This is a genomic window from Sphingomonas sp. (genome assembly GCF_041661885.1).
In the GTDB taxonomy this organism is placed as follows: Bacteria; Pseudomonadota; Alphaproteobacteria; order Sphingomonadales; family Sphingomonadaceae; genus Sphingomonas.
This window is the reverse complement of record NZ_JBAZTL010000006.1, coordinates 54,982-279,747: the sequence shown is the minus strand read 5'-3', so window position 1 is coordinate 279,747 and position 224,766 is coordinate 54,982. Positions and strand designations below refer to the sequence as shown.

The following is a 224,766-nucleotide window of genomic DNA, read 5'->3' as shown; positions in this document are numbered from 1 at the left end:
CTCGTCAATAATTGTAAGCGCGCTCGCCATGCTCGGCGACGTCGAGCCCGTTATGCTCGACCTCTTCGGTCGGACGCACGCCGATCGTGAACTTGAGCGCGAGGAACAGTACCAAGGAAACGACGCCGGACCACACCAGGGTGATACCCACCGCCGTCGCCTGCTTCACCAACTGCGCCGTAATGCTGTAATCTGCGGCAGACACGGCAACCGCCGGGAACTTGGTATAGTCGAAATAGCCCTGCCCGCCGAGCGACGGTGCCGCGACGACCGCCGTGGCGAGTGCTCCGACGATCCCGCCGATGCAATGCACGCCGAACACGTCGAGTGAATCGTCATACTTCAGCCACGCCTTCACATAGGTGACGAAGATGAAGCAGATCGGCGATACGGCGAGGCCGAGAACGACCGACGTCATCGGTGCTGCAAAGCCCGAAGCTGGCGTGATCGCGACCAGCCCCGCGACCGCGCCCGTTACCGCACCCAGCAGCGACGGCTTCTTGTGGACGATCTGGTCGATCAGGGCCCACGATACCGCGGCTGCGGCGGTCGCGACGAAGGTGTTGATGAAGGCAACCGCCGTCACGCCGTTGGCCTCCAGGTTGGAACCGGCGTTGAAACCGAACCAGCCGACCCACAGCAGGCTGGCGCCGATCATCGTCATGGTCAGCGAGTGCGGCGGCATCGGCTCCTTGCCATATCCCAGGCGCTTGCCGATCACGAGGCAGCCGACCAGACCGGCGATGCCTGCGTTGATGTGGACCACGGTGCCGCCAGCGAAATCGAGCGCGCCAAGGTTGAAAAGATAGCCACCATCGGTCGGTGCGTCAGGCAGGAAATCCGGGCCAGCCCAATACCACACCATGTGCGCAATCGGGAAATAGACCAGCGTCAGCCAAGCGACGACGAAGATCATCAGCGGGGTAAACTTCACCCGTTCGGCGAATGCCCCAACGATCAGCGCGGGCGTAATGCACGCAAAGGTCATCTGGAAGCAGACATAGGCGAATTCGGGAATGTAGACATTGTTCGAGAAGGTTGCGGCCAATGTCGTGCCGTCCACGCCCTTGAGGAACGCCTTGGACAAACCGCCGACCAAGTGGTTGTCACCGCCCGAGGTGAAAGCGAGCGAATAGCCCCACGACACCCACACCAGCGACGCGATACAGACGATCATCAACACCTGCATCAGCACCGACAGCATATTCTTGGTGCGCACCAGGCCACCATAAAACAGCGCAAGGCCGGGAACCGACATCATCAGCACCAGCGCCGAGGAAACCAGCATCCAGCTTGTATCGCCCTTGTTGACCATCGTCGCCATCTGCGCCGCATTCGGCGCCTTGATCGGGCCTGCCGCAGCCTGCGCCCAGGCCGGGAGCGCGGCGAAGACGGCAGCCCCCGCGAGCGCCGCCAACCCTAATTTGGTCGATGCTTTCATCTTTACCCCCTTAACAGCCCCGCTCACAGCGCGGTCTCATCGGTTTCGCCGGTGCGGATACGGACCGCCTGACCGACATCGAGCACAAAAATCTTGCCATCGCCGATCGCGCCGGTGTTGGCCGAAGCCTGGATCGCCTCGACCACCTTGTCGGCAAGATCGGCACCGCAAACGATCTCGATCTTGATCTTGGGCACCATGTTGGTGCTGTATTCCGCACCGCGGTAGATTTCGGTTTGGCCCTTCTGGCGCCCGAATCCCTTGACCTCGGTAACGGTCATCCCCGCAACACCGATTTCGGTGAGCGCTTCGCGCACCTCATCAAGCTTGAAGGGTTTGATGATGGCTATAACGAGCTTCATGCGACAACCGCCCCTGGTTATTGACCCTGGGAGCTAATCAGCAATGATCGTGCCAGAGTCGAAAAGGCGCGTTTCCGCGTACAAAAGCGTCACGAAAGATTACCGGCGGGTAAATTTTTGTGCAGTTGCGAAGGTTTGCCTAAGAATCGGGCAGTGCCGCGATGATGCCCCGTGCAACCTCGAGATCGTCGGCATCGACCATCACCCGCACGGGGATGAAGAACTGGCTGCCATCGGCAATGCTGGCGTTACCGTCGAGCGCAAGCGCGGGAATGCCCTCGGATTCGAGGCGCCCGATCACGATATGCGCTTCGTTGCGGGCGAAGCGGCCGAGCTCCGCCAGACTCATTGACCGTTCACGCGGCAGGCACATCAAAGGCGGGCAACACCGCCTGCACCCGGACCGGCAGGCCATCGATGCTCGCCGTGCGATCCGCGATCCTGGCGAGGCGCGCCGCTGGATCTTGCTGGGCGTGATATTTGACCAGCGTATCGCGCGGGCGATCCAGCGTCATGTACGGCACGCCCCACCCGCAACTCGTCTGCACACTGTCCACCGCGATGTCGAAAATCTGCCGCGCACCGGGCAAGCGCGGGAAATGCGCGGCGAGCGCATCGAAGCCCGGCTCCCCGGCAAGCACGAAACGCCCGGTCCCGTACAGCCGCAAAATCAACGCCGGATTATCGAACGCGCAAAACATGATGGTGATGCGACCATCGGCGGCGAGATGCGCCTGCGTCTCGTTCCCCGATCCGCCAAGGTCGAGATAGGCGACGCGATTGGGCCCGAGCACCCGAAAACTGTCCATGCCCTTGGGGCTGAGGTTGACACGCGCACCCTCCGCCGCCGTCGCCACGAAAAACATCGGTTGCCGCGCGATGAAGGCGCGGTGCTTGTCGTCAAGGGCCGAGAACATCTCCATGCAAGGGGTATAGCATGTTCAAACGATGTGGGGAATCGGGGCGCACGCGGTCGAGGTGCGATCGCAGCCTTGCATCAGGTGGGTAAGGGAGAGCAAGCCAACTCCCTATCGCCGCCATTACATCGCGGTGCCGCCCACCGTCAGTCCCGCCACCAGTAGCGTCGGCTGGCCGACGCCTGCCGGCACGCTCTGCCCGCCCTTGCCGCACATGCCCACGCCCTCGTCGAGCGCGAAATCGTTGCCGATCCCTTCGACGCGGGTGAGGCAGGACGGACCATCGCCGATCAGCGTCGCGCCCTTGATCGGTGCGCTGAGTTTACCGTTCTCGACCAGATACGCCTCGGTGCAACTGAATACGAACTTGCCCGAGACGATATCGACCTGTCCGCCACCAAAGGATTTGGCGAAGATGCCGGTCTTCATGCGGCTGAGCAGCTCGGCAGGATCATCACTGCCGCCGCGCATAAAAGTGTTGGTCATGCGCGGCATTGGCGCGTGGGCAAAGCTTTCGCGGCGACCATTGCCGGTCGGGGCCACCCCCATCAGCCGCGCATTGAGCCGGTCCTGAATATAGCCCTTGAGGATGCCGTCCTCGATCAGCACATTTTCCTGCGTTGGCGTGCCTTCATCATCGATCGATAGCGATCCGCGCCGGTCGGAGATCGAGCCGTCATCGACCACTGTAACGCCCGGTGCCGCAACGCGCTCGCCGATGCGGCCCGAAAAGGCGCTGGTGCCCTTGCGGTTGAAATCCCCCTCGAGCCCGTGGCCGATCGCCTCGTGCAGCAAGATGCCGGGCCAGCCTGGCCCGAGCAGCACGGTCATCTCGCCCGCCGGGGCCTCCACTGCATCGAGATTGACCAGCGCTTGCGACAGGGCTTGATCGATCGCCCGGTTCCACGTCGCGGGTTCCATCAGCTCGGTATAGAGATAGCGACCGCCCATGCCGAAATTGCCGGTTTCGCGCCGCCCATTCTGCTCGACCACGATCGACACATTGAGCCGCACCAACGGGCGCACGTCGGTGGCAACAAAGCCGTCGGCGCGGACAATTTCGACGACGCTCCAATTGCCCATCAGCGACACCGACACTTGCGCCACGCGCGGATCACGCGCGCGCGCGGCGGCGTCGATCGTCTGGCACAGATTCACCTTGTCGGCGAAGGGGATCAAGTCGAGCGGATCGGCGGCGGTATAAAGGTGGCGGTTGGTGCTGCGCGGCGGTGCCGCCTTGGGTGCCATCGACGGATCGATCAGCATCATCGTCTCGCTCGCGCGGCGGATCGCGGCGGCGCTCAGCTCATTGGCATGGGCAAAGGCGGTCATTTCGCCCGATACCGCGCGCAGGCCAAAGCCCGAATGCGTGTCGTAGCTCGCCGTCTTCAACCGCCCGTCATCGAAACCGAATGCCTCGGACTTGCGATATTGCAGATACAATTCGCCATCATCGGCCTTGCCGAGCGCAGCGGCGGTGAGCGCCTGCGCTTCGGATGGATCAAGCTGGCCATCATGATAGAGGAACGCGCGGGGGTCTGTCGGGCTGGTCATGCCGACAATATAGGCGGCTTAAAGGCCCGCGCCATCCCCGTGATCGTGCAGCGTCGCCGGATCGACCCCATCGGCTGGCCCACCGATCAGCACGAAGCGGCGATCACAATAGCCGCAATCGACATAGCCGCTCTCGTCAATTTCAAGGAACACGCGCGGGTGCCCAAGGCTGGCCCCGCCGGGAATGTCGGTCGCGCCATCGCAGATATTGCGGGTGTGGGTGACGCGGAGGATTTCGGGCGGAGCGATCATGGCGACGCGCATAGCAGCGGTGTCGCGCGCGAACAATCCTCACCGGCACGGGGAGGGGGACTGTGAGCATTCAGCGAACGGTGGAGGGGGCTCGCCACGAGCGACCGGTTCACTTGGGGAGAGCCCCCTCCGTCAGCCTGCGGCTGCCACCTCCCCGTGCCGGGGAGGATTGAGCTTGGCGCGCCGCACGCGTAGGGCTGCAGCCATGACCGAGGCCGCCATCTCCATCACAAATTTGTGCAAGACCTATAAAGGCGGCAAGCGCGCGCTCGACGGGGTGTCGTTCGATGTCCCGCGCGGGCAAATCTTCGGGCTGCTCGGCCCCAATGGCGCGGGCAAGTCAACGCTCATCAACATCCTGGCGGGGCTCGTTAACAAGACCAGCGGCAGCGCTTCGATCTGGGGCTTCGACATCGATCAGCACCCGCGCAACGCCAAGGTTTCGATCGGCATCGTCAACCAGGAAATCCTGTTCGACCCGTTCTTCTCGCCGTTCGAAACGCTGGAGATTCAGGCCGGGCTGTACGGCGTGCCCAAGGCCAAGCGGCGCTCGATGGAATTGCTGCGCGCGGTGCATCTCGAGGACAAGGCCAATGCCTATGCGCGCACGCTGTCGGGCGGGATGAAGCGGCGGCTGATGGTCGCCAAGGCGATGGTCCATTCACCGCCCGTGCTGGTGCTCGACGAGCCCACCGCCGGCGTCGACATCGAATTGCGCCAGCAGCTTTGGGCCTATGTCCGCTCGCTCAACGATGCGGGGATCACGGTGGTGCTGACGACGCATTATCTCGAGGAAGCCGAGCAATTGTGCGACCGCATCGCGATCATCAACCACGGCAAGGTCATCGCCAACGAACCGACGCGCGCATTGCTGGCCAAGGCGACCGAGAAATTGGTCGAGGTAACCGTCGACCGCGATGTCGCCGCGCTGCCAACGGCGGTGTGTTTCCAGAAGATCGCGCTCAAGGGCACGCGCACGCTCGCCATCACCTATGCCAAGGACCAGGTGAATGCGGGCCAAGTGCTCGCGGCGGTGCAAGCCGATGGTTACGGCATCGTCGATGTCTCGACGCGCGAAGCCGATCTGGAGGACGTGTTCCTTAATTTGACGAGGGCTTCGAATGCGTGATCGTCTCCCCTCCCTGGAAGGGAGGGGGCGGGGGTGGGTCGGCCCGAGTGGTGACCCGATCCCCGCCTTATGCCAACCCACCCCCAGCCCCTCCCTTTTAGGGAGGGGGGCACGATGACCAACACCTCCGACGTGCTCATCATCGGCTCGGGTGCCGCAGGTCTCACCGCCGCGCTCAACCTCGCCGACCGCTTCAAGGTCACCGTGCTCGCCAAGGGGCGGCTCGATGAGGGCTCCACCGCCTGGGCACAGGGCGGCATCGCCGCCGTGCTCGAGGAAGGCGACACCTTCGAGAGCCATATCGAAGACACGATGATCGCGGGCGCGGGGCTGAACAACCGCGCGACCGTGGAGATGGTGGTCGAACGCGCGCCCGCTGCGATCGCGCGGTTGCGCGAACTCGGCGTACCCTTTGCCACCGAAAGCGAAGAAAATGGCGGCGCGCTGCATCTGACGCGCGAAGGCGGCCATTCGCACCGCCGCATCGTCCATGTCGCCGACGCGACCGGCTGGGCAGTGCAGGAGGCGCTGCAACGCGCCGCGACCGACCATCCCAACATTACGCTCGTCCCCGACATGGTCGCGATTGACCTTGCCACCAGTCGACATGAGGAACGCTATTCGGGCGCGGGCCATGTGTGGGGCGTCTATGCCGTCAATCGCGCGACCGGGCGCGTCGAATTGTACACCGCGCGCGCGACGATCTTGGCGACGGGCGGCGCGGGGCGGACCTATCTGTTTTCCACCGCGCCGCGCGGCGCGACCGGTGACGGCATTGCGATGGCGTGGCGTGCGGGGTGCCGCGTCTCCAACATGGAGATGATGCAGTTCCATCCAACCTGCCTCTACAATCTCGACGTCAAAAATTTCCTGATTACCGAGGCGGTGCGCGGCGAGGGCGGGCAATTGCTCATCCCCGATACCGGCTATCGCTTCATGCCCGATTTCGATCCGCGGCTGGAACTCGCCCCGCGCGACATCGTCGCGCGCGCGATCGACCATGAGATCAAGCGGTTGGGGCTCGATTACGTCCATCTCGACATCAGCCATATGGGGCCGGACTTCATCCACGAGCATTTCCCCAACATCCAGGAAAAGCTGCTCGGGCTCGGCATCGACATGACCACCGACCCGATTCCGGTGGTGCCCGCGCAGCATTATACCTGCGGCGGGGTGGTGATCGATCTCGACGGTCGCACCGATTTGCCCGGCCTTTATGCCGCGGGCGAATGCAGCGAAAGCGGGCTGCACGGTGCCAATCGCCTTGCCTCGAACAGCCTGCTCGAATGTTTCGTGTTCGGCGAGGCGTGCGCGCAGCATATCAGCGAGCATTGGGACGATTTACCCCCACCGCCCGCGATTCGCCCGTGGGACGAAAGCCGCGTCGAGGATTCGGACGAGGAAGTCGTCATCAAGCAGAACTGGACCGAAATCCGCCGCTTCATGTGGAATTATGTCGGGATCGTGCGCACGACCAAGCGGCTGGAACGCGCGCAGCACCGCATCCGGATGCTGACCGAAGAGGTCAACGATTATTACGGGCATTTCCGCGTCACGCCCGACCTGATCGAACTGCGCAACCTGCTGCAAACCGCCGAGCTGATCGTGCGTTCGGCGCTGCACCGCAAGGAATCGCGCGGGCTGCATTATACGCTCGATTATCCCGACATGTTGCCGCAAGCGCTCGACACGATTTTGGTGCCCTGAAATCAACGGCCTGACGGGTTCCCGCAAAAGGCTCGTCTCATCTTGCGACACAGGCGATTCATCGCACGGTTGCCACCAAAGGATTCCTCAACCCTATTGTTACCCTATCATGGGATGTGGGGCTCGGGAGAGAGGGTCTTTCCTCGGGACATTGGGGCAATTCACGGTGACGCGCATTCTTCCGTATCGATTCCCAAAACCTGCCGCAGCGATGATGCTGGCGGCTGCTTTGTGCGCGTGCGGTCACGATGCCAACGTGCACGTCGCGCTGCTGGCGGCTCCGCCGCCGCTCGTTCCGCTGCCAAGCCCTGCGGTCCCGGCACCCGCCGCTCCGCGCCTGGCCACCCCACCCTTGGCGCTTGTTGCCAATGTCGCGGCGCTGGTGCGCAGCTTCGACGGGCGGGTTGGCGTGGCGGTGCGCAGTATCGAGGAGGGTTGGGCGGTCGATACAGGCGGCGAACAGCGCCTGCCGCAGCAAAGCGTCAGCAAATTGTGGGTCGCGATGACCGTGCTCGACTTCCGCGATGCCGGGCGGCTGAAACTTGAGGATCCCGTTACGCTGACCCGCGAGGATCTCACCGTCTTCCATCAGCCGATCGCCGCGCTCATCAAGGGTGAACAGGGCTATCAGACCACCGTCGGCGAATTGTTGCAGCGCGCGCTGACGATGAGCGACAACACCGCCAATGATCGTCTGCTGCGCTATGTCGGCGGGCCCAATGCGGTGCGCGATTTCCTGCGGCGCAAGCGGCTGGGCGACATTCGCTTCGGTCCGGGGGAGCGGCTGTTGCAAAGCCAGACCGCCGGGCTGGTGTGGCAACCCGATTTCGCCTTCGGCAACGCCTTCGCGATCGCCCGCGCCCGCTTGCCGCGCACCGACCGCGTCGCCGCTTACGAACGCTATGTCGCCGATCCCCCCGATGGCGCCGCCCCGCGCGCAATTGCCGAAGCACTGGCGCTCCTGAAGCGTGGCGACCTGTTGTCGCGCAGTTCGACCGAGTATCTTCTGGCCACGATGGAATCATCACGTACCGGCAAGCAGCGGTTGCGCGGCGCGGTGCCGCTCGGGTGGACCTTCGGCCACAAGACCGGAACGGGCCAGGATCTCGCCGGGCGCACCGCCGGCTATAACGATGTCGGCGTGCTGATTGCCCCCGATGGCCGCAGCTATGCGATCGCGGTGATGATCGGCGACACGCCCAAGCCGATTCCCGCCCGCCAGGCGCTGATGCAGGCGGTGGTGGCAAGCGTGGTGGAAAATCACGGATAGCCGATGCGAAAGCGGGGCTTTGTCCTCGTCGAAGCTTGGGCTATCCACCCGCAATGCCGCATCTCTATCTTGTCGATGGCTCGGGGTACATCTTCCGCGCCTATCACCGCCTCCCGCCGCTCACCAACATTCATGGCGCGCCGGTCGGTGCCGTTTATGGTTATACCACGATGCTGTGGAAACTCGCCGACGAGTTGCACAAGGCAGATGGCCCGACGCACATGGCGGTCATCCTCGACAAATCGAGCAAAACCTTCCGCAACGATTTGTACGATCAGTATAAAGCCCACCGCCCGCCCGCGCCCGAGGATCTGGTCCCGCAATTCCCGATGATTCGCGATGCCACGCGCGCCTTTTCGCTGCCGTGTATCGAGACCGAGGGGCTCGAGGCGGACGACATCATCGCCTGCTACGCCAAGGCCGCGCTGGCGCAGGGCTGGGCAGTGACGATCGTCTCCGCCGACAAGGATTTGATGCAGTTGATCGAGCCTGGTCTCGATCTCTACGACACGATGAACAACCGGCGCCTCGGCGCGGAGCATGTCCGCGAAAAGTTCGGCGTCGAACCCGCGCAATTGGGCGACGTGCTCGCACTGATGGGTGACAGCGTCGATAATGTCCCCGGCGTCACCGGCATCGGCCCCAAGACCGCCTCCAAGCTGATCGCCGAACATGGCGATCTGGAAGGCGTGCTTGCCGCTGCACCGACGATGAAGCCGGGCAAGTTGCGTGACAGTCTGATCGCGCAGGCTGACAATGCGCGGCTGTCCAAGGTGCTGGTTACGCTCAAATGCGACGAGCCGCTGCCGCAGCCGCTCGACGAGCTCGCATTGCAGGGTATTCCCGATGCCCCCTTGCGCGCCTTTCTGGAGCATCACGGCTTCAAGTCGTTGATCGCCAAATTGTCGGCGGTGGCGGATGCGCCGGTCGCCGCACCCAAGACGGTGGCGACCGAACAGGACCCGCCGTGCGACTATGATGCGTATGAAACCGTGGTCGATGAAGCCGCGCTCGATCGCTGGATCAGCACCGCGCGGCATCAGGGCTGGGTGGCGATCGACACCGAAACCACCGGAATCGACGCGACCCGCGCCGAACTCGTCGGAATCAGCATGGCACTGCATCCCAATCGCGCGTGCTACGTACCTTTGGCACATGGCGGAAGCGGACTCTTTGCGGAAAAACCGGTGCAGTTGAGCACAGGAGTGGCGCTGGCCAAGCTCAAGCCGTTGTTCGAGGATCCGGGCGTGCTCAAGATCGGGCACAATCTGAAATACGACATGATCGTGCTGGGTCGGGTGGGCGTGACCGTTGCGCCCTATGACGACACGATCCTGATGAGCTTCGATCTCGACGCCGGGCTGCACGGCCACGGCATGGACGAACTCGCCGCGACGCATCTGTCGCATAGCTGCATCGCCTTCAAGGATGTGGTCGGCGTCGGCAAGTCGCAGCGCACCTTCAACGAAATCGATCTCGACGCAGCGACGCGCTACGCCGCCGAAGACGCCGATGTCACGCTCAGGCTATGGCGACGCTTCAAGCCGCGCTTGCCCGCCGAAGGGGCAACGCGCGTGTACGAAATGGTCGATCGGCCGCTCGTCCCCGTCATCGCGCAAATGGAGCGCCACGGCATCAAGGTCGATCGCGAACGCCTTGCGCAATTGTCGGGCGAGTTTTCCGGACAAATCGGCGCGCTCGAAGTCGAGATTCATGCGCTGGCCGGTGGCCCGTTCACGATCGGCAGCCCCAAGCAATTGGGCGACGTGCTGTTCGAACGCATGGGCATCAAAGGTGGTCGCAAGGGCAAATCGGGCGTCTATTCGACCGACGTGAACGAGCTCGAACGCATCGCCACCGACCGCAATTCGCCGGGCAAGGACATCGCCACCAAGGTGCTAGAATGGCGGCAATTGTCGAAGCTGAAATCGACCTATACCGATGCTTTGCAAGCACAGATCAACCCGGCGACGGGGCGCGTGCATACCTCGTACAGCCTGACCGGCGCGCAAACCGGGCGCTTGTCCTCGACCGACCCCAATTTGCAGAACATCCCGATCCGTACCGAAATCGGCCGCCAGATTCGCGATGCGTTCGTGGCGGAACCGGGCAATGTGCTGCTCGCCGCCGATTATTCGCAAATCGAGCTGCGGCTTGCCGCGCACATGGCCGATGTGCCCGCGCTGCGCGAGGCGTTTGCGAGCGGAGCCGACATCCACAGCATGACCGCGCAGGAACTGTTCGGCGAGGTCAATCGCGACACGCGCGGGCGCGCCAAGACGATCAACTTCGCGATCCTCTACGGCATCAGCCGCTGGGGCCTGGCCGGGCGGCTCGACGTGACGGCGGACGAAGCGCAGGCGATGATCGATCGCTATTTCGATCGTTTCCCCGGCATCCGCAACTATATCGCGCAGACCACCGAAAGCGTGCGCGAAACCGGCTATACCACCACCCTGTTCGGGCGGAAAACGCATTTCCCCCGCATCGCCTCCAAGGTGCCGCATGAGCGCCAGGGGGCGGAGCGCGCCGCGATCAATGCACCAATCCAGGGCACTTGTGCGGACATCATCAAGCGCGCGATGGTGCGGATGGGCCCTGCCTTGCTCGAAGCAGGCCTGACCGATGTGCGAATGCTGCTGCAAGTGCATGACGAACTCGTGTTCGAGCTGCCCGAAGGTGACGTCGCCGCGGCCAAGCCGGTGATCGAACGCGTGATGGCGACCGCCGCCGAGCCGGCGGTGACGCTCAGCGTGCCGCTCGGGATCGAAATCGGCACCGGGCTCAGTTGGGGAGCCGCGCATTGAGCGCTCTCGCAGGTGCCACCGGCGGGCGAAGCACGGAAGAGATCGACGCCCTCGCCAAGGGTGGCCGCACCAACATCATCGGCTTCATGATGCGCCTGATCGCGCGGCTGCCGTTCCTGTTCATCGCGGGGCGGCTCTACGGCCCCGACACGCTCGGCACGTTCGCGCGTGCGGTGCTCTTCGTCGAAGTTGCAGCACTCCTTGCCACCTTCGGATTGAAACGCGGGTTGGCGCTGGCCATCGCCGAAGCCGACGAACGACCGCACGTGCAGATCGTGTGGGATTGCCTGGTGGTCGCTGCCATCGCATCGGGCCTGGCCAGCGTCGCGCTGATGCTGGTGCCCGACTTGATGTATCACGGCAGCAACCCGACGCTGCTCGAACGCTTGCTGCCGTGCATCATCGTGGCCAGCGCCTGGTCCGACCTTATGCTGGCAGCCCTCGCCTATCGCCGCAATGTGCAGGCGACGGTCACTGCGCGCGCGGTGATCGAACCGTGGACGATCTCGATCGCGGCGGGCGTGCTCTATCCGGTCGCACGGCATGACGGGCTGGTGATCGCGTATATGCTGTCGATGATCGCCGCGCTGGCGGCGTCTGCCGTTCCGTTCGTGCGCAGTTATGGCCGCCCGTATGGCTGGCGGCTGCACCCGGCGCGCACCGTCGCGCTGATCCGCCGCAATGCCCCGCTCGCCGGGGCCGATGCGCTGGAATGGGGCACGCGCAATGTCGATCGCTCGATCCTGTTCCTGATGTTCGAACCGCGCATCGTCGGCATTTACTGGATGGCGCAGCAGGTCGCCTCGATTCCGGGCAAGCTGAAAACCAGTTTCGACCCGATCCTGGGCCCGGTTATCACCTCAAGCCTCGCGCGCGGCGATACCTCGGGCGTAGCGAGCCAAGTGCGACAAGTCGGTTTCTGGATCCTCGCGGCGCAGACCGGGCTTGCCTTGATGGGGTCGATCCCCGGCGAAGCGGTGTTGGGGACGGTCGGCTCGCAGTCGCAGTTCGTCGCGGGCACTGCCGCCCTTGCTTTCCTGCTGTTTGCCGAGGCCGCCGCATCGACCGGCGCGGTGTGCGAATCCGCGCTCGTCTACATCGCGCGCGTGCAGAACATGGCGATTTCGATCGGGATGCTGCTGTTCCAGATCGCGCTCAGCTATGCGCTGATCTTCGCGATGCAAGCGCTGGGCTGGCCGGTCGCCTATCAGGCGGCGGGGCCGGCGGCAGCCTTGTTCATGTCGGTGACACTGACCTCGGTGATCAAGTCCAATTACCTCGCCCGACTGTTGAAGGCGCGCGTCGCCGGGTGGCGCTTGCCGATGCTGTGGGCGATCCTGGCGGCGGGCACCGTCGGCGCGGCCTTCACCGCACTCCCGCCGCGCTTCGAATGGGTCGAACTTGCGATCGGCGAACCCGCGATCGCCTTGGTCTATATCTTCGTGCTGTACCGCTGGGCGTTTAAACCCGAGGACCGCGCGCTGTTCCGCAAGATGCCGGGGGGCGACGCACTCCCGGTGTGACGCCCCGGTCCCTCAATGCCGGAAGTGCCGCACGCCGGTGAACACCATCGCCAGGCCAGCCGCGTCCGCCGCCGCGATCACTTCATCGTCACGGATCGATCCGCCGGGCTGAATCACCGCGGTCGCGCCCGCCTCGACCGCCGCCAGCAAGCCATCAGCAAACGGGAAGAACGCATCCGACGCGACCGCCGAACCGATCGTGCGCGGGGTTGCCCAGCCGGCTTTGTCGGCAGCGTCCTTCGCCTTCCAAGCGGCGATGCGCGCGGATTCGAGCCGGTTCATCTGCCCCGCACCAATGCCCGCCGTGCTTCCGCCCTTGGCATAGACGATCGCGTTTGATTTGACGTGCTTGGCGACGGTCCAGGCGAAGCGGCAATCGGCAAGCTCTTCCGCAGTCGGCTGGCGCTTGGTGACGACCTGCACATCAGGGTTGCTTGCGCCATCGCGCGTCTGCACCAGCCAGCCGCCGGTGATCGCCTTGGCCAGCAGCCCACCGCGCGCCGGATCGGGCAATGCTCCGGTCAACAGCAAGCGCAGATTCTTCTTCGCGGCAAAGATTGCCAGCGCCTCTTCATCGGCATCGGGCGCGACCACCACCTCGGTGAAAATCCCGGAAATCGCGCGCGCGGTGGCCCCATCAAGCGCGCGGTTGAGCGCGATGATCCCGCCAAAGGCCGACACCGTGTCGCAGGCAAAGGCTGCTGCATAGGCTTCCTCCAGCGTCGCACCGCTCGCGACGCCACATGGATTGGCGTGCTTGACGATGACGCAGGTCGGTGCCGCATCGCGAAACTCGCTGACCAGATCGAGCGCGGCATCGGCGTCGTTCAAATTGTTGTAGCTCAGTTCCTTGCCCTGCACCTGACGCGCCTGGCCGATGCCGCGCGCGTGCGGGCCACTGGCGGTGTAGAACGCCGCCGACTGATGTGGGTTCTCACCATAGCGCAGGGCTTGGCCGCGCTTGAGCGTCATGGGCAACGTCTCGGGGAAGCGTTCGCCCTGATCGGCAAAGGCGAACCACTGCGCGATCATCCCGTCATAGGCCGCCGTCGCCGCATAGGCCTTGGCGGCGAAACGGCGGCGATCGGCGAGCGTGGTACTGCCTTGCGCGACGACCGCATAATCCGCCGGATCGGTGACGATCGCGACAAAGGCATGGTTCTTGGCGGCGGAACGCACCATCGACGGGCCGCCAATGTCGATATTCTCGATAATCTCGTCGCGCTCAGCGCCCTTCGCGACGGTCGCCTCGAACGGATAGAGATTGACGACGACGAGATCGATCGCGCCAATACCATGCTCCTCCATCGACGCGACGTGCGCGGCATCATCGCGTACCGCGAGCAGCCCGCCATGCACCACCGGGTGCAACGTCTTGACGCGACCGTCCATCATTTCGGGGAAACCGGTCAGGTCCGCAATGTCGCGCACGCTCAACCCCGCCTCGCGCAGCGCCTTGGCGGTGCCGCCGGTCGAGACGAGTTCGACACCGGCTTCGGCGAGCGAACGGGCGAGATCGACGATGCCGGTCTTGTCAGATACCGACAACAGCGCGCGGCGGATGGGAATGGTGGTCATGCTTGCTCCAGGGGATGGTTTTGCCTGTCCCTGCCCGCTCGCCCCCGAAGATTCAACCGGCGTGGCCTATCCCGCGCGCTTGAACGCCCAGCTCACGCTTGCCCCACCTGCGGGCGATTCACCGGTGATGACGAGTTGCATGGTCGCGTGCGGGCGACCATCGGCATCGATCCACACGCTTTCCTCAACCGCAAGCGTACCGCCGCGACAGCGGAACTGCCACAATCCGCCGCCCGGCAAGCGCAACAAGGCGGCAAGCCCGTCGGCGGTTGGCGATACTTGTACGCCCACACCAAGATGGAAGCGGATCGCAAAGCCGGTCGCGACCAATTTGCGCCGCTTGGTCGCCGGGAGCAGCATGTCTTCACCACGCAGCTCCCGCCCGTCGCTGGCCATGACGAGTTGGCGCCGATGGAGAAACCCGAACCGGCGGGCATAGCCATCGTGGCTACCCTCGATCCGGCTCGACCCTTCACTCTCCTGCCGGACGAGTTCGACCTCGGCGACACCGCGCCCGAGTGTGCCATCGCTATGGATCGCGGTCGAATTGCTGTCGCCCACGATCAGCGTCGAGTGCGCCGCGGTGGTGCGCAGACCTTCGACCAGCATTTCAGGCAACTGCACGATACCGCTGCGCGCGCCGCCGCAATTGACCACGATGCGACTGGCGCCATCCGAAAATTCGAAAGCGAGCGTCGATGCGCACCCCCCTTCGACCAACCGCGCGATTGGCGGGGGCGCGGCATCGAAAATCACCACGGCCGCCCCCGCAGCCAGCCGTTGATAGCCCCATTCGCGCGCCTGCCGCAGAGGGCGCGTCCGCACCCCGGTGGCCGTGATAATATGCTCGAGCAGCGCCGCCCCGACCGGCGCCCCACCCTGCCAGCTACTCACGTCGCGGTCCCCATGACAGACGCCGAGCAAAGCGGGCACCAGCGCCGCGATTGCGGTGTTGACGCTCTCGGGTGCTTCCAGCCGCCTCGCAGCATAAACCTCGCGCAAAGCGGTCAACAGCATAAGGATGTCGATTTGCGCTGCGGGCGCGCGCGCGACATTGCCGCCATCCTCGAAGATCGAAACCGCGAGCGCCTTGGCCAGCGCGGCCTCGGTCGCCGCGCGGCGCGGATCGCCACCCGGAATCAACAACCCCGCCGCAACCACGCCGCACAAAGCGGCAACGCGCGGTGCGCCGGGGGCAACCTTGTCGGCACCGCGATCGATATGGCGTGCGCCGCGTGCCAGCGTGTTGAGCACGCGGCTGCGGTAAACGAGATCGGTCGAGGACAGGATCAGCGGCGCGTGGGCGGTCCAGAACAGGATGCGGCGCCCCCATAAGTCGGCACGCCAGGCCGGCTCGCTTATCGTATCGGCATGGGCATCGAGCCAGCGCCGCATCAATGCCTCGGCAACCGGGATCGCCTGCGCCCGCGTCGCCACGGTCGACAGGTCGCGCAGCCAGGAGAAGCCGTGCAGATATTCTGCAAAAGCCCTGGAAAAATCGGGCTTGGCGAGATCGAGCCCCGTTATCGCCCGTCCTTCGCCGCGAAAGGTCAGCGTGCCGCCAAGCAAGGCGTTGCCGCGCTTGGCATCGCCCATGAAGGGGTCGTCCGGAACCGCGATCAGCTTGAGCGGATGCCGCCCCTTGAGCCGCATCCCGTGGATCGGCGTGCGCCAGGTCAGCCGATGAAACCGCTCCATCACGCGTTCGGCCAGCGACAAGCCCTTGTCTCCCCCTTGCCGGATCAGCCGCTTGCCCTCGTCGATGCTGTCACCCTGCACATTGGAACCGGGCTCGATCGGGCCTTTCAGGGGAGACAGGTCGATCATCTAGCCGCGCAGGCCCGCGATATTGGCGGCGTAAGCGGCGGGGCCGCCGCGGAAGGTCGCTGTGCCCGCGACCAGTGCATCAGCCCCGGCAGCAATCGCTCGCGGCGCAGTGACGAGATCGATGCCGCCATCGACCTCCAGATCGACAGCATAGTCGCCCTTGTCGATCATCTTGCGCACCGCCTCAATCTTGCGCAGCGAACTTTCGATGAACGCCTGCCCGCCAAAACCGGGATTGACGCTCATGATGAGGACAAGATCGACCTCTTCGAGCAGATAATCGAGCACCTTGGCCGGCGTCTGCGGGGTCAGCACCACGCCGGGGCGCTTGCCCAGGCTGCGAATGTGCTGAAGACTGCGATGCGTGTGCGGCCCCGCCTCGACATGGATGCTGATCGTATCCGCGCCAGCCTCGGCAAAGGCATCGAGATACGGATCGACCGGCGCGATCATCAAATGCACGTCGAGCGGCTTGGTGGTGTGCGGGCGGATCGCCTTCACCACCGCTGGCCCGATCGAGATGTTGGGCACGAAATGCCCGTCCATCACATCGACATGGATCCAGTCCGCACCAGCGGCATCGATCGCACGGACTTCCTCGCCCAATTTGGCGAAGTCGGCGGATAGGATCGACGGCGCGATGCGGACGGGGCGGTAGGTCATAAGGCGTCAGCCTGTAGCACGGCCACATCGCCGGGCAAGCGACCGATTACCCAAGGCGGCGCAAACGCGCGATGAAAAATCCATCGTTACCGCCCGGATCGACCATGCCGGGAAGCGTGCGCACCCATCCACCGGGATTGGACGCGACGCCCACCGGAAGTTCGTCCTGCGCAACAGCCTCGATTGCATAATCGCTGCGCGCCGCCAGGAGGCGCTTCAACTGCGCCTCCCCCTCCGCCGGTTCGAGCGAACAGGTCGCGAAAACGAGCATCCCGCCCGGCTTCACCCAATCGGCGGCACGGGCGAGCAATTTTGCCTGTAATGCGGCGAGTTCGCTGATTTGCGAGGGGCGGATGCGATGCAACACATCGGGGTGACGGCGGAAGATTCCCGTCGCGCTGCACGGCGCGTCGAGCAGCACGGCATCGGCGGGGGCGGACGGCGACCATAACAGCACATCAGCGGCGATCACCTCAGCCGTCAGATGCGTGCGCTCCAGATTTTCGCGAAGTCGCGCCAGACGACTTTCCGAGGAATCGATCGACGTAACGCTCCAGCCCGCGCTCGCGAGCTGCATCGTCTTGCCGCCGGGAGCAGCGCACAGGTCGAGCGCGACACCGGGGCCCCGCCCGAGCAAGCGCGCGGGCAGCGAGGCGGCAATGTCCTGCACCCACCAGCTTCCCTCCTCGAAACCCGGCAGTTCGGGCACATGCGCCGACGGCAGGCGCACATGGCCGGGCAGCAGCGAAACGCCCCCCAGCGCCTCCGCCATCGCGGCGGTAGTGGCGGGATCGGCCAGCGTCAGGTCGAGCGGCGGTGGGGCTGCCATCGCGCGCTCGGCGGCCTCGATCCCGTCATCGCCCCAGGCGGCGTGCCAGCGGATCGCCACCGGATCGGGCAGGGTCGGCTGTTCGGGAAGCTGGTCGCCCGCGCGCATCAACGTGCCGAACACGCCGTGGACGAGCTTGCGCGGACCGCCATCGACCAGCGGCAGCACGGTCGAAATCGCGGCGTGCGGCGGCGTGCCCAGCGACAGCGCCTGGACGAGCGCGATGCGCAGCGCAAAGCGCGCCTTGGCATCATCGGGCAGCCGCGTCTTGGTCGCCGAATCGATCAGCGCGTCGAGATCGGGCAAGCGGCGCAGCACTTCCGCCGCAATCGCATGGGCAAGCGCCCGGTCATCGGCACGCTCGATCCCCGCCGTCGCGCGCCCGATCGCCGCCTCCAGCGGCAAACCCTGGCGCAACACGGCATCGAGCAGACGCAGTGCCGCGCGCCGCGCGGGAACACCCGGCGGATCGACCGGTTCGGGCTTGGGCATGTAGCGGCGGGGCGGCGGAAGGGTCAAAAGCGGGGTCTCACAATCTTGCAGGCTTTGGGTTGAATTGGGCGGAAAGACCGCCGATGTCACGCGGCGTACGGCATCGTGCCGCCGCAAGGAAACCTCATGGCCCGTCGCCCGCCGCATGTGAAGCCACCCGCCTATCTCAGCGCGAACCCACCGCTGCCGCAGCCCGAACCGAAACCGGCGGCGATGGCCGGGCAAAGTGCGAAGGGCGACCCCGATGGCCTTGATCCCACCCGCTATGGCGATTGGGAGTCGAAGGGCATCGCGATCGATTTCTAGGGACGGCTATTCCGGGCGGAGCGGTCGCGCGAGCAGCGCGCCGACCACCGCATCAACATCGCGCCCGTCAAGCAGCGCGCACACCGCCTCCACCACCGGCATATCGACGCCCGCTGCCGCTGCCGCATCGCGCAACACCGGTGCGGTGAACGCGCCCTCGGCAACGGTCAGGCGATCGGCAAGCAGATCCGCCGCGCGCTTGCCCTGGCCCAGCCCGACCCCAAGCGAAAAGTTGCGCGAACTCGTCGAGGAACAGGTCAACACCAGATCACCCAGCCCCGACAGGCCGCTCAGCGTCTCCGCCCGGGCACCGCGCGCCAGGCCGAAGCGCGTCATCTCGGCAAAGCCACGCGCGATCAGCGCCGCGCGCGCATTCTGCCCAAGCCCCGCACCCTCCACCACGCCGCAGGCAATGGCGAGCACATTCTTGACCGCGCCACCAATCTCGGCACCGATCACATCGCTCGAGGCATAGGGGCGAAAGCTCGGGCTGGCGAGCCGGTCGGCCAACGCCGCACCAAGCGCGGCATCGGCGCAAGCCAACGTTACCGCAGTCGGCTGCCCCGCTGCCACTTCATGCGCGAAGGTTGGGCCCGACAACACCGCAATCGGCGCGTCGGGATAAAGCTGCTGCGCCACTTCGCCGACGAGCAATTGCGTCCCCGCTTCGATGCCCTTGGCGCACAACACCAGCGGAGTCGTGCCGACCGGCGTTTCGGCCAGCACCGCGCGAACATGCTGCGCGGGTGCCACCACCAGCAACGCATCGCACGCCGCGAGATCCCCAAGCGCACCGGTCGCCTGGATCGAAGGCGGCAGCGCGATTCCGGCAAGAAAGCGGCTATTCTCGTGTGTCTGGTTGATCGAAGCGACCACCTCGGGCTCACGCGCCCACAGCAAGACGGGATCACCGCCGCGCGCGGCAACCTGCGCCAGCGCGGTGCCCCACGCCCCGCCGCCAATCACGCCGATCTTCATGATGCGTGACCTCCACCAGCAGTATCAAGACAAAGCGCGTCTTTGGGGATGAAGCGAATCACCTGCAGCCCGCCTTCACGCCATTCAAACAAAGTTGCACCAGTAAGGCGCAGATCCTCGTTCCGCGTGCCCACTGCTACCAACAACCGGCTGTCAGCACGATAAACGAGGCGCACATCATCGATACCCGCGACATCGGGCAGATCGTATAGATGTTCGACGCTGGCAATGGCGGCGGCGAAGGTAACCTTACCGGTCTTCAGATCAATAAAGAGAGGGCAAGTCATACCAGCGCCACATCCGTGGGTCACCACTTTGTAATGGCCTGCAAAATTCGGAGGAGCGCTTCCCTCCCTAGACAAAACTGTGCGGTAAAGGTGCCCCATGCCACGTCGAACGTTTGGCTTACGCCAGGGTCCCCGCGCCACAACATCGACCGGATGCCGACCAAATTCAGCAGGCGAAATGACATTCGCAATCGGGATGCATGACTTGCCAGATACGACTTCACGGCTGAGGGCGGGCACCGCACCGCCCCCCAACAATAAAAGACCCAGGCTCAGCAGCGCCTTCATGCCTTAACGCCCGCACCGCGTACTGCCTCGGCCCCTGGATCGAGCGGCCAGCGTGGTCGTGCGGCGATATCGAGCGGGTCGGTCAACCCTGCGGCAAAGCGCTCCGCCCCGGCCCAGCCGATCATCGCGGCATTGTCGGTACACAGCCACAAAGGTGGCGCGACAAAGCGCAGGCCGTGCGTATCCGCCAGCCCGCTCAGTGCCGTGCGCACCGCCGTATTCGCCGCTACCCCGCCTGCCACCACCAGCGCGGTGGCACCGCCAGCGCGGTCGAGCGCGCGCACGGTGCGATCGAGCAGACAATCAACCACCGCCGCCTGGAAGGAGGCGGCCAGATCCTCGACGCGCCACGTCTTGGCGTCATGCGCGCGCACCACCGCGCTCTTCAGCCCGGCGAAGGAGAAATGCGGCTCGGCCGATCCTTTCAGCGGGCGCGGCAACGGCACGATCGGTTGCCCCAAGGCCGCCGCCGCCTCGACGGCGGGACCACCGGGGAAGCCCAGCCCCAGCACCTTGGCGGTCTTGTCGAACGCCTCGCCCGCGGCATCGTCGATCGTGGTGGCGAGGCGGCGATAGCGCGCGACACCTTCGACCAGCAGCAACTGGCAATGTCCGCCCGACACCAGCAGCAGCAGATAGGGAAAAGCGAGATCGGGATCGGACAGACGCGGCGACAGCGCATGGCCTTCGAGATGGTTGACCGCAACCAGCGGCTTACCCGCCGCATGGGCCAGCGCCTTGCCGGTGACCAGCCCAACCATCACCCCACCGATCAGGCCCGGCCCGGCGGTTGCCGCAATCGCATCGACATCGGCCAGCGTTACGCCCGCATCGGCCAACGCCGCCTCGACCAAGGGCGCCAGCACTTCGACATGCGCGCGCGCGGCGATTTCGGGTACGACGCCGCCAAAGGGACGATGCGCCGCCTCCTGCCCCGCCAGACGGTGCGCAAGGATTTGCCGGTCGGAAGTGACCAGTGCCGCGGCGGTTTCGTCGCAACTCGATTCAAGGCCAAGGATCAGTGCCATGCCCCGCCCCCTAGCGTGTTGCACGGCGCTTGTCGAAATCGGACGGTTTCGCCAAGAGGGCGTTGCAACGAAAGAGGACGCGCGTGACCAGCCCCCACCTCAAACTCGGTACGCGCGGATCGCCGCTCGCGCTCGTCCAGGCCAATATGGTGCGCGACACGCTGGCCAAGGCGCACGGCTGGACCAAGGACGCGATCGAAATCGTGCCGATCAAGACCACGGGCGACCGCGTCCAGGATGTTGCGCTCGCTGAAATCGGCGGCAAGGCTTTGTGGACCAAGGAGCTCGACCGCGCCTTGCTATCGGGCGAAATCGACTGCGCGGTGCATTCGATGAAGGATGTCGAAACGATCCGCCCTGCCGACATCGCGATCGCGGCGATGCTGCCGCGCGCCGACGTGCGAGACCGGCTGATCGGGGCCGACAGCATTGCCGCGCTGCGCCCCGGCGCGATCGTCGGCACCAGTTCCCCGCGCCGCGTCGCGCAATTGCGACGGATGCGCCCCGACCTGACGACCGTGCTGTTTCGCGGCAATGTCGATACGCGTCTGGCCAAGGTCGCGGCGGGCGCGGTCGACGCTTCCATGCTCGCAGCGGCGGGGCTCGACCGGCTTGGTCGCCCCGATGTCGGCGTCGGAATCGCGATTGACGTCATGCTACCCGCCCCCGCGCAGGGCGCGGTCGGGATCGAGGCGCGGGCAAACGATTCGCGGATGCTCGGCTGGCTCGCCGTAATCGATGATGCGGCAACGCATTGTTGCGTGCTGGTCGAGCGCGCGCTGCTCGCCGCGCTACAGGCCGATTGCCACTCGCCGGTCGCGGCGCTGGCGACGCGTGAGGGCGACACCATTCGCCTGCGCGCCGAACTGTTCGCCGAAGATGGCAGCGCGCACGTCGCGGGCGAGGCAAGCGGGGCGGTTGGCGATGCCGCGCTCGCCGCGCGGCTGGCGGCCGATCTGTTGGCGCGGGCACCGGCGTCGGTACGGCGGCTGTTCGCGGCGTGACCACGCTCGCGGTGTTGCGGCCCGAGCCGGGCAATGCCGCCACCATCGCCCGCGCACATACGGCGGGGTTCACGACCCTGTCGCTCCCGTTGTTCGCGGTACGCGCGCTCGCCTGGGAGGTGCCCGATACCGAGCGGTTCGATTCGCTGATCCTGACCAGCGCGAACGCGTTGCGCTTCGGTGGCCTCGGACTCGGGGCGCTGCGGAGGCTTCCGGTGTTGGCGGTCGGCCCGCATACGGCGGCAGCAGCGCGCGCGGCGGGTTTTGACGTCATGGCGATTGGAGACGGCACCGCAGCCGAGATCGCCGCCATCGCCACCGCGCATGGGTTCACCAACGCCTTGCACCTCACCGGTCGCGATCGCACGCTGGAACGGGATGGAGCGATTGCCACGGTGGTGCCTGTCTATGAAAGCGCCACCATCCCCGTCGACGATGCCGCGCTGCACGCGCTCTACGGCACGACCGCGCTGCTGCATTCGGCGCGCGCGGCGCAGCGGCTGGCCGCGCTGATCGCGGGCGCGGGCATGGATCGCGCGGCCCTGGGCATCGCTGCCTTCAGTTCCGCGATTGCGACTGCCGCCGGGAGCGGATGGCGCGAGGTTGCGATCGCGCGAACGCCCGACGATGCCGCGCTGTTCGCAGCGGTGCAGGCGCGCGGCAGTACGACGAGCCGTTGACCGCCCGCGTCATGGCCCCGATAAGGCGGCTATGGACGACACCCTGCCTCCCGTCCCGGACATCGCGCCTGCCCGTTTCGACGCGCCGCGGACCGTGCCGCCGTTCGTACCCCCTCCACGGGTGGCGACGTCGGACGGGCTCGGCTGGCGGCGGGGAATCGCGCTCGGGCTGATCGCGTTCCTGATCGGGTCCAGCGCGACCGCCTTCGTGATCTTGCGCCTGGTCAAGGGCAGCGAGACCAAGCCAGTCGCCACTGTCACGCTGCCGGTTGGCACCAATGGGCAAGCCCCGGTCGTAATCGTGCCGAGCAAGACCAATGCCCCGGTCTCGACGATCGACTTCGCCGCTTTGTCCAGCCGCGAGGCGGAACTGGCCGACAAGATTGGTGACCTGGAAGCGCGGGCGGGAACGATCGACCGCGATGCACGCCATGCGTCGGGCTATGCGACGCGGGGCGAAGGGTTGATGGTCGCCTTCGCCGCCCGCCGCGCGCTCGATCGCGGGCTCAATCTTGGGTTCCTCGAAGATCAGTTGCGCGAACGCTTCGGTATGGTGCAACCCGCCGCCGTCGCCACAATTGTTCAGGCGGCGCGCGAACCGGTAACCTTGGAGGATTTGCGCGTTGGCCTTGACGGGGTTGCGCCCGAATTGATGACCGGCGTGGCCAGCACCGGATGGTGGCAGAGCTTAAAACGCGAACTCGCCAATCTGGTGGTCCTGCGCAAGGCGGGAACGCCATCACCCTTGCCTGTTGATCGTGTTGCGCGTGCGCGTCGCTTGCTCGATGCCGGACAAGTCGAGGCTGCCCTTGCCGAAGTCTCGCGCACGCCCGGTGCGCCCCAGGCCGAGCGGTGGACCAATGCGGCACGGCGCTACATTGCCGCGCGGCGTGCGCTCGACGCGATCGAGAGTGCGGCGATCCTTGCTCCTGACGTTACGCCGCCCTCCGCTCCGGTCGCCGCCGCCAGTGTCGCGACGCCCGCTGCGCAAACTACGCCGTCCGCCACGAACGTCGTTCCGCAGGCAGCACCCCAGGCGCGCTAGAAATTGTTCGGTAAAAGCCTCTAGCCGCCGATCCGATCGATCAGCGCCATCGCCCCGGCAGGCGCACGCACCTTTGCGCCATTGATGAAAAACACGAATGTATCGCGCGGCACCACCGGTGCGGGTTCAGCAAAGCGCGCGAGGTGATCGGGCGCTTCGCCCCGCGCCCAACTACGCGCCGCCTTGGCCCAGCGATCCAAAGCGGCTGGCGCATAGCCGGTCGGTTCGTCCTCAACCGCGGCTTCGAGCCGGGCATAGACAAAGTCGCCGCTGACATCGGCGATCGCGGGATAAGCCGCCGAATCGGCATAAACGATCGCCACACCCGCCGTACGTGCCAGCGCAACGAATTCGGGCACCTGGAAACTGGCGTGACGCACCTGCACCGCGTGGCGCAGCGCCACCCCGTCCTGATGCGTTGGAAGCAATTTGAGGAAAGCGCCGAAATCGTCAGGATCGAACTGCTTGGTCGCCATGAATTGCCACAGGATCGGCCCCAGGCGATCGCCCAGTTCGACAATCCCCTGGCCAGTGAACCGCGCGATCGATTCGCCCGCCTCCGCCAGCACTTTGCGGTTGGTGGCATAGCGCGATGCCTTCAGTGTAAAGACAAAGCCATCCGGCACCGCCTTGGCCCAGGCGGCAAAGGTCGCGGGTTTTTGCGAGGAATAATAGGTGCCGTTAACCTCGATCGCGGTCAGCTTGCCTGCTGCATATTCGAGCTCACGCTTAATCGGCCATTTGTCGGGGAAGAAAACCCCACGCCACGGCTCGTAAGTCCAGCCGCCAATGCCGATTCGAATGTTGCCCGTGGCCATGCAGCGCACGCTAAACCAGAAGCGCACGCATTGTCATCGCCATCACGCCGATTCGTCCAAATTTCAGGGGTACGACATCGCAGACACGGGCGAAGAGTACGGTACTTTATATAGGTTGTGGCATACGCTGCAACGCAACATTAAAAATTTCCTGCGTCCATTACGACGGACGACATGTTTTTATCTCGTGATATTTGACAAACGTCAAATATTTTCAAAAACTTGTCGTAACTGCAAATTTATACGCCGCCATCACATTTCTTTTTGTACAGGAGTGGTTACGTTCCGTTTTTTTTGGTGTACGTATACCCCTCCTCTTCTTAGAGGTTAAATGGAGGGAATTGGCATGTCCGATTTTTATCTTGGCCAGATCATCTGGGCGAGTTTTCCACAGGTGCCGCAGGGGCTGACGCCATGTGACGGTCGGCTGTTACAGATACAAACAAACCAGGCGTTATTCGCCCTGCTCTACAATCGCTATGGCGGCGACGGCAAAACGACCTTCGCTCTCCCCGATTTGCGTGGCCGCTCGCCGCTTGCACAAGGACGCAATACGGTCAGCGGCAATATCTATGTCGAGGCAAAATCCGGAGGTGAGGAAACCGTTACGCTAACACAAGCGCAAGTACCCTCACATACCCATACCGTTGCTGCCTCGACCAATCCCGGTACCGTTGGCTATCGCAACAATGCGCTGTCCTCGGTCGGACCAGCCACTGCAGGGGGAAGCGTCTACAACGCCTTCGCGGCTCCGGGCAGCGCAGTCGTGCCGCTGGCTGCTGGCAATGTCGGGAGCTTCGGCGGGAGCGGACCCCATAGCAATATGCAGCCCTATCTCGCCCTCAACGCCTTTATCGTGACGCAAGGGTTCTTCCCAGCGCGTAACTGACCGCGTCGATCTTCGGAGGAAGCATCATGAGCAACAGTTTTACCGGACAAATCATCCTAACCGGCTTTTCCAAGGCGATGGTCAACTGGGCGTTGTGCCAGGGTCAAGCGCTGAGAATCGCGGACTATCAGGCGTTATTTTCGGTAATTGGAACGATCTATGGCGGCGATGGTGTAACCACCTTCAACCTGCCCAACCTCTCGGGGAGCCTGCCAATCGGTGCGGGCACCGGCACCGCCCCCGGGGCAACCGCGCACCCGCTTGGCTCGCGAGGCGGTTCCGAGAGCATCACGCTGACCGCCGCGCAGGTTCCAGCCCATACGCATAGCCTGAATGCGACGTCAGCAACCTCGACAACGCCAACACTGGCGGCGGGCGTAGTCTATGGCTCGGATCCGACCAATGCGCATAAGCATTACGAAAATCCGGTGCCAAGCCCGATCAACGCGATCGCGCTTTATAGCGGGAGCGTGTCGTCGGCAGGTGGAGGCAATAGCCACCCCAACATTATGCCGACGATTGGACTTGCTTACCAGATTTGCCTGAACGGCCTTTATCCGGTCAATCAATAGGAGGATTCGCGATGTCTAACAGTTTCATCGGCGAAATCGATTGGTTTGCATTCGACTATATTCCGCGTGGATATTTTGCGTGCGATGGTCGTACCTACAATATTCAATCGTATCCGGCGCTGTTTACCCTGCTCGGCAAAACCTATGGCGGTGACGGCAAGACGACGTTCGCCGTACCAAATCTTGCCGCAAGGGTTGTCGCCGGCCTTGGCACTGCGCCTTCCGGCACCGGTACGACCGTGTGGCAAGCCGGCACAACCGCCGGATCAGAGACGGTCAGCGTTTCCCTCAATCAATATCCGCCGCACTCCCACTCGCTCAATGTGGTGGCGGGGACGCTCACCACCGGGGTGGCTGGCGGCGTGTTTGGCGGTTTTTCACCGGCGTTGCAGCCGGCAGTCCCTCCGGCAGAGGTCAACATTACCAACACCGCTTTTCTGGGCGCGTATACCGGTGGTGGGGGAGCGCATGACAATATGCAGCCCTATCTGGTCCTGCTTCCTGCAATCTGTTGGGACGGACTCTATCCCGACTTTCCATGACGTAACCCGTCGTAAAATTGACAGTTTCCGATTGCTCGGCGACGGCGCAGCCTTCCTGGTGGAGGCTGCGCTTCGCATTCCGGGTCCGGCTGGACACCTCCCGCCACAGCCAACCCGTCTGCGGGAAACGCTCGCGCCGTGCTGGCGGCGACGCTAATTTCCGGGCCCCATACGGTTGACGAAATGGAGCGCGCTGATCCCGCGCGATAGCTTGAGCGTATAGGCACGCTCGAACGCCGCGCCGCCGTCGTCCGAGTCCGGCGGGGTTTCCGCCAAACGCGCAAGCGCAGCCAAATCGAACAATCTCCGCGCCGGGGAGTCTTCGGGAACTCGATCGACTTCGTCGCGAAACCCGGCAAGCGAGCGCCGCATGGACGAATCGCGACCATAGCCCTGACGACCGATACGTGCGTTGGCGAGCACGGCTGCGGGCACATCGTTCCCGAACGCACGCCGGAACACCGCGCGGGCATGACCGCCGCGCAAGAATTCCTCGTCGGGAATCGACAGGCAAAATTCGACGACGCGCCGATCGAGCGTCGGATCGCGCACTTCGATCCCGCGCCGCAACCATACCGCCTTTTCGTACAGCGGCAGCAAGGTTTCCCGCATCAGCCACACCCGACGATCGGAACTGTGTCCGCTCCCGCCATGCAGGATTTCGAGGCGAGACGAATCCGGATCGCGCTCCGCCAGAAATTCGGGCAATCGCGCGCCAGCAACCGCCGACCAATCCGGCGGCGTGACCTTCCAGTCGGGCTGCGGTGCTTTGCCCGCCAGCCGCCGCAGCCGTTCCCACCGCGCGCCCCCCACCCATTTGCGCAGGACCGTGCGGATCAGATGTTCCCGGTTCAACGCAGGATGCCCGCCGCGCAGCCGTATCAGCCATCCGATCAGCCGAAGCCAATCCCCGCGCTCGGCAAGCTGCAACAGGAACGGCACCCCATGATAGGAAACGGTCCAGTTGCCCCCGGTCGCCATCAGCAGAATTTCAGCACCGTCCGCCACCGCCTGGCGCTCGATTTCGGCATACCACAAGGAAATCGACGGCATCAGGCACGGGGCACCGACATAATCGAAAAAGAAATCGAACGTCGGTATGAGCGATTCGCCCGGCGGCGTGATGCAGCGATGCCGGATATTGCCGTGCCGTCGCGCCACCGCCGCCGCCAGATCAGACTCGTCGTCGAGCCAACGCGCATTGGTCGAGGGCGCATCGTCAGACGCGGGCACGGCAGTATAAGCGTGCAGCGTGCGGTTGTCGCGCTGCAGGCGATTTGCCGCGAGTGCAGTCACCACACCGCTGTCAAAGCCCCCGCTCAGCGTCGTCGCCACCTGCTTGGGCGTGTCGACTGCAGCCTCCACCGCCGCAAGCAATCGCTCGCGTAGCCCTTCAGCATGGTCCTCGGGCCGTCGCCGTTCGGTTTTGATGTCAGCGGCGTTCCAGAAGTGGTATCTATGGATGCAATCGGGGGCGTCGAAACGAACGATCTCGCCCTTGCGCACACCTTCGACGCCGTCGAAGAAGCTGGGATTGTCCTGCGGATCGACGAGCAAAAGCAGCTCGAGCACGCGCTGTTCGTTGACGTGCCGTCCGACCTCCGGGAGCGCCGCCAGCGCATTCGGCAAGCTGGCAAATGCCACCCCATTGGGGCTGCGATGAAAAAATAACGGCCGCAACCCTTGCGGATCGCGCGCGAGCACGAGCTGCTTGCGCCCGCCACGCCAGATCGCCAGTGCATAAGGTCCGATGATCGCGTCGAACACGCGTTCCTCGCGCTTGCTCCACCCGAGCGCGATCAGTTCTACGTCGGAAAGATCCGTGGCTGCTTCACGCGTGATACCGCATCGCGCAAGAAACTCGGTCCGGTTGGCGATGCGAACGTCACCGACGACGCTGAGCCCCGGTTCGAAGCGCGCATCGACCTTGGAGGAAGCAAAGGAGGAACGGCGAGGATGGGTCGTGCCACAAAACGCCACTTCATCAACGGAAACGAGCATCTCGCCCTCGCCCGACATGCCGAGCGAACGCGCGATGATAATACACCGTGATTCAAGATCGCCGCGACCCGACCACGCCGTTACACCGGCAATGGCTCGGGACATCAACGCTTAGCTGGACGTCGACGTACCGTCGTTCGCCGTAATACCGGTGCCACCAGCAGTAACTGCGGCGATGTCGGTTTCGACGATCTGCGGTACAGTCCAGACCGACTTGGCCGAGGCGGTATCTTCAACGATCCCGTCGATGAAATTACGGTCCATAACGTTTCCCCAGATCAGAAGGCGCGTCGCGCTAACACGGTATTTCGCTTACCGGTTTATCTTGCGCATTGCAACAAAATTGCGCGTTAAACCGCAGTCAACCGTGCCACCACGACGTGCACGGCAAGGACTCTCGGCGGCTTTACGCCGGGCGACCGGTGCCATAGTGCGACGCGAAACCTCGTTTGGGCGGTACAGTCGATGCGCTATTGGTACAGGGCCTACGGCCTGACGCTGCAATCGGACATTGCGTGTCCCGAATTGCCCGAAATCGAAGAAACGGCCTCTGCCGATATTGTGATCCGGCTGGACGGGGCGATCGCCCCGACCGTCGGGACCCGCGAAATCCATATTGCCGATATCGCGGATGTGGCGCTGTTCCGCATGGAAAAGGGGCGCGAAATTTTCATCTGTCCGGCGCAGGATGCGCGCGCGGAAGATGTTCGGCAATATCTTTACGGTATCGCGCTGACCGCGATCCTCTATCAACGCGACGAATCGCCGATTCATGCGGGGGCCGTCGCCTATGGCGGCCAGGCCCACCTGTTCTGTGGCGAATCGGGCGCTGGAAAATCAACCCTGATGACGCAATTGCGTCGCCGCAGCCTGCATGTGCTGTGCGACGATGTCGGTGTACTCCGGCAAGGCGCGGACTCCATCGTGCGCTTTTACCACGGCGTGCCCCGCGTGAAGCTGTGGCGCGACGCCCTGACGCATTTCGGGATCGGCACGGCGGCGCTGCAACGCGATTTGACGCGACACGACAAATTCCATCTGCCGCTCGACGTGACGGCGTTCGACGCACTACCGCTGGGATCGGTCTTCCATCTCCATCCCCGGCAAGATTTCGATGCGCCTGCCATCGTCGCGCTGCCGTCGAAGCAAACGCTCGCGATGCTGCTGGAAAATACCTATCGACCGCGCTTGCTCCATCGGCTGGGAAATCCGGGCAACCATATGCTGCGTCTGGTCGCGGCAGCAGGGCAGGCCGCCGGGTTTGAATTTCATCGGCCGTGGAACCTCGATCGCCTCGATGCCTGCGCCGACACGCTCGTCGCGCACTTGGCCACCACTTTCCCAACCGGAGCAGCAGCATGATTTCCGCCAGCGATACCATCGTCCGCGACGAAACCACCCTGGTCAGCGCACTGGACGATGAACTTATCATGATTGACATCGCCAACGGCAAATATCTGACAATCGACCGGATCGGCGCGGCGATCTGGGAGGCGATCGCGCAGCCCGTGTCGGTCGAGGCACTGGTTGCGGGATTGGCGGATCGCTACGACGCGCCGCGCGAACAGATCGGCGAGGACGTGCTGCCCTTTCTCGACAATCTGGCGGCGCGGGGCTTCGTCCGGATCGTGGCCGCGTGATCCTGGACGACAATGAAGTTGCCCTGGCCGAAGCGCGGTTCGATCGACCGCCCGAGCCGCTGCGACGCTTCGGGATCATTGCTGCCAGCGCGCGAACCGGATCGCACCTGCTTTGCCGGTTGCTGCGCCAACTCGGTCGCGGCGTCGCGCTCGAATATTTTTACCCAAGCTATCGCCAGGTGTTCGAAGAACGCTGGCGGACGTCCTCCCCCGGCGACTATCTCTCGGCGATCATGCGCAATCGCACAGCGGGCGGGCTTTGCGTCGTCAAGTGCCTGCCCCTGCAATATGGCGCGCTACGTGGGGCGATCGAACAGGTCGCGGCTTTGCCCGATCCGTTCATTATCCATTTGTGGCGACGCGACAGCTTGGCGCAGGCGATTTCACTGCGGCTGGCGGTGCAGAGCGGCTTCTGGAATTTTACTCCGGGACCGACAACGCAGCCCAAGGACGCCATCGACATCATGGACCTCGACGCCCTGCGTGCCACGCGCCGGCAATTGGTGGTCGACGAGCTGTTGTGGCGTGGCTGGCTGCGTGAAAGCGGATGGCCGGTGATCCATGTTTGCTACGAAGATCTGATCGCCGATCGCGGGGCCAGCCTCCAGCGGCTGCTCGGCTGGCTCGAACCAGGGGCTGCGCCGGGCCCGCTCCCGACATTGCCCGAACCGCCGACGCCTGCCGCGCTCCATGCCCGGCAATCGTTGAACACGGTGCAGCGCGCCGAGCTGGCCGCCGCCTATCGCGCCCAGTTCGGCCATTCGGACCCGCTGCCCGATCCGTGATGCGGCAGCACGGAAAAACCGCTGGGGCGGGCCCCTGCGCGATACGCCTCCCACATCAGTTCAAACGCTGTTTCGAGCTGACGGGTATGGCGTGGAGCATCGAACAGAGGCAGCGTTTCGCGCGCCTCGATCAGATAACGGCGGAGCGCGGTCAGGCGCGGGCGATCGTGCGCGAGCGCCAGGATGATCGCTTCATAGCGGTCGAGGTCGGTCGCCACCAACTCGCACAGTCCCGCCGCGCGCAGCAGGCTTGCGCTGACGCGCGCGGCAAAGGCGTCTCCCAGCAACGCCACCATCGGCACGCCCGACCAGAGCATATCGCTGCCGCTGGTGTGCGCGCCATAGGGTGCCGTATCGAGCGCGAGATCGGCAAGCGGCAGGCGCGCCTGATGCGCCTCGGACGGCAACCAGGGCGCGATGACGATGCGATCAGGGGCGACGCCGTGGCGCACAGCCACCTCCCGAAAGCGCGGGCCGGGATCGGTGCGCGGATTGTCGAGCAGCCACAGCACGGCCTCGGGCACCGCGCGCAACACCGCCATCCAGCGCGCGAACACCGGCTCGGATATCTTGACTGTCGTACAGAAGCAGGCGAGCACCAATGCCGCCTCTGGCAAGCCGTGCGCGGCACGGTCCACCGCAAGGTCGCCGGGCGGCGGCGCGGACCGCAGGTTCGGCTGATAGCAATCGGGCAGCAGTACCGGTGCCTCGCTAATCTGTCCGATCATCGCCGGGCCAAGCACGATCGGATCGCCGATAATGTAATCGACACTCGCCATGCCCATCGTCCCCGGAAAGCCGAGATAATTGACCGCGATTGGGGCCGGGCGCGCGGGCAGGATTTCGCACCGCCCGCCGTGGGTGTATCCCGACAGGTGGACGAGAATGTCGATCTCGTCCTGCCGGATCGCATCGACGATCGCGGTTGCGGGCGCGTCGTGCAGATCGCGATAGTGATCGAACGCCCGCAAAAAGCGCTGGTGCAGCGCGGAGCCATCATCGGCCAGCGTCCCGTAGCCGAAAATATCGAACCGGGTCCGGTCATGGCATTCGATCAGCCCGATCGCGAGTTGACCGAGCGCATGTTCGCGGAAATCGCCCGAAACATAGCCGATCCGTAGCCGCCGCTTGGTGGCCGAGCGGACCGGCACGCGAGCGAGCGGCGCCATTGTGCGACAGCGCTCCGCCGCGCTCGCTGCCGCACTCGCCAATATCGCGGGACCATCCAGCAGAAAATGCAAGTCGAGCGGAGCGGCGATCCTGCCTCCGCCGCCCATCATCGCCGCAAAGTCCGGCGGCGCGTGTCGCCAGTCGGCCTGCTCGCGGTGCCGCATCGCCAGCCGCGCTGCGAGACCAACGTGATCGGGATAGCGGGTGATGCCGTCGTGCAACAGCCGCAGGCATTGCGCGACGGGCGCGCCGCGCCGCCACAGCGCCCGTTCCAGATCGATCACCATCTGAGGGCCATTTCCGGCCACATCCACGCGAGGGTGCAGTGTCATCGACTCTTGCTCATCGTCCTGCGCGATGGACCGCGCACCGCCGATTGTCCGGTCCTTCACGGGCTCGACTTTTGCCCGCATATCCTGGGCTAAACCGTCATCCCCTGCAGCAGCTTGGGCACATCACCGCTCTCGCCGCGGGCCTCGGCGATAAACCGACGCTTTAGCGGGGGCATGTGCTGCACTGCCGACAAGCCGAAGCGCCGCACCGCATTGGCGGTCTTGCCAGGCACGCCAAACAACCGCGTAAGCCCATCGGTCGCCGCTGCGACCATAAAGGTGTCGAGGCTACGCCAGCGATCATAGCCTGCCAGCAATTGTGGATCGCCGAGATCAAGCCCGCTGCGTTTGCCCTCGACCAGCACTTCGACCAGCGTCGCCACGTCGCGGAAACCGACATTGACGCCTTGGCCCGCAATCGGATGGATGCCGTGCGCGGCGTCGCCCACCAAGGCAAGCCGGTTCGATACGACCTTCGCGGCGTGGTGAAAGCCAAGCGGATAGCTCATCCGGCTGCCAAGCGGCCCCAATTTGCCGAGAAACCCGCCGATGCGCTTGTCAGCCTCGGCCAACCAGCCACGGTCGGACAGCTTCATCATCCCCGGTGCCTGATCGCGCGTGACCGACCAGACGATGCACGAGCGGTGGCCCTGTTCATCATCGTTGAGCGGCAAAATCGCAAACGGGCCATCGGGATAGAAGATCTCGAAGGCGATGTTCTCATGGGAGTGTTCATGGTGCAGCGACGTGACGATCGCGGCATTGTCATAGCTCCAGCGTGCGACGCGCAAACCCGCCGCCTCGCGCGTCGGCGAAGCACGGCCTTCTGCCGCGATCAGCAACGGCGCGGTGATGACCGCGCCCGAATCGAGCGTGACGGTGACGCCGTGCTCACCGCGATCGACCGCAACCGCGCGCGTCTTCATCCGTACGTCGACCAGCGCCGCCGCCGACGCCACTTCAAACAACGCGGCACGCAGCCGCCGATTCTCGACCATATGGCCAAGCGCATCCTCGCCCGCATCCGGCTCGAAATCGAGGGCGCCGGGCTCCAGCCCATCGCTGACGCGAATCCCCGCAATCGGGCAGGCAAATCCGGCGAGCCGCTCGGCCACGCCGATCGCGCCGAGCATCCGCCACGGCGCTCCGGCGATCGCCGAAGCGCGCCCGTCAAAGCCGGCGGCGAGAATCACCTCGGGATCGGCAATGTCGATGACGATGGCGCTGAGCCCGTGCCGATCGAGCGCCACGGCGAGCGCACTGCCGACGAGCCCGCCGCCGAGAATGATGACGTCTGCTTGGTTCATAGCTTGCTGTAGCGCTTCGACCCCGGCGTGCCAACGGCTTCGCCCCACCGCTCCAGCCTTGACGCAAGCCCGCGCGCGCGCGATGATTCCGGGGGACAGACAGCGAACATTTGGGATTTGGAAAGCATGGCGAGCCGCGCGCAGCCACCGTTGTGGCGTGAAACCGTCCGGGCCGGCGCGGTGCGCAGCGGCGCGTTGATCGCGGCGATCACCTTGGTGACGTTGGTCATTCTGACCATCGTCACGCTGGCGAGTTATCATGCCAGCGATCCCTCGCTCAATACGGCGTCAGCCGGCCCGGCGCGCAACTGGTTGGGGCGGGGCGGGGCGGTGATCGCCGACGGGGCGTTCTGGCTGTTGGGGCCGGGCATCGCGCTCGCGCTGCCCACGCTGCTGCTGATTGCGCTGCGGTTGTGGCGCGACGTGCCGGTCGGGCGCTGGCGGCGGATGTTGCTGGCCGCGGCGGGGGGCATCGGATTGCTTGGTACTGCGTTCGCGCTGGTATCGGGCGCGGCGGTAACCTGGTTGCCCGCCGGGTGGGGCGGGGTGGTCGGCCTCGCACTGTCGGACCTGCTCCGTGCAGCGATTGCGCTGATCGGAAATAGCGAGGCCGTGCTGTGGACGACGCGCGGCGTCGCTGCGGTCATCAGCCTTTGCGGGCTGGCGCTATGGGCCTATAGCTTCACCATCGACATGGCCGAGCGACCGGTCCGCGCGCCACGCACGCCCAAGCGGCTGACCGACCGGCGCAACACCGCGGAGATCGAACCCGAGCGGTTCGTGCCCGAAGCCCCGCGCAAGCTATCGATGCCGCGCGCGGTGGCGACGCCCGATGTACGACCGGGCCCGGTGATTTCCGAACGGCAGATGACCCCGGTCACCACCGCAAAGCCGCGCGAAAAGCAGACCTCGATGGATTTCGGCGACAAATCGCATTTGCCGTCGGTCGATCTGCTCAAGCCAACTCCGCCCTCGGTTGGCGGACCAATCGACAAGGTCGCGCTCGACCGCAATGCGCGATTGCTGGAGACGGTGCTGAGCGACTTCCACGTCAAGGGATCGATCATCAACGTGCGGCCGGGGCCCGTGGTAACGATGTATGAGCTCGAACCGGCAGCGGGAATCAAGGCCAGCCGTGTGATCCAGCTTGCCGACGATATCGCGCGCAACATGTCGGCGGTGTCGGCGCGCGTGGCGACCATCCCCGGGCGCACCGTAATTGGTATCGAACTCCCCAATGCCCGGCGCGAGACCGTGGGCCTTCGCGAACTCATCGATTCGCTCGACGATCAGCCGGGCGCGCTGTCGCTGGTGCTGGGCAAGAATATCGCAGGCGATCCCGTCATCGCCGATCTCGCGCCGATGCCGCATTTGCTGGTCGCGGGGACCACCGGCTCGGGCAAGTCGGTTGGGCTCAACTGCATGATCCTGTCGCTGCTGTACCGGCTCAAGCCCGAAGAGTGCCGGATGATTATGATCGATCCCAAGATGCTCGAACTGAGCATGTATGAGGACATCCCGCACCTTTATGCGCCAGTGGTGACCGATCCGGCGAAGGCGGTGCGCGCGCTCAAATGGACGGTCGAGCAAATGGAGGACCGCTACCGGCAAATGTCCTCGCTCGGCGTGCGCAGCCTCGCCAGTTTTAACGACAAGGTGCGCGCGGCCAAGGCCAAAGGGCAACCGCTCGGGCGCAAGGTGCAGACCGGCTATGAACCCGTCACCGGCGCGCCAATCTATGAGGAAGAAACGCTCGATTATCAGGTGCTGCCGCAAATCGTGGTGATCGTCGACGAGCTCGCCGACCTGATGATGACGGCGGGCAAGGAAGTCGAATTCCTGATCCAGCGGCTCGCGCAAAAGGCGCGCGCGGCCGGCATCCATCTTATCATGGCGACGCAGCGCCCGTCGGTCGACGTCATCACCGGCGTTATCAAGGCCAATTTGCCGACGCGAATCAGCTTCCACGTCACCTCCAAAATCGATTCGCGCACGATCCTGGGCGAACAGGGGGCCGAACAACTGCTGGGGAAGGGCGACATGCTGTACATGCCCGGCGGCAAGGGCATCGTCCGCGTGCACGGGCCGTTCGTCTCCGATGACGAGGTCCGCGCGGTCGCCGATCACTGGCGCGCGCAAGGACGGCCCGATTACAACACCGCAGTGACCGAGGAACCCGAGGATGGCTTCGCACTCGACGGCGCGCCGATTGGCGAGGATTCGGCCGAGGACCAGCAATATCGCGCGGCAATCCAATTGGTCGTGGAAAGCCAGAAGGCCTCGACCTCGTGGCTGCAACGCCAGTTGCGCGTTGGTTATAACAGCGCCGCGCGGCTGATCGAGCGGATGGAGAAGGACAATATCGTCGGCCGTCCCGATCATGTCGGTCGCCGCGAGGTGCTGCGCGACCGCGACGGCAATCCGGTCTAAAGAAACGGTTCAGAGCGGGTTCAAGCCGGTGGCGCTTTATCGGGGCCGGTCAGGAGATATGTGTGTTGAATCATTGGAAGCCTGCTTTTGCGTTGCTCGCGGTGCCCGCGCTGGTGGCAGCCGCCCCGGTTGGCGATTTGGCGCACGTGCAAAATCATCTGCGCGCGGTCGAGAGCATGACCGCGACCTTCACCCAGACCGACCGGTCGGGAAAGGCGCTGACCGGCGTCCTCACGCTGAAAAAACCCGGCAAGATCCGCTTTCAATATGAAAAGGGCGTGCCGATCCTGATCGTCAGCGATGGCAAATCCCTGTGGTTTCTGGATTATTCGGTCGGCCAGAAACAACGCTGGCCGATCGGAGGATCGCCGCTCGGCATCCTGCTCGATCCGTCACGCGACATGAGCAAGGTCGCCACCGTGGTTGCGACCGACAATCCCAATGTCATCGCAGTCGATGCGGCGGACCCAAAGCACCCCGAATATGGCCGGATCAGCCTGGTATTCGCGCGCAGCCCGGCGGCCCCCGGCGGATTGATGTTGCAAGGGTGGGTCGCGCTCGATTCGCAAAACAATCGCACCACGATCCGGCTGTCGAACCAGCGGTTCAACGCGCCCGTCGCCGACAATGCCTTCGAGTGGCGCGATCCCGTCCGGCCAACCGGCAAAAAGTAGGATTCATTCATATTGGCGACAGGTTCGTGCGCCTACAGACGGCGTTGCGGATGAGGACGTTCGGGATTTCCCCCTGTTACCCGAACCTTCGCTTCCCGCCTGCGTGACGAACGCTAGGTCGGCCCTCGCTCCATGCCCCCGGAGCGGGGGCCTTTCCATGTCGGCAGCGGGCGGCTGGCGTGGCCTGCCTGGCCTCGCTAGAGCAGGATGATGACCGCTTTGCTAAAGATTGCTTCCTGGAACATCAACTCGGTACGGTTCCGTATCGAGATTGTTGAGAAATTTCTGCGCGATACGGCACCCGACATCCTGTGCCTGCAGGAAACCAAGGTTATCGACCAGGATTTCCCGACGGCCCCGTTCCGTGCGCTCGGGTATCGCCATATCGTGTTGCACGGACAACGGATGCACCACGGAGTCGCGATCCTGTCCAAGGTTCCGCTGGTTGAGGATGACCGTTTCGACTGGCAAGCGAATCGGGAGGCGCGCCATGTCGGCGTGCGGCTCGAATCGGGAATGCGGATCGAAAATGTTTACGTTCCGGCCGGCGGCGACGTGCCCAACCGCGACGAAAACCCGAAATTCGGCCAGAAACTCGACTTTCTGGAGCGCATGACGCTGTGGTCCGAAACGCTCGCCGTGCCGACGCTGCTGGTGGGCGATTTCAACATTGCCCCGCTCGAATCCGACGTGTGGAGCCACAAGCAATTGCTGAACGTCGTCAGCCATACGCCCATCGAGGTGGCTGCGCTCGACCGGCTAAAGGCGTCGAACAATTGGGTCGATCTGGGGCGCCATTTCTTTCCCGCTCCGGCGCGGCTGCACACATGGTGGAGCTATCGCTCGGCCGATTGGACGGTGAATGATCGTGGGCGACGTCTCGACCATATGTGGGCAACCGCAGACGTTGCGGCGACCGCGCGGCATCACCATGTGTTCGAAGAATGCCGTAGCTGGCTGAAACCTTCCGACCATGTCCCGATCATGACCGAGTTTGACGTTTGAACGATCCTCACACGACCGCGCTTGCCATCGATGCCCTGCGCCGCGGCTGGCCCATCGCGCTTGCAGGCGAGGCGGGTATGCTCGCGCTGCTGCCGGTTGAAACCGCCGACCCTGTTCGCCTGGCGGCGTTCGATCCTGCGGGGGTGGCTTCGGTGTTGCTCTCGGCAGGTCGCGCGGCGACGCTTAAACTCACCAACCAGCGCGATGCGGCGGCCCCTGATGCCCCAGTCGTAATCGAGCGTGCGCCGTGGATCGATTTTGCAGCGGCAACCGCGCTGGCCGATCCGCAATTCGATCTCGACACGCCGATGAAGGGCCCGTTCCGGGCGATTTGCCTGGCCGAACGCGATGCCGGGGTTGCGGCCCTGCGGCTGGCGCGGATCGCGGGCATGTTGCCTGCCTTCTTCATCTTACCCGGGGAATCCGCCGCGCTAGTGCTTACACCGGGCGACATCGACGCGCATGAAAACGCCGCGCGCCTGACGATCGCGACACGCGCGCATCTACCGGTGACGGGTGCCGAAAATGCCGAAATCGTCGCGTTTCGAACCCCCGAAATGCCGGGCGAACACATCGCATTGCTGATCGGCGCACCCGATGGCCGCCCGCCGCTGGTGCGGCTGCACAGCGAATGCCTGACGGGCGACATGCTCGGCAGCCTGAAATGCGATTGCGGCCCGCAGCTCCATGCCGCGATCGATGCGGTCGCGGCGAGCGGTTGGGGCATCATCCTGTATTTGCGGCAGGAAGGCCGGGGCATCGGCCTCATCAACAAATTGCGCGCTTATGCGCTGCAGGATCAGGGTTTCGATACCGTCGATGCCAATACCCGGCTGGGCTTTCCGATCGATTCACGCAATTTCGCGGTGGCGGCGCAAATGCTCGATTTGCTCGGGCAACGGTCGGTGCGGCTGTTGACCAACAATCCGCAAAAGGTCGCGCAGCTTGAGGCGGCGGGGATCTCGGTGGTCGAGCGGGTGCCGCACATCCTGCCCGCCAATCCGCATAACGAACGCTATCTGGCGACCAAGCGTGACCGCACCGGCCACCAATTCTAGGCGATCAGCGCGGCGATTTGATCGAAATTTTCGGCCACGTCGTGCACGCCGATCGACCGCAATCTGGCAGCGTGATCGGGCCCGCAATGCGTGCCGCCGACAAAGCCAATGACCCGCGCGCCCGAAGCCACCGCCCCGGTGGCGCCGACCGGCGAATCTTCGACGATGACCGAACGGGCAATATCGACACCGAGCGCGTTGGCGGCATGAAGGTAAATGTCCGGCGCCGGCTTGCCCTTGGTGACATGCTCCTTGCCCGAAAAGATCCGATCGCCAAACGCCTCACGCAGCCCGATATGCTCCAGATGGCGGCTGATCCACGCGGTCGTGCTCGACGAGGCGATCGCCTTGGGCAAATCAGCGGGCAGGCCCAGCACGAATTTGACCGCGCCCTCCACCGCATCGACGCCTTCGTGCATTGCGCGCCGATCCTCGATGCTGCGCGCCGCGTAAAAATCCTCGGGCAGCGATCGGCCGATCCAGCGCTCGATCGCGCCGATGAAGGACGCGCCCGACAATCCCATAAAATTGGCGAAGGAATCCGCAGGCGTCGTGGGATGGCCAATGCTCGTCAGATACGCGGCAATCTGGCGATTGCCGACGGCTTCGCTTTCGATCAGCACACCGTCGAAATCGAAGATAATGCCGTCGAACCTCACGCGCGCGCGCCAAACAAGGCGCTGCCGATGCGGACGTGCGTTGCCCCGAGCATCACCGCTGTCTCATAATCGCCCGACATACCCATGCTAAGGCCTCCAAGACCGTGATCGCGCGCCAGCTTGGCCAGCAGGGCGAAATAGGGGGCAGCCTCGGTCTCGGCAGGTGGCACTGCCATCAGGCCAGCTATGGGCAAGTCAGCGTCCTGCGCCACTGTCAACAGCGCGGGCAGCGCGGCGATCGGGCAGCCGCCCTTTTGCGCTTCGTCGCCGATATTTACCTGGAGGAAACAATCCGGGCGGCGATCCTGCCGCTCCATCGCGCGGGCAAGCGCGGTGACAAGCGAAGGACGATCGACCGAATGGATCGCATCGAACAACGCCACCGCGTCTTCGGCCTTGTTGGACTGCAACTGGCCAACCAAGTGCAGCACGCTGTGGGGGAAGGCGTCGCGCAACGCGGGCCATTTGTCATACGCCTCCTGCACGCGATTTTCGCCGAAAACGCGCTGCCCTGCGGTCAATAGAGGCGTAATGTCTGCCGCCGCTTTGGTCTTGGAAATCGCAATCAGCGTAACCGCGTCGGGCTTGCGGTCGGCGAGTGCGGCAGCGCGGGCGATGGTCGCGCGCACGGCGGCAAGGGAGCTAGCGGGGTCGTCGGTGGCCATTGGCGGCGCTATAGGCTCCAACATGACCGTTCGTCACCCCATAAGCCGCAAGTCGTTACCCAAGCTGTGGCTGATGACCGACGAACGCATCGGGGAAGATTTGTGGAGCGCGGTCGCGGCGTTGCCCCGCGGCAGCGGGATCGTCTTTCGCCATTTCGCCACCGAACCAACCGCCCGCAGCGCGATATACGACCGCGTCGCCAAGATCGCCCGGCAACGGCGCCTGATGCTGATACGGCGCGACTTGGCTCGGCAGCCGATCCGGCTCGGCCACGCCCATTCGATACGCGAGGGCATTGCCGCCCGTCGCGCGGGAGCGGAGGCAATCCTGGTGTCACCAGTCCATCCAACGCGCACCCATCCCGGTGCGCGACCGCTCGGGGTTTTGCGCGCGACGCGAATCGCGCGCGCGGTTGGCCTGCCCGCCATCGCGCTCGGTGGGATGAACGCTGTTCGGTTCAAGCGGCTTGAGCGGCTGGGATTTGTGGGATGGGCGGCGATTGACGGGCTGACACCACGACTCGCCAGAGACCGTTAGAAGCGGAAAGCCGTCCCGATATACACGGCCTGACTGTCACGACGCCCGGTATCGGTGGTCGGCTGCGTAATCAGCCGCTCGCGCTCACCCTTATACCGCACGCCTGCCGTTACATCGAGGCGACGCGTGAGCGAATAGGAACCGCCGACATCGATCGAATAAGCAGGCGCATCTTCGATCAGCTTCGGCGCACCGGCAAGCGGACGATCCGCCCCGGCCTTCACCCGCCCGCTGAACCGATTGGCGGTGTAGCTGACGCCAACTTCCGCCGATTCGCGCCCGCCGGGCAAGCTTGCCAAATCAACCTTCGAGACATCGCCCGAAAGACCAAAACGTTTCCAACCGACCGCTACACCAAGATTATAGGCGATCGGCGTCAGATTGACCGTGCCGACTGCTACTGGCGCACTGCGATCCACCGCAGCGATTCCCCGCGCCGAGCGGGCCCGAATCGCAATCGTAACCGCGTGGCTGCCATCACGTCGCCCGTCCGAGGGGGTGAACCGGAAACCGCTGGTGTCGAGCCCGCCGCGCGCGAACAGCGCCGCAAGCCGAGGGTCAGCCGAGGCCGGCGTGAACGAACCAATGCCCCGTACCGCAACGACGTTGCGCTTGCCGGGAAACCGCAGGGCCGGAACGTCGCTTGCGCCTAGTGCCGGAGCCACGGCCATGCTAAGGGCGACAAGCGACCCCACGGCAATTCCGGACATCCAGCGAGCAGAAAACACGTAAGGCCCCTCTTAAAGTGCCTGTCTGGCACCTTCATGTGACAATGCGCCTATCACGATTCAATTCCGCGCCGCCACTATCTTGACTCATTTTCTCCAGAGAGTGTCTCGAAGGACACACCGGGTCACGCCGCTGGCGGAGCTGGACGTGTCGCTTGCGGCCCGCGCGAGACATTCTATAGATGCTGACGTCCCCCAACACCCAGTTTTGTTCAGGAACCGCCGATGACCCGCCGCCCACGCACCGCGATCGTGGTTTCGTTCGCTCTTGCCGCCTCCTTGTCGCTCGGTGCCTGCGCGCACAAGCAGGCCCGGCCGCGTAATACCGATCTCGCTGCCTCGAAAGTGACCACGATCGGCGTTAACGCCTATCTGTGGCGCGCCAGCCTCGACACGCTGAGCTTCATGCCGCTGCTGCAGACCGATTCCAACGGCGGCGTGATCGTGACCGATTGGTATATCAATCCGGCTGCTCCCTCGGAGCGGGTCAAGGTTACGGTAACGATTCTCGACCAGGATTTGCGCGCCGATGGCCTGCGGGTCGCGGCACTGCGCCAGGTCAACCAAAACGGCCAGTGGGTTGCCGCACCCGTCGAGGCCGCCACCGTACAGAAGCTGGAGGATATCATCCTGACCAAAGCGCGCGACCTGCGCCGCGCCGCCGTAGCCCAATAGGATCCCTGTTCTCATGGCGTCACGCTTCAACGCGCTGAAGGCGGACGCGGCATGGCAGAAGGTGTGGGACGATGCCCGCACCTTCGCCGCACGCGACGATTCGCCAAAACCGCGCTCCTATGTGCTTGAAATGTTTCCGTATCCTTCGGGGCGGATTCATATGGGCCACGTTCGCAACTACACGATGGGCGACGTGCTCGCGCGCTACCGCCGGATGACGGGCATGGAGGTGCTCCATCCAATGGGATGGGACGCCTTCGGCATGCCGGCCGAAAATGCCGCGATGGAAAAGGGCGTCCATCCCGGTGGCTGGACCCGCGACAATATCGCAACGATGAAGGCGCAGTTGAAGCGGCTCGGCTTCGCACTCGACTGGACGCGAGAGCTGGCGACGTGCGAGCCGGACTATTACGGGCACGAGCAAGCGCTGTTTCTGGACCTGTTTGCACATGGCCTGGTCTATCGCAAGGAAAGCTCGGTCAATTGGGACCCGGTCGACATGACCGTGCTCGCCAATGAGCAAGTGATTGATGGCCGGGGCTGGCGCTCGGGCGCGCTGGTCGAACGGCGCAAGCTGTCGCAGTGGTTCCTCAAGATCACCGATTTTGCCGACGAGTTGCTTGAAGGTCTGGACGGGCTCGAACATTGGCCCGACAAGGTCAGACTGATGCAGGAAAACTGGATCGGACGTAGTCAGGGGCTGCAATTCCGCTTCAAACTGTCTGATGGCGGCTCGGTCGAGGTGTTCACGACGCGCCCCGATACGATCTTCGGGTCGAGCTTCGTCGCGGTTGCCGCCGATCATCCGATTGCGCAAGCGCTGGCCGAGCGGAGCCAGAACGCAGCCGACTTCATCGCCTTGTGCAAGCGCGGCGGGACGACGGCAGCGGAGCTCGATACGCAGGAAAAGCTCGGCTTTGACACCGGGTTGACTGCGGCGCATCCGTTCGACTCGGCACGACAGCTACCCGTTTACATCGCCAATTTCGTGTTGATGGACTATGGCACCGGCGCGGTGTTCGGCGTTCCCGCCCACGACCAGCGCGACATGGATTTCGCGCGGAAATATGCCTTGCCGGTGCGCCGCGTCGTCTCCGACGGGGAGGCAACCGATCCGGTGTTTATCGGCGATACCGCCTATACCGGGCCCGGTACGCTGGTAAATTCGCACTTCCTCGATGGCATGGACATTGAGGACGCCAAGCGCACGGTGATCCGCCGCGCCGAGGGCGAGGGGTGGGGGACGGGCTCGACCGTGTTCCGCCTGCGCGACTGGGGCGTCAGCCGTCAGCGCTATTGGGGTACGCCGATCCCGATCATCCACTGCGACGCCTGTGGCGCGGTGCCGGTGCCCAAGGATCGATTGCCCGTTATCCTGCCTGAAGACGTGACGTTCGACATTCCCGGCAACCCGCTCGATCGCCATCCGACGTGGAAGCATGTGGCGTGCCCCGCGTGCGGTGCCGATGCGCGGCGCGAGACCGATACACTCGACACCTTCGTCGATTCATCCTGGTATTTCATCCGCTTCGCCAGCCAGCCTAAAGACAGGCCGTTCGATCGCGCCATCGCCGAACAATGGCTGCCGGTCGCGCAATATATTGGCGGTGTCGAGCACGCGATCCTGCACCTGCTCTATGCGCGCTTCTGGACGCGGGCGCTGCGCCATATCGGGATGCTGGATATCGCCGAACCCTTTGCCGGGTTGTTCACGCAAGGCATGGTGACGCACGAGACCTATAGCCGCCAGATCACCGAACTGGGGAGCGATGGCGTCGATTCGATCACCAAACCACGCTGGTTGTCGCTCGACGACATCGAGAAGCGCGGCGACGGTTATATCGAGCGCTTGACCGGCGAAACCGTAACGGTCGGCCGCGTCGAGAAGATGTCGAAGTCGAAGAAGAACACCGTCGACCCGACCGGCATCGTCGACCAATATGGTGCCGATGCCACGCGCTGGTTCATGCTGTCGGATTCACCGCCCGAGCGCGATTTGCCGTGGAGCGAATCCGGGATCGAAGGGTCGTGGCGTTTTATCCAACGATTGTGGCGGCTGTTCGACGGCGAACGGAGCGGCTCCAGCGTCCAGAATATCGCGCTGGAACGCAAGCTCCACCAGACGATCGCGGGCGTCGCTATCGATATCGAAGCGCTCGCCTTCAACAAGGCCGTCGCCAAGCTTTATGAGCTGGTCAACGCCATCGAACGCGCGGATCCTTCGGCATCGCGTGATGGTGCGATCGATACGTTGATGCGGCTGATCGCGCCGATGGCACCGCATTTGGCGGAAGAAGCTTGGTCTGCGGCGGGCAAGTCCGGACTGATCGCCGATGCGCCCTGGCCGACGGTCGATGCCGCCTTGCTGGTGGAAGACGAGGTTACCGTCGCAATACAGGTCAACGGTAAGCTGCGCGATACGCTGACCCTGCCAAAGGGCATGGCCCGCGAAGACATCGAGGCGGCGGCGTTTGCTTCCGACAAGATCGTCCGGATATTGGAGGGCAAGGCGCCTCGAAAGGTCATCGTTGTGCCCGATCGCCTCGTGAATATCGTCGCATGAGGCGCGGTCTCGTCCTCGCGGTGCTCGGGCTATCGCTCTCCGGATGCGGGCTGCATCCGCTCTATTCGGGTGGAAGCGCAGGCACCGTTGCCATAACGCTGACCCAGGTCGACGTTGCTCCCATCGAGGGCAAGGCCGGGTGGCTGATGGCCAATGCCTTGCGCGATCGTCTGCACACCGACACCACGCCGCGCTACAGGCTCGAAATCAAGCTCGACGACAAAATCATCGGGCTTGGCGTGCGGCGGGACGACAGCATTTCGCGCGAACGGCGTACCTTGCGCGCGCGCTACCAGTTGGTCGATCTCAGCAACGGCGCGGTGTTGCTCGATGCGGCGGCAGGGTCGGACGCTGGAGTTGACGTCGTAAACTCCGAATATGCCACCATTGCAGCCGAAAACACTGCTTTGGAGCGCTTGTCGGCGATTGTTGCCGATCAAATCGTCGCGCGCATTGCGACTTATGTGCAGCGCACTTCGCCCGAGGCACACTGAGCTGATGCTCCGGGCCCGCTTATGAAGGCCAATTTCAATCAATTGAGCCGCGCGATCGATTCGGCGGCCAGCAATCCCGACATCCGGCTATACCTTCTCTATGGGCCCGATGAGGCGGGCGCGCGAGACATTGCCGCACGGCTTGGCCGCGCAATGGGGCCCGAGGCTGAGCGTGTCGAAATCGAACCCGCAAACCTCAAGAGCAACCCCGGACGGCTGGCCGATGAAGCGGCATCGATGTCGCTCTTCGGGACCGCGCGCTACATACGGATTTCCGGCGCTGGGGAGGACTGTGTCGAAGCCTGCACGCTGTTGTTGGCTGCCGAGCGGGCGGGCAACCCGGTGGTGGTCATCGCGCCCGGTATCAAAAGCGCATCGGCCTTGGTCAAACTCGCGACCGCGAGCCCGCGCGCCATGACATGCGTCTTTTATGTTCCGGAAGCCGGCGAGGCCGACAAGATTGCCGCCAGCATTGCGCGGGAACAGGGATTGCGCACGCTCGGCGGCACTGCCGCGCGAATCGCGCAGGCAGCAGGCGGTGATCGCGCGGTGATGACGCGAGAGCTGGAAAAAATTGCGTTATATCTCGATGCGGCGCCCGAGCGCCCCCGCGAAGTCGACGATGCCACGCTCGATGCGATCGGCGCCGACCTTGGCGATTCGGAAATTTCGCGGGCGATCGATGCGGCGATCGACGGTGGTCCCGATCATTTGGCCGATGAATTGGGCAAACTTGCAATTGCCGGGGTTTCGCCGATCCCGGTATTACGGCAATTGGTGCGGCGCCTTATGACCTTGGCGGAACTCCGCGCTGAAATCGATGGTGGCGCAAATGCCAACACCGTTATCGAGCGCGTGTTTTTCCGCGAGCGCGCCACCACCGCCCGCGCGTTGCGCATCTGGTCGGCGGGCAAGATCAACGAAGCGATCGATCGTGTGCGCCGCGCCGAACGCGCCATCATGGCACCTGGCAACGCCGGACCGGTGTTGGCAGACTCCGCGATGGTCGCAGTCGCGCGAATGGCAGCTCGGCAACGCGGGTAGGGGAACCCCGCCTTAAATTCGCTCACCCGTCAAACGCTGGCACACCATATCGAGCTGGTCGAGCGTGGAATAAGACAGCACCAGCGTGCCGCCCTTGGCACCATAGGTAACGCGTACCGAAAGCCCCAGCAAATCGGCAAGCTGATGTTCGAGCGCGGCAAGATCGGGATCCCGACCGCTCGCATCGCCCGAACTCTGGCTACGCGGCGCGGATTTTGCCGCGCGAGCGAGCCGTTCGGTATCGCGCACCGACAAACCGCGTGCGATCACCTGATCCGCAAGCGCTTCGACCTCGGTAGCCCCAATGAGCGCGCGTGCATGGCCCATCGTCAACGCGCCTGTCACCACTCGCTCTTGAATTGGCGCGGGCAATTCGAGCAGTCGCAGCAAATTTGCGATGTGGCTGCGCGATTTGTTGACCAACTTGCCCAGCGCTTCCTGGGTATGGCCAAAATCCTCGATCAGGCGATGGTACGCCTCAGCTTCCTCGATCGCATTGAGATCCTGACGCTGGATATTCTCGACCAGCGCTACTTCGAGCGTCTCGGTATCGTCAAAGGCGCGAACAATAACGGGTACTTCGTGCAGGCGCGCGCGCTGTGCCGCGCGCCAACGCCGCTCGCCCGCCACAATTTGATAACCAGTGCCGTGCGGTCGCACGACGATCGGTTGCAGCACGCCGCGTTGCGCAATCGACTGTGCCAGTTCTTCAAGCGCCGCTTCGTCGAAATGGCGCCGCGGCTGTCCCGGATGCGGAGTCAACGATCCAACGGGAAGCGAACGAATGCCGGGCGATGTTTCCTTGCCACCGCCAACCGGCTCTTCCCGCGCCAAATCCCCCATCAACGCGTTAAGACCACGTCCCAGTCCGGAACGCGGTTTGGGGCGGGTTTGCGGAAGGTTTTGCGGCGCGGAAGACTCGGTCATGCGGCCCTTGCAGGTTGAGGTTCGTTGTTAGGCAGGCGCGCGATCAATTCGCGGGCCAGTGCGATATAGGCTTCCGAGCCGGGGCAGCGATAATCGTAAATCAACGCCGGCAAACCGTGGCTTGGCGCCTCCGACAAGCGGACGTTGCGGGGGATGACGGTGTCAAACACCACCCCGCCCAGCACCGCGCGAACATCGTTGGAAACCTGATCGGTCAAGCGGTTGCGGCGATCGTGCATCGTCAATGCGACACCCATGATCGACAGGCCCGGATTGAAGCGTTCACGGATACGTTCAACCGTACTGAGCAACTGGCTAAGCCCCTCGAGCGCAAAAAATTCACATTGCAGCGGCACCAGCAAAGAGTTGGATGCGACCATCGCGTTGAGCGTCAACAACCCGAGCGAAGGCGGACAATCGATAAGGACGACATCCCACCGGTGATCGGACCGCGCGAGCGCGCGCGAGAGCCGATGCGTGCGTTCCTCATACTCAACCAGCTCGATCTCGGCACCCGACAAATCGACCGTCGCCGGTACGATATCGAGCTTCGGAACCACTGTCGGCAACGCAGCGGCTTCGATCGTCGTTTCGCCCAGCAAAATGTCATAGGTCGAGTGATGTCTATCGGCCCGCGCAATACCAAGCCCAGTCGACGCATTTCCCTGTGGATCGAGATCAAGCAACAATACCCGCAACCCGGTTGCCGCAAGCGCGGTGCCGAGATTGATCGCGGTCGTGGTCTTTCCAACGCCACCCTTCTGGTTCGCTACAGCAATGACGTTCATCGGCGTGACACCCCTGATGCGAGAACGATCAACGAGTCCGGATCGGTAAGGCTATGTTCCACGTGAAACACACCATGCCATCCTTGTTCGGCTATGGCCACCTCTTCACGCGCCGATCGCCCCTTAGGCAGAATCCAGCGTGTATCGGGGGTGGTACAATCCCTCGCCCACCCAAAGAGTTCGGTCAAGGGCCCAACCGCGCGCGCCGAAATTAATGCCGCCGGACGTGCAATTTTCTCGATCCGATCGCAAATGACATGAGTGCGATCCGCAATTTCAAGCGCCTTGGCAACCTCAACAAGAAACTCCGCTCGGCGTTTTCTGGGTTCGACCAGCCACACGCTGCGATCGGTCAAAGCGGCGATCACCAACCCAGGAAAACCGGCGCCGCTACCGATATCGATCCAATCCCCTGGCGGAGCACCAACCGCCAGTCCAATCAATTGAGCGGAATCGACAATATGCCGGGTCCAGATAGATTCCACGGTCGACGGCGCAATCAGGTTTTGCCGAGCATTTTCCTCCACGACGATCGCGGCGAATTGCGCCATTGCGGCTTTACCCGCATCGCCAAACCGGCTGGCGATCCAGGCTTTTGCTTCAGCCTCCGTCATGCTGCCTTCCTCCGGAGATGCAGCAGGATTGCGGTGAGCGCCGCCGGAGTGACCCCACGGATCCGACCGGCAGCGCCCAATGTCGCCGGGCGCGCCGCCGATAACCGCTCGATCATTTCCGTAGACAAACCCGGAATGGCGCTGAAATCTATTGCGGGGGAAATCACTATGCCGTCGTTACTGCGCAGCCCGGCAATTTCCGCTTCCTGTCGCACCAGATAGGGCGCGTAATGCGCATCCTCGGCGATCTCAGCCAGAAGATCGGAATCTGTCGCCGCGACCAGATCGGGTGCGACCATTCCGATCGTGATGCCCGCGACACGCAACCATTCCCGGCCAGTTCGGGCGTGCGGATCGGGTGTAATCGCGGCACCTCTTGTCCTTAGGACGTCAGCACTTATCGGATCGTCCAAACGAGCTTCGGCGCGAGCACGCCGCCTGCCGCGATGAGCGAGACGCTCCCGACGCGACACCCCCAAACACCCGATTTCCTCCGCGAGCGGTCCAAGGCGGCTTTCGGCATTGTCGGCACGCAAGCGCAGGCGATATTCGGCGCGGGCGGTCAACATGCGATAGGGTTCAGTGATACCTTGCAGCACCAGATCGTCGATCATCACACCCAAATAGCTGGATGCGCGATCAAGAATGATGGCTGGAGACCCAAATGCACGGGCCGCGGCATTTAGGCCGGCCACCAATCCTTGCCCCGCCGCTTCCTCATATCCCGTGGTTCCGTTGATTTGCCCGCAACAGAACAGCCCGGGCATGGCACGCACTTCAAGCGACGCCGACAGCGCGCGCGGATCGATATGGTCATACTCAACCGCATAACCGGGCGTGATGATCCGTGTTCGCTCCAAACCAGGGATCGAAGCGATCATCGCCGCTTGAATGTCGATGGGAAGTGATGTCGAAATCCCGTTGGGATAAATCGTGATATCGTCCAACCCCTCGGGTTCGAGGAAGATCTGGTGTCCATCGCGGTCGCCAAAGCGGTAGATTTTGTCCTCGATGGACGGGCAATAGCGCGGTCCCTGACCAGCGATCGCACCCCCGAATAACGGCGAACGATCGAGTCCACCGCGAATGATCGCGTGGGTTTGTGGAGTCGTGCGCGTAATCGCGCAGTGAAGCTGGGGCAGGGGCCGCGCAGGCGACAGCGGTGACATCGTCCACAGATCGGCATCACTCGGTTGCTGCGGGAGGCGCGCCCAATCGATCGTCCTTCCATCGAGCCGGGGTGGCGTACCCGTCTTCAACCGCGCCATCGGTAACTGAGTCAAGCGAAGCTGTTCAGCCAATTGTGACGCCGCCGCCTCGCCAACCCGGCCTCCGATCGACCGTTCCTCACCACAAAACATCCGGCCACCAAGAAAAGTGCCCGTGGCGAGCACCACCGCTGCCGCCCGAATGGTGTGTCCATCGGCAAGCGCAACGCCCGTTACATCGCCATCGTTGGCCAGCACCAGTGCGCTTACCTCGCCGCCCAGAATTTCGAGATCGTCCTGGGCGGCGAGCATGGTTTGGATGGCCGTGGCATAGCGACGCCGATCCGCCTGGACACGCGGCCCCTGAACCGCCGCGCCCTTGCTACGGTTGAGCATCCGATAATGGATGGCGGCGGCGTCGGCTGCGCGTGCGATCAAACCGTCAAAGGCATCAACTTCACGCACCAAATGGCCTTTGCCGAGCCCGCCAATTGCCGGGTTGCACGACATTGCGCCGATCTTCGATGGATCAAAGCTAACCAGCGCGGTACGTGCGCCACACCGCGCAGCGGCGGCCGCAGCTTCGGTGCCGGCGTGTCCGCCGCCTACGACGATCACATCAAATTCAGTCATGGCCCAAACCGCTAAGTGGTGGGCGGTATCCTGTCAAAGGGAAGCGTGCGGTGTTCCACGTGAAACACCGATCACTTCCCGATACAAAAGCGCGCGAACACTGCGTCGAGCACGTGCTCGACGCCGCTCCTTCCCGCAACCGCGTCCAACGCGCGCAAAGCACCGCGAAGCTCTTCCGCGATGACCAAAAGATCCCCCGTGTGCGTTGCCTCGTGAAGATATCGCTGGCATTCCCCCAGCAAGGCACGCTGCCGCCGGTTGACCGTCAGCGCATCCTCTTGCGGCAACAGCCTAGCAGCCCGTTGAGCCACCACCTCCCAAAGCCCCTCCACGCCTCGCCCAGACGCCGCAGAAACACCGACAACACTGTGCGCCGGAATCGCCGAACGTCCCGGCAAATCGATACGGCTATGGATGCGAAGGTGGGTGGGGTCGGCAGGCGCATCGTCGCCGAGCCACAACACGATATCGGCACTTGTAATCGCCGCCTTAGCGCGGTCGACGCCGATTTGCTCCACCGCATCACCGGGTGTAACGGTCAGGCCCGCCGTATCCGTCAGCACATAGGCAACACCCGCCCGTTCGACCGGCGCTTCAATCCGGTCGCGCGTGGTGCCCGAAATCGGCGATACGATCGCAACATCCCGCCCGGTCATGGCGTTAAGCAAGGTCGATTTGCCGCTATTGGGCGGCCCGGCAATCACCACCCTTATACCATCCTGCAGACGCTCAATGGGGGGAGACGAAAGCATGTGCCCAATCTCGGCGACGATACCCCCAATCGTGGCGACCATCTCACCCATATTTTCGGCCGCGACATCGTCTTCGTCGGAGAAATCGAGCTGGGCCTCCACGTTTGCCGCAACACCAATCAGCCGGTCGGTCCAGCGATCGACAAGCGCGCGCAGGCCGCCTTCGGCAATACGCAATGCAGCGCGGCGTTGTGTCTCGGTTTGGGCAGACAGCAAATCCCCCAAACCCTCCGCCGCCGTCAAATCGATAACGCCATTCTCCAGCGCGCGACGGGTAAATTCGCCGGGGTCGGCGTAACGAGCGCCAGGTTGCGAACCGACCGCCGCTTCAACCGCCGAAACCACCGCGCGTCCACCGTGCACGTGAAACTCAACGACATCTTCCCCGGTCGCGGTCTTGGGACCAGGAAAGACCAGCACCAGCGCACGGTCGAGCAAGACCCCGGTACGCGGATCGTGAAGAGCACGCACCGCTGCTCGACGCGGTGGCGGCAATGTGCCGGCCACCGCGGTTGCGATGGCAAAAGCCGCCGGCCCGCTCATTCGAACAATCGCTATCGCCGCGGGTGGTGCGCCGCTCGAGGTTGCGAAAATTGTGTCGAGTCCGCCCACCGCAAATTTACTTGGTCGCGCTTTCGAACATTTTGCGCCACATCCCCATGCCGGCATCGCTCATCGGCATCCAGCTCCGCACCATATTGTCGAGCAAATCGGGTGCGACCACGCCATCCATCGCGCCGGTGAGCATCGCAACATATTTATCGTGAACGGGGGCGAGATCAGGCAAGCCCATGAAGCGGCGAGCCTCTTCCGGTGTGCAATCGACTTCGACATTGATCTTCATCGCGCTTCTCCGCTTGAGCGGGCCTGCGCCACGCTGCATAGTCTGCCCATGTATGCGCGCGATATAGCCCGGATCGCAACGCCTGTCGGTGTTGTTACGATTTATGGTGACGATACAGCGGTAACTTCGGTAAAAATCGAGGCAATGGGCGGTGGTCCGAAATTGGGCGCTGCTTCGCCGGTTCGCGACGCCGCCGACCAAATTCAGGCATGGTTCGCCGGGGAGCGCACCGCGTTCGATCTGCCGCTCGCGAATGCGCAAACCGACCGGGGCCAGATATTACGCGATGCAATGATCGCAATCGGCTATGGCGAGGTGCTGAGCTACGGGCGTCTTGCCGCCACAATCGGATCAAGCCCGCGCGCAATTGGCCAGGCTTGTGCGCGCAATCCCTTTCCGATCATCGTGCCATGCCACCGCGTAACCAACGCCGATGGATCCTTGGGAGCGTATTCGGCGGGTGAGGGCCCTGCGACCAAACGTTGGCTGCTCGATTTCGAACGACGCGGCCATCGCGACCGGCTTCTTTAGAAAAGCAGCCGCAACACGCCAATTTCATGATCAACGACGCCGTCGTAAATCATCCGGCCGGCAACGAAGAGAATGACGGCCAAGCCGATATAGGCAATCCAGTGATGTCGCCCGATGATGCGCGCGATGAAGTTAGCGGCGACCGCCATCAGCGTGACCGACAGGGCCAGCCCGAAGAACAGCACCGCTGGGTGCTCGCGTGCCGCCCCCGCCACGGCCAGAACATTGTCCAGGCTCAGCGACAAATTGGTAATCGCGACCTGAATCGCCGCCTGCGCGAAGGTCTTGTGTTGCCTCGGCGCGGCATGGTCACCGTTTGCCGCCTCGGCGGTCGCGCCGATTTCGCGATAGAGTTTCCACGCAACCCACAATAGCAAAATCCCACCAGCCAATAGCAAGCCAACGACATGCAGCAACTGGGTTGCGATCAGCGCAAAGCCGATCAGGCACACCATCGCCATCACGACGCCAAGGCCGAGCACTTGCTTGCGCTGCTTGGAGGGCAGACCAGCGGCGAGCGTGCCGAGCACCATCGCATTGTCGCCCGAGAAGATCAGGTCGATCAGGATCACCTGACCGAGCGTCGCCAATCCAGCGGCGGTGAAGACGTCCGCGATATTGAACATGCACTACTTTCAACAACGCGTACCGAGCAAAAGCCCGATGCCGTCCCGGGGACTTAGCTCGATGACAGCGCCGACGGGACCCTCGCTTACTGATTCATGCTGTCGAAGAAATCTTCGTTGGTCTTGGAATTTTTCATCTTGTCGAGCAGGAATTCCATCGAATCGATCGTGCCCATCTGCATGAGGATGCGGCGCAGCACCCACATTTTGGACAGCTTGCTCTGGTCGACCAGCAGCTCTTCCTTGCGCGTGCCCGACTTGCCGACGTCGAGCGCCGGGAAGATGCGCTTGTCGGCGACCTTGCGGTCGAGCACGATTTCCGAGTTACCCGTGCCCTTGAATTCTTCGAAGATGACTTCGTCCATGCGGCTGCCGGTGTCGATCAACGCGGTCGCGATGATCGACAGCGAACCGCCTTCCTCGATATTGCGCGCAGCACCGAAGAAGCGCTTCGGACGCTGGAGCGCATTGGCGTCGACGCCGCCGGTCAGCACCTTGCCCGAAGAAGGGACGACGGTGTTGTAGGCACGGCCGAGACGCGTGATCGAGTCGAGCAGGATCACCACGTCCTTCTTGTGCTCGACCAGGCGCTTGGCCTTTTCGATCACCATTTCGGCCACTTGCACGTGGCGCGTGGCGGGTTCGTCAAAGGTCGAGCTGACCACCTCGCCCTTGACCGAACGCTGCATGTCGGTGACTTCCTCGGGGCGCTCGTCGATCAACAGGACGATCAGGAACACCTCGGGGTGATTGTCGGTGATCGCTTTGGCAATGTTCTGCAGCATCACCGTCTTGCCGACGCGCGGCGGCGCCACGATCAGCGTACGTTGACCCTTGCCTTGCGGCGAAATGATGTCGATCACCCGCGCCGACTTGTCCTTGATCGTCGGGTCCGACGGATCGAGCGTCAGCTTCTCATCGGGATAGAGCGGGGTGAGGTTGTCGAAATTGACGCGGTGGCGCACCGCCTCGGGATCATCGAAATTGACTGCGGTCAGCTTGACCAAGGCGAAATAGCGCTCGCCATCCTTGGGCCCGCGGATCTCGCCTTCGACGGTGTCACCGGTGCGCAGGCCGAATTTACGGACCTGGTTGGGCGAAATGTAAATGTCATCGGGCCCGGCCAGATAATTGGCTTCGGGGCTACGCAGAAAGCCGAAACCGTCGGGCAGCACTTCGATCGTGCCCAGACCCATGATCTGTTCGCCCTCTTCGGCCTGGACCTTGAGGATCGCGAACATCAGATCCTGCTTGCGCAGCGTCGACGCGCTCTCGATGCCGAGTTCTTCGGCCATCGCGACCAGCTCGGCCGGCTTTTTGTTTTTCAGGTCTTTAAGATGCATTGCGGGCGTCCGGGCATAAAGGATGCTGGGGAAAGAGCTTCAGTCGGCGAAGGGTACGCGACGATGCTAGAGGAAGGATGCCACGACCGAACGGGTTGACCCGCCGCATCGCGACACTGGAGTGAGATACGGGGCCGTGCCCCACCCGTCAAGGCGAGACGTGGTTGCTCAGAAGGGCTGGACGATCACGAGAATGACGATGAAAGTCACCAGCACCGCCGGCACTTCATTGATGAGGCGCAACTGCCGCCCGGTCAGCGTCGGTTTGCCCGCGGCGAGCTTGCGCGCATAGCCCACCGCCCAGCCATGATAGCCGCTGAGGACGAGAACCAACGCCAGCTTCAAGTGCAGCCAGCCAAGCCCGTCCTGCCCCGAAAACAGACCGATATTGGCGGCAAGCGTCAGCCCCAGAATCCACACCATAATCATCGAAGGGGTCAAGATGATATTGCGGATCTTGCGTTCGCGATCGACCCACAAGGCTGCCTCGGGGGAAGTGATCCCGCCGCTGGTGAGCGCCTCCTGATGATAGACGAGATAGCGTGGCAACATGAACATGCCGGCCATCCAGAACACGACGAAGATGACATGCGCCGCCTTCACCCAAGGATAGGCATTGCCGAGCATTCCAATCATCCAGCGCTCCGAACAAAGGCGAGCAACTGCTCGACATGGGCAATCGGCGTATCCTGCAGGATACCGTGCCCGAGATTGAAGACATGGGGGCGGTCGGCAAAGGCTGCAAGAATACGCGCGGCAGCCTGTTCCATCGCCGCGCCACCGGCGATCAGCACGAGCGGATCGAGATTGCCTTGTACGGGGAGATCCTGGGGCAGCGTTGCTGCGGCCCATTCGGGATCGACGGTTTCGTCGAGCCCGACCGCGTTGACGGCGGTTTCCCGGACATAAGCCGCAAGTTTCTCGCCCGCACCTTTGGGAAAGCCGATCACGGGCACCCCCGGATGGCGATCGTGCAACGCACTGACGATCGCGGCATTGGGCGCGATCACCCAACGTTCGAACTGCGCCGGGCTGAGGCTGCCCGACCAACTGTCGAACAATTGCACCGCCTCGACACCCGCCTCGATCTGTTTTGACAGATAGTCGACCGTGCACGAAGCGATCGCCGTGATAATCTCCCCGAACGCCTTTGGGTCGGCATAAGCGAAGCGTCGCGTCTCGCTTTGGTCACGGCTGCCATGCCCGGCAACCATATAGGTAGCCACGGTCCACGGGCTTCCCGCAAAGCCCAGAAAGGTGGTCTGTGGCGGCAACAGTGCCGTGACCTGGCGCACAGTCTCGTAAACCGGATCGAGCCGCTCAGGCGCCGCCTGGAGGCCTTGCAGGGCATGATCGATCAGTGCGGGTTGCAGTGCCGGACCTTCGCCCACGCCAAAGCTTAGACTCTGGCCCAGCGCCGATGGCACCATCAAGATATCCGAGAACAGAATCGCGCCGTCGAAGCCAAAGCGACGGATCGGTTGAATCGTGACCTCGGCTGCTGCGGCGCTGTCGTTGACGAGCGCGAGAAAGCCACCTTTTTCCGCGCGAAGTGCCCGATATTCAGGGAGATAGCGGCCAGCCTGGCGCATGAGCCAAACCGGGGGACTCGGCTGACGATCACCTTGCAGCGTGGCGAGGAGCGGCTTCTTCATGGTCGGAATCGTCTGACCCTCTTCTAAAAGATTCTAGAATCTTGAAAGGATGAAGTGGTTGTAGGCACGTCGATAGCGGGGCTTATGCCGTCATCCCCGAAAAGCCAACAGGCTGGCGTTTTGGCAATGCCGACTCTCGCGTGAGTCGGCATTTTTGTCCCCATTATCCACAGGGTGTTGGCACAATCGCCCGCTGTGCGTTCGATTGTGGATAAACTGCGGGTTGTCCACCGTGGGCAAGCCGCTTTGCCGGATCGCAAAGTTGCGCTAGCGCTTCTCCTCATGTTGTCCACAGCATCGTCCACCCGGCCCTTTTGATGCGGCTGCATCTCCATCTGCTGTCGGATTCGACTGGCGAAACGCTCGAGAACATCGCCAAGGCCGCGCTTGCGCAATATGATGATGTCGAGACGATCCGGCATTTCTGGCCGATGGTACGTACTGAAGCACATCTCGAGCGGATCCTTCAGGAAGTCTCCCAAAATCCCGGGCTGGTGCTGTTCACGTTGGTGAATAGCGAGACGCGGCGTACACTTGAGACGCGCTGCCGTGCGCTTGGCCTGCCGGCGGTTGCTCCGCTTGACGGCGTGACCGGGGCGCTTTCCGGGTTGCTTGGCCAAGCGGCCAAGGCGCGTCCCGGGCGGCAGCATGTGCTCGACGCTGCCTATTTCGCACGGGTGGATGCCATCCAGTTCACCATCGCGCATGATGACGGGATTTTGGCGGAGGATTGGGAAGAAGCGGATATCGTGTTGGCGGGCGTGTCGCGGTCGTCGAAAACGCCGACGTCGATCTATCTCGCCAATCGCGGCTTCAAGACCGCCAACATCCCGATCGTGCTGGAAAGCCCACCGCCCGAAAGCCTCTACACATTGAAGAATCCGATCGTGGTCGGGCTTACGACAAGCGCGGACCGGCTGATTCAGGTGCGGCGTAACCGATTGCTTTCGCTCAACGAGAAGGTCGAGACTGCTTATGTCGATCAGGAAGCGGTCACGCGCGAAGTGGCGTTTGCGCGGCGGATGTTTGCCGACAATGGCTGGCCGGTGATCGATGTGACACGGCGCTCAATCGAGGAAACGGCGGCGGCGATCATCGCGTTGGTGGGTGAACGGCGCGGCGATACGAGTGGTGAACCATGAGAGTTGTCCTGGCGTCGCAAAGCGCGTCGCGTCGCACGATGCTGACGGCGGCAGGTGTACCGTTTGAAGCGGTTTCCGCCGGGGTCGATGAGGATTCGGCAAAGGCGGCGTTGCTCGGTGATGGCTGTGGCGCGCGTGACCTCGCCGATGCGTTGGCCGAGCTGAAGGCAATCAAGATATCATCGGGGGACGGGCAAGCGTTGGTGTTGGGGTGCGACTCGGTGGTCGCGCTCGAGGACGGGTCGATGCTCGACAAACCGCGCAACCGGGCCGAGGCGGCAGACCATTTGCGGCGCCTCTCGGGCAAGCGGCACGAATTGGTCAGCGCGGCGGTGATGGCCGAGGGCGGGCGCCCGGTGTGGCGCGTGGTCGATCGTGCGCGGATGCATGTGCGCCCCCTGTCGGACGCGTTCATCGAATCGTATCTCGATCTGGAATGGCCCGAAATATCGGGGTGCGTCGGATGTTATCGGATCGAGGGGCCAGGGGCTCAATTGTTCAGCCGAATCGAAGGCAGCCAGTTCACCGTGCTCGGCTTACCGCTGTTGCCGGTGCTGGATTATCTGCGGGTACGCGGGGTGATGACGTCATGATGTTTGCCGAGGTGATCGGGGATCCGATCAGCCATTCCAAATCACCGCTGATCCACGGCTTCTGGATCGAAGCGCTGGGGCTGGAGGCGCGCTATGCCGCCTGCCATGTCACCGCCGATGGGCTCGCCGCGTATTTCGCAGAACGCGCGGGCAATCCTGATTGGCGCGGGTGTAACGTTACGATTCCGCATAAGGGAGCGGTGCTCGATCATATCGCCGATCCGGGTAATGTACGGGGCACCATCGGCGCCGCCAACACCGTTTTTCGCGGTGAGGATGGTACGCTGGCCTGCACCAATACCGATGCCGCCGGCTTTTATGCGCCGATTGCCGAGATGGATCTGACAGGCGCGCCCATCATCGTGGTCGGGGCGGGCGGCGCGGCGCGCGCGGTGCTGTTCGCGCTGTCGCGGCTTGGGGTTGGCCCGGTCACCATCCTCAACCGCAATGTGTTGAAGGCGGCGGCGTTGCTCTCGTCCTTCGGACTGAAGGGCAAGGCGCTGCCACTCGACGCCACGCTGCCCCCGGCGGCGTTGCTGGTCAATGCCAGTGCGCTCGGCATGGTTGGGCAGGCACCGCTCGATCTCGATCTCGATCCACTGCCCGAGGATGCGGTCGTATATGACGTCGTCTATGCGCCGCTGGAAACGCCGTTGCTTGCGGCGGCGCGCGCGCGGGATCTGGAAACGGTCGATGGGCTCGACATGCTGATCGGGCAGGCGGCGTTGGCGTTCGAACTGTTCTTCGGTGTATCGCCACCGCGCGACGAGTCCAGCGACGAGCGGCTGCGCGCGCTGTTGACGGCATGATTACGATTGGCCTGACCGGGTCGATCGGGATGGGCAAATCGACCGTGGCGGCGATGTTTGCCGAAGCCGGCATTCCGGTGTTCGATGCCGACGCCACGGTGCACCGGCTGCAAGCCAAAGGCGGGCGACTCGTTACCGCAATCGAGGCGGCCTTTCCCGGATCGACCGGGCCCGATGGGGTGGACCGTGCACGATTGAGCCAGATGGTACTGAACGATCCCGGTGCGTTCGCGCGACTCGAGGCGATCGTTCATCCGGCGGTGGCGGCGGAACGCGCCGCATTCCTCGCGCGGCACGCCGACGCGCAGATGGTCGTGTTCGACGTCCCCTTATTGTTCGAAACCGGCGGCGAAGCCCGGGTCGATACGGTGGTGGTGGTATCCGCACCGCCCGATGTGCAGCGGGCACGCGTCCTTGCCAGGCCGGGTATGTCCCCGGAAAAGCTCGATTCGATTCATGCGCGCCAAATGCCCAATGCCGATAAGGTCACGCGCGCCGATTTTGTCGTGCCGACCGATGGCACGCATGAGGATACACGTCGCGCGGTACATTCCATCATCGCTTGCTTAGCGGCCCGCGACGTCCCACTATAATATCCCTATGCGTGAGATCGTCTTCGACACAGAGACCACCGGCTTCAGTTTTGCCGATGGCGATCGCATGGTGGAAATCGGTTGTCTGGAGATGGTCAACCGGGTCGAGACCGGGCGCACGTTCCACGCCTATTTTCATCCCGAACGGTCGATGCCGGCCGAGGCGCAACGCGTCCACGGGTTGAGCGACGCTTTCCTCGCCGACAAGCCGCTCTTCCCGCATCTGGTCGACGATCTGCTCGAGTTTATCGGCGACAGTCCGCTTGTCGCGCACAATGCCAGCTTCGACTTCGGCTTTCTCAACGGCGAACTGAAGCGGTGCGGGCGCACCACCGTTGCGATGGATCGGATGGTCGATACCGTCGCGATGGCGCGGATGCGCCATCCTGGGGCCAAGCACAGCCTGGATGCCTTGTGCAGCCGCTACGGGATCGATCGCAGCCATCGCACGTTGCACGGAGCCTTGCTCGACGCACAGTTGCTCGCCCAGGTCTATGTCGAGTTGACCGGCGGTCGACAGATTGGTCTGGGCCTGGTCAGCGAAGCGGTGGTGGAGGAAGCCCCAACCGTATCGGCCAGTCCGGCGGTCATACGACCGCCGCGCGTGTTCAGTGTCAGCGAGGAGGAGCGCGCACGCCATGCGGCCTTCTTGAAGACCGTGGTCAATCCTTTGTGGGGGAGCGACCACGCGATGTGATTTGGGGGGCCGTGGCACCCGGAAGGTGTCAACTGCCGGCTGACGATCGCCATAGCGACGGCGGCTCATTGAAGGAGAAGGTTCATGGATATTCGGGTTTCCGGCCATCAGGTCGAAACGGGCGCGGCGCTCAAGACCCATGTCGACGACCGGCTCCAAGCCATCGCCACCAAATATTTCGCGCGCGCCATTTCCGCGCAGGTCACCTTCGGCAAGGGGCCGCACGACAACCGCTTCACCTGCGATATCGTCGCGCACGTCATGCAGGGTTTGATCCTGAAAGGGCGCGGTGATGCGTCCGAGGCCCATGCCGCCTTTGAAGGGGCCGCCAGCAAGATCGAAAAGCAGCTCCGGCGCTACATGCGTCGTTTGAAGGACCGCAGCGCGGGCGCGGCTGCGGCCATCACCGTGAATGACGGGATTATCGCCGACAATGCGGGCTACACCGTTTTTCAGGAGCCCGCGGCCGAGGAGGAGGTTGAGGATTATCCCCTGATCGTCGCCGAAACGCGCGTGGATGTCCCCGACGCATCGGTGTCCGATGCAGTGATGATGCTCGATTTGCGCAATACGACTGCATTGCTGTTCCGCAACAGCGGCTCCGGGACCTATAATATGGTCTATCGCCGTGGCGACGGTACGATCGGTTGGGTCGAACCGCAGCGCCAAGCCTGATCGAGAACCTGATCGAGCAAGGGCGCGAGCATTTCCCAGCGGGATGCTCGCGCTTTCGCGGGTTCGGGATCGGCGCTATTGGCCGCCAAAGCCCCAACCGGACGGGGCATAAGGATCGCAATGACCGACCTGCATGATATTCTGGCCCCCGATGCCGTTCTGGAACGGGTGAGCATCGGGACGCGCAAGGCCTTGTTTCAACAGATGGCGGCGGTTGCGGGGAGCGTTTACGGGCTCGACACCGCGACCGTTCTGGAGGCGGTGACGACGCGCGAAAAGTTGGGATCGACCGGATTCGGCGGGGGCGTTGCGACGCCGCACGGCAGGGTCTCGGGTTTGACGCAGGTGTGTGGGGTGTTCGCACGTTTGGCCCATCCGCTCGATTTTGATGCAGTGGATGATCTTCCGGTCGATATCGTATTCATGCTGCTGTCGCCGCCCGATGCCGGGGCCACCCATCTCAAGGCACTGGCACGGGTTTCGCGGACCTTGCGGGATCAGTTGCTGGTCGAGAAGCTGCGCGGCGCGGGGTCGCGCGATGCCCTGGTTGCCTTGCTGACCGCAGAGCAGGTTCGTGACGCAGCCTGATCCGACAACGGTGCCTTCGGGCCAGGCCGCACATTTCCGCGCGCTCGAGTCCCTATACGCGGCGGCACCCATCAATCGCTTGTTTGAATCAACACTGACCATCCCCCAGCCCGGCGTCGCGCGGATCGATTTTGTGATCGACCAGCGGTACTTTCACGCCGGCGGCGCGGCGCACGGCACGAGCTATTTCAAAATGCTCGACGACGCCGCTTTTTACGCCGCCAACAGCCTGGTGACCGACCGGTTTTTGCTGACGACGGCCTTCAACCTGTTGCTGACGAAACCGCTGCGCGAAGGTCCGGTCGTGGCAGAGGGGCGCTGGATTTCTGGCCAGCGGCGCGTCTTCGTCGCGGAGGCTCGCTTGATCGATGCCGATGGCGAAGAGGCCGCGCGAGGCACCGGAACCTTCATGCGCTCGCGGATAGCGCTGGCGGGTTTGCCTGGCTACGGTGCGGTGTGACCGGATCGCTGCCGACGGGTATCCTGATATCGGCGTTGCTCAAACGCGTGAACGATGCGGGCGGAATGGGGATGGTGCGCGCGCGCGGCGATGCCGAATCTGGATCTATTCTTTTGATTTTGAACGATACTATGGGTTTGTCCAAGGTGATGGAGCGCGCGATCGGCCCCACGGGCGCGCCCGCTTTGGTCGAGACCGGCCCCGCCGATCCAGGCGATATTACGCAGCGCGAAGCCTATTGGCGCAGGCGTCGCGCCCGCGATCCCGATTTGTGGGTGGTTGAACTGGACATCGCGTCAGCGGAACGATTCGCCGCAGAAACGATCGCGTTTGGTTGACCAGATCGTTTCTCCCCCTAGAAGGAGGGTATTAGCCACGTGCGTTGTGCCGTGTCGGGTGCGATCCGACCAGGTTACGCAGTCGGGGGGCTGTCCGGCGGGGTGACAATCGAGTCGATCCTGTTCGCGCACCAACCGCATTTTTGTAGTGTTCATGTCGTTTTCGAATCGCGTCGCAAGCTTTGCGGCGTTTTCTTTTGCCGTCGCCGCCCTCATCGGCCTCGGGACCCCCGGCTTCGCTCAGGACCTTGGTCGCGTTATCAACGCCCAGTCCCAGCCTCCCGTTCCCCAACCTGTTCTGAATCCTGCGGTTGCCCCTGCGCCCGCAGACGCGGCTAACGATAGCGCCGCTGGTCAGCAGGATGATGACGAGGTTATCTATCCTACGCTCGACGCTGCGGTGGCAGCACAGGCGCTTCCTGAAACGATCGATGATGATCTGCAGTGCATGGCGGGCGCCATTTATTTCGAAGCCAAGGGCGAACCGCTCAGTGGCCAGCTTGCCGTTGCCGAGGTTATCCTGAACCGGTCCAAGTCGGGCCGTTTTCCCAAGACGGTTTGCTCGGTGGTGAAGCAGCCCGGCCAATTTTCGTTCGTGCGCGGCGGTCGTGTTCCGGCCATTTCGCAGAACAAGCAATATCGCACCGCGCTTGCGGTTGCACGCGTCGCCCTTGCCGACGTGTGGGACAGCCCTGCGTCGGGCGCGATGTATTTCCATGCGCGCGGCATTGCGACGGGCTGGCATCGTGAGCAGGTTGCCGCGATCGGGAATCACGTCTTTTTCCGTTAAGCGCGCTGGCCACGTTTGACGTGTTCGCCGAATGTTCTAAAGTCGGGAAATGCTTTCGTCATTTCCTGACCCTGCCTTCGATGGGCCGCTGAGTGCTGCGCATGTTGCGCGCGGCACGATCCGGATGCTGTTGCGACACGATCTGGTGGCGCTGACAGAGGTTCCTCTGGACGGCAATCGCCGCGCCGATTTGATGGCGATCGATGCGCGCGGGCAGATCGTCATCATCGAGATCAAGGTTTCGCGAGCGGATTTGCTCGGCGATGGCAAGTGGACCGACTATCTTGGCTGTTGTGACCGCTATTATTGGGCGGTGCCAAGCGGGTTCGATATTTCTCCGCTTCATGGAACGGCTTTTTTGCCCGAACGCACCGGCATCATCGTTGCGGATCGCTACGATGCGGCGATTGTGCGCGAGGCACATAGCGTGCCGCTGCCCGCCGCCGTGCGCAAACGCGCCACGCTTTCGTTCGGGCGACGCGCGGGACGGCGGTTGATCGGATTGACCGATCCCGATGCAGATATCGGGCTGGGCTAGGCGGTTAGAGTTTTGGGCCGGAAACCGCGCGCCGTTCCTTTTTCGGCGTGGCGTCGATCATCGTGGCGATGGCCGAGGCCCGGCCATCCTGATGGGCATAATCGCGGGCGGAAAATCCCTGGAGTCGATCGGCCTGGTCAGGGTCGCCCCCAAGATCGAGCAAGGCGCGCACCATCACTGTGTCGCGCCGTTGCACCGCGACAATCAGCGCGGTTTCGCCGCTCGCATTGGCAAGGTTAATATTGGCACCACCCTTGGCGAGAATCTGGACCATCTCCTGTCGCCCAAGACGCGCCGCCAGCAAAATGCCCGATTCGCCCCGCCGATCGCGCAAATTGGGGTCAGCGCCCTTTGAAAGCACATAATTGAGATAGGCTACATCGCCGCGCCGCACGACGATGTGGATCGCACCTTCACCCGTACCTGGATCGCGTGTGTTGACCACGGTCGCACCGGGCTTGTCGAGAAAGGCGATGACTTCGTCATTCTTGGCGTCCTTGATCGCCTGAAGAAACTTATAGCCTTCCGATTGGCCAAGCTGGGCGGCAGCAGGGCCGGAAACAAGCGCTAGCGGTGCCGCCGCGATCAGGGCAACGGCGATGGAGGCGGTGCGGAGGGTCATCGAAAACGTCCTGGCATGGTCGCGAGATACGAGCGGATTTGCGCAAAGCTTGCACCCGCGACCCTAACAGATCATGTCTGGCGACGCTATGAACGACATCGCCCGCGCGCTCTCCATCCTGCTTCTTGCAGTTTTGCCGGTCGGCTGTAGCGGCCCCGCCACACCGGCCCGTCCACCGCTCGATGGCGCTGCGCTGGGCGGGCCCTTCACGCTGACCGACCAGAATGGGCATGTCCGCACCGACCGCGATTTTGCGGGGCATTATCGGATCATGTATTTCGGTTACACCTTTTGTCCGGACGTATGCCCGACCGATATGCAAACCATCGGTGCGGGATTGCGGGTGTTCGAGGCGAAGGACCCGGTGCGGGGGGCCAAGGTCGTACCGATCTTTGTCACGGTCGATCCCGCGCGCGACACGCCGACCGTGCTGAAAACCTTTGTGTCCGCTTTCCACCCGCGCATGGTCGGTTTGACCGGAAGCCCGCAAGCAATCGCGGCGGTAGCCAAGGCCTATGCCGCGTATTTCGAGGCGGAAAAGCCCAATGCAGAGGGCGGCTATCTCGTCGCGCACGCGCGCTTTGCCTATCTCATGGACCCGGCGGGCAAGCCTGTCGCCTTGTTGCCGCAGGACAAGACGCCGCAGGACGTCGCGACCGAACTCGACCGCTGGGTACGATGAGCCACGCCGATGACTAGCCGCTTCTGGGAAGAGCCGATCGACACGCTCGATCGCGGGCAGTGGGAGGCGTTGTGCGACGGCTGCGGCAAATGCTGCGTCCACAAGCTGGAGGATGAGGAAACGGGCGAGCTGTTGCCGACCAACGTCTCGTGCCGCTTGCTCGATCGCGAGACGGCGTTGTGCTCCAACTATAAGCATCGCCACGCCTATGTCAGCGAATGCGTGCGCCTGAGCCGCTCGAACGTGCGCACGATCGATTGGCTGCCTGCGACCTGTGCGTACCGGCTGCGCGCGGCGGACGAGCCGCTTTACGACTGGCACTATTTGGTTTGCGGGGATCGCGAGGCGGTGCACCGGGCCGGGCAATCGGTGCGCGGCTGGACGGTGTCGGAGGATGATGCCGGCGAGCTCGAATATCATCTGGTCGATCGCGAATTGTGAGCGCGCCGCTCGAGGTTGTGCGCAACGCGCGGGCGCGGCGAGCACGGCTATCGGTGGATTCGGCGACGGGCCGGGTACGGCTGGTGTTGCCGCCGCGCGCGCCGTTGAAAGCGGCTTTGGCCTGGGCCGAGGGCAAGGCCGCGTGGATCGCCGCGCAGCGCGCGCGCCTGCCGCAGGCGCTGCCGTTCGAGCCGGGCGCACGCATTCCCTTTGGCGACGGACATTTGACGATCCTGTGGGAGGAAACCGCCGCGCGGCGTGTCGAGCGGGATGCCGGGGTGCTGCGGTGCGGCGGCACGCGCGATGGCCTGTCGCGGCGCGTACTGCTGTGGTTGAAACGCGAGGCGTCGCGCGTGCTGAGCGCGGAGACGGCGGAGTTCGCGGCGCGTGCCGGGGTTAGCGTGACGGAGGTCGCGATCGGCGATCCCAAAACGCGCTGGGGCAGTTGCGCCTCGAACGGCACGATCCGCTATAGCTGGCGGCTGATCCTGATGCCCGATTTTGTGCGCCGCTCGACCGTCGCGCATGAGGTGGCGCACCGGCTGCACATGAACCACAGCGCGCATTTCTACCGCGTACTGGCGTTGCTCGACGAGCGGAACCCCGAGGAATCCCGCCGCTGGTTGCGCGCCAATGGTGCCGCGATTCACTGGGTCGGGCGCGAATCCTGACGGTCAGCGGGGGCGTGCGTAGGGCTCGGGGCCGGGCGCGGGCCGTCGCGGCCTAGAACACGATCAAGCCAGGCTTGGTCGAGCTTGTCGCCATCGCCCTTTTTCTTTTCTGCAGGCGGCGTGTCGGATTGCTGCGGCGGGCGCGTCTCGATCGGGTTGCCATCGGCATCGACGCGCTGGCCCGGTTGGGCGGGCGGTGCCTGATCGGGATCGACCGGATTGCCATCGGCATCGACGAACAGGCCGTTATCGGCCTCGCCAAAATAGGATTCCTGGTCGGGTTCGAGCTGGAATTCGGGCAGCGTCACCTTGGTGTCGAACTGCTCGACCGGGCGGTTTGCAACGGCGGGCTTCATGAACGCGGCAAAGGCGCGCGCGGGTGCGGTGCCGCCATGCAAGCCGGCGATCGGCTTGGCATCGTCGCGGCCCATCCACACGCCGGTCGTCAGCCCGCTGGAAAAGCCCAGGAACCAGCCATCCTTGCCCGAAGTCGTGGTGCCGGTTTTGCCCGCAACCGGACGACCGATTTGCGCGGCTTTGCCGGTGCCGGTATTGACGGTGGTCTGCAGCAGATCGGTCATTTCGGCGGCGACATACGGTGCGACGAGCACATGGCTGGTATCGACCGATTGCGCATAAATCGTCTCGCCCGCAGCGGTCACCTTGGTGATGCCATAAGGCGTTACGGCCACCCCCTTGTTGCCGACGCTGGCAAAGGCACGCGTCATGTCGAGCAGGCGGACCTCCGACGACCCCAACACCATCGAGGGATGGGTGTTGACCTTGGTGGTAATACCGAAGCGTCGCGCCATGTCGGCGATCGTGCTGAAGCCGATTTCCTGTCCGAGCTTGGCCGCAACGGTGTTGACCGAATAGGCAAAGGCGGTGCGCAGCGACATCGCGCCGCTATTGTGGCGTGAATCGTTGCGCGGGCTCCAGCCGTCGATCGTCACGGGTTCATCGACCACCTGATCCTCGGGCTTATGCCCGGCTTCAAGTGCGGCGAGATAAACGAACAGCTTGAACGCCGAACCCGGCTGCCGCTCTGCCTGCGTCGCGCGATTATAGTTGGAGGTGACGTAATCGGTGCCGCCAACCATCGCGCGGACGGCACCATCGCGGTCGATTGCCACCAGGGCGCCTTGCGCACCCTTGGGCGCATTGTCGCGGATCGCGGCATCGGCGGTGCGCTGCATGTTGAGGTCGAGCGTCGTCCACACTTCCAGCGGCCGCTGGGTTTCGTCGATCAGAAGTTCGAGTTGCGGCAGCGCCCAATCGGTAAAGTAGCGCACGCTGTTCTGGCGCGCTTCGGGCACAAACGCGATTTGGTCAACCCGCGCCTCGCCGGCTTGAGCAGCAGTGATGACCCCGGTTTGCTGCATGAGCTTGAGCACAACGCCAGCGCGACCACGAGCGGCATCGATGTCGGCGGTCGGCGAGTAATTGGACGGGGCCTTGACCAGCCCGGCGATGACCGCCGCTTCGGTCAGGCTCAGATGCTCGGCGCCGTGGCCGAAGAATTTCCGCGAAGCAGCATCAATGCCGTATGCCCCGCCGCCGAAATAGACCTTGTTGAGATACAGTTCGAGGACCTGATCCTTGCTGAACTTGCGCTCCAGCGCGAGTGCGAGAATGCCCTCGCGGATCTTTCGGCCGAATTTTTTGCTGGAATTGAGGAAGATGTTGCGCGCGAGCTGCTGCGTAATGGTCGACCCGCCCTGCCTCCAGTGCCCGCGCTCCAGCCTGACCTGGACCGAGCGCGCCATCCCGATCGGATCGACACCGGGATGGGAGCGGAAGCGGCGATCCTCGACCGAAATCATCGCGTCGCGCATCACCGTGGGGATCCGGTCATAGGGCAGCCATTCGCCATAGCTTGGGCCCATCGACACGATTACTGTACCGTCGGCGGCATGAACGCGGATCATCTGGCCGTTGGGTGAGGATTTCAGCTCGTCGAAGCTCGGCAACTGTCCTTTCGAAACATAGACGGTGATGAGCAGCGCCAGAAACGCGAGCAGCGCAAGGCCGCCGCCAAGTTGTGCGGCCAAAACCAGGCGCTTGCGCCACAGAGGCACACGCGCGGAGCGAGGGGCGGAGAAATAGGAGCGGGCCATGAAGCGCTGCAGCGTTAGGCTTTGTCGGTCATTCCGACAAGCCGTAGCCGCATGAATCAACCATGCGTTTCGTCGCTGTCAACGCTCCCCCGGGCGCGAAAATCCAGGCTGAGCGAATTCATGCAATACCGCAGGCCCGTTGGCGGCGGGCCATCGGGGAAGACATGGCCAAGATGCCCGTCGCACCGCGCGCAGCGCGCCTCGGTCCGGGTCATGCCGTGGGTGCGATCGGTATGTTCGGATACATATTCGGGCGAAATTGGCTGGGTAAAGCTGGGCCAGCCCGACCCCGAATCATATTTGTCGGCCGAATCGAACAGCGGCTGCGCGCACCCGCCGCACCGATACATACCGTCGGCCTTGTTGTTGTTATAACGCCCGGAAAAGGCGCGCTCGGTCCCGGCCTCACGCAGGACGTGATACGCCTCGAGGCTCAATTTTTTGCGCCATTCGGTTTCTGACAGGGTGAAGTGTTGCATAGAGCTAATGATCCTGTGGCACGCGGGTGCGGTCAAGCGGGGAATGCCCGATCCGCGTCAATGCGGCAATCGTATCGATCAGGCGGGGAAGGCGGGCCAGCACGGGCAGGACGGCGGCGGCCAGGCCGGGGCGTTCGGCGGCATCGCGCACCAGCCCGGCCAGGCGGATCGGCCGAGCCGTCGCGCGGGCGAAGCGCGTCTGGAACGCGACCGCTGCATCCGGTCCACCGGCAAGATAGGCATGGGCCGAGCGGATACCGCTGGCGATGGCGATGCCCATGCCTTCCCCCGCGAGCGACGGGATGACGCCAGCCTGATCGCCCAGGCGGAAAATTCCGGGCGTGCCGCCGCGCGTGCGCCAGCCATAAGGGATGTTGGCGATGGCATCGATCGGCAGGCTGTCGCTGCGATACGCGAGCCGTTCACCCAGCCGGGGGTGGCGGCGTGCGAGTTGGTCGAACAAGGCCGCAGGCGAGCCCGCTTCGAGCATCGCCGAGCGATGCACCGCCAGGCAGACATTGGCGCTGCCATCCTCTTGCCGGACAATGCCGACATAGCCGCGATCGAACAGATGCAGCTCGATCGCGTCGCCGATCAGCCGTTCAAGCCCAGGTGTCGCCTCCAGTCGGACTCGCAGGCCAAGCGCTGGGTCGCGACCGCGCGCCTCGGCCGGGCGGGCGCACCCACGCACGTCATGCTTGCCGCTGGCAAGGAACAGCGCGTCGCTTGCGAGATCCGCCCCGTCGTCGAACCGCGCCATCAAGTGATCGACCGCGCGCACCGTCACCCCGCGTTCAACCGCAGCCCCTGCGTCGATGGCACGTTGCAGCAGCACGCTGTCCAGCAGGCGGCGCGATACGCCGTGCGCGGCCCGGCGCAGCGGTGTTTCGACCATCTGTTCACCCGCGATCAGCCTTAGGGAGGTGATACGCGCCGGGCCAAGCGCGTCGGGCGCCACGCCGAGCGCGCGCAGCGATTCGAGCGTGCGCCAACTCAGGAAACCGCCGCAGATCGCATCGCCGGTTTCACGGTTGCGCTCGACCAGCAGATGCGGCGCCCCCGCGCGCGCCAAAACGATCGTGGCGCTTGCGCCCGCCGGGCCGCCGCCGACGATCAGCGCACGTGTTCGACGCACAGCCGGAACGGGAAAGTGCGGTAAACCTGCGCATCGACGCCAGCCTCCGCCAGAAGGGGGGGCCATTCGTCGGGGCGATAGGAGCGGGCGATCGACAATGTCCCGTCATGTTTCACGATCGGGTGCCAACGGGCGAGTGTCGCCAGGATCGGGAAACCGAAATGCGCAAATCCGTGGCGATGGAGGTCATTGACCAACCACCCGCGTGCGCTTTCGCGGTCCATGAAGCGCAGGAAAGCGATCAACTGGTCGTGTGTCATATGATGCGCGACCAGGCTGGAAATAATAAAATCCCACTCGCCACCCGCCAGATCGGCATAATCGCCGGTGGTATAGCGGATCCCCAGCTCCGCCGGGCTATGGGCGGTAGCGGCGCGTGCGCTGCGCGGATTGAGATCGACGCCAACCAGATCGGCAACGAGCCCGCGCCGCGCCGCCCAGCGCGCGATTCGCCGCAGCATGTCGCCATCGCCAAAACCAACATCGAGCAGTTTGAAACGCCGCATCCCCGCCGTCCCTCGCCTTAGAAAATCGAGCGTTGGGCGTGCGGCCATCGTGACGACATTGACCTTGGCAAGATCGCCGACCACCGCTGTGTAGATTTCTGGATCGAGATCGTCGGCATCCATCAGCTCTTCGGCGATGGCGCGCGTGCGCAGGCTCATGCCGCGCTCCGGAAGCCGAAGCCCTCGGCGGCGAGGCCAGGGCCGAAGGCGAGCGCCACGCCCTCGCGAATCGGCGGCCCAGCCAGCAACCGCGCGAGCACGAACATCAGCGTCGCCGACGACATGTTGCCATAAGCCGAAAGCACCGCGCGCGATGCAGCGAGGGCGTGCTCGGGCAAGTTCAGGCTATGTTCGACCGCGTCGAGGATCGATCTCCCGCCCGCGTGAACGGCCCAACCATCGATCTCGAGTGTTGGGCGTCCGCCGGTGGCGGCGGTGGCGAAGGCCGGATCGTTCAACCCGGCGGCGATCCGCGCGGGAACCTCGCCCGACAAATGCATCGCAAAGCCACGGTCGGTAATGTCCCAGCGGATCAAGTCCGCCGAATCCGGGAGCGTGGTTGCAAAGGGAGTGCCGAGCGCAAGGCCCGCGGGCGTGGCGGTGACGAGCGCCGCAGCCGCGCCATCGCCGAATTGCAGCATGGCCAGCAGCGGCTCGAGCGCGGGGTTATCCTGCAAATGCAACGTGGACAGTTCGACACAGATCACCAGCACGCGCGCCGCAGCATCCGAGCGCACGATATGGCGCGCGCTGCGCAAGGCGGCGACGGCAGCGTAACATCCCATGAAGCCGACCAGCAGCCGTTCGACCGAGGGCGCCAGGCCGATTTCACGCGCAACGATCTGGTCGATACCCGGTGCAACAAAGCCGGTGCAGCTCGCCACGACCAGATGGGTGATGCCGTCGAGTGCCACCTGCGCGCGCAGTGCTTCGATCGCAGCGATGCTCAGCGCGGGTGCTGCCTGTGCATAAAGGCGCATCCGCTCGGCGGTGCCGGGCAGGACATCCTTGGCGTAGAAGCCGTCTGGATCGACGGGCGAGCCGCCATCCGCCCCGACCGGCAGCACCGACCAGCGATGCGTGATCGCGGCGCGCGCCGCCATCCGGTCGAACACGCGCGCCGTGCGGACGTCGGGCAAGCGCGCGCGTGCCCAGCTAATGAAAGCCTCATGGATGTCATGCGCGGGAACGGCGGTGCCGATCGCGGCGATATGGGCAATGCTGGACAAAAGGGGCCTTTGCAGGGGCGGGTGGGAGCATCCGATCCTGCAACAACGTTACGCCGCCCGTTACGATCCGAAAAGGCGGCAACGCTGCGCATTCTCAACTGGTCCTTACGAGTGGGTACCGAATTGCGACGCGCAGGTGCAATGAAAATTTGGTGTGCCCCCGATGCCAGTCCTCTCCCGGTCGCGTGGCCCCCGCAAGGGGGGATGGTTACGTCAACGCAGCGATCAATTCATGCTGGCGAATCGGCTTATCGAGCACGGCGTGAAATCCGTTCATGCTGGCAACCGCGCGCAGTGTCGGGTCCGGATAGGCGGTGATTAGGATCGATCGGCCATGCCAATTACGCCGTTGCATCGACCGGAGCACCCCGATTCCATCGCCATCCGGCAAGCGGTAATCGGTCACCAGCCATTCCGCCGCCGAAATATCGGTATCGTCGAGCAGTGCGCGCGCGCTGGCGTAGGAGCGCACATCGAAGCCGCGCCAATGCAACAGCAGATGCAGCGAGCGCCGTACGCCTTCATCGTCTTCCACCAATAACAATTGTGGACGCGGTCCGGTATCGACCGCGCAATCTTCGTCCATTAGATCGCTCTCCCATATCATTGCAGGGAAGCACTGCCCGATGGTCGGCGATCCGGTCTTTACGTAGTCATCCTAGGGTTGCTTTCCCCCGAGCCCCGCCGCAAAGGCGATGCGCAACGCATCCGACAGCGCATGGACCTCCAGCTTGGTCATCACATTGGCGCGGTGAACCTCGACCGTGCGCGGGGAAATGCCCAGATCATAGGCGATGGTCTTGTTCGGCAGGCCCTGCGCGAGCCGTTCCAATACTTCCTGTTCGCGGGGGGTCAGCCGGGCGACCCACAGCTTGGCGACATCGCCGGATCGAGCTGCAGCGTCGGTATGGGCCAGCCGGGCAAAGGCGCGGTCGATCGCTGCCAGCAGCACCGCTTTTTCAAACGGCTTTTCGATGAAATCGATCGCGCCCGCTTTCATGGCCTGTACCGCAATCGAAACGTCGGCATGTCCTGTCAGAATAATCACGGGCATGGTTACGCCGCGTGCGACCAATTCCTCCTGCACGGCGAGACCGTCGATTTCGGGCATACGGACGTCGAGCAGGATACAACCGGGCTCCGCAGCCTTGAGTTCGCGCAGAAACGCGACGCCAGAGGTATGCAATCGTACCGCATAGCCCGAGGTACGCAGCAGAAACCCTGCTGAACGACGTACCGAATCGTCATCGTCCACGACATGGATCAGGCGCTGCTCGTTCATGCTGCTGGGTCCGTAATCGGAAGAGTGAAACGAAAAACTGTTCCGCCGCCAGGGCGTGGTTCGGCACGGATTTGTCCGCGATGGGCTTCCACGATCGTGCGGCAAATCGACAGGCCCAATCCCATGCCGGTTGGCTTGGTCGTGGCGAAGGCCTGGAACAGCCGGGCGGCAATATCCGGAGCAAGACCCGGACCGGTATCGGCGACCGAAATTTCGACCATGCCATGCTCCTGCGCGCGGGTCGCGATCGTGATGTCGCGGACCTCTTGCCCCGCCACGGCATCAATGGCGTTGCGGATGAGATTGACCAGCACCTGCTGGATCTGAATCCGGTCAACGGTGATCGACGTGACGTCGGGCGCCAACTCAAAGAGCGCGCGCACGCCCCGTTCGCGCGCACCAATCAGCGCGAGTCGGCTCGCTTCGTCGATCAGCTTCGGGAGATCCTCCTCGCGCCGTTCGACCTCGCCGCGCGCGACGAAATCGCGCAGGCGGCGGACGATTTTTCCCGCGCGCAAGGCTTCGTTGGCCGATTCCTCGATCGCTTCGCGCAGCAGCGCTGCGGCTTCTTTATCGTTCGCTTCGAGCAACTCGCGACCGGCTTCCAGATAATTGGCGATCGCGGTGAGCGGCTGGTTGAGCTCATGCGCCAGCGTTGAAGCCATCGTACCCATCGCGCTCAGGCGGGAGACGTGGATCAATTCCGACTGAAGCTCCTTCAACCGCAGTTCTGCATGTTGCTGTTCGGTCAGATCGTGAATGAAGCCGGTAAAGATGCGGTGCCCATCGCTATTCGCTTCCCCCACCGACAATTTCATCGGAAATTCGGTTCCGTCGCGGCGCTGCCCAACCACGATGCGACCGATACCGATGATGCGCCGCTCGCCCGTTTCGCGATAATGCGCGAGGTAGCGATCATGCCGCGCCGCATCAGACGGGGGCATTAGAATATCGACGTTTGCGCCCACCACTTCGGCTTCGCTATAGCCGAACAGGCGCTCGGCGGCGCTGCTGAACGACAGGATAATGCCGCGCTCGTCGATGACGATCATCGCATCGGGGACGGTGGCAAGGATCGACCGCAGGTGCAATTCGCTGCGTGCCAGTGCTGCGGCGGCGGCCTTTCGCCCGGTAATGTCGTAGATCATCTGCCCGAAGCCGCGCAGCGTACCGTTGGCCCCGTGGATCGCGCTGATGGCAACGTCGGCGAAAAATTCGGAACCATCCTGGCGCACCCGCCACGTGCTCTCGCGCAGGCGACCGCGCTCGCGCACCATCGCGAGATCGAGCGTCGGTTTGGCCTCCGCGCGATCCCGCACGCTATAGAGCCGGTCGCCGTCCTTGCCGATAACGGTATCGGGCCGATAGCCGAACAGAATTTCCGCGCCCGCATTCCACGAGCGGATTCGTCCCTCAGGGTCGAGCACAAACATGGCGCGATCCGTCGCGCCCGATACAAAGAGCGCGAGCGTTTCGGGGTCGACCGTGTCACCTATCGCCATGTCCATGTCTTTGCCCTCCGCCGTTATCGGTGTCCCATCCGTGAATCTACCTATGCTCTTGTTTTGCGCGGGATCAAATCCGCCGGTCCGCAAGGCTCATACTTCCCGGCTCAGGATTTAAACACGGAGGACCCTATGCGCACACATAAAATATTGGCGCTCGCAGCCGTTTCTGCGGCGATCGTCGCGTCGCCGGCTTATGCCGAAAAGGGCGATGTTCTGGTGCGCGTCCGCGCCATCGTCGTGTCGCCGACCGAACGGAGCAGTGCGGTGACCCCGGGCTTCCCGGGCAGCAAGCTCGGCGTGTCGGACGCGGTAATGCCCGAAATCGATTTCACCTATATGGCGACCAAGCATATCGGTGCCGAGCTTATTCTGGCAACGACCGAGCACAAGATCGAGGGACGCGGCACATTGTCCGGCGTTCCCAAGATCGCCAAGACGTGGGTATTGCCGCCAACGCTGACGCTGCAATATCACTTCCTGCCCGATACCAAGATCCGCCCCTATGTCGGTGCCGGCGTCAATTACACGATCTTTTATGCCAGCAAGGCGGACTCTGATCTGGTCAGGGCGGTCGGGCCGACCAATGTCCATCTGTCGAACAGCTTCGGCTACGTCCTGCAGGCGGGTACCGATATCGACATTACCAAGAAGGTATTTCTCAACCTCGACATCAAATATGTGGGGCTGAAGACCAACGCTCGGCTCAATACCGGCGGCGCGATCAACACCGCGCGCGTTGACATCGATCCGCTGATCTTCGGTATCGGGCTCGGCTTCAAGCTTTGACTCGATGAAAAAGCGCCCGGGCCTCATGATGGGGCCTGGGCGCTTTTTTGTGTCTGTAAGAGACCGTTTGGAAATGCGCGATGGCGCATTTCCAAACAGACTCTTTAATGCGCCAGCAGGACCGGGATCGGGCTTTCCGCCAGCATCCGCCGCGTGACCCCGCCGAACAGTGCTTCGGTCAATCGGCCATGACCAAACCCGCCCATTACCAGATAGTCGATTGCCTGATTGCGGATTTCGGCGAGGATCGTCGCGCCGACTCCTCCGGCACTGGCCGGCAGCGTGCTGACCACGGGCTTGATATCGTGCCGTGAAAGATAGGTTGCCGCATCGCTCGCCGGGAGCGCGATCGATCCATCGTCAATTTCCAGCAATGTCACCGAAGCAGCCAAGCTCAGCACCGGAACCGCCGCGCGCATTGCCGCCTCCGCTTCGGCGGAGCCGTCCCACGCGATGAGCGCATTGCCGGCAAGGTTCAGTCCGATGGTGCTCTCGGGTACTGCGAAGATCGGGCGATTGGTTCGAGTGAGCAATTCGCCGGGCAGGTTCGCGATGTCGTGGGTTGCAAAGCTCGGCAGTTTTGCGCTGACAACGACGAGATCGCTCAGGCGCGCCGCATGAACCATCTGGTCGCCGAGATTGCCTGCGGTGTCGATCCAGTTCCACGGTACATCCTCATGCGCCAGGCGCGGCTCGATCCGTTTACGGTTGCGGGCTTCGGCGGCGCGTTCATCCTCCATCAGCAAGGCTGCACCGCCCAGCAACACGTAATCGTCCATGACCTCGGGCGCGATCGAAACGTCGAGACAGGTTAGGTGGCCACGCAGCCCTCGGCACAAATCCAGCGCCACTTGCAGGCGCCCCTCTTGTCCGGAATCGTCATGTACCAGCAGCAGGATGCTTTTCATCGGTCGGCTCCTCGGGTTGGAAGCCGCCACGATCGGTCGATCGCGTGAGGTCAACAATGCGTAGCTTTACGGACGGATGCGGCGGGCGGGGGCGCTCTGCCAATCGTGGCTGTCCATCCCGCATTTGTTATACGACATGCGCCGGGCGCTTCGAAGTATCTTGAACCCATATCGACGGTAGCCTCGAGCGACCCCGCGCTGGGGCGGCTGACGGTCACCGCCTTCTTGTCCGTCGGTTAGGGCTTCATCGTCGCTGCCGCCACCGTCGCGGTTGAGATGAGCGCGCGGTCGCGGGCATCGTGCGCCAACGCGACGCGGTAACGCCCACCGGCGACGCGCCAGCCGGGCAAAGCCGGATCATAATCCGCCAGGATGCGTGGCTCGGCCACTAGTGTGACGCGTGTCGACTCACCCGGCTTCAGCGTGACGCGCCGGAATGCGGCAAGCCGCATCGATGCCGCCGCTCCATCCCTGCTCACATAGATTTGCGGCACGTCCGCCCCGGCAACGCGCCCGGTATTGACTACCTCGAAGCTGATGCTGAGCTTCGCGCCGCCCTTCACCACCGGGTTGCGGTACGCGAAACTGGTGTAGCTGAGCCCGTGGCCGAAGGGGAATAACGGCGTGGCGCGCGTTTTTTCATACCAGCGATACCCGACGTCCGCCCCTTCGGTGTAATCGATCGGGAAGCTTGCCAATTGATGGTCGCTGGCATGACCCGGATCGGCGGCGGCCTGCGCCTCGGCGGCAGTCAGCCGATCGAGGCCGACCGGTGCGGGGCGCGGGGCCTGCGTCGCGCGCGCGGGGAAGGTGATCGGCAAGCGGCCCGACGGATTGACGCGCCCGGTCAGGATATTGGCGATCGCGGGGCCACCACGCTGACCAGGATACCACGCTTGCACGACCGCAGGCACCGCCGACAGCCACGGCATCAGCACCGGGCCACCCGTTTCCAGTACCGCGATCGTCCTGGGTTGCGCGGCGGCGACCGCCGCGATCAGCGTGTCCTGTTGATCGGGCAGCGACAGATCGGCCACGTCCTGTGCTTCGGTTGTCCACTGTGTCGCGAATATAATTGCCACGTCTGCGGTTTTGGCGGCGGCAGCGGCGGCGGCCGGGTCGCGGCCATCGATCCAGCTTACCTGCGCCTGCGGCATGGCGGCGCGGATCGCGAGCAGCGGCGAGGACGCGTGCCAGGTGATGCGGGCGAAGGAGGATGCGGCACCGCTTGTCAGCGGGATTTCGACCGGCGCCCCGCCGACCGAGCGGACCTGGCTCGACCCGCCGCCCGACAGCACGCCAACATCGGCGCGACCACCGATCAACACGACGCGTTTCGCGGTGCGCGTGAGCGGGAGGAGGCCGCCGTCGTTCTTGAGCAGCACGATCCCGGCTTCGGCCGCGCGCTGCGCGACCTCGGCATGGGCGTCATAGGGAATCGGCTGCGCGACAGTGGCCGGTGCGTCATAGGCACCGGTTTCGATCAGTCCGGTCAGATAACGCGTTACCATATCGTCGAGCCGCGCCATCGGCACGCGACCGGCGGCGATATCGGCCTTCAGCGCGTCAGCGAAGTAGATGGCGTGATCGAGTTCCTGCCCTGATTCCTGATCGAGCCCGGCATTCGCCGCCTTGGCGGTCGAATGCACCGCACCCCAGTCGCTCATCACCCAGCCGCGATATCCCCAATCGCGTTTCAGCACGTCGGTGAGCAAATGCGCATTCTCGCACGCCCAGTCGCCATTGACCTTGTTATAGGCGCACATCACCGAGCCGGGCTTGCCCGTCTCGATTGCGATCTGAAAAGCGAGCAGGTCGCTCATGCGCAGCGCGGCCTCGCCAATCCGCGCGTCGACGACGGTGCGACCGGTTTCCTGCGCATTGAGCGCGTAATGCTTGATCGTCGAGACGATCCTGTTGGACTGCACACCCGCAATATGCGCGCCCGCCATCGTCCCGGCGAGCAGCGGATCCTCGCCAAGATATTCGAAGTTGCGCCCGTTCCACGGGTCGCGTGTCAGATTGACACCCCCGGCGAGCAACACGGTGAAGCGCTTGGCACGCGCCTCGGCACCGATCATCGCGCCGCCCGCGCGTGCGATTGCGGGGTCGAAGGTGGCGGCGGTAGCAAGGCTGGAAGGGAGCGCGGTCGCGACGTCGCCCTTGCGTTGCTCGACCTGATTGGCGACGCCGAGCGAGGCGTCGCTCTCGCGAATCAACGGGATGCCCAAATGCGGGATCCCGTCGATATGGCCGGCTGAGGGGATCAGTTCATTCGGCGTCTTGCCTTTCGCCATTGGCGGGAAGAGGCCGTGGACCAGCGCGATTTTTTCATCGAGTGTCATTCGGGCAACGATTGCGGCGGCGCGTGCCCGCGCATCCTGCGCTTTTGCGGCGACGGTCGCATGGCGCGCAACGACGGGGTTTGCGGTACCGACGCCCGAGAGCAGCGTCGCGCCCAGCAGCCAGCCATGAATCGTCCTTGCCATTGCGGAATCCTCCCTGATTTTTTTGCGGATAGGCTTTTGTTATCGGGCGTGCCCCGCCCAACCATGCCGCTGCGTGTGGCGCATAAACAGCACATCTTGAGAACGTTCACAACATCGCGTTTCCGGCGTGCCGCTGGCTTGACAATCGTAGTGCTGCGGAGCAAGTGAACGTTCTCAAGCAAGAGGCGCAGGGATAATGCGCCGTTTTCAGGGAGGATGACGATGGGGGGCTTCAGGACCCGTTTGGCTACGCGACTGGCACTTGGCGGATCGGTGCTTGCGCTTGCAAGCTATCCGATGATCGCTGTGGCGCAGGATACGGCGTCGACGACCCAGGACCAGCCGACCAGCGCCGCGCCGCTTCCGACGCAGAGCGCGGGGGCTCCGGATGGGGGCGATTCGGGTGGCGATATCGTCGTAACCGGCATCCGCGCCAGCCTGCGCAATTCGATCAATCTCAAGCGCGATGCGCAGGGTATCGTCGATGCGATTTCGGCGGAGGATATCGGCAAGTTCCCCGATACCAACCTCGCCGAATCGCTGCAGCGCATCACCGGCGTGTCGATCGACCGTTCGAACGGCGAAGGGCAGTTCGTCACGGTTCGCGGCTTCGGTCCTGAATATAATCTGGTGACGCTGAATGGTCGTCAGCTCGCGACGTCGACGATCGGCGATGGCAATGGCGCGCCGGTGTCGCGCTCGTTCGATTTCGCCAACCTCGCTTCTGAAGGCGTGGCCGCGCTCGAGGTGTACAAGTCGGGGCGTGCCAGCGTCCCGTCGGGCGGCATTGGCTCGACCATCAACATCCGCACCCCGAAACCATTCGACAAGCCCGGCCTGCGTGGTTCGTTGTCCGCGCGTGGCGTGATCGATACGTCGCAAAATGGCGGCAAGGACGTAACCCCCGAAGTGTCGGGTATTTTTTCGGACACGTTCGCCGATGATCGGATCGGCGTGCTCATCCTCGGTTCGTTCCAGGAGCGGCATTTCAGCGCGAACCAGGCCAATGTCGGCTTCCGCGATGGCTATCTCGGGGCGGAAAACAATTGGGGGTCGCTCGCGCAGCAGGGTGACCCGCGCTACGCCAACATCACCAATCGTCCGGGGCCGACCGACGTCTATCAGGTGCCGCAAAATGCCGGCTATGACGTGGTCAATGGCAAGCGCCAGCGTATCAACGGCCAGGCGGTGCTGCAGTTCAAGCCGACCGATTCGCTGACGGCGACGGTCGACTACACCTATTCGCGCAATACGGTTGATATTCGCGACAACAGCGTCGGCATTTGGTTCAATCACAACGACACGTCGAGCGCGTGGACCAACGGTCCCGTCGCCGGCCCTGTCTTTTACACCGAGCGGTTCCAGGCGGCGGAAACCAAGGACCTGGCTTATTCGGCATCGCAAACCTCGGCGCGCAGCGAAAACAAGGCGATTGGCGGCAATTTGACGTGGAAGGGGCCGGGTGGCGTTACCATCGTGCTCGACGTCAACCACTCGACGGCGGAATCGAAGCCGGACAGCCCGTATGGCAACAGCAATTCGGTGGGTACTGCGGTCTTCGGCATCCAGAGCCAGTCGATCAACTTTGAGAACAAGCTGCCCGTCATTTCGTTCAATACCTATCCCGGTATCGATCCGCTCAATCCCGCGAACATCGTTCCGACGGGCAATGCGTTCCGCAATTCGTATTTCCGCGACGAGATCAACCAGCTTCAGTTGAAGGGCCATTACGACCATCACGATGGTTTCCTCGACAGTCTCGATTGGGGTATCCAATACACCGACAACAAGGTGCGCTCGGCCTATAGCGTGCTGCAGAACGATACGTGGGGCGGCACGGGTGGCGACAGCGCGGCGCAGCGTGCCGCCGCAGCGGCACTGTTGCCCGACAGCCTGTTCAACCTGGTCAGCATTCCCGACAAATTCTCGGGCATCAGCGGTGCCAATGCGGCGAACATCGTCAAGTCGTTCTATTCGTTCGACCTGCCGAGCGTCGTGAACCTGCTCGACCAAGCGTATAAGATTTGCGGCGGCAACGGCCAGTGCCTGCAGCCTTACACCACCGACTCACGCGTCCGCGAAAAGACGACCGCGCCGTACTTCCAGTTCAACGGCAAATTCAACGTTTTCTCGGTCCCCGGCCACATCATCGGCGGTGTGCGGTACGAGACGACCCAAGTTGCGGCGTCGGCATTGGTGCCGTCTCCGTCGGGCGCGCGGCAGAATTCGCAGAACGAGTTCAACATCCTGTTCAACGGTAGCGGCTTTACCTCGTACCGGGGCAGCTACCAGAACTGGCTGCCGTCGGTCGATTTTGACATTGAGCCGACGGACACGGTCAAGCTTCGCGCATCGTATAGCCATACGATCACGCGCGCGGATTATGGCAGCCTGCAGGGCGGCCGGCGGCTCGACACGCTGTTCCGTGTGGGTGGCGGTACGGGGTCGGTCGGCAATCCAAATCTAATCCCCTACAAATCGAAGAATATCGATTTGTCGGCGGAATGGTATTACAGTAAAGAAAGCTACATTTCGGTTGGATATTTCCACAAAAACGTATCCAATTTCATTAGTAATACCGTTATCAACCAGACAATTCCTGGAATTACGTCGCCCACCACGACCTTCAACGGCGTAACGCAGAACGGCCCGCGCTATCAGGCGGCGCTCAATGCGCTGGGGGCGAGCGCGACCTTTGCCCAGATCCGCGACTATATTGCCGCCAATTATCCGGGCGGTGTGGTCAATGGCGCGATTGTGGCGCAACCCAATGATCCGTTGGTCAACTTCGTCATCCAGACGCCGTTCAACAGCAGCCAGACCGCCAATGTCGACGGGTTCGAATTCGCGATCCAGCACAGCTTCTGGCACACCGGCTTCGGCACGATCCTCAACTATACGATCGTCAAGGGGAACCGGAATTACGACAACACGCTGCCGGCCAGCGTGTCACAATTTGCGATCACCGGGCTATCCGACAGTGCCAACGCGGTCTTGTTCTACGACAAGAACGGGCTGCAGGCGCGCGCTGCCTATAACTGGCGCAAGGGGTATCTGGCGGGCGCGGGTGTCAACCCGTACTATGTCAACACCTATGGTCAGCTCGACGTCAGCGCGAGCTACGCGGTCACGAAGAACATCTCGGTCTTTTTCGAGGGGATCAACGTGAACAGCGAAAATCGCAGCGGGCATCTACGCTCGGACCGCAACATCGCGTTCGTGACGAAGCAAGGGCCGCGCTATTCGGGCGGCGCGCGGATTACCTTCTAGCAATGCGTGTAACGCCACCCTCGCAGCGCGAGGGTGGCGTTTTTCGGGTCTGCGCGGCATAAGCGGTGTCAGACAGGGCCTGATACGGACCACATAACAGGACGGGCCAATTGCATACGGCCATCTCTAAAGTCGTCGTGGTTGGCGGCGGCACCGCGGGCTGGCTGGCCGCTTGCCGTATTGCAGCGGCGGCCCGCCCGACCGCAGAGCATCCCATCGCGGTCACGCTGGTCGAATCGCCCGATGTTCCGACGATCGGCGTGGGGGAGGGAAGCTGGCCGACACTGCGGGCGACGCTGGAGCGGATCGGTATCGGCGAGGCGGAATTTTTGCTCGCCTGCGATGCGTCGTTCAAACATGGATCGCGTTTTCGGGGCTGGGCGAGCGGTGCGCCCGACGACGTCTATTTTCACCCCTTCACGCCGCCTGCCGAGCCGGATGCGCGCGCGCTTGTCGCCGCATGGCAGACCGAGGCGGCCGGCACGGCGTTTGCCGATGTCGTCACGCCCCAACCGCAGGTGGCGCAGCAGCATCTCGCACCCCGGCAGCGGTCGATGCCCGATTTCGCGGGCGCGTTGAACTATGGCTATCATCTCGATGCGGGCAAACTCGCGGCGCTGCTGATGCGGCACGCGACCGAGCGGCTCGGTGTTCGGCACTTGCGCGATCATGTGATCGGGGTCGACCGGGCGGAGCAGGGCGACATCATTGGGGTGCGCACGCGCACGCACGGCGTGATTAAGGGCGATCTGTTCCTCGATTGCACCGGCCATGCCGCGCTGCTGATGGGGGATGTTCCCTTCATCGACCGCAGCGACGTGTTGTTCAACGACCGTGCGCTGGCGGTACAGGTGCCGGTCGCCGCCGACAGCCCGATCAAGGCGCAAACCGACGCCACCGCCCATGCCGCAGGATGGATCTGGGACATCGGCTTGCCGACCCGGCGCGGCGTCGGCTGCGTCTATTCATCGGCGCACATGAGCGACGATGCGGCGCTGGAGACGCTGTTGGCGTATCTCGGCACCGATGCGCCGATTACGCCGCGTCGCCTGACCTTTCGCTCGGGGCACCGCGCACACTTTTGGGTCGGCAACTGCCTCGCGATCGGGCTGTCGGCGGGCTTTCTCGAGCCGCTGGAAGCATCGGCGATCGTAACGGTCGAGCTGTCGCTCGACGCGCTGCTCGACGATTGGCCGACGCGCGCGACGATGCCACTGGTGGCCGCGCGCTTCAACACGCTGTTCCGCTATCGTTGGGACCGGATCGTCGAGTTCCTGAAACTGCATTATGTGCTGAGCCGACGCGACGGGCGCTATTGGCGCGATCACCGCGACCCGGCATCGATCCCGCCGCGGCTCGGCGAATTGCTGGCGCTGTGGCAGCACCGGCCGCCACTGCGCGCCGACCTGCCGATGCTCGACGAGCTGTTCCCGACTGCCAGCTATCAATATATCCTCTACGGTATGGGCGCGCGCGTGCCGGATTCCGGCCCGCTCCGGGTGGGTAAGGTGCCATCGCTGGCAGCGATCGCGCAGCGCACGCGCAGCATGGTCGCCACGCTGCCCCCGATCCGCGCCTATCTCGATGCGTGCCGGGCGGCACATCAACCGATCCTTACGGAGCAGATTTCCTGATGGCCAACCACGTCCTGCTCAACAGCGCGGAACACCGCACGCTGCGCATTACTCCCACGCACGGCGTGGACCTGGGCGACGCGGTGATGTCGTGCTTGATCGTGCCGAGCGAGTTCCGCCGCGTGCAGAATGACTATCCAATCCTGTTCCGTCTTACCCCCCAGCGCGACCGGTTCCAGGCGCTGGCGATGTTCGGGTTCGAGCCCGGCGAGAATCTGTTCCTCGACGGGGGGCAATGGGATGCACGGTATCGTCCGCTCGCGTTGCAGATCCAGCCTTTCCTGATCGGCCACCCCGCGACGCCCGGCGGCGACAAGCAGATCCATCTCGACCTCGACAACCCGCGCGTCGCGACCGGCGGCGAGGGCGTACGGGTGTTCGACGACCTTGGCCGTCCGACGCCGTATCTGGAGACAATTGCCGAACAGCTCGGTGAGCTCGACGCAGGCTGGCAGGCGAGCGAAGGATTTTTCGCCGCGCTGACGCGCCACGAACTGATCGAGCCGCTGACGCTCGAGATCACGCTCGACGATGGTACGACCAACCGGCTGGTTGGTTATCACGGCATCGCCGAGGAGCGCTTGCAGCAACTCGACGCCGCCACGCTTGGCGAGCTGCACGCCGAGGGGCACTTGATGCCCGTGTTCATGGCACTCGCCTCGCTTGGCAATGTCGCCGCGCTGATTGATCGCAAAAGCCGACGGAACACCGCGCATGGTTGAAGCCGATTCCGGCATTTTCAAGGATCTTGCGGAAGTGGCCGAGGTCCAGGTTGCCGATGCGGCCGAGCTCGACGCGCGGCTGCGCGCGGCCGACGCGCCGTTCGTCGTGCGCGGGTTGGTTCGGGATTGGCCGCTGGTCGCGGCGGGTCGCTGCTCATCACGCGACGCGCGCAGCTATTTGCTGCAGCACCACCGCGACACCGCCTTCACGGTTACGGTGGGCGAGCAGGGCGGTGACGGCCGACTGTTCTACGATGCCGCGATGGCGATGAACTTCCGCACGCTGCGCGCGAAGCTGCCCGATATCTTCCAGCGGATGGAGTCGGTCGAGGGGCAAGCGGGCGCCCCGCCGGTCTATCTCGGCTCGATTGACATGCACCAGTTCTTCACCGGCTTGCATGAGGCCAATCATGTCGATCTGCCCGATCGAAACTGTCTGGCGAGCATCTGGATCGGGTCGAAGACGCGGATCGCCGCGCATAACGATTTGCCCGACAATCTCGCCTGCGTTGCCGTGGGGCGGCGGCGCTTCACGCTGTTTCCGCGCGAACAGTTTCGCAACCTCCATCTGGGGCCAATCGACAACACACCGGCTGGTCGTGCGATCAGCATGGTCGATTTCCACGCGCCGGACCTGCAGCGCCATCCACGTTTCCCTGAAGCGCTGGCGCACGCCCAGGTCGCTGAGCTCGACGCCGGTGACGCGCTGTATATTCCGGCGATGTGGTGGCACCATGTCGAGGGACTCGCCGATTTCAACGTGCTGGTAAACTATTGGTGGCGTGAAACGCCGCGCTGGCTGGGGTCGCCGCAGGATGCGCTCAACCACGCTTTGCTCGCGATCCGCGATTTGCCCGCCGATCAAAAACAGCATTGGCGCGACCTGTTCGATTATTATGTCTTCAACAATGGTGATGACGTAACCGCGCACATCCCCGAGCATGGTCGCAGCGTGCTCGCCCCGCTCACTCCCGAAAGCGCGGGTCGCATCCGCGCCTTCCTGCTCAGGAACCTCAGCCAATGATTGCCAGCCCACGCCGCATCGTCATTGCCGGGGGCGGCACTGCTGGCTGGATGGCCGCCGCTGCACTTACGCGGACGATGGGCCGCACCGCCGAGGTAACGCTGGTCGAATCGGATGCGATCGGGACGATCGGAGTGGGGGAATCGACGATCCCGCCGCTCGTCACCTACAACCGGCTGCTCGGCATCGGCGAGGCCGATTTCATGCGTGCGACACAGGCAACCTTCAAGCTCGGCATCCTGTTCGATGGCTGGAAGGACGGCAGCGATCGCTATTTCCACTCATTTGGGATTACCGGGCAGGACCATTGGTCAGCGGGCTTCCAGCATTTCTGGCTGAACGGTCGCGAGCGTGGGCACGATGCGGCGTATGACGCCTATTGCCTTGAGCTCGTCGCGGCGCTGGCGGGCAAGTTCGCGCATTTGCCCGATGAGCGCATGAACTATGCCTATCAGCTCGATTCGTCGCTCTACGCGCAATTCCTGCGGCGGATGGCGGAAGCCGATGGCACGCGCCGGATCGAGGGCCGCATCGCGCATGTCGCGCTCGATGGCGAAAGTGGCGATGTCGCGGCGCTCCACCTCGAATCGGGCGCGGTGATCGAGGGCGACTTGTTTCTCGACTGCACCGGGTTTCGCGCGCTGCTGATCGAACAGGCGTTACATGCCGGGTATGACGACTGGACCCATTGGCTGCCATGCGATTCGGCGATTGCCGTGCAGACCGAAAACGTCCGCCCGCCGGTGCCCTATACGCGCGCGATGGCGCATGATGCCGGGTGGCAGTGGCGCATCCCGTTGCAGCATCGCACCGGCAACGGCATCGTCTATTGCAGCCGCTATCTGGAGCGTGATGCCGCGCTCGAGCGGCTGTTCGGCAATATCGAAGGGACGGTGCTGACCGAGCCGAACCATATCCGCTTCGTAACCGGTGCCAGGCGGCGGCAGTGGCACCGCAACGTCGTTGCGATCGGGCTATCGGGCGGGTTTATGGAGCCGCTCGAATCGACCAGCATCCATCTCATCCAGCGCGCGATCCTGCGGTTGATCCGGATGATGCCGGCAGGTGCGATCTCGCCGCGCGACATCGCCGAGTTCAACGACCAGCAATTTGCCGACATGGAGCAGATCCGCGACTTTCTGATCCTCCACTATAAGGCGACCAACCGGCGCGATTCGGCGTTCTGGCGGCAATGTGCGGGGATGGCGATTCCCGATAGTCTGGCGCAGAAAATCGCCCTGTTCCGCGAAACCGGGCGTGTGTTTCGCCGTAATGAGGAGCTGTTTGCGGAAAATAGCTGGGTGCAGGTGATGATGGGACAGGGCATCGAACCCGCCGCCTATCACCCGATCGCCGCCAAGTTGCGCGACGAGGAACTGGCGAAATTCCTGACGACATTGCGCGAAAATGTGGCGCGCACGGTCGCCGGGTTGCCGGCACATGGCGACTATGTCGCGCAGTTTTGCGGCGGCTGACGGTATGGCGCGCAGACGGCAAGCCGTGACCATCAAGCACGTTGCGGCGGATACCGGGGTTTCGTTGCAAACCGTCAGCCGCGTCATCAACAAGGAGCCGGGCGTCCGGCCCGAAATGGTCGCGCGGGTGCAGGAAGCGATCGACCGGCTCGGCTACGTGCCCTCGATCGCGGCGCAGCGCATGGGCGGTTCTCGTTCCTATCTGATCGTCGCGCTCAACGACCGTGAACGCACGATCGCCGATTGGCGCGCCCGGCAGGGCACCGATTGGGTTGACCAGATGCTGCTCGGCGGAATGCTGACTTGCGCGAGCTATGGCTATCGCATGATCGTCGAGCTGGTCGACACGCATAGCGACCATATCGAGCGCGAATTGATGGGGGCGATTGCCGCGCTCCAGCCCGACGGCGTGATCCTGACCCCGCCGCATTCGGAAAACCCGCTGATCGTCAATTTGCTCGAAGCCCAGAAGATCAGCTTCGCGCGGATCGGCTCGCGGCGCGCGGGCGCGGGCTTTGCGCTGACGATGGACGATGACCGTGCGGCGCGGATCGCGACCGAGCATCTGATCGCGCTTGGACATACGCGGATCGGCTTCATCGCCGGCCCTTCCGATTATGAACTCAGCGCATGGCGAGTCGATGGCTGGCGTGCGGCGATGGCGGCGGCGGGGCTGGCGGACGATTTGCTGGCGCGCGGAGATTTCGGCTACGCCTCGGGGCGGGACGCGGCGGTCGCTTTGCTCGATGCCGCCGACCCCGCGACCGCGATTGTCGCCAGCAATGACCAGATGGCGTTGGCCACGCTCGAAACGTGCCGGGAGCGCAAAATTGCGGTGCCGCGCGACGTATCGTTGATCAGCTTCGACAACACCCCGATCGTTCGGTTTACGCACCCGCCGTTGACGGCGATCGATCAGCCGATCGCTGATCTGGCGGCGCAGGCGGTCGAACTTATTATCGCAGACCTGGCCGGGCGCGATCCGCCGGTACAGCCGATTATCGTTCCGGCGAAACTCGAACTGCGGCAATCAACGGCCCGCCGCCGATAGCACCGCGCAAACCTCTGGCTGCGGCGATACCGACATCCTAAGCAGGGGGTACATGACCGCGCATTCCGCCCGCTTGTTTTCTTTCCGTCGTGGTGGGCGATCGCCCCTGCTGATCCCGGTGCTCGGCGCGCTTGGCTATGCCGGATGCGTTGTTGCGTATTTGCCGTTGCTGACCCTGTTGTTGCCGTTGCGGATCGAACAGATTGCGGGGGAGGCGCGGCTCGGCGTGCTCGCAACGGCCATGATCGCGGGGGCCGCGATGGCCAGCATCGCCGGCATCCTTTTCGGGTGGCTGAGCGACCGTTCGCTCGAGCGGGGCATCGGGCGGCGATACTGGATCGCGGCGGGCCTCGTCGCGACGATCTTGTCCTATGCGGGTGTCGCCAGCGCGCGCACCCCGGTGATGCTGGTCCTCGCGATCATGGCGTTTCAAGTCGCGCTCAACACCGTCCTGGCGCCGCTGGTCGCGCTGCTCGCCGAGGAAAGCCCGGATCGGCAAAATGGCTTGATGAGCGGCCTGCTTGCGGGCGCTCAGCCGCTTGGCGCGGCAATCGGGCCGCTTTTGGTGCAATGGACCGCGCCTGCATTGGGTCTTCGCCTGGCCGTTATCGCCGGGGTCGTCATCCTCTGCCTCGGGCCATTGCTGGCGACATCGCCCGAGCCGGCGGTGGAGGGGATGAATCGGACGGTCACCGCGTCATCATCCGATCTCGTCATCGCCTGGATATCGCGCTTGATGGTCCAGATTCCCGGCAATGTGCTGTCGGCCTATCTATTGTTTTTCATGGAGCAATTTGTCGTCCCTTCGGCGCGCGGCAGCATGACGGCGCAGGTCGGGGGGCTGATTTTTCTTGCGAATATCGTGCCGTTACCGCTGGCGATCGGGCTTGGTCGCTGGTCGGACGGGTTCGGACGGCGCAAGCCGTTCCTCGTCATGGCGGTCGTGCTCGACGCGACGGGGCTGGCAGTGATGGCGTGCGCGACCAACTGGGCCGCCGCCGCCACCGGTTTTTTCCTATATTCGATCGGTTGGAGCGTGTTCCTGACGCTGCAGATCGGTTTCGTCATGCAGTTGCTGCCCAACCCGCAACGGCGTGGGCGCGACCTTGGATTGATCAATTTGTCGAATACGGTGCCGGTGTTGATTGGACCGGCATTGGCGTGGTGGCTGGCAACTCCGCACAGTTTTGGCACCTTGTTCCTCACGCTCGCCGCCTTGTCCCTCATTGGGGGATTGGCGATGCTTGGAGTCACGGGGCGGAAGTGATCCCGAGGGAGAATGCCGGCCCCGGCTCGACCGGCGCTATGTTTCGCGTCGTCCCGGGGTCGCCGGGCCATTGCGCATCCTGCCGAACATTCGAATCACATCGACGTTGGCGATTACCCGTCTTCGGCGAGCGCGGTCGCAAGCGCAGTGCGCACGGCGACAATCGCGTCTCGCCTGTCTGATGCGACGCCCGCCCCGGTCGTCGCGGCGGGTTTGCGTTCGGCCATCAGTACCTTTTGCACACCGCGAATCGTATAGCCGTCCTGGTTGAGCATTGCCGCGATTCGCCGGACCAATGCCACGTCCTCGGGCCGGTAATAGCGACGGTTGCCGGCGCGTTGCAGCGGGCGCAATTGCGGGAAGCGCGTTTCCCAATAGCGCAGGATATGCTGCGGCAGCCCCGTCTCGCGCGACAGTTCGCCGATCGTGCGATAGGCCCCCACCGCCTTCGCCCCGCCCTTTGCCGCATGGGCCGCGTCGGTTCGTGGGGGAAGACTCCCGGGCGGAACCGCCACGGCGGTGCTCAGTCGGCTTCGACGATGCGATCCCGCATCATCTGGCTGGCGCGGAAGGTGAGCACGCGGCGCGGGGCGATCGGTACTTCGATGCCGGTCTTGGGGTTGCGGCCTACCCGTTCGCCTTTGTCGCGCAGGACAAAGGTGCCGAAGCCCGAAATCTTGACATTGTCGCCCTTGGCAAGCGCGCCGCACATATGGGCCAGGATCTGCTCGACCAGCTTCGATGAATCCGCTCGCGATAGCCCAACCGAATTGTGGAGCGCTTCAGCCAGATCGGCCCGTGTCAATGTTCCCGCAGATGCCATCCCGTTTCCCTCCCCTGAGAATGGTAGAGAATGGACCTAACACACAGAAGTGGCGGACTGAAAGTGCTAGTTACAGTCTCGTAACAAGGGATTAGGGCAAGATGGGTATCGCGGGGTCAAAAGCGGATGACCGCTGCCCCCCAGGTGAAGCCGCCGCCCATCGCTTCCAGTACGATCAGATCGCCATGTTTGATTCGCCCGTCCCGGACTGCGGTGTCGAGCGCAAGCGGAACCGAGGCAGCCGAGGTGTTGGCGTGTTGGTCAACCGTGACGACGACTTTGTCGGGCGACAGATCAAGTTTGCGCGCGGTCGCATCGAGGATGCGGGCATTGGCCTGATGCGGCACCAGCCAATCGACATCGCCCGCCGAAAGCCCGGCTACGGCCAGCGTTTCGGTCATCACCGAAGCGAGATTGACGACGGCGTGGCGGAACACCTCGCGCCCCTTCATCCGCACCTTGCCGACGGTGCCGGTGGTCGAGGGGCCACCATCGACATAGAGGAGTTCGTTGTGGCGGCCATCGGCATGGAGCCGCACCGCAAGAATGCCGCGTGCGCCTGTGTCCTGGGCCTCCAGGACAACCGCCCCCGCGCCGTCGCCGAACAGCACGCACGTCGCGCGGTCTTCCCAGTCGAGGATACGGCTGAAGGTTTCCGCGCCAATCACCAACGCGCGCTTGGCGGCCCCGCTGCGCAACATGCTGTCGGCAACCTGCAAAGCATAGAGAAAGCCCGAACAGACCGCAGCGACATCGAAGGCCACGCAGTCATCGATGCCGAGCATCGCCTGCACCTTGGTCGCGCTGGCGGGGAAGGTCTGGTCCGGGGTGGCCGTCGCCAGCACGATCAGATCGATGTCCTGCGCCGAAATACCGGCGGAACCCAGCGCCGCGCGACACGCGTCGGCGGCCAGCGTTGCGGTGGTCTCGTCAGGGCCGGCGATATGGCGGAAGCGGATGCCGGTGCGCTCGACGATCCATTCGTCCGAAGTATCGACGGTTTCGGCCAGCTCGGCATTGGACACGCGCCGCGTCGGCAGCGCCGATCCGGTGCCGATAATCACGCTTTGCATCATGCCGCCTTTTTCTCGAAATCACCCAGATCTTCCGCAATACGTCGCGTCAGATCGTCGCGTACCATCTTTGCCGCCGCCGCGATGGCGGTTGCCACGCCCACTTCGTTGGCGCCGCCGTGGCTTTTCACGACCAGCCCGTTAAGCCCCAGAAAAACGGCACCATTGTGGTTATTGGGGTCGAGATGATGGCGCAGCAATTCGGTTGCGGGGCGCGAGATGAGGAAGCCGATCTTCGAGCGGACCGAAGAGCGGAAGGCACGCTTGAGCAAATCGGCCACGAACCGCGCAGTGCCCTCGGCGGTTTTCAGCGCGATATTGCCCGAAAAACCGTCGCACACGATCACATCGACATCGCCGCGCGACAATTTGTCGCCTTCGATGAAGCCGGTAAACTCCAGTGGTAAGTGGGCCGCCGCGCGGAGCGCCGTGGCGGCGTCGCGAATCGTCTCGGTGCCCTTCTGGTCCTCACTGCCGATGTTGAGCAGCGCGACTCGCGGGCGCGCGAGATCGAGCGTGGTGCGCGCATAGGCCGCGCCCATCACCGCAAACTGGATGAGATTGCGCGAATCGCATTCGGTATTGGCACCAAGATCGAGCACAACGGTGTCGTTGGTGCCGAGCGACGGCATCAGTCCGGCCAGCGCCGGGCGGTCGATCCCCGGAATCATCCGCAGCGACAGTTTGGACATCGCCATCAGCGCGCCGGTATTGCCCGCCGACACACAGGCGGCGGCGCGGCCCTGCTTCACCATGTCGATGGCGATGCCCATCGACGTCGTCTTGGCTCGGCGAATCGCCTGGCTCGGCTTCTCGCTCGAACCGACAACGCCAGGGGCATGGACGATTTCGGAATAAGCGGTGAGGTTGGGGTGATTCTTCAACCCCGCCTCGATCGCGCTTTCGTCGCCGACCAGGATGAAGCGCATGTCCTCGAACCGGCGGCGGGCACGCGCCACCCCGGCGAGCATCACCGCCAGCCCTTCGTCGCCACCCATCGCATCGATCGCGATCCGGGAGCTGTTCGTCACGCTGGCCGCTCCCTGTTCACTGTCCGAGCGTTTCGTCAGGTCAGCCTTCGACCGAAACGATCTCACGACCGTTATAATGGCCGCACGACGGGCACAGATTGTGCGGACGCTTCAGTTCGCCACAGTTCGGGCATTCCTGGAACGACGCAACGGTGAGCGAATCGTGCGAACGACGCATGCCGCGCTTGGACGGCGTGGTTTTTCTTTTGGGGACGGCCATTTCGGCGAAACCTTATGCTTGTCTGACAGGTGCGATACGCCCGGTTCGGGCTCTCCGCAACCAACGCCTGAGGTTGGCCGCGCAAGCGGCACCGATGCCAGACAAATCGCGAAGATGGCGGCCTATAGCGATTCTGCGCGGCGTTGCAAGCTTGGGGAATGGATGCCAAGGCAGGGTCACCCGGTCTGCGGGGCGATCAGGGGGAGAAAAATGATGGGTTCGATCATGTTGCCGATTACATTGATGACGGCCGGTGCTGCTGCGATCCTGAATTTGTGGCTCGCGATGCGCACCGGATCGGTCCGCACCAGGGCCAAGATCGATGTTGGCGATGGCGGCAACGACCTGCTGATTCGTCGGATGCGCGCGCACGCGAATTTCGTCGAATATACGCCCTTCATCCTGATCCTGATCGCCCTGATCGAATTCACCAGCGGCACATCGCTGTGGCTGTGGGTGCTGAGCGCGGTGTTCCTGCTCGGCCGAGTCGGCCATGCGCTCGGGATGGAAGGTTTGCCCGGCGGACGGATGGCCGGGACCATCATCACCTTCCTGCTGCTGCTCGGTTTGGGCGGCTATGCCGTGGTATTGCCGTATCTCCCGCACGCAGCAACCAGCGTGGCCGCCCCGAGCGCGGTCCGCGCGGGATAAGCCTCAGGCGGCGAGCGCGGCGTCGCTGACGAACATGTTGGTGCGGCGCTCATTCGCGAAGGTGCTTGCCGGGCCGTGCCCCGGAATGAAGGTCGTGTCGTCGCCGAGCGGCCATAGCTTGGTGACGATCGATTCGAGCAATTGCGGATGGTTGCCGCGCGGGAAATCGGTACGGCCGACCGATCCTGCGAACAACACGTCGCCGACCAGCGCCAATTTGGAGGGCGCGTGGTGGAAGACGACATGGCCGGGTGTGTGGCCGGGCGTTTCATAGACGTCGAGCACCAGATTGCCGACGGTGACGGTGTCGCCTTCGACGAGCCAGCGATCAGATTCGAAATTGACGCCCGAAATGCCGTATTTTGCGCCGCTTTCGGACAGGGTCGAGGTGAGGAAGCGATCCTCCTCATGCGGGCCCTCGATCGCGACACCAAGCTGTTCGGCAAGGGGCTTGGCCTCGCCGCAATGGTCGATATGGCCGTGGGTGAGGATGATCTTCTCGACCGTCACCTTATGTTGCGCGGCGGCGGCGAGCAGCTTGGGCAAGTCGCCGCCGGGATCGACAAAGGCGCCGCGCATCGTTGCGGTGCACCAGAGCAGGGTGCAATTCTGTTGCAGCGGGGTCACCGGGATGATGGTGGCGCGGAGGGGGGGCTGAGCGGTCATGCCGCTTGAAATACGGTGAGTGTGACCGAAAACCAAGCGCGCGAAAACCAAGGGTTGCCGACAGGGGCGTCGGCGGGGCATTTGCTACAGGAGATTATGCACACGCCACCGCCCAACCCGCTTGAATTGCGGAGCCCCTTCGTTCTGCTGGACGACGCGCGCGATGGCGGTGCTGCGGCGCGGCTTTATTGCAATCCCGTGCGAATCGTGGCGGCGGGAACGGTCGCGGAGGTACGTCCGGCACTGGAGGCACTGCGCGCGGCGCAGGCCACCGGGCTGCACGCCGCCGGATTCCTGTCCTACGAAGCCGGGGCTGCGTTCGAACCCGTCACCCTGCCCATGCCGGACGAGGCTGCGACTCCCTTGCTGTGGTTTGGCCTGTTTGAGCGTTATCTCGAAATCGCGCCCGATGCGGTTCCCGCATTGTTGCCGGATCCGGCGGGGGCGTGGCTCGGCGTGCCCGAACCCGCGATCGAGCGGGCGACCTATAATGCGCATTTCGCCGCCGTCCAGGCTCATATCGTCGCGGGGGACCTGTACCAGGCCAATCTCACTTATCGCGCACATGCCCGCGTCCTGGGCGATCCGCTGTCGCTTTATGCCCGCCTGCGCAGGGCGGCGCGGGCCGGGTTCGGTGCGCTGATCGACACCGGGGCCGCGCGGATTCTCTCGCTTTCGCCCGAACTGTTCTTTTCGCTGGAGGGGGAAACGCTGTTATGTCGGCCGATGAAGGGCACGGCGCGGCGCGGCGATAGCGCCGATGCGGACCGGCGGGTTGCCGCGGCGCTGATCGACGACCCCAAGCAGCGCGCCGAAAACCTGATGATCGTCGATTTGATGCGCAACGATCTGGCGCGCGTTGCCCGCGCCGGGTCGGTCGCGGTGCCGCATTTGTTCGAGGTGGAAAGCTACCCGACGGTGCATCAACTGGTGTCGAGCGTCACCGCCACGATTGCACCCGACACGGATGCGATCGACGTGTTGGCGGCATTGTTTCCATGCGGATCGATCACCGGCGCGCCGAAGATCGCGGCCATGCAGGCGATCGCCACGATCGAAGCGTGCGCGCGCGGGCTCTATACGGGCGCGATCGGTCGGTTCGATGCCGATGGCGATGCGATGTTCAACGTCGCGATTCGTACGTTGACGCTGCCTTATGGCGCGGAGCACGCCAGCTTTGGCGCGGGTGGCGGCATCGTCGCCGATTCGGTGACGGCTGAGGAATGGGACGAAGCGCGCGCCAAGACCGATTTTTTAACCCGCGACGCGCGCCCGTTCGACCTGATCGAGACGATGGCGTTCGATCCCGAACACGGCATCCTGCGGCTCGATCGCCACCTCCGGCGGCTTGCGGCGAGCGCGCACGCCTTCGGCTTTGTGTTTGACCGGCACGGCGCGCGCAACGAACTGCAAGCGGCGACCTTCCGCTTGCGGGTGCGGCGCAAGGTGCGGCTGGTGTTGGCGCCGAGCGGTGCGGTGGCGATTGAAATTGCCGCAATGCCCGCGGCTTCGGATCAGCCGCTGTCGGTGTCGGTGGTTCCGTTGCCGGTGTCGCCCGCCGATTTCCGGCTGCGTCACAAGACCAGCGACCGCGCCTTTTACGATCAGGCACGCGTTGCGGCGGGCGGCGACGAAGTGGTGTTCGTGCGCCCCGACGGTCGGCTGACCGAGGGGAGTTTTACCTCGCTGTTCGTCCCGCGTGGCGACATCCTCGTCACGCCACCCCTGGAGGACGGACTGTTGCCAGGGGTGCTGCGCGCCGAGCTGCTGGCGCAGGGTCGTGCGATCGAGGGCGTGCTGACCGAGGCCGATCTCGCGCATGAATTTTTCGTCGGCAACGCCCTGCGCGGATTGATTCGTGCGCGGCGGACGGTTGCGGGCGCGGCTTTGGCGGGATAAGCGCTCGCGCGAGTTTCCCGCCGCCACGGCATTTCCCAAGGCTCTTTCTTATGCATCCATCCGCCGCGCTCGCCCGCATCAAGCCATCGCCGACGCTGGCGATCACCACGCGCGTGCAGGAATTGAAGCGCGCAGGGATAGATGTGATCGGCCTGGGCGCGGGCGAGCCCGATTTCGACACGCCCGATTTCGTGAAGGAAGCCGCGATCAAGGCGATTCGCGACGGCCAGACCAAATATACCAATGTCGATGGCACGCCCGAACTCAAGGCCGCGATCGCCGCCAAGTTCGCGCGCGACAATGCGCTGACCTACACACCCGACCAGATCACCGTGAATGTCGGCGGCAAGCACACCTTGTTCAATGCAATCGTCGCCACGGTCGATGTCGGCGACGAAGTGATCGTGCCTGCGCCCTATTGGGTGAGCTATCCCGATGTCGTGCTGTTCGCGGGCGGCACGCCGGTGTTCGTCGCAGCAGGGCCGGAGCAGGGCTACAAGCTGCTGCCCGAACAGCTCGAGGCGGCGATCACCCCGCGCACCAAATGGGTGATCCTCAATTCGCCGTCCAACCCGACCGGTGCCGCCTATAGCGCCGCCGAGCTGAAGGCGCTGGGCGAAGTGCTCGAACGCCACCCGCATGTGTGGATCTTTGCCGACGATATGTATGAGCATATCCTCTATGACGGCTTCGAATTTACGACGATCGCGCAAGTGTGCCCGTCGCTGTATGAGCGCACGCTGACGGTCAATGGCTGTTCCAAGGCCTATGCGATGACCGGTTGGCGCATTGGTTATGCCGGTGGCGCGTCGTGGTTGATAAAGGCGATGGCCAAGCTGCAATCGCAATCGACCAGCAACCCCTGTTCGATCGCGCAGGCGGCAGCCGTCGCCGCGCTCAATGGCGACCAGAGCTTCCTCAAGGAGCGCGCCGCCGTGTTCCAGGGGCGGCGTGATCTGGTCGTGTCGATGCTCAACCAGGCAAATGGTATCACCTGCCCACGGCCCGATGGCGCGTTTTACGTCTACCCCGAATTTTCCGCGCTGATCGGCAAATCGACCCCCTCGGGCAAGTTGATCGACAGCGACGAGGCGTTCGTCGCCTATCTGCTTGATGATGCGAAGGTCGCCGCCGTGCAGGGTGCGGCGTTCGGCCTGTCGCCGGCGATGCGCATTTCCTATGCGACCTCCGATGCGCTGCTGCGCGAAGCCTGCGAACGCATCCAGACGGCCTGCGCAAACGTACGTTGAACCAGTGGTTCAGCTTTTGGTAACGATTGGTTGCTGAAAAGCCTCTTGCGAAATGACCGGACAATGCCGATTTGCTGCATCGCAGCGATTGGTATTGGGCCGGTCGCGAAAGGGTTGGCAATGCGCAGCGTTTTGAAGTCGGGTTTCTTTTGGCAGTTTGCGGGTGGTTTCGCGCTGGGCGCAGCCGCACTCGTCACGCTGCACCCGACCGAAGGCGCGCGTGCGACGACCCGGACCGAAGCCCAGGCCCAGATAAACCGCTGACGCCTGCGTCAGCCGTTCAGGCTGCGCGACGCCTGTTCCGCCATATCCTTCGACAGTCCTGGCACCGAGAGGATGCGGTCAAGCTCGGCACGCATCAGCGCCGCGCGGTTGGTGTCGAAGCGCTTCCAACGACCGAGCGGCGGGATCAGCTTGGCCGCCGTCTGCGGATTGAGCCGGTCGAGCGCGATCAGTTGATCGGCGAGGAAGCGATAGCCTGATCCATCGGCGGCATTGAACGCGCGCTGATTGACTCCGAACGCGCCGACCAACGCGCGCGCGCGATTGGGGTTGGCGAGCGTGAAATCGCGGTGCTGCGCCAGTTCCAGCACGATTGCGCCGGTGTCGTCGCGTGGGGCCATCGCCTGCACCGAAAACCATTTGTCGAGCACCAGCGCATTGTCGCTGTAGCGATTGTAGAAAATGTCGAGCGCGGGCGTGCGCTGCGCCGAATCGCCTGCAACCAAGGTGGTCAGCGCGCTTTGCCGGTCGGTCATGTTGTCGGCGGTTTCGAATTGCGCGAACGCAAGCGCCCCCGCATCCGCCGCACCCGATGCCGCGATATAGCCGAGCGCCACCGATTTCAGCCGCCGCAGCCCCTTGGCTTCGGGCGAATAGACGTACCCGTCGGTGGTGGCGCGCGCCGCGTGATACGCCGTGCGCCAAGCGTCTTCCAGCGTGCGCCCGATATCGCGGCGGAGCGCTTCGCGGGCGCGGAAAATCGCCTCGGGATCAACCACCGCCATCTGGTCGCCGATGAAGCTTTCCGACGGCAACAGCACGGCTTCCGCGACAAACGCACGGTCGAGCTGCGCGTTGGCAAGCGTGCCGCCGATCGCGGCGATGACGGCGCTATGATCGACGCGGGCACCCCCGGCGCTTGCCACCAGCGTATCGAGCATAAGCTGCTGCAACGCCTCATAGCGCGCGAACGGATCGTCGTCATGCGCAGCGAGGAAGGCGAGATCGGCGGCGCTGCGATCGGTTTCCAGGATTGCCGGCGCCGAGAAACCACGGTTGATCGACAGGATCGGGCGTTCGCGCACGTCCTCGAAAACGATGCGGTGTTCGGCCTCGGTTAGCAGCACGGTCTGTTCCGGGGCATAGGGTTTTGCGCTGTCCGCACCAAACAGCTTGACGCGCAAAGGCAGCACGACCGGTTGCTTGACGTCTTGACCCGGCGTTGGTGGGGTACGTTGCGCCAGAACCAGCTCCGCGCGGCCTGAGCCCTCGTGATGCAGCAAGGAGGCGGTGATGCGCGGGGTGCCTGCTTGCACGTACCAGCGGCGGAACTGCGTCAGATCGGTGCCGCTCGCGTCTTCCAGCGACGCGACGAAATCCTCGCAGGTCGCAGCCGTGCCATCGAAGCGGTCGAAATACAGATCGGTGCCCGCGCGAAAACCGTGAGCGCCGAGGATGGTGGCCAGCATCCGGATGATTTCGGCACCCTTATTGTAGATGGTGGCGGTGTAGAAGTTGGAGATTTCCTGATAGGAATCGGGCCGGATCGGGTGGGCGAGCGGCCCCGCATCTTCTGGGAATTGCGCGGCGCGCAGGCCGCGCACATCCTCGATCCGCTTGACCGCAGCCGAACCCTGATCGGCCGAGAAGCATTGGTCGCGATAGACGGTAAAGCCTTCCTTCAACGAAAGCTGGAACCAGTCGCGGCAGGTGACGCGATTGCCCGACCAATTGTGGAAATATTCGTGCGCGACGACGGCGGCGATGCCGTCATAATCATAATCGGTCGCGGTGTCGGGGTCGGCGAGGATGTAGCGGCTGTTGAAGATGTTCAGCCCCTTATTCTCCATCGCCCCGAAATTGAAATCGTCGACCGCGACGATGTTGAACACGTCGAGATCATATTCACGGCCATAGACGCGCTCGTCCCACGCCATTGCGGCTTTGAGCGCGGCCAGCGCATGGTCGGTGCGCGGCACGTCGGCGGCGCGTACCCAGATGCCAAGCGACACCTCGCGGCCCGACAGGGTGACGAAGCTGCCGCGATTGACCGCGAGATCGCCCGCCACCAGCGCGAACAGGTAACAGGGCTTGGGGAAAGGATCGCGCCACTCGGCCCAGTGCTTACCCTCTGGCAAATCACCCGCGGCGATCGGGTCGCCATTGGCGAGCAGCACCGGATAGCGCGTCTTGTCCGCCGTCATCCGCACCTGATAGCGGCTGAGCACGTCGGGCCGGTCGGGGAAATAGGTGATGCGGCGGAAGCCCTCGGCCTCGCACTGCGTGCACAGATTGCCGCCCGAGGCATAGAGCCCCATCAATTGCGTGTTGCGCTCGGGCGCGATCTCGACTTCGGTTTCGATGACATGCGCCGATCCCGCCAGCGGCAGCACCAGCGTCTCGCCCTCGATCGTCCAGTCATTGACCGTGACCCCGTCGACGCAGACCGACAGCAGTGTCTGCCCCGCACCGTCGAGCCGCAGTGGCCGATCGTGCGCGTCGCTGCGCTGCACATGCAGCGTGGCTTTCACGCGGGTGGCGGCAGGGTCGAGCGCGAAGTCCAGCGCGATCTCGGGCACTTGCCAGTCGGGCGCGGTGTAATCCGCGCGGCGCGTGACGTGCGGTGTGATCTGAGGCTGGGCGGAGCTGGTCTGAATATCGAGCATTGCTTGCGATGTAAGACCCGCAACGGCGCGGTGCCACCGAAATCGCCCGATTTGCCTGCGCGAATCGCTGTGATAGCGAGGGCGAGACTGGAAAGGGACGACGATGAAGCTGTGGATGGCCGCCCTGCTGGCGCTGACGGGGGCGAGCACGGGTTTGGCGCAGGACGGGGCGCTGCCCGACGATCAGGCCGCGATGAAAGCGCATGTCGTGTTTCTCGCCTCCGACGCGCTGCGCGGGCGCGAGGCGGGCAGTCCGGAATTTATGATCGCCGCCGACTATGTCGCCGCGCAATTCTATGCTGCCGGGCTGAAACCGGCGGGGGACCCCAATGCCTGCGGGGGCAGCTATATCCAGAAGGTGCCGCTGGTCACCTATCGCGCCGCCGACAAGGGCGATGTCGTGTTGACCAGCGTGAGTGCGGGCCCACGCACGCTTGCCTTCGGTGAAGATTATGTGCCGGGCGTCGTCGCAAGCGCGGCGCGCACCGCGCTTGATGCGCCGGTCGTGTTCGTCGGCTACGGGCTGGTCGCGCCGCAATATCGCCGCGACGATTATGCCGGGGTGGATGTGCGCGGCAAGATCGTCGCGCTGTTCGCGGGCGCGCCGGACAGTTTCCAGAGCGAAGAACGCGCGCACTTCCAAAGCGTGACGACCAAGGCGGTGATCGCCGCCCAGCACGGCGCGGTCGGCGTGGTCGTGCTGACGCGTGGTGCCTTGCCGGGAAACGGGGCGGGCTTTGACCGTTCGCGCACAACCTGGGCGCAGGCCGATGGCACCGGCGAAACCGTGGGCGCACCAGTGCTGGCGACGCTGAGCACGACTGGAGCGGCCAAGCTGTTCGCGGGCGCGAGCACGCCCTGGACCGAGATCGCCAAACGCGCGGTCGACCGTGAGGCAAGCTTCCGTGCCGAGCGGCTCGGGGTCACCATAACAGTGGCGCTGAAGACCGCGTTCGAGCCGGGCAGCAGCGGCAATGTCGCCGCCATGCTGCCCGGCAGCGACCCCAAGCTGGCCAGCGAAGTGGTGGTGCTGTCGGCGCATCTCGATCATCTCGGGGTGGGGCGCGCCGATGCGAAGGGCGACACGATCTATAACGGCGCGGAGGACAATGCCGTTGGCATCGCCGCGTTGATCGAGGAAGCCAAGCGCTTCAAGGCATCGGGCAAGCGCCCGCGCCGCTCGATCCTGTTCCTGGCGGTGACGGCGGAGGAAAAGGGGTTGGTCGGATCGGATTATTTCGCCAAGCACCCGACCGTGCCGATCTCCAGCATCGTCGCCGACGTCAATCTCGACATGCCGATCCTGTCTTATGCCTTTGAAGACATGACGGTGTTCGGAGCCGATCGATCGACGCTGGGGCCAATCGTGGCGCAGGCGGTGGAGGCATTGGGCGTGACGATGTCGCCCGATCCCGATCCGGCGCAGGGCATTTTCGTGCGATCGGACCATTATCGCTTCGTCCAGCAGGGCGTGCCTGCGGTGTTCCTGTGGCCGGGGCAGAAGGGGCCAGGCAAGGCCGCCGTGGCGGATTTTTTCGCGCATCGCTATCACCAACCCGGCGACGATCTGTCGCAGCCGATCGACTGGGCGCAGGGCATCCGCTTCGTCGCGGCCAATTATGCGATTGCACGCGCGATTGCCGATGGCGACGCGCGCCCGCGCTGGAACAAGGGCGATTTCTTCGGCTCGCTGTACAATGGCTATGGGGCGAAGTGATGTGCGGCTGCTGATCTTTGGGCTCGGTTATACGGCACGGGCACTGGCCGGGCACGTGCGTGGCGCGGGCGGGGTGGTGATCGGCACCACGCGTGACGGGCGCGACGGTACGGTGCGCTTCGATGATGCCGCGGCGGTTGCGCGGGAACTGGCTGCGGCGACGCATATCCTGTCCTCGGTGCCGCCAGCGGGCGAGGTCGATCCGGTGCTGGATGCTTATGGTTCTGCGCTGCGTAAAAACGGGGCGTGGCTCGGCTATCTCTCCTCAACCGGGGTTTACGGCGATGCGGGTGGGGCGTGGGTCGATGAGACGGCTGCGATCGGCAATGGGCGCCGCAACGCGCGCGCCGCGGCGGACATGGCGTGGCAGGCGATCGGCGCGCGGGTGTTCCGCTTGCCGGGCATTTACGGTCCGGGGCGTTCGCCGCTCGATCGTGTCGCCAGCGGCATGGCGCACCGCGTCGATGTGGCGGACCAGGTGTTCAGCCGCTGCCATGTCGATGACATAGCGCGCGGGGTGATCGCCGGATTTGCGGCCCCGCCCGGGGCTTACAATCTCGCCGACGACGTCCCGGCCAGCCAGAATGCGGTGGTGGCGTTCGCCGCGCGGCTGTTGGGGCTCGCGCCGCCTGCCTTCGTGGCCCTGGAGTCGCTGTCGCCGATGGCGCGCGGCTTCTATGCCGAGAACCGGCGTGTGGCGACCGGCAAGGCCAGGCGTGTGCTCGGCTGGAGCCCGCTTTACCGCGATTATCGTGCCGGTCTGCGCGCCCTGAGCGCGATGATGAGCCCGCCGATCACCAGGGCAGCGCCGGCTCCTGCGAGCAACGACCAGCGATAGCCCTCGAACAGCGTCGACAGGCACATGGCGATGACGGGGACGAGCACCCCCGAATACGCCGCCTTGGCCGGACCGATCACGCGCAGCACACCGAAATAGAGCGGGAAGGCGATCGCCGAGGCGAACACGCCAAGGTACAAGGTCGCCGCCAGATAGGGTAGCGTCGGCTCGATCACCGGTGGCCCGGTCGTCACCCAGGCAAAGGCGCCGTCAAAGCCCGCACCGAGTAGCATCGCCACGCCCAGCGTCGGGATCATGGGATAAGCGCGGGCGGTGCGCGTGCCCTGCATGACATTGGCGGTCGAGGCGGACAAGATCGCGAGCAAGGTAAAGCCAATTCCGGTCATCACCTCACCGGGCCCGTGCGGATCGATCCGAGCCTCCCGCACGAACAGCAGGGTGACGCCGATCATCGCCACGCCGACCCCGACCAGCAATTGCCGCCCGAGCCGCTGGCCGAGGAAAATGCGCCCGAACAAAGCGTTGGGCAGCAGCATCAGCGCGAACACCACCGCGACAAGCCCGGAGGCGATATGCCCCTCGGCGCGATAGACGAAGTTGAAGTTGAGGCAGAATTGCAGGAGGCCAAGCACGGCGGCGAAACCCCAGCCGCGCGCATCGAGCCGGACGCGCTCGCGCCGGACCGCTGCATAGCCAAGCATCACGATACCGGCGACGAGGAAGCGATAGGTAACCGACCAGCTTGGCGGCACCACGCCCAATTGTCCGCGAATGACCAGCCAGGTCGAGCCCCAGATCAGCGTGACGATACCGAACGGGATCAGGATTGCGAGGCGGCTCGAATTGGGCGCGGCGTCACTCAAAGCGCGGCAATCGCATCGGCCAGCGGGCGAATGTCCTCGGTCCGCTGGTTCCACGAGATCACCAGCCGTGCTTCGCCCGGGCCCCAGTCGTAAAAGTCGAAACCGAGCGCGCGCAGCGTCGCGGCCTCGGCAGGCGTGACACGCAGGAACACTTCGTTCGCCTCGACCGGGTTGACCAGCCGGTCGCCCGCCGCCTGCGCCAGCAAGGCCGCCCCGGCATTGGCACCACGCGCCAGATCGAGCCACAGGTCGCCCTCCAGCATCGCCAGCAATTGTGCCGCGAGATAGCGCCCCTTGGACAGCAGCAGTCCCGCGCGTTTGCGGCGATAGAGCGTCGCCGCGGCGAGTTCGGGCTTGAAGAAGATCAGCGCTTCGGCGCTCATCCCACCATTTTTGATGAAGCCGAAGCTCAGCGCATCGACCCCGGCGCGCCATGTCAGGTCGGCGGGCGCGCAGCCGAGATGCGCGACGGCATTGGCGAAGCGTGCACCGTCCATATGCAACCCAAGCCCACGCTCACGCGCGAGCTGGCCAATCGCGGCGACGTCATCGGGGCTATAGATCAGCCCATATTCGGTGGCGTTGGTGATCGAAATCGCGTGCGGTTGCACCTGATGGACGTCGGTGCGCGTCGCATCGAGCACGGCGCGGATCGAATCGGGGGTCAGCTTGGCGCCATCGCCTTCGGCCAGCAGCAATTTGGCGCCGTGGGTGTAGAATTCGGGCGCGCCGGCTTCGTCATTCTGGATATGCGCATCGCGGTGGCACACGATCGCGCCGTGCGGGGGGCACAAAGCTGCGAGCGCGAGGCAATTGGCGGCAGTGCCCGAGGGCACCCACAAGGCCCGCACCGGCGTTTCAAACACGTCCGAAAAGCGCGCGTCGAGCTGTTTGCTCCAGCCGTCGCCGTCATAAGCGGTGTCGAGCACATTGGCTTCGGCGATGGCGGCGAGGACGTTGGCGTGGACGGGGGCGGCGTTGTCGGAGAAGAAGCGCATGGCGCAGCAATGCGGGCGCGCTCGCCCCGCGTCAACCGGCGCTATTGGTCGTCGGCGGGATCATTCTGGTCGCGGCGCGGCGCGCGATCGTCGGGGGTGTCGCGGCGGCGGTCGCGCTGGTCGGGGCGGTTCGGCGCGAAGTCGATTTCGCCATTGCGCAACCGAAGCCGCCCGACGCCCGGAATCTCGCCCTCGACCGGGGGAATCGCGCCCGGATCGAGGAAATTCTCAAGGGCATCGCCCAGCGTGTTGCCCGCATCGGGATCGACCTCCTCGACCGGTTCAGGCGTGGCGGCGGGGCCAACGCCGAGCGCGGTCTGCATGAAATCACGCCACACCCGCGCCGGAATGCCACCGCCCGACAGCCCGGCATTGGGGGTGTTGTCATCATTGCCGACCCACACGCCGACGACGAGCCCATTGGCGAAGCCGACGAACAGCGCGTCGCGGCTGTCCTGTGTGGTCCCGGTTTTGCCATAGGTCTTGACCGACAACGCCGCCGCGCGCCCGGTGCCGGTCTCGGCCGAGGCGGAGAGCAGGTCGAGCATCTCGTCATGGATGGTGCCGTCGAGCGTGTGGGTGCGATCGGTCAGCGCGGCGATGATGCCGTGGTCCGCTGGTGCCGCCTCCAGTCCATGCGCGTGGACCGGATAGCGTTCGGCGAGAATCGCGGCATAAGCCGAAGTCAGTTCGAGCAGCGACATGCTCGACGTGCCGAGCGCAATCGTCGCTTCATTGGGGATGGGGGAGGTGACGCCGAGATCGCGCGCCGCCTGAATGACATTGGCAACGCCGACTTGCTGGGTGATCCGCGCCGCCGCGACGTTGGACGAGCGCGCGAACGCCTGGCGCAGCGTGATCGGCCCGAGATAGCGGCCATCGGCGTTCTTGGGCGACCAATTGGCGATGGTGATCGGCTTGTCATCGATCACCGAATCGGGGGTCAGGCCGTGGCGCATCGCCGCGAGATAGACGAACAGCTTGAACGCCGAGCCCGGCTGGCGCTGCGCTTGCGTCGCGCGGTTGAACGGGCTGTCGGCATAGGATTTTCCCCCCACCATCGCGACCACGCGCCCGTCTGGCCGCATCGCCACCAACGCCACCTGCGCCTGGCGCAAACCCGCACGCCGTACCGCATGTTCGGCGGCTTTTTGCAGGCGGCGGTCGAGCGTGGTCTGCACCGTCGTCTCCGTCGCGATCTCGCCCGCGCGGTCGCGCGCCTCGGGCAGCACCCAATCGGCGAAATAGGTGCCGTTGGGCAGCACTTGCGCGTGATCGGCAATCGGGCGCGCCGGGCGCACCTTGGCGGCTTCGGCCTTGTCGAGAAAGCCCGCCTCAACCATCGCCGCCACCACCAAAGCGGCCCGATCGCGCGCGCCCTTCAGGTTAATCGTGGGGGCGAGTTTGGACGGGGCCTTGACCAGCCCGGCCAGCATCGCCGCTTGCCCGATCGACAGATTTTCCGGCGTGCGCCCGAAATAATGCCGCGCAGCGGCGCGCAGGCCGTAAACGTTGTCGCCGAAATAGACGTTCGACAGATAGCGCGACAGGATCTGGTCCTTGGTCAGCCACGCCTCCAGCCAGAATGCGATCATCACTTCGCGGATTTTGCGCGCGGCGGTGCGGTCCGAATCGAGGAAGGCGTTCTTGGCGAGCTGCTGCGTGATCGTGCTGCCGCCCTGGTCGCGCCCCCTGGAGGTGATGTTGTGGAAAAAGGCGCGGGTGATGCCGCGCGGATCGATCCCCCAATGCGACCGGAAACGCCGGTCCTCGATCGCGAGGAAGGCGTTGGTGACGGTCTTGGGCAGCTTGGCGGCATCGACCGGTGCCCCCAGGATCGCGCCGCGCCGCGCGATCGGCGTGCCGTCATCGGCGAGCAGCGTGATGCTGGGCGGGGTCGGCGGTTGCAGCGATTTCGACAAGGGCGCGGTGACCGCGAGCCAGCCGACCGCGAACACGAACAATATAATCAGCGCGGCGATGCCGCGCATGACCCAGCGCAACCGGTTGGGCCGCTGCACCACCGGCAGGTTGGTCGTATAGCCCTCTGCGCCATAAGCGTCATCGTCGCCATCCGCATGGTCGCCGGGCCAGGCATGATGTTCGGGCGGCGGCATACCGCCGGTCAGCTCGAGCGCATCGTCCGCGCGCTGCGGCCGATCGGCCGGATCGAAGGGATAGGAACGCATGGACTAGATCCCGCTACACCGAACGCGTGTGTTATTCATATAAAACAGATCGTGCAAGCCAGGGTCCCGCATCGGTGGTGCGTGTAGCAGCGCCGGGCCTGGCGCGCGAGGGGCAGCGATTGGAATGCGAGTTCGCGATTGAGCCCGGCGCGTGCGCCCGCTATCGAACGCAGACCGTGGCCGTGCGCCGCCCCGATGCGAAAGATTTTCCCCGATGGCCGATTCCGCGCCCGATCTTCCCCTTGTCGTCGGGATTGGCGGCACGATCGGCGGCGTGTCCTCGACCGAGCGCGCACTGGCGATTGCGCTGGAGGCGGCGGGGCGCGAAGGGTTTCGCACACGCATGTTTGGCGGCGCCGATATGGCGCAGCTCCCGCTTTATGATCCGCGGGCAACGACGCGCACCGCCCAGGAACGCGATTTCGTCGACACCGTGCGGCAAGCCTCCGCGCTCATCATCGCTTCGCCCGGCTATCACGGCAGCATTTCGGGTGTGGTCAAGAATGCGCTCGACTTGCTCGAAGAGACCGCGCGCGATCCGCACCGCCCGTATCTCGCAGACATGCCCGTTGGCTTGATCGCGACGGCCTATGGCTGGCAGGCGACGGGCAGCACGATCGCCGCGTTGCGCTCGATCGTCCATGCGCTGCGCGGCTGGCCGACGCCGTTCGCGGCGGCTGTCAACACGCAACTCACCAAATTCGATGCCGAGGGTGGGGCGAGCGACCCCGCCGTGGTCGAACAGCTTTCGCTGGTCGGGCAGCAAGTCGCGCGCTTTGCGCCGCTGGCGATCCAGCATGGCTGAGTGGCTCCGCCAACCCATCGCGCGCCGCAGCGCGCTCACGCTCGGTGCAAGCGCACTGGCGAGCAGCCCGCTCTGGGCGCAGTCGCTCGTCGATCTCGGCTTTGCGGAGGGCGATGGTCGCCGCCCGTTGACCGATGCCTTTCCGGGCAAGCGCGGGATGATCCTGCAGCGCACCCGCGCGCCGCTGCTCGAAACGCCGATGGCGGCGTTTGACGGGGCGCTGGATGCTTCGACCTTCACGCCGAACGATCGGTTTTTCGTACGCTGGCATTATGCCGACATTCCTTTGTCGGTCGATGTCGACGCCTTCCGGTTGCACGTCGGCGGGGCGGTCAAGCGGCCGCTCGCGCTGAGCCTCAAGCAAGTGCAGGCGTTGCCGCAAGTCGAGATCGCGGCGGTCAACCAATGTTCGGGCAATTCGCGTGGGGCTTTCGGTCCGCGCGTGCCGGGCGCGCAATGGGGCAATGGTGCGATCGGCAATGCGCTGTGGACCGGGGTGCGCTTGCGCGATCTGCTGGAGCGTGCGGGCGTCGCGCCGGGGGCGGTGCAAGTGCAGTTTGCCGGGCTCGATCGTCCACCGGGCGATGCGCCGTGGTTCGCCAAGTCGCTGCCGCTCGGCCAGGCGCAAGCCGAGGAGGTGATCGTCGCTTACGGCATGAACGGCACGCAACTCCCGCTGCTCAATGGCTTTCCGCTGCGGTTGATCGTGCCGGGCTGGTTCTCGACCTATTGGGTCAAGGCGCTCGACCGGATCACCGTGCTCGCCGCGCCCGATACCGGCTATTGGATGGACAAGGCCTATCGCATCCCGGCAACCCCGCGCGCGAACGTGGTGCCGGGGGCCAAGGATTTTCCGACGGTGCCGATCGGGCGGATGCTGCCGCGCGCCTTCTTCACGTGCGCCGATGTGGGCGCGGTGCGCGGCATCGCGCTGGGTGGCGATGCGGGCGTGGCCAAGGTCGATTGGTCGGTCGATGCGGGCAAGAGCTGGCATCCGGCGCAGCTTGGCCCCGATGCGGGGCGCTATGGCTTCCGGCGCTGGGCGGCTTCCCTCCCGCCGGGTGCGCAGACGGTGGCGGTGCGGGCCACCAACACCAGCGGCGAAACGCAAGGCTTCGATCCGATCTGGAACCCCGGTGGCTATATGCGCAACAGCATCGAGACGGCGAAGGTGACGCAGGCATGAGGCGGCTGCTTGGAGCAATCATGGCGCTGGCGGTGCTGGTCGGCGGCGCGGGCTATGCCAGGCCGGGATCGACGCAAGGCGGCGGTGTCGGCGGGCCAATCGTGCTGACCTCGCAAAGCACGACCTTGCCCGACGAGACGGCAACGCTGCCCGACAGCGCCGAAATCGTTACGATCAACTGCACCGCGTGCCATTCGCCCGAAATGATCCTGACGCAACCCAGGCTCAAACCCGAGCAATGGCAGGCCGAAGTCGCCAAGATGCGCGGCGCGTATAAGGCGACGATCGACGAGCAGGACGATGCCAAGATCGTCGCGGCACTGGTCGCGCTTCAGAAATAGGCGCGGGCGAAGAACACCAAAGTGGTGGCGCCGGTAACGAACAGCGTCCAGCCGCGCACCACGCCGTGCGGCAGGCGTTTGCCGACATGCGCGCCGATCCAGCCGCCGAAGATCGCGCCGAGCAGCATCGGAATACACGCCGCCCAGGCGATCAACCCGGCGGCGATGAACACGATCGCGGCGGCGGCATTGGCGATCGCCAGCATCAGCGTGCGCGGCGCGAACAGCGCGCGGGGCGATGCGCCTGCCAGCAGGCCATAGACGGCGGTGGTCATCAGCCCGACGCCGCCACCGAAATAGCCGCCGTAAAGGCCGAGCGCCGCCTGCACCACGATCAGCACGGGCGGCGTGATGGTGACGCGGCTGTGCAGCGCGTCCGCCGCGCGCTTGCCGAAGGTGATGACAATGAAGGCGAACAGCAGCAGCCACGGGATGACGAGATCGAACACATGCGTCGGCGTGGCATAGAGCAGCAGGCTGCCACCCAACCCGCCGGCAAAGGTGATCGTCGCCAGCAAGCGGATGCTGACCCCGCCAATCGGCTGCAATTCATCGCGAAACGCCCAGGCGCTGGTCGCCGCCCCCGGCAACAGCGCCAGGTTGGAGGTGGCGTTGGCCGTGTTGGCAGGGAGGCCGAGCGCGATCAGCGCGGGCAGCGTGGCGAAGGTGCCGCCACCCGCCAACGCGTTCATCGCGCCACCGAGAAGGCCGGCACCCGCCGAGAGGCCGATTGTCGTCAGGTCCACCGTCATTCCGTCATGCCGGGCTTTGTCCCGGCATCGACCGTGCCGCACATTCCGCCGACCCGGTTTGTGGCGCGCGTGGGCGGGGGAGGCAAGGTGTGCAGTTCGCTGACCTCCGCCGTGCTCCTGCGCAGGCAGGAACGCGGGGAATCAGCCCAGCGCCGCTTGCTTTTCCTCGGCCAGCCGGTCGAGCTCGGCGCGGGTCCTCTTTTCGCTGGCGGTTTTCAACTGCCCGCACGCGGCATCGATGTCACGTCCGCGCGGGGTGCGCACCGGCGCGCTGATACCCGAATCGAACACGATGTTGGAGAAAGCCTTGATCCGTTCCGGCGTCGAACATTCATAGGGCGCGCCGGGCCAGGGGTTGAACGGGATCAGGTTCACCTTGGCGGGCAAATCATATTTCTTCAGCAGCCGCACCAGCTCGCGCGCATCGGCGTCGCTGTCATTCTTGTCCTTGAGCATGACATATTCGAAGGTGATGCGCCGCGCATTGTTGGCGCCGGGATAGTCCGCGCACGCCTGCAGCACTTGCTCGAGCTTGTACTTGCGGTTGATCGGGACGATCTCGTCGCGGATTTCATTGGTGACGGCGTGGAGCGACACGGCGAGGTTGACCGAGATTTCCTCGCCCGCGCGCGCCATCAGCGGCACCACCCCGCTGGTCGACAGCGTGATGCGGCGGCGGGACAGGCCGATGCCGTCGCCATCCATCACGATCTTTAAGCCATCGCGGACGTTGTCGAAATTGTAGAGCGGCTCGCCCATGCCCATCATCACGATGTTGGTGAGCATCCGCCCCTCGGGCTGGCTCGGCCATTCGCCCAGCGCGTCGCGCGCCAGCATCACCTGGCCGACGATTTCGCCCGGCGTCAGGTTGCGCACCAGCCGCATCGTGCCGGTGTGGCAGAAGCGGCAGTTGAGCGTGCAGCCGACCTGGCTCGACACGCACAAGGTCCCGCGATCGGCATCGGGGATGAACACCATCTCATAATCATTGCCGTCATCGGTGCGCAGCAACCATTTGCGCGTGCCGTCGGTCGACACTTGCGCCTCGACCACTTGCGGGCGGCTGATGGTGAACCGTTGTTCCAGCCACGGTTGCATGGCTTTGGAAATGTCGGTCATCAACGCAAAGTCGGTGACGCCGCGATTGTAGATCCAATGCCACAATTGCTTGGCGCGGAGTTTCGCCTGCTTGGGGTCGAGCTGCGAGGTTTCCAGCGCCATCCGCACATCGGCCTTGGACAGGCCGAGCAGATCGATTCGCCCATCGCTGCGCGGCACCAACGCGCGCGGGACGGGTACAGGATCGATATGGCCCGGAATGGGCATGAGGGTCGTAGCGGTGCTCTGCATCGCGGCGTTGTAGTCGAATATGCTCCTTTCTTCCACCCGTTCGCGAATGGGCAAGAAACGACCGCTTGATCTTAAGCGTTGTTCTATATATGTTCCAGTTTCCAGGAGGGCATTATGATCCGTGGAAGTTGCTTGTGCGGCGCGGTGGCATTTCAACTGTCTGGCACGCCCCGATCGCTCAGCTATTGCCATTGCAGTCGGTGCCGCAAGAGTGAGGGCATTTTCGCGGCGGTTCTGATCGGCAATGCCGAGGATTTTGAACTGGTGCGAGGCGAGGATCAGATCACAAGACTGACCCCAGAACAGCCTTGGACGCACGCGCGTGCGTTTTGCCGGATGTGTGGATCCGCGCTCGGCGAGATGCGGACCGGAGGCATCTACGTCGTTGCGGCGTCAGCGCTCGATGACGATCCCGGATTGCGGCCGACCGCCCATCTAAATGTCGCATCGAAACCCGCTTGGTACGAAATCGACGACGATCTCAAGAAGTTCGAGGGCAATTACGTCCCTCCAAGCGGATGATTACCGTCGATCGCACGAGGTGCGCGCTGCGGCGCACAACGGTCGGGACCGCCGGCTGAGGCTCAGCGTGTCGACACTCGTGCGGCGACCCGATCGGGTCGCTGCGTCGGTGTAACGCTGCCCTCTAGGCAGGTCGGCGTGCGCAGTGCGGTGGCCATCGCCCGACCGAGCGCTGCGTGAGGTTCCAGCCCCAACAGCGCCACCAGATACAAATTGTCCCCGGGATGCGGCCTTGAGTTGATATCTGCTCTTACGAGCGCCTCAAGACGGCAAGCCGGGGACGGGATACCGAGGGATATAAGGCCAACCGGCCAGATAGTCAAGATTTTACCGCCCCACGCACCCGAGCGACGCCGCATCAATCGCGGTCGCCGCGCCGCGCAGCGCATAGACATCGGCAAAGGGTGCGCCGCTTTTGGCGAGCGTCTCGACGCTCATGCTGCGGCTGGAGCGGATCGCGGTGACGATCGCGGCATCGGTGCGGGCATCGGGGGCCCAGGCGTCGGCATTGCCCGCGACCAGATCGAAGCGCCGTTCACCGACCGACAGCGTGACGCGCGATTGCGGATTGCGTTCGCGGCTGAGGCGGATGTGGAGCTGGTTGCGCACGCCTTGCCCCGGCCAGGTGGCGATGCTGGCAAAGGGGCGCCACGCCGATGCCCCGCCCGATTGCGCCGGGGCGGCGATGGCGTAGCAGCGCAGCGGCGAGGGATCGGTAAAGGCCCCCCAACGGTCAAACACGCCGAGTGATTCGCGCGCGGCAGCAGGGGCGGCGATCAGGACCAGCAGCGTGGCCAGCCGTCGCATCATGCAGGGGCGTGCCCCAGGCCAAGATGCGCGACGCTTTCGATGCCGCGTTCGATCATGACCACAGACCCTTGCGGCAACCCCGGTGCGGCGGGCGCACCAAAACCGGGTACGTCCGCTGCGCACGTCATCACCCCGCGTAGCACGCGGCTGGAAATGCCGTGCATGATGACGAGCCGGTCGCCCTCATCGCCGGCGGTGTCCGCCAGCCAGCCCGACACGCGCGTGGCAATCTCGGGATAGCTTTCGCCAGCGGGTGCCGGAAATAGCAGCCCCGCCGCCCGATCGATCACGCGTGCGCCTTCGGCGGCGAGGTCGGCATAATAGCGCCCGCCCCATTCTCCCATATCGATTTCGATCAGACGCGAGTCGGTACGTGCGGCGTGCCAGTCGAGTTCGAGATGCTCGGCGATCACCGCCAGGGTCTGCAACGCGCGCCCGGTCGGGGATGCCCAGAGCGCCAGTGCCGGACGCGGGCCCAATGTTTCGCGGAGCGCCCGCCCCATTTCGTCGGCCTGCGCGAAACCGGCGCGGGTGAGGGGGGTGTGGGCGTGCTCGCCCTGCAGCCGCCCGGCGGCGTTGAACACCGTTTCACCGTGCCGCGCGATGAAATCGCGGCCCTTTCGTGGCGGCATCGGGGCGTTGGAATCCATGACCTGCCTTTCAACCCCGTGTGGCGCAAAAGCAACGGTTTTCCTTGTTGTCTGAGGTTCATGCAACTTCGCCGCGCGCCACCTATTTGAGCCATCCCCACCCGGAATTCGGTGGGATGTCCCAACGGAGTTACCCTAATGCGTAAGCTAGCCCTCACCGCCACCGTCGCCGCTTTCGGCCTCGGCCTGGCCGCCCCCGCCTTCGCCCAGGACGGCCCCCCACCGGCGCGCGACGACGCGACCTTCACCGGCCCCCGGGTTGGCGTCATCCTCGGCTATGACAAGCTACAGCCGGGCAGCGGCCCCAATTCGAGCATCAGCAGCGACCGCAAGGCCGACGGCCTGACCTATGGCGGTGATTTCGGTTATGACGTGGCGGTCAACCGCTTCGTGATCGGTGCCGAAGGCGAAATCACCGGCTCGACCGGTGATGTCAGCAACGCGCCGACCAGCGCCGCCGCGCTCGGCTATGGTCGCGTCAAGCAGGGCCGCGATCTGTATGCGGGCGTCCGCGTCGGCTATGTCGTCGCGCCAAAGACGTTGATCTACGCCAAGGGTGGTTACACCAACGACCGTCTCGATCTGACCGCGAACAACGGCACCACCACGACCGGTGCGCACTATAACCTCGACGGCTATCGCGTCGGTGCCGGTGTCGAACAGAAGATCGGCCGCACCACCTATGCCAAGCTCGAATATCGCTATTCCAACTATGGCGATGCGCGGCTGGAATATGCCAATGGCGGCAACACCAACAATTTCAGCATCGACACCGACCGTCATCAGGTCGTTGCCGGGCTGGGTGTCCGCTTCTGATGCAAGCTGCCTGTTTGCAGGCGTAAATCGGGGGTCGGGGCGCTTGCCCCGGCCCCTTTTATGTTTAAGGAAAGAGACACGGCGAATTGCCCCCGGCGCGTGCGCGTCCGGCGGGAGTGAAGTGGGCGATGGGCCCGGGGGAACGACATGAAGGCGACGATCGAACGGGCGACTCTGTTGAAGGGCTTGAGCCACGTCCAGTCGGTGGTGGAACGGCGTAACACCATTCCGATCCTCTCCAACGTATTGATCGAGGCGACCGCAGAGGGCGGCCTCAAGCTGATGGCGACCGATCTCGACCTGCAGATCAACGAGACCGTTGCCGCCGCGGTCGACCAACCCGGCGCGACCACGGTGTCGGCACACACGCTGTTCGACATTTGCCGCAAGCTGCCCGAAGGCAGCCAGGTCTCGCTCGCCGCCGCCGATGGCAAGTTGACGATCATGGCCGGGCGCGCCAAATTCCAGCTCGGTACGCTGCCGCGCGATGATTTCCCGGTGATCGCCGAGGGCGAGCTGCCGGTGTCGTTCGAACTGCCCGCCGAGACGCTCAAGCAGATCATCGACAAGACGCGCTTCGCGATCTCGACCGAGGAAACGCGCTATTATCTGAACGGCATTTTCTGGCACGTGTCGGAAGACCCGCTGCCGGTGCTGAAAGCCGCCGCGACCGACGGCCACCGCCTGGCGCGCATCACCATGCCGCGCCCGGAAGGGGCCGAAGGGATGCCCGACATCATCATCCCGCGGAAGTGCGTCGCCGAACTGCGCAAGCTGCTCGACGAAGTTGATGGGTCGGTCGGCGTGTCGATGTCGGCGACCAAGATCCGTTTCGATCTGGGGCAGGCGCTGCTGACCTCCAAGCTGATCGACGGCACCTTCCCCGATTATTCGCGCGTCATCCCGACCGGCAATGACAAGATCCTCAAGATCGATCCGCGCAGCTTCGAAGAAGGCGTCGACCGCGTCAGCACGATTGCCACCGAAAAGACGCGCGCGGTGAAGATGGCGCTCGACCGCGACAAGATCATCCTGTCGGTGACCAGCCCCGAAAACGGCACGGCAGCGGAAGAAGTGCCCGGCGAATATACCGCACTGGGCTTCGAGATCGGGTTCAACAGCCGCTATCTGCTCGACATTCTGGGGCAGCTTCAGGGCGACACGATCGAGGTGCATCTGGCCGATGCCGCCGCGCCGACGCTGATCCGCGAGAATGACAAGTCGGCGGCGCTGTACGTGCTGATGCCGATGCGGGTGTGAGGAACGCTCCGGTTTAAGCGGCAATTGACGTGGCGACACCCGCTCTTTATTGACATGCATGTCAGCAGGGATCGAGTCGATGGCCAAGCTTCCGCCTTTTCCGGGAACCACCGGGCGTCGCGACTGGCGCACCGCGTTCGATGCCATTCGCAAATTGCTCGCGAACGGCGACGACACGATGCAGGTGTTCCGCATCATGCGTGCGCTCAACGTCGGCAATGCGCCGATGAATTATGCGCGGTTGATTGCGACCACGCAGGGTGGGCGGCTCGCGTCGGAGCAAGTCGAGCTGGCGCAGCGCTTTTCCGATCCTGCGTTCGTCGCGCAATTCGCGCCGGACACGGTTGGCGCGGCCTATCGCCATTTCCTTGAGACGACGGGTTATTCTGCCGACGGCCTTGTCGCGGTAAGCAAGGTTATCAGCGAAGATCAAGTACAGCATCCTTATGCCTGGTTCGGGCGGCGCGTGCGCGATACGCATGATATCTGGCATGTGCTCACCGGCTATCAGGCCGATGAATCGCTCGGCGAAGCGTGCCTGGTCGCGTTCAGCTATGCGCAGGTCGGCGGGCTTGGTTGGGCGTTCATCGCGGCGGCGGCGGCGCTGAAGAGCCTCAAGGTCACCGGCAACACGCTGTTCGCCCGCGCGGTATGGGAAGGGTATCGCCACGGTCGCCGCGCTGCGTGGCTTTCGGGCGAGGATTACGAAGCGCTGCTGGCCGAGCCAATCGAGGCGGCACGCGCGCGGTTGGGGATCGCCACGCCGATGGCGTATTTGAAGGCACAGCGCGTGCTGGGCCCGGAGATGGCGTCCTATCTCAGCCAGCGTTCCGGCAGCGCGACGCCGGTTACCGCCTGAGGCGTGTCGCTTTTACGCTCCTGATCTCCGGCGAAAGCAGGAGCCCAGAGGTACAGGTACGACGCTCGCTATCCTGCTTTTGCGGGAGCGCTGTCTACTGCGTGCAGCCACGGATTCCACGGGCTGACCAGCGTGCCATCGGTATTGATCGTCTCCAACAAATTGAAGTTAGAGCCGATGTCCGCCTTCCTGTCCGCATAGAGCGGCGATGTTGGTTGGTCAGCGCGGCGGGGTGAACCGGGGCAGGCGCATCGATGGCACCGTGGCTGCCGAAGCTGCGCGGAAATTGCGAAAGCTGCGCGACAGGGTAGAGCGGATGCGATGTTGACGCGCCTGATCCTGACCGATTTTCGCAATCATGCCGATCTGGCGATCGCGCCGGGTCCGGGGTTTGTCGTGCTGACGGGCGAGAATGGCGCGGGCAAGACCAATGTGCTCGAAGCCGTGTCGCTGCTCGCGCCCGGTCGTGGGCTGCGGCGCGCGAGCCTCGGGGAAATGGCACGGCAAGGCGGGCGCGGCGGTTTTGGCGTGGCGGCGGAGCTGGTCGGCGAGGTGGCGATTGCCACCGGCACACAAGCCGCCGCGCCCGAACGCCGGATTGTGCGCGTGCAGGGCGCGGCGGTGGCGGCGACGGCGCTGGCCGAATGGTTGACAGTGCTGTGGCTGACCCCGGCGATGGACCGCCTGTTCGTCGAACCGGCGGGCGAGCGGCGGCGTTTTCTCGATCGGCTGACGCTGGCGCTCAGCCCCGGCCATGCCGTCCATGCCAATCGCTACGAAGCGGCGATGCGCGCGCGCAACCGCCTGCTGGGGGAGGAGGGGCCGCCCGACCGCGACTGGCTGTCGGCGCTGGAAACGCAAATGGCCGAACACGGCGCGGCAATCGACGCGGCGCGGCGCGCGACGGTGGCGTCGCTCGGCGAACGGCTGGCCGATCAACCTGAGGGGCCGTTTGCGCGCGCGGGGCTTTGCCTCGAAGGGTGGACGGGCGGTGGCGCAACCTTGGCCGCCGATCTGGCGCAGAGCCGCGCGCGCGATGCGGCGGCGGGCCGCGCCTTGGTCGGGCCGCATCGCAGCGATCTGGCGGTGACGCATCTCGGCAAAAGGCAGGCGGCGGCCTTGTGCTCAACCGGCGAACAGAAGGCGCTGCTGCTCGGGCTGATCCTCGCCCATGCGGGCCTGGTGGCGGAACGCACCGGCGCGCCGCCGATCCTGCTGCTCGACGAAGTAGCCGCACATCTCGACCCGATGCGCCGCGCTGCGCTGTTCGAACGGCTGGCGGGCACGGGGCAGGTGTGGATGACGGGCACCGAGCCAGCGCTGTTTGCGGAGCTTGATGGAGCGGCCTTGCGGTTGACGCTTGGGGTGGGCGGGTGATGGCGCAGGAGGCCTTGCCCCGCGCCGGGCGGTAGCGTCGGACATGCTATCCTACGCAATCACGATTGCGTGCCGTGCATCCCGATTCCCATTGTGCCGCCCCCGTAACAAGCACATATTCCTGCGTGCGCCTCCGATGAGGCGTTGCGGCCCCGGCATCCTATCGGGGGCGTTCCGGGGCAAAGCTCTTTCATGAAATCGCTGGATTTGTGGCTCGTTGGCTTCGGCTTGCGTTGCGCAGGGCTGCTCGTGTGCGAGCTGGCCTGTTTCGCGTTCGTCATCCCGACGCTGTTCAATTTGCATAGCGACGCGGCGGATGCCGCGGCCGCGTTGATCGCGCTCGTCGCTTTGGTGGCAGGCTTCCTGTCGATCACCGCGCTGACGCGCGAATTTACTCTTCTCTTGCTGGATAAAGATCATGACTAGACTTGTGCGTTTCGCGCCGCTGGCGCTGTTGCCGTTGATCGCTTTGGTGCCGATGAGTTCGTGCAGCCGGGTCGAGCCGGGGCATGTCGGCATCAAGGTGAGCAATTTCGGCAGCGCGGCGGGCGTGTCCGACCGTGCGCTGGGCGTGGGGTGGTATTTCACGCCGGTTGGCACCAACATCTACGAATATCCAATCTACACCTCGACTTATGCCTGGACCAAATCGTCGACCGAGCAGAGCCGCAATGACGAGGAATTTCCGTTCCAGGATCGCAACGGGCTCAACCTGTCGGCGGACGTGTCGGTGGCGTATCGCGTTGATCCGGTGAAGGCGCCGATCCTGTTCCAGAAATACCGCATCGACATGGCGGGGATCGTTGCCGGGCCGTTGCGCAATGCGGTGCGCAGCGCGCTGAACGAGGAAGCGGCGGGGCTGGGGATTGAGGAGATTTACGGGCCCAAAAAGGCGGCATTGCTCTCGGCGGTGCAACGCGATGTCGCGCGCTATTTCGAGCCGGTCGGTCTGCATGTCGAGCAACTGTATTGGGCGTCGAATATCCGCGTGCCCGACCAGGTGCTGAGCCAGATCAACACCAAGATCGCCAATGAACAGGCGGCGCTCGCGGCACAGGCGAACGTGGCGACGGTCAAGGCCAATGCCGATGCGCGCATCGCCGATGCCGAGGGCAAGGCCAAGGCTTCGCAGATCGAGGGTGATGCACTGCGCGCCAACCCCGCGATCCTGCGCCAGCGCGCGATCGAGAAATGGGACGGCAAGCTGCCGACCTATAGCGCCGGGAGCGGGCAATTGCCCTTCATTACCGAAAAATAGCCTTATCCGGCCCGGGACCCGAGCGTCCCGGGCCGGGAAGCGCCATTTTGCTTCCGTTTTGGTGGCCACGACCCTATAGGCTTGGCATGGCAGAAGACCCCAATACCAACGACTATGGCGCTGACTCGATCAAGGTGCTCAAAGGCCTCGACGCAGTCCGCAAACGCCCCGGCATGTATATCGGCGATACCGACGATGGCTCCGGCCTCCACCACATGGTGTTCGAGGTGTCGGACAATGCGATCGACGAAGCTTTGGCCGGGCATTGCGACCGGATCGACATTACGCTGAACGCCGATGGGTCGGTCTCGGTCGAGGACAATGGCCGCGGTATTCCGACCGGCATCCACACCGAGGAAGGCGTTTCGGCAGCCGAGGTCATCATGACCCAGCTCCACGCCGGCGGCAAATTCGAGAACACGTCCGACGACAATGCGTACAAGGTGTCGGGCGGTCTGCACGGCGTCGGCGTGTCGGTGGTGAACGCGCTGTCCGAATGGCTCGATCTGACGATCTGGCGCGACGGGCAGGAACATTACATGCGCTTCGCCTTTGGCGATGCCGTGGCACCGCTCAAGGTCGTGGGGCCCGCACCAGGGCGCAAGGGCACGCGCGTCACCTTCTTCCCGAGCCCCGCCACCTTCAAGATCACCGAATTCGATTTCGACAAGCTCGAACATCGCTATCGCGAGCTGGCCTTCCTCAATTCGGGCGTGCGGCTGTATCTCAACGATGCGCGCCACGAAGAGGTGAAGACGGTCGAACTTTATTATGAAGGCGGCATTGCCGCGTTCGTGAAATATCTCGATCGCAACAAGATCCCGCTGATGCCCGAGCCGGTGGCGATTGCGGGCACGCGCGACGACGTGACGATCGACGTCGCGCTCGAGTGGAACGATTCGTATTATGAGAACGTCCTCGCCTTTACCAACAACATCCCGCAGCGCGACGGCGGCACGCACATGGCGGCGTTCCGCGCGGCGATGACGCGCACGCTCAACAATTATGCCGAAAAGTCCGGGCTCCTGAAGAAGGAGAAGGTCACGCTGACCGGCGACGACATGCGCGAGGGGCTGACCGCGATTGTTTCGGTCAAGCTGCCCGATCCGAAGTTCAGCAGCCAGACCAAGGACAAGCTCGTCTCGTCCGAAGTGCGCCAGCCGCTTGAAAGCCTGATGGCCGACAAGCTCGCCGAATGGCTCGAGGAAAATCCCGCGCACGGCAAGGCGATCGTCGCCAAGATTATCGATGCCGCAGCAGCCCGCGAAGCCGCCAAGAAGGCGCGCGAGCTGACCCGGCGCAAGGGGGTGATGGACATCGCCTCGCTGCCCGGCAAGCTGGCGGATTGCCAGGAGCGCGACCCCGCCAAGTCCGAACTGTTCCTGGTCGAGGGGGACTCGGCTGGCGGCTCGGCCAAGCAGGGCCGCGACCGGCATTTCCAGGCGATCCTTCCCTTGCGCGGCAAGATCCTCAACGTCGAGCGCGCGCGCTTCGACCGGATGCTGTCGTCGAAGGAAATCGGCACGCTGATCCAGGCGATGGGCACCGGCATCGGTCGCGACGATTTCAACGTGGAAAAGCTGCGCTACCACAAGATCGTCATCATGACCGACGCAGACGTCGACGGCGCGCATATCCGCACGCTGTTGCTAACCTTCTTCTATCGCCAGATGCCCGACATTATCACCAACGGGCACCTCTATATCGCGCAGCCGCCGCTCTATAAGGCGACGCGCGGGCGCTCCGAGGTCTACCTCAAGGACGATAACGCGCTCGACGACTATCTGGTCGAGAATGGCGTGGCGAGCACGCTGCTGGAAGGTGCTGGCGGATCGCGCTCGGGCGCCGATTTGCGCTCGCTGGTCGACCATGCGCGGCGGATGCGCACGCTGATGCGCTATGTGCCGCGGCGCTATGAGCCGACCATCGTCGAGGCGTTGGCGATGGGTGGCGCGCTCGATCCGGTGCTCGACCCCGAGGCGCGGCGCGCGGTGGTCGTGCACGTGGTGCGCGGGCTCGACGCCGGTGATCCCGAGGCGCGCTGGTCGGCGCGGCTCGCCGACGATAGCGGCTTCCATGTCGAACGTGTGTGGCGCGGCGTGACCGATCGCCACACGATCGAGGGCGCGTTCCTGGGTTCGGCCGAGGCGCGCAAGCTCCATGCGCTCGCGGTTGAGCAGCAAGAGGCCTATGTTCAAACCGCACGGATCGTGTCGAGCAAGGCTGCGGCGGCGGTCCAGGCCGAAGCCGATGCGACGGCGGATGCGGCGGACGAGGAACCCGCAGCGCAGGCAGCGGCTGCCCCAACCAAGGGCAGCACGATGGTCGCGCGGCCATCGCAATTGCTCGAGGCGATCCTGGCGGCGGGGCGCAAGGGGCTTGCGATCCAGCGCTATAAGGGTCTGGGGGAAATGAATGCCGAGCAATTGTGGGAAACCACGCTCGACCCGCAAAATCGCTCGATGCTGCGCGTCGAGATTGAACAGGCCGATGTCGCCGACGAGATCTTCACGCGGCTGATGGGCGATGTGGTGGAGCCGCGGCGCGAGTTCATCCAGGAAAATGCGCTGAGCGTCGCCAATCTGGACGTCTGATAGGCACACCCCGCCTTGTGCGGCGGGGTGTTGAGGCGCGCGGTCGGGCAGGGAGCAAAACGGGACGTGGCGGAATACGTCTTCAAACCCAATGAGCGCCCGACGCTGCCCGGATCGCCCGCCAACCCGGAACATCCGCTGTCGCGCCATGTCGGTTATTTTGCGGTTGGGTGCCTGGTGGGGATTACGGGTGCGCTCGGCAATGCGCTGGTGCAGGTGAACCTCAATTTCGCGCAAGGCACGCTCGGGCTCAACACCAATGAGAGCGCGTGGCTGACCGCCGCTTATTACATGACCAATGTCACCGCGAATTTGCTGCTGGTGAAATATCGTCAGCAATTCGGGTTGCAGTCGTTCATCCGCTACATGTTGCTCGCTTATGCGGCGACGACGCTGATGCATCTCTTCGTCCACGGTTTCTGGACGTCGGTCGCGGTGCGCGCGATGAGCGGAATCGCGGCGAGCGGCCTGTCGACACTGACGCTGCTTTATCTGATGCAGTCGATGCCTGCGCCGAAGCGGCTGATCGGGGTGATGATGGGGATCAGCATCCCGCAACTGGCGACGCCGCTGGCGCGTGCTTTGTCGCCGCGGTTGCTCGAATCGGGCGATTGGCACCATCTCTATTGGTTCGAACTGGCGCTGGCGCTCGCCACGCTGGCGGCGGTGATGGCGCTGCCCTTGCCGCCGAGCGAGCGCAGCAAGGCGTTCGAGCCGCTCGACTTTCTCACCTTCGGCTTGCTGGCACCGGGACTCTGGCTGTTGATCGCGGTGCTGTCCGAAGGGCGGATCGAATGGTGGACCGAGCGCGCCTGGATGGGCTGGGCACTGGCGGCGAGCGTGGCGCTGGTCGCAGCGGCGCTGATCGTCGAACATCACCGGGCGAGCCCGCTGATCAACACGCGCTGGCTCGGCACGCGTGAGATGCTGCGGCTGATGGCGATTGCCGCATCGGTGCGGGTCCTATTGTCCGAACAGGCGTTTGGCTCGATCGGGCTGCTGAATGCGGTTGGTTTGATCAACGACCAGATGGTGACGCTCAACCTGATCGTCGTGATGGCGTCGATCGCCGGTTTGGCGACGGCGGTGTTCACCTTCGATCCTCACAATGTAACGCGACCCATCACCATTGCGATCATCCTGGTTGCGATCGCGGCTTTCATCGATTCGGATGCGACCAACCTGACGCGGCCAAGCAATCTGTATTTCAGCCAGGCGCTGATCGGTTTTGCTTCGCTGCTGTTCCTGGGGCAGGCGATGGTGATCGGCATTGCGCGCACCTTGCTGGCCGGTGGGCGCAATTTCGTCAGCTTCGTCGTGCTGTTCAGCCTCAGCCAAAGCGTTGGCGGACTGGTTGGGACGGCGCTGCTTTCGACCTTCCAGGTGGTGCGCGAAAAATTCCATTCGAACATGCTGGTGCAGCACATCGTGGCGACCGATCCGTTGGTGGCGGCACGGCTGCGCGCCGGTGCCGGCAGGGTCGCGGGTGTGGTGGGCGATTCAAGCTTGCGCAGCGCCGAGGGGGCCGCGTTATTGGCGCAACAGGTTGCCCGCGAGGCCAATGTTCTCGCGTTTAACGACGTCTTCCTGCTGGTCGGGGTGCTTGCCGCGCTGACGGCATTATGGGGCTTTGCGATCCGCTGGTCGATCCGGCGGCGTGGCGAGGTGTCGCCGATCTTGCTCTTGCAACAAAAACAGACCCAGGCAGCCCAGGGTCACCAGGGACCATGAGATGAGCGACGCCCCACCACCCACGCCTCCCGCACCAGCCCCTGATCCGCAGGTCGAAGCGCCGCGGGGCTGGGCCCCCCCGGTCAAATCACGTCCGGCGACGATCACGATCGTCGCGCTGGCCGCCGTCGCGATCATCATCATCCTCTACGCGTGGCAATTGCCGCCCTTTTCGGGTTGGGCGGAAGAGACCGACAATGCCTATGTGCGCGGCCGCGTGACGATCATCAGTCCACAGGTAAGCGGCTATGTAACAAGCGTGCCGGTACAGGACTTTGCCGAGGTGAAGGCCGGGCAGGTGCTGGCGACGATCGACGACCGCATCTACCGCGCACGGGTGGCGCAGGCGCAGGCCAATCTCGCCGCGCAGGAAGCCGCGCTGGCCAATTCGGCGCAGGCGCGGCGTTCGCGCGAAGTCGCGATCCTGAGCCAGGATGCAGGGATCGAAAATGCCAGGGCGCAATTGGTGCGCGCCGACGCTGACATGAAGCGCGCGCAAGCGTTGGTTGCCGATGGATCAATTTCGACGCGCGAATTCGACCAGACCCGCGCAACCATGATGGCGGCGCGCGCGGCGGTTGAGCAGGCGCAGGCAAGCCGGGCGATCGGCACGCAGGATGTGCGCACGGTATCGGTCGGGCGGAGCGGGCTGGAAGCTGCGGTCGATGCGGCAAAGGCGCAATTACGGCTGGCGCAGATCGATCTCGACAACACCATCATCCGTGCGCCCGCCGACGGGCAATTGTCCGAAATCGGGGTACGGTTGGGGGCCTATGTCACGGCAGGCACGCAATTATTGTTCCTGGTGCCGCACAGCGTATGGGTCGTTGCCAATTTCAAGGAAGCGCAGACGCACAAGATGGCCCCCGGCCAGGCCGCCCGCTTCCGCGTGGATGCGCTGGGCAATGCCACGTTGACCGGGCACGTCCAGGATTTGTCGCCCGCCGCCGGATCGGAGTTTTCGGTGCTGAAACCCGACAATGCGACCGGCAATTTCGTCAAGGTGGCGCAACGCATTGCGGTGCGCGTCGCCATCGATCCTGGACAGCGGCTGGCGGCGCGGTTGCGGCCGGGGATGTCGGTGGTGGTCAGCGTCGATACCGCCGCGGCGCCCCGCCCATGAAACGCCGCGCGGCTTTGCTGCTGGCCCTGTTGGTCTCGGCCTGTGCCGGGCCAGTGGTGAAGACGGCGACGGTGGCCCCGCTTGCTCCGGCACCCGCATGGCGCACCGACTCCGGACCGGTCGCGCCGCTCGACCGGGCCTGGTGGCAGGGCTTTGGCGATCCCGTTCTTACCGATTTGGTTGAACGGGCGCTGGCCAACAATACCGATATTGGCGTGGCGGCCGCGCGGGTTCGTGAGGCACGCGCCAATGTCGCGCTGGCGCGGTCGCAAGTGCTGCCGACACTCGACGCCAGCCTCAGCGGTGTGCGTTCGCGCGAGGTCGATCCGTTCGGTCAGCCAGAGAAGCAGACTGCGGGAGAGCCGAAGCTGCAACTGGCCTATGAGGTCGATCTGTTCGGGCGTCTGGCCGATCAACGCTCGGCGGCGCGCGACGCGTATCTGGCCAGCGCGGCGGCACGCGATGCTGCGCGCTTGTCGGTCGCGGCGGCAACGGCGAGCGGGTATCTGGCGCTGCGCGGGCTCGATGCCCGGCTCGCGGTTGCGCGCTCAACGCTGGCGGCGCGCACCGAATCGCTGCGGATCGCGCGGTCGCGCGTCGAGCATGGTTATTCCCCCCGGCTCGAACTTGCTCAGGCGCAGGCCGAATATGATGCGACCGCGCAAATCCTGCCGCAGATCCAGTTGGCGATCACGCGCGCCGAAGATGCGCTGAGCGTATTGACCGGAACGATGCCGAGCACCGCTGCGCGTGGGCTTGCGACCGATCGCTTTACCGTTCCACCGGTGCCGGAGGGGCTTCCCTCCGAGCTGCTGCGCCGACGCCCCGATGTGGCGCAGGCGGAATATCAACTGGCCGCGAGCGACCGTTCGCTGGCGGTCGCGCGCAAGCGGTTCCTGCCGCAATTACGGCTCAGCGCGGCGGGCGGCGCGGCCTTTTCGACGCTGCTCACCAATCCGATCACGGTGTGGTCGGTCGGGGGGAGCATCCTCGCTCCGCTGTTCGAGGGCGGTCGCTTGACGGCGCAGGCCGATGCGGCGGGCGCGCAGCGTGACCAGGCCGCTTTTGCCTATCGTCGCGTCGCCCTGGGCGCGTTTCGCGATGTCGAGGATGCGTTGGCGGCGGTGCAGCGGCTCGATGAGCAAGTTGCGCTGGGCGAACGACAACGCGACGCGCTGGCGGAGGCACTGCGGCTGGCGACCAACCGCTATCGTGAGGGGTATTCGCCGTATCTTGAACAACTGGATGCGCAGCGCGGGTTGCTCGGCGCGCAACTCGCGCTGATCCAGACGCGCAGCGATGCGCTGGCCGCACGCGTGCAGCTTTATCAGGCGATGGGGGGTGGCTGGCCCGGTGTCGCCACCAACCCCGGCGGTGCCAACTAGGCGCACGCGCGCTGCTTTCGCGTGACTCGTGCGGGGCTGCTGGCGTAGGCTCGCGCAAACGCTGAAGGGAAGCAATATGCGCGGTATTTTGACGGGGTTGGCGGTGACGGCGCTGGTCGCGACGGCTGCAGTGGCGGCGGTTGAGCCTGCTTCCAAACATTCGGCCAAGGAAACACAGCGCGCGGTGGCGGCGGGGCTCGCCAATCCCGCGCGGGCCGACCAGGCGGGCGACGATGCCCGGCGCAAGGCAGCCGAAGTGCTCGCCTTTTCCGGTGTTGGACCCGGCGATGAGGTGCTCGATCTGATTCCGGGTGGCGGCTATTGGACGCGCATCTTCTCGGGCGTGGTTGGCAAGGCCGGGCATGTTTACGCGATCTGGCCCGCCGCGTCGGCGCAATCCGGGGCCAAGGGCGAAGCTGCGCTCGACGCGCTGCATCTGGCCAACGTTACCGCCAAGGTGCTGGCATCGGGGATTGTGGCTGCGTCCGAACCCGTCGACATCGTGTGGACCGTCCAAAATTATCACGATGTCGCCAATAGAGGCGGCGAAGTCGCGCTCGACCAGTTGAATGCCGAGGTACTGAAGGCGCTGAAGCCGGGTGGCACCTATATTGTGATCGACCATGCCGATGCGGCGGGCACGGGCCTTAGCGGGACCTCGACCACGCACCGCATCGATCCGGCTGCCGTGAAGGCGGAGGTGGTGAAAGCGGGCTTCGAGTTCGTTGGCGAGAGCGATGTGCTGCGCAATCCGGCGGATGACCACAGCGGCAAGGTGTTCGACCCCGCCATTCGCGGGCATACCGACCAGTTCGTCTATAAATTCCGCAAACCGCGCTGAGCGCGAGACCCCGCGCCGCGTCAATACGCGCGGCGCGGGGTTCTCGCCCTGATGCGGTGATATAAAAACGACCCGCGTGGGCCGTGACCTGCGTGTTTAACCCGCGCGGCGGCGCGCAAGCTCGGTTTCTGCGGTGAAGCGGACATCTTCGTCGCGGTCCTCGAGCATCGTAGCGATCGTCTCGTCGCTTGCTTCGCTCCATTCCTTGCCGCGATCGGGCCCTTGCCGTACGCGCGGCAACAAGCCGGGCAGACGCGACCATGCCAGCAATTGGTCGATGCCGACCGCGTTCAGCATATCGCGCAAGTGGAAAGCGGTAACATAGGCATCGGGAAAGGCACGGTGCGCGGGCAGGCCACGTTCGTGGACCAGCCCCTCTGGCTTGCGCCAATAGCGCAGCATCTGGTTGGAGAAAGTCGGGCTGTCGGGCCATAGCCGCAGCGCGCATTTCCAGGTGCAAATCCACGGTGCATTACGGGTGAGCGCCGGGCTGCAGAATTTCTCTTCGTAGATTGACCGGTGCGCGGCGAGCGCCACGCGCTTGGGATAGGGATCGAGCACGGCGCGCGCGACATCATGCCAGAAGGGCGCATCGGCGACCTGTTCGTCGAGGATATGGTGGATGGTCTGTGTCAGCGGCGGGATCGGGCGACCGGGATTGACCAGCCGCGCACCGCCCTCGCCGTGGATTTCCCACCGGCCATCGATGCCGAGTGCGACGTCCTGCCAGCCGATTTCGCACACGCCGTGGACGGGCGGCGCTTCGCCGGTGGTTTCAAGGTCGATGACGCGGATAATCTGGGGTGGGGGCGGGGCCATTGGGACTAGGTGGCGTTTTCTGCTGCGGATTGCGAGTGAAGAAGAAGGGTTTGTTCGCGCGGAGGCGCGGAGGACGCGGAGAAGGAGAAGAAGGGGGGGCACGCGAAGGCGCGAAGCGGCCCTTGTCCGACGGCGCGCGCCGGACAAGGGGAGTGATTAGCCGCTTCGCGGAAGATTCTTCTTCGTGGCTTCGCGTGGAAACCTTCTTCTCTGCGTCCTCCGCGCCTCTGCGCGAACAAACTGTCTCAGTGCGCCGCCTGCTCCCCACGGACGAGGCCGCTCAATGCGAGCTGGTCGTCGATCATGCCGAGCAAGCGATCGAGCCCCGCCTGATCCTTCGCTTCGGCGCGCGCGACGAGCACGTCCTGCGTGTTGGAGGCGCGCAGCAGCCACCAGCCGTCGGGGGTGTTGACGCGGGCCCCGTCGGTGCGGTTGACGTCGGCGCCTGCCGCCTCGAGCCGGTCGAGCACTTCTTCGACCACCGTGAACTTTCGGGCTTCATCGACCTGGAAGCGCATTTCGGGGGTGTTGACCAAGGCGGGCATCGCGCCGCGCAAATCGGTAATCGACTTGCCGATCATGTGTGCGGCGCGGATCAGGCGGACGGCGGCGTAATGCGCGTCGTCGAAGCCGTAAAATTCATGCGCGAAGAAGATGTGGCCGCTCATTTCGCCAGCAAGCGGGCTGTCGGTTTCCTTCATCTTCATTTTGATGAGGCTGTGCCCGGTCTTCCACATTAGCGGCGTACCGCCGAGTTCGCTGACACGGTCGAACAGCATTTGCGAGGCCTTCACATCGGCGATGATCGTCGCGCCGGGCAGTTCCTTCAGCACAGGTTCGGCCAAAATGGACAGAATTTGGTCGCCCCAAATCACGCGGCCTTGCCCGTCGATTGCGCCGATCCGGTCGCCATCGCCATCGAAAGCCAGTCCGAAATCGAGCTGCTTCTCGGCGACGAGGCGCTTCAGATCGGCAAGGTTCTTTTCATCGGTAGGATCGGGATGGTGGTTGGGAAATTTGCCGTCGACATCGGTGAACAGCAAATGATGCTCACCCGGCAGGAGCTTGACCAGCTTCTCGATGATTGGGCCCGAAACGCCATTGCCCGCGTCCCAGCCGATCCTGTAGCTGCCACCGGCATAGCCCGCGACCAGACGACCGACATAATCGTCCTCAATGTCGGCGGTGGAGACGGTGCCACGGTCCGCTTCATCGGCGACGACATCCCAATCGCCTTCCGCCGCCATGCGGCCCAGGTCCTGAATGTCGGCACCGAAAAACGGCTTGTGCTGCAACACCATCTTGAAGCCATTATACTCGGCGGGATTATGGCTGCCGGTTATCTCGATGCCGCCATCCACTTCTAGCGTGGCCTCGGCATAATAGAGCATCGGCGTCGGCCCCATGCCAATGCGCACGACATCGACGCCGACGGCGGTGAGGCCAGCGACCAGCGCCGCTTCGAGTTCGGGTGAAGACAGGCGGCCATCATACCCGACCGCGACACGCCCGCCCCCGGCGCGGCGCACGCGGGTGCCGAAACCGCGACCGATCGCATCGGCATCCGCTGGTCCGAGAGTCTTTCCGACAATCCCGCGAATGTCATATTCCCGCAGGGACGTTGGGTCGAAACGGTGCGTCATGATGGCTCCTGTCGGTTGGATGCTTGCCTAATCAGCGAACGCGGCGAAAGTTCAATGACTATCGTCCGAGCAGCACGTCGCGCGCCGCGTTGATGCGGCGGGTGAGGTCGGCCGATCCGCCCTTGTCGGGGTGGACTGCGCTGACCAGACGACGATGCGCGGCGCGGATCGCATCGGCATCGGCATTGGCCGAAACGCCGAGCACCGCGCGGGCTTCGGCTTCGTCGATGCGCATCGACGGCTTCGGGCGGCGGCGCAGCAGCAACCAGCCGCCGATCAGCACCGCCGCGAAGAAGAGAAATTTGCCCATCAGGCAAACAGTGGCAGGGCGGGCTCGGGCAGCGCGAGGGCGCCCATCATTTCGCGCAGCTCCTGCCGTGCGGCGACATGCGCCAGCCCCATCGCGCCAAATTCGCCCGAATCGAGCATCGTTAGGCCGTTGGGAAAGAGCTCACGATAAATGACGCGTTCGCCCAGCCCCGGCACGATGCGGAAGCCGACGCGCTTGGCAAGTTGGTCGAGGGCTTCGGACACGCGGCGCATGTTGCGCGCCTCGATATGCTGGACACGGTTGCGCAGCACGACCCAGTCGATTGTCGAGCCATCGGCCTTGGCGCGCGCCTTGCGCGCTTCCCAGATCAGCTCGGCATAGAAGCTCGGGCGCGTGACTTTGTAGGTTTCGGGGTCGACTTGCCCGATCAGATCGAAATCGACGAAACTGTCGTTCATCGGCGTGACCAGCGTGTCGGCGCGGGCGGCGGCCATGCGCGCGAAACGGTCGTCGCGGCCCGGCGTATCGATCACCAGAAAGTCCGCCCCCTCGGCCAGCGCGTCGAAGCTTTCGGTGAAGCGTTCGAGGCTTTCGCCGTCATGCGTGGTGTGGCGCGGGGTCGGCAAGTCGCGCCCGGTGCGCTTGATCGTCGCCATGCGATTGTCGAAATACCGCCCCATCGTGCGTTGCCGATGGTCGAGATCGAAGGCCGAGACCTGCGCGCCGCGCGCCGCCAGCGCAATCGCGACATGCACCGCCGTGGTCGATTTGCCTGTGCCGCCCTTTTCGTTGGCAAAGACGATGATGTGTGGCTTTCGCGCAGCAGTCGCCAACGTGTTTGCTTCCCGTCTTGTCCGGTTGGATCACGCCTCATAGAAGGCGCGCCCGTCCTTACCGAAGGCCACACATCCGTGCAAACCATCCGTTCCCTCGAAGCGCTCCGTTCCGGGATCGCCGATTTCCGAAAAGGGGGCGCGAGCATCGCGCTCGTGCCCACGATGGGGGCGCTTCATGCCGGACATCTTGCGCTGATCGAGGCGGCAAAGCGGCCGGGCCGCAAGGTGGTGGCGTCAATCTTCGTCAACCCGCGACAATTCGGCCCGAACGAGGATTTGTCGCGCTATCCCCGGCGCGAGACGGCGGACGCGCGGCTGTTGACCGAGGCGGGATGCGACCTGTTGTGGATGCCGCCGGTGGAAGTGATGTATCCCGAGGGCTTTGCCAGCACGATTTCGGTGTCGGGGGTGAGCGAGGGACTCGATGGCGCGACTCGGCCCGGCCATTTCGATGGCGTGGCGACCGTCGTCGCGAAGCTGTTCAACCAGGTCCGCCCCGACATCGCCTTGTTCGGCGAAAAGGATTTCCAGCAACTCGCGGTGATTCGGCGGATGGTCGCCGATCTCGATTTTGGGATCGAGATCCAGGGCGTGCCGACGCAGCGCGACGATGACGGGCTCGCGCTGTCGTCACGCAACATCTATTTGGATGAGGCGCAGCGTGTGGCAGCCGTCGCCTTGCCGCGCGCACTGGGCGTGGCGGCCAGGGCGATTGCGCGGGGCGATGACCCTGAAACGGCCTTGGCGACCGCGCGCGAAGCCCTGGTAACCGCTGGATTTTCGGTCGATTATGTCGAGCTGGTCGATGCCGCCACGCTGACCGCAGCCGCCGATCCTGGCCGCGAACGCCGTTTGCTCGCCGCAGCGCGGATCGGCACGACGCGGCTGATCGATAATCTGGCGATCCCGCCCGCCGATCATGCCTAATTGCCGTTAACCTTTTCTTGACCCCGATCCGGCAAGGTGTTGCCGGTAGGAATGGTTAACAGGGGTTAAGAGCATGGGCAGCAGCCTGAAGAATGCGCAGTTCCTGATCGACAGCCGAATCGCCGATGCCGCGCGCGGCGACGCCGAAGCGTGTTTCGACCTTGGCATGGTTTATTCGAGTGGTTCCGCCGGAATCGGTATCGACCTGGTCGAGGCGCATAAATGGTTCAACCTGGCCGCCGTTGCGGGCAGCGAGATTGCCAAGGATTGCCGCCGCGACATTGCCGAGGACATGACCGCGCGCGAAATCGCCACCGCGCAGGCGGCGGCGCGGGCGTTCCTCGTCGCCACCCAACGCCGCGCCGCCTGATCCTTACTCTGCGGCGACCGCCTTTTTGGGCGCAGCCTTTTTCGCGGCCGGTTTCTTGGCTGCTGGTTTCTTTGCAGCCGTCTTCGCGGCGGGCTTTTTGGCCGCTGCCTTCTTCTTGCCCTTGGCCGGCGGTGCCGCCGCCGCGCGCGCGTCGATCAATTGCGCGGCCTCCTCGAGCGTCAGCGCATCCTTTTCGATCGACTTGGGCAAGGTCGCATTGGTCGTGCCATCGGTGACATACGCGCCATAGCGCCCCTCCATCAGCTTGATCTCGGCCTCGGTGCGTGGATGCAGGCCCAGTACCTTGAGCGGGGCTTGGGCCCCACGCTGCGGACGCCCGCCGCCTGCCGCCGCTTCGGCAAGCTTCACCACCGCCGCGTTCATCCCCGTTTCGAACACGTCCGCCGTCGAGGTTAGCCGCGCATATTTGCCGGCATGTTTTAAATACGGGCCATAGCGACCGATGGCCGCCGTGATTGGCTCGCCGGTTTCGGGGTGCGTGCCGATGGTGCGCGGCAGCGACAGCAGTTTCAACGCCCATTCCAGATCGAGTTCGCCGATATCTTTCGGGATCGAGGCCATCTTGCGCGTCTCGCCTTCGCCGATTTGGATATAGGGGCCGAACCGCCCCGACTTGCGCTCGACCGGCAAGCCGCTTTCCGGGTCATTGCCGAGCGTCTCTGGCGTGGCATCGGCCTCGCCTTCACCGCCGGGCTGGCCGAAGCGACGGGTATATTTGCATTCGGGGTAGTTGGAGCAGGCCACGAACGCGCCGAACTTGCCGCCGCGCAAAGCGAGCTGGCCCTTGTGGCACAGCGGGCACAGCCGGGGGTCGCTGCCATCGGCCTTGGCCGGGAAGAGATAGGGTTCGAGGAACTTGTCGAGTTCGGCGGTCACTTCCGAAGGTTTCTGCTCCATGACCTCGGTCGTGCGCGGCTTGAAGTCCTTCCAGAAGGCCTCGAGCACGGCTTGCCACTGCGCCCGCCCGCCCGACACTTCGTCAAGCTCGTCCTCGAGCCCTGCCGTAAAATCATAGCCGACATATTTCTCGAAGAAGCGTTCGAGGAACGCTGTCACCAACCGGCCCGATTCCTCGGCGAAGAAGCGGTTCTTTTCGACGCGGACGTACGCGCGGTCCTTGAGCGTCTTGATGATCGAGGCATAAGTCGATGGGCGACCGATACCGAGCTCTTCGAGGCGTTTGACCAGCGACGCTTCGGAGAAGCGCGGCGGCGGCTGGGTGAAATGCTGTTCGGCGGTGACGCCCTTTTTGGCGGGCGCATCGCCCTCGCGCAGCCGTGGCAGGCGCTTGGCGTCTTCATCCTGCGTGTCGTCCGAACCCTCTTCATATAGCGCGAGATAACCAGGGAAGAGCATCACCTGACCGGTGGCGCGCAGTGCCGTGTCGCCAGTGCCGTCGGCCAGCTCGACCGTGGTGCGCTCCAGCCGGGCCGAGGCCATTTGGCTGGCGAGCGCGCGCTTCCAGATCAAATCGTACAGCCGCGCATGGTCGCCGCCGCCCGCCTTGTCCTTGGCGAAATCGGTCGGGCGGATCGCCTCATGCGCTTCCTGCGCGTTCTTGGCCTTGGTCTGGTAGACGCGCGGCTTGTCGGGGACGTAGCTCGCATCATAGCGATCGGCGACGGCATGGCGCGCGGCCGAAATCGCGCTCGAATCCATCTGCACGCCATCGGTACGCATATAGGTGATCGCGCCGTCCTCGTAGAGGCCTTGCGCGATCCGCATCGTATGGTCGGCGGAGAAGCCAAGCTTGCGCGATGCCTCCTGCTGCAGCGTCGAGGTGGTGAAGGGCGGCGGCGGATTGCGCGTCGCGGGCTTCACCTCGACCGATTGCACCGTGAACAGCCCGCTTTCGACTGCCGCCTTGGCGCGCTTGGCGGTGCCTTCCTCGCCGATCGACAGGCGATCGAGCTTCTTGCCCTCGAACTGCACGAGCCGCGCATGGAAGGGCGTGCCGTCATGCTCCATATCGGCGATGACCGACCAATATTCCTGCGGGCGGAACGCCTCGATCTCGCGCTCGCGGCTAACGATCAGGCGCAGCGCGACCGATTGCACACGCCCCGCCGACTTGGCGCCGGGCAGCTTGCGCCACAGCACCGGCGACAGCGTGAAGCCGACGAGATAGTCGAGCGCGCGGCGCGCGCGATAGGCATCGATCAAATCGGTATCGAGCTCGCGCGGATGCCGCATCGCCTCGGTCACCGTCGCCTTGGTGATGGCGTTGAAGGTAACGCGCTGCACGTCCTTGGGCAGCGCCTTGCGACCCCGCAGCACCTCCTGCACGTGCCACGAAATCGCCTCGCCCTCGCGGTCAGGGTCGGTCGCGAGGATCAGGCGGTCGGCGGTCTTGGCGAGATCGGTGATCGCCTTCAACTGCTTGGCCTTGTCGGCGTAATTTTCCCATTCCATCGCGAACCCGTCCTCGGGGTCGACCGAGCCATCCTTGGGCGGCAAGTCGCGGACATGGCCGTAGGAAGCGAGGACGCGGTAATCCGAACCGAGATATTTCTCGATGGTCTTCGCCTTGGCGGGCGATTCGACGATGACAAGCTGCATGGTGCGATCGAGGTCCTTACGTGTACGCGCGAGGATGGAGACGTGGCGGGCGCTGCGTCAAGCGGGGCATCACGTCAACCGCTGTCGTCAAATCACGGCGCAGTTCGCCGCCCGGTCGAGGATGGAGAGGGGATGGTCGGGGATGGGGAAGGCTTTGGGAATCCCGCTGGCGCGTGCCCCCGTTGCTCGCATAGTTGTCGTGGATGATGTTCCTCGCTCTTCTGCTGTCGGCGGCGGCCCCGCAAAGCTGCGGCTATGATCGTGCGGTGTTGATGGCGCTTGACGAGGATGCGTTCGATCAGGACCCAAAAGGGGGGTGGCGGTCACTGAGTGATCGCAAATGCTATGCCGAAGCGGCGGATATCGTACGGGCTTATCGCGAGGCCAGGCGGCGGAAGCGCCCATCGATCCTGTTTTGGCATGAAGGACAGCTTCGCGCCTTACTTGGGCAGACGGACGCCGCAGTCGCTCTGTTCGACGCCGCACGGGAACCTCTGGCAACTGACGGGGTTGGCTGGAATATCTATGTCGATGGCAGCATCGCATTTTTGAAGCATGATCGGGCAGGTTTGCAGAAGGCGCGCGATACCCTCGCGAAATTGCCCCGACCGAAAGGTCTCGGGCCTGGGAGGTTCAAGGCGAAGCAAATCACGATACCGTGGCCGCCGAATCTCGACGTGCTCGATGGCTTTCTGAAGTGCTTCACCCGATCCTATGCCGAAGCCTATGGGTCGGAGAGGTGCTCGGTTCCGGATCGGCGATAACGGCCTTGGCCGCTTTGCGGGTCCTGAGGTCAAGCCAGCGTCACCCGGCCCCCGGCGTGCCGTTCCAGCCGCCCGGCCAGTTCCAGTTCGAGCAGCACGGTTTGCACGATCGCGGGGCTATGCCCCGATTGCCGGATCAGCTCGTCGATCGCGACCGGCACGGGGCCGAGCAGAGTGCACACGTCGCGGCGTTCGGCGTCGCTCGCATCCTCGGGCGGGGGCGCGCGGAAGCCGTCGCGGCTGGTGCGGACCATGCGCTGGTCGATCGGGCGCACCGTTTCCAGCACGTCGGCGGCGGATTGCACCAGGGTCGCGCCGTCGCGGATCAGCCCGTTGCACCCTTGCGCGCGCGGGTCGAGCGGGCTGCCCGGCACCGCCATCACCTCGCGGCCCAGTTCGGCGGCAAGACGCGCGGTGATGAGCGAGCCCGATTTGGGTGCGGCCTCGACCACGACGGTGCCGAGCGACAGCCCGGCGATGATGCGGTTGCGATAGGGAAAGTGGCGCGCGCGCGGCTCGGTGCCGGGCGGTTGTTCGGCGATCAGCAGGCCGTCCTGCGCGATGCGCTCCTGCAGCGCCGCGTTTTCCGGCGGATAGACCACGTCGATGCCGCCCGCGATGACCGCAATCGTCCCCGTCTCGATCGATCCGACATGCGCGGCGGTGTCGATGCCGCGCGCCAGGCCCGAAACGACGCTCACTTCCTCGCGCCCGAGTTCGGCGGCGAGTTGACGTGCGAAGCGGCACGCTGCGGCTGACGCATTGCGCGCGCCAACCATCGCGATCGAAAGCCGCGCGAGCAAATCGGTCCGCCCGCGCACGATCAGGGCGGGTGGGGCATCGTCGAGTTCGGCGAGCAGCGCCGGATAATCGGGGTCGTCGCGGAACATGTGCCGCGCACCCAGTCGCGCCACCATTGCCAGTTCGCGCTCGGCCAGTGCAACCGGAGCCAGCACGGGTGGTTTGCCGCCGCCGCGCGCGGCGAGCTGCGGCACGGCGTCGAGCGCGGCGTGCGCGCTGCCGAAGCGCGCGATCAATTGGGCATAGGTGACCGGGCCGATTTGCGCTGAACGGATCAGGCGCAACCGGGGTATCGCCCGTTGCGCTTGATCCACCGCCTCAGCCACGCTTGCGGCCGATGCGCGGTTCGGTGCCGCTGACGAGGCGATCGATATTGTCGCGATGCTTCCACAACACCAGCAAGGCGAGCGCGAGCAGCAACAGCACCAGGTCGAACCGGCCGAAAAAGGCGGCGGTGAGCGGCGCGGTTACCGCTGCCGTCATGCCCGCAAGCGAGGAAATGCGCAGGAGCGCCAGCATCGCGATCCACACCACCGCGTAAACGAGGCCAATCGGCCAATGCAAAGCCAGCACCACGCCGAGCAGCGTCGCCACACCCTTGCCGCCGCGAAAGCGCAGCCAGACCGGGTAGAGATGGCCAAGGAATACCGCCGCCGCAGCGACGACACCGGTGCCGCCCAGATAGCGTTCGGCAACCCACACCGCGACGAACCCCTTGGCCGCATCGAGCAGCAGCGTCGCCGCTGCCAGCCCCTTGCGCCCGGTGCGCAGCACGTTGGTCGCGCCGATATTGCCCGATCCGATCTGACGCAAATCGCCTGCGCCCGCCATGCGCGTGAGCAGGACGCCGAACGGAATCGACCCGAGCAGATAGCCAAGCGCTAGCGCAGCCGCCGGGGCACCCCAAAGATATTCGGTCGGCACGGTGGAACCCCCTTTGGTCGGCGCGAACATAGCGTGCACACCGACGCTTGCCACAATCTCCATCAAGCCGGTTTTGTCAAATCCTTCAGCCGCGTTATGGGGCGGGCTATGGATCAGCGGCCCGTCTTGTTTTTCGATTCCGGGATCGGTGGCCTGTCGGTGCTTGGCGCGGCGCGTGCGCTACTGCCGCAGATGCCGGTGGTGTATGTCGCGGATTCGGCGGGCTTTCCTTATGGCACCAAGACCGAGCGCGAGATTGCCGCGCGCGTCCCCGCTTTGCTTGGGCGGCTGGCCGAGCGCTATCATCCGCGCCTGATCGTGATTGCGTGCAACACCGCCTCGACGATTGCGCTGGCAACGGTACGCGAGGCGCTCGATCTGCCCGTGGTCGGCACTGTGCCCGCGATCAAGCCCGCCGCATTGGTCAGCCAGACGCGCGTGATCGGTGTCCTTGGCACCGACGCCACGGTGCGTCAGCCTTATGTCGATGATCTGGCGGCGCGCTTTGCCGGGGATTGCACGGTGTTGCGGCACGGTTCGGCTGAGCTGGTCACGCTCGCCGAAGCCAAAGTGCACGGACAGCCGACCGATCCGGCGCGGTATGCCGCCATTTTGGACGGGTTGTTCGGGCAAGCGGGCGGCGAGCGCATCGATACGATCGTCAACGCCTGTACGCATTTTCCGCTGGTGGCGGGCGAGCTGGCGGCAGCGGCACCGCATCCGGTGCGTTTCGTCGATGGCAGCGCGGGAATTGCGCGGCGGATCGCGTATTTGACCGCAGGGCAGGGCTGGCCGGACAGGCCGGGTGAGGGGGCCGCGGTGTTCACGGCGCGCGATGCCGGAATCGATCGCCTGGCACCGGCGCTCGCGGATTTTGGCCTCACGCGACTTGATGTTCTATAAGTGATACGTAAGATCACTTAGATCGAGGAAAGCCGCTGGAAATCGGCGCTTGGCGGGGGTAGTGGGCCGACATGGACGTAGACTCACCGCATCCCGGGGTCGATTACTCCCGGATTTTCACGCAAGCGATCGATCGCTTGCATGTCGAGGGGCGTTATCGCGTCTTTATCGATATCCTGCGCAACAAAGGGGCCTTCCCCAATGCGCGGTGCTTCGCCGGGCATAACGGCCCCAAGCCGATCACGGTGTGGTGTTCGAACGATTATCTGGCGATGGGCCAGCATCCCGATGTAATCGCGGCGATGGAACATGCGCTGCACGATGTCGGCGCGGGTTCGGGCGGGACGCGCAATATCGGCGGCAACACGCATTATCATGTCGATCTGGAGGGTGAACTCGCCGATCTGCACGGCAAGGAAGGCGCGCTGCTGTTTACCAGCGGCTATGTCTCGAACGAGGCGACGCTGGCGACGCTGGCCAAGGTGCTGCCCGGTTGCATCATCTTTTCGGACGAACTCAACCACGCCTCGATGATTGCGGGCATCCGCAATTCGGGCTGTGAGAAGCACGTTTTCCGTCACAATGACCTGGCGCATCTTGAGGAACTGCTGGCGGCGGCTGATCCGGCATTGCCCAAGCTGATCGCCTTTGAAAGCGTCTATTCGATGGATGGTGACGTCGCGCCGATCGCCGCGATTTGTGATCTGGCCGACAAATATCATGCGCTGACCTATCTCGACGAAGTCCATGCGGTCGGCATGTACGGCCCGCGCGGCGGCGGCATTTCGGACCGCGATGGCGTCGCTGATCGGCTGACGATCATCGAGGGAACGCTGGGCAAGGCGATCGGGGTGATGGGGGGCTATATCAGCGCCGATCAGACGATCATCGACGTGATCCGTTCCTATGCGCCGGGTTTCATCTTCACCACCTCGCTGTCGCCGGTGCTGGTCGCGGGTGCGCTGGCGAGCGTGCGGCATTTGAAGGCGTCGAGCGTCGAGCGTGAGGGGCAGCAGGCTGCTGCGACGATGTTGAAGACGCTGTTCGCCGATGCCGGTCTGCCGGTGATGAATTCGACCACGCACATCGTGCCGCTGATGGTCGGTGATCCGGTCAAGGCCAAGAAGATCAGCGACATCCTGCTCGCCGAATATGGCGTGTACGTGCAGCCAATCAATTACCCGACGGTGCCGCGCGGCACCGAGCGGCTGCGCTTCACCCCAGGCCCCGCGCATGACGAAGCGATGATGCGGGAATTGACTGCGGCGCTGGTCGAAATCTGGGGTCGTCTGGCCTTGCGCAAGGCGGCCTGAAGCCCTTTCGGGAACCGGCAGCCTCCTGACCCGTTACGCCTCTCCCATCACGGAGAGGTCATCATGGGCAAGGGGTGTATTCTGTGGCTGATCGGTGTCCCGATCCCGGTCATTTTGCTGCTGTGGCTGTTGTTTCACCACTGATCGAGCCCGTCAGCGATTGGCGTTGCGTTCGATACGGCCCGACCAGGCATAACCGCGATAGAGCGCGTTGAAGCGCGGCGTGCCGCCGATTTCGCTCGCGATTTCGATCAGGGCCGGCTGCAACGCGGCGCGGGGCGCGACGTCGAACTTCGCGAGCCAGGCAAACAACAGCGCGCGAAAGGCGTTGGGCAACCCTTCCTGCTGGCCGAAATCGACAATGTCGAGGCGACCGCCAGGGGCGAGCTTCGTCGCGGCTTCGCGGATGGCGTCGTGCCAGCCGGGAATCATCGACAGCGTATAGCTCTGGAAGATCCGGTCGAAGGTCGCGATGCCGAACAGCGTCGGCGCGTCGAAGGCGGTGGCATCGCCCTGAGCGAGCACGATCCGGTCGGCGAGTCCGGCCTTGGCGACCTTGGCGCGCGCGGTTTCGAGCATCGCCTCGGAAATGTCGATGCCGTAGAAGCGCGCATCGGGCCAGCGCCGCGCCGCCGCGATCAGGTTGCGGCCGGTTCCGCAACCGATCTCGAGCACCGTACCACCGGGCGGCGGGGCGATGCCTTCGATCAAGGCATCGCGACCGAGCAAATAATATTTGCGCGTCAGGTCATAGATATGGCGCTGCGACCGATAGATCGCATCCATATGCCCGGCATGGCCGGTGTCGATCGAGACAGCGCTCATCCCAGCACGTAAAGGTGGACGCCGCCGTAAATCGAAGAGCGGTCGCGCTTGGTATAATCGAGCGACTCCTCGGCGTGATAGCTCCATTTCCCCAGGATCGCATCGGGCACGCGACCGGGCAGGATGCTGGGTTCGCCAGCGGTGCGGAACAGCACGCGCGCGCCCGCTTTGGCGGTGCGCGTGATCTCGCTCCACAGGTCAGTCAATTGTTCGTCGGTCATCCAGTCCTGCGCATCGAGCAGGATGTAGCGATCGAGCGAGGCATCGCCCTGCGTGCGCAGATAATCGGTGAAGTTGGTGTGGCGCACCTCGATCCGGCTCGCGCGCTCGACGATTTCTTCATAATGCTCGCGCTGGAGATAGGGCGGCAACGGTGCCGATGGCCCCTGGCCATAACCGCGACCAAAGGCCTGCCACGCGAAATAATTGTCCTTGATGTCGAAATCGCAGGCAAGCTTTTCGAGGCGTTCGCGCAGCACCACCGCCATCTTCTCGTCGCCCGCCAGCGCCTCATATTGCGCGGGCGGAATGCCGAGGCCGAACAGCGAGGCGGGCTGGTCGGTGATCCATTTGACGAAGCCCTTGTCGAAGAACGGCGCGAACTCGCGGTCGAAAATCTCGCGCTGCTCCTCGATCGATTGCGCCTTGAGCAGGATCTTCGGGTTCACGCCGTTCAGCCGCGCGAGCAGATGCGCCACGCCGATGAAATTGCCGAGCAGGCCGCGCTTGTAGACGTTCTTGGCGAAGCCGCCGATCCGCCGCCGACCGATCATGTCGCGGCCTTCCCAATAAGCGAGCGTCGTTTCGTCGAGATGCGGGCGGATATAGGTACGATAGGCGCGCACGTTGTCGCGGCTGTTGGCCTGGGCGAAAAAGCGGTGGAAGGCGTCGTAATCGGGCAGATGTCGCGCCGCGACCAGCTTCAGCTTGTTGAGCGCGATGTGCGCGGTGTTGAGGTCAACCGCAGTGATCGCGCGCGGGTTGGCGGTGAGGTAGCTCAGCACGTTGCATCCGCCCGAGGCGATGGTGACGACATGCGAATCGGGCGTGATCGCCAGCGCCTCCATGTCGACCGCCGGGTCTTCCCAGATCTGGGCATAGACCAGCCCGCGAAAGGCGAAGGTGAAGGCGCGTTCCAGCAGCCCCTGCTTCGACAGATGTTTGTGCTGGTGAACGGCGCTGCGCACCGCACGATTCTTGGCGGCGGTCTTGCGGGGGTGATCCTTGGGCGGTCGAATAGCGAGGGCCATAGCAAGCTTCTCCAGCCGGACATCGCGCGGTGAGAACGCGCAGGCGGCAGCCGTGCGTTACGACGATCCGGTGACGCTTCCATGACGCGCTTGTGGCAAAATGGAAAGGACCTGCCGGCGCGGGGGGCACCGACAGGTCCGTTTTAACAACCACTCGCCGCAAAGGGGGGTATCCGACGCGTGGCCTATCCGTCCCCGTGTGGCGCGGGGACGAGACCAGATACGCGCGACCGTGGCGTCTGGATGCACGGTCGCCCGAGATTTTTACGGAAGCAGCACGGTGTCGATGACATGGATCACGCCGTTGGACTGCATCACGTTGGCGATGGTGATGTGGCCGACATGGCCCTTGCTGTCCGCAACGCTCCAGCCGCGGCCGGCCTTGGTGAAGGTCAGCGTGCCGCCCTGAACGGTGGTGTAGGTGGCCTTGCCCATGTGCGCCTTGGCGTTGGCGGCAATGTCGGCGGCGGTTACGCGGTCGGGCACGACGTGATACGTCAGCACTGCGGCAAGCGTTGCCTTGTTTTCAGGCTTGAGCAAGGTCGCGACCGTGCCCTTGGGCAGCTTGGCGAAAGCGGCGTTGGTCGGCGCGAACACGGTGAACGGCCCCGGGCTGGCCAGCGTGTCGACGAGGTCGGCGGCCTTCACCGCAGCAACCAGCGTGGTGTGATCCTTCGAATTGACAGCGTTTTCGACGATGTTCTTGGTCGAATACATGGCGGCGCCGCCAACCATCGGGTTGGTCTGTGCCGACGCGAGCGAGCTGCCGCCCAGCGCAATGGCTGCGGCGAGAAGGGCGGTACGGAAGGTGCGGGTCATATCGGTAATCTCCTGCTTGGGCGTCCATCGTGGACGTGCTGGAGATACGGGGCACCCTGGCGGATGGATGCACTCAGACGCGCGAAAGAATGCCTTTGGCGACAATCGGCCCGGTCGGCAGCCCCGTTGGCGATCCGCCAAGGGGTTCCAGCGTAACGGCCAGCACCGCACCGGCGGCAAGGCGCTGGCGATTGTCGGGGCGCAGCGTCAGCGCCGTGCCGCCGTGCGTGCTGAGCACCCCAAGCGAATGCGGCGTACCGTCCGCCGGGATCACCCACAATTCGGCGCTGCGATCGGCAATGGCGAGGCTCGCCTCGGTCAGGCGAATGGTGCCGCCGCTTGCATCATAGACGGCGGTGACCGGGGTGCTCTTGTCCACCGGCGTGATCGACGCGACGAGCGTCGGGGAGAGCGGTGCGGCAACCGAAGCCGATGGGTGCGGGGGTGCGACAGGGGGCAACGGTCGCGTAACCAGGATGACCAGCAAGCCCGCCGCCGCGATGCTCGACAGTGCGGCAATGCCAGGCCACATTCCGCCCCGCGCGCGCGGCGGCGTTATCAGGCTTGCGACGGGGCTTGCCGCCGGGGCCGCATGATCGAGCGAGCGCTCGATGCGCGCCAGAATATCGGGCGCGGTGATGGCGGGCCACTGATCGAACCACGGGGAAAGGTGCCCGCGCCACCGTTCAACCTCGCGCGCGAAATCGGGATCGGCGAGGACGCGACGGAGCGCGGCGGCGCGTTCCTCGCCATCCAGCACGCCAAGCGCGAGTTCGGCGGCGGTCATGTCCGGCGCATCGTCAAGGCCATCGGGGCCGACGCCTTCGGGAGGGGGCAGGTCGCTCATCCCTCAAGGCACTCCTTCAATTTGGCGAGGCCGCGCCGGACCCAGCTCTTCATCGTGCCGAGCGGGATCGATTGGCGTTCGGCCAGTTCGGCATAGGTCACGCCGTCGAAAAAGGCGGTGCGGATCGCGTCGCGCTGGCGCGCCTCCAGCCCCTGCAGGCAACCGTGGAGCAGTTCGCTGGCTTCGTCCTGCAACATCGTCTCGCTGGCGAGCGGTGCGGTGTCGATCATGGGCGGCGCGTCCTCGATCGGGGTGGCGCGACGGATCTTCTGCGCGCGCTGCCAGTCGATCGCGCGGTTGCGTGCGATCGTGGCGAGCCACGTAATCGGGCTGGCGCGCAGCGGGTCATAGGCACCGGCGCGCCGCCAGATCGTTAGATATACATCGTGCAACACGTCTTCCGCTGCCTGCCTTTCGCCGCAGATACGGTAGCAGACACCAAATAGTTTCGCCGAGGTCAGCGCATAAAGCTCCCGAAAGGAGGCGCGGTCCTCCTCGCCGGTGCGCACCAGCACTCCGACCAGTCGGGCACGCGCCGCCGTCTCTGGCGCGGGCGTGCCGGATGGAGCTTCGGCGTCGAGCGGGTGATTGGTCACGGGGCCAGTGCCTAGCTTGGCGCGCGGGCCACGGCAATATCGGCGTTCGATTCAGTGGCCTGTGTATGCGCTTGGGTGTGGCAATCGCGCGCGTGCTTGGCTAAGGGCACGCCATTCCGCTTCACCCTTATGGGAGCGCGCCCGCCTTGCGCATCGCCATTGCCTCCGATCATGCCGCCTTCGCGCTTAAGGCCGTCCTTGCCGCGTGGCTCGCCGAACAGGGGCATCAAGTCCTCGATCTTGGCCCCGATAGTGACGCACGCGTCGATTACCCCGATTTCGGCTTCAAGCTGGCCGATGCCGTGGCCGCCGGCGCTGCCGAGCGCGGCGTCGCCTTGTGCGGATCGGGCATCGGGATTTCGATTGCGGTCAACCGTCACCCCGCGCTCCGTTGCGCCCTGGTTTCCGAGCCGCTCTCGGCAGCGCTTGCGCGCGAGCATAACGATGCCAATGTCGTGGCGCTCGGCGCGCGGCTGACCGGGGAGGATATGGCCAAGGCCTGCATCACCGCTTTCCTGACCACCGATTTTGCCGGTGGCCGCCATCAATCACGCGTCGAAAAGCTCGGCGCACCGTCCTTTGCGCCAGTTACGAGTGGGAACCCGGCATGAGCACCAATCCAACAGAGCTTCACGACGTCCAGCCTGACGGCTTCTTTACGCGCGGTCTGGCGGAAGCCGATCCAGCCGTATTCGGCGGGATTGCCCATGAGCTGACGCGTGAGCAGACCCAGATCGAGCTGATCGCGAGCGAAAACATCGTGTCGAAGGCGGTGCTGCAGGCGCAGGGCAGCGTCTTCACCAACAAATATGCCGAAGGCTATCCCGGCAAGCGCTATTATCAGGGCTGCCACCCGTCCGACGAGGTCGAGACGCTGGCGATCGATCGCGCCAAGCAGTTGTTCGGCTGTTCCTATGCCAACGTCCAGCCGCATTCGGGCGCGCAGGCGAACGGCGCTGTGCTGCTGGCGCTGGTCAAGCCGGGCGAGACGATCCTCGGGATGAGCCTCGATGCCGGCGGTCACCTGACACACGGCGCCAAGGCGGCGATGTCGGGCAAGTGGTTCAATGCGGTGCAATATGGCGTCGATCCGGTCACGCATCTGGTCGATTTCGACGAAGTCGCGAAGCTGGCGCGTGAGCATCAGCCGAAACTCATCATCGCGGGCGGTTCGGCCTATCCGCGAACGCTCGATTTCGCCAAGTTCCGGGAAATTGCCGATGAAGTCGGCGCCTATTTCATGGTCGACATGGCGCATTTCGCCGGGCTGGTCGCGGCGGGTCTGCATCCCTCGCCCTTCCCGCACGCGCACATCGCCACCACCACCACGCACAAGACGCTGCGGGGGCCACGCGGCGGCATGATCCTCTCGCAAGACGAGGCGCTGGGCAAGAAGCTCAATTCGGCGGTGTTTCCGGGGCTGCAGGGCGGCCCGCTGATGCACGTGATCGCGGCGAAGGCGGTGGCGTTCGGCGAGGCGCTCCAGCCGGGATATAAGAGCTACATCGCCGCCGTGATCGAGAATGCCAAGGTGCTGGCGGCCACGCTGAAGGAACGTGGTGCCGAAGTCATTTCGGGCGGCACCGACACGCATCTCGCGCTGATCGACCTTACCCCGCTCGGCGTGACCGGCAAGGATGCAGACGAAGCGCTCGAACGCGCCGGGATTACCTGCAACAAGAACGGCATCCCCAACGATCCGTTGCCGCCGACCAAGACCAGCGGCATCCGCGTCGGCAGCCCGGCGGGGACGACGCGCGGCTTCGGCTCAGCCGAATTCCGCGAGATCGGCAACATGGTCGCCGATGTGCTCAATGGCTTGCGCAAGAATGGCGAGCAGGGCGATGCGCAAGTCGAAGCCAACGTCCGCGAGCGTGTGCAGGCCTTGTGCGCGCGCTTCCCCATCTATCCGGAAGGCGTGTGATTTGCGCTGCCCGTTCTGCGGTCATGAAGACAGCCAGGTAAAGGATTCGCGCCCGACCGAGGATGCGGGCGCGATCCGGCGGCGGCGGCAATGCGAGGGGTGCGGCGCGCGCTTCACCACGTTCGAGCGCATCCAGCTTCGCGAGCTGACGGTGGTGAAGAGCGAGGGCGCAGGCGGTGGATTGAAGCGCGAGCCGTTCGACCGCGAGAAACTGCTGCGCTCGGTCTCGATTGCCGCACGCAAACGCCCGATCGAGGCGGCGCAGCTCGAAAAACTGGTGTCGGGCATCCAGCGCCAGCTCGAAACGCTGGGCGAGAACGAAGTGCGTTCTGGGCGGATTGGGGAGATGGTGATGGAGGGGCTGAAGGGCCTTGATTCGGTCGCCTATATCCGCTTCGCCAGCGTCTATAAGGATTTCCGCGAGGCACGCGATTTCGAGGAATTTGCCGGCACCGTGAGCGAGGTCGGCAAGGGGTGACCACGCCTTCCACCATCCCACCCCCCGTGCTCGTTCTCGTCCGCCCACAGCTTGGTGAAAATATCGGCAAGGCCGCGCGCGCCATGCTCAATTTCGGGTTGGTCGAGATGCGCCTGGTTTTGCCACGCGACGGCTGGCCCAACCCCAGCGCAGGCCCCGCCGCGAGCGGTGCCGATGTCGTGCTCGAAGAGGCGCGGGTGTTCGAAACCGTGGCCGAAGCCGTTGCCGATTGCACGCACGTCTATGCCACGACGGTGCGCAAGCGTGGTGTGACCAAGCCGGTGATGACGCCCGAAGCCGCGGCAAGCGCCATCCATGCCGGGCCGGGCCGGGCCGCGATTCTGTTCGGGCCCGAGCGTTCGGGGCTGGAGACCGACGATGTCGCGTTGGCGCGCACGATCATCACCGTGCCGATCAACCCCGAATTCGGTTCGCTCAACCTCGCCCAGGCGGTGATTCTCGTTGCCTATGAATGGTCGAAGGCGGAAGGGCTCGCCAGCCCGCCCGAAGTCGATCTCCCGCCCCCGGCGTCGCAGGAGGAACTCGACGGGATGATCGCGCAACTCGATGCGATGCTGGCCGACTCCGATTTCTTCTTCCCGCCCGAACGTACACCGGTGACGCGGCGAACCTTGCGCACGCTGCTCACCAAGCCCGGCTGGTCCGCGCAGGAAGTCCGCACGATGCGCGGCGTGCTGAGCGCGCTCGCGGGGAAGCGGCCGCGGGGAAGTTGAGGTTGCAAAGTAAGAATATTCTGCTTTGACGGCATCTTGCGGGCTAGTTACACCAACAAATCACCCTATCCGGAGTTCGCTATGCCGTTCCGTTCCGTCTCGATGATCGCCGCAATTGCACTTTTTTCCTCACCAGCGATTGCGCAGACCTCGCCTGACGGCACGCCGGTCGCAGAGGCCAAGCCGGTTAAGCCACCCAAGCCACATAAGATCTGCCGCACGGTGGCAATAGCGGCTAATTCGCGGGTCCATGCGAGCATCTGCAAGACCGCAGAGGAGTGGGAGCGCGATTCCGCAGGTGGCGACGGCCATATCGCAGGCAATCTGGGTCGTTGAGAGAAGGTCAGCGCCGGTCGAACGCGTCGAGCTCATAGGCGATCGACGCTTCGACCAGTTGCTCCCACAGCGTGGCGATCAGCGCTTCAGGAACCCCTGCGGCGCGCGCTTCGGTGCAGGCGTTGGCGATGACTTGTGCCTTGCGCGCTTCGTCGCGCACCGCGCTGCGGGCGGGTTTGATCCGCGCTGCGGCGTCCATATAGGCAAAGCGCCGCGCCAGCAGCGCGATCAACGCGCGGTCGACATGATCGACGCCGGCGCGGACCTCCAGCATGTTGGTGCATTCGGGGCCGGGGAGGATCGCGTCGGTCATGCGCTCCCCCTTGACGAGCGCGGGCGGGCCTGTCCAGCTTGACTCGTGCGACCGGTGCCGCTAACCGCCCGCCTTCGCATTTGGCCCCACACCCCGGTGAAGTGGTGGCCCTGCCCGCATCCCTTACAGGTTCGGATAGAGCGATACCGGGTATCGATCGCCTGTTCGCAGGCGGTCTTGTTACGAAGCATTTGCCAAGGAATATCACATGTCGAAGCGTTCATCCGCAAAGTACAAGCTCGATCGCCGCATGGGCGAGAACATTTGGGGCCGCCCCAAATCGCCCGTCAACAAGCGTGAATATGGCCCCGGCCAGCACGGCCAGCGCCGCAAGGGCAAGGTCAGCGATTTCGGTATTCAGCTCCGCGCCAAGCAGAAGCTCAAGGGCTATTACGGCGATGTGACGGAAAAGCAGTTCCGCGCCTGCTACACCGAAGCCGCGCGCATGAAGGGCGACACCGGCCAGAACCTGATCGGCCTGCTCGAGCAGCGTCTCGACATGATCGTTTATCGCGCCAAGTTCGCGCCGACCGTGTGGGCCGCGCGTCAGCTCGTTTCGCACGGCCACGTTCGCGTCAACGGCGTGAAGTGCAACATTGCGTCGCGTCGCTGCTTCGTCGGTGACGAAATCACGCTGGGTGCCAAGGCCAAGGAAATGGCGCTGGTGCTCGAAGCGCAGCAGCTCGCCGAGCGAGAGATCCCCGATTATGTCGCCCCCGATGGCGCGGCCAAGGTCACCTTTACGCGCGTGCCCACGCTCGACGAAGTGCCCTATCCGGTGAAGATGGAACCGAACCTCGTCGTCGAATTCTATTCGCGCTGATCGTTCGCTCCACGCGAGAACAAGGAAAGGGCGGTCCTGCGGGGCCGCCCTTTTGCGTTGGTGCTTGTCGCGACATGGACAAGTGCGGCGTTGCTTGCCAAAAAGCACCATCTTTTCTGGAGGATCGCGGATGCGTATCGCTATCGCTTTGACGTCGTTGATGGTTGTCGCCGCACCGGTATTTGGCCGGGATGCGCCCGCCGCCGCCCCTGCGGTCAACGTGGAAACGCTGAAGGACGTGACCAAAACGCTTTCCTCCGATGCGTTTGAGGGGCGCAAGCCAACCACGGCGGGTGAGACCAAGGCGACCGACTATATCGTCGAGCGCTTCAAGGCCGCCGGGTTGCAGCCGGGCAATAACGGCCAATGGTTTCAGGATGTCCCGCTGGTCGAACTGACCGCGAAGAACGTAACTCCGCTCAGTTTTGCCGGCGGCAAGGCCCCGGTCAGCCTCGCCTATCGCAGCGATGTCGTGCTCGCCACCTACCGCGTTACGCCGCGGATCGACATCCAGAACAGCCCGGTGGTGTTCGTCGGCTACGGCATCACCGCGCCCGAACGCGGCTGGGATGATTATGCTGGCGTCGATGTGAAGGGCAAAACTGTCGTCATCCTGGTCAACGATCCCGATTGGCAGACGCCGACCAATCAAGGCCTCTTCGAAGGCCGTGCGATGACCTATTATGGCCGCTGGACCTACAAGTACGAGGAAGCGGCACGCCACGGCGCCGCGGCTGCGATCATCGTGCACGAGACCGAGCCTGCGGCTTATGGCTGGGGTGTGGTGCAGTCGAGCTGGACCGGCCCGCAATTGGAACTCGATGAAGCCGGCGACCATGCTGACCAGAGCCAGGCGGTTGGCTGGATGCAATTGGCCAAGGCGCGCGAACTGTTTGCGAGCGCGGGCCAGGATTTCGACGCGTTGAACAAGGCCGCCAAGGTGAAGGGCTTCAAGGCGGTTCCGCTTGGCGTCGCCGCGTCGGTGTCGTTCGACAATACGATCAAACGGCAGGCGTCGAAGAACGTCATCGGCATCCTGCCGGGCACGGCGGCGCCGAACGAATATGTCTATTACACCGCGCATTGGGATCATCTCGGGCATTGCGACGCAGTGAATGGCGATGACATCTGCAACGGCGCGCTCGACAATGCGAGCGGGGTCGCCGGGCTGGTCGCGCTGGCCGAGGCTAATGTGAAGGCGGGCGCGGCGCGGCGGTCGATGGTGTTCCTGTCGGTGACGTGTGAAGAATGCGGCCTGCTGGGATCGCGCTATTACGCGCAGCACCCGATTTACCCGATCGTGCAGACGGTCGGGGGCGTGAATATGGACGGGCTCAATACCGTTGGCCGCGCGAAGGATTTCGTGGTGACGGGTGCGGGCAAGTCCGAGCTGGAAGACCGCATGAAGACGCTGGTCGAGGCGCAGGGCCGTGTGGTCAAGCCCGAACCCAACCCCGAGCGTGGCAGCTATTTCCGCTCGGACCATTTCAGCTTCGCCAAGCTCGGCGTGCCGATGTTCTACGGCGAATCGGGGGAAGATTTGCGCGTCGGCGGGGCGGCGGCGGGCCATGCCGCAACGCTCGATTATATCGAGCATCGCTATCACAAGCCGCAGGACGAATATAATCCGGCGTGGGACTGGTCGGGCGCGGTCGAGGACGTGCAGCTTTATTACGGGCTCGGGCGTTCGCTGGCGGATGGTTCGGATTGGCCGAACTGGTACAAGACCGCCGAATTCCGCTCGATTCGCGACAAGAGCCGCGCCACGGCAGGACAGTAAGCATGACACGACCCTTGCCGCCCGCCGAATGGGCCCCGCACGCAGCCGTCTGGATCGGTTTTCCGAGCCACCCCGAACTGTGGGAGGCCGACCTTGAGCCCGCGCAGGAGGAAGTGGCGGCGTTTGCGCGCGCGGTTCATGCCGGCGGGCGCGGCGAGCGCGTGATTCTCGTCGCCGCGAATGATGCGGCAGCGACAGCGGCGCGGAGCCTGGCGGGGGATATCGCGACCATCGTGGTCGAACCGTTCGGTGACATCTGGCTGCGCGACACCGGGCCGATCGTGCTATCCGATCACAGCGCGCGCGATTTTGCTTTCAACGGCTGGGGCGGCAAATATGATTTGCCGGGCGACGATAGCATCGGTCGGCGTCTGGCCGCGCGCAAGAAGCTGTCGATCGAACGCTGCGATTGGGTGCTGGAAGGCGGCGCGATCGATGGCGATGGCACCGGGCTGGTGGTGACGACCGAGCAATGTTTGCTCAACCCCAATCGCAACCCGTCTTTGTCCAAGGCGCAGATCGAGCAGCGCCTGCGCGAGGATCTGGGGCTGGTCGACGTGCTGTGGCTGGGCGACGGGTTGATGCACGATCATACCGACGGGCATGTCGACAATCTCGCGCGTTTCGTGGCGCCAGGGGTTCTGGCGATTCCGGAAGCGGCGGAGAATGATCCCAATTGGCTGGTCTATCAACGCGCCGCGCAGGCTGCCGCCGCCAAGGAGGGCATTGCGGTGGTCCGCATCCCCTCACCCGGTCGCGTGTTGCGCGATGAGGAGGTTGTGCCCGCCAGCTATATGAACTTCTATATCGGCAATGCTGCGGTGGTGGTGCCGCTTTATGGCGCCCCGCATGATGCAGCGGCGGTGGCGGCGGTACAGGCTTTGTTCCCGGGCCGGACGGCGGTTGGCCTGCGCGCCGACGCGATCCTGACCGGGGGCGGGAGCTTCCACTGCATTTCGCAGCAAGTGCCGGCGTAAGGTTCCCCCGTTCGCCCTGAGCTTGTCGAAGGGCACCTTGCAGCGGGGATCGGCGGCTCTTTTCCGGAAGCAGGCTTCGAAAGGCTCAGCCCGAACGGACGTGGGGCGAGGGGGGGTAGGAAAGCGGTCGCGTTTTTATTGCAGCACGAAAAACGCCAGCGACGCCACCGCCATCACCGCCGTGGCGATCCAGCCGATCGCGATCATCGGCCAGGGTAGCGTCAGGCGGCCCATGATGCGGCGGTTGGTGGCGATCAGCATCATCACCGCCATTAGCGGTGCCGCCAGCACGCCGTTGACGACCGCGCTCCAGTAGAGCGCCTTGATCGGGTCGATCGCGGTGAAATTGAGCGCGACTCCGCCCAGCGTTGCGGCGGCGATGGTGGCGTAAAAGGCGCTGGCTTCGCGGGGTTTGCGGCGCAACCCCGTGGTCCAGCCGAACATTTCCGACACGCCGTACGCCGCCGATCCTGCCAACACTGGCACTGCGAGCATTCCCGTCGCGATGATCCCGGCGGCGAACAGCGCGAAGGTGAACACGCCCGCAATCGGGCGTAGCGCTTCGGCGGCTTGCGACGACGTCTTGATGTCGGTCACGCCGTGCGCGTTGAGCGTGGCGGCGGTGGCGAAGATGATGAAGATCGCGATCAGGTTGGAAAAGCCCATGCCGATCACGGTGTCGTTGCGCACGCGCTTGAGTTCGGGGCCGGCGTCGCGCGGGGTGATGCAGAGCGGCTTGGCGTGGCGGCGGTGCATTTCCTCCACCTCCTGCCCGCTTTGCCAGAAGAACAGATAGGGCGAGATGGTGGTGCCAAGGATCGCCACCAGCGCCATTGCGTGGTCGGCATCCCAGGTCATTTCGGGCAACACGGTGCTGGTCAGTGCGACCGACCACGGCACCTGCGCGGCAAACACCACCGCGACATAAGCGAACAGCGACAGCGTCGCCCATTTCAGGATCGCGGCATAGCGTGGGTAGCTGAGGAAGGTCTCGAGCGCGATGCAGATAAGGCCGAAGCCGATCGTATAAAGCTGCTCGGGCCCGCCAAGCAATAAGCGCAACGCCGCCCCCATCGCGCCAAGATCGGCACCAAGGTTGATGACGTTAGCGATCACCAGCAGCAGCACGACCGCGCGCAGCAAATGCGGGGAATAATGCCGCCGCAGATTCTGCGCGATGCCGCAGCCGGTGACGAGGCCGATGCGCGCCGCAATCTCCTGCGTCACCGCCATCAGCGGATAACTGAACAGCATCGTCCAGGCGAGGCCATAGCCGAATTGCGCGCCGATCTGGCTATAGGTGGCAATGCCGCTCGGATCGTCATCGGCGGCCCCCGTAACGAGGCCGGGGCCAAGTGCGGCCACTATGTTCGCCGGGCGCGCATCATCGGGGCGGTCGTGGGACGGATTTGGCATGGCAGAGGGCTAACAGGTCGCGGGCACCGAAGCGAGGATAGCGGAGCGTTTGACCAGTGGCACCAAGCGGCGCACCGCCCTATATGGCGCGGCATGACCGAAATCACCGTCGCCGCGCTGCAACTCGCTTTCTCGTCCGATCAGGACGCCAACCTCGCTCATGTCTCCGAACTCGTACGCGAGGCGGCGGGCAAGGGCGCGCAGGTGATCCTGCCGCCCGAACTGTTCGAGGGTGAATATTTCTGCCGGGTCGAGGATGAAGGGCTGTTCGCGCAGGCCAGGCCGGTGGGCGAGCACAAAGCGGTGCTGGCAATGCAGGCGCTTGCGCGCGAACTGGGCGTGACGATCCCGACCAGCTTCTTTGAGGCCGATGGCCCGCATCATTACAATTCGCTGGCGATGGTCGGGCCCGATGGCGTGGTGCAGGGCGTGTATCGCAAGAGCCATATTCCCGATGGACCGGGTTATGAGGAAAAATTCTATTTCCGACCCGGCAATACCGGCTTCAAGGTGTGGCCGGGGCCGGATGCGACGACGCTTGGCGTCGGCATCTGTTGGGACCAATGGTATCCCGAAACCGCGCGCGCGCTGATGCTGATGGGGTCGCACGTGCTGTTCTTCCCAACCGCGATCGGCAGTGAACCGCACGATACCTCGCTCGACACTGCGCGACTGTGGCGGCGGGCGATGGTTGGACATGCAGTGTCGAACGTGGTGCCCGTTGTTGCCGCCAACCGCATCGGGGTGGAGCACGGACAGACCTTTTACGGCACCAGCTTCATCACCGACGAGCGCGGGGACATCCTGGCCGAACTGGGTCGCGAGGAAACAGGGGTGATCGTCGCCACGCTCGACCTCGACCGCATCAAGCGCCACCGCGCCGCCTTCGGCTTCTTCCGCGACCGGCGGCCCGAATTGTACGGGCGGCTGGTGCAGGATATCTGAGGGAACAGCACGCCCGTTATCGGGCGGTGTCGCTCCGGTTTGCTGCACAGCCTTTTGCGTCAGGACTCGCGTCATGGAAATCGAAGTCAGCGCCGAAGCCAAGGACAAGCGGCTCAATCGTTGGGTGGCGATGACTGTCGTGGTCCTGTCGGTGTTCATGGGGCTGGGCAATATCAAGGACGGCAACATCGTCCAGAACATGGCGCAGGCCAAAGCCGATTCGGTCGATCACTGGGCGCAGTATCAGGCGACCAAAACCAAGATCCACATCAACGAAACCGCGCGCGCCGAGTTGGTCGTGCTCGCCACCACGCCCGCCGCGCGGGCGGCGGCTGACGGTGCAATCGCCGGGCTCGACCGTGATATCGCCAAATATCGCGCCGAGGTGCCGGTGCTGGCCAAACAGGCGCAGGGCTTTGCCGATCGTTACGACGCGCTCAACGTCCATGACGACCAGTTCGACGCGAGCGAGGCGCTGATCGCCACCGCCATTTCGATGGCGGCGGTGGCGGCGCTGGCCGAGAGTTTCTGGCTGCTCGTCGCGGGTTGGGTGTTCGGCAGCTTCGGCCTGTTCATGGGGGTGTGCGGCTTTGCCGGCTGGGCATTCCACCCCGATGTGTTGAGCAACGTCCTCGGCTGAAGCGCTTCAGCGGCGCGGCGTGCCCACTTCGGCGCGCACCACCAGCGGTTTCTGGCAGCCATCGACCGTGCGCAGCACCGCCGCGATTTGCTGCGCGGGTGCCTCTTGCCCAAGCGGGTGAATGCTGACGGTGGGCGGGGCGCTACCAACCAATAGCGCGTCGTGGTGCTGACAGATCGGTTTGACGGCGACAGGACGGGCGGCGGGCGCTGCCGCGATCATCGCCGGGGCCAGTAACATCAAAGGAACAATCCGCATTGGAAGCCTCCGTTCAGGACACCCAATGATAACCGTAAAGCGCCGCTATTGCGAGTCACGTAATATCAGCGCTCGTGCGAACACTGCTTCGAACATCTCGGTCGTCAACCGTCCTGTACTCTGGTTGTAGCTCGAACAGGGATAGCTATCGATCAGGATACGGCCATCGGGCATCCGGTGTTCGGCGAGATGGCCGAAGCGGCATTTGGGCAGCTTGCCGCCGAGCATCTTGACCGCCGATTGATGCGCGGTCTGGCCCAGCGCCACGAAGATGCGCGCGTGCGGGAGTGCCGCCGCCTGACCCTCCAGGAAGGGGCGGCAGGTGCGGATTTCCTCGGGCGTCGGCTTGTTCTCGGGCGGCAGGCATTTGACCGCGTCGAGGATCATCGCGCCGTCGAGCGCCAGCGTATCGTCGGGCTTTCCTTCATACTCGCCGGTGGCGAGGCCGAATTTGGCGAGCGTGCCGAACAGCAAGGGCGCCGAACGATCCCCCGTGAACGGGCGGCCGGTGCGGTTTGCGCCATATTGCGCGGGGGCAAGGCCAATGATGCCGAGCCAGGCGGCGGGATCGCCAAAGGCTGTGACCGGGCCGTTCCACCAATCGGGATGCGCGGCTTGCAGGTTTTCGCGTAAGGCGACGAGGCGGGGGCACCGCGGGCAATCGCGCGGGGGTTCGGTTTCGGGGATCGGGCTGGGTGCGAAGTTCATCAAGGTGCGATAGGCGTGTTTCGGTGCAAAGCTCAACCTATGCCATCGCCATCGGCTCCAACCGGCGTGGCCGCCACGGCGGCCCGGTCGCCGAAGTGCGCGCGGCGATTGCGGCGCTGGAAGGCGTCGTCGCGCAATCACCGATCGTGACGAGCGATCCGATTGGCCCCTCGATTCGGCGCTTCGCCAATGCGGTGGCGCTGGTGGAGAGCGCCCTTTCCCCGCCCGCGATGCTCGCGCGTCTGAAAGCGATCGAGCGCGCGTTCGGGCGGCGGCGTGGCGCGCGCTGGGGGGCACGCGTGATCGACCTCGACATCGTGCTGTGGTCGCAAGGGGCGTGGTGTACAACGGGGCTGACCGTGCCGCACATCGCCTTTCGCGAACGCGGCTTCGTGCTTGATCCGCTGCGCGTGATTGCCCCCGATTGGCGCGATTCGGTGACGGGTTTGACAGTGCGCCAGTTGCACGCGCGCTTGCACAAGCGTGCGCCCCTGGGTTGACCGCGCCCGAACGCGCTCCTAACGCAAGCGCCGAGTGGGCCCGTAGCTCAGTTGGTAGAGCAACGGACTTTTAATCTGTAGGTCTCGGGTTCGAGTCCCGACGGGCCCACCATTCCCCCCAAGGGCACCGCGCATGACGATGACCCAGGCGATGGTCGATGTAACGGCGCTGGGCGGCGGCACGGTGTTGCTGCTGGCGGTGGTGCTGGCCGGCGGGTTCCTCGCGGTGCAGCGGCGCTGGCTGAATCTGGTGCTGGTATTGGTGGGGACGACCGGCGGAACGCTGGTGGTGACGCTGCTCAAGGGGCTGGTCGCGCGCGTGCGGCCGCCGCTCGACGAACGGCTGGTTGCCGTGTCCTCGGCGAGTTTTCCGAGCGGCCACGCGGCCAATAGCGCGATCGTCTATCTAACGCTGGCGCTGCTCCTGGTGCAGACGGTGCGCGGGCACGCAGCGCGGATCTATATTCTCGCGGCGACGGTGGCGCTGGTGGTGCTGATCGGAGTCAGCCGCCTCTATTTGCACGTGCATTGGCCAAGCGATGTGGTCGGCGGCTGGGTGTTCGGCACTATGTGGGCGCTTGGCTGGTGGGCGCTCGGGCGCAGGCTAGGGGCGGACACGCGCGAGTAGCCGTTCGGCTGCGTGCAAATGCGGTGCGTCGATCATCGACCCTTCGAGCGATAGCGCGCCCGCGCCGGGATTGGCGGCAAAGGCGGCGACAATCGCGCGCGCGCGCGCGATTTCCGCGGGCGAGGGGGTGAAGGCGGCGTTGATGACCGGGATTTGGGTCGGATGGATCGCCATCATGCCGCTGAACCCGTCGCGCCGCCCGCGCGCGGCATAAGCGGCAAGGCCGTCGAGATCGCGGAAATCGGGATAGACGGTTTCGATCGCGTCCACGCCCGCTGCGTGCGCGCCGAACAAGGTGAGCGAACGCGCCAGTTGATAGGGTGCGGTGTAGCTGCCATCGGCTTCGCGCGCCTGCGTTGCGCCAATCGCGGCGGGCAGATCCTCCGCGCCCCAGGTCAACCCCGCCAGCCGTTGAGTGATCCCGCCATAACTGCCAAGGCCGAAGATCGCCGCCGGGGTTTCGGTCGCGATGGCAAGAATCCGGATGTCGCCCGTGAGCTTCGCGTCGAGCGCTGCGAGCGAAGGCCCGCCCTCGGCCTTGGGCAACACGATCCCGTCGGGCGCGCCGGGCAAAATCGCGCACAGATCATCGTCGATCATCCCACTGCCGAGCGGATTGACGCGGACATAGAGCGGCATCGTGCGCGGTTGGGCGAGGAAGGCCGCGATCGCCGCGCGCGCGGCGGGCTTTGCAGCAGGGGCGACGGCATCCTCCAGGTCGAGGATCAGCGCGTCGGCCCCCAGGCCAAGTGCTTTTTTCATCCGATCGGGGCGATCACCGGGGACGAACAATAACGAACGCAGGGTCATTCATCGCTCCGCAATCTTGTAGGGGCCACGGGCTAGCACAGCCGAATCGTTTCCGGGAGACGACGAAACGGCCTTGATATAGTATTACATTACATCTATTGCGACGCACCATAGTCCGATGAAAGGCCGTCCCCCGCATGTTTCGAGCCACCCTGCTGTCCAGCGCCGCCCTGATCTTCCTCGCCCCCGTCGCCGCTTATGCCGATGATACCCCGGTGTCGGCGGTAAGCGCGGACGAGCAGGGCAAGGCGGCGGACAAAAGCGCGGGTGGGCCGGACATTGTCGTAACCGGGCGGCTGGACGCCGCGCGCGCCTCGATTCAGCCAAGCCTCGGCGCCACGACCTATACCATCACCAGCGAGACGATCGCCGCGTTGCCAGGCGGGGACAATCAGCAGCTCAACCAGATCCTGCTGCAATTGCCGGGTGTGGTGCAGGATGGCGGCGGCCAGTTCCATGTCCGCGACGACCATAACAACCTGCAATATCGCATCAACGGCACGATCCTGCCCGAAGGCGTCGCCGTGTTCGGGCAGACGCTGAGCCCGCGCCTGGTTGAGCGGTTCGATCTGCGCACGGGCGCGCTCCCCGCGCAATATGGCCTGCGCACGGCGGGTATTATCGACATCACCACCAAGAACGGCTTTAAAAATGGCGGCGAAGTGTCGCTTTATGGCGGCACCAACGACACGATCCAGCCGAGCTTCAATTATGGCGGTTCGACGGGCAGCACCAATTATTTCGTCACCGGCAGTTACAAGCATAGCAATATCGGGATCGAGTCGGTCGATGGCAGCCGCACCCCGCTGCATGACGATACCGACCAATATCAGGGCTTTGTCTATGTCGACCACACGCTGAACGAGAATAATCGCGTGTCCTTCACGGGTGGCTATTCCGACCAGAGCTTCCAGATTCCCAATCCCCGCGGTCTGACGCCCGGTAATGGCTATACCGTCGGCGGCGTCACCGATTTCCTGAGCGACACTCTCAACGAGCGGCAGCGCGAGCGCACCGCTTTTGGCCTTGCCAGCCTGTTGCACGATGCCGGACCCGTCACGTTCCAAGCGTCGCTGTTCGCGCGTTATTCCAGCTTGCGCTACACGCCCGATACGCTCGGCGAATTGCTGTTCAACGGCATCGCGCAAAGGGCGTTCAAGCAGGATTTTACCTTTGGCGGCCAGGTCGAGGGTGTGTACCGCGCGGGCGACTCCCACACGCTGCGCGGCGGCGTGATTATCTCGCGCGATCGCAGCAACAGCCAGACGTCGAGCCAGGTGTTCCCGGGCACCTATGATTCCAGCGGGGCGTTCACCCAGACCGGCCAGCCGATCACCGTCATCGACAATAGTGCCAAGACCGAGTTGACCTACAGCGTCTATTTGCAGGACGAATGGCAGGTTGCCGACCCGTTGATCGTCAATTTCGGTGGCCGCTTCGACCATTATGACGGGTTCCGTTCGGAATCGCAGTTCTCGCCGCGGATCAATGCGGTGCTGACCCCGTCCAAGGGGCTGACCTTCCATGCGGGATATGCGCGTTATTTTTCACCCGCGCCCTTTTCCAACGTCGCCACCACCAGCGTCCTGAAATTCCGCGGCACCAGCGCGCAGGCGCCGGGCGATGACGGCGTCAACCCGCCGCTCGCCACCGTGCCCTTTGCCGAGCGGCAGGACTATTTCGATATCGGTGCCGAACAGAAGATCGGGCGGTTCACGCTTGGGATCGATGCGTACCACCGGCGCTCGAAAAATCTGGTCGACGAAGGTCAATTCGGTGCGCCGATCATCCTGACACCGTTCAATTATGCCCGCGGGCGGATCGACGGGATCGAAGGTAACATTTCGTATCAGCATGGCCCGTTGCAGGCTTATGCCAATTTCTCTTATGCCAAGGCCCAAGGGTTCTCGGTCGCGTCGGGCCAGTTCAATTTTTCACCCGATGACCTGGCCTATATTGCGAAGAACTACATCTATCTCGACCACGACCAGACCTATACCGGCTCGGCAGGCGTGTCGTACCGGTTCGATCAGGGCTTGCTGCGCGACAGCCGCTTCGGTGCCAGCATGATTTACGGCTCGGGCCTGCGCAAGGATGGCGACGTGCCTAATGGCGGCAAGCTGACACCCTATACGGTGTTCAACCTGACCGCGAGCCATGAGTTCAAGGGGCCGGGGATTTCGATCCGTGCCGACATCATCAACGTGGCCGACCGCGTCTATGAAATCCGCGATGGTTCGGGCGTCGGCGTTGGTGCCCCACAATTCGGCGCGCGGCGCGGCTTCCTGTTCGGGATCAGCAAGACGATTTGAGCAGGATCCTCCCCTCCCTTCCAGGGAGGGGAGCGGGCTATTCGCGCTCGCTCAGTTTGCGCTCCCACGCCAGCGCGTCGCGCACGATCAGGTCGAGGTCGGCGCGCTTGGGCGTCCAGTCGAGCGTCGCCAGGATCGCGCGATTGTCGGCGACCAGTTCGCCCGCATCGCCCGCGCGGCGACCTTCGATGACGCGGTCGAGTTTGCGGTTGGTCACCCGGTCGACCGCGTCGAGCACCTGCAGCACCGAGAAGCCCTTGCCATAACCGGCGTTGAGCGTGTGGCTCTTGCCCGGTTCGGCGATCAGCAGATCGAGCGCCGCGACATGCGCGGCGGCCAGATCGCTGACATGGATGTAATCGCGCACCCCCGTGCCATCGGGCGTGGCATAATCGGTGCCATAGACGCCGACCGTCTCGCGCTTGCCCAAAGCCGCCTCGACCGCGATCTTGATGAGGTGCGTCGCACCGACGGTCGATTGCCCGGCGCGTTGCTGCGGATCGGCCCCGGCGACGTTGAAATAGCGCAAGGCAGCATAGTTGATCGGATGGGCGGCGGCGACGTCGCGCAGCATCGCCTCGGTCATCAGCTTGGAGGTGCCATAGGGGTTGATCGGCACGGTCGGGTCCGTTTCGGCCACCGGCACCTTGGCGGGTGTGCCATAGGTTGCGGCGGTCGATGAAAAGATGAAGTGCTTCACGCCTGCGACCACCGCGCTTTCAATCAGCGCGCGGCTGGCGACGGTGTTGTTGCGATAATATTTGAGCGGATTGCTGACCGATTCGGGCACGATGATCGATCCGGCAAAGTGCATCACCGCCTGCACGCCGTGGTCGCGCATCGTCGCGCGGACGCGCGCGTCATCCTCGATCTCGCCACGTACCAGCGTTGCGCGCGGGTCGACCAGCCAGTCGAAGCCGGTGCTGAGATTGTCATACACCACCACGCGGTGCCCGGCATCGAGCAGCGCCAGTACCGCATGGCTGCCGATATAGCCCGCACCGCCCGTTACCAACACCGATCCGTCCAGCATGATACCCTCGCTCTTTATGTCAGGGGCCCGCGTCCCTATCTTGCAGCCCTAAACGAGGAGCAAATGATGGCAAGCGAAGTCGCGACAATTGCGGGTGGATGTTTCTGGTGCACCGAGGCGGTGTTCAAGGACGTGATCGGCGTCGAGCGCGTCGAGAGCGGCTATATCGGCGGCAGCGTGCCCAATCCGACCTACAAGCAGGTGTGCGGTGGCGATACCGGCCATGCCGAGGCGATTCGCGTGATTTTCGATCGCGATCAGGTGTCCTATGGCGACATTCTCGACATGTTCTTTGCAACGCACGATCCGACGCAGCTCAACCGCCAGGGCAATGATGTCGGCACGCAATATCGCTCGGCGATCTTCCCGGCGGATGACGCGCAGCGCGCCGAAGCCGAGGCGGCCAAGGCGCGGGCGACGGCGGACTGGCCCGCCCCGGTCGTCACCACGATCGAGCCGATGAGCGAATGGTATCCAGCCGAAGAGTATCACCAGCAATATTGGGAAGGCGAAGGCCAGCGGAACCCTTATTGTCTCGCGGTGATCCCGCCCAAGCTGGCCAAGCTGCGCAAAAGCTTTGCCGCGCGGTCGAAGGCGGCGGTGAGCGCGTAAGCCTTTCGCTCTGCGATCCCCCCTCCGCGCGAACAGAAGGTTTGTTCGCGCGGAGGACGCGGAGGGATCAGGTGTCGCGGTGCGCCGCGCGCCGCAGCCGGTCGTTGATGGCGGCACCGATGCCGTCCTGTGGGATTGGCGCAATCGCGATGGTCGTGCTCGGTGAGGCGTCGGCCCGGTGGAGCGCGTCGAACAGCTTGGCGGCGGCTTCGGTCAGGTTGGCGGTGGGCGACAGGTTGGTGTCGCCCGCGATTGCCCCGAAGCCGATCAGATAGTCTCCTTGCGTCGCTTCGGTGGCGTTGAGGCGGAGCGCTTTTCGCGGCGCATAATGACTGGCGAGCTGGCCGGGGGCGGTTATCGCCACGCCCGCCCCGTCTTCCTTCCCCGGTGAAGGCCGGGGCCCAGAAGAGCGGACGGCAGTGGCCGGCGCAGCGATCGACAATGCACCGCCCACGACTGGGCTCCGGCCTTCGCCGGGCAAGGAAGACGGGGTTGGGGGAGTGCCAAGAACCTCCGTCAGCGCATCCGCCGTGATCGGCCCCGGGCGCAAAATCTCCCGCCCCAGCGCGATCGTCGATTCGAGCCCCGCTTCGGTCGCGCCGTCATCCACCACCAGGGCAACGCGTCCGCCAAGGCTGGCGACGACATGCTCGGCGCGCGTCGGGCTGATCGCGCCGCTGGCATTGGCCGAGGGCGCGGCGAGCGGCTTGGCCGTGGCGGCCAGCAGCGCGCGCATCGCGCGGTGGGCGGGCACGCGCAGCGCGATCGTCGGCAGGCCCGCCGTCACCAGACCAGCAATCCCGGCATCGGCGCGGAGCGGCAGCACCAGCGTCAGCGGCCCCGGCCAGAACGCGCGCGCCAGCGCCAGCGCAGTCTCATCGAAGGTGGCGATCGCCTGCGCGGCGGCCAGATCGAGCACATGCACGATCAGTGGGTTGAAGCTCGGACGCCCCTTCGCTTCATAAATGCGCGCGACCGCGTGCGAATCGGTGGCGTCGGCGGCAAGGCCGTAAACCGTCTCGGTCGGGATCGCGACCGGCTGGCCCCGAGCGATCAGCGCGTCGGCGGCGGCGATGGCAGCCGCGCCGTAGGGTAAGGTCTGCGTCTCGCAAGGCGGGTTTGGCGTGGTCATTATCGCGGGCTATAGCCGGGCAAAGCCCGTTGCATAAGAGGATGCCCAATGTTCACCCCCGCCACCGCCGATCAGCGCTTCGTGCTCGATCATGTCGTCGGCATTGCCGATCTTGCCGCCACCGACCGTTTCGCTGCCGCGAGCGATGACGTGGTCGATGCCGTGCTCGAAGGCGTTGGGCAGTTCGCGGCGGGCGAATGGGCGCCATTGCTGCGCGCGGGCGACACCGTTGGCGCGAAATGGACGCCCGAGGGCGTGGTGATGCCCGCGGGCTTCGTGAAGGCCTATCACGATTATGTCGAGGGTGGCTGGGGCACGATCGGCGTGGCCGAGGACTTTGGCGGGCAGGGCCTGCCCTTTGCGATCCAGACCGCGGTGCTCGATACGCTGGGCAGCGCGAATATGGGCTTTGCGCTCGCCCCCACGCTGACGGTCGGCGCGATCGAGGCGCTGGCGCATCATGGCAGCCCCGAACAGCAAGCACTCTACCTGCCGCACCTCGCCACCGGCGCATGGACCGGCACGATGAACCTGACCGAGCCGCAGGCGGGTTCCGATGTCGGCGCGTTGCGCACCCAGGCCAAGCCGCTCGGCGACGGCAAATGGAGCATCAAGGGCACCAAGATCTACATCTCGTTTGGTGACCATGACATGGCCCCCAATATCGTCCACCTCGTGCTCGCGCGCACGCCGGACGCGCCGACTGGGACCAAGGGGATTTCCTTGTTCCTGGTGCCCAAATACCGGCTGAATGCCGATGGCACACCGGGTGCTTTCAACGATGTTCGCGTCGTCTCGATCGAGCATAAGATGGGGCTGCACGCCTCGCCCACCTGCGTGCTGAGCTTTGGCGATAATGACGATTGCATCGGCGAGCTGATCGGCGGCGAGTTTGGTGGCATCCGCGCGATGTTCACGATGATGAACAATGCCCGGCTCAATGTCGGTTTGCAGGGCGTGCAAGTGGCGGAGGCCGCGACGCAGGCGGCAGTCGGCTATGCGCTGGAGCGCGTGCAATCGCCGCGCGCCGGATCGGGCAGCGCCGAGCCGGTCAAGATCGTCGAGCATCCCGATGTGCGCCGCATGTTGCTCAGGATGAAGGCGCAGACCCAGGCGGCGCGCGCGCTGGTTTATTACGCCGCCAGCCAAGTCGACCGCGCCACGCTGGGCGAGGCAGGCGGGCAGGAGCGGCTCGATATCCTCACCCCGCTTGCCAAGGCGCATGGCACCGATATCGGCAATGAAGTCGCCAGCCTTGGCGTTCAGGTGCATGGCGGCATGGGGTATATCGAGGAGACGGGCGCGGCGCAGTTCTTCCGCGATGCGCGCATCACCCCGATTTATGAAGGCACCAACGGCATCCAGGCGGCGGATCTGGTTGGGCGCAAGCTCGGGCTCGACAATGGCGGGGTGTTCGCCCGGCTGATCGCCGACATGCGCGCCGAGGCGGAGGACGCCGTGCTGCGCACGCTAATCGACACTTGCGACGAGATCGGGCGCGGCATGGCGGGTCTGTCTGCCGACGACAAGCTCGCCGCCAGCTACCCGTTCCTGACGATGCTGTCGGTCGCGGTGTGCGGCTGGCTGATGGAGCGGTCGGGCCGCATCGCCGCCACCGCCGAGGGCGACCGCGCGTTCCTCAGCATGAAGGTCGCCGCAGCGCGCTTCTATGTTGCGCAGATCGTGCCCGAGGCGTTGGGGCTCAAGGCGGCGGCAACCGCCACGGCGGACGTGCTCTATTCGGTAACGGCGGAGGCTTTCGCCGCATGAGCGAGGCCGCCTTCGATCTCGACGTCTATCTCGCCCGCATCCGCCTGCCCGCTCGCCCGACCGTCGATTCCGATGGCTTGGCGGCGCTGCAACGCGCGCACCGGCTGGCGATCCCGTTCGAGAATCTCGACGTTTTGCTCGAGCGCGGGATTGCGATCGACAGTGAGGGCGTGTTCGCCAAATTGGTGACGGCGGGGCGCGGCGGTTATTGTTTCGAGCATAACCGGCTGTTCCTCGATGCGCTGGCCGCCCTGGGGTTTGTGGCGACGCCGCTGCTGGCGCGCGTCTGGCTTGGCGCGCGCGAGGTGCCGCCGCTGACGCACACCTTCAGCCTCGTCACGCTGGGCGACGAAATGTGGATCGCCGATGCCGGATTCGGGGGCGGCTATACCCCACCCATGCCGCTGGTCGCAGGCATCGAAGTGACCGCGCCCGATGGGGCGAGGTTCCGGCTCGATCAGGGCGGCCCGCACGGCTGGATGCTGCTGCGCGACGGGGACCCCGCCACCACCGACGGGCGGGGCACGGGGGCGGGCTTCCAGCCGCAATATAGCTTCACGACCAGCCCGGTGGCGGAGGCCGATCTCGCGCTCAGCAACCATTGGACGTCGACCGCGCCCGGCAGCCGCTTTCGGCAGATGGCGGTGGTCAGCATAGTGCTGCCCAACGGCCTCGCCTCGCTGACCGACGCGCATTACCGCCGCCGCGCCGGGGGCGAGGAGACGCAGGCGACAATCACCGATCCCCGCGTGTATCGCCTGCGCCTCAGCATGATGTTCGGCATCACGCTCAGCGCGGAGGAAGTCGCCGGGTTGGGAGTGGTGGAAGCGTAGCGGACGAGGCGGTGGCCCTGTTTCCGTTCGGGCTGAGCTTGTCGAAGCCTTGCGCGCGACGTGCGGTTGGGGTGCCTGGCTGAATGGTGCCCTTCGACAGGCTCAGCGCGAACGGAGCGGATGTTTAGGCCTTAACCGGTGCGGGCGCCTCAGGCCCTTTCGCGTTCCAGCAAATCCGCCACATTCAGCCCGAGCAAGTCGATATGCGCCGCAATGCGCGGCCAGCTCGTTTTCAGGAAATGCTCGCGCTCGGCCGCGCGCAGTTTCTCGGCGGCACCGGGCAACACGAACATACCGACGCCGCGTCGCACCTCGACATAACCGTCGTCCTGGAAACTCTGATACGCCTTGGCCACCGTCAGCGGGTTGGCACCATGTTCGGCGGCAAGCGCACGCACCGAGGGAAGCTGGTCGCCCGCACGAAAATCCCCACGCAGGATCGCCGCAGAGATGGTGCCGCGCAGCTTGATATAGACCGGGCTGTCTTCGCTGTTCAACGCTGTCATGCTACCCTAATACAGCAAGCACGGTTTTTGTCCAGTGCTTCAACCATCCCACTTTGTGATGATCGTGCCGGGATCGGGGCGCTGGCGTTCTTCCAGGGCGCGCGCGGGCGTGCCGAGGAAGAAGAATCCGGCGATGCGTTCCGGCTCCGCGCCGAAGGCATCGCGTACCGTGTCCGAATAGCTCGGCCAACCGGTCAGCCAGCCGCCGGCAAACCCGAGCGCATGGGTCGCGTGCAGCAGGTTCATGCCGACCGCGCCCGCCGACAGTTCCTGCTCCCACAGCGGAATGTGGCTGGCGGTGCGTGGTGAGAACAGCAGGACGACGAGCGTGGGCGCCTGCTGCGCGAACTGTTCAAGCGCGGCGATTTCGGTCGCGGCGGCCTGCGGGCGCTCGACGCGATAGGCATCGGTGATGACCCTGGCGAGCGCGTCGCGCTGCGCTGCGCCGACGATCACGAAGCGCCACGGTGTGATTTTGCCGTGGTCGGGCGTGCGCGCGGCGATGGCGAGGATCTGGTCGAGCTGTGCGGCATCGGGCCCGGGCGCAACCAAATCGCGCGGGCGCCCCGAGCGGCGGGTGGCGAGGAGCGAGAGCGGGGTGGTGCGGTCGTTGAGCATGGCGCTCCTGTAGCGATGACGCAGGGATATTTACACACCCGCGATTGGCGTTAGTCTCCGCAGTAACCAACGGTGTCGGCTGTACAGGCACCACGTCATTTCAGGGAGCTTCTTACATGGTGGACACCCCGACCGCGGACACCGCGCGCGAGCCGGATATTACGCATGTCAATCCGGCGGCGGGTGCGATGTGGTTCGGGCATCCGCGCCAACTCGCCCGGTTGTTCACCACCGAAATGTGGGAACGCTTTGGCTATTACGGTATGCGCGCCTTGCTCACGCTGTACCTCACCAAGCATTTCGTGTTTGGCGATCGCGCGGCGACCGGTCTCTATGGCGGCTTTACTGCGCTGGTCTATCTGACGCCGCTGGTCGGCGGCTATCTCGCCGATCAATATCTCGGCTCCAAGCGGTCGGTTAAGTTCGGCGCGATCATGATGGCGGTCGGCTATTTCACCTTGTGCTTCGGTGGGCAGACCGCGGTGCCGTTCGCGACGATCGACGGCCAGCGTTATGACGTGCAGGTCGAGGCCAAGGGTAGCACCGAACTGCGCTACATCATCGACCACGGCAAAAGGTTGCAAGTGAAGGGCAATGATGACGGCACCGTCTCCTTGCTCGCACCCGATGGCAGCACCGCGCGGACGATCGCCAAGGACGGCTTCAAATCGGATGCCGAGCGCAGCCCGTTGTTCGTGACGATCATGCTGCTCGCGCTCAGCCTGATTTCGGTCGGCAACGGCTTCTTCAAACCCAATATCTCAACGATGGTCGGTGAGCTTTACCAACAGGGTGACCGTCGCCGTGATTCGGGTTTCACCATTTTCTATATGGGAATCAATCTCGGGTCGCTTGGGTCGCAGATCCTGTGTCCGATTCTTGCCGACACCTTCGGTTGGTGGGCGGGCTTTGGTCTGGCCGCGATCGGCATGTTGATTTCCTACACCTTGATCCAGTTCGATGGTGGCAAGCTCAACGGCTATGGCGAGGCCCCGGTGCGTAGCGGACCCGATCGCGCGCTGCCCATCTATATCGGTGCGCTGGTCGCGGTGCCGGTCCTGTATTTCCTGTTTACCAATTTGATGAATGCTGCCCCGCCAGTGCCGGGCTCGGGCTTTATCGGCTATCTCGCGTCGCTGTCGCTCATGGGTAAATTGCTGTTCGGTACTTTCCTTATTTCGATCCCGGGCATTTTGATCTGGTCGTTCGTGGTGGGTGATCGCCGTGAATTTCAGATGATGTTGGCGGCGATGGTGCTGATCGTGTTCAACGTTGTGTTCTGGACGCTGTTTGAACAGGCGGGCTCGTCCCTAACGCTGTTTGCCGATCGTAATACCGATTTGCGGCTGTTCGGCGATTTCGCGATTTCGGCACCCCAGACGCAATTCTTCAACGCGTTCTTCATTGTCACGCTCGCCCCGGTGATGAGCATTTTGTGGACGGCGCTTGCCAAACGCGGGCTGGAGCCGTCGATCCCGGTCAAGTTTGGCATTGCGCTGATCGGGGTCGGCGCGGGCTTTCTGTTCCTGGTGCTGGGCGCGGGGTTTGCCGGACCTAATTTCCAGGTTGGCGTGTGGTGGCTGGCGGGACTCTATTTGATCCACTCGGTCGCTGAATTGTGCATCTCGCCTGTGGGGCTGTCGATGATTACCAAATTATCGATCGCGCGGATCGTCGGGCTGATGATGGGCGTGTGGTTCCTGTCGATTTCCTGCGCACAATATGTCGCAGGCGTCGTCGCGCAATTTGCCAGCGTCGATACCGTTGGCGGCGAAGTGACCAACCTGAAGGTCAGCCTCGACACCTATACCGGCACCTTCACCACCATCGCCGAAGTTGCGATGGCGTTGGGCGTTCTTCTGCTACTGTTGTCCTGGCCGCTCAAGAAGTGGATGCACGGCGTCAAATAGGGGGACTCGCGATGGATGGCACGGAGATGGTGGCCGCTGCGGCAGCGGCGTTTGTCGGAACGCATTTCCTGCTGTCGCATCCGCTGCGCGCGCCGCTCGTCAAGGCGGTCGGCGCAAACGGGTTCATGGGGCTCTACACGCTGGTTGCCTTTGCCACGCTCGGCTGGCTGGCCCATGCCTATCGCGTCGCCCCCGCAACCGTACCGTTATGGGCGGTGGGCGAGGGGATTTGGGGCCCGGTTACGCTGGTGATGTTGCTGGCCAGCATCCTGTTCATGGGATCGCTGCTCGGCAACCCGGCAACACCGGGGCCGCCCGCTGCGTCCGCGCCGGCTGCGGCGCGTGGTGTCTTCAGCATCACGCGGCACCCGATGTTTTGGGCGGTCGCCCTGTGGGGGCTGTGCCACATCGCGGTCTATCCCATCACCGCCAATATCGTCGTGGCGGTCGCGTTGATCGTGCTCGCGCTGGTCGGCGCGGCGCTGCAGGACCGCAAGAAGGAAGCGCTTCAGCCCGAGCTGTGGCGCGATTGGGAGGGCAAGACGAGCTATTGGCCGTTCCTCGCCATCGCACAGCGCCGCGCGCGCTTCGGCGGCTTCCGCCCGCATGATCTGGCGGGCGGTGTGGTGATCTGGCTTGCCGCAACCTGGGCGCACCTTCCCATCGCCGGGGTCGCGGCGGGGCTGTGGCGTTGGGTGTACGGTTAGGGTGAGGCCTGCCCCGCGCTAACGCTGTTCGGATGCCTCGGGCGGCAACGGTGCCTCCACCGGGTTTTTCTGTCGATAACGACGCGCGAGCAGTGCCGCGCCAAGGAGGAATCCCCCCGGCACCAGCACCACTGCCGCCGCCAACCCAATCCGGTTCCAGTTCGTTTCTTTGCGTTCCATCCGGAACGCTTAGACGATCACGTGAGATCCGCCGTTACAAAATCGGCACAGCGCTCCCCGATCATGATCGACGGCGCATTGGTGTTGCCCGAAATGAGCTTGGGCATGACCGAGGCATCAGCCACGTACAGCCCTTCCACGCCGCGCACGCGGAGCCGCGGATCGCACACCGCCGCTTCGTCTGATCCCATGCGCGCGGTGCCGACCGGGTGATACACCGTGTCGGCACGCGCGCGGATCAGGCGCTCCAACGCGTCATCGTCGCTCAAATCGATCGGGTAACGGTCACGCCCCTTATGGTTGCTGAGCGGGGCGGTCTCTAGAATGCGGTACATCGCCCGCACGCCGCGCTTCATCACCTCCATGTCGCGGGAATCGCTGAAGAAGGCGGGGTCGATCAGCGGGGCGGCGCGCGCATCGACCGAGGCCAGGCGCACCGTACCGTGGCTTTCGGGCCGGAGCACGCAGACATGGCAGGAAAAACCATGTCCGGGCACCTTGGTGCGGCCATGATCCTCGAGTGCGGCGATCACGAAATGCAGTTGCACGTCGGGGGCGGGGGCATCGGGCGACACGGTCAAAAAAGCACCGGCTTCGGCAAAGGGCGTCGTCATCGTGCCCTGGCGTTTGCGCAGCCATTGGAAGAACGCGCCGCCCATCGCCAGCGTGCCCTTCAGCGACGAGCCGACAAAGTCCTTCCCCGGCGTCTCGAACGCCGCGACATAATCGATATGGTCCTGCAAATTGGACCCGACCGCAGGCCGGTCGACCCGCACCGCAATGCCCTTTTCGCGCAAATGCGCGCCAGGGCCGATGCCCGACAGCATCAGCAACTGCGCCGTGCCGAACACGCCGCCGGCCAGAATAACGCCGCGCCGCGCGCGGATCACCTTCGATTCGCCATCCTGCAAATAGGCGACACCCCACACCCGCCCTTCGTCGAACAGCACACGTTCGGCGGTGACGCCGGTCAGGATATGCAGATCGGGATTGGCCGGGCGATCCCCCAGATAGGCGCGCGCCGAGGTCCAGCGCTCGCCATTCTTCTGCGTCACTTGATACAGGCCGATGCCGTCCTGCCGTTCGCCATTGAAATCCATGTTGCGCGGGATTTGCAGGCTCGCCCCCGCCTCGATGAAATCAAGGCTGCCGGGATTGGCGAATTTCTGGTCACTCACCCATAAGGGCCCGTCGCCGCCATGATAGGCATCGCCGCGCCGCACATTGTGTTCGCCGCGTTTGAACCAGGGCAGCACCTCGTCATACGACCAGCCCGGACACCCCATCGCCGCCCAATTGTCATAGTCCCAGCGATTGCCGCGAATATAGATCATCGCGTTGATCGCGCTCGACCCGCCCAACCCCTTGCCGCGCGGCTGATAGCCACGCCTGCCGTTCAACCCGGCCTGCGGAACGGTTTCATAGCTCCAATTGGTCTTCTCGGTCTGGAACGCCAGGAACGCCGGAATGCGCGTGCGCAAGCCGGTGTTGCGTCCGCCCGCTTCGAGCAGGGCGACCGAAAACTTTCCGCCTTCGCTCAGCCGCCCGGCCGCCGCCGCTCCGCCAGATCCGCCCCCGACGACGACGATGTCGGCTTCTTCCATTCGACCTCTCCTACCCCGGTACTTTAGTGTACCCTGTTTGTATTTTTTTCGGCTGTATTATCGTCCAGCCGCGCGCGCCAGCGTGCCTTGATCGTCTCCGACGTGTCGCGGCTGCCATCGTGGCTCCACCCCGGCGGCATCACCAGATAGCCAAGCTTGGCACGTAGCCCCGGCGCGCGCCACACATCCTGCGCGATGCCGATCCATTCATGGAACGCCGCCCATAACAGGTTGAAGCTGCCGAGATTCTTGACGATGCCGTAATGCGGGCGGTCGTCGGTGCGCTCGGGCTCGAACGTGCCGAACATCCGGTCCCACACGATGAACACGCCGGCATAATTGGTGTCGAGATAGCGCGGGTTGGTGGCGTGGTGCGCGCGGTGGTGCGACGGTGTGTTCATCACCGCCTCGAACCAGCGTGGCATCCGGTCGATCACTTCGGTGTGGATCCAGAATTGGTAGATCAGGTTCAGCCCCGCAACGAAGAACACCATTGCCGGCGGAAAACCGATCAGGAACAGCGGCAGGCGGAAGATGAACCCGATCGAGACAAAACCGGTCCAGGTCTGCCTGAGCGCGGTCGACAGGTTATAATGCTGGCTCGAATGGTGGATGACATGGCTCGCCCAGAACCAGCGCACGCGGTGGGCCGAGCGGTGGAAGACATAATAGGCCAAATCGTCGATGACGAAGGCGAGCACGAACCAATACCATTGGTAGCCGATGTCGAACAGCCGGAACTGCCACACCCACAGCGCCATCGCGTAAACCAGCCCGACCGACAGCGCGCCCGCAAGGGTGCTGCCCAGCCCGAGCAGCAGCGAGGTCAGCGTGTCGCGCGGTTCATAGCGGGTGCGGTCGCGCAGCCGCGCCACCACCATCTCGGCCAGCACCAGGATAATGAAGCCGGGCACGGCATATTGGACGGGATCGGGCAGCTCCATGACGTTACTTACACCCTTGTCAGTGCCTCTTTGTCAATGCAGCGTGACCACAACATCGCGTGGTCGGTCGGCCGATGCCTCGATCGCGCGCACTTCGGCATCGGTTATACCGAACAATAGCACGCCGCCGAACAGCCGCTCGCCTGTTTCGACCCGCACGCCCTCGATTCCCTGGCTGAGATGCAGCGGGGCAATCAGGCGACGCGCGGCGATCCTGGCACCGTGGCGTTTGAGCACGGCGATCGCGCCATTGCCCGCGACCAGCGCCGCGCCGCCATCGGTGCCGACCACCGCATCATGCGCGATGAACCCCGCCAGCATCTGCTCGGCGGTTTCGCGCGCCTGCGCCGCGCTCGAAATGCGGCTTTCGCCCAGCCGTAGCCAGCGCGCGACCAGCGCGAGCGCGATCACCCCCGCCAGACTATAGCCGAGTTGCGCCCAGTTCATGCCGCCGTGGACAGCGCATCGAGCAGCGGGCGTAAGCTGGTCAGATCATATCCCGCCGCCGCTGCCTTGGCCATTGCCGTATCGGGGTGTGCCCCCGCCTTCACCGCCGCCAGCGCCCACAGATTGCACGAGCGCGTGCCCGAGCGGCAATAAGCCAGCACCGGCCCCTTGGCCTCGCCCAGCACCGCCGCCATCGCGTCGATTTGCGGGTGCGAGAAACCGGCATGGGTAACGGGAATGGCGGCATAACCAAGCCCGGCAGCCGCGGCGGCGGCGGCAATTTCGTCGCCGGTCGGCTGGCCGAAATCCTCGCCATCGGGGCGGTTGTTGACGATGGCGGTAAAACCCGCCGCCGCGAGCCCTGCCAGATCCTCGAGAGAAATCTGCGGCGCGACGGAGATGGTGGCGTCGATGGTGCGGAGTGTGGTCATGCGGTTACTTCTAACCCGCACGGTGGCGTTGCGGAAGCGGCAGATTTTGGTCGGGTGGAGAAGAAAAGCTAAGCGCAGAGCGCCTAAAACCGCCGCACCACCGCTAGAAACGCCTCGCCATAGGCCTCGAGCTTGCGCGTGCCGACGCCGGTGATCCGCCCCATCGCCGCGAGTGTCGCCGGTCGCAATGTCGCCATCTCGCGCAGCACCGAATCGTGAAAGATCACATAAGGCGGGACGCTCGCCTCCAGCGCGAGTTCGCGGCGCCGGGTGCGCAGCGCCTCGAACAGCGGATCGCCGCTCGGGTTCAATTGCGCGCCGGTGCCGCCGCGCGTGCGCCGCGTGCGCTTGGGCGGCACGATCAGATCGACGCGCTCACCTTCCTTCAGGATGCCGCGCGCACCGGGCCCGAATTCGAGCCCCCCGAAATCATTCGCGCGCAGCGCATCGCGCAGCAACAGCGCGCGCCCGACCGGCTTGATGAGCGCCGCTTCCTCAGGGCTGGAGGCGATACCGAACACGCCCAGCGCCTCATGCCCGTTCATCAAGCTGCGCTCGCTCGACTGGCCCATCAGCACCTGTTCGATATAGCCCGCACCAAAGCTCTGGCCTGTGCGAAACACTGCGGAGAGGAATTTCCTCGCCACCTCCGTCGCATCCACGCTGGCCGGAGGACTGAGGCAATTGTCGCAATTGCCGCAATTTTCAGGGCTGTCGTCGCCGAAATGCTTGAGCAGGATGCGCCGCCGACACCCTGCCGTTTCGGCCAGCGCGCCGAGCGCCGCCAACCGCTGCCGCTCGCCCGGCTGGCGCGCGGGTTCGACCTCGCCAATGCGTTGCCGCGCCCGCGCGAAATCCTCGGCCCCCCAGAACAGATGCGCCACCGCCGGATCGCCATCGCGCCCCGCGCGCCCCGTTTCCTGATAATAGGCCTCGATCGACTTGGGCAGCCCGGCATGGGCGACGAAGCGCACGTCGGGCTTGTCGATGCCCATGCCGAACGCGACCGTCGCGCACATCACCATGTCTTCGGAGGCGACGAAATCGGCCTGGTTGCGCGCGCGCACCGCTGGATCGAGCCCGGCATGATAAGCGCGCGTCGGCCGTCCGGTCTTGGCCAGCGCCTCGGCCATCTTCTCCGTCCCCGCGCGGCTCTGGACATAGACGATGCCCGCCCCCGGCGTTTCCGCGATCAGATCGGCGATCTGGCGCGTGGCATTGTCCTTGGGGCTGATGCGGTACTGGATATTGGGCCGGTCGAACCCGGCGACGATCATCCCGTCGTGCGGAATGCCGAGCTGGTCGAGAATGTCGGCGCGGGTATGCGCGTCGGCGGTCGCGGTCAGCGCGAGGCGCGGCACCTCGGGAAAGGCATCGAGCAGCGGGCGCAGCAGCCGGTAATCGGGGCGGAAGTCATGCCCCCATTCGGACACGCAATGCGCCTCGTCGATTGCGAACAGCGCGAGCGGTGCCTGCCCCAGCAAATCGCGAAAACTGCCGCTCGAAGCACGTTCGGGCGCGACATAGAGCAAATCGAGCTCGCCGCGCCTAAAGCGCGCGATCGTCTCCATCTGGTCGGTATCGACCGAGGTCAATGTGGCCGCGCTGATCCCGATCGCGGTCGCCGCGCGCAACTGATCGTGCATCAGCGCGATCAGCGGCGACACCACGACGCAGGTGCCGGGAAGGGCGAGTGCCGGAAGCTGATAGCAAAGCGACTTGCCCGCCCCCGTCGGCATTACCGCCAGCGTGTTCTCGCCCGCCAGCACGCGCTCGACCACCGATCCCTGCACCCCGCGAAAGGCGGGAAAGCCAAAGGTCGATTGCAATATGGGGAGGGGGTCGATCACACCCCCTCTTGCGCGAAGCCCCCCCTCCCATGCAAGCACGCGCAATGGACACCGTGCGCGACAACAAGGCCGAGGCCGAATTCGAACTGACCGTCGGCAGCAAGCGCGCGGTCGCGGCCTATCAAATGGAAGGCGGTACGATCGTCTTCACCCATACGATCGTGCCCAAGGCGCTGGAGGGCCGCGGCGTCGGCTCCAAACTGATCCGCGCCGCACTCGATTCGGCGCGCGACCGCGGGCTGAAGGTCATCCCGCAATGCCCGTTCGTCGCGGCTTATATCGAGAAGCATCCGGAGTATCGGGAATTGCTGGGGTGAGTGCGCGATTACGGAGCGGACGACGGGATACGTAGTAAACGAGCTACCCCTTCCCACTCGCCAGGCTCCCCAGGGGGCTAATGGAAAACTGATTGGCGACATTCATAGTCGACCGTTTGCCGCCCCTAGTGCGTCAGCGCGCGCGAAATCCATGACCAGAGATCATTGCCAAACGCCCGCAACTGACCCGCCGGGTTCTCCAAGTGCCGGTTAGGAATTGACCATCGAGCATTCCAGTTAAGCGCAAGCGCGGGGGCAAGATCAGCGCGGTTGTCAACCTCATCATTCCAATAAATAACTGGAACCGCGATTGCGTCAAAGCCAGCAGCATGTGCTGCGCCGATCATCCCCCGAATATCGCCGATGTCATTGGCAGCCACGTGACTCGGCATCACAACAAGGTCTCTCTCCCTCCAATCGGGATCGTTCCCGTCCAACGCAGCAACGACTGAACCATACTTGCTTCGCTCGACTTCTTGATAGGATCGACCAAAGACATAGGCGTCAACGTGACGCCCCCAAGGGGTAATCATGTTTCGCACGCCCTTACGATGCAGATCTATCTTTGTACCGATCGCCTGCGACACCATACTGCGAATGATCGTAGATTTACCGTGATTGTTGTTTGCCAACAGAACCACGAAAAGTCGCCTGCAAATATACATACCCCCCCCCTTTAAACCATTTTTCCTGTCACATTCTTTCTCAACAATCCGTTCTTATTTATCCGCAATCCAGTCGTGTAAGACGGATTTCTTATCAATGCCCACCATTTTTGTTCGCGCCGAGCCTCACTCCGCCGCCACCGACTCCTCCGCCCGCTCCTGCGCCTGGCGGTTCCACATTTCCGCATACAGCCCGTTCTTGCGCAGCAGCACGGCATGGCTGCCGCGCTCGACCACGCGCCCCGCTTCCAGCACGACGATCTCGTCGGCATGGACCACGGTCGACAGCCGGTGCGCGATCACGATGGTGGTGCGGCCGCGTTCGATTGCCTGCAGCGTATCGAGAATTTCGCCCTCGGTGCGGCTGTCGAGCGCGCTGGTCGCTTCATCCAGGATCAGCACCGGCGGGTTCTTGAGCAAGGTCCGCGCGATCGCCACGCGCTGCTTCTCGCCGCCCGACAGCTTCAGCCCGCGCTCGCCGACACGCGTCGCATAGCCCTCGGGCTGGCGCTCGATGAACCCCGCAATCGCCGCGCCCCGCGCCGCAGCCTCGATCTCGTCCTGCCCGGCCCCTTCGCGACCATAAGCGATGTTGTAGCCGATCGTGTCGTTGAACAGCACGGTATCCTGCGGCACAATGCCGATCGCCGAGCGCAGGCTCGCTTGCGTCACCTGCGCGATGTCCTGTCCGTCGATCGTGATGCGTCCGCCGGTCAAATCATAAAAACGGAACAGCAGCCGCGCGAGCGTCGATTTGCCCGCGCCCGATGGCCCGACCACCGCCAGCGTCTTGCCCGCCGGAATATCCAGGTCGATGCCCTTGAGGATCGGCATCCCCGCATCATAGCCGAAGCGCACATCCTCGAAGCGCACATGCCCGCGCGCCACCAGCAGCGGCGTGGCGTCGCCTGCATCGACCACCTCTGATTGCGTATCGATCAGGTCGAACATCGCGCCCATGTCGATCACGCCTTGGCGGATCGTGCGATAGACCATGCCGAGCAGATCGAGCGGGCGGAACAGTTGCGACAGCAGCGTGGAAACGAACACCACGTCGCCCGCCGAGAATTTGCCGCCGCCCCAGCCCCAGGCGACGAACGCCATCCCGCCGCCGAGCATCACATTGGTGATGAGCGCCTGCCCGACGTTGAGCCATGCCAGTGAATTTTCGGAAATGACCGCGGCATTGGCATAAGCCGCCATCGCCGCGTCATAGCGCTTGCCCTCGCGCTCCTCCGCACCGAAATACTTCACCGTCTCGAAATTGAGCAGCGAATCGACCGCATGGCTCACCGCCCCGGTATCGAGATCGTTCATCCGCGTGCGCAACGCGGCGCGCCAGTCGGTCACCATCCGCGTGAACCAGATATAGGCGACCACCATCACCATCGTCGCCGCGACCAGCCCCCAGCCGAAGCTCGAACGGAAGATGTTGAGAACCAGCAGCAGCTCCAGCACCGTCGGCGCGATGTTGAACAGCATGAAATACAGCATCGTATCGATGCTCTTGGTGCCGCGCTCGACCACCTTGGTAACGGCCCCCGTGCGCCGCTCCAGATGGAAGCGCAGGCTGAGCTGGTGCAGGTGGCGAAACACGCTCGCCGCCAGCCGCCGCGTCGCATCCTGCCCGACACGCTCGAACACGGCATTGCGCAGATTGTCGAACAGCGTCGTCGCGAAGCGCGCACCGGCATAGCCCAGCACCAACGCGATCACGATCCACATCGCCGACCGCTCGCCCTGCGCCATGCGGTCGACCGCCCATTTCAGCGTATAAGCGCTGGCATAGACCTGGGTGACCTTGGACGCCGCGACCAGCAGCATCGCCCCCACGATCCGCAGCCGCAGCATCGGCGCATCGGTTGGCCACAGATAGGGCAGGAAGCGCTTGAGCGTCGGCAGCATGGGCCGTTCGGGCGCGGTCGAGGAGGTGGCGGTATCGGGGGGCATGTCGCCCCCATGTAGGCGCGGTCAAGCCGTATCGGAAGCGCTTGATGGAACCAGCGAGGCGTCTCGTCGGTTTTACTGAGCGAACGGAGACGATCATGGAACCGCTCTTCTATGTCATGGCGATCATGGGATGCGGAGACGGCAGCACGGCCTGCCAGCAGGCCCGCGTCGAGCCTGCGCATTACCGATCGATCCGCGCTTGCCAGATGGCGATGCCCGCTGCCTTGGCGCGCAACAGTGACATTGATTATCCGGTGATCGCCGCATCGTGCCGCGCAACCGGCGAGCGCGTGGCACAGGCCGCCCCCCGCACGCCACGCGGATGATTCCCAGCACGCGCGGTGCGTGATAGGCTGGTTGCGAAAGCGGGGCCGATTTCCATGCGTAAACTTTTTGCCGTTGCAGCCGGGTGTCTGGTCGCGTTCGCGCTCGTCGCCCTGTTCGATTTTGTCGGCAGCGTGCTCTATCCGGTGTCGGGCGACATCAATACTGCCGACCGCGCGACGCTGGCGGCGCTGATCGCGAGCATTCCCTTGCCCGCCAAGCTGCTGATGGTGGCGGGCTGGCTGGCCTCGCCGCTCGGCGGTGCCTGGCTCGCCTTGCGTATTGCCGACGGGCATTGGGTCGGCTGGCTGGTGACGCTGGTTTTTCTGGTGGCGGGCCTCGTCAATCAGGTGATGCTGCCGCATCCGTTGTGGATGCAAATCTGCGCGGTGGCGATGCCGCTCCTCGGCGGCTGGTTGGCGCAAAAGCTGCACCACAAACCCTATCCCGGCGAACCGTTGCTCGGCTGAATCAGCGCGGCCGCGTCCAGAGCGAAGGATCGCGCGGCTGCGGCGGATAGAGCGTCGCGCGCTGCGTCGCCTCACGCCATGCCCGCACGATGAACCCAATCTTGGCGACCCCCGAGGTGCTCACCCGCCGATCCCATGCGCGCGCGCCAAGCATGGCTACTTTGCGCCCGAGCGCGCCATAAATCCCCGCCGCCGCCAGCACCGCCCAGGCCGAGCGGAAGGGGAGCGCCGGGGTGCCAAGCCGCGCGCTCGCCTCATAACGCGCCGCCAGCGTGCCCAACCGTTCACCCAACTGCCCCAGTCGTTCGCGATAGGGCTGTGCCAGCATGTCGTCCGCCGGAATGCCCAGCTCGTCGAGCCACGCCTGTGGCAAATAACACCGCCCAGCGCCCGCATCCTCCGCGACATCGCGCGCGATATTGGCGAGCTGGAATGCCAGCCCGAGATCGCACGCGCGGTCGAGCGTCGCGTCATCGGCGGCGGGCACGCCCATCGCCAGCGCCATCATGCAGCCGACCGCGCCCGCGACATGATAGCAATACCGATACAAATCCTGCTCGGTCTGCGGCCGCCACCCTTGCGCATCGAGCGCGAAGCCGGCGATCAGGTCGCGCGCCAGCGCCGGGGGCAACGCCGTCTCGGCGGCAAAGATCCGCAGCGCATCGAAGGCGGGGTCGCCCACCACGATCCCGGCCAGCGCCGCCTCGGTCAGCGCCGAGATTTCGGCCAGCCGCGCCGGGCCATCGCTGACCCCGGTCATGCCGTGGCCGTGGTCCTGCCCGTCGGCAATGTCGTCGCACGCGCGGCACCAGGCATAAAGCAGCCACGCCCGCTCGCGCGTCTTGGGCGCGAACAGGCGGCTGGCGGCGGCAAAGCTCTTCGATCCGCGCGCGATCGATTCCTGCGCGGTCGCGACGATCGCATCGCGCGAGGGCGCAGCCGCGCTCAAAGGTCGCGCGCGCCGATCTTGGTAATCGTCTCGATCGGCACATGCTCGGCCATCTGCGTCAGCAGTCCGTCAAGCGCGCCGTCGATCAGCAGGATCCCGGCATGTTGCGGCCGCAGGAACCCGACGCTCGCCATATGGTGATAGAAAGCGATCAGATGGTCGTAATAGCCCGCCACGTTGAGCAGCCCGACCGGCTTGGCGTGATAGCCGATCTGCGCCCAGCTCAGCGCCTCCCACAATTCGTCCATCGTGCCGGTGCCGCCGGGCAGGTTGATGAAACCGTCGGACAGATCGGTAAACGCCTGTTTGCGCTGGTGCATCGTGCCGACGACATGGAGTTCGCTTAAGCCCTGATGCGCGACTTCGGCATCGACCAGCGCCTGCGGGATGATGCCGATCACCTCGCCGCCCGCCGCCATTGCCGCATCGGCCACCGCGCCCATCAACCCGAGCTTGCCGCCGCCATAGACGAGACCGATGCCGCGCTCGGCCAGCGTCCGGCCAACCGCTTTCGCACACTCGATATACACCGGATCGGCGGGCGTCGCCGATCCGCAATAAACCGCCAGCCGCTTCATGACGGACTCCCCTCCCTTCCAGGGAGGGGAGATTCTGCACGTTCATCGTTCATTCTCCAACATCAACGCCGCCGTCGCCTTCGCACTGCCGACCACGCCCGGAATCCCCGCGCCCGGATGCGTGCCCGCGCCGACGAAATACAGGTTCGGAATATGGTCGTCGCGATTGTGCACGCGGAACCACGCGCTTTGCGTCAGGATCGGCTCCAGCGAGAAGGCGCTGCCGAGATGCGCGTTCAGATCGTGTGCGAAATCGCTCGGCGCATAATGGAATTTGGTCACGATCCGCTCGTGAATGTCGGGGATCAGCCGCCGCCCGACCTCATCGAGGATGCGCTTCTCCAAAATCGGACCGATCTCGGTCCAGTCGACCGGGAATTTGCCGAGATTGGGCACCGGTGCCAGCACATAGAAGGTCGAATGCCCCTCAGGCGCCATCGACGGATCGGTCACGGTCGGGTGATGCAGGTAGAGCGAGAAATCCTCGGGCAGCACGCCATGATCGTAAATGTCGGCGAGCAGCCCCTTATAGCGCGGCCCGAACAGGATCATGTGGTGCGGAATGCCCGGCCACGTGCCCTTGATCCCGAAATGCACCACGAACAGCGACGGCGAATAGCGTTTGCGCAGCAAACCCGTCTTGGTCCGCTGCGCACTGCGCGAGGATTTGAGCAAGTCGCGATAGCTGTGCAGGATGTCGCTGTTGCACGCGACCATGTCGGCATCCTGGTGCCAGCCGCTCGCGGTGGTGACGCCGGTCGCGCGGTCGCCGAGCGTCGCAATGTCGACCGCGGCATCGTTCAGCCGCAACACCCCGCCCAGCCGCTCGAAATGCTTGACCATCCCGGCGATCAATTGGTTGGTCCCGCCCATCGCGAACCACACGCCGCCGTCTTTTTCGAGCTTGTGGATCAACGCATAGATCGCGCTGGTGTTCATCGGATTGCCGCCGACCAATAGCGTGTGGAACGACAGCGCCTGGCGCAGATGCTCGTCCTTCACATAAGACGACACGATCGAATAGACCGAGCGCCACGCCTGATATTTGGCAAGCGCGGGGGCCGCTTTTATCATCGACGCGAAATCGAGAAACGCAACCGAGCCGAGCTTACGATAGCCCTCTTCATAGACCCCGGCGGAATAGTCCAGAAACTTGGCATAGCCCGCGACATCGGCGGGGTTGAGCTTGGCGATTTCGGCGCGCAGTGCGGGTTCGTCGTTCGAATAATCGAAATTGACGCCATCGGGCCAGTTGAGCCGGTAGAAAGGCGATACCGGTGCCAGCGTCACGTCCTCGGCCATGTCGCGCCCGGTCAATGCCCACAGTTCCTGCAGGCACGGCGGATCGGTGATGACGGTTGGCCCGGCATCGAACACGAAGCCGTCTTTCTCCCACACATAAGCGCGACCACCCGGCTTGTCGCGCGCCTCGACGATGGTCGTCTCGACCCCGGCCGATTGCAGCCGGATCGCCAGCGCCAGCCCGCCAAAGCCCGCGCCGATGACGATCGCGGTGCGCGGCGTGCCGCGCGGTGCCGCCGAACTCATGCCGGCTTTCCTCCAACGACCGCGCGCAGCGCCCGCGCGATCGGGACGGGGGGCTTTCCGGTCAAAATCCGTACCTTGTCCATCATCGTCGATTGTCCTGCATAGAAGCGCCGCACAAGCTGCGGATCGAGCCGGTAAAACCGTTCGAGAATGCGGTAGCGCTCATCGGGGTCGGCGGCGCGGAACAGCATCCGGTCGAGCATACGATAGAAGCCGCGCGCCTGCCACGTTCGTTTTGCCACATCGTGCGTCAAGCGGTGCAACGCGCTGCCCGACAGGTCGCTCGCCCGCGCGATTGCGGTGGCAAGGCGTACGGCATCGGGCAGCGAATAACCCGTGGTCGGGTGGAACAGCCCGGCGCGCATCCCGGCCTTGGCCACCTTGTTGCCGCCCGATTGCCAATAAGCCTCGAAATCGCCGCCCATCGCCACCGGCAGCACGCCCCATTCCTCACGCGTGACGGTGCGCGTGTCCCAGCCATGCGCCGCGCCATAGGCACGGACGCGCTCGGCGACCGGGTTGGCAACGCTCCCGCCCGGCTCCGCCCGCGCGAGATCGGGCGTGTCGCTATAATAGGTATCCTCGATGAACAGCCGCGTCGCCGACAAGGGCAGCGTATAGACGAAGCGATAGCCATCGATTTGCGTGACGGTGGCGTCCATTACGATCGGGCCTGACAGCGCGTGCGGCTCCTCCAGCGCAAATTCCAGCCCGACGAATTTCTGCCAGCCAAGATCGAGCAGGGAAAGATCGCCCGATCCGCGCGCGTCGATCACGCCCTTGGCCTCGATCCGGTCGCCATCGGCCAGCACCACCGCGGTTGGGCTGGCGGCAAGCACCTTGCGCCCCGTCATCACCGCCTCGGGCGGGAGCGCGGCGCGCACCACCGCGTCGAGCCGTTCGGACTCGATCGAATAATACGCGCTTTTCAGCGTGCGGCGATGCGCCGGAAACGCGATGTCATAATGCGTCCAGCCATAACAGATCAGCGGCGCGACCAGCCAGCGATCGTCCTGCGCGATGTCGCTGGCAAAGAACGACCAGAGATGGTTGCCGCCAATGCTGGCCGATCCCTCGACGATGCGGATGTCGAGACCGGGCCGCTGCTTGGCCAAAGCCAGCGCGATCAGCCCGCCTGCCAGCCCGCCGCCGACGATGGCGATATCGCAGGGGATGATCGAAGGCATAAGGCAAGCGATAGCCGAAACCCCGCGTGGCGCAAGCATCCGCCCTGACGAAACCGCCTGACGGACGGTGCGGCACGCGCTACAGCCGCAGCATGGTCGCCCTTGCCATCCTTGCCTCCGCGCTCGCCATGTCGGTGATCGTCGGGGTGCGTTACTTGCTCGTTTCGGGCGTGTTTGCGGCGGCGACGCGCGCGCGCCATCCGGGGCTGTATGATGGCCTCTCGCCACAAATTCGGCGCGAGATCGGCTGGAGCCTCGCCTCGGCGCTGATCTATGGCGTGCCCGCAGGGGTGCTGGCCTGGGGCTGGCAGAATCGCGGCTGGACGCGGATCTACAGCGATGTCCACGCCTATCCGCTGTGGTATTTGCCGCTGTCGGTGCTGCTATACCTCGTCGCGCACGACACGTGGTTCTACTGGACGCATCGCTGGATGCACTTGCCGCGCGTGTTCCGCCTCGCCCACGCCGTCCACCATGACAGCCGCCCGCCGACCGCCTGGGCCGCAATGGCGTTCCACCCGATCGAGGCGGTCACCGGCGCTGTGATAATTCCGCTACTGACGCTCGCGATTCCGATCCACATCGGCGCACTGGGCTTGGTGCTCGGCATCATGACGGTTATGGGGGTAACCAATCATATGGGGTGGGAGCTTTTCCCCCGGTTCATGTGGGCCGGTCGCGTAGGGGGCTGGGTGATTACCGCGAGCCATCACCAGCGGCATCACGATCTGTATCGGGGGAATTATGGGCTTTATTTCCGTTTCTGGGATCGTTTCTGTGGCACCGACAAGGGCATCGGGGATTTCACGCGCGCCCATGCGCAGGCTAGCTTGCGTGGGCGGCGTCGGGGCGGCGCTGCTGCTGGTGCTGCCGGGCGCGGTGGCGACGACTGACCTGTCGGTCGATATCGCCAATGTGCGGTCGCACAAGGGCCTGGTGCGCGTGTGCCTGACCGCCGACCCCGCCAATTTCCCCGCCTGTATCGACGATGCGAAGGCGGTGACGCGCTCGATCCCGGCCAGCGCCACGGGGCTTCATTTCGACGGGCTCCCGCCGGGGGGCTATGCCCTTGCCGTCATCCATGACGAGAATGACAATAAGAAGCTCGACACCTTTGCCGGCATCCCGCGCGAAGGCTTCGGCTTCTCGCGCAATCCGCCGATTGGCTTTGGCCCGCCGCGTTTTGCCGCCGCCCGCTTCACCCTGACGGGTGATGCCGATCGGCAACAGGTGCGGATGCGATATTTGCTCTGACCCGGTGACGGCGGAGCCAAAGATGCCTTGAGGGCGTTACCCTGCCAAATTCTCTCTCTCGGAGCTGCCTGTGATCGACCGCCGTTTCTGCGTTTCCGCCGCCGCCTTGCTGTTGGCAAGTGCAACCCCCGCGCTTGCCCAGGAGCAACCGGCAGGGTCCGAACGCGACCGGATCGCCGCGGATTTCGATAAGGACAGCGTCACGGTTGGTGTCGGCGGCGCGTATTTTCCCGATTATGAAGGCTCGAAGACCTATCGCTTCACGCCCGCGCCGGTGGCGATCGGGTCGGTCAAAGGGTTCGCCTTCTCGGTCATCGGCAACCGCGCGAGCCTGGATGTGATCCCCAACCGGCCCGGGCGGACGATCGATCTGCAATTGGGCCCGGTCGGCGTGGTCAATTTCGATCGTTCCAGCCTCTCCAGCATCGACGACTCCCGCATTCGCGCGCTGGGCAAACGCGGCACCGCGATCGAGCTTGGCGGTTATGTCGGGATCGGCAAGACCGGGGTGATTACCAGCCCATATGACAAGGTGTCGGTGTCGGTCAGCTATCGCAAGGGCGTGTCCGGCGGGCATCGCAGCGATATTTGGGAGCCGCAATTCACCTATCTCACCCCGCTTAGCACCAAGGCGGCGGTCGGCGTCTATGCCTCGGCCGAGCATGTCGGGCAGGGCTATGCCGAAAGCTATTTCAGCATCACGCCAACGCAAGCGCTGGCCAGCGGGCTGCCAACCTTCAACGCCCGCAGCGGCTGGAAAAGCTATTCGACCGGCGGGTTTGTCACCTATGCGTTGACGGGCAATCTGCTCCACGGTTTCAAGTTGTTGGCTGGCGGCAGCTATTCGCGCGAACTGGGCGATTTTTCCTACAGCCCGGTCACGCGCATCGCCGGTTCGCCCAATCAGTGGTTGGCCGCCGCAGGACTCGCCTACACCTTTTGAAAAACCGCCGGTCGGCTGGGCGACCCGGCAGGGGCCATTGGCGTCTGCCGGGTCGTTGCATTCAGGCGATACATGGTGCCGAGATGGACGTAACCCGCTCTAACCGGCGCAAAGTTGGCGCGGGGCGCCAAATCCAGTCTTGCGTCGCCACGCCCGAGGTGCCACGCAGCCGCTGCCAGAAGGCCGTTTCACGATAAAGAGGGTTCGCCCGCATGACCGATCTCGCCCAGGACTCCGGCGCACAGCCTCTCGACCGGCTCGAAGCCGGTGCAGAACGCAGCAGTGAGCGCCGAGAATTTTTCCGCACCGCGCTTGGCGCGGGTGCCGTCGCGGTGGTGGGTGCGGCAGCGGTGGCGATCGGGTCGGTCGCGACCGCGCAGACCGCCAATGACGCCGCGTTATTGAACATCCTGCTCAATTTCGAATATCTCGAAGCGCAATTCTATGCCTTCGCGGTAACCGGCGCGGGGTTGCCAAGCGGTCAGCTTACCCCCGGCAGCGCCAGCACCACCACCGTGGGCGCGGTAACCGGCGGTCGGCAAGTCAGCTTCGCCGATCCGGTGCTTGCGCGACACGCGCGCGAGCTCGCCAATGAGAAAGCGGCGCATGTCGCCTTCCTGCGCACCACGCTCGGCACCGCCGTCGTTGCTCAGCCCGCCATCGATTTGGGCAGCACCGCGACGAGCGCCTTCAGCGTCGCGATGCGCGCCGCCAATGTGGTTGCGGCGGGGGCTGCATTCGATCCCTTCGCCAGCGATAACAACTTCCTGCTCGCCGCCTTCTTCCTCGAAGACGTGGTGGTTACCGCTTATAAAGCGGCGGCGCAGTTGCTTTCCGACACGAACTCTCGCGATGCTGCCGCCGGTTTGCTCGCCGCCCATGCGCATCACGCCGCGCTCATTCGCACCGTGCTGTTTACCAGGGGCGCGACCACCGCGACGCTGCGCACGCAGGCCGATGCCATTTCGGCGGTGCGCGATACGCTCGACGGGACGGTGCGGGACGATGTCGGCATTTCGCCCGCAGCCCTTGCCAACAGCCAGCTCACTGCGCTCAATGGCCTGGTTGCCTCGAACGTTGTGCCTGCCGGCGTTGACGGCATTGCCTTTGGTCGGTCCGCGCCGAACGTGCTCAACATTTTCTATCTCAACAGCCTGGCGGTCACCAGGGGCGGGTTTTACCCGAACGGGCTCAATGCCTCGGTCGTGACCAGCGCCGCCAACTGAGCATTTTCGTCCTTATTGCCTTCGCCCGTATGGGAGAGTTTACGTGATCGACAGCGACATCCTCGTGCAAGCCACCGATGCGGGCGACCGCCGCCGCGCCGGCCGCCGCGATTTTCTGCGTAGCGCCAGCGTCGCGACGCTGGCCATCGGCGGCAGCGCGCTGCTCACCGCCTGCAGTGGCGGCACCAGCGCGGGCACCGCGACCCCAACCCCGACCGACAGCACCACGCCGACGCCAAGCCCAAGCTCGACCGACACGCTGCGCGATCAGGATACGTTCAATTTCCTGCTCAACCTCGCTTATCTCGAGGCGCAGTTTTACAGCTTTGCGGTAACCGGCGCGGGCCTGCCGAGCGTGTTGATTGCCAAGGGCGACGGCAACCAGACCGTGCAGGGCGCGGTGACCGGTGGTCGCCAGGTCACCTTCACCGATCCGCTGGTCGCGCAATATGCGCGCGAGATTGCCGCCGACAAGGTCGCCCATGTCGCGTTCCTGCGCTCGGCATTGGGCGCGGCAACGGTGGCGCAGCCTGCGATCAACATCGATGGCAGCGCGAGCGGCGCGTTCAGTGCGCTGGCGCAGGCGGCAGCCGTCGTCGCGGGCGGTGCCGCGTTCGATCCTTATGCCAGCGACGAGAATTTCCTGCTGGCGGCGTTCCTGTTGGAAGACGTCGTGGTTACGGCCTATAAGGGCGCGCAATCGACGATCGCCACCGCATTGTTGATCGATGCGGCAGCGGGCATTCTCGCCACCAAATCCTATCATGCCGGGCTGATCCGCACCGTGCTTTATGCCAAGGGTTCGGTCTCGACCCCGTCGCTGCTGACCAACGCGGACCTCATCAGCAATGCGCGCGACGGTTTCGACGGCGCGAGCGATCTCGACCAGGGCATCGTCGGCGATTCGGTCACTTCGAACATCGCGCCGCTCGACAGTAACGGCCTCGCCTTTGGCCGTACTGCGGGCCAGGTGTTGAACGTGTTCTACCTCAACCGGAACGCGGTTGTTGGCGGCGGCTTCTTCCCCGGCGGCCTCAACGGCAACATCAGGACCAGCGCCGCGAACTGAGGCCCTATTACGGGGCTTTGCAGCCGCGCACGATGCGCCTAGAACGACACCATTCCCCGGGGGGCCGCTGATCGGCGGCTGAGAGGAAAGCGCGAGCTTTCGACCCGTTTGAACCTGATCCCGTTAGCACGGGCGGAGGGAGGGAGCGGTGTCCATGCAGGGTTTCCGTTTTCGCTCCATCCGAGTCTTTGGAGCGCATCATGGCCGACATCCCCGCCCGTACCGAAATCGGCGTCACCACCGGCGCCATCCGTGGCAGCCGTAAAATCTATGTCCCGTCGCCCAACATTCCCGGCGCGGGCGTGGCGATGCGCGAGATCGTGCTCGAACCCTCGGCGGGCGAAGCCCCGTTGCGCGTTTACGACACGTCGGGCCCGTACACCGACCCCAAGGCGCAGATCGACATCAACCGCGGCCTGCCGCAGCTCCGCCGCGACTGGATCCTCGCGCGCGGCGACGTTGAATCCTACGATGCGCGCGAAATCCGCCCCGAGGATAACGGCCTCACCGGCCCGGATCGCTCGGCGGGCGTACCCCAATATCCCAACGTCGTGAAGCGCCCGCTGCGCGCCAAGGCAGGCGCAAACGTCAGCCAGATGCACTATGCCCGGCGCGGCATCATCACGCCCGAAATGGAATATGTCGCGATCCGCGAGAATCTCGGCCGCGCCGCCGCCAAGGAACAATTGATCCGCGACGGCGAATCGTTCGGCGCCAGCATCCCCGATTACGTCACCCCTGAATTCGTCCGCGATGAAGTCGCGCGCGGCCGTGCGATCATCCCCAACAACATCAACCACCCCGAATCCGAACCGATGGCGATCGGCCGCAACTTCCTGGTCAAGATCAACGCCAATATCGGCAACAGCGCCGTCGCGAGCAACGTCGCCGCCGAAGTCGACAAGATGGTGTGGTCGATCCGCTGGGGCGCGGACACGGTGATGGACCTCTCCACGGGCCGCAACATCCACGACACGCGCGAATGGATCCTGCGCAACTCGCCAGTGCCGATCGGCACCGTGCCGATCTACCAGGCGCTCGAAAAGGTCGGCGGCGTGGCCGAAGACCTGACCTGGGAGATCTTCCGCGACACGCTGATCGAGCAAGCCGAACAGGGCGTCGACTATTTCACGATCCACGCCGGCGTGCGGCTCGCCTATATCCCGATGACCGCCAAGCGCGTCACCGGCATCGTCTCGCGCGGCGGCTCGATCATGGCGAAATGGTGCCTCGCGCACCACAAAGAGAGCTTCCTCTACGAACGCTTCGACGAAATCACCGAGATCATGAAGGCGTATGACATCGCCTACAGCCTCGGCGATGGCCTGCGCCCCGGCAGCATCGCCGACGCCAATGACGAAGCACAGTTCAGCGAGCTCTATACGCTGGGCGAGCTCACCCACCGCGCGTGGAAGAGCGACGTGCAGGTGATGATCGAAGGCCCCGGCCATGTGCCGATGCACAAGATCAAGGAGAATATGGACAAGCAGCTCGAAGTGTGTGGCGAGGCACCCTTCTACACGCTCGGGCCGCTCACCACCGACATCGCGCCCGGCTATGACCATATCACCAGCGGCATCGGCGCCGCGATGATCGGCTGGTATGGCACTGCGATGCTGTGCTACGTCACGCCCAAGGAGCATCTGGGCCTGCCCGACCGCGACGACGTGAAAGTCGGCGTGGTGACCTACAAGCTCGCCGCGCACGCCGCCGATCTCGCCAAGGGCCACCCCGCCGCCAAGCTGCGCGACGATGCGCTCAGCCGCGCGCGCTTCGATTTCCGCTGGCGCGACCAGTTCAACCTCTCGCTCGACCCCGATACCGCCGAGCACTATCACGACCAGACCCTCCCCGCCGAAGGCGCCAAGACCGCGCATTTCTGCTCGATGTGCGGCCCGAAATTCTGCTCGATGAAGATCACGCAAGAGGTACGGGATTTTGCCGGCAAGCAGAATCAGGGCGTCGAAGGCTTCATCGCCACCGGCCCGACCGGCGCAGAGACCGCCGCTGCAAGCAAGGCCGCGGCGATCAAGGGGATGGAGGAGATGAGCGCGCTGTATAATGCGTCCGGGCGCGAGCTTTATATTGGCGCTGGTGGCCGGGAGCGGAATTAAACTTTTACACTCGACAAGAAAATACACGAAAGTCTGTTGCCGTTGTAACGTCCTTAGTCCTACCTTGCGCAAAACGTCGTGGGGAGGGCTAAATGGCCGAGCGTGTTACCTTGGATGCAATGATTCAACGGGCTGACTTCGCTATAGGGGCCAACGACGGGACGACGACCGAGCAAATTCAAACCCTTTCCGTGGAGTCTCTGTCATCATCATCGATGATTGTTCCCATGTTGAGAAAACCTGACTTTCAGCGAGAAACAAATCAGTGGACGACTCAGCAGCTCGTCACATTTTTGACGAGCTATCTGGACTTGGAGTTGATACCCTCAGTTATTCTATGGCGTTCCCCAGCCTATGTTTTTGTAATCGATGGTGGTCACCGACTTTCCGTTCTGAGAGCTTGGATTGAGAACGACTACGGTGATGGGATCGTCTCGCAGAAGTACTTTGGTAACGAAATATCAGATGAACAAAAGCGAATTGCTGATAGAGTTAGAAAATTAGTCGGCGCCGCAGTTGGTACATACGCTCAGGTTAAGGATGCCCTTGTAAATCCCGATAGTTACGACCGCGAAATGGTGCAGCGAGCTCGTAATATGGCAACGCGCCAATTGTCGCTGCAGTGGGTAGTTGGTGATGCCCTCAAAGCTGAAAGCTCCTTTTTCAAAATAAATACACAGGGAACTCCGCTCGATAAAACCGAGGAAACCTTGCTACGTAACAGGAAACGGCCCGTTGCAATTGCAGCTCGTTCGATTCTAAGGGCTGGAACCGGCCACAAATATTGGTCGCAATTTGACGCCGAAAAGGCCCATCAAATCGTTGAGATATCCAAAGAGATCCATCAGCTTCTTTTTAAACCTGATTTGCGACAACCTATAAAGACGTTGGCGTTACCATTGGGTGGCGGGGCTTCCCCTGTAAATGCGCTAGAACTACTGATCCGATTTACCACTCTCGCGTGCGCAAGTCAGCAAACGCAATACCCAGCAATTGAGTCGTTTCCTGATGATTTAGATGGAGACGCAACTATTACTGTTTTGAAAAAATGTCTCTCCGTGGCGTCGTGGCTAACTGGGAACAATGCGGCTAGCCTTGGACTACATCCAGCCGTCTATTTTTACACCGATCAGGGAAGGCATAGCACGGACATGTTTCTGGCTTTTGTGAGCCTTGTTTCGCGAAAACTTACTTTTAATCATAAATCATTCTTTGCGCAGTTCATTAAAAATAGGGCAGAAGTAGAAATATTCCTAATTAATCTTAAACCTTTGCTAGCTCTTCTTATAAATGCTGTCACCAGCCGCGCGCGAGTGCAAAAGCTTTCAGAGTTCATCGAAGCGATTGTCAGCCGTGCAGATGCGGGCGAACCTCTCGATGTAAAATGGGCCATCGAATTCATTGCTCCAAATAGCCGAACTAAGCTACTTGGTGCAGTCGATGCTGCTGCAGGCCAAGAGTTTACCCGTGAGACAAAATCTGCAATTTTTATGAGAGATTCTCTCCAAAGCGCGTTGAAATGCAGCATCTGCTCGGGCTACTTAGAGCCGAGCGTATCAGTCTCGTATGATCACGATACCCCTGTAAGGGACGGGGGCCGGGGTTCTGTTGAAAATGGGAAGTTAACACACCCATACTGCAATACAGGTATCAAAAACTGATAAAGATATGCTCCCATTCGATTTTGACACTTACTAATGAGAGTCGATATACGCAAAGCACGCTCCACGCCGAACTGCTCGACGCTATAATCGCGAATATCCGCCAGATCGCTTTCGGCCCGGCGGCTTAGCTCAAGCCGCATCGGCACTCGGGTGTTGCGCGCGCAGCCCGGCGCGCAGCTCGTCGAGATAGTCGAACGGATCGCGCTCGCTCACCCCCGAAGCCCGCCCCGCATCGATCGCCGCCTGCAGCGCCGCCAGCTTCTCGGCATCCTCCCGGTCGCGCCGCACCAGGTCGCAGATATAGTCGCTGGTGCTACTGAACCCGCCCTCGACGGCGCGCGCGTCTGCCCAACGCTGGAGATCGTCGGGAAGGAAGACGTTTAGCTGCGCCATCGCCGAAATATATGATGACGCGCCAATACCGACAAGCGGCTCAATAATGATACCGACACTGCGCAACCTGCAACGTCTGCGCAGCCCCGGTCCCCACCACCCGGTACACCAGCCGGTGTTCCTGGCTGATCCGTCGCGACCACCAGCCCGACAAATTCCCGCCCAGCGGCTCGGGCTTGCCGGTGCCCTTGAACGGGTGGCGGCGGCATTCCTCGATCAGGGTGTGGAGCTTGTCGAGCGTCTTCGCGTCCTGCTCCTGCCAATGGCGGTAATCTTCCCACGCCGTCGGCCAGAACGCCACGTTCACGGGAAAGACACGGCCTTCGGCTCTTCCGCCTCGAACCCGCGCACAGCCTCCAGCAAGCGCTCGGCATTTTTGGGCGAACGCAGCAGATACAGCGTCTCCTCGATCGACGCCCATTCGCTAGCCGAGACCAGCACTGCCCCCTCGCCGCGCTGGCGCGTGATGGCGAGCGGGGCGCGGTCGGCGACGACCTTGTCGATCATCGCCTTCAAATTCTCCCGCGCTTCGGAATAGGATACGGCTTGCATCGTCAGACTATGGACAAAACCTTGTCCAATGTCAACGGAATCGGGAAGCCCACCCGTCAAAATCCGCTGTCCTACACGCGCGCTTTCTGGTTCATCCTGGTCCATGACCACGGCTCGCAAACGCTCCGCCCGCGCTGTGTCCGGCAGTGCGCCTTCGTCACCCAACCGGGACTTTACGCCCGTCGCGCTGCGCGGGCGCCACGATGGCTGGACGCCCGAGCGACAAACCGAGTTTATCGAGGCGCTGGCCGAATGCGGCTGTGTCGATGCCGCGTGCCGGCGTGTCGGGCTGGACCCGAGCTCGGCCTATCGCCTGCGCCGCCGGGTCGATGCGCAAAGCTTTCGCCAGGCGTGGGATTCCGCTTTGTCCTACGCGATCCGGCGTTTGTCCGACGCGGCCTTTTCGCGCGCCATTCACGGCGTTTCGCGCCCGGTCTTCTATCAGGGCGAACAGATTGGCGAGCGCCGCCATTATGACGAGCGGCTGACGATGTTCCTGCTGCGCTACCGCGACCCTGCGCGCTACGGCAAATGGCTCGACGGGATGGTCACGATCGAGCGGTACGACGGCAAGGCGATCGACCTGTCCAAAATGGTCGATCGCGTCGAGGAGGATGCCTATTACCGCGCGTTCGGCGCGGTGGTGCGGCGGCATGAACCGATCCGGCAGGCGCATCTGGTGACGCCCGAAGAACTGGATGCGATACGCGCGCACGCCGAGGCGCGGCGCGAGGCGGCTGAAGAGCGGCGCACCCAGCGCGAGGCGGAAGCGGACTGGCAAGCGTATCTGGACACGCTCGGTCCCGACGCGGGCGAGGACCGGAGTGGGGGCGAATCCACGGGGACGTAGCGTGGACTTTGTGGACTTCCGCAGGCGGTTCACGCCGTTTCGGCTAGTGTCCAGTCGATCGGCGCGCGGCCATGCGCCTCCAGAAACGCATTGGCCTTGGAGAAAGGGCGGCTGCCGAAAAAGCCATTGTGCGCTGCCAGCGGAGAGGGGTGCGCCGATTTCAGCACCAGATGCCGCCCGCCTTGCGTCACATCGGTGACGAACGCGGCCTTCTTCTGCGCGTGCGCGCCCCATAGGATGAAGACGGTCGGCTGCGCGCTTTCCGCCACCAGGCGGATCACGGCGTCGGTGAAGCGTTCCCACCCCTGCCCCTGGTGCGAGGCGGCGGCACCCTCGCGCACTGTCAGCACGGCGTTGAGCAACAGCACGCCCTGTTTGGCCCACGCCTCCAGAAAGCCGTGGCGGGGCGGCGGAATGCCGAGATCGGCCTCCAGCTCCTTATAGATATTGCGCAGGCTCGGCGGCAGGCGCACGCCGGGCTGGACTGAGAAGCACAGGCCATGCGCCTGCCCCGCGCCATGATAGGGGTCCTGCCCCAATATAACGACGCGCACGTCCTCGCGCGGCGTCAGATCAAGCGCGCGGAACCAGCTTGCAGGGGGTGGGAAGACCGGCGTGCCCGCCGCGCGCTCGGCGGCGAGGAAGCCCTTGAGCGCCTGCATATACGGCTGCTCGAACTCCGCCGACAGCGGTTCGCGCCAGCTCGGATGCAGCTTGATCGCGCGCTCGGCCACTCGGAAGGCTCAGCGCTTCTTGACGAACTCGGCGCGCAGCACGAGGCCCTTGATGCCCTCATACCGGCAATCGATTTCCTGCGCGTCGCCGGTCAGCCGGATCGACTTGATAAGCGTGCCGCGCTTCAACGTCTGCCCGGCACCCTTCACGGTCAGGTCCTTAATCAGCGTCACCTGGTCGCCATCGGCCAGCACATTGCCGACCGAATCGCGCACCACCACCACGTCATCCTCGTTCGCCCCCGTGCTGGCGGCGCTGGCGGCGACCCATTCGCCGGTGGCTTCATCATAAACGAAGGTGTCGTCGTCGTTCGTCATGCTCATCCCTTGATGTTGACCATCGCCACCGGCTGGCCCTTGGCTGTGGGGTTGGAAGCGTTTGCCTTGGGCGCCTTTTCGGCCTTGGGCTTGCGCACTTCCTTGTTCGACTTCTTCTGGCTCTTGGCCATTGCGGTTCCTGACCGGGGCGGAAGGCCCCGCGCGACCCTAATCCCAAACCGCACCGCGACCCGCATCAATTCGCGCGTGGTAAAAGAGCGGCGCTTGATCGAAGTCAACAGGATTTCCGATCCGGGCCAACGCGGCTGCGCCGGAAGAGCAGGGCAGCGCAACCTATTGCGCACAGGGTGCTGCGAGCGGAGGATTAGAACGCCCCCGGCACCTCGCGTTGAACGGTGTTGGGCCGATCGGGCGAGAGCAGTTCGAGCGGCTGCTGCGGCCGGGCGACGCGCGCGCCCTGCGCACTTTGCAGGCCGGATGCCGCCGTCACTGCGGTGCAACTGCGACCGGCAAGAAAATCGAGCGCCGCGCGCGTGGAACTTTCCTGCGAACTTCCAAGCGCATGGGTGAGATCGTCGCCCGCCTGGCAACTTGCCTCGACCGTTCCGGCCAGGCCGTCATAATAGGCGCCCTGTCGGTTGGCATTCTGCAGCGCGAATGCGATGACGCGCAGTCGGTCGTCGCATTGCGCGCGGTCGAGCGCGATTTGTCCGACGGGTTTGCCATAAGTGTTGGTGCCGATCAGCGCGGCATTGGCGTGCAGATACGGAATCTGCGCCGCGATTACCAATTCGCTGGCCGATGCCGTACCCGCAGTACCGATGAAGGCGATTTTGGTCGGCGCGATCGATTGCGGCTGCGGCGCGAACATGGCGGTGATGTTGTTGGCAGCCTTTTCCGGACGGAAGGTGGTATAGTCGATCACGTCGGACGTGGAGCGATTGGCGCCGAGCAAATTGCTCATCAGCTCGGCAATCGAAACCAGCCCGCCGCCATTGTAGCGCAGGTCGATGATGACATTGGTAATCCCCGCTGCCCGGAACGACGCGAAGGCGCTCCGCAATGCCGGGTCCGCCGTGGAGATGAAGGTTCGCAAGTTGATATAGCCGACTTGCCTGCCGCCATCGGTGATGATCTGCGCGCCATAGCGGTTCGATACCGGCGTCAGCGCATAATCGGTCTTGCTGATCGAAACCGTCCGCGTGCCGTTTGCGTCGTTTACGCGCAGAACACGCGTGGTGCCCGCCGTGCTCGGCCCCAACGCGTTGGTGATCCCGGCGCTTCCCTCGGCGGCAAGAATCGAATCGACGGACCGCAAATCGGCGCTCGTGGTGCCAATCGCGAGGATCTCGGTGCCACGGTCGATTCCGGCGGAAAGCGCGGCAGTGCCCTCGAAGCTTTCCGCGATATAAACCCGCCGCGCGGTTGGATCGACGGAAAGGCGAAAGCCAAAACCCGCGCTCGAACCCGAGGTGTAGAAGGCGTCTTCCGACGCAATCGAGGTAAGATAGGTAAAGTATCGGTCCTTGCGCTGCGCCCGCGCGGTTGCGGTCAGCGCGTCGATATAATCGCTGACCGTGGTATAAGGCGTCGGGTCGAGCGTCGCCGGCAGCGTATCGGGGAACAGATACCATTCCCGCAGTTGCGCCGCCGCCCAATCCTGCCGATCGCGCAGCGAGCAGGTGCCGCTGCTGGCAGGGCTTGGTGTGGGAGTCGATGCGGTTGGGGTCGGGGTCGATCCGCTCGACGTGCCGCCCCCACCTTCGCCGCAGGCCGAGAGCAAGGCGGCCAGTGTGATAAGAACCGTCGGGACGCGCGCGCGGATCATATACACCTCTCAATTTCCCGGTTGAAGCCTGCCACGAACGCTATCCGTGGTAAAGCCGTGGCGGACGAGGTGGTGATAGCGGGCAGCAGGCCCCGCGTCCGATCATGCAATCGGCGCGAGGGAGACTGCGGTGGAGGCCAGCAACGCGGTGAAAACCAAGGCGGCGATGAGCGAGACGGACACGCGCTGGAACGATTCAAAACGGACAGACATGATTATTTTCCCTTTTATCTGGCAAAGCGGACCATTCCGTTTGCCGATACCAAGGGTATTGCAGGCTCTGTGCCAGTTTTATAAGATATTGATATATCGACGTTTATAGAAAGTGAAGGCGAAAATCCATCTGATTGAACGGGATAATATCCCAATTATTAGTCAAAAATACCATCGCTGCAAAGGTTGTTGCGCCCGCTGTCCTTGGCCCGATACAGGAAGCGATCGGCACGCCCAAAAACCGAGCACAGCGCCTCGCCAGGCTCCGCCACTGCGATGCCGCCCGAAAAGGTCACGGCACCCAGGGGCATATCGGTTTCGCGGAGTCGATAGCGTTTCGCCGCGACGGTGACTCGGGCACGTTCCAGCGTTGCATGGGCCTCGGCGATGTCCGCGCCCTTGAACAGAATAACAAACTCCTCGCCGCCATAGCGCGCAACAAAGTGGCCGGTACAGGCTTCACGCAACGCCAGCGCGATTGCGCGCAGCACGCGATCCCCCACCGAATGGCCGAATTGATCGTTGACGCGCTTGAAGCGGTCGACATCGCATACGGCCAAACACCCGCATTCGCCCGTGGCGCTATGCTCCGCGAAGGCTTCTTCAAAAGCACGACGATTGGGCAGGCCGGTGAGCGAATCCCGCCGCGCGTCGCCACGGGCTTCCTCCAACTTGGCGCGCAATTGATCGGCTTCGCGCGTGGCCGCTGCCAGGCGCGCTTCGGCGGATTGGACACGGTCGAGCATCACGGTCGCCAAGCGAACGACATCCGCGCCAGCGGCGGCACCCCGCACGGCATCGGTACTTGCTGCCAGGTCGCGACCGAAATTTGCGGTTTCGGCGCGCATCGAGCGCATCATGTCGCTGAACCCCTCGACTTGAATCTGTGTCTGCGCGACGAGGCGGTCGGCGGCATCCGACTCTGCGCCACCCGTCACGCGGCCCACGGAATGCGGCACCATTTGGGATCCCGTACCCCCGCCAAGCGCCTCGATGTCGCGAGTCGACAGGCGGATGCCGCCTTCCGTCAGGGTCGTGACCGAGCGCGCCAAAGCTCCGTCCGGGTTGCACAATACATGGTGGGCAAAGGCATAATGCACAGGATCGGGGCTTAACCGGTGGAACGTCAGGAACGCCCGGATGCAATCATAGACGGTGTCGGCGCGCTCCTCGACGGCGATCAGCCGTGCTTCCTTTGCTGCTCCCATCGGTCCATTGGCCTCTTCACGTTCGGTGTGCCTGATAGCGCACGCCGCCTGGCAAAACCGCCTAGCGCAAAACTGCTAAGATAGGGTGACCGCAGCGATGAACGCGCTTCGTCAACCGAAACTGCCGCGTGTGGGCTGGCGCAACGCGATCCGCCTCTTTAGGCAAAGAGGATGCGCGTTACCGAAACCGATCTTTCCCTCGCCGCCGCCCTCGCCGATGCTGCGGGAGCCGCCATTCGTCCTTATTATCGTGCCGAGCATGGGCTGGAGGCAAAGGGAGACGCCTCGCCCGTGACCCTTGCGGATCGCGCGGCGGAGGGCGCGATGCGTGCCTTGATCGAGCGTGCTTTTCCCGCCGACGCGATCATCGGCGAGGAATATGGCACCAAGGACGGCACCTCGGGCCGCACTTGGGTGCTTGATCCGATCGACGGCACCCGCGCGTTCATTTCGGGGCGTCCGATCTTCGGCACCTTGATTGCGCTGATGATTGAAGGGTGGCCGATGATGGGCGTTATCGACCAGCCTATCTTGCAGGAGCGCTGGCTGGGGGTGATGGGCCGACCGACGCTGTTCAACGGGACGCGTGCCATCGCGCGCCGTTGCCCGGATCTCGGCAAGGCCTTGCTTGCCACGACCTCCCCGGCCTTGTTTGACGATGCGCAACTCCACGCCTTCGAGCATCTTGACGCGGCGACGATGAGCACGGTGCTGGGCGGCGATTGCTACAATTACGGCTGCGTGGCGAGCGGATGGCTCGACATCGTGGTCGAGGCGCAGCTCAAAATTCATGATTTCGCGGCCCTTGTCCCGGTTGTTGAGGGCGCGGGCGGGCGGATGTGCGATTGGTCGGGTGACCCGCTCACCGCCGATTCGATTGGCGAAGTCATCGCTGCGGGCGACCCCGCGCGGATCGAGGAAATTCTGGAAACGCTGGCCTGTCGCGGGCATTGATCTTGCGTTTTGGACGACTCACCGTTATGGGGCCGCCTTCCTGCGAGTAAGAGGAACTGCCCGGCCGGTATGGGCTGCCGTGGCCGTTCATAGATCGTCGCACAACTGAAAGGACGAAAATGCCCAAACTCAAGACGAAGAGCGGCGTTAAAAAGCGCTTCAAGCTCACCGCGAGCGGCCTGCTGAAGCACGGCGTCGCGGGCAAGCGCCACCGGCTGATGAGCCACAACGCCAAGTACATCCGCCAGAACCGTCGCACCAAGGTGCTGTCGAAGGCCGATACGGCCACCGTCAAGGCGTGGGCGCCTTACGGTCTCGGCTGAGCGGAAGGGATTTAAAGAATGGCACGCGTCAAACGGGGTGTAACCACCCACGCTAAGCACAAGCGGATCCTTAATCAGGCGAAGGGCTATTATGGCCGTCGCAAGAACACGATCCGTATCGCCCGTCAGGCCGTCGAAAAGGCCGGGCAATATGCGTATCGCGACCGCAAGGTTAAGAAGCGCAACTTCCGCGCCCTGTGGATTCAGCGCATCAATGCGGCCGTCCGCGTCGAAGGCCTGACTTACGGCGTGTTCATGCACGGCCTGAAGCTCGCTGGCGTCGAACTCGACCGCAAGGTCCTGGCCGACCTGGCGATGCACGAAGGTGCCGCATTTAGCGCCATCATCGCGCAGGCAAAGGCGGCTCTGCCCCAGGCCGCCTAAGGCGACCTGCTGCGAGACGAAAGATTGGGGCGTCGGTGGCAACACCGGCGCCCTTTTTCTTTGCGCCTCGTACGTTCCCCATTCGGGCTGCGCTTGTCGAAGCCCTGTTGTTTCTTCTAACGCCACCCTGACGAAGACCGGTGCTTCGACAGGCTCAGCACGAACGGACAAGCGATGACCGACCTCGACCCTATGAAGACGGACCTGCTCGCCGCGATCGCGGCGGCGGACACTCTGGAGGCGCTGGACGGCGTTCGCGTTCAGGCGCTCGGCAAGCAGGGCGAACTCACCGCCTTGCTCAAGACGCTGGGCGGCATGTCGCCCGACGAGCGGCTGGTGCAGGGCCCGCGTATCCAGGGCGTGCGTGAGGCGGTGACCACCGCCATCGCCGCGCGCAAGGCCGCACTCGACCGCGCAGACCTCGATGCACGGCTCGCGCGCGAAACGCTCGACATGACGCTCCCTGCCGAGGCCGCGCCGCAGGGGTCGGTGCATCCGGTCAGCCAGGTGCTCGACGAGATGGCGGAGATCTTCGCCGACTTGGGCTTCGCGGTCGCGACGGGCCCCGAGATCGAGGATCAGTGGCACAATTTCACCGCGCTCAACATGCCCGAGAGCCATCCCGCGCGCGCGATGCACGACACCTTTTACTGCGAGGCAACGAGCACGGCCCGCGACGGGCAAAGCCCGTCGTCGGACGGCGAGCTTAGCTCGCCGCCGGTCGGCCCGGAGCAAGATCAAAGCGGACGTAGCCGCTTTGTGCTCCGGACGCACACCTCGCCGGTGCAGATCCGCACGATGATGGGCCAGGAGCCGCCGATCCGCATCATCGCGCCGGGCCGCGTCTATCGTTCGGACTGGGACGCGACGCACACGCCGATGTTCCATCAGATCGAAGGGCTGGTGATCGACAAGGACATCACGCTCGGCCATCTCAAATGGACGCTGGAGACCTTCCTCAAGGCGTTCTTCGAGCGGGACGACATCGTGCTGCGCCTGCGCCCGAGCTATTTCCCCTTCACCGAGCCCTCAGCCGAAGTCGATGTCGGCTGGACGATGGAAAAGGGCCGCCGCGTGCTCGGCGGGTCGGAGGGCTGGATGGAGTTGCTCGGCAGCGGCATGGTCCACCCCAAGGTGATCGCCGCGTGCGGTCTCGATCCCAACGAATGGCAGGGCTTTGCCTTCGGCGTCGGGGTCGATCGCCTCGCCATGCTCAAATACGGCATGGACGATTTGCGCCCCTTCTTCGAAGGCGATGCGCGCTGGTTGAAGCATTACGGATTCTCGGCACTCGATGTGCCCACGCTGAGCCAGGGAGTCGGCGCATGAAGGTCACCCTCGATTGGCTGAAGCAGCATATCGACACCGACGCCTCGCTCGAAACCGTCGTCGAGACGCTGACGCGCATCGGCCTTGAGGTCGAAGGTGTCGAGAACCCCGGTGGCAAGCTCGCCGCGTTCCGCGTGGCCAAGGTGTTGAGCGCCGCGCCGCACCCGCAGGCGGACAAGCTGCAAGTGCTGAGCGTCGATGCCGGGGACGGTCCGCTGCAGGTCGTGTGCGGCGCGCCCAATGCGCGCGCAGGCTTGGTCGGCGTGTTCGGCGCACCCGGCGCAACGGTGCCGTCCAACGGCATGGTGCTCAAGGTCACCGCGATTCGCGGGGTCGAATCGAACGGCATGATGTGTTCCACGCGCGAGCTGGAACTGGGCGACGATCATGACGGCATCATCGAGCTGCCCGCCGATGCGCCGATCGGCATGGCCTATCCCGATTATGCTGGGCTGAACGACCCGGTGATCGAGATCAACGTCCTCCCCAATCGCCCCGATTGCATGGGCGTGCGCGGCATCGCGCTCGATCTGGTCGCCGCCGGGCTCGGCACCGCCAAGCCGCTCGCTTATGCGCCGGTCGAAGGCACAGGCGCAGGCCCCGATGTGCGCACCGACGATGCCGAAGGCTGCCCCGCTTTCTACGCGCAGGGCGTCACCGGCCTCACCAACGGCACCGCGCCGGAATGGATGCGTCGCCGCCTGACCGCGATCGGCCAGCGGTCGATTTCGACGCTGGTCGACATCACCAATTACGTGATGTTCGATCTCGGCCGCCCCTTGCACGTCTATGATCGCGCCAAGCTGTCGGGCGGGCTCGTCGCGCGCAAGGCGGCGGCGGGCGAGCAAGTCCTCGCGCTCAACGGCAAGACCTATACGCTGGCCGAGACGATGACCGTCATCGCCGACGCTGCGCATGTTCACGACATTGGCGGCATCATGGGCGGCGAGGATTCGGGCGTGACGCCCGAGACCAATGATGTCGTGATCGAATGCGCCTATTTCGATCCCGACGGCATTGCCCGCACCGGCCAGGCGCTGATGCTCACCTCGGACGCGCGCTCGCGCTTCGAGCGCGGCGTCGATCCGGCGTTCCTCGAACAGGGCCTCGCCATCGCGACGCGGCTGGTGCTCGATCTGTGCGGCGGCACGGCCAGCCTGCCGACCCATGCCGGCACCCCGCCGACCACGCGCAAGCGCATCGCTTATGACCCCACCCGCGCGGAAACGCTCGGCGGTCTGGCGGTTGCGCCCGAGCGTCAGCGCGAGATCCTGACCGCGCTCGGCTTCACGGTGGAAGCCGACTGGACCGTCCTGCCGCCGCCCGCGCGCCGCGATGTCGATGGCCCGGCCGATCTGGTCGAGGAAGTGATCCGCATCGTCGGCATCGATTCGGTGCCGGCAACGCCGCTGCCGCGCGCGGCAGGTGTCGCCAAGCCGACCGCGACGCCTGCGCAAAAGCTGGAGAGCCGCGTCCGCCGCGCCGCCGCAGCACGCGGCCTCAACGAGACGATCACCTGGAGCTTCCTGTCCGAAGCCCAGGCCGAGGCGATCGGCGGCGGCATCTGGACGCTCGCCAACCCGATCAGCGAGGAGCTGAAGGTGATGCGCCCGTCGCTTCTCCCCGGCTTGCTGTCGGCGGCGGAACGCAATTTGAAGCGTGGCGCAGGCGGCGTGCGCTTGTTCGAGCTTGGGCGGCGCTATCTCAGCGACGGCGAACGCTCGACGCTGGGCGTGGTGCTCGCGGGCGAAGCGCGGCCGCGCGGCTGGCAGAACGGCAAAGCGAGCCTGTTCACCGCCTTCGATGCCAAGGCCGAAGCGCTGGCGCTGCTGGCAGCGGCAGGCGCACCGGTCGACAATCTGCAAGTCATGGGCGACGCGGGCGATGCCTGGCATCCGGGCCAGTCGGGCACGCTGCGGCTGGGGCCGAAGACCGTGCTCGCGGCGTTCGGTATCGTCCACCCGCTGACGACGCGCGCGTTCGACGTCGATGGTCCGGTTGCGGCGGTCGAGCTGTATCTCGATGCGATTCCGCCCAAGCGCGCATCGAGCTTCGCGCGCGCGGCCTATGCGCCACCGGCGTTGCAGGCGGTGCGGCGCGACTTCGCCTTTCTCGTGCCCGACAGCGTGTCGGGCGATGCGCTGGTGCGCGCCGCGCGCGGCGCCGACAAAGCGGCGATCGTGGCTGCGCGCGTGTTCGACGTGTTCACCGGCACCGGCGTCGAGCCGGGGCATAAGAGTATCGCGGTCGAAGTCACGCTCCAGCCGGGCGAAAAGAGCTTCACCGAGGCGGAGCTGAAGGCGGTGGCGGACAAGGTCGTCGCGGCGGCGGCGAAGCTGGGCGCGAGCTTGCGGGGGTAAGTCCCATTCGTCGTCCCGCACCTACCCCGGCGAAGGCCGGGGCCCAGCAGGACAGGTCGAGGTGAAGAGGCGCAGCCGCGCGCCAAACCCCCGCGCGCTACTGGGCCCCGGCCTCAGCCGGGGTGGTCGTGGTTTTTGTTTGAGGATCGACGCTATGACTCAACCCGATCTGATCACCATCGCCACTGCGCAGCTCTCCGCCGCGATCAACCCGTTCGGTGCGGAACTCACCCACTTGCGCGATGCGGGCGGGCGCGAGCTGATGACCGACGCCGACGCCGCTTTCTGGACCGGCCACGCCCCCTTGCTCTTCCCAATCGTCGGGCGCCTCAACGGCGACGTGCTGCGCGTCGATGGTGCGGACTATCCGATGAAGCAGCACGGCTTCGCCCGCCACAGCCTGTTCACCCTCGCCGAACAGACCGATACGCGCGCGGTGTTCCTGCTTGAAGACGGCGCCGAGACCCGTGCGGTCTATCCCTTCGCCTTCGCACTCCGCGTCACCTACACGATCACCAACGCGACGCTCGACATCGCGGTGGCGATCGAAAACCGCGATGGCAAGCCAGTGCCCGCCAGCTTCGGCTTCCACCCGGCCTTTGCCTGGCCGCTCCCTTACGGCCTGCCGCGCGCCGACCACCGCATCGTCTTCGCCGAGGATGAGCCCGACCCTTTGCGCGAACTCGTCGGTAGCGCGATTTCCAGCGGCCGTCGTCCCTCCCCGCTCGAGGGACGCACGCTCGCTCTCGACGATGCGCTGTTCACCCAGGACGCGCTGATCTGGGATCGGGTCCATTCGCAAAGCGTCCGTTACGGCGCATTGACCGGCCCCCAGCTCCGCGTCGATTTCCCCGACACGCCGATGCTCGGCATCTGGACCAAGCCCGGTGCCGCGTTCGTCTGTATCGAACCGTGGCACGGCATCGCCGATCCGGTCGGCTTTTCGGGCGACATGACCGAAAAGCCGGGTATCTTCATGCTTGCGCCGGGCGAAACCAAGCACATCGCAATGGCGATCACGCTGGAGCCAGTGTCCAGGGACGACTGAAGGCCGCAGCCTGTAACGCACCGTGGGCTGGCGGAGCGGGGCGCACGGGCTGTGCCGCGCCGCCGGGGGCTGTCCTACACGCGGGACTTCTGCCAAGAGCGCGCGGTGACCCGTGCGTCTTCCTCTTATGTCTCGCTGCCATGCCGATCTTTGGCGCGGGGGCAAAAGAGCGGGGACGTAGTGTGGACTTTGTGGACTTCCGGCCCGCGACTCGCCCTTTCGTTTGAGCAGACCCTTTGATGAATCACACCTCCGACCGCCGCACCTTCGCGATCATTTCCCACCCCGACGCGGGCAAGACCACGCTGACCGAAAAGCTGTTGCTGTTCGGCGGTGCGATCCATTTGGCGGGCGAGGTCAAGGCGCGTGGGCAAAACCGGCGCGCGCGCTCGGACTGGATGAAGATCGAGCAGCAGCGCGGCATTTCGGTCACCTCCTCGGTGATGACCTTCGAGCGCGAAATCGAGGGCATGGGCGGCCTCACCTTCAACCTGCTCGATACGCCGGGCCACGAGGATTTCTCGGAGGACACCTATCGCACGCTGACCGCGGTCGATTCTGCGGTGATGGTGATCGACGCCGCGCGCGGTATCGAGGCGCAGACGCGCAAATTGTTCGAGGTCTGCCGCTTGCGCTCGGTGCCGATCATCACCTTCGTCAACAAGGTCGATCGTGAGGGGCGCCCGCCGTTCGAATTGCTCGATGAAGTCGCCGAGATGCTCCAGCTCGACGTCACGCCGATGAGCTGGCCGGTCGGCATGGGCAGCGATTTTGAAGGCATTTATGATTTCCACGCCAATGCGCTGAGCCAGCCCGAGGGGCCGAGCCGCGAATTCATGGGCAAGGCGCGCCGGTTCACCGGGCTCGACGATCCCGCGCTGGAAGGCGTGCTGAGTGCGCCTGGCCTCGCGACGCTGCGCGACGAAGCCGAACTCGCGCTTGGCGGCTATGGTGCCTTCGATGTCGAGGCGTATCGCGCGGGCGACCAGACCCCGGTCTATTTCGGCTCGGCATTGAAGGACTTTGGCGTCGCCGAACTGATCGACGCGCTCGGTCGCCATGCGCCCGGCCCACGCCCGCAACCCGCCGAGCCCGCCCAAGTGCTGCCTGAGCGCGCCGACGTCACCGGCTTCGTGTTCAAGGTCCAGGCCAATATGGACCCCAACCACCGCGACCGCATCGCCTTCATGCGGCTGTGTTCGGGCACCTTCAAGCGCGGCATGAAGCTGACGCCGACTGGCCACGGCAAGCCGATTGCGATTCATTCGCCGATCCTGTTCTTCGCGCGCGAACGCGAACTGGCCGATGAGGCCTTTCCGGGCGACATCATCGGCATCCCCAACCACGGCACGCTGCGGGTGGGGGATACGCTGTCCGAACGTGCCGATGTGCGCTTTACCGGGCTCCCCAATTTCGCGCCGGAAATCCTGCGCCGCGTCGCGCTGAAAGACCCGACCAAGACCAAGCAGTTGCGCAAGGCGCTCGACGACATGGCCGAGGAAGGCGTGACGCAGGTCTTCTATCCCGAAATCGGCTCGAACTGGATCATTGGCGTGGTCGGGCAGCTCCAGCTCGAAGTGCTGCTCTCGCGGCTCGAGGCCGAATATAAGGTCGATGCCGGGCTCGAAATGGCCCCTTATGATACCGCGCGCTGGGTGTCGGCGGCTGATCCGGCGGACCTCAAGGCGTTCATGGACTTGAACCGCACATCGATGGCCAAGGATCGCGACGGCAATCCCGTATATCTCGCCAAGACCGCATGGGATGTCGGTTATGTCGCTGATCGCTATCCCAAGGTGACCTTTGCCGCGACGCGCGAGCGTTAGCGTGTCTTGGTCGCGCGGTGGCGACGGTAACGCCAAAGCACGCCGCCGCCCAGGAACACCAGGAGCGCCAGCCCAAGCGCGATCGGAATAAGCTTGGGCAGCCATTGATGATGAAGCGCATTGTCGCTGATTTGCTGGTCGGCGGTATAGCCTTCGGGCATCGGCAATACCCGGTCGCGCCGGGCAAAGGCGGCATAGTCGCGCTGCATGGCGATGAAGCGGGCCGGATCGCTCATCGACACATCGCGCGTTTCGCCGGGGTCATGGGCGATATCGAACAACTGCCACCGCCCATCGCCAATCGGCGGCAGGTTTTTGACCAGCTTATAGTCGCCCCGGAACAGCGCGGCATTGCCCGACAGTTCGTACCCGAGCGGCTGGTCGCCATGTACCGTAGTGCGTTTGCCCAACAGCATGTCGGCCAGGCTGAACCCCGCCATCGGTTCCACCGCGCGGCCCGCAAAGCGTCCGGTCTGCGCGGGCACTCCAGCGAGCGCGAGCAGCGTCGGTGCGATATCGGTGACATGGGTGAAGCCGCCAACGATCGTACCGTTACGCATCGCCGGATTGCCGGGCCAGCTTACGATCAGCGGTACGCGCAAACCGCCTTCGCCAGCCGAAAATTTGTAGCCCGCCAGGGGGGACGCCGCTGCGCTCGCCCAGCTCGGGCCAATCGCGGTCAGCGTGCCGCGCTGGCCCTGCCGTTCCGCCGCGAAATCATAATAAAGCCCCAGCAACAAACGATTGATGAGGCGCCCGCGCGGCTCGGTCGGCTCGGGGCCGTTGTCGGACAGGAACACGAAGATCGTATTGTCATAGGCCCCTGTCGCCTTCAGATGATCGATCAGGCGACCGATCTCGTGATCGGCGGCTTCTGCCATCCCGCCATAAGCCGCCATCGCGCGTGCCGCCGCCCGGCGTTGATCGGGCGACAGTCGGTTCCAGTCGGCGGTCGAGCGCATCACTGCCGCGCGCGTGTTCGCCGGCACCAGCCCCAGCGCGATTGCCCGCGCCTGGCGCGCCATACGCAGCGCGCTCCAGCCGCCGTCATAGGCATGGGCATACCGTGCGATATAGGCGTCGGGCGCCTGCACCGGGATGTGGTTGGCCAGAAAATTGACCGAGGCGAAAAACGGCTTGCCCGATCCGCGCCCGGCATCGATGTAGCGCAGCATCGTATCGACGATGAAGGTCGAGGAATAAAAAGGCTGGGGCAGGGTGGCGGGCTTGCCGTCGTCGGTCCAGTCGGCCTTGTCATACAATCCGGCGATCGGTTTCTGTTCGAAATTGTCGGCCCCGGCATCCGCCAGCGAGAAGGCATGATCGTAGCCGCGCGCGGTCGGCAAACCGTCACTGGCCTTGCCCAAATGCCACTTGCCGGTGAGATAAGTACGATAGCCCGCCTGATGCAGCACTTCCGCCAGCGTCACGACATTGTGGGTGAGCACGGTGTCGTAACCCGGCTTGCCGACATGCTCGGGCGGGATCGTCTCCGGCATATTGCCGAGCCCGGCGCGGTGATTGCTAACCCCGGTCTGCAACATTGCGCGGGTCGGGGCGCATGATCCCGCGACATGGAAATTGGCGAAACGCACGCCCTGCGCGGCGAGTGCATCGATATTGGGCGTGTGGATTTCACTGCCGAAGCTGCCAATGTCCGAATACCCCCAATCGTCCGCCACCAGCAGGACGATGTTGGGGCGCGGGGCGGGGGGCGGACTTTCGGCGGACAGCAATATTCCCGCAACGGCGGCGGCGAAGCTTTTGCGCGTCACCGGGTTCACTGCAGCCTGCTTTGCATGATCGTCGTTGCGCCCGCCGGCAGGCTGAACAGCATCCCGTCCTCGCCCACTATAATCGGCCCCGCGAAATGCTGCGCGGCGTCTCCCAGAAACGCGGGATAGGCGAAGCGCAACGGGATTGGCGGCACGATATGATTGAGGAGCAATTGCTTCACCCCTGCCGCCTTGGCCATGTCGGCGGCCTGTTCCGGGGTGGAGTGGTAATTCAGGATGTCGCGTGTAATTTGCGCGGTGTTGGGCTGACCGTGGCGATCGAGCGTGGTGGTGAGCAGCCCGACCAGGCGGGGTTGCAACGCCTCATGCACCAGCAAGTCGGCGCCCTTTGCCGCCGCCGCCAGCGACGCGCTTGGCTTGGTGTCGCCGCTGAACACAACCGAACGGCCCTTATAGTCGAAGCGGTAGCCAACCGCCGGACGCACCGGACCGTGATCGACCCGGAAGGCAATGATCCGCACCCCATCGCGCGCCAGCACCACAACCGGCGCGTTCGGCTGCGGAAGCGCAAAGGGCATCGCCACGCCGCCAGCGCCCCCCGGCGGTGCAATCCTGACACCGTGATGCGCCGTGCGATATCCGGCATCGGTAGCATAAGCCGCGTCGAACCCGGCCACCACCGCCTCGACCCCAGGGGGGCCATGCACAGGCAAAGGCGCTGTCGCCGCACGTCCGATCCAGCGTTGCAACATCAACGGGCCGATGCCGTCGACATGGTCGGAATGGAAATGGGTCAGCAACAGCCCCTCCACCCGTCCGATCGGAAGGCCCATCGCCATGATCTTGCGCGCGCCACCCTCCCCGATATCGACGACAAACATGTGCTTGCCCGCAATCACTACCGAACAGGGCCCCGCCCGCGTCGGATCGGGCAAAGGCGAGCCGGTGCCGCACAAGGCGACGTGCAGGCCATCGGGCAGGGCAGCGGTGGAATCGTGCCCGATGCGCGCCTCGACCATATGCGCCAGGATGGCGGTCGCGATGCGGGCCTGGAAAGCATGAACCAAAAACGTCGCGGCCAACCCGATCAGGACGATGGCCGATAGCCATTTCCAGTGTCCGCGCATCCCGCCAACCTTCTTTGCAGAGGGGTATTTCATTCCAGTCGAGAATGCTCCACAATTATGGCACAATCAATGCCATATTAATGAGATGATGGACCGGAACGGATCACGAGGATAAGCGCGGTGGGTGGATATGAAGACAAGCCTGGGTTCGGTTGCCGTGCGAACGGACGCCTCGCAAACCGACGGTCGTCGGGCGCGTAGCGAAACGAGCCGCGCCAAAATCGTCGCGGCAATGCTCGATCTGGTCGGGAAGGGCGATATCGCGCCGAGCGCCGCGCGCGTCGCCGAAACCGCCGGGGTCGGCTTGCGCTCGGTCTTTCGGCATTTTGACGATATGGACGCGCTGTACCGCGAAATGTCGCAAGCCATAGAAGCACAAGTGTTGCCGATGACGCTCAAGCCGTTGACAGGGACGACTTGGCGTGAACGGCTCCTCGAAATCATCGAGCGACGCGTGCTGGTGTTCGAGACGATTCTGCCCTTCCGCATCTCCGCCAATATCAAACGGTTCCAATCCGAATTTTTGATGCAGGATTACCGTCGGATGCTGCGGCTGGAGCGGACCTCGCTCGAAGCGATCCTGCCTGCGCATGTGCGCGCCGACATCCCGCTGGTCGATGCGATCAACGTACCGCTGAGCTTCCAGACGTGGCGGCTGCTGCGGCACGACCAGGAATTGAGTATCGTCGATGCCCGCGCGGTGGTGGTGCGGCTGGTCGAAGCCGTGCTCGCGCAGATCCCCGACTAGCCGGGCTGTTGCCGCGACGATTGGGGCGGTGGCGGGCGGTGATTATCGACCAGCCGCACCCCGATATGATCGGTGCCGAGCCCCAGTTCCTGAAATTGCCGTGCGGCGGGCCGATAGCGCGCGCAATAATTGGCGGCACACAGATAGGACCCGCCCTTGATGACCCGCCGATCGCCCTCCGCGCCGGCAACGCCGCTGGTCCATTCCCATACGTTGCCGATCATATCGTACAGGCCATAGCCATTGGCGGAGAAACACCCGACCGGCGCGCGACCGCGATACCCATCAATGCCGAGATCGCGCGTCGGGAATACCCCCTGATAGTAATTGGCGGTCGGCGTGCCGTGGGCATCGATCGGTTCGGGCAGGGCGGGTTGGCCGCCCCGCGCGGCATATTCCCATTGCGCCTCGGTCGGCAGCGCCTTGCCTGCCCAGCGCGCATAAGCCTCGGCATCTTCATATGCGATCTGGACGACGGGGGTGGTGTCCTTGCCGACGATCGTTTCGTTCGGGCCTGCCGGATGTTGCCACGTCGCCCCCACCACCCACCGCCACCAGCGCGGATCATCGCCGGACGGGACCGCGAACACCGCTGACCCCGGCACCCGCATTTCGGGTGGCGCGCCGGGCAGAACCGGCGGCATCCGCTCCGCCATCGTGCGATAGCCGGTCGCTTTTACGAAAGCGGCAAATTCGGCATTGGTCAGTTCATGCGTATCGATCCAGAAGCCGGGCACGGTGACGGTGCGCGGCGGCCCCTCCTCGGGATAATGCGGATCTTCCCCCTGGAGGAACGTGCCAGCCGGAATCCAGCGCATCGCTCCCGGCGCGAGCGTCGCGCAGGCGTGCAAAGCAGGTGTGTCGGTCGAAGTCTGCGAGCAGCCGCTCACCGCGAGCAGCACCAAAGCAGCCAGGCACCGTATTATCATCGGGTCATCGATCCTCTCGCGACCGATACCCTAGCGAGATTTCAACCGACGAACAGCACGTCGTGATGGTCCGGTGCCGCACGCCACGACGCGGGCGTGATTTCGCCATCCAGCGTCAGCGCGAGCGGCGCATGGCTTACGATCAGCAACCCCTGTCCGCGCCGCTGCAACCGATCCTCCAGCCGCGCGACGACGGCTTGCGCGGTAACGGCATCGAGGCCCTCGGTCGGCTCGTCGAGCAGCAGCCACGGCGCAGGCTTCAAATAGGCCCGCGCCAGCGCCAGCCGCCGCCGTTCCCCGCCCGACAGGCTGGCACCATTGTCGCCGATCCAACTGTCGAGCCCATGTGGCATGGCGCGCACGCGCTCCGCCAACGCGGCATCCTCCAGCGCCTCCCACAAGGCGGCTTCGGGGGCATCGGCCTGCGCCAGCAACAACGTGTCGCGCACCGTCCCCGCCAACAGCGCCGCATCCTGGGGCAACCACGCAAAAGACGCGCGCAACGTGGCGGCGGACAGCACCGCGATATCGACCCCGCCCAGTAACACTTCGCCCGCGATTGGCGCGCGCAGCCCGACCAGGCGCTCGACCAGGCTGGTCTTGCCACTGCCCGACACCCCCCGCAGCGCAATTCGCGCGGGCGGCGCAATGTCCTGACCGCGCAGCACCAGGTTCGGATTGAGCGTGATTGTCGCGCCCGGCGTCTGCGCCACCGTATCGAGCAGCCCGTCAAGCCGGATATAGGCCGCGCGTGCCGCGCTCGCTTGCATTGCCTGCCGGATGACGGGAGCCAATCCGTCAAGCGCCATCGCCGCCGCCAGCGCCGCCAAAGCGGCGATCGCCGCCCCCTGTGGTGCTGCCAGGAGCAACGCTAGCGCGGAGCCGACCGCGATTGCAAGCGGCGAAGCTGCATCGATGCGCGCGCGCACGTCATTGTCGCGCTGCTGTGCGGCGGCGAGTGCGGCACCGCCGTCGGCAATGCGCGCCACTGCCCAATCTTCCAACGCATAACAGCGCAGATCGGCTGCACCCTCCACCAAAGCTGCGGTCTGGCCCTTCAGTCGTTCCGCCTCGCGCAGCACCGCGCGTCCGCTCGCCGCGAGCTGGCGCGACAAGGTCCAGGTCCCGGCGACCAACAGCGCGGCGACCATCATGACCGCAAGAACTGGCAGCGGCCCCGCGAGCGCGATCAACGCCGCCCCCGACAGGATCGCCGCAGCTCCGCCGACCATGCCCGATCGCAGCACCAGCGCCGTTTCGACCGCACTCGCATCCTGCACCAGTCGCGTCGACGCTTCCCCGGTCGACAAGCTCAGCGCGCGCGCGACCGGCGTGGCCGCCAGCGCCGCAAACAGCGCCGGGCGCACCCGCGCAGTCGCGGACAGCGCTGCATCGTGGCTGGCAAGTCGCTCACCATAGCGCGCACCGGTCCGGACGATCGCGAACAGCCGGATCGCGGCGCTCGGCAGCATATAGTTGAACGCCAGCGCCGTTCCCGCAGAGGCGGCAAGCGCGGCGGCTGTAAGGAACCAGCCCGACAGTGCCAGCAAGGCCACTGAGGCGATCGTCACCAGCGCCGCAAACAGCGCCGCGTGACGCGCCTGCCGACGTTCGGTGCCCGGACGATCGGCCAGCAGCCGTTCGAGCGCGCCGCTCACGCCGTTCCGCCCAGATTGACGATGCGATCGGCAATTGCGGCGAGCGCGGTGCTGTGCGTGGCAATGATAACGCTGCGCCCGACACAGGCGCGCGCAATCACCGCGATCAGTGCAGCCTCGGCGGCATGGTCGAGATGCGCGGTTGGTTCGTCGAGCAGCAGCAGCGGGGCATCCTTCAACACCGCGCGCGCCAGCCCGATGCGGCGACGCTCACCCCCCGACAAGCCACCACCGCGATGATCGAGCCGTTCCTCGATCCCGCCGACCCGACGTGCCAGCGCATCACCCAGACCGACCGCCGCCGCGACAGTTGCCACCTCGATGGGGGACGCATCGGCGCGTCCCAGTCGGATATTATCGGCGATCGTCCCCGCGAGCATGACGGGGGCCTGCCCCGCCCACGCCGCGAACGGTGCGACACTGCCAATCTCCGAAAGCGGCCTCCCATCGACCGTAACCTCGCCGCCGTGCGCCGGAACCAGCCCGAGCAACAGGTGCAGCAGACTGCTCTTGCCACTGCCTGATGGCCCGACCAGCGCGACGATTTCGCCTGGACGGATATCGATCGACACGTCCCTGACCGCATCGCGCTCCTCGCCCGGGTAACGGATGGTGACGTGGTCGAACAGGATCGCGGGTGCCGCCGCAACCGTCAACGCGTCGGGGGCAGGCGGCATCGCCGCCGCATCGAGCGCGGCGAGCCGCGCACGGGCGGTCTCGGCCGCCTGTCGATCGTGATAGGCAGCGGCGAGGCGACGCATCGGCGCATAGAATTCCGGGGCTAGCGCCAGTATGAAGAAGGCGCGCAACAGATCGAGATGCTCGGACGTAGGAAATGGCAACTGCCCGAGCAACGCAAAGCCGGCATAGACCGCGACCAGCGCCACCGAGAGCGCGGCGAAAAATTCCAGCGACGCCGAGGACAGGAACGCGACGCGCAGCACCCGCATCGTCCGTGTCGCGACCTCCCGCGCGGCGGCGCCCAGCCGGTCGGTCTCGCGGGCTTCGCCGTGGAAAGCAAGAATGACCGGCAAACCGCGCACCCGGTCGGCGAACATGCCCGACAGCCGCGCCAGTGCATCGAATTGCCGCCGTGACTGATCGGCGGCTGCTCCGCCCGCCAGCACCATCGCCGCGATGAAGGGCACCAGCGTGCCGAGCAGGATCAACGCCGCGACCGGACTGGCAAGCGCGATCGCGCCCAGCACGATCACCGGCGCGATTACCGCCGCCCGCCGCGCGGGCAGGAAGCGTGCGATATAGCCGTCGATCGCCTCGACCTCATCCACCACCGCGCCAAGTAGTGCGCCTACCGATCCACTTCCCGCCGGGCGCCGCAGCGCCGATCGTGCCGCGGTCCGCCGGAGCGCCGATTTCGCGGTCGCCGCCGCGCGGCTGCCCAGCCGGAGCGATCCCCACAGGCACGCCGCGCGCGCCAACCCCGCCAGTACCATCAGCAACGCCCAGGGCCAGACCGGCGCGGCGCGCGCAATGGCGGCAACGCCACCTGAGACTCCGGCGGCAAACAGAATCACGGCAACCGCATCCCCCAGCAGAAGCAGGGTCGATCCGCGCGCGGCGGTGCCCGTTGCAACGGTCTCCGCCCGGCTCGTTCGTGCGGGCCGCGCGCCAGGGCGGACTTGTGCGATGGTTGCTGCCATAGCCCCGCCTATACGCCCGGCGGTGCTGCCTCGAATACGTACTAATCCCAATACTCTGCTAAACCTCATTCGGGTTGAAGGCGCTGCGTCGGTGCCGAGAGGCTGCGCCGTCGACCGACGATGATGGAGATACACGCATGGACATAGGTGTCGTCGATCTGTCGCGGCTGCAATTCGCGCTAACCGCACTGTATCATTTTCTGTTCGTGCCGCTGACGCTCGGCATGAGCTTCATGCTCGTTATCATGGAGGCGATCTATGTGATGACCGGGCGCGCGATCTGGCGTGAGACCACCCGGTTCTGGGGCAAGATCTTCGGGATCAATTTCGTCCTCGGTGTCGCCACCGGCCTGACGATGGAGTTCGAATTCGGCACCAACTGGTCGTATTTCTCGCATTATGTCGGGGATATTTTCGGTGCGCCGTTGGCGATCGAAGGGTTGATGGCGTTCTTCCTGGAAGCGACCTTTGTCGGCCTCATGTTCTTCGGCTGGGATCGTCTGTCGAAATTGGGCCATCTGGCGGTAACGTTCATGGTCGCGCTCGGCACCAACCTGTCGGCTTTGTGGATTCTGATCGCCAATGGCTGGATGCAGAATCCGGTCGGCTCGGCCTTCAACCCCGATACGATGCGGATGGAAGTCACCGATTTCGGCGCCGTATTGTTCAATCCGGTCGCGCAGGCGAAGTTCGTCCACACCGTTAGTGCTGGCTATGTCATTGCCTCGCTGGTGGTGTTGGGTGTGTCGTCTTTGTATCTGCTGCGCGGCAAATGGACTGCGGTTGCGCGGCGCTCTTTTACCGTCGCCGCCGCCTTTGGCCTAGCCTCCTCGCTCTCGGTCGTCGTGCTCGGCGACGAAAGCGGCTATGCGCTGACCGACAACCAGAAAATGAAACTCGCCGCGATCGAGGCCGAGTGGCATACGCAGCCGGCCCCGGCGGGCATTACTGTTTTCGGGCTGCCTGACACCGCCACCCGCACCACACGCTATGCGGTGCAGGTGCCTTGGGTCCTCGGGCTAATCGCCACGCGCAGCGTCGACAAGGAAGTCACCGGCATGTCCGAGCTGGTGCTGAAAGCACAGGAGCGGATCGAATCGGGCGTGATCGCCTATCGCGCGCTGGATGTGCTCAAGCGCAACCCAACCGATCGCGCGGCGCGCGCGGTGTTCGAAACGCACCGCAACGATCTTGGCTATGCCTTGTTGCTCAAGGCGCACATCGCCGATCCGGGCAAGGCCAGCCCGGCGCTGATCGCCGCAACCGCCTGGGATGTGGTGCCGAGCGTCCCGGTGATGTTCTGGACCTTCCGCATCATGGCGTTGATCGGGTTTTTGATGATCGCGCTGTTCGCCACCGCCTTCCTTCTGGCGAGCCTCAGGCTGCACCTGAAGGCACGCTGGTTCCAGCGAATCGCCTTGTGGTCGATCCCGCTGCCCTGGATCGCCGCCGAGCTGGGCTGGGTAACCGCCGAACTTGGTCGCCAGCCCTGGGCAATTGAGGGCGTGTTGCCAACCTTCCTCGCCAATTCCACGCTGACCCCGGCGATGTTGTGGACGACGATCATCGGCTTCACCGCATTGTACGGCACCTTGGCGGTGATCGAACTGCGCCTGATCCTTGCGGCGATCGCGCACGGTCCGGTCGAGGACCCGCTTGAAACGACGCCGCCGCCTTCCGCCAAGCCTGCCCTGGCCGCCGTTGCCTGAGGAGCACGATCATGCATCTACTGTTCGATTATGAAATTCTGCGCCTCATCTGGTGGGCTTTGCTGGGTGTGTTGCTGATCGGTTTCGCGCTGACCGACGGGTTCGATTTGGGCGTTGCTGCACTGCTGCCCTTTGTCGCGCGGACCGATGGCGAGCGTCGAATGACGATCAACACCGTCGCACCAACCTGGGAGGGCAACCAAGTGTGGTTCATCCTGGGGGGCGGGGCAATCTTTGCGGCCTGGCCCTATGTTTATGCGATCAGCTTTTCGGGCTTCTATCTCGCCATGTTCCTGGTGTTGGCCGCGCTGATTCTGCGTCCGGTCGGGTTCAAATACCGTTCCAAACGGCCCGGACGCGCCTGGCGCAATGGTTGGGACTGGGCGCTGTTCGTCGGTGGTTTTGTCCCGGCGCTCGTGTTCGGCGTTGCGGTTGGCAATGTGTTGCAGGGTGCGCCGTTCCGCATCGATAGCGACATGCGTGCCACCTATGAAGGCGGCTTGCTCGGCTTGTTCACCCCGTTCACCCTGCTGTGCGGGCTGTTGTCGGTGGCGATGCTGGTGCTGCATGGCAGCGCCTGGCTGGCAATGAAGGTCGAACGCGGTGCCGTTCACGATCGTGCGCGGCTATACGGTACGGGCGCCGCAATCGCGTCGCTGGTGTTGTTCGCGCTCGGCGGGCTGTTCGTCGCGCGTGGCGGAATGGGTTTCGAACTGGCCTCGGTGGCTGATCCAAGCGGCCCGTCCAACCCGCTGCGCTCTACCACCGTTGCCTCCAGCGGCGCTTGGCTCGCCAATTACGCCGTCCATCCGTGGATGCTGGTCGCGCCGTTGCTCGGTTTTGCCGGTGCCCTGCTCGCGCTGGTGGGCATTCGCCGGAAAATCGAACCTGCCGCCTTTGCCGGATCTTCGCTTTCCGCCGCCGGGATCATTGCGACGGTCGGGCTGTCGATGTTCCCCTTCATCCTGCCATCGAGCATCGACGCGCATTCGAGCCTGACGGTGTGGAATGCCTCCTCCAGCCAGTCGACCCTGTTCCTGATGGTGATCGTGACCGTGGTCTTCCTGCCGCTGGTTCTCGCCTACACCGCCTGGGCTTATCGCGTGATGTTCGGTCGGGTTAGCGAGCGCGAGATCGCCGCCAGCCACGATTTCTATTAACATAAGGATCTTGAGCGATGTGGTATTTCACCTGGGTTCTCGGCCTTGGCCTCGCTGTCGGCTTCGGCATTCTCAACGGCCTGTGGCACGAATTTCATCTGTCCGATGATGAGGACGCCTGACAAAGAAAGGGCCGCTGCGGCAGGTTTCTGTCGCAGCGGCCCAGGCGAAGCCGACGTTGGGAGGTTATTCAGCGCCGGGTGGGTCTGAATCACGGTCACTGACCGAGGCAAAGAGCATGACCGCCATGAAACAGGCCGTCGCCCCGACAACGAGACCCAGAAACCAAGTGTCCGAAAGCATCGCCGTCTCCCGATCCTGATGATCCAAGCGCGATGTCTGGCGCTTGACTGCATCGTTTTCCTTGATCGTCGTCAAATCCCGAAAGCCGCCGCCAATGCACGCTTCCACCATCATGCACCGCTACCATCCCGATTTGGCGGAGCGCTCGGTCCCGCGCTATACCAGCTATCCGACGGCGGCGGCGTTCAAACCCCTGCCCGATGCGCACGCCGATGCGTTGGCTGCAGTCGCGGTCGACACGCCCATCTCGCTCTATCTCCACATTCCCTATTGCCATGAGATTTGCTGGTATTGTGGCTGCAACACCGGCGCGCTTGGTCGTCCCGAGCGTATGGACAGCTATCTTGCCGCGCTTGAGGGCGAAATCGCGCGTGTCGGTGGTGCGGTTCGCGCCCCGGTCGGCTCCGTGCATTTCGGTGGGGGCAGCCCGAATGCGATGCAACCCGCCGCCTTTCTTGCGCTGAGCAAGACGTTGCGGCGGCATTTCATGATCGCCGATGACGCAGAATGGGCCGTCGAAATCGACCCGCGTCATTTTTCGCTGGGCACCGCCGAGAGCTATGCAGCAGCCGGGGTTACGCGGCTCAGCATCGGCGCGCAGACCTTTTCGCCGCAAGTCCAGGCCAGGATCGGTCGCCTGCAACCCTGGCGTCAGATCGCTCAAGCGATGTCCGATGCGCGCGATGCCGGGATTGCGCGGTTCAATCTCGATCTGATGTACGGTCTGCCCGACCAGACGCTCGACGATGTCGCCGCGACGATTTCCGCGGCCTTGCTGCTCGCGCCCGATCGGGTGGCGATGTTCGGCTATGCACACATGCCGCAACTCCTGCCGCGTCAGCGCCGGATCGACGAATCGCTGCTGCCCGATGCCGAGGCACGCTTCTGGCAAAGTGCACTGGCGCACGACCTGCTGCTGGAAGCTGGCTTCGAGGCGATCGGCTTCGATCATTTCGCGCGCCCGGAGGATTCGCTGGCGCGTGCTGCGCGCGAGGGAACACTCCGCCGCAACTTTCAGGGCTTCACCGACGATCGCGCGACCACCCTGATCGGGTTGGGCGCATCGGCGATCAGCCAGTTCGATGGTTTGTTCCTGCAGAATGAAAAGCATGTCGGCAGTTACCGCGTTGGCGCGGCCAATGGGCTGCTGATGGGGACGCGCGGCCTTGTCCGCACGCCCGAGGACCGGATGCGCGGCGCGCTGATCGAACGGCTATTATGTACCGGTCGCGTCGATGTTGCCGAGATTGCTGCCGAACATGGCCAGAGCAGCCACGCCCTGATCGCCGATCTCGACCAGCTTGGCGAACTTACCGAACGCGGCCTGGCCACGACGCGGGGAAGCACGGTCACGGTCACGCCAATTGGCCGCCCCTATGCGCGGCTGATTGCCGCAGTGTTCGATACCGCGCTCCAGGCGCGGCAGGGCCGCTTCAGCAAAGCGGTGTGAAGCGGCTGGCGCGCAGGGGACGACGCGCCGGATCGGTTGCGCCGGGTCCGGTCGAAACAATGCCGATACGCGCTATGCCGCTATCGTTCGGATTCCGGCGTGGAATGCCCGGTCGGGCGTGGGAGCGGAGCATCCGCAGGTCGCCCCGCTGCCACCGCCCGCTGCGACTCGGTTCCGATGCGGCGCTGTGTGTCGATCTGCTCCATCGCCGCGACCTTGCGGGGTTCGAACAGATTGGCGAAGAACATCCACACCATCATTGTGGCGCCGCCCTTGCGCCCCGCACCTTCACGGCGGAGGCGTTTGCTCACTGCAGCGTTACCGAATTTTCGCCGTCATGCCGCCCGAAAAACTGCATGAGCTGGATAATCAGTTCGGCACGATTCTCGATATTGCCCGCTTCCAGCAAGGCTTGCTTTGCTGCCACGTCGAACGGCGCGATCTGCGCGATACCGTTGACCAGCGATTCATCGTCGAGCCGTGCCACCGCATCCCAATCGACCGCATAGCCCTGCGCCTCGGCAAAGGCGCGCGATTCGCTCTCCAGTGCGGACCGGCGGGAGAGCGAAAGCATTTCGGCCGTGCCCGGCCCCGCGATCAGTTCGGCTTCGACCTGACGGAAGGCGGTGGCCACATCCAGCTCGCGTACGATCCGGAACAGGGACAGCCCCTCGAGGATGAGGTTGTAGCGCCCGTCCTCGCTTGCTTCGAACTCGGCGATTTTGCCGATGCAGCCAATGTCGAACAAGGCAGGCCGGTCGGCGCGGCCACCGGAGCCAGCCGGAAGATTGGGTCGCGGCTGCACCATCCCGATTCGCCGGTCGCGCGCCATCGCATCGGAAATCATCGCCCGATAGCGCGGCTCGAAAATATGCAGCGGCAAATGCATCCTCGGGAAGAGCAGCGCCCCTGCCAGCGGGAAGATCGAGAGCCGCGTCGTTGTCACCCGAACAGGATCGCCGACAGCTTGCGTCGCTGCGCCGACACCCACGGATCTTCGAGTCCGACGACTTCGAACAGCTTGAGCAACTGCGCGCGCGCCGCGCCTTCGTTCCAGCCGCGATCGTCGGCGATCATCGCCAGCAGCGTCGCCGCAGCACCATCGCGGTCACCCGCCGCCATCTGGCCACCGGCCAGGGCAAAGCGCTTGTCGAAATCCTGCGGATTGGCGGCGACTTCGGCGGCAAGTCCCGCCAGATCATCGACCGGCTTGGCCTCGCGCGCCAGCGCCAGCGCACTGCGCGCACGCTCGATCTCGGGCAGCTTGGCAATCTCTTCGGGTAACGCCGCGATTGCGGCTTCGGCGGCATCGGTCTGCTTGTCGGCAACCAGCGCGCGCACCATTCCCGACAGGACGGCGGGATGTTCGGGGGCCATTTCGGCAAGCTGCGCGAACACGCTCACCGCGCGCGCCGTGTCGCCTTCGACCAGCACTTGCTCGCCCATCGCGATCAACGGTTCGAGTTCGGCTTCCAGGCTCGCCTCGGGGCTTTCGATCGGCAATTGCTTCAGGATCTGGTCGAGCATCGTGCGCAACTGCGTCTCGCTGCGCGCAGGCGTCAGGTCCGCGACCAATTGCCCCTGGAACATGGCATAGACGGTCGGGATCGACTTGATCTGGAATTGCGCGGCGATGAACTGATTCTTGTCGGTGTCGATCTTGGCCAGCACCACACCCTTGTCGGCATAAGCGGCAGCAACCTTTTCGAGCAGCGGCGTCAGCGCCTTGCACGGCCCGCACCATTCCGCCCAGAAATCGATGATCACCAATTTGGTCATCGACGGTTCGACGACGTCGCGGCGGAAGCTTTCCACCGCTTCGCGTTCGGCGCTGCTCATACCCAGGGTAGCCAAGTGTCGCTCCAATCCAGTGTGCCCGGCCTTATGTGGTTGCTCGGGCCGCGAAGCCAACCCTTTTCGCATGATCGGGGCAGGTAATGCATTTTGCTGCGATAAGGGGGTTGCCGAGCGTGCAGGTCGCTGTTAGAGCCCGCCGCCTTACCTGCCCAGTCAGCGACTGACCGGGCCGTAACGCCAGAGCGGGCGTAGCTCAGGGGTAGAGCACAACCTTGCCAAGGTTGGGGTCGAGGGTTCGAATCCCTTCGCCCGCTCCAGTCTTTTCCACCTCGTTGAAATACTGCGCAAAATCGTCCGAGTGACGGTGGTGCAGCGGTCTGTTGCGCAAGCCGTCCGCACCACAATGCCCCAAGGGGTCAGCTTAAGCGGACGTTGCGCTTGTAATTCCCGGGCGCCCGGCCTCGACTGTGAACCCGGCGATCGTCGATACGGCGGATGCCGGGTCGCGGGCATCGGCCAACCCGCGAAACGCGATGTCGGCACGCTTCTCCCGCAAATCGACGCGCGCATAGCCGCGCACCTCGTTTTCGGCAAAGCGAATGCCGGGATTGGCCTTGGCCTCTTCGCGCCAGGTTGCGTGATGATTAATCGACGTGATCGACCCGCCGACGAACTCCGCAGCAATCGGCGCGCCTTCGCGCCGGTCCGGGTGCCGAAGGTCAGCGGCGGTAAAGGCGTGGATGTCGCCGCTCAATACCACGGGATTGGGGGTTCTAGCGTCGACCCAGCGGCGAAAGATGCGATCCCTGGCCGCGGTATATCCCTCCCAGCGATCAGCGGGATGGAGGACCGTCCCGCGCTCCGGATGGGCGGGATTGATCAGCGCGAAGGGCGCCATCAGCGTCTGTTGAGCAAGCAGGTTCCATGTTGCCCTGGTGCTGCCGAGAGCGTCGAGCAGCCACGCTTCCTGGCGGCCACCCAGCATCGTGCGCGCGGGGTCGTGCCGGTCTGCGCAATCCTCCACCGCGACGAGATATTGCCGGTGGTCGCGCAACAACTCTTGCGGCTGGCAAGCACGGGGCCCGCGATATTGACGATCGTCGATCACCTGAAATTGGGCAAGGCGCCCCCAGTTCAGCGTGCGGTACAGCCGGGCGGCGGGCCCGCGAGGGTGCGCCGACGCGCGCAGCGGCATATGTTCCCAATAGACCTGGTAGGCCGCCGCCCGCCGTCGCAAAAAGGCAGCCGGATCGCCATTCTTCTCGTCAAGCGCGCCGGCGTAGTCGTTGGCGACCTCATGGTCGTCCCAGGTGGAGATCCAGGGTGCCGCAGCGTGCGCAGCCTGCAGCACCGGATCGAGCTTGTAGGTGGCGTAGCGCACGCGGTATCCGGGCACGTCGCGGGGTTCGGGGTTGAGGTGACGGCGCACCCCGCCAATGCCGGGGTTGCCCTCGTAAATATAATCGCCGAGGAAGACGATCAAATCGGGATCTTCGGCGACGACATGGCGCCACGCCGCATAATATCCGACTTCGTACTTCTGACACGAGCCGAAGCAAAAGCGCAGGTGGTCGACCGGGGCGCGGGCGTCGGGGGCGGTGCGGGTACGACCGACCGGACTGCTTTCACCGCCCGCGATGAAGCGGTAGAAATAGCCGTGCGCCGGTCGCAGCCCCGAAACTTCGACATGGACGCTATGCGCGGCGTTGGGGTCGGCCATTGTCGTGCCCGACCGCACGATCCGGCGGAAATGTTCGTCTTCACCCACTTGCCAAGTAACCGGTATGCGCGTCTGCGGCATTCCGCCATCGGCTTCGAGCGCATGGGGCGCGAGCCGGGTCCACAGCACCACGCCGTCGGACCAGGGGTCCCCGGACGCGACGCCAAGCGTGAACAGCGTGTCCGCGCCGCTCGCGCCGAGAATGCGCGACGGCATGAGCAGGATTGCCGGTGCGACGATCGTCGAAGCCTTCAGCAAAGCGCGGCGATTGGGTTCAAACAGGGGCAAGGTCTGGCTCCGGCATCATGGAAGGATCGGCGGCAGCGGAAGCATCGTCGTGATGGGTGACGGGACGAGAACAGCGTCCGCTTATTGGCATCGATGCACCGGGCGCCGAAAACCGCAAATCCACCGGGAAAGAAAATCGCCAATGGCGGTTTTGGCGGGTCGAAGCATCGGGCTGGCGAGGCGGCGCTTTGCCGCAAGCCAGGGGATCGGTTCATGCTTCGTTGTTCAGCCTTCGTCCTTCTTCTGTCCGGCACGGCGCTGGTGCCGGCGGGGGCCGCGTCCGCCGCGAACCGGGCCGCAACGGCGTCGCGCGCCGTGGCCTTCGATATTCCCGCATCCGATCTTCCGGCGGCGCTGAACGAGCTGGGTCGCCAGGCCGGTATGCAAATTTCCTTTCCGTTCGATAGTGCTGCGGGCCACCGGGTCGCGCCGCTGCGCGGGCGCATGGCACCACTCGTCGCGGTGCGGCGGCTGGTTGCGGGCACCACGCTGACCATCGCCGAGGCCAATCCGGGTCACATCCTGCTCACCTCCACCGCGCAGGCAGCGAGTCAACCTGTCCGACCGGACGACCTTGCTGCGGAAGACAAGGACATTGTCGTTACCGGTTTTCGCCTTGCCGCGCGCCGCGCGATCGAGACCAAGCGCAAGAGCGGGCAGATCATCGATTCGGTAAGCCAGGACGATGTCAGCCAGCTTCCCGACGTCAACGTCGTCGAAGCCGCGCGGCGCATTCCCGGCCTGTCGGTAAGTTCGGACCGCGACCCGAGCCGGGGCCACGACAATTATCAATATGTCACGATCCGCGGCCTCGACAGCCGGTACAATCTGGTGACCATCGACGGTGCGCAGATTGCCAGCGCCGACAGCGGTTATCGCGGCGCACAGCTTGCCCTGCTTCCGGCGTCGCTGGTCGGGGAGATTCAGGCCGTCAAAACCGTTACCGCGCAATATGATCCCCATGCGCTGGGCGGCCAGCTAAACCTTGTTACCAAAAGCGCGTTCGATACCGGTACTATGCTGGCGGCGCAGGCGCTCGGTGGCTGGACCTCGCAAAGTGGCAAGGTCGTGCCCGATGACCATGCCAACATCCGCGTGGATGCAACGGGTGCCCTGCTGTTCGGTGCCAACAAGCAGTTCGGGCTCGTAGTGTCGGGGGAATATCAGCAGCTTCACGCCTCGGCATTGGCGCGTCTGCCGGGCGATACGGCGGGGGCTGGCTGGACATATGTTACCGCCGCTGGCGCACCGACCGGAGACATCGCCAATTCAACCGGTCGCGCGGTGCCGGTGCGCGTGCAGGACTATGCCTTTGACGAGAAGCGCGAGCGGTACAGCATCAACGCCAAATTCGAATATCGCCCGAGCGATCGCTTCGGCCTTTCGGTCTTCGGCGGCTATTATCACGAACTGTCGGACGAGGACCGCTATGAGGCGCTCGCGCTTCCCTCGACCAGCTACGCGGCGGGGGCGACGCCCAATAGCGGCAGGCTGAACACCGGCAATTTCCAGATCGGCCTGGCGACGCAGCCGGAAAAGCGGCGGACGTGGCTCATCAACGGCGACGCACATTACGATCTTACCGACACGTTGCGGGTGACCGCAGGCGTCTCGGATTCGCAGGCGCATTATAATGAGAACCGGTGGCTGTATAAGTGGAACACCGGGATAGTTACCACACCCACCTCTGTCGCCACGTCCAACTTGCCCGCTTATGGCTATTCCTATCAAGTCACCGACGGACAGCCGACTATCACCTTGAATGATCCGGCGGCGGCAGCCAATCCGGTCAATTATGGCCCGCGCTACTGGCGCAATCTTGTTTATAACATCGACAATACCGTGCGCGGTCTTCGCGGGGAAGTGTCGTGGAATTTCGATCCGAGCGATCGCGGCTTCGGCATTCAGGGCGGCGTCAACCAAACGCTGACGCGGGTCGAGAGCCTGCTCAACTACCGCGAATGGTTTGCCAAGGATGCGCCGTCGGCGGCGCTGATCGGCAATCTCGATCAATATGCACAGCCAACGGTGCTACGCTCGCTTTCTGCTCCCGGGATCAATTTCTACCTGATCGACGCGGCAAAGGCGCAGGCGGTTCTGGTCAACCATCCCGAGTGGTTTCGTCAATCCTCCGTTCGGGTGGCGGATAGCAACAATGCCTTCTTCGAACTGCGCGAATCGATCACTGCGGGCTATGGTCAGGTTCGCTGGCAGAGCGACGCGGTCAATATCCAGGCGGGTCTGCGGTATGACAGCACGGCGATCGGCGTCGTCACCCACGTCAATGGCACCAGCGCGCTCTCTTCGCGCAACAGCAGCTATGCCTATGCGCTGCCCTCCGGGATCGCTTCGTGGAATGTATCGAGCGCATTCAAGCTGCGCGCTGGCATCAGCGAGACGATCGGGCGGCCCGATTATGGCCAATATGGCGCAACCACGATCCAGTCGCTGGACCTGTCCAACGTGGCTCGGCCGCTTACGGTCAATCGCGGCAATCCCGATTTGAGGCCGCGCCGCGCCTGGAATTACGATCTTTCGGGTGAACTGTACCTTGGACGCGGCGGGCTGATTTCCGCGGCGCTGTTCTACAAGGACATTCATGACGAGATCTTCAACCTGACGACCCAGGCACCGGCGGTCTATTTCGCAGACGGTGCCACCTACAATGCGACCATCGTGCAGCCTGTCAACGCGTCCAAGGCGCAGGTAAAGGGTGCGGAGTTGCAAATCGTCAAGGATCGGCTCGATTTCCTGCCCGGTCCGCTCGCCAATCTCGGCGTGTCGCTCAACGCGACGTGGCTTGATGGGCATTTCGATTTCGTCGGCACGGGTGGCGCGCGTCGCCGGATCGGCGCCCTGATCAACCAGCCCAATCATATCTACAACGCTACCGTTTTTTACACCGACGGCCCGTTTACGCTCCGCACCGCGTACAACCGGATCGGCGCGGCACCGATATCGGTCGATGCGCAATTTGGCTGGCGCGACATTTGGCTCGATTCGCGTGACCAACTCGACTTGCAGGCAAGCTACAACATCAAGCCGTGGCTACAGGTGACAAGTCAGGTGCAGAATGCCACGAACACCTCGTTCGAGGCGCACCTCGGGCAGAATCGGGAGCTGTTACAGACACGGTATCCGGTTGGTCGTACGGTTTGGTTCGGCGTTATTTTGAAGCCGAATTTCAAGAAATAAGGGTCATCGTCCGGGCAGAGCGGAGCCGAAGGAAGCAACTTTTTATACCAAAACAGCGCGTCACCGGGCGCGCTGTCATGGTTCCGTATCATTGCTTCCATAGGGGTATCTCATCGACCTCAACCTGGCTTTTTGTCGCGCAATGTCCTGGCTCCGCCCGATCGACGCATGGTTCGCCTCATCCATCCTCCCGCATGAGGCGGAGCTGTTGCGCCACGCGCGGCGCTGGACGATCGAGGAAGACGAAGCGCGAGACCTGGTTCATGAAGCCTATGCGCAGCTTCTCCAGCTCAAAGCATGGGACCATATTCTCAATCCGGCGGCCTATGCCACCCGGATGGTCCGCAATGTCGCGTTGCAGCGAATGCGCCGGGCGCGCATCGTGCCGATGCGGCAGTTCGCCGCGCTGGAGGAAGCCGCTCATCCCGACCCCGCACCCGACAGTTTCGCGATTGCCGCCGCGCGCGATGAATTGCGGCGGATGATGGCGGCGATCGAAGCCTTGCCATTGGCCTGTCGACGCGTGATTTTGTTGCGCAAGCTTGAGGGGATGGCGCCGCGCGACATTGCGCTCAAGCTCGGGATCAGCCTTTCGACGGTCGAAAAGCATTTGTCGCGCGGTATGCTGCTGCTGTCCCGCGCGCTGCACGCGGCGGACGGCACCGCGCCGCCTTCCGATCAGGCGCAAGCGGTCGATCGCGCCCGATTGAAGGCTTGAATAACCCTTCAAGATATCTTTCGTGCATTTCCGGCAATGGCATGGCGGTTTTTGCTGCGCTAGGGATCGGAGAATGGGGGCACAGACCCGAATTCGAGAAGCAGTAGGTTGAGCACTCTGGACGCGCGGCACACGAGGATTGAGCAGGAGGCGGCGGATTGGCTGGCCGCGCTTGATACCGGGCAAGCCGATTTGGCGGCGTTCGAGGAGTGGCGCGCGCGCGATACCGCCCACGCCGTCGCCTTCATCCGCGTCGAACAGGCGTGGCGGCGGCTGGATCGACTGGCCGAAGCGCATGTTGCGGTCGCCACTGTTCCTGGGTCGGTCGTGCATCCCCCGCAACCGGTGCTGCCGCGGCGGCGGGCGTTGGTTGCGGCGGCAGGTGCTGCTGTCGCGGTGGCAGGCGGTGGCTTGGTGATGACCGCGCGCGCCGCCGCGCACACCGTCGAGACCGCAGTAGGCGAACGTCGCCGCTTCTATATCGCCGATCGAACGTGTCTCGATTTGAATACGGCGAGCCGGCTGCGCTGGTGGAAAACGGGCGACGGGACCGAGGTGAGCCTTTTGCGCGGCGAGGTGTCGCTCGATTTGTCCGCCGGTGCGCAGCCTTGCACGCTGGATGTCGGCCGCGCGCGCCTGCGGATCGAACAGGGGCATTTCATCGCCCGGTTACGGGGTGAGGATGCGATCGATGTGGTGGCGATTGCCGGGCACGTCCGCCTGTTGCCGTTACGCGGCCAATCGCGCGCGGCGTCCTTCCCCGAACGGGTCAAGCTGGTGGTGACCGCTGACGCCGCAACGGCACATCCCATTTCCGATGCCGAGATTCAGGCGTTGTCGGCATGGCAGGAGGGGGAATTGCTTTTCGATGGCGAGCCGCTCGCGACCGCGATTGAGGAGTTCAATCGGTACTTGCCGACGCCCATGACGCTGGAGACACCCGAGATCGGGCGCGTCAGGCTCGGCGGTCGTTTTTTGACGAACGACCCGGCCGAATTTCTGAAGGCGCTTCGGGTTAATTTCGGTATTCGCGCGCAATCCCGCGCGGGGAAAATTCTGTTATTTCGTTAGGCTGTTGCGACATTTTAGCGATTTCCGGCCGCTTCTGGCGTTGTGATTCTGATTCGCCCATGTGATAAAAAAGAGGTGCAAGGCGAGACCGTTGTCATCTCGCCGCATCGCCATCCGCTACGATAAACTTGCCGCAGTTTAGAGCCGTACCATCTTCATCATCGGTGCCCCATAACGCGGGCCCGCCGTGCCGCCGCGCGGCGCGGCCCGGTCGAGCGTGGTCAGGTCTTCGACGGTCAAGCGGACGTCCACTGCCGCCATACTGTCCTCGAGCGTCGCGCGGCGCTTGGAACCCGGAATCGGCACGACATCGTCGCCCTGCGCCAGCAACCAGGCGAGCGCGATTTGCGCCCCGCTGACACCGTGCGCGGCGGCGATGCGCTTGATGACATCGACGATCTTCAGATTTTCAGCGAAATTCTCTTCCGAATAGCGCGGATCGTTGCGGCGATAATCGCCTTCGGGCAGATCGTCACGCGACGTGATCTGGCCGGTCAGGAAACCGCGCCCGAGTGGGCTATAGGGCACAAAACCGGTGTCGAGTTCGCGGCAGGCGGGCAAAATCTCTTCCTCGATATCGCGCTC

General features: G+C 64.3%; 226 protein-coding genes, 2 tRNA genes and 1 riboswitch (1 of these 229 only partly in view). Of the genes, 119 read left to right on the top strand and 109 right to left on the bottom strand.

What is annotated here, in order from left to right; genetic code table 11:
* Positions 1-4: 4 nt before the first annotated feature.
* The 6 genes from WC704_RS13580 to WC704_RS13555 form a co-directional block, all read right to left on the bottom strand.
* The gene (locus tag WC704_RS13580; protein ID WP_372890734.1) at positions 5-1,441 is read right to left on the bottom strand and encodes an ammonium transporter; all 1,437 of its coding nucleotides are present in this window, start codon (positions 1,439-1,441) and stop codon (positions 5-7) included.
* A gap of 23 nt (positions 1,442-1,464) precedes the next feature.
* Complete coding sequence (locus WC704_RS13575) at positions 1,465-1,803, bottom strand: P-II family nitrogen regulator (RefSeq protein WP_010405890.1); 339 nt, start codon at positions 1,801-1,803, stop codon at positions 1,465-1,467.
* Positions 1,804-1,942: 139 nt separating this feature from the next.
* On the bottom strand, positions 1,943-2,152 hold the full coding sequence (locus WC704_RS13570) for a DUF2007 domain-containing protein (RefSeq protein WP_372890732.1): 210 nt from the start codon (positions 2,150-2,152) through the stop codon (positions 1,943-1,945).
* A 7-nt stretch (positions 2,153-2,159) separates the two neighbouring features.
* Complete coding sequence (locus WC704_RS13565; protein WP_372890730.1) at positions 2,160-2,726, bottom strand: pyridoxamine 5'-phosphate oxidase family protein; 567 nt, start codon at positions 2,724-2,726, stop codon at positions 2,160-2,162.
* 117 nt (positions 2,727-2,843) lie between these two features.
* On the bottom strand, positions 2,844-4,274 hold the full coding sequence (tldD, locus tag WC704_RS13560; RefSeq protein ID WP_372890728.1) for a metalloprotease TldD: 1,431 nt from the start codon (positions 4,272-4,274) through the stop codon (positions 2,844-2,846).
* Between the two features lie 18 nt (positions 4,275-4,292).
* Entirely contained in the window at positions 4,293-4,526 is a 234-nt protein-coding gene (locus tag WC704_RS13555) for a zinc-finger domain-containing protein (RefSeq protein ID WP_372890726.1), read from the bottom strand.
* A 205-nt stretch (positions 4,527-4,731) separates the two neighbouring features.
* Between WC704_RS13555 and WC704_RS13550 the strand changes: the two genes are divergently transcribed.
* The 5 genes from WC704_RS13550 (at position 4,732) to WC704_RS13530 (ending at position 12,962) form a co-directional block, all read left to right on the top strand.
* Entirely contained in the window at positions 4,732-5,655 is a 924-nt protein-coding gene (locus WC704_RS13550; RefSeq protein WP_372890724.1) for an ABC transporter ATP-binding protein, read from the top strand.
* 114 nt (positions 5,656-5,769) lie between these two features.
* Entirely contained in the window at positions 5,770-7,362 is a 1,593-nt protein-coding gene (gene nadB / locus WC704_RS13545; RefSeq protein ID WP_372890722.1) for an L-aspartate oxidase, read from the top strand.
* Between the two features lie 211 nt (positions 7,363-7,573).
* The gene (locus tag WC704_RS13540) at positions 7,574-8,632 is read left to right on the top strand and encodes a serine hydrolase (protein WP_372890769.1); all 1,059 of its coding nucleotides are present in this window, start codon (positions 7,574-7,576) and stop codon (positions 8,630-8,632) included.
* 53 nt (positions 8,633-8,685) lie between these two features.
* On the top strand, positions 8,686-11,439 hold the full coding sequence (gene polA, locus WC704_RS13535; protein ID WP_372890720.1) for a DNA polymerase I: 2,754 nt from the start codon (positions 8,686-8,688) through the stop codon (positions 11,437-11,439).
* Positions 11,440-11,525: 86 nt separating this feature from the next.
* A complete protein-coding gene (locus WC704_RS13530) occupies positions 11,526-12,962 on the top strand; it encodes a lipopolysaccharide biosynthesis protein (protein WP_372890767.1) in 1,437 nt (478 codons plus the stop codon).
* A 12-nt stretch (positions 12,963-12,974) separates the two neighbouring features.
* Here WC704_RS13530 and purH read toward each other — a convergent pair whose 3' ends face one another.
* The 4 genes from purH to WC704_RS13510 all read right to left on the bottom strand — a co-directional run bounded on the left by purH (position 12,975) and on the right by WC704_RS13510 (position 18,351).
* Positions 12,975-14,540, bottom strand: coding sequence for a bifunctional phosphoribosylaminoimidazolecarboxamide formyltransferase/IMP cyclohydrolase (gene purH, locus WC704_RS13525; protein ID WP_372890718.1), 1,566 nt, complete (start codon positions 14,538-14,540; stop codon positions 12,975-12,977).
* Positions 14,541-14,606: 66 nt separating this feature from the next.
* Positions 14,607-16,367, bottom strand: coding sequence for a heparinase II/III family protein (locus WC704_RS13520; protein ID WP_372890716.1), 1,761 nt, complete (start codon positions 16,365-16,367; stop codon positions 14,607-14,609).
* Complete coding sequence (gene rpe / locus WC704_RS13515) at positions 16,368-17,030, bottom strand: ribulose-phosphate 3-epimerase (RefSeq protein ID WP_372890714.1); 663 nt, start codon at positions 17,028-17,030, stop codon at positions 16,368-16,370. It abuts the gene before it with no gap.
* A 46-nt stretch (positions 17,031-17,076) separates the two neighbouring features.
* Entirely contained in the window at positions 17,077-18,351 is a 1,275-nt protein-coding gene (locus tag WC704_RS13510; RefSeq protein WP_372890765.1) for an RsmB/NOP family class I SAM-dependent RNA methyltransferase, read from the bottom strand.
* A 126-nt stretch (positions 18,352-18,477) separates the two neighbouring features.
* Between WC704_RS13510 and WC704_RS13505 the strand changes: the two genes are divergently transcribed.
* Positions 18,478-18,657: a DUF1674 domain-containing protein gene (locus tag WC704_RS13505; RefSeq protein ID WP_033967577.1), complete on the top strand. Its 180-nt coding sequence runs from the start codon at positions 18,478-18,480 to the stop codon at positions 18,655-18,657.
* A gap of 6 nt (positions 18,658-18,663) precedes the next feature.
* Here the strand turns inward: WC704_RS13505 and WC704_RS13500 are convergent, their stop codons facing one another.
* From WC704_RS13500 to tsaD, 3 genes are read right to left on the bottom strand one after another with little or no spacing between them, the layout of a single operon-like run.
* The gene (locus WC704_RS13500) at positions 18,664-19,635 is read right to left on the bottom strand and encodes an NAD(P)H-dependent glycerol-3-phosphate dehydrogenase (RefSeq protein ID WP_372890711.1); all 972 of its coding nucleotides are present in this window, start codon (positions 19,633-19,635) and stop codon (positions 18,664-18,666) included.
* Complete coding sequence (locus WC704_RS13495; RefSeq protein WP_372890709.1) at positions 19,632-20,210, bottom strand: hypothetical protein; 579 nt, start codon at positions 20,208-20,210, stop codon at positions 19,632-19,634. The genes WC704_RS13500 and WC704_RS13495 overlap by 4 nt, the downstream gene beginning before the upstream one ends.
* The gene (gene tsaD / locus WC704_RS13490; protein ID WP_372890707.1) at positions 20,207-21,238 is read right to left on the bottom strand and encodes a tRNA (adenosine(37)-N6)-threonylcarbamoyltransferase complex transferase subunit TsaD; all 1,032 of its coding nucleotides are present in this window, start codon (positions 21,236-21,238) and stop codon (positions 20,207-20,209) included. Before tsaD ends, WC704_RS13495 begins: the two co-directional genes overlap by 4 nt.
* 83 nt (positions 21,239-21,321) lie before the next feature.
* Here tsaD and hemC point away from each other — a divergent pair, with 83 nt between their 5' ends.
* The 3 genes from hemC to WC704_RS13475 are packed head-to-tail and all read left to right on the top strand — an operon-like array spanning position 21,322 to position 23,967.
* The gene (gene hemC, locus WC704_RS13485) at positions 21,322-22,242 is read left to right on the top strand and encodes a hydroxymethylbilane synthase (protein WP_372890705.1); all 921 of its coding nucleotides are present in this window, start codon (positions 21,322-21,324) and stop codon (positions 22,240-22,242) included.
* On the top strand, positions 22,239-22,922 hold the full coding sequence (locus tag WC704_RS13480; RefSeq protein WP_372890703.1) for a uroporphyrinogen-III synthase: 684 nt from the start codon (positions 22,239-22,241) through the stop codon (positions 22,920-22,922). The genes hemC and WC704_RS13480 overlap by 4 nt, the downstream gene beginning before the upstream one ends.
* A 31-nt stretch (positions 22,923-22,953) precedes the next feature.
* Positions 22,954-23,967 (top strand): hypothetical protein, encoded by a 1,014-nt coding sequence (locus tag WC704_RS13475; RefSeq protein ID WP_372890701.1) that lies wholly within the window; start codon positions 22,954-22,956, stop codon positions 23,965-23,967.
* 20 nt (positions 23,968-23,987) lie between these two features.
* On the opposite strand, the gene WC704_RS13470 is transcribed toward WC704_RS13475, so the two are convergent.
* Positions 23,988-24,785, bottom strand: a complete 798-nt coding sequence (locus tag WC704_RS13470; RefSeq protein ID WP_372890763.1) for a DUF72 domain-containing protein — start codon at positions 24,783-24,785, stop codon at positions 23,988-23,990.
* Positions 24,786-25,131: 346 nt separating this feature from the next.
* Between WC704_RS13470 and WC704_RS13465 the strand changes: the two genes are divergently transcribed.
* The 3 genes from WC704_RS13465 to WC704_RS13455 are packed head-to-tail and all read left to right on the top strand — an operon-like array spanning position 25,132 to position 26,788.
* Entirely contained in the window at positions 25,132-25,674 is a 543-nt protein-coding gene (locus tag WC704_RS13465; RefSeq protein WP_372890699.1) for a phage tail protein, read from the top strand.
* Between the two features lie 26 nt (positions 25,675-25,700).
* Positions 25,701-26,246, top strand: a complete 546-nt coding sequence (locus WC704_RS13460) for a phage tail protein (protein WP_372890697.1) — start codon at positions 25,701-25,703, stop codon at positions 26,244-26,246.
* Positions 26,247-26,257: 11 nt separating this feature from the next.
* The gene (locus WC704_RS13455; protein WP_372890695.1) at positions 26,258-26,788 is read left to right on the top strand and encodes a phage tail protein; all 531 of its coding nucleotides are present in this window, start codon (positions 26,258-26,260) and stop codon (positions 26,786-26,788) included.
* A 153-nt stretch (positions 26,789-26,941) separates the two neighbouring features.
* On the opposite strand, the gene WC704_RS13450 is transcribed toward WC704_RS13455, so the two are convergent.
* Both WC704_RS13450 and WC704_RS13445 read right to left on the bottom strand, forming a co-directional pair.
* Positions 26,942-28,894: an asparagine synthase-related protein gene (locus tag WC704_RS13450; RefSeq protein WP_372890693.1), complete on the bottom strand. Its 1,953-nt coding sequence runs from the start codon at positions 28,892-28,894 to the stop codon at positions 26,942-26,944.
* 6 nt (positions 28,895-28,900) lie between these two features.
* Entirely contained in the window at positions 28,901-29,053 is a 153-nt protein-coding gene (locus WC704_RS13445) for a hypothetical protein (RefSeq protein WP_372890691.1), read from the bottom strand.
* A 201-nt stretch (positions 29,054-29,254) separates the two neighbouring features.
* Between WC704_RS13445 and WC704_RS13440 the strand changes: the two genes are divergently transcribed.
* From WC704_RS13440 to WC704_RS13430, 3 genes are read left to right on the top strand one after another with little or no spacing between them, the layout of a single operon-like run.
* The gene (locus WC704_RS13440; protein WP_372890689.1) at positions 29,255-30,151 is read left to right on the top strand and encodes a hypothetical protein; all 897 of its coding nucleotides are present in this window, start codon (positions 29,255-29,257) and stop codon (positions 30,149-30,151) included.
* Positions 30,148-30,429, top strand: a complete 282-nt coding sequence (locus tag WC704_RS13435) for a PqqD family protein (protein ID WP_372890687.1) — start codon at positions 30,148-30,150, stop codon at positions 30,427-30,429. The genes WC704_RS13440 and WC704_RS13435 overlap by 4 nt, the downstream gene beginning before the upstream one ends.
* Entirely contained in the window at positions 30,426-31,214 is a 789-nt protein-coding gene (locus WC704_RS13430; RefSeq protein ID WP_372890685.1) for a Stf0 family sulfotransferase, read from the top strand. The genes WC704_RS13435 and WC704_RS13430 overlap by 4 nt, the downstream gene beginning before the upstream one ends.
* Here WC704_RS13430 and WC704_RS13425 read toward each other — a convergent pair.
* From WC704_RS13425 to WC704_RS13415, 3 genes are all read right to left on the bottom strand, one after another.
* Positions 31,169-32,716 (bottom strand): hypothetical protein, encoded by a 1,548-nt coding sequence (locus WC704_RS13425; RefSeq protein WP_372890684.1) that lies wholly within the window; start codon positions 32,714-32,716, stop codon positions 31,169-31,171. The two genes, WC704_RS13430 and WC704_RS13425, sit on opposite strands and share 46 nt — an antisense overlap.
* An 89-nt stretch (positions 32,717-32,805) precedes the next feature.
* Complete coding sequence (locus tag WC704_RS13420; RefSeq protein WP_372890682.1) at positions 32,806-34,023, bottom strand: UbiH/UbiF/VisC/COQ6 family ubiquinone biosynthesis hydroxylase; 1,218 nt, start codon at positions 34,021-34,023, stop codon at positions 32,806-32,808.
* The gene (locus tag WC704_RS13415) at positions 34,020-34,253 is read right to left on the bottom strand and encodes a hypothetical protein (RefSeq protein ID WP_372890771.1); all 234 of its coding nucleotides are present in this window, start codon (positions 34,251-34,253) and stop codon (positions 34,020-34,022) included. The genes WC704_RS13420 and WC704_RS13415 overlap by 4 nt, the downstream gene beginning before the upstream one ends.
* Between WC704_RS13415 and WC704_RS13410 the strand changes: the two genes are divergently transcribed.
* From WC704_RS13410 to ribA, 4 genes are all read left to right on the top strand, one after another.
* Positions 34,150-36,453 carry a DNA translocase FtsK gene (locus WC704_RS13410; protein WP_372890681.1) on the top strand — a complete coding sequence of 768 codons (2,304 nt, stop codon included), beginning with the start codon at positions 34,150-34,152 and terminating at the stop codon, positions 36,451-36,453. The two genes, WC704_RS13415 and WC704_RS13410, sit on opposite strands and share 104 nt — an antisense overlap.
* Before the next feature lie 62 nt (positions 36,454-36,515).
* Positions 36,516-37,127 (top strand): outer membrane lipoprotein carrier protein LolA, encoded by a 612-nt coding sequence (locus WC704_RS13405; protein WP_372890679.1) that lies wholly within the window; start codon positions 36,516-36,518, stop codon positions 37,125-37,127.
* A gap of 210 nt (positions 37,128-37,337) precedes the next feature.
* Complete coding sequence (locus WC704_RS13400) at positions 37,338-38,132, top strand: exodeoxyribonuclease III (RefSeq protein WP_372890678.1); 795 nt, start codon at positions 37,338-37,340, stop codon at positions 38,130-38,132.
* Positions 38,129-39,190 carry a GTP cyclohydrolase II gene (ribA, locus tag WC704_RS13395; RefSeq protein ID WP_372890676.1) on the top strand — a complete coding sequence of 354 codons (1,062 nt, stop codon included), beginning with the start codon at positions 38,129-38,131 and terminating at the stop codon, positions 39,188-39,190. Before WC704_RS13400 ends, ribA begins: the two co-directional genes overlap by 4 nt.
* On the opposite strand, the gene WC704_RS13390 is transcribed toward ribA, so the two are convergent.
* Positions 39,187-39,849 (bottom strand): HAD family hydrolase, encoded by a 663-nt coding sequence (locus WC704_RS13390; RefSeq protein ID WP_372890674.1) that lies wholly within the window; start codon positions 39,847-39,849, stop codon positions 39,187-39,189. The genes ribA and WC704_RS13390 overlap by 4 nt on opposite strands.
* On the bottom strand, positions 39,846-40,514 hold the full coding sequence (locus tag WC704_RS13385; RefSeq protein ID WP_372890672.1) for a YggS family pyridoxal phosphate-dependent enzyme: 669 nt from the start codon (positions 40,512-40,514) through the stop codon (positions 39,846-39,848). The genes WC704_RS13390 and WC704_RS13385 overlap by 4 nt, the downstream gene beginning before the upstream one ends.
* Positions 40,515-40,587: 73 nt before the next feature.
* Here WC704_RS13385 and WC704_RS13380 point away from each other — a divergent pair, with 73 nt between their 5' ends.
* Complete coding sequence (locus WC704_RS13380; RefSeq protein ID WP_372890671.1) at positions 40,588-41,052, top strand: thiamine phosphate synthase; 465 nt, start codon at positions 40,588-40,590, stop codon at positions 41,050-41,052.
* Here WC704_RS13380 and WC704_RS13375 read toward each other — a convergent pair.
* Positions 41,049-41,723 carry a hypothetical protein gene (locus tag WC704_RS13375; protein WP_372890669.1) on the bottom strand — a complete coding sequence of 225 codons (675 nt, stop codon included), beginning with the start codon at positions 41,721-41,723 and terminating at the stop codon, positions 41,049-41,051. The two genes, WC704_RS13380 and WC704_RS13375, sit on opposite strands and share 4 nt — an antisense overlap.
* Before the next feature lie 282 nt (positions 41,724-42,005).
* On the opposite strand from WC704_RS13375, the gene WC704_RS13370 reads away from it, so the two are divergent.
* From WC704_RS13370 to holA, 4 genes are read left to right on the top strand one after another with little or no spacing between them, the layout of a single operon-like run.
* Positions 42,006-42,455, top strand: coding sequence for a DUF3576 domain-containing protein (locus WC704_RS13370; RefSeq protein WP_372890667.1), 450 nt, complete (start codon positions 42,006-42,008; stop codon positions 42,453-42,455).
* Positions 42,456-42,468: 13 nt separating this feature from the next.
* Positions 42,469-45,018, top strand: a complete 2,550-nt coding sequence (leuS, locus tag WC704_RS13365) for a leucine--tRNA ligase (RefSeq protein ID WP_372890666.1) — start codon at positions 42,469-42,471, stop codon at positions 45,016-45,018.
* A complete protein-coding gene (lptE, locus tag WC704_RS13360) occupies positions 45,015-45,512 on the top strand; it encodes an LPS assembly lipoprotein LptE (protein WP_372890664.1) in 498 nt (165 codons plus the stop codon). Before leuS ends, lptE begins: the two co-directional genes overlap by 4 nt.
* Positions 45,513-45,533: 21 nt before the next feature.
* A complete protein-coding gene (holA, locus tag WC704_RS13355) occupies positions 45,534-46,556 on the top strand; it encodes a DNA polymerase III subunit delta (protein ID WP_372890663.1) in 1,023 nt (340 codons plus the stop codon).
* Positions 46,557-46,568: 12 nt separating this feature from the next.
* Here holA and WC704_RS13350 read toward each other — a convergent pair whose 3' ends face one another.
* The 6 genes from WC704_RS13350 to WC704_RS13325 all read right to left on the bottom strand — a co-directional run bounded on the left by WC704_RS13350 (position 46,569) and on the right by WC704_RS13325 (position 52,322).
* Complete coding sequence (locus tag WC704_RS13350) at positions 46,569-47,483, bottom strand: ParB/RepB/Spo0J family partition protein (protein WP_372890661.1); 915 nt, start codon at positions 47,481-47,483, stop codon at positions 46,569-46,571.
* The gene (locus WC704_RS13345) at positions 47,480-48,271 is read right to left on the bottom strand and encodes a ParA family protein (RefSeq protein ID WP_372890660.1); all 792 of its coding nucleotides are present in this window, start codon (positions 48,269-48,271) and stop codon (positions 47,480-47,482) included. Before WC704_RS13345 ends, WC704_RS13350 begins: the two co-directional genes overlap by 4 nt.
* Positions 48,268-48,885 carry a 16S rRNA (guanine(527)-N(7))-methyltransferase RsmG gene (gene rsmG, locus WC704_RS13340; RefSeq protein WP_372890658.1) on the bottom strand — a complete coding sequence of 206 codons (618 nt, stop codon included), beginning with the start codon at positions 48,883-48,885 and terminating at the stop codon, positions 48,268-48,270. Before rsmG ends, WC704_RS13345 begins: the two co-directional genes overlap by 4 nt.
* The gene (gene mnmG, locus WC704_RS13335) at positions 48,882-50,726 is read right to left on the bottom strand and encodes a tRNA uridine-5-carboxymethylaminomethyl(34) synthesis enzyme MnmG (RefSeq protein ID WP_372890657.1); all 1,845 of its coding nucleotides are present in this window, start codon (positions 50,724-50,726) and stop codon (positions 48,882-48,884) included. The genes rsmG and mnmG overlap by 4 nt, the downstream gene beginning before the upstream one ends.
* A 71-nt stretch (positions 50,727-50,797) precedes the next feature.
* Positions 50,798-52,090 (bottom strand): tRNA uridine-5-carboxymethylaminomethyl(34) synthesis GTPase MnmE, encoded by a 1,293-nt coding sequence (gene mnmE / locus WC704_RS13330; protein ID WP_372890655.1) that lies wholly within the window; start codon positions 52,088-52,090, stop codon positions 50,798-50,800.
* 7 nt (positions 52,091-52,097) lie between these two features.
* The gene (locus WC704_RS13325; protein WP_372890653.1) at positions 52,098-52,322 is read right to left on the bottom strand and encodes a DUF6489 family protein; all 225 of its coding nucleotides are present in this window, start codon (positions 52,320-52,322) and stop codon (positions 52,098-52,100) included.
* Positions 52,323-52,370: 48 nt separating this feature from the next.
* On the opposite strand from WC704_RS13325, the gene WC704_RS13320 reads away from it, so the two are divergent.
* Positions 52,371-52,853: a methylated-DNA--[protein]-cysteine S-methyltransferase gene (locus WC704_RS13320; protein WP_372890651.1), complete on the top strand. Its 483-nt coding sequence runs from the start codon at positions 52,371-52,373 to the stop codon at positions 52,851-52,853.
* Here WC704_RS13320 and WC704_RS13315 read toward each other — a convergent pair.
* The 4 genes from WC704_RS13315 to hemE form a co-directional block, all read right to left on the bottom strand.
* Positions 52,850-53,479: a YjbE family putative metal transport protein gene (locus WC704_RS13315; RefSeq protein ID WP_372890650.1), complete on the bottom strand. Its 630-nt coding sequence runs from the start codon at positions 53,477-53,479 to the stop codon at positions 52,850-52,852. The genes WC704_RS13320 and WC704_RS13315 overlap by 4 nt on opposite strands.
* Before the next feature lie 86 nt (positions 53,480-53,565).
* Positions 53,566-54,822 carry a transcription termination factor Rho gene (rho, locus tag WC704_RS13310; protein WP_010405952.1) on the bottom strand — a complete coding sequence of 419 codons (1,257 nt, stop codon included), beginning with the start codon at positions 54,820-54,822 and terminating at the stop codon, positions 53,566-53,568.
* 168 nt (positions 54,823-54,990) lie between these two features.
* Positions 54,991-55,458 carry a CopD family protein gene (locus WC704_RS13305; RefSeq protein WP_372890648.1) on the bottom strand — a complete coding sequence of 156 codons (468 nt, stop codon included), beginning with the start codon at positions 55,456-55,458 and terminating at the stop codon, positions 54,991-54,993.
* Entirely contained in the window at positions 55,455-56,477 is a 1,023-nt protein-coding gene (gene hemE, locus WC704_RS13300; protein WP_372890646.1) for a uroporphyrinogen decarboxylase, read from the bottom strand. The genes WC704_RS13305 and hemE overlap by 4 nt, the downstream gene beginning before the upstream one ends.
* 314 nt (positions 56,478-56,791) lie before the next feature.
* Between hemE and WC704_RS13295 the strand changes: the two genes are divergently transcribed.
* The 11 genes from WC704_RS13295 to WC704_RS13245 all read left to right on the top strand — a co-directional run bounded on the left by WC704_RS13295 (position 56,792) and on the right by WC704_RS13245 (position 63,700).
* Positions 56,792-57,619, top strand: coding sequence for a pyruvate, water dikinase regulatory protein (locus WC704_RS13295; protein WP_372890645.1), 828 nt, complete (start codon positions 56,792-56,794; stop codon positions 57,617-57,619).
* Positions 57,616-58,212, top strand: a complete 597-nt coding sequence (locus WC704_RS13290; protein WP_372890644.1) for a nucleoside triphosphate pyrophosphatase — start codon at positions 57,616-57,618, stop codon at positions 58,210-58,212. The genes WC704_RS13295 and WC704_RS13290 overlap by 4 nt, the downstream gene beginning before the upstream one ends.
* Complete coding sequence (locus WC704_RS13285) at positions 58,209-59,021, top strand: shikimate dehydrogenase (protein WP_372890642.1); 813 nt, start codon at positions 58,209-58,211, stop codon at positions 59,019-59,021. The genes WC704_RS13290 and WC704_RS13285 overlap by 4 nt, the downstream gene beginning before the upstream one ends.
* Positions 59,018-59,614 (top strand): dephospho-CoA kinase, encoded by a 597-nt coding sequence (gene coaE, locus WC704_RS13280; RefSeq protein ID WP_372890639.1) that lies wholly within the window; start codon positions 59,018-59,020, stop codon positions 59,612-59,614. Before WC704_RS13285 ends, coaE begins: the two co-directional genes overlap by 4 nt.
* 7 nt (positions 59,615-59,621) lie before the next feature.
* A complete protein-coding gene (dnaQ, locus tag WC704_RS13275) occupies positions 59,622-60,311 on the top strand; it encodes a DNA polymerase III subunit epsilon (protein ID WP_372890637.1) in 690 nt (229 codons plus the stop codon).
* A gap of 84 nt (positions 60,312-60,395) precedes the next feature.
* On the top strand, positions 60,396-60,986 hold the full coding sequence (gene hpf / locus WC704_RS13270) for a ribosome hibernation-promoting factor, HPF/YfiA family (RefSeq protein ID WP_372890635.1): 591 nt from the start codon (positions 60,396-60,398) through the stop codon (positions 60,984-60,986).
* A 120-nt stretch (positions 60,987-61,106) separates the two neighbouring features.
* Positions 61,107-61,574 carry a PTS sugar transporter subunit IIA gene (locus WC704_RS13265; protein ID WP_372890633.1) on the top strand — a complete coding sequence of 156 codons (468 nt, stop codon included), beginning with the start codon at positions 61,107-61,109 and terminating at the stop codon, positions 61,572-61,574.
* On the top strand, positions 61,561-62,034 hold the full coding sequence (locus WC704_RS13260; RefSeq protein WP_372890630.1) for a PaaI family thioesterase: 474 nt from the start codon (positions 61,561-61,563) through the stop codon (positions 62,032-62,034). Before WC704_RS13265 ends, WC704_RS13260 begins: the two co-directional genes overlap by 14 nt.
* On the top strand, positions 62,031-62,372 hold the full coding sequence (locus tag WC704_RS13255; RefSeq protein ID WP_372890628.1) for a DUF1491 family protein: 342 nt from the start codon (positions 62,031-62,033) through the stop codon (positions 62,370-62,372). Before WC704_RS13260 ends, WC704_RS13255 begins: the two co-directional genes overlap by 4 nt.
* 154 nt (positions 62,373-62,526) lie before the next feature.
* Positions 62,527-63,162 carry a cell wall hydrolase gene (locus tag WC704_RS13250; RefSeq protein ID WP_372890627.1) on the top strand — a complete coding sequence of 212 codons (636 nt, stop codon included), beginning with the start codon at positions 62,527-62,529 and terminating at the stop codon, positions 63,160-63,162.
* 49 nt (positions 63,163-63,211) lie between these two features.
* Positions 63,212-63,700: an MmcB family DNA repair protein gene (locus WC704_RS13245; RefSeq protein WP_372890626.1), complete on the top strand. Its 489-nt coding sequence runs from the start codon at positions 63,212-63,214 to the stop codon at positions 63,698-63,700.
* 4 nt (positions 63,701-63,704) lie between these two features.
* Here WC704_RS13245 and WC704_RS13240 read toward each other — a convergent pair whose 3' ends face one another.
* Positions 63,705-64,322, bottom strand: a complete 618-nt coding sequence (locus WC704_RS13240) for an ankyrin repeat domain-containing protein (RefSeq protein ID WP_372890624.1) — start codon at positions 64,320-64,322, stop codon at positions 63,705-63,707.
* An 88-nt stretch (positions 64,323-64,410) separates the two neighbouring features.
* Between WC704_RS13240 and WC704_RS13235 the strand changes: the two genes are divergently transcribed.
* The 3 genes from WC704_RS13235 to WC704_RS13225 are packed head-to-tail and all read left to right on the top strand — an operon-like array spanning position 64,411 to position 66,116.
* Complete coding sequence (locus tag WC704_RS13235; RefSeq protein ID WP_372890623.1) at positions 64,411-65,004, top strand: SCO family protein; 594 nt, start codon at positions 64,411-64,413, stop codon at positions 65,002-65,004.
* A gap of 9 nt (positions 65,005-65,013) precedes the next feature.
* On the top strand, positions 65,014-65,445 hold the full coding sequence (locus WC704_RS13230) for a YcgN family cysteine cluster protein (RefSeq protein WP_372890622.1): 432 nt from the start codon (positions 65,014-65,016) through the stop codon (positions 65,443-65,445).
* The gene (locus tag WC704_RS13225; protein ID WP_372890621.1) at positions 65,442-66,116 is read left to right on the top strand and encodes a M48 family metallopeptidase; all 675 of its coding nucleotides are present in this window, start codon (positions 65,442-65,444) and stop codon (positions 66,114-66,116) included. Before WC704_RS13230 ends, WC704_RS13225 begins: the two co-directional genes overlap by 4 nt.
* Here the strand turns inward: WC704_RS13225 and WC704_RS13220 are convergent.
* From WC704_RS13220 to WC704_RS13185, 8 genes are all read right to left on the bottom strand, one after another.
* The gene (locus WC704_RS13220) at positions 66,092-68,233 is read right to left on the bottom strand and encodes a transglycosylase domain-containing protein (RefSeq protein ID WP_372890619.1); all 2,142 of its coding nucleotides are present in this window, start codon (positions 68,231-68,233) and stop codon (positions 66,092-66,094) included. The genes WC704_RS13225 and WC704_RS13220 overlap by 25 nt on opposite strands.
* Positions 68,234-68,289: 56 nt before the next feature.
* The gene (gene msrB / locus WC704_RS13215; protein WP_372890617.1) at positions 68,290-68,712 is read right to left on the bottom strand and encodes a peptide-methionine (R)-S-oxide reductase MsrB; all 423 of its coding nucleotides are present in this window, start codon (positions 68,710-68,712) and stop codon (positions 68,290-68,292) included.
* Positions 68,713-68,716: 4 nt separating this feature from the next.
* Entirely contained in the window at positions 68,717-69,847 is a 1,131-nt protein-coding gene (locus tag WC704_RS13210) for an NAD(P)/FAD-dependent oxidoreductase (RefSeq protein ID WP_372890616.1), read from the bottom strand.
* Positions 69,826-70,512 (bottom strand): methyltransferase domain-containing protein, encoded by a 687-nt coding sequence (locus WC704_RS13205; RefSeq protein WP_372890614.1) that lies wholly within the window; start codon positions 70,510-70,512, stop codon positions 69,826-69,828. Before WC704_RS13205 ends, WC704_RS13210 begins: the two co-directional genes overlap by 22 nt.
* On the bottom strand, positions 70,509-71,582 hold the full coding sequence (locus tag WC704_RS13200) for a type III polyketide synthase (RefSeq protein ID WP_372890612.1): 1,074 nt from the start codon (positions 71,580-71,582) through the stop codon (positions 70,509-70,511). Before WC704_RS13200 ends, WC704_RS13205 begins: the two co-directional genes overlap by 4 nt.
* A gap of 208 nt (positions 71,583-71,790) precedes the next feature.
* Positions 71,791-72,168 (bottom strand): response regulator, encoded by a 378-nt coding sequence (locus tag WC704_RS13195; protein WP_372890611.1) that lies wholly within the window; start codon positions 72,166-72,168, stop codon positions 71,791-71,793.
* Positions 72,169-72,240: 72 nt separating this feature from the next.
* Entirely contained in the window at positions 72,241-72,864 is a 624-nt protein-coding gene (locus WC704_RS13190) for a response regulator transcription factor (RefSeq protein WP_372890610.1), read from the bottom strand.
* Positions 72,861-74,366, bottom strand: coding sequence for a PAS domain S-box protein (locus tag WC704_RS13185; RefSeq protein ID WP_372890608.1), 1,506 nt, complete (start codon positions 74,364-74,366; stop codon positions 72,861-72,863). Before WC704_RS13185 ends, WC704_RS13190 begins: the two co-directional genes overlap by 4 nt.
* A gap of 135 nt (positions 74,367-74,501) precedes the next feature.
* On the opposite strand from WC704_RS13185, the gene WC704_RS13180 reads away from it, so the two are divergent.
* Positions 74,502-75,158, top strand: coding sequence for an OmpW family protein (locus tag WC704_RS13180; protein ID WP_372890606.1), 657 nt, complete (start codon positions 74,502-74,504; stop codon positions 75,156-75,158).
* Positions 75,159-75,262: 104 nt separating this feature from the next.
* Here the strand turns inward: WC704_RS13180 and WC704_RS13175 are convergent, their stop codons facing one another.
* Together WC704_RS13175 and WC704_RS13170 are read right to left on the bottom strand one after the other, a co-directional pair.
* Positions 75,263-76,066, bottom strand: a complete 804-nt coding sequence (locus tag WC704_RS13175) for a universal stress protein (protein ID WP_372890605.1) — start codon at positions 76,064-76,066, stop codon at positions 75,263-75,265.
* A gap of 236 nt (positions 76,067-76,302) precedes the next feature.
* Positions 76,303-78,555: a beta-glucosidase gene (locus WC704_RS13170; RefSeq protein WP_372890603.1), complete on the bottom strand. Its 2,253-nt coding sequence runs from the start codon at positions 78,553-78,555 to the stop codon at positions 76,303-76,305.
* A 216-nt stretch (positions 78,556-78,771) separates the two neighbouring features.
* On the opposite strand from WC704_RS13170, the gene WC704_RS13165 reads away from it, so the two are divergent.
* The 7 genes from WC704_RS13165 to WC704_RS13135 all read left to right on the top strand — a co-directional run bounded on the left by WC704_RS13165 (position 78,772) and on the right by WC704_RS13135 (position 88,998).
* Complete coding sequence (locus WC704_RS13165) at positions 78,772-81,825, top strand: TonB-dependent receptor (protein WP_372890601.1); 3,054 nt, start codon at positions 78,772-78,774, stop codon at positions 81,823-81,825.
* A 110-nt stretch (positions 81,826-81,935) separates the two neighbouring features.
* The gene (locus tag WC704_RS13160) at positions 81,936-83,459 is read left to right on the top strand and encodes a tryptophan halogenase family protein (RefSeq protein WP_372890599.1); all 1,524 of its coding nucleotides are present in this window, start codon (positions 81,936-81,938) and stop codon (positions 83,457-83,459) included.
* Positions 83,459-84,181, top strand: a complete 723-nt coding sequence (locus WC704_RS13155; RefSeq protein WP_372890597.1) for a SapC family protein — start codon at positions 83,459-83,461, stop codon at positions 84,179-84,181. Before WC704_RS13160 ends, WC704_RS13155 begins: the two co-directional genes overlap by 1 nt.
* Complete coding sequence (locus tag WC704_RS13150; RefSeq protein WP_372890595.1) at positions 84,174-85,205, top strand: cupin-like domain-containing protein; 1,032 nt, start codon at positions 84,174-84,176, stop codon at positions 85,203-85,205. The genes WC704_RS13155 and WC704_RS13150 overlap by 8 nt, the downstream gene beginning before the upstream one ends.
* Positions 85,202-86,680, top strand: coding sequence for a tryptophan halogenase family protein (locus WC704_RS13145; protein WP_372890593.1), 1,479 nt, complete (start codon positions 85,202-85,204; stop codon positions 86,678-86,680). Before WC704_RS13150 ends, WC704_RS13145 begins: the two co-directional genes overlap by 4 nt.
* A gap of 4 nt (positions 86,681-86,684) precedes the next feature.
* Complete coding sequence (locus WC704_RS13140; protein WP_372890761.1) at positions 86,685-87,731, top strand: LacI family DNA-binding transcriptional regulator; 1,047 nt, start codon at positions 86,685-86,687, stop codon at positions 87,729-87,731.
* 52 nt (positions 87,732-87,783) lie between these two features.
* The gene (locus WC704_RS13135) at positions 87,784-88,998 is read left to right on the top strand and encodes an MFS transporter (RefSeq protein ID WP_372890591.1); all 1,215 of its coding nucleotides are present in this window, start codon (positions 87,784-87,786) and stop codon (positions 88,996-88,998) included.
* Positions 88,999-89,111: 113 nt separating this feature from the next.
* Here WC704_RS13135 and WC704_RS13130 read toward each other — a convergent pair whose 3' ends face one another.
* The 5 genes from WC704_RS13130 to rpmF form a co-directional block, all read right to left on the bottom strand.
* Positions 89,112-89,513, bottom strand: a complete 402-nt coding sequence (locus WC704_RS13130) for a MerR family transcriptional regulator (RefSeq protein WP_372890589.1) — start codon at positions 89,511-89,513, stop codon at positions 89,112-89,114.
* Positions 89,514-89,521: 8 nt separating this feature from the next.
* Positions 89,522-89,821 (bottom strand): integration host factor subunit alpha, encoded by a 300-nt coding sequence (locus WC704_RS13125; RefSeq protein WP_372890587.1) that lies wholly within the window; start codon positions 89,819-89,821, stop codon positions 89,522-89,524.
* Between the two features lie 116 nt (positions 89,822-89,937).
* Positions 89,938-90,897 (bottom strand): beta-ketoacyl-ACP synthase III, encoded by a 960-nt coding sequence (locus WC704_RS13120; RefSeq protein WP_372890585.1) that lies wholly within the window; start codon positions 90,895-90,897, stop codon positions 89,938-89,940.
* Entirely contained in the window at positions 90,894-91,925 is a 1,032-nt protein-coding gene (plsX, locus tag WC704_RS13115; protein ID WP_372890583.1) for a phosphate acyltransferase PlsX, read from the bottom strand. Before plsX ends, WC704_RS13120 begins: the two co-directional genes overlap by 4 nt.
* A gap of 40 nt (positions 91,926-91,965) precedes the next feature.
* The gene (rpmF, locus tag WC704_RS13110) at positions 91,966-92,145 is read right to left on the bottom strand and encodes a 50S ribosomal protein L32 (RefSeq protein ID WP_010406047.1); all 180 of its coding nucleotides are present in this window, start codon (positions 92,143-92,145) and stop codon (positions 91,966-91,968) included.
* Positions 92,146-92,358: 213 nt separating this feature from the next.
* On the opposite strand from rpmF, the gene WC704_RS13105 reads away from it, so the two are divergent.
* Positions 92,359-92,796 carry an MAPEG family protein gene (locus tag WC704_RS13105; RefSeq protein ID WP_372890759.1) on the top strand — a complete coding sequence of 146 codons (438 nt, stop codon included), beginning with the start codon at positions 92,359-92,361 and terminating at the stop codon, positions 92,794-92,796.
* A gap of 3 nt (positions 92,797-92,799) precedes the next feature.
* Here the strand turns inward: WC704_RS13105 and WC704_RS13100 are convergent, their stop codons facing one another.
* Positions 92,800-93,462, bottom strand: a complete 663-nt coding sequence (locus tag WC704_RS13100) for an MBL fold metallo-hydrolase (RefSeq protein ID WP_372890580.1) — start codon at positions 93,460-93,462, stop codon at positions 92,800-92,802.
* A 96-nt stretch (positions 93,463-93,558) separates the two neighbouring features.
* Between WC704_RS13100 and pabB the strand changes: the two genes are divergently transcribed.
* The 3 genes from pabB (at position 93,559) to WC704_RS13085 (ending at position 96,875) form a co-directional block, all read left to right on the top strand.
* The gene (gene pabB, locus WC704_RS13095; RefSeq protein WP_372890757.1) at positions 93,559-95,361 is read left to right on the top strand and encodes an aminodeoxychorismate synthase component I; all 1,803 of its coding nucleotides are present in this window, start codon (positions 93,559-93,561) and stop codon (positions 95,359-95,361) included.
* Positions 95,362-95,411: 50 nt separating this feature from the next.
* Positions 95,412-96,611 (top strand): pyridoxal phosphate-dependent aminotransferase, encoded by a 1,200-nt coding sequence (locus tag WC704_RS13090; protein ID WP_372890578.1) that lies wholly within the window; start codon positions 95,412-95,414, stop codon positions 96,609-96,611.
* A gap of 120 nt (positions 96,612-96,731) precedes the next feature.
* Complete coding sequence (locus tag WC704_RS13085; protein ID WP_372890576.1) at positions 96,732-96,875, top strand: hypothetical protein; 144 nt, start codon at positions 96,732-96,734, stop codon at positions 96,873-96,875.
* An 8-nt stretch (positions 96,876-96,883) separates the two neighbouring features.
* On the opposite strand, the gene pepN is transcribed toward WC704_RS13085, so the two are convergent.
* Positions 96,884-99,499, bottom strand: a complete 2,616-nt coding sequence (gene pepN, locus WC704_RS13080; protein ID WP_372890574.1) for an aminopeptidase N — start codon at positions 99,497-99,499, stop codon at positions 96,884-96,886.
* A 103-nt stretch (positions 99,500-99,602) separates the two neighbouring features.
* Between pepN and WC704_RS13075 the strand changes: the two genes are divergently transcribed.
* On the top strand, positions 99,603-101,216 hold the full coding sequence (locus WC704_RS13075; protein ID WP_372890572.1) for a M28 family metallopeptidase: 1,614 nt from the start codon (positions 99,603-99,605) through the stop codon (positions 101,214-101,216).
* Between the two features lies 1 nt (position 101,217).
* The gene (locus tag WC704_RS13070; RefSeq protein WP_372890570.1) at positions 101,218-102,054 is read left to right on the top strand and encodes an NAD(P)-dependent oxidoreductase; all 837 of its coding nucleotides are present in this window, start codon (positions 101,218-101,220) and stop codon (positions 102,052-102,054) included.
* On the opposite strand, the gene WC704_RS13065 is transcribed toward WC704_RS13070, so the two are convergent.
* The 3 genes from WC704_RS13065 to WC704_RS13055 are packed head-to-tail and all read right to left on the bottom strand — an operon-like array spanning position 101,964 to position 106,065.
* Positions 101,964-102,878: a DMT family transporter gene (locus WC704_RS13065; RefSeq protein ID WP_372890568.1), complete on the bottom strand. Its 915-nt coding sequence runs from the start codon at positions 102,876-102,878 to the stop codon at positions 101,964-101,966. The genes WC704_RS13070 and WC704_RS13065 overlap by 91 nt on opposite strands.
* Entirely contained in the window at positions 102,875-103,876 is a 1,002-nt protein-coding gene (locus WC704_RS13060; protein WP_372890565.1) for a low specificity L-threonine aldolase, read from the bottom strand. Before WC704_RS13060 ends, WC704_RS13065 begins: the two co-directional genes overlap by 4 nt.
* Before the next feature lie 41 nt (positions 103,877-103,917).
* Positions 103,918-106,065 carry a transglycosylase domain-containing protein gene (locus tag WC704_RS13055; RefSeq protein WP_372890563.1) on the bottom strand — a complete coding sequence of 716 codons (2,148 nt, stop codon included), beginning with the start codon at positions 106,063-106,065 and terminating at the stop codon, positions 103,918-103,920.
* 214 nt (positions 106,066-106,279) lie between these two features.
* Here WC704_RS13055 and WC704_RS13050 point away from each other — a divergent pair, with 214 nt between their 5' ends.
* Genes WC704_RS13050 through WC704_RS13040 form a run of 3 tightly spaced genes read left to right on the top strand, consistent with a single transcriptional unit; the run spans position 106,280 to position 108,397 of the window.
* The gene (locus tag WC704_RS13050; protein WP_372890561.1) at positions 106,280-106,870 is read left to right on the top strand and encodes an NADPH-dependent FMN reductase; all 591 of its coding nucleotides are present in this window, start codon (positions 106,280-106,282) and stop codon (positions 106,868-106,870) included.
* Complete coding sequence (locus WC704_RS13045; RefSeq protein ID WP_372890559.1) at positions 106,863-108,056, top strand: molybdopterin-dependent oxidoreductase; 1,194 nt, start codon at positions 106,863-106,865, stop codon at positions 108,054-108,056. The genes WC704_RS13050 and WC704_RS13045 overlap by 8 nt, the downstream gene beginning before the upstream one ends.
* Positions 108,053-108,397, top strand: a complete 345-nt coding sequence (locus tag WC704_RS13040; RefSeq protein ID WP_372890557.1) for a cytochrome C nitrite reductase — start codon at positions 108,053-108,055, stop codon at positions 108,395-108,397. Before WC704_RS13045 ends, WC704_RS13040 begins: the two co-directional genes overlap by 4 nt.
* Here WC704_RS13040 and WC704_RS13035 read toward each other — a convergent pair.
* On the bottom strand, positions 108,388-109,149 hold the full coding sequence (locus tag WC704_RS13035; protein ID WP_372890555.1) for a sulfite exporter TauE/SafE family protein: 762 nt from the start codon (positions 109,147-109,149) through the stop codon (positions 108,388-108,390). The two genes, WC704_RS13040 and WC704_RS13035, sit on opposite strands and share 10 nt — an antisense overlap.
* A 141-nt stretch (positions 109,150-109,290) precedes the next feature.
* Complete coding sequence (rlmN, locus tag WC704_RS13030) at positions 109,291-110,499, bottom strand: 23S rRNA (adenine(2503)-C(2))-methyltransferase RlmN (protein ID WP_372890553.1); 1,209 nt, start codon at positions 110,497-110,499, stop codon at positions 109,291-109,293.
* Positions 110,500-110,643: 144 nt separating this feature from the next.
* Here rlmN and WC704_RS13025 point away from each other — a divergent pair, with 144 nt between their 5' ends.
* Positions 110,644-111,021, top strand: a complete 378-nt coding sequence (locus WC704_RS13025) for a GFA family protein (protein ID WP_372890550.1) — start codon at positions 110,644-110,646, stop codon at positions 111,019-111,021.
* Positions 111,022-111,348: 327 nt separating this feature from the next.
* Here WC704_RS13025 and WC704_RS13020 read toward each other — a convergent pair whose 3' ends face one another.
* Positions 111,349-111,831 (bottom strand): hypothetical protein, encoded by a 483-nt coding sequence (locus WC704_RS13020; RefSeq protein ID WP_372890548.1) that lies wholly within the window; start codon positions 111,829-111,831, stop codon positions 111,349-111,351.
* Positions 111,828-112,481, bottom strand: coding sequence for a histidine phosphatase family protein (locus tag WC704_RS13015; protein WP_372890546.1), 654 nt, complete (start codon positions 112,479-112,481; stop codon positions 111,828-111,830). Before WC704_RS13015 ends, WC704_RS13020 begins: the two co-directional genes overlap by 4 nt.
* A 138-nt stretch (positions 112,482-112,619) precedes the next feature.
* Between WC704_RS13015 and WC704_RS13010 the strand changes: the two genes are divergently transcribed.
* The 11 genes from WC704_RS13010 (at position 112,620) to WC704_RS12960 (ending at position 125,725) form a co-directional block, all read left to right on the top strand.
* Positions 112,620-113,297, top strand: coding sequence for an outer membrane protein (locus WC704_RS13010; protein WP_372890544.1), 678 nt, complete (start codon positions 112,620-112,622; stop codon positions 113,295-113,297).
* A gap of 147 nt (positions 113,298-113,444) precedes the next feature.
* Positions 113,445-114,557, top strand: a complete 1,113-nt coding sequence (gene dnaN, locus WC704_RS13005) for a DNA polymerase III subunit beta (protein ID WP_372890542.1) — start codon at positions 113,445-113,447, stop codon at positions 114,555-114,557.
* A 79-nt stretch (positions 114,558-114,636) separates the two neighbouring features.
* Positions 114,637-115,416: a Coq4 family protein gene (locus WC704_RS13000; protein WP_372890540.1), complete on the top strand. Its 780-nt coding sequence runs from the start codon at positions 114,637-114,639 to the stop codon at positions 115,414-115,416.
* 321 nt (positions 115,417-115,737) lie between these two features.
* The gene (recF, locus tag WC704_RS12995; protein ID WP_372890538.1) at positions 115,738-116,793 is read left to right on the top strand and encodes a DNA replication/repair protein RecF; all 1,056 of its coding nucleotides are present in this window, start codon (positions 115,738-115,740) and stop codon (positions 116,791-116,793) included.
* Positions 116,794-116,985: 192 nt separating this feature from the next.
* Positions 116,986-117,219 carry a hypothetical protein gene (locus WC704_RS12990; protein WP_372890536.1) on the top strand — a complete coding sequence of 78 codons (234 nt, stop codon included), beginning with the start codon at positions 116,986-116,988 and terminating at the stop codon, positions 117,217-117,219.
* Positions 117,212-118,051: an SPFH domain-containing protein gene (locus WC704_RS12985; protein ID WP_372890533.1), complete on the top strand. Its 840-nt coding sequence runs from the start codon at positions 117,212-117,214 to the stop codon at positions 118,049-118,051. The genes WC704_RS12990 and WC704_RS12985 overlap by 8 nt, the downstream gene beginning before the upstream one ends.
* 86 nt (positions 118,052-118,137) lie before the next feature.
* On the top strand, positions 118,138-120,645 hold the full coding sequence (gene gyrB / locus WC704_RS12980) for a DNA topoisomerase (ATP-hydrolyzing) subunit B (protein WP_372890531.1): 2,508 nt from the start codon (positions 118,138-118,140) through the stop codon (positions 120,643-120,645).
* A gap of 66 nt (positions 120,646-120,711) precedes the next feature.
* Complete coding sequence (locus tag WC704_RS12975) at positions 120,712-122,376, top strand: MFS transporter (RefSeq protein ID WP_372890529.1); 1,665 nt, start codon at positions 120,712-120,714, stop codon at positions 122,374-122,376.
* Position 122,377: 1 nt separating this feature from the next.
* Positions 122,378-123,499: an HlyD family secretion protein gene (locus WC704_RS12970; protein ID WP_372890527.1), complete on the top strand. Its 1,122-nt coding sequence runs from the start codon at positions 122,378-122,380 to the stop codon at positions 123,497-123,499.
* Positions 123,496-124,884, top strand: a complete 1,389-nt coding sequence (locus tag WC704_RS12965) for an efflux transporter outer membrane subunit (RefSeq protein WP_372890525.1) — start codon at positions 123,496-123,498, stop codon at positions 124,882-124,884. Before WC704_RS12970 ends, WC704_RS12965 begins: the two co-directional genes overlap by 4 nt.
* Positions 124,885-124,960: 76 nt before the next feature.
* Entirely contained in the window at positions 124,961-125,725 is a 765-nt protein-coding gene (locus WC704_RS12960) for a class I SAM-dependent methyltransferase (protein WP_372890523.1), read from the top strand.
* Between the two features lie 96 nt (positions 125,726-125,821).
* Here WC704_RS12960 and WC704_RS12955 read toward each other — a convergent pair whose 3' ends face one another.
* The 4 genes from WC704_RS12955 to WC704_RS12940 form a co-directional block, all read right to left on the bottom strand.
* Positions 125,822-126,544 carry an exonuclease domain-containing protein gene (locus WC704_RS12955; RefSeq protein WP_372890521.1) on the bottom strand — a complete coding sequence of 241 codons (723 nt, stop codon included), beginning with the start codon at positions 126,542-126,544 and terminating at the stop codon, positions 125,822-125,824.
* A 245-nt stretch (positions 126,545-126,789) separates the two neighbouring features.
* Positions 126,790-128,187, bottom strand: a complete 1,398-nt coding sequence (gene pgmG, locus WC704_RS12950) for a phosphoglucomutase/phosphomannomutase PgmG (protein ID WP_372890519.1) — start codon at positions 128,185-128,187, stop codon at positions 126,790-126,792.
* 58 nt (positions 128,188-128,245) lie between these two features.
* Positions 128,246-128,497, bottom strand: a complete 252-nt coding sequence (locus WC704_RS12945; RefSeq protein ID WP_372890517.1) for a J domain-containing protein — start codon at positions 128,495-128,497, stop codon at positions 128,246-128,248.
* Positions 128,497-129,291, bottom strand: a complete 795-nt coding sequence (locus WC704_RS12940) for a division plane positioning ATPase MipZ (RefSeq protein WP_372890515.1) — start codon at positions 129,289-129,291, stop codon at positions 128,497-128,499. The genes WC704_RS12945 and WC704_RS12940 overlap by 1 nt, the downstream gene beginning before the upstream one ends.
* A 78-nt stretch (positions 129,292-129,369) precedes the next feature.
* Here WC704_RS12940 and panC point away from each other — a divergent pair, with 78 nt between their 5' ends.
* Both panC and WC704_RS12930 read left to right on the top strand, forming a co-directional pair.
* A complete protein-coding gene (gene panC, locus WC704_RS12935; RefSeq protein ID WP_372890514.1) occupies positions 129,370-130,221 on the top strand; it encodes a pantoate--beta-alanine ligase in 852 nt (283 codons plus the stop codon).
* A 73-nt stretch (positions 130,222-130,294) separates the two neighbouring features.
* The gene (locus WC704_RS12930) at positions 130,295-130,591 is read left to right on the top strand and encodes a hypothetical protein (protein ID WP_372890513.1); all 297 of its coding nucleotides are present in this window, start codon (positions 130,295-130,297) and stop codon (positions 130,589-130,591) included.
* A gap of 3 nt (positions 130,592-130,594) precedes the next feature.
* Here WC704_RS12930 and topA read toward each other — a convergent pair whose 3' ends face one another.
* The gene (gene topA, locus WC704_RS12925; RefSeq protein WP_372890512.1) at positions 130,595-133,171 is read right to left on the bottom strand and encodes a type I DNA topoisomerase; all 2,577 of its coding nucleotides are present in this window, start codon (positions 133,169-133,171) and stop codon (positions 130,595-130,597) included.
* 206 nt (positions 133,172-133,377) lie between these two features.
* Between topA and WC704_RS12920 the strand changes: the two genes are divergently transcribed.
* Entirely contained in the window at positions 133,378-133,935 is a 558-nt protein-coding gene (locus WC704_RS12920) for a hypothetical protein (RefSeq protein ID WP_372890511.1), read from the top strand.
* A gap of 29 nt (positions 133,936-133,964) precedes the next feature.
* Here the strand turns inward: WC704_RS12920 and dprA are convergent, their stop codons facing one another.
* Entirely contained in the window at positions 133,965-135,062 is a 1,098-nt protein-coding gene (dprA, locus tag WC704_RS12915) for a DNA-processing protein DprA (RefSeq protein WP_372890510.1), read from the bottom strand.
* On the bottom strand, positions 135,055-135,690 hold the full coding sequence (gene plsY, locus WC704_RS12910; protein WP_372890755.1) for a glycerol-3-phosphate 1-O-acyltransferase PlsY: 636 nt from the start codon (positions 135,688-135,690) through the stop codon (positions 135,055-135,057). The genes dprA and plsY overlap by 8 nt, the downstream gene beginning before the upstream one ends.
* Positions 135,691-135,768: 78 nt before the next feature.
* On the opposite strand from plsY, the gene murI reads away from it, so the two are divergent.
* Positions 135,769-136,563 carry a glutamate racemase gene (murI, locus tag WC704_RS12905; RefSeq protein ID WP_372890509.1) on the top strand — a complete coding sequence of 265 codons (795 nt, stop codon included), beginning with the start codon at positions 135,769-135,771 and terminating at the stop codon, positions 136,561-136,563.
* A 71-nt stretch (positions 136,564-136,634) separates the two neighbouring features.
* On the top strand, positions 136,635-137,876 hold the full coding sequence (hemA, locus tag WC704_RS12900) for a 5-aminolevulinate synthase (protein WP_372890508.1): 1,242 nt from the start codon (positions 136,635-136,637) through the stop codon (positions 137,874-137,876).
* A gap of 153 nt (positions 137,877-138,029) precedes the next feature.
* Here the strand turns inward: hemA and WC704_RS12895 are convergent, their stop codons facing one another.
* From WC704_RS12895 to WC704_RS12875, 5 genes are all read right to left on the bottom strand, one after another.
* Positions 138,030-138,701 carry a class I SAM-dependent methyltransferase gene (locus tag WC704_RS12895; RefSeq protein ID WP_372890507.1) on the bottom strand — a complete coding sequence of 224 codons (672 nt, stop codon included), beginning with the start codon at positions 138,699-138,701 and terminating at the stop codon, positions 138,030-138,032.
* Positions 138,698-139,951, bottom strand: coding sequence for a DUF3419 family protein (locus WC704_RS12890; RefSeq protein WP_372890505.1), 1,254 nt, complete (start codon positions 139,949-139,951; stop codon positions 138,698-138,700). The genes WC704_RS12895 and WC704_RS12890 overlap by 4 nt, the downstream gene beginning before the upstream one ends.
* 264 nt (positions 139,952-140,215) lie before the next feature.
* Positions 140,216-140,770: a fasciclin domain-containing protein gene (locus WC704_RS12885; protein WP_372890503.1), complete on the bottom strand. Its 555-nt coding sequence runs from the start codon at positions 140,768-140,770 to the stop codon at positions 140,216-140,218.
* Between the two features lie 73 nt (positions 140,771-140,843).
* Positions 140,844-141,617: an anti-sigma factor domain-containing protein gene (locus WC704_RS12880; RefSeq protein ID WP_372890501.1), complete on the bottom strand. Its 774-nt coding sequence runs from the start codon at positions 141,615-141,617 to the stop codon at positions 140,844-140,846.
* Positions 141,614-142,213 carry a sigma-70 family RNA polymerase sigma factor gene (locus tag WC704_RS12875; protein ID WP_372890499.1) on the bottom strand — a complete coding sequence of 200 codons (600 nt, stop codon included), beginning with the start codon at positions 142,211-142,213 and terminating at the stop codon, positions 141,614-141,616. The genes WC704_RS12880 and WC704_RS12875 overlap by 4 nt, the downstream gene beginning before the upstream one ends.
* A gap of 146 nt (positions 142,214-142,359) precedes the next feature.
* Here WC704_RS12875 and rpiB point away from each other — a divergent pair, with 146 nt between their 5' ends.
* The 5 genes from rpiB (at position 142,360) to WC704_RS12850 (ending at position 145,685) form a co-directional block, all read left to right on the top strand.
* Entirely contained in the window at positions 142,360-142,824 is a 465-nt protein-coding gene (gene rpiB, locus WC704_RS12870) for a ribose 5-phosphate isomerase B (RefSeq protein WP_372890497.1), read from the top strand.
* Positions 142,821-144,137 carry a serine hydroxymethyltransferase gene (gene glyA, locus WC704_RS12865; RefSeq protein WP_372890495.1) on the top strand — a complete coding sequence of 439 codons (1,317 nt, stop codon included), beginning with the start codon at positions 142,821-142,823 and terminating at the stop codon, positions 144,135-144,137. Before rpiB ends, glyA begins: the two co-directional genes overlap by 4 nt.
* 1 nt (position 144,138) lies before the next feature.
* Positions 144,139-144,615: a transcriptional regulator NrdR gene (gene nrdR, locus WC704_RS12860; RefSeq protein ID WP_372890493.1), complete on the top strand. Its 477-nt coding sequence runs from the start codon at positions 144,139-144,141 to the stop codon at positions 144,613-144,615.
* Complete coding sequence (locus tag WC704_RS12855) at positions 144,612-145,349, top strand: RNA methyltransferase (RefSeq protein WP_372890491.1); 738 nt, start codon at positions 144,612-144,614, stop codon at positions 145,347-145,349. Before nrdR ends, WC704_RS12855 begins: the two co-directional genes overlap by 4 nt.
* Positions 145,350-145,430: 81 nt before the next feature.
* The gene (locus tag WC704_RS12850; RefSeq protein WP_372890489.1) at positions 145,431-145,685 is read left to right on the top strand and encodes a hypothetical protein; all 255 of its coding nucleotides are present in this window, start codon (positions 145,431-145,433) and stop codon (positions 145,683-145,685) included.
* A gap of 7 nt (positions 145,686-145,692) precedes the next feature.
* Here WC704_RS12850 and WC704_RS12845 read toward each other — a convergent pair whose 3' ends face one another.
* Positions 145,693-145,998, bottom strand: a complete 306-nt coding sequence (locus tag WC704_RS12845; protein WP_372890487.1) for a chorismate mutase — start codon at positions 145,996-145,998, stop codon at positions 145,693-145,695.
* Positions 145,999-146,206: 208 nt separating this feature from the next.
* On the opposite strand from WC704_RS12845, the gene rpsD reads away from it, so the two are divergent.
* The 3 genes from rpsD (at position 146,207) to WC704_RS12830 (ending at position 149,578) form a co-directional block, all read left to right on the top strand.
* The gene (rpsD, locus tag WC704_RS12840) at positions 146,207-146,821 is read left to right on the top strand and encodes a 30S ribosomal protein S4 (protein ID WP_372890485.1); all 615 of its coding nucleotides are present in this window, start codon (positions 146,207-146,209) and stop codon (positions 146,819-146,821) included.
* 160 nt (positions 146,822-146,981) lie between these two features.
* Positions 146,982-148,601, top strand: coding sequence for a M28 family metallopeptidase (locus tag WC704_RS12835; protein WP_372890753.1), 1,620 nt, complete (start codon positions 146,982-146,984; stop codon positions 148,599-148,601).
* 2 nt (positions 148,602-148,603) lie between these two features.
* Positions 148,604-149,578, top strand: coding sequence for an agmatine deiminase family protein (locus WC704_RS12830; protein ID WP_372890483.1), 975 nt, complete (start codon positions 148,604-148,606; stop codon positions 149,576-149,578).
* Between the two features lie 135 nt (positions 149,579-149,713).
* On the opposite strand, the gene WC704_RS12825 is transcribed toward WC704_RS12830, so the two are convergent.
* Positions 149,714-150,994, bottom strand: coding sequence for an NRAMP family divalent metal transporter (locus tag WC704_RS12825; protein ID WP_372890481.1), 1,281 nt, complete (start codon positions 150,992-150,994; stop codon positions 149,714-149,716).
* 93 nt (positions 150,995-151,087) lie between these two features.
* On the opposite strand from WC704_RS12825, the gene aguB reads away from it, so the two are divergent.
* Positions 151,088-151,939, top strand: a complete 852-nt coding sequence (gene aguB, locus WC704_RS12820; protein WP_372890479.1) for an N-carbamoylputrescine amidase — start codon at positions 151,088-151,090, stop codon at positions 151,937-151,939.
* 73 nt (positions 151,940-152,012) lie between these two features.
* Positions 152,013-152,579: a DUF4337 domain-containing protein gene (locus WC704_RS12815; protein WP_372890477.1), complete on the top strand. Its 567-nt coding sequence runs from the start codon at positions 152,013-152,015 to the stop codon at positions 152,577-152,579.
* A 6-nt stretch (positions 152,580-152,585) separates the two neighbouring features.
* Here WC704_RS12815 and WC704_RS12810 read toward each other — a convergent pair whose 3' ends face one another.
* Positions 152,586-152,837: a hypothetical protein gene (locus WC704_RS12810; RefSeq protein ID WP_372890475.1), complete on the bottom strand. Its 252-nt coding sequence runs from the start codon at positions 152,835-152,837 to the stop codon at positions 152,586-152,588.
* 45 nt (positions 152,838-152,882) lie between these two features.
* On the bottom strand, positions 152,883-153,545 hold the full coding sequence (locus WC704_RS12805) for a uracil-DNA glycosylase (RefSeq protein WP_372890473.1): 663 nt from the start codon (positions 153,543-153,545) through the stop codon (positions 152,883-152,885).
* 23 nt (positions 153,546-153,568) lie between these two features.
* Here WC704_RS12805 and folK point away from each other — a divergent pair, with 23 nt between their 5' ends.
* From folK to WC704_RS12790, 3 genes are all read left to right on the top strand, one after another.
* Positions 153,569-154,045 carry a 2-amino-4-hydroxy-6-hydroxymethyldihydropteridine diphosphokinase gene (folK, locus tag WC704_RS12800; RefSeq protein ID WP_372890471.1) on the top strand — a complete coding sequence of 159 codons (477 nt, stop codon included), beginning with the start codon at positions 153,569-153,571 and terminating at the stop codon, positions 154,043-154,045.
* Positions 154,046-154,081: 36 nt separating this feature from the next.
* A tRNA-Lys gene (locus WC704_RS12795) sits at positions 154,082-154,157 on the top strand.
* A gap of 21 nt (positions 154,158-154,178) precedes the next feature.
* The gene (locus WC704_RS12790; protein ID WP_372890468.1) at positions 154,179-154,673 is read left to right on the top strand and encodes a phosphatase PAP2 family protein; all 495 of its coding nucleotides are present in this window, start codon (positions 154,179-154,181) and stop codon (positions 154,671-154,673) included.
* Here WC704_RS12790 and WC704_RS12785 read toward each other — a convergent pair.
* Entirely contained in the window at positions 154,650-155,483 is an 834-nt protein-coding gene (locus WC704_RS12785) for a CoA ester lyase (protein ID WP_372890466.1), read from the bottom strand. The genes WC704_RS12790 and WC704_RS12785 overlap by 24 nt on opposite strands.
* Positions 155,484-155,620: 137 nt before the next feature.
* On the opposite strand from WC704_RS12785, the gene WC704_RS12780 reads away from it, so the two are divergent.
* Positions 155,621-157,795 (top strand): TonB-dependent receptor, encoded by a 2,175-nt coding sequence (locus WC704_RS12780; RefSeq protein WP_372890464.1) that lies wholly within the window; start codon positions 155,621-155,623, stop codon positions 157,793-157,795.
* A 37-nt stretch (positions 157,796-157,832) separates the two neighbouring features.
* Here the strand turns inward: WC704_RS12780 and galE are convergent, their stop codons facing one another.
* Complete coding sequence (gene galE / locus WC704_RS12775) at positions 157,833-158,828, bottom strand: UDP-glucose 4-epimerase GalE (protein WP_372890462.1); 996 nt, start codon at positions 158,826-158,828, stop codon at positions 157,833-157,835.
* A gap of 66 nt (positions 158,829-158,894) precedes the next feature.
* Here galE and msrA point away from each other — a divergent pair, with 66 nt between their 5' ends.
* Positions 158,895-159,440, top strand: a complete 546-nt coding sequence (msrA, locus tag WC704_RS12770; protein WP_372890460.1) for a peptide-methionine (S)-S-oxide reductase MsrA — start codon at positions 158,895-158,897, stop codon at positions 159,438-159,440.
* Positions 159,441-159,507: 67 nt separating this feature from the next.
* On the opposite strand, the gene WC704_RS12765 is transcribed toward msrA, so the two are convergent.
* On the bottom strand, positions 159,508-160,572 hold the full coding sequence (locus WC704_RS12765; protein ID WP_372890459.1) for an L-threonylcarbamoyladenylate synthase: 1,065 nt from the start codon (positions 160,570-160,572) through the stop codon (positions 159,508-159,510).
* A 48-nt stretch (positions 160,573-160,620) separates the two neighbouring features.
* On the opposite strand from WC704_RS12765, the gene WC704_RS12760 reads away from it, so the two are divergent.
* Positions 160,621-162,342, top strand: a complete 1,722-nt coding sequence (locus tag WC704_RS12760; RefSeq protein WP_372890457.1) for an acyl-CoA dehydrogenase — start codon at positions 160,621-160,623, stop codon at positions 162,340-162,342.
* On the top strand, positions 162,339-163,175 hold the full coding sequence (locus tag WC704_RS12755; protein WP_372890455.1) for an arylamine N-acetyltransferase: 837 nt from the start codon (positions 162,339-162,341) through the stop codon (positions 163,173-163,175). The genes WC704_RS12760 and WC704_RS12755 overlap by 4 nt, the downstream gene beginning before the upstream one ends.
* 149 nt (positions 163,176-163,324) lie before the next feature.
* On the opposite strand, the gene WC704_RS12750 is transcribed toward WC704_RS12755, so the two are convergent.
* Positions 163,325-163,681 (bottom strand): GntR family transcriptional regulator, encoded by a 357-nt coding sequence (locus WC704_RS12750; RefSeq protein ID WP_372890453.1) that lies wholly within the window; start codon positions 163,679-163,681, stop codon positions 163,325-163,327.
* 39 nt (positions 163,682-163,720) lie between these two features.
* A complete protein-coding gene (locus WC704_RS12745; protein WP_372890451.1) occupies positions 163,721-164,299 on the bottom strand; it encodes a nitroreductase in 579 nt (192 codons plus the stop codon).
* 116 nt (positions 164,300-164,415) lie between these two features.
* On the opposite strand from WC704_RS12745, the gene WC704_RS12740 reads away from it, so the two are divergent.
* Together WC704_RS12740 and WC704_RS12735 are read left to right on the top strand one after the other, a co-directional pair.
* Positions 164,416-166,209 (top strand): peptide MFS transporter, encoded by a 1,794-nt coding sequence (locus WC704_RS12740; RefSeq protein ID WP_372890449.1) that lies wholly within the window; start codon positions 164,416-164,418, stop codon positions 166,207-166,209.
* A gap of 11 nt (positions 166,210-166,220) precedes the next feature.
* Positions 166,221-166,916: an NnrU family protein gene (locus WC704_RS12735; protein ID WP_372890447.1), complete on the top strand. Its 696-nt coding sequence runs from the start codon at positions 166,221-166,223 to the stop codon at positions 166,914-166,916.
* A gap of 18 nt (positions 166,917-166,934) precedes the next feature.
* On the opposite strand, the gene WC704_RS12730 is transcribed toward WC704_RS12735, so the two are convergent.
* From WC704_RS12730 to recQ, 6 genes are all read right to left on the bottom strand, one after another.
* Positions 166,935-167,096 (bottom strand): hypothetical protein, encoded by a 162-nt coding sequence (locus WC704_RS12730; RefSeq protein ID WP_372890445.1) that lies wholly within the window; start codon positions 167,094-167,096, stop codon positions 166,935-166,937.
* Between the two features lie 17 nt (positions 167,097-167,113).
* A complete protein-coding gene (locus tag WC704_RS12725) occupies positions 167,114-168,700 on the bottom strand; it encodes a GMC family oxidoreductase (protein WP_372890443.1) in 1,587 nt (528 codons plus the stop codon).
* 23 nt (positions 168,701-168,723) lie between these two features.
* Positions 168,724-169,644: a sterol desaturase family protein gene (locus tag WC704_RS12720; RefSeq protein ID WP_372890441.1), complete on the bottom strand. Its 921-nt coding sequence runs from the start codon at positions 169,642-169,644 to the stop codon at positions 168,724-168,726.
* 33 nt (positions 169,645-169,677) lie between these two features.
* Positions 169,678-170,091: a hypothetical protein gene (locus WC704_RS12715; protein WP_372890439.1), complete on the bottom strand. Its 414-nt coding sequence runs from the start codon at positions 170,089-170,091 to the stop codon at positions 169,678-169,680.
* Positions 170,088-170,522 (bottom strand): TIGR01244 family sulfur transferase, encoded by a 435-nt coding sequence (locus WC704_RS12710; protein ID WP_372890437.1) that lies wholly within the window; start codon positions 170,520-170,522, stop codon positions 170,088-170,090. The genes WC704_RS12715 and WC704_RS12710 overlap by 4 nt, the downstream gene beginning before the upstream one ends.
* Before the next feature lie 83 nt (positions 170,523-170,605).
* Positions 170,606-172,372, bottom strand: coding sequence for a DNA helicase RecQ (recQ, locus tag WC704_RS12705; protein ID WP_372890434.1), 1,767 nt, complete (start codon positions 172,370-172,372; stop codon positions 170,606-170,608).
* Positions 172,373-172,416: 44 nt separating this feature from the next.
* Between recQ and WC704_RS12700 the strand changes: the two genes are divergently transcribed.
* Positions 172,417-172,689: a GNAT family N-acetyltransferase gene (locus WC704_RS12700; protein WP_372890432.1), complete on the top strand. Its 273-nt coding sequence runs from the start codon at positions 172,417-172,419 to the stop codon at positions 172,687-172,689.
* A gap of 125 nt (positions 172,690-172,814) precedes the next feature.
* On the opposite strand, the gene WC704_RS12695 is transcribed toward WC704_RS12700, so the two are convergent.
* Together WC704_RS12695 and WC704_RS12690 are read right to left on the bottom strand one after the other, a co-directional pair.
* Positions 172,815-173,330 (bottom strand): hypothetical protein, encoded by a 516-nt coding sequence (locus WC704_RS12695; RefSeq protein ID WP_372890430.1) that lies wholly within the window; start codon positions 173,328-173,330, stop codon positions 172,815-172,817.
* A gap of 150 nt (positions 173,331-173,480) precedes the next feature.
* A complete protein-coding gene (locus WC704_RS12690) occupies positions 173,481-175,304 on the bottom strand; it encodes an ABC transporter ATP-binding protein/permease (RefSeq protein ID WP_372890428.1) in 1,824 nt (607 codons plus the stop codon).
* A gap of 95 nt (positions 175,305-175,399) precedes the next feature.
* Here WC704_RS12690 and WC704_RS12685 point away from each other — a divergent pair, with 95 nt between their 5' ends.
* Both WC704_RS12685 and WC704_RS12680 read left to right on the top strand, forming a co-directional pair.
* Complete coding sequence (locus WC704_RS12685) at positions 175,400-175,630, top strand: hypothetical protein (protein ID WP_372890426.1); 231 nt, start codon at positions 175,400-175,402, stop codon at positions 175,628-175,630.
* Positions 175,631-175,684: 54 nt separating this feature from the next.
* Positions 175,685-176,098 carry a hypothetical protein gene (locus tag WC704_RS12680; protein ID WP_372890424.1) on the top strand — a complete coding sequence of 138 codons (414 nt, stop codon included), beginning with the start codon at positions 175,685-175,687 and terminating at the stop codon, positions 176,096-176,098.
* Position 176,099: 1 nt separating this feature from the next.
* On the opposite strand, the gene WC704_RS12675 is transcribed toward WC704_RS12680, so the two are convergent.
* The 4 genes from WC704_RS12675 to crtY are packed head-to-tail and all read right to left on the bottom strand — an operon-like array spanning position 176,100 to position 180,360.
* Complete coding sequence (locus WC704_RS12675) at positions 176,100-177,047, bottom strand: phytoene/squalene synthase family protein (RefSeq protein WP_372890422.1); 948 nt, start codon at positions 177,045-177,047, stop codon at positions 176,100-176,102.
* A complete protein-coding gene (locus WC704_RS12670) occupies positions 177,044-177,625 on the bottom strand; it encodes a TIGR00730 family Rossman fold protein (RefSeq protein WP_372890420.1) in 582 nt (193 codons plus the stop codon). The genes WC704_RS12675 and WC704_RS12670 overlap by 4 nt, the downstream gene beginning before the upstream one ends.
* Positions 177,626-177,667: 42 nt before the next feature.
* Positions 177,668-179,173: a phytoene desaturase gene (locus tag WC704_RS12665; RefSeq protein ID WP_372890418.1), complete on the bottom strand. Its 1,506-nt coding sequence runs from the start codon at positions 179,171-179,173 to the stop codon at positions 177,668-177,670.
* Positions 179,170-180,360, bottom strand: coding sequence for a lycopene beta-cyclase CrtY (gene crtY, locus WC704_RS12660; RefSeq protein ID WP_372890415.1), 1,191 nt, complete (start codon positions 180,358-180,360; stop codon positions 179,170-179,172). The genes WC704_RS12665 and crtY overlap by 4 nt, the downstream gene beginning before the upstream one ends.
* A 92-nt stretch (positions 180,361-180,452) precedes the next feature.
* On the opposite strand from crtY, the gene WC704_RS12655 reads away from it, so the two are divergent.
* From WC704_RS12655 to WC704_RS12625, 7 genes are all read left to right on the top strand, one after another.
* On the top strand, positions 180,453-181,253 hold the full coding sequence (locus WC704_RS12655) for a sterol desaturase family protein (RefSeq protein ID WP_372890751.1): 801 nt from the start codon (positions 180,453-180,455) through the stop codon (positions 181,251-181,253).
* Positions 181,177-181,614: a DUF2141 domain-containing protein gene (locus WC704_RS12650; RefSeq protein WP_372890413.1), complete on the top strand. Its 438-nt coding sequence runs from the start codon at positions 181,177-181,179 to the stop codon at positions 181,612-181,614. Before WC704_RS12655 ends, WC704_RS12650 begins: the two co-directional genes overlap by 77 nt.
* 70 nt (positions 181,615-181,684) lie before the next feature.
* Positions 181,685-182,557 (top strand): MipA/OmpV family protein, encoded by an 873-nt coding sequence (locus WC704_RS12645; RefSeq protein ID WP_372890410.1) that lies wholly within the window; start codon positions 181,685-181,687, stop codon positions 182,555-182,557.
* A gap of 212 nt (positions 182,558-182,769) precedes the next feature.
* Positions 182,770-183,783, top strand: coding sequence for a ferritin-like domain-containing protein (locus tag WC704_RS12640; protein WP_372890408.1), 1,014 nt, complete (start codon positions 182,770-182,772; stop codon positions 183,781-183,783).
* A 43-nt stretch (positions 183,784-183,826) separates the two neighbouring features.
* The gene (locus tag WC704_RS12635; RefSeq protein WP_372890406.1) at positions 183,827-184,852 is read left to right on the top strand and encodes a ferritin-like domain-containing protein; all 1,026 of its coding nucleotides are present in this window, start codon (positions 183,827-183,829) and stop codon (positions 184,850-184,852) included.
* Between the two features lie 47 nt (positions 184,853-184,899).
* Positions 184,900-185,010, top strand: a riboswitch (TPP riboswitch).
* Between the two features lie 42 nt (positions 185,011-185,052).
* Entirely contained in the window at positions 185,053-186,966 is a 1,914-nt protein-coding gene (thiC, locus tag WC704_RS12630; protein WP_372890404.1) for a phosphomethylpyrimidine synthase ThiC, read from the top strand.
* A gap of 92 nt (positions 186,967-187,058) precedes the next feature.
* Positions 187,059-188,627 carry a DUF262 domain-containing protein gene (locus tag WC704_RS12625; RefSeq protein ID WP_372890402.1) on the top strand — a complete coding sequence of 523 codons (1,569 nt, stop codon included), beginning with the start codon at positions 187,059-187,061 and terminating at the stop codon, positions 188,625-188,627.
* Positions 188,628-188,759: 132 nt separating this feature from the next.
* Here the strand turns inward: WC704_RS12625 and WC704_RS12620 are convergent, their stop codons facing one another.
* The 3 genes from WC704_RS12620 to WC704_RS12610 are packed head-to-tail and all read right to left on the bottom strand — an operon-like array spanning position 188,760 to position 189,575.
* Positions 188,760-189,023: a type II toxin-antitoxin system ParD family antitoxin gene (locus tag WC704_RS12620; protein WP_372890400.1), complete on the bottom strand. Its 264-nt coding sequence runs from the start codon at positions 189,021-189,023 to the stop codon at positions 188,760-188,762.
* A gap of 40 nt (positions 189,024-189,063) precedes the next feature.
* Positions 189,064-189,330: a Txe/YoeB family addiction module toxin gene (locus WC704_RS12615; RefSeq protein ID WP_341204060.1), complete on the bottom strand. Its 267-nt coding sequence runs from the start codon at positions 189,328-189,330 to the stop codon at positions 189,064-189,066.
* On the bottom strand, positions 189,327-189,575 hold the full coding sequence (locus WC704_RS12610) for a type II toxin-antitoxin system Phd/YefM family antitoxin (RefSeq protein WP_372890397.1): 249 nt from the start codon (positions 189,573-189,575) through the stop codon (positions 189,327-189,329). The genes WC704_RS12615 and WC704_RS12610 overlap by 4 nt, the downstream gene beginning before the upstream one ends.
* Before the next feature lie 103 nt (positions 189,576-189,678).
* On the opposite strand from WC704_RS12610, the gene WC704_RS12605 reads away from it, so the two are divergent.
* A complete protein-coding gene (locus WC704_RS12605; RefSeq protein ID WP_372890395.1) occupies positions 189,679-190,425 on the top strand; it encodes a hypothetical protein in 747 nt (248 codons plus the stop codon).
* A 29-nt stretch (positions 190,426-190,454) separates the two neighbouring features.
* Here WC704_RS12605 and ung read toward each other — a convergent pair whose 3' ends face one another.
* From ung to WC704_RS12580, 5 genes are all read right to left on the bottom strand, one after another.
* Entirely contained in the window at positions 190,455-191,159 is a 705-nt protein-coding gene (ung, locus tag WC704_RS12600) for a uracil-DNA glycosylase (RefSeq protein ID WP_372890393.1), read from the bottom strand.
* A gap of 9 nt (positions 191,160-191,168) precedes the next feature.
* Positions 191,169-191,477: a zinc ribbon domain-containing protein YjdM gene (locus WC704_RS12595; RefSeq protein ID WP_372890391.1), complete on the bottom strand. Its 309-nt coding sequence runs from the start codon at positions 191,475-191,477 to the stop codon at positions 191,169-191,171.
* A 2-nt stretch (positions 191,478-191,479) separates the two neighbouring features.
* Positions 191,480-191,608 carry a hypothetical protein gene (locus WC704_RS12590; protein ID WP_269473377.1) on the bottom strand — a complete coding sequence of 43 codons (129 nt, stop codon included), beginning with the start codon at positions 191,606-191,608 and terminating at the stop codon, positions 191,480-191,482.
* Positions 191,609-191,802: 194 nt separating this feature from the next.
* The gene (locus WC704_RS12585) at positions 191,803-193,266 is read right to left on the bottom strand and encodes a S41 family peptidase (RefSeq protein ID WP_372890388.1); all 1,464 of its coding nucleotides are present in this window, start codon (positions 193,264-193,266) and stop codon (positions 191,803-191,805) included.
* 371 nt (positions 193,267-193,637) lie between these two features.
* Positions 193,638-194,687, bottom strand: coding sequence for a GGDEF domain-containing protein (locus WC704_RS12580; RefSeq protein ID WP_372890386.1), 1,050 nt, complete (start codon positions 194,685-194,687; stop codon positions 193,638-193,640).
* Positions 194,688-194,858: 171 nt separating this feature from the next.
* On the opposite strand from WC704_RS12580, the gene hisN reads away from it, so the two are divergent.
* The 7 genes from hisN (at position 194,859) to WC704_RS12545 (ending at position 202,911) form a co-directional block, all read left to right on the top strand.
* The gene (gene hisN / locus WC704_RS12575; RefSeq protein WP_372890384.1) at positions 194,859-195,641 is read left to right on the top strand and encodes a histidinol-phosphatase; all 783 of its coding nucleotides are present in this window, start codon (positions 194,859-194,861) and stop codon (positions 195,639-195,641) included.
* A 119-nt stretch (positions 195,642-195,760) separates the two neighbouring features.
* Positions 195,761-195,964 (top strand): 50S ribosomal protein L35, encoded by a 204-nt coding sequence (gene rpmI, locus WC704_RS12570; RefSeq protein WP_010406001.1) that lies wholly within the window; start codon positions 195,761-195,763, stop codon positions 195,962-195,964.
* Between the two features lie 18 nt (positions 195,965-195,982).
* Entirely contained in the window at positions 195,983-196,348 is a 366-nt protein-coding gene (gene rplT, locus WC704_RS12565) for a 50S ribosomal protein L20 (RefSeq protein ID WP_372890381.1), read from the top strand.
* A gap of 174 nt (positions 196,349-196,522) precedes the next feature.
* Positions 196,523-197,677 carry a phenylalanine--tRNA ligase subunit alpha gene (gene pheS, locus WC704_RS12560; RefSeq protein ID WP_372890379.1) on the top strand — a complete coding sequence of 385 codons (1,155 nt, stop codon included), beginning with the start codon at positions 196,523-196,525 and terminating at the stop codon, positions 197,675-197,677.
* Positions 197,674-200,037: a phenylalanine--tRNA ligase subunit beta gene (gene pheT / locus WC704_RS12555; protein ID WP_372890377.1), complete on the top strand. Its 2,364-nt coding sequence runs from the start codon at positions 197,674-197,676 to the stop codon at positions 200,035-200,037. The genes pheS and pheT overlap by 4 nt, the downstream gene beginning before the upstream one ends.
* 154 nt (positions 200,038-200,191) lie before the next feature.
* Positions 200,192-201,085, top strand: a complete 894-nt coding sequence (locus tag WC704_RS12550; protein WP_372890375.1) for an aldose 1-epimerase family protein — start codon at positions 200,192-200,194, stop codon at positions 201,083-201,085.
* Positions 201,086-201,324: 239 nt separating this feature from the next.
* Positions 201,325-202,911, top strand: a complete 1,587-nt coding sequence (locus WC704_RS12545) for a peptide chain release factor 3 (protein ID WP_372890373.1) — start codon at positions 201,325-201,327, stop codon at positions 202,909-202,911.
* Here WC704_RS12545 and WC704_RS12540 read toward each other — a convergent pair.
* Both WC704_RS12540 and WC704_RS12535 read right to left on the bottom strand, forming a co-directional pair.
* Positions 202,908-204,695, bottom strand: a complete 1,788-nt coding sequence (locus WC704_RS12540) for an arylsulfatase (RefSeq protein ID WP_372890371.1) — start codon at positions 204,693-204,695, stop codon at positions 202,908-202,910. The two genes, WC704_RS12545 and WC704_RS12540, sit on opposite strands and share 4 nt — an antisense overlap.
* A complete protein-coding gene (locus WC704_RS12535; RefSeq protein ID WP_372890369.1) occupies positions 204,692-205,807 on the bottom strand; it encodes an MBL fold metallo-hydrolase in 1,116 nt (371 codons plus the stop codon). The genes WC704_RS12540 and WC704_RS12535 overlap by 4 nt, the downstream gene beginning before the upstream one ends.
* Positions 205,808-205,904: 97 nt before the next feature.
* Between WC704_RS12535 and WC704_RS12530 the strand changes: the two genes are divergently transcribed.
* Entirely contained in the window at positions 205,905-206,522 is a 618-nt protein-coding gene (locus WC704_RS12530; RefSeq protein WP_372890367.1) for a TetR/AcrR family transcriptional regulator, read from the top strand.
* On the opposite strand, the gene WC704_RS12525 is transcribed toward WC704_RS12530, so the two are convergent.
* Genes WC704_RS12525 through cydD form a run of 3 tightly spaced genes read right to left on the bottom strand, consistent with a single transcriptional unit; the run spans position 206,519 to position 210,770 of the window.
* Positions 206,519-207,451 (bottom strand): formylglycine-generating enzyme family protein, encoded by a 933-nt coding sequence (locus WC704_RS12525; protein WP_372890365.1) that lies wholly within the window; start codon positions 207,449-207,451, stop codon positions 206,519-206,521. The genes WC704_RS12530 and WC704_RS12525 overlap by 4 nt on opposite strands.
* Positions 207,452-207,492: 41 nt before the next feature.
* On the bottom strand, positions 207,493-209,109 hold the full coding sequence (locus WC704_RS12520; protein WP_372890363.1) for an amino acid ABC transporter ATP-binding/permease protein: 1,617 nt from the start codon (positions 209,107-209,109) through the stop codon (positions 207,493-207,495).
* Complete coding sequence (gene cydD / locus WC704_RS12515; protein WP_372890361.1) at positions 209,106-210,770, bottom strand: thiol reductant ABC exporter subunit CydD; 1,665 nt, start codon at positions 210,768-210,770, stop codon at positions 209,106-209,108. Before cydD ends, WC704_RS12520 begins: the two co-directional genes overlap by 4 nt.
* 137 nt (positions 210,771-210,907) lie before the next feature.
* On the opposite strand from cydD, the gene WC704_RS12510 reads away from it, so the two are divergent.
* Genes WC704_RS12510 through cydX form a run of 3 tightly spaced genes read left to right on the top strand, consistent with a single transcriptional unit; the run spans position 210,908 to position 213,761 of the window.
* Positions 210,908-212,479 (top strand): cytochrome ubiquinol oxidase subunit I, encoded by a 1,572-nt coding sequence (locus WC704_RS12510; RefSeq protein WP_372890358.1) that lies wholly within the window; start codon positions 210,908-210,910, stop codon positions 212,477-212,479.
* Positions 212,480-212,490: 11 nt separating this feature from the next.
* Entirely contained in the window at positions 212,491-213,639 is a 1,149-nt protein-coding gene (cydB, locus tag WC704_RS12505; protein ID WP_372890357.1) for a cytochrome d ubiquinol oxidase subunit II, read from the top strand.
* 17 nt (positions 213,640-213,656) lie between these two features.
* Positions 213,657-213,761: a cytochrome bd-I oxidase subunit CydX gene (gene cydX / locus WC704_RS12500; RefSeq protein ID WP_372890355.1), complete on the top strand. Its 105-nt coding sequence runs from the start codon at positions 213,657-213,659 to the stop codon at positions 213,759-213,761.
* Positions 213,762-213,825: 64 nt separating this feature from the next.
* Here the strand turns inward: cydX and WC704_RS12495 are convergent, their stop codons facing one another.
* Positions 213,826-214,056, bottom strand: a complete 231-nt coding sequence (locus WC704_RS12495) for a hypothetical protein (RefSeq protein WP_372890353.1) — start codon at positions 214,054-214,056, stop codon at positions 213,826-213,828.
* On the opposite strand from WC704_RS12495, the gene hemN reads away from it, so the two are divergent.
* A complete protein-coding gene (hemN, locus tag WC704_RS12490; protein ID WP_372890749.1) occupies positions 214,055-215,392 on the top strand; it encodes an oxygen-independent coproporphyrinogen III oxidase in 1,338 nt (445 codons plus the stop codon). The two genes, WC704_RS12495 and hemN, sit on opposite strands and share 2 nt — an antisense overlap.
* A gap of 80 nt (positions 215,393-215,472) precedes the next feature.
* Here the strand turns inward: hemN and WC704_RS12485 are convergent, their stop codons facing one another.
* The 3 genes from WC704_RS12485 to WC704_RS12475 are packed head-to-tail and all read right to left on the bottom strand — an operon-like array spanning position 215,473 to position 217,231.
* Positions 215,473-215,703: a hypothetical protein gene (locus WC704_RS12485; RefSeq protein ID WP_372890351.1), complete on the bottom strand. Its 231-nt coding sequence runs from the start codon at positions 215,701-215,703 to the stop codon at positions 215,473-215,475.
* Complete coding sequence (locus WC704_RS12480; protein ID WP_372890349.1) at positions 215,700-216,338, bottom strand: LON peptidase substrate-binding domain-containing protein; 639 nt, start codon at positions 216,336-216,338, stop codon at positions 215,700-215,702. Before WC704_RS12480 ends, WC704_RS12485 begins: the two co-directional genes overlap by 4 nt.
* Positions 216,335-217,231, bottom strand: coding sequence for a tetratricopeptide repeat protein (locus WC704_RS12475; protein WP_372890747.1), 897 nt, complete (start codon positions 217,229-217,231; stop codon positions 216,335-216,337). Before WC704_RS12475 ends, WC704_RS12480 begins: the two co-directional genes overlap by 4 nt.
* A 200-nt stretch (positions 217,232-217,431) precedes the next feature.
* On the opposite strand from WC704_RS12475, the gene WC704_RS12470 reads away from it, so the two are divergent.
* Positions 217,432-217,506, top strand: a tRNA-Gly gene (locus WC704_RS12470).
* Positions 217,507-217,610: 104 nt separating this feature from the next.
* Here WC704_RS12470 and WC704_RS12465 read toward each other — a convergent pair.
* Positions 217,611-219,197 carry an alkaline phosphatase gene (locus WC704_RS12465; RefSeq protein WP_372890347.1) on the bottom strand — a complete coding sequence of 529 codons (1,587 nt, stop codon included), beginning with the start codon at positions 219,195-219,197 and terminating at the stop codon, positions 217,611-217,613.
* A 213-nt stretch (positions 219,198-219,410) separates the two neighbouring features.
* Between WC704_RS12465 and WC704_RS12460 the strand changes: the two genes are divergently transcribed.
* The 3 genes from WC704_RS12460 (at position 219,411) to WC704_RS12450 (ending at position 224,181) form a co-directional block, all read left to right on the top strand.
* Complete coding sequence (locus WC704_RS12460; RefSeq protein ID WP_372890345.1) at positions 219,411-222,392, top strand: TonB-dependent receptor; 2,982 nt, start codon at positions 219,411-219,413, stop codon at positions 222,390-222,392.
* Between the two features lie 142 nt (positions 222,393-222,534).
* The gene (locus tag WC704_RS12455) at positions 222,535-223,110 is read left to right on the top strand and encodes an RNA polymerase sigma factor (RefSeq protein ID WP_372890343.1); all 576 of its coding nucleotides are present in this window, start codon (positions 222,535-222,537) and stop codon (positions 223,108-223,110) included.
* A 108-nt stretch (positions 223,111-223,218) separates the two neighbouring features.
* Positions 223,219-224,181 carry a FecR domain-containing protein gene (locus tag WC704_RS12450; RefSeq protein ID WP_372890341.1) on the top strand — a complete coding sequence of 321 codons (963 nt, stop codon included), beginning with the start codon at positions 223,219-223,221 and terminating at the stop codon, positions 224,179-224,181.
* 138 nt (positions 224,182-224,319) lie between these two features.
* On the opposite strand, the gene WC704_RS12445 is transcribed toward WC704_RS12450, so the two are convergent.
* Positions 224,320-224,766 carry the 3' end of an aldo/keto reductase gene (locus WC704_RS12445; protein ID WP_372890339.1) on the bottom strand. Its footprint extends 549 nt past the window's final position, so only the last 447 of its 996 coding nucleotides appear in the window; its start codon lies beyond the right edge, outside the window — the gene reads right to left on this strand; it ends in the stop codon at positions 224,320-224,322.

Excerpts from the sequence above, each read along its gene's own strand:
- WC704_RS13580 (WP_372890734.1), bottom strand. The coding sequence starts at position 1,441 with ATGAAAGCATCGACCAAATTAGGGTTGGCGGCGCTCGCGGGGGCTGCC.
- WC704_RS13575 (WP_010405890.1), bottom strand. The coding sequence starts at position 1,803 with ATGAAGCTCGTTATAGCCATCATCAAACCCTTCAAGCTTGATGAGGTG.
- WC704_RS13570 (WP_372890732.1), bottom strand. The coding sequence starts at position 2,152 with ATGAGTCTGGCGGAGCTCGGCCGCTTCGCCCGCAACGAAGCGCATATC.
- WC704_RS13565 (WP_372890730.1), bottom strand. The coding sequence starts at position 2,726 with ATGGAGATGTTCTCGGCCCTTGACGACAAGCACCGCGCCTTCATCGCG.
- tldD (WP_372890728.1), bottom strand. The coding sequence starts at position 4,274 with ATGACCAGCCCGACAGACCCCCGCGCGTTCCTCTATCATGATGGCCAG.
- WC704_RS13555 (WP_372890726.1), bottom strand. The coding sequence starts at position 4,526 with ATGATCGCTCCGCCCGAAATCCTCCGCGTCACCCACACCCGCAATATC.
- WC704_RS13550 (WP_372890724.1), top strand. The coding sequence starts at position 4,732 with ATGACCGAGGCCGCCATCTCCATCACAAATTTGTGCAAGACCTATAAA.
- nadB (WP_372890722.1), top strand. The coding sequence starts at position 5,770 with ATGACCAACACCTCCGACGTGCTCATCATCGGCTCGGGTGCCGCAGGT.
- WC704_RS13540 (WP_372890769.1), top strand. The coding sequence starts at position 7,574 with ATGATGCTGGCGGCTGCTTTGTGCGCGTGCGGTCACGATGCCAACGTG.
- polA (WP_372890720.1), top strand. The coding sequence starts at position 8,686 with ATGCCGCATCTCTATCTTGTCGATGGCTCGGGGTACATCTTCCGCGCC.
- WC704_RS13530 (WP_372890767.1), top strand. The coding sequence starts at position 11,526 with ATGATGCGCCTGATCGCGCGGCTGCCGTTCCTGTTCATCGCGGGGCGG.
- purH (WP_372890718.1), bottom strand. The coding sequence starts at position 14,540 with ATGACCACCATTCCCATCCGCCGCGCGCTGTTGTCGGTATCTGACAAG.
- WC704_RS13520 (WP_372890716.1), bottom strand. The coding sequence starts at position 16,367 with ATGATCGACCTGTCTCCCCTGAAAGGCCCGATCGAGCCCGGTTCCAAT.
- rpe (WP_372890714.1), bottom strand. The coding sequence starts at position 17,030 with ATGACCTACCGCCCCGTCCGCATCGCGCCGTCGATCCTATCCGCCGAC.
- WC704_RS13510 (WP_372890765.1), bottom strand. The coding sequence starts at position 18,351 with ATGCCCAAGCCCGAACCGGTCGATCCGCCGGGTGTTCCCGCGCGGCGC.
- WC704_RS13505 (WP_033967577.1), top strand. The coding sequence starts at position 18,478 with ATGGCCCGTCGCCCGCCGCATGTGAAGCCACCCGCCTATCTCAGCGCG.
- WC704_RS13500 (WP_372890711.1), bottom strand. The coding sequence starts at position 19,635 with ATGAAGATCGGCGTGATTGGCGGCGGGGCGTGGGGCACCGCGCTGGCG.
- WC704_RS13495 (WP_372890709.1), bottom strand. The coding sequence starts at position 20,210 with ATGAAGGCGCTGCTGAGCCTGGGTCTTTTATTGTTGGGGGGCGGTGCG.
- tsaD (WP_372890707.1), bottom strand. The coding sequence starts at position 21,238 with ATGGCACTGATCCTTGGCCTTGAATCGAGTTGCGACGAAACCGCCGCG.
- WC704_RS13475 (WP_372890701.1), top strand. The coding sequence starts at position 22,954 with ATGGACGACACCCTGCCTCCCGTCCCGGACATCGCGCCTGCCCGTTTC.
- WC704_RS13470 (WP_372890763.1), bottom strand. The coding sequence starts at position 24,785 with ATGGCCACGGGCAACATTCGAATCGGCATTGGCGGCTGGACTTACGAG.
- WC704_RS13465 (WP_372890699.1), top strand. The coding sequence starts at position 25,132 with ATGTCCGATTTTTATCTTGGCCAGATCATCTGGGCGAGTTTTCCACAG.
- WC704_RS13460 (WP_372890697.1), top strand. The coding sequence starts at position 25,701 with ATGAGCAACAGTTTTACCGGACAAATCATCCTAACCGGCTTTTCCAAG.
- WC704_RS13455 (WP_372890695.1), top strand. The coding sequence starts at position 26,258 with ATGTCTAACAGTTTCATCGGCGAAATCGATTGGTTTGCATTCGACTAT.
- WC704_RS13450 (WP_372890693.1), bottom strand. The coding sequence starts at position 28,894 with ATGTCCCGAGCCATTGCCGGTGTAACGGCGTGGTCGGGTCGCGGCGAT.
- WC704_RS13445 (WP_372890691.1), bottom strand. The coding sequence starts at position 29,053 with ATGGACCGTAATTTCATCGACGGGATCGTTGAAGATACCGCCTCGGCC.
- WC704_RS13440 (WP_372890689.1), top strand. The coding sequence starts at position 29,255 with ATGCGCTATTGGTACAGGGCCTACGGCCTGACGCTGCAATCGGACATT.
- WC704_RS13435 (WP_372890687.1), top strand. The coding sequence starts at position 30,148 with ATGATTTCCGCCAGCGATACCATCGTCCGCGACGAAACCACCCTGGTC.
- WC704_RS13425 (WP_372890684.1), bottom strand. The coding sequence starts at position 32,716 with ATGACACTGCACCCTCGCGTGGATGTGGCCGGAAATGGCCCTCAGATG.
- WC704_RS13420 (WP_372890682.1), bottom strand. The coding sequence starts at position 34,023 with ATGAACCAAGCAGACGTCATCATTCTCGGCGGCGGGCTCGTCGGCAGT.
- WC704_RS13410 (WP_372890681.1), top strand. The coding sequence starts at position 34,150 with ATGGCGAGCCGCGCGCAGCCACCGTTGTGGCGTGAAACCGTCCGGGCC.
- WC704_RS13415 (WP_372890771.1), bottom strand. The coding sequence starts at position 34,253 with ATGACCAACGTCACCAAGGTGATCGCCGCGATCAACGCGCCGCTGCGC.
- WC704_RS13400 (WP_372890678.1), top strand. The coding sequence starts at position 37,338 with ATGACCGCTTTGCTAAAGATTGCTTCCTGGAACATCAACTCGGTACGG.
- WC704_RS13385 (WP_372890672.1), bottom strand. The coding sequence starts at position 40,514 with ATGGCCACCGACGACCCCGCTAGCTCCCTTGCCGCCGTGCGCGCGACC.
- WC704_RS13380 (WP_372890671.1), top strand. The coding sequence starts at position 40,588 with ATGACCGACGAACGCATCGGGGAAGATTTGTGGAGCGCGGTCGCGGCG.
- WC704_RS13375 (WP_372890669.1), bottom strand. The coding sequence starts at position 41,723 with ATGGCCGTGGCTCCGGCACTAGGCGCAAGCGACGTTCCGGCCCTGCGG.
- WC704_RS13370 (WP_372890667.1), top strand. The coding sequence starts at position 42,006 with ATGACCCGCCGCCCACGCACCGCGATCGTGGTTTCGTTCGCTCTTGCC.
- leuS (WP_372890666.1), top strand. The coding sequence starts at position 42,469 with ATGGCGTCACGCTTCAACGCGCTGAAGGCGGACGCGGCATGGCAGAAG.
- lptE (WP_372890664.1), top strand. The coding sequence starts at position 45,015 with ATGAGGCGCGGTCTCGTCCTCGCGGTGCTCGGGCTATCGCTCTCCGGA.
- holA (WP_372890663.1), top strand. The coding sequence starts at position 45,534 with ATGAAGGCCAATTTCAATCAATTGAGCCGCGCGATCGATTCGGCGGCC.
- WC704_RS13350 (WP_372890661.1), bottom strand. The coding sequence starts at position 47,483 with ATGACCGAGTCTTCCGCGCCGCAAAACCTTCCGCAAACCCGCCCCAAA.
- WC704_RS13345 (WP_372890660.1), bottom strand. The coding sequence starts at position 48,271 with ATGAACGTCATTGCTGTAGCGAACCAGAAGGGTGGCGTTGGAAAGACC.
- rsmG (WP_372890658.1), bottom strand. The coding sequence starts at position 48,885 with ATGACGGAGGCTGAAGCAAAAGCCTGGATCGCCAGCCGGTTTGGCGAT.
- mnmG (WP_372890657.1), bottom strand. The coding sequence starts at position 50,726 with ATGACTGAATTTGATGTGATCGTCGTAGGCGGCGGACACGCCGGCACC.
- WC704_RS13325 (WP_372890653.1), bottom strand. The coding sequence starts at position 52,322 with ATGAAGATCAATGTCGAAGTCGATTGCACACCGGAAGAGGCTCGCCGC.
- WC704_RS13320 (WP_372890651.1), top strand. The coding sequence starts at position 52,371 with ATGTATGCGCGCGATATAGCCCGGATCGCAACGCCTGTCGGTGTTGTT.
- WC704_RS13315 (WP_372890650.1), bottom strand. The coding sequence starts at position 53,479 with ATGTTCAATATCGCGGACGTCTTCACCGCCGCTGGATTGGCGACGCTC.
- rho (WP_010405952.1), bottom strand. The coding sequence starts at position 54,822 with ATGCATCTTAAAGACCTGAAAAACAAAAAGCCGGCCGAGCTGGTCGCG.
- WC704_RS13305 (WP_372890648.1), bottom strand. The coding sequence starts at position 55,458 with ATGATTGGAATGCTCGGCAATGCCTATCCTTGGGTGAAGGCGGCGCAT.
- hemE (WP_372890646.1), bottom strand. The coding sequence starts at position 56,477 with ATGAAGAAGCCGCTCCTCGCCACGCTGCAAGGTGATCGTCAGCCGAGT.
- WC704_RS13290 (WP_372890644.1), top strand. The coding sequence starts at position 57,616 with ATGAGAGTTGTCCTGGCGTCGCAAAGCGCGTCGCGTCGCACGATGCTG.
- WC704_RS13285 (WP_372890642.1), top strand. The coding sequence starts at position 58,209 with ATGATGTTTGCCGAGGTGATCGGGGATCCGATCAGCCATTCCAAATCA.
- coaE (WP_372890639.1), top strand. The coding sequence starts at position 59,018 with ATGATTACGATTGGCCTGACCGGGTCGATCGGGATGGGCAAATCGACC.
- dnaQ (WP_372890637.1), top strand. The coding sequence starts at position 59,622 with ATGCGTGAGATCGTCTTCGACACAGAGACCACCGGCTTCAGTTTTGCC.
- hpf (WP_372890635.1), top strand. The coding sequence starts at position 60,396 with ATGGATATTCGGGTTTCCGGCCATCAGGTCGAAACGGGCGCGGCGCTC.
- WC704_RS13265 (WP_372890633.1), top strand. The coding sequence starts at position 61,107 with ATGACCGACCTGCATGATATTCTGGCCCCCGATGCCGTTCTGGAACGG.
- WC704_RS13250 (WP_372890627.1), top strand. The coding sequence starts at position 62,527 with ATGTCGTTTTCGAATCGCGTCGCAAGCTTTGCGGCGTTTTCTTTTGCC.
- WC704_RS13245 (WP_372890626.1), top strand. The coding sequence starts at position 63,212 with ATGCTTTCGTCATTTCCTGACCCTGCCTTCGATGGGCCGCTGAGTGCT.
- WC704_RS13240 (WP_372890624.1), bottom strand. The coding sequence starts at position 64,322 with ATGACCCTCCGCACCGCCTCCATCGCCGTTGCCCTGATCGCGGCGGCA.
- WC704_RS13235 (WP_372890623.1), top strand. The coding sequence starts at position 64,411 with ATGAACGACATCGCCCGCGCGCTCTCCATCCTGCTTCTTGCAGTTTTG.
- WC704_RS13230 (WP_372890622.1), top strand. The coding sequence starts at position 65,014 with ATGACTAGCCGCTTCTGGGAAGAGCCGATCGACACGCTCGATCGCGGG.
- WC704_RS13220 (WP_372890619.1), bottom strand. The coding sequence starts at position 68,233 with ATGGCCCGCTCCTATTTCTCCGCCCCTCGCTCCGCGCGTGTGCCTCTG.
- msrB (WP_372890617.1), bottom strand. The coding sequence starts at position 68,712 with ATGCAACACTTCACCCTGTCAGAAACCGAATGGCGCAAAAAATTGAGC.
- WC704_RS13205 (WP_372890614.1), bottom strand. The coding sequence starts at position 70,512 with ATGAGCCTGCGCACGCGCGCCATCGCCGAAGAGCTGATGGATGCCGAC.
- WC704_RS13195 (WP_372890611.1), bottom strand. The coding sequence starts at position 72,168 with ATGGACGAAGATTGCGCGGTCGATACCGGACCGCGTCCACAATTGTTA.
- WC704_RS13190 (WP_372890610.1), bottom strand. The coding sequence starts at position 72,864 with ATGAACGAGCAGCGCCTGATCCATGTCGTGGACGATGACGATTCGGTA.
- WC704_RS13185 (WP_372890608.1), bottom strand. The coding sequence starts at position 74,366 with ATGGCGATAGGTGACACGGTCGACCCCGAAACGCTCGCGCTCTTTGTA.
- WC704_RS13180 (WP_372890606.1), top strand. The coding sequence starts at position 74,502 with ATGCGCACACATAAAATATTGGCGCTCGCAGCCGTTTCTGCGGCGATC.
- WC704_RS13175 (WP_372890605.1), bottom strand. The coding sequence starts at position 76,066 with ATGAAAAGCATCCTGCTGCTGGTACATGACGATTCCGGACAAGAGGGG.
- WC704_RS13170 (WP_372890603.1), bottom strand. The coding sequence starts at position 78,555 with ATGGCAAGGACGATTCATGGCTGGCTGCTGGGCGCGACGCTGCTCTCG.
- WC704_RS13165 (WP_372890601.1), top strand. The coding sequence starts at position 78,772 with ATGACGATGGGGGGCTTCAGGACCCGTTTGGCTACGCGACTGGCACTT.
- WC704_RS13155 (WP_372890597.1), top strand. The coding sequence starts at position 83,459 with ATGGCCAACCACGTCCTGCTCAACAGCGCGGAACACCGCACGCTGCGC.
- WC704_RS13150 (WP_372890595.1), top strand. The coding sequence starts at position 84,174 with ATGGTTGAAGCCGATTCCGGCATTTTCAAGGATCTTGCGGAAGTGGCC.
- WC704_RS13145 (WP_372890593.1), top strand. The coding sequence starts at position 85,202 with ATGATTGCCAGCCCACGCCGCATCGTCATTGCCGGGGGCGGCACTGCT.
- WC704_RS13140 (WP_372890761.1), top strand. The coding sequence starts at position 86,685 with ATGGCGCGCAGACGGCAAGCCGTGACCATCAAGCACGTTGCGGCGGAT.
- WC704_RS13135 (WP_372890591.1), top strand. The coding sequence starts at position 87,784 with ATGACCGCGCATTCCGCCCGCTTGTTTTCTTTCCGTCGTGGTGGGCGA.
- WC704_RS13125 (WP_372890587.1), bottom strand. The coding sequence starts at position 89,821 with ATGGCATCTGCGGGAACATTGACACGGGCCGATCTGGCTGAAGCGCTC.
- WC704_RS13120 (WP_372890585.1), bottom strand. The coding sequence starts at position 90,897 with ATGATGCAAAGCGTGATTATCGGCACCGGATCGGCGCTGCCGACGCGG.
- rpmF (WP_010406047.1), bottom strand. The coding sequence starts at position 92,145 with ATGGCCGTCCCCAAAAGAAAAACCACGCCGTCCAAGCGCGGCATGCGT.
- WC704_RS13105 (WP_372890759.1), top strand. The coding sequence starts at position 92,359 with ATGGGTTCGATCATGTTGCCGATTACATTGATGACGGCCGGTGCTGCT.
- WC704_RS13100 (WP_372890580.1), bottom strand. The coding sequence starts at position 93,462 with ATGACCGCTCAGCCCCCCCTCCGCGCCACCATCATCCCGGTGACCCCG.
- pabB (WP_372890757.1), top strand. The coding sequence starts at position 93,559 with ATGCACACGCCACCGCCCAACCCGCTTGAATTGCGGAGCCCCTTCGTT.
- WC704_RS13090 (WP_372890578.1), top strand. The coding sequence starts at position 95,412 with ATGCATCCATCCGCCGCGCTCGCCCGCATCAAGCCATCGCCGACGCTG.
- WC704_RS13085 (WP_372890576.1), top strand. The coding sequence starts at position 96,732 with ATGCGCAGCGTTTTGAAGTCGGGTTTCTTTTGGCAGTTTGCGGGTGGT.
- pepN (WP_372890574.1), bottom strand. The coding sequence starts at position 99,499 with ATGCTCGATATTCAGACCAGCTCCGCCCAGCCTCAGATCACACCGCAC.
- WC704_RS13075 (WP_372890572.1), top strand. The coding sequence starts at position 99,603 with ATGAAGCTGTGGATGGCCGCCCTGCTGGCGCTGACGGGGGCGAGCACG.
- WC704_RS13060 (WP_372890565.1), bottom strand. The coding sequence starts at position 103,876 with ATGCGCTTCTTCTCCGACAACGCCGCCCCCGTCCACGCCAACGTCCTC.
- WC704_RS13055 (WP_372890563.1), bottom strand. The coding sequence starts at position 106,065 with ATGCGTTCCTATCCCTTCGATCCGGCCGATCGGCCGCAGCGCGCGGAC.
- WC704_RS13050 (WP_372890561.1), top strand. The coding sequence starts at position 106,280 with ATGGCCGATTCCGCGCCCGATCTTCCCCTTGTCGTCGGGATTGGCGGC.
- WC704_RS13045 (WP_372890559.1), top strand. The coding sequence starts at position 106,863 with ATGGCTGAGTGGCTCCGCCAACCCATCGCGCGCCGCAGCGCGCTCACG.
- WC704_RS13040 (WP_372890557.1), top strand. The coding sequence starts at position 108,053 with ATGAGGCGGCTGCTTGGAGCAATCATGGCGCTGGCGGTGCTGGTCGGC.
- WC704_RS13035 (WP_372890555.1), bottom strand. The coding sequence starts at position 109,149 with ATGACGGTGGACCTGACGACAATCGGCCTCTCGGCGGGTGCCGGCCTT.
- rlmN (WP_372890553.1), bottom strand. The coding sequence starts at position 110,499 with ATGCAGAGCACCGCTACGACCCTCATGCCCATTCCGGGCCATATCGAT.
- WC704_RS13020 (WP_372890548.1), bottom strand. The coding sequence starts at position 111,831 with ATGATGCGACGGCTGGCCACGCTGCTGGTCCTGATCGCCGCCCCTGCT.
- WC704_RS13015 (WP_372890546.1), bottom strand. The coding sequence starts at position 112,481 with ATGGATTCCAACGCCCCGATGCCGCCACGAAAGGGCCGCGATTTCATC.
- WC704_RS13010 (WP_372890544.1), top strand. The coding sequence starts at position 112,620 with ATGCGTAAGCTAGCCCTCACCGCCACCGTCGCCGCTTTCGGCCTCGGC.
- dnaN (WP_372890542.1), top strand. The coding sequence starts at position 113,445 with ATGAAGGCGACGATCGAACGGGCGACTCTGTTGAAGGGCTTGAGCCAC.
- WC704_RS13000 (WP_372890540.1), top strand. The coding sequence starts at position 114,637 with ATGGCCAAGCTTCCGCCTTTTCCGGGAACCACCGGGCGTCGCGACTGG.
- recF (WP_372890538.1), top strand. The coding sequence starts at position 115,738 with ATGTTGACGCGCCTGATCCTGACCGATTTTCGCAATCATGCCGATCTG.
- WC704_RS12990 (WP_372890536.1), top strand. The coding sequence starts at position 116,986 with ATGAAATCGCTGGATTTGTGGCTCGTTGGCTTCGGCTTGCGTTGCGCA.
- WC704_RS12985 (WP_372890533.1), top strand. The coding sequence starts at position 117,212 with ATGACTAGACTTGTGCGTTTCGCGCCGCTGGCGCTGTTGCCGTTGATC.
- gyrB (WP_372890531.1), top strand. The coding sequence starts at position 118,138 with ATGGCAGAAGACCCCAATACCAACGACTATGGCGCTGACTCGATCAAG.
- WC704_RS12970 (WP_372890527.1), top strand. The coding sequence starts at position 122,378 with ATGAGCGACGCCCCACCACCCACGCCTCCCGCACCAGCCCCTGATCCG.
- WC704_RS12965 (WP_372890525.1), top strand. The coding sequence starts at position 123,496 with ATGAAACGCCGCGCGGCTTTGCTGCTGGCCCTGTTGGTCTCGGCCTGT.
- WC704_RS12960 (WP_372890523.1), top strand. The coding sequence starts at position 124,961 with ATGCGCGGTATTTTGACGGGGTTGGCGGTGACGGCGCTGGTCGCGACG.
- WC704_RS12955 (WP_372890521.1), bottom strand. The coding sequence starts at position 126,544 with ATGGCCCCGCCCCCACCCCAGATTATCCGCGTCATCGACCTTGAAACC.
- pgmG (WP_372890519.1), bottom strand. The coding sequence starts at position 128,187 with ATGACGCACCGTTTCGACCCAACGTCCCTGCGGGAATATGACATTCGC.
- WC704_RS12945 (WP_372890517.1), bottom strand. The coding sequence starts at position 128,497 with ATGGGCAAATTTCTCTTCTTCGCGGCGGTGCTGATCGGCGGCTGGTTG.
- WC704_RS12930 (WP_372890513.1), top strand. The coding sequence starts at position 130,295 with ATGGGCAGCAGCCTGAAGAATGCGCAGTTCCTGATCGACAGCCGAATC.
- topA (WP_372890512.1), bottom strand. The coding sequence starts at position 133,171 with ATGCAGCTTGTCATCGTCGAATCGCCCGCCAAGGCGAAGACCATCGAG.
- WC704_RS12920 (WP_372890511.1), top strand. The coding sequence starts at position 133,378 with ATGTTCCTCGCTCTTCTGCTGTCGGCGGCGGCCCCGCAAAGCTGCGGC.
- plsY (WP_372890755.1), bottom strand. The coding sequence starts at position 135,690 with ATGTTCGCGCCGACCAAAGGGGGTTCCACCGTGCCGACCGAATATCTT.
- murI (WP_372890509.1), top strand. The coding sequence starts at position 135,769 with ATGGATCAGCGGCCCGTCTTGTTTTTCGATTCCGGGATCGGTGGCCTG.
- hemA (WP_372890508.1), top strand. The coding sequence starts at position 136,635 with ATGGACGTAGACTCACCGCATCCCGGGGTCGATTACTCCCGGATTTTC.
- WC704_RS12895 (WP_372890507.1), bottom strand. The coding sequence starts at position 138,701 with ATGAGCGCTGTCTCGATCGACACCGGCCATGCCGGGCATATGGATGCG.
- WC704_RS12890 (WP_372890505.1), bottom strand. The coding sequence starts at position 139,951 with ATGGCCCTCGCTATTCGACCGCCCAAGGATCACCCCCGCAAGACCGCC.
- WC704_RS12885 (WP_372890503.1), bottom strand. The coding sequence starts at position 140,770 with ATGACCCGCACCTTCCGTACCGCCCTTCTCGCCGCAGCCATTGCGCTG.
- WC704_RS12880 (WP_372890501.1), bottom strand. The coding sequence starts at position 141,617 with ATGAGCGACCTGCCCCCTCCCGAAGGCGTCGGCCCCGATGGCCTTGAC.
- glyA (WP_372890495.1), top strand. The coding sequence starts at position 142,821 with ATGAGCACCAATCCAACAGAGCTTCACGACGTCCAGCCTGACGGCTTC.
- WC704_RS12850 (WP_372890489.1), top strand. The coding sequence starts at position 145,431 with ATGCCGTTCCGTTCCGTCTCGATGATCGCCGCAATTGCACTTTTTTCC.
- WC704_RS12845 (WP_372890487.1), bottom strand. The coding sequence starts at position 145,998 with ATGACCGACGCGATCCTCCCCGGCCCCGAATGCACCAACATGCTGGAG.
- rpsD (WP_372890485.1), top strand. The coding sequence starts at position 146,207 with ATGTCGAAGCGTTCATCCGCAAAGTACAAGCTCGATCGCCGCATGGGC.
- WC704_RS12835 (WP_372890753.1), top strand. The coding sequence starts at position 146,982 with ATGGTTGTCGCCGCACCGGTATTTGGCCGGGATGCGCCCGCCGCCGCC.
- WC704_RS12830 (WP_372890483.1), top strand. The coding sequence starts at position 148,604 with ATGACACGACCCTTGCCGCCCGCCGAATGGGCCCCGCACGCAGCCGTC.
- WC704_RS12825 (WP_372890481.1), bottom strand. The coding sequence starts at position 150,994 with ATGCCAAATCCGTCCCACGACCGCCCCGATGATGCGCGCCCGGCGAAC.
- aguB (WP_372890479.1), top strand. The coding sequence starts at position 151,088 with ATGACCGAAATCACCGTCGCCGCGCTGCAACTCGCTTTCTCGTCCGAT.
- WC704_RS12815 (WP_372890477.1), top strand. The coding sequence starts at position 152,013 with ATGGAAATCGAAGTCAGCGCCGAAGCCAAGGACAAGCGGCTCAATCGT.
- WC704_RS12810 (WP_372890475.1), bottom strand. The coding sequence starts at position 152,837 with ATGCGGATTGTTCCTTTGATGTTACTGGCCCCGGCGATGATCGCGGCA.
- WC704_RS12805 (WP_372890473.1), bottom strand. The coding sequence starts at position 153,545 with ATGAACTTCGCACCCAGCCCGATCCCCGAAACCGAACCCCCGCGCGAT.
- WC704_RS12790 (WP_372890468.1), top strand. The coding sequence starts at position 154,179 with ATGACGATGACCCAGGCGATGGTCGATGTAACGGCGCTGGGCGGCGGC.
- WC704_RS12785 (WP_372890466.1), bottom strand. The coding sequence starts at position 155,483 with ATGACCCTGCGTTCGTTATTGTTCGTCCCCGGTGATCGCCCCGATCGG.
- WC704_RS12780 (WP_372890464.1), top strand. The coding sequence starts at position 155,621 with ATGTTTCGAGCCACCCTGCTGTCCAGCGCCGCCCTGATCTTCCTCGCC.
- galE (WP_372890462.1), bottom strand. The coding sequence starts at position 158,828 with ATGCTGGACGGATCGGTGTTGGTAACGGGCGGTGCGGGCTATATCGGC.
- msrA (WP_372890460.1), top strand. The coding sequence starts at position 158,895 with ATGGCAAGCGAAGTCGCGACAATTGCGGGTGGATGTTTCTGGTGCACC.
- WC704_RS12765 (WP_372890459.1), bottom strand. The coding sequence starts at position 160,572 with ATGACCACGCCAAACCCGCCTTGCGAGACGCAGACCTTACCCTACGGC.
- WC704_RS12760 (WP_372890457.1), top strand. The coding sequence starts at position 160,621 with ATGTTCACCCCCGCCACCGCCGATCAGCGCTTCGTGCTCGATCATGTC.
- WC704_RS12755 (WP_372890455.1), top strand. The coding sequence starts at position 162,339 with ATGAGCGAGGCCGCCTTCGATCTCGACGTCTATCTCGCCCGCATCCGC.
- WC704_RS12750 (WP_372890453.1), bottom strand. The coding sequence starts at position 163,681 with ATGACAGCGTTGAACAGCGAAGACAGCCCGGTCTATATCAAGCTGCGC.
- WC704_RS12745 (WP_372890451.1), bottom strand. The coding sequence starts at position 164,299 with ATGCTCAACGACCGCACCACCCCGCTCTCGCTCCTCGCCACCCGCCGC.
- WC704_RS12740 (WP_372890449.1), top strand. The coding sequence starts at position 164,416 with ATGGTGGACACCCCGACCGCGGACACCGCGCGCGAGCCGGATATTACG.
- WC704_RS12735 (WP_372890447.1), top strand. The coding sequence starts at position 166,221 with ATGGATGGCACGGAGATGGTGGCCGCTGCGGCAGCGGCGTTTGTCGGA.
- WC704_RS12730 (WP_372890445.1), bottom strand. The coding sequence starts at position 167,096 with ATGGAACGCAAAGAAACGAACTGGAACCGGATTGGGTTGGCGGCGGCA.
- WC704_RS12725 (WP_372890443.1), bottom strand. The coding sequence starts at position 168,700 with ATGGAAGAAGCCGACATCGTCGTCGTCGGGGGCGGATCTGGCGGAGCG.
- WC704_RS12720 (WP_372890441.1), bottom strand. The coding sequence starts at position 169,644 with ATGGAGCTGCCCGATCCCGTCCAATATGCCGTGCCCGGCTTCATTATC.
- WC704_RS12715 (WP_372890439.1), bottom strand. The coding sequence starts at position 170,091 with ATGAACTGGGCGCAACTCGGCTATAGTCTGGCGGGGGTGATCGCGCTC.
- WC704_RS12710 (WP_372890437.1), bottom strand. The coding sequence starts at position 170,522 with ATGACCACACTCCGCACCATCGACGCCACCATCTCCGTCGCGCCGCAG.
- WC704_RS12700 (WP_372890432.1), top strand. The coding sequence starts at position 172,417 with ATGGACACCGTGCGCGACAACAAGGCCGAGGCCGAATTCGAACTGACC.
- WC704_RS12690 (WP_372890428.1), bottom strand. The coding sequence starts at position 175,304 with ATGCCCCCCGATACCGCCACCTCCTCGACCGCGCCCGAACGGCCCATG.
- WC704_RS12685 (WP_372890426.1), top strand. The coding sequence starts at position 175,400 with ATGGAACCGCTCTTCTATGTCATGGCGATCATGGGATGCGGAGACGGC.
- WC704_RS12680 (WP_372890424.1), top strand. The coding sequence starts at position 175,685 with ATGCGTAAACTTTTTGCCGTTGCAGCCGGGTGTCTGGTCGCGTTCGCG.
- WC704_RS12670 (WP_372890420.1), bottom strand. The coding sequence starts at position 177,625 with ATGAAGCGGCTGGCGGTTTATTGCGGATCGGCGACGCCCGCCGATCCG.
- WC704_RS12665 (WP_372890418.1), bottom strand. The coding sequence starts at position 179,173 with ATGAGTTCGGCGGCACCGCGCGGCACGCCGCGCACCGCGATCGTCATC.
- crtY (WP_372890415.1), bottom strand. The coding sequence starts at position 180,360 with ATGCCTTCGATCATCCCCTGCGATATCGCCATCGTCGGCGGCGGGCTG.
- WC704_RS12655 (WP_372890751.1), top strand. The coding sequence starts at position 180,453 with ATGGTCGCCCTTGCCATCCTTGCCTCCGCGCTCGCCATGTCGGTGATC.
- WC704_RS12650 (WP_372890413.1), top strand. The coding sequence starts at position 181,177 with ATGCGCAGGCTAGCTTGCGTGGGCGGCGTCGGGGCGGCGCTGCTGCTG.
- WC704_RS12640 (WP_372890408.1), top strand. The coding sequence starts at position 182,770 with ATGACCGATCTCGCCCAGGACTCCGGCGCACAGCCTCTCGACCGGCTC.
- thiC (WP_372890404.1), top strand. The coding sequence starts at position 185,053 with ATGGCCGACATCCCCGCCCGTACCGAAATCGGCGTCACCACCGGCGCC.
- WC704_RS12625 (WP_372890402.1), top strand. The coding sequence starts at position 187,059 with ATGGCCGAGCGTGTTACCTTGGATGCAATGATTCAACGGGCTGACTTC.
- WC704_RS12620 (WP_372890400.1), bottom strand. The coding sequence starts at position 189,023 with ATGGCGCAGCTAAACGTCTTCCTTCCCGACGATCTCCAGCGTTGGGCA.
- WC704_RS12610 (WP_372890397.1), bottom strand. The coding sequence starts at position 189,575 with ATGCAAGCCGTATCCTATTCCGAAGCGCGGGAGAATTTGAAGGCGATG.
- WC704_RS12605 (WP_372890395.1), top strand. The coding sequence starts at position 189,679 with ATGACCACGGCTCGCAAACGCTCCGCCCGCGCTGTGTCCGGCAGTGCG.
- WC704_RS12595 (WP_372890391.1), bottom strand. The coding sequence starts at position 191,477 with ATGACGAACGACGACGACACCTTCGTTTATGATGAAGCCACCGGCGAA.
- WC704_RS12590 (WP_269473377.1), bottom strand. The coding sequence starts at position 191,608 with ATGGCCAAGAGCCAGAAGAAGTCGAACAAGGAAGTGCGCAAGCCCAAG.
- WC704_RS12585 (WP_372890388.1), bottom strand. The coding sequence starts at position 193,266 with ATGATCCGCGCGCGCGTCCCGACGGTTCTTATCACACTGGCCGCCTTG.
- WC704_RS12580 (WP_372890386.1), bottom strand. The coding sequence starts at position 194,687 with ATGGGAGCAGCAAAGGAAGCACGGCTGATCGCCGTCGAGGAGCGCGCC.
- hisN (WP_372890384.1), top strand. The coding sequence starts at position 194,859 with ATGCGCGTTACCGAAACCGATCTTTCCCTCGCCGCCGCCCTCGCCGAT.
- rpmI (WP_010406001.1), top strand. The coding sequence starts at position 195,761 with ATGCCCAAACTCAAGACGAAGAGCGGCGTTAAAAAGCGCTTCAAGCTC.
- rplT (WP_372890381.1), top strand. The coding sequence starts at position 195,983 with ATGGCACGCGTCAAACGGGGTGTAACCACCCACGCTAAGCACAAGCGG.
- pheS (WP_372890379.1), top strand. The coding sequence starts at position 196,523 with ATGACCGACCTCGACCCTATGAAGACGGACCTGCTCGCCGCGATCGCG.
- pheT (WP_372890377.1), top strand. The coding sequence starts at position 197,674 with ATGAAGGTCACCCTCGATTGGCTGAAGCAGCATATCGACACCGACGCC.
- WC704_RS12550 (WP_372890375.1), top strand. The coding sequence starts at position 200,192 with ATGACTCAACCCGATCTGATCACCATCGCCACTGCGCAGCTCTCCGCC.
- WC704_RS12545 (WP_372890373.1), top strand. The coding sequence starts at position 201,325 with ATGAATCACACCTCCGACCGCCGCACCTTCGCGATCATTTCCCACCCC.
- WC704_RS12535 (WP_372890369.1), bottom strand. The coding sequence starts at position 205,807 with ATGAAATACCCCTCTGCAAAGAAGGTTGGCGGGATGCGCGGACACTGG.
- WC704_RS12530 (WP_372890367.1), top strand. The coding sequence starts at position 205,905 with ATGAAGACAAGCCTGGGTTCGGTTGCCGTGCGAACGGACGCCTCGCAA.
- WC704_RS12525 (WP_372890365.1), bottom strand. The coding sequence starts at position 207,451 with ATGATAATACGGTGCCTGGCTGCTTTGGTGCTGCTCGCGGTGAGCGGC.
- cydD (WP_372890361.1), bottom strand. The coding sequence starts at position 210,770 with ATGGCAGCAACCATCGCACAAGTCCGCCCTGGCGCGCGGCCCGCACGA.
- WC704_RS12510 (WP_372890358.1), top strand. The coding sequence starts at position 210,908 with ATGGACATAGGTGTCGTCGATCTGTCGCGGCTGCAATTCGCGCTAACC.
- cydB (WP_372890357.1), top strand. The coding sequence starts at position 212,491 with ATGCATCTACTGTTCGATTATGAAATTCTGCGCCTCATCTGGTGGGCT.
- cydX (WP_372890355.1), top strand. The coding sequence starts at position 213,657 with ATGTGGTATTTCACCTGGGTTCTCGGCCTTGGCCTCGCTGTCGGCTTC.
- hemN (WP_372890749.1), top strand. The coding sequence starts at position 214,055 with ATGCACCGCTACCATCCCGATTTGGCGGAGCGCTCGGTCCCGCGCTAT.
- WC704_RS12495 (WP_372890353.1), bottom strand. The coding sequence starts at position 214,056 with ATGATGGTGGAAGCGTGCATTGGCGGCGGCTTTCGGGATTTGACGACG.
- WC704_RS12475 (WP_372890747.1), bottom strand. The coding sequence starts at position 217,231 with ATGAGCAGCGCCGAACGCGAAGCGGTGGAAAGCTTCCGCCGCGACGTC.
- WC704_RS12460 (WP_372890345.1), top strand. The coding sequence starts at position 219,411 with ATGCTTCGTTGTTCAGCCTTCGTCCTTCTTCTGTCCGGCACGGCGCTG.
- WC704_RS12455 (WP_372890343.1), top strand. The coding sequence starts at position 222,535 with ATGTCCTGGCTCCGCCCGATCGACGCATGGTTCGCCTCATCCATCCTC.